The organism is Vibrio furnissii CIP 102972 (genome assembly GCF_000176175.1).
Taxonomy (GTDB): domain Bacteria; phylum Pseudomonadota; class Gammaproteobacteria; order Enterobacterales; family Vibrionaceae; genus Vibrio; species Vibrio furnissii.
In genome coordinates this window covers 57,672-250,231 of the sequence record NZ_ACZP01000020.1, presented here as the reverse complement: position 1 = coordinate 250,231, position 192,560 = coordinate 57,672, and the positions used below count along the sequence as shown (strand labels likewise).

The following is a 192,560-nucleotide window of genomic DNA, read 5'->3' as shown; positions in this document are numbered from 1 at the left end:
ACATCCAGAGAACTTAGCAGAGATGCTTTGGTGCCTTCGGGAACTCTGAGACAGGTGCTGCATGGCTGTCGTCAGCTCGTGTTGTGAAATGTTGGGTTAAGTCCCGCAACGAGCGCAACCCTTATCCTTGTTTGCCAGCGAGTAATGTCGGGAACTCCAGGGAGACTGCCGGTGATAAACCGGAGGAAGGTGGGGACGACGTCAAGTCATCATGGCCCTTACGAGTAGGGCTACACACGTGCTACAATGGCGCATACAGAGGGCAGCCAACTTGCGAAAGTGAGCGAATCCCAAAAAGTGCGTCGTAGTCCGGATTGGAGTCTGCAACTCGACTCCATGAAGTCGGAATCGCTAGTAATCGTGGATCAGAATGCCACGGTGAATACGTTCCCGGGCCTTGTACACACCGCCCGTCACACCATGGGAGTGGGCTGCAAAAGAAGCAGGTAGTTTAACCTTCGGGAGGACGCTTGCCACTTTGTGGTTCATGACTGGGGTGAAGTCGTAACAAGGTAGCGCTAGGGGAACCTGGCGCTGGATCACCTCCTTATACGAATGATTATTGCGATGAGTGTTCACACAGATTGATGGTTTATACGTTTTAGAGACGATACTGGGTCTGTAGCTCAGGTGGTTAGAGCGTTCGCCTGATAAGCGAGAGGTCGGTGGTTCGAGTCCACTCAGACCCACCAATCTTCCTCCCAGAGGATTGGCACACAGTATCAACACCTGATGGGGCTATAGCTCAGCTGGGAGAGCGCCTGCCTTGCACGCAGGAGGTCAGCAGTTCGATCCTGCTTAGCTCCACCATCTTTAAGCACATTTGCTTAAGTGTTCTTAAACATGGTTTTCATTAGAAAATCTTGCTCTTTAACAATTTGGAAAGCTGACAAAACAACAATTTATTGTTGTTTGTAAAGTTCTCAATGTATTCCTAATGGAATACACCAACAAACACATTCAAGTGTGCTTGGTATCGAAGCTTACTGATTCAGTAAGTCTTCAAAATTGAGTCCGGCAAAATCAGTCACACACTCATGTAAATTAAATGTGTGACACCTAGGTTGTTTAACAACAATCCGAAACTCCTTCGGGTTGTATGGTTAAGTGACTAAGCGTACACGGTGGATGCCTTGGCAGTCAGAGGCGATGAAGGACGTAGTAACTTGCGATAAGCTCAGATTAGGCAGTAACAGCCACTTGAGTCTGAGATTTCCGAATGGGGAAACCCAACTGCATAAGCAGTTACTGTTAACTGAATACATAGGTTAACAGGGCGAACCGGGGGAACTGAAACATCTAAGTACCCCGAGGAGAAGAAATCAACCGAGATTCCGATAGTAGCGGCGAGCGAAATTGGATTAGCCCTTAAGCTTTACATGCGTCAGGTGAAGGTTCTGGAAAGGACCGCGAAACAGGGTGATAGCCCCGTAGCCGACAGCGCATGTTCAGTGAAATCGAGTAGGGCGGGACACGTGTTATCCTGTCTGAATATGGGGGGACCATCCTCCAAGGCTAAATACTCCTGACTGACCGATAGTGAACCAGTACCGTGAGGGAAAGGCGAAAAGAACCCCTGTGAGGGGAGTGAAATAGAACCTGAAACCGTGTACGTACAAGCAGTAGGAGCCTCCTTTGTGGGGTGACTGCGTACCTTTTGTATAATGGGTCAGCGACTTATATTCAGTGGCAAGGTTAACCATATAGGGGAGCCGTAGGGAAACCGAGTCTTAACTGGGCGTTCAGTCTCTGGATATAGACCCGAAACCGGGTGATCTAGCCATGGGCAGGTTGAAGGTTGAGTAACATCAACTGGAGGACCGAACCGACTAATGTTGAAAAATTAGCGGATGACTTGTGGCTAGGGGTGAAAGGCCAATCAAACTCGGAGATAGCTGGTTCTCCCCGAAAGCTATTTAGGTAGCGCCTCGGACGAATACTACTGGGGGTAGAGCACTGTTAAGGCTAGGGGGTCATCCCGACTTACCAACCCTTTGCAAACTCCGAATACCAGTAAGTAATATCCGGGAGACACACGGCGGGTGCTAACGTCCGTCGTGGAGAGGGAAACAACCCAGACCGCCAGCTAAGGTCCCAAATTACAGCTAAGTGGGAAACGATGTGGGAAGGCTCAGACAGCTAGGATGTTGGCTTAGAAGCAGCCATCATTTAAAGAAAGCGTAATAGCTCACTAGTCGAGTCGGCCTGCGCGGAAGATGTAACGGGGCTAAGCTGTAAACCGAAGCTGCGGCAATGCGATTTATCGTATTGGGTAGGGGAGCGTTCTGTAAGCCGTTGAAGGTGTGTTGTAAAGCATGCTGGAGGTATCAGAAGTGCGAATGCTGACATGAGTAACGACAAGGGGGGTGAAAAACCTCCCCGCCGGAAGACCGAGGGTTCCTGTCCAACGTTAATCGGGGCAGGGTAAGTCGACCCCTAAGGCGAGGCTGAAAAGCGTAGTCGATGGGAAACGGGTTAATATTCCCGTACTTCTTACAATTGCGATGGGGGGACGGAGAAGGCTAGGTGGGCCTGGCGACGGTTGTCCAGGTTCAAGTGCGTAGGCTTGAGAGTTAGGTAAATCCGGCTCTCTTTAAGGCTGAGACACGACGTCGAGCACCTACGGGTGTGAAGTCATTGATGCCATGCTTCCAGGAAAAGCCTCTAAGCTTCAGATTGTAAGGAATCGTACCCCAAACCGACACAGGTGGTCGGGTAGAGAATACCAAGGCGCTTGAGAGAACTCGGGTGAAGGAACTAGGCAAAATGGTACCGTAACTTCGGGAGAAGGTACGCTCTTGATGGTGAAGTCCCTTGCGGATGGAGCTGATGAGAGTCGCAGATACCAGGTGGCTGCAACTGTTTATTAAAAACACAGCACTGTGCAAAATCGTAAGATGACGTATACGGTGTGACGCCTGCCCGGTGCCGGAAGGTTAATTGATGGGGTTAGACTTCGGTCGAAGCTCTTGATCGAAGCCCCGGTAAACGGCGGCCGTAACTATAACGGTCCTAAGGTAGCGAAATTCCTTGTCGGGTAAGTTCCGACCTGCACGAATGGCGTAATGATGGCCACGCTGTCTCCACCCGAGACTCAGTGAAATTGAAATCGCTGTGAAGATGCAGTGTACCCGCGGCTAGACGGAAAGACCCCGTGAACCTTTACTACAGCTTGGCACTGAACATTGAACCTACATGTGTAGGATAGGTGGGAGGCTTTGAAGACGTGACGCCAGTTGCGTTGGAGCCGACCTTGAAATACCACCCTTGTATGTTTGATGTTCTAACTTAGACCCGTTATCCGGGTTGAGGACAGTGCCTGGTGGGTAGTTTGACTGGGGCGGTCTCCTCCCAAAGAGTAACGGAGGAGCACGAAGGTGGGCTAATCACGGTTGGACATCGTGAGGTTAGTGCAATGGCATAAGCCCGCTTAACTGCGAGAATGACGGTTCGAGCAGGTGCGAAAGCAGGTCATAGTGATCCGGTGGTTCTGAATGGAAGGGCCATCGCTCAACGGATAAAAGGTACTCCGGGGATAACAGGCTGATACCGCCCAAGAGTTCATATCGACGGCGGTGTTTGGCACCTCGATGTCGGCTCATCACATCCTGGGGCTGAAGTCGGTCCCAAGGGTATGGCTGTTCGCCATTTAAAGTGGTACGCGAGCTGGGTTTAGAACGTCGTGAGACAGTTCGGTCCCTATCTGCCGTGGGCGTTGGAAGATTGAAGGGGGCTGCTCCTAGTACGAGAGGACCGGAGTGGACGAACCTCTGGTGTTCGGGTTGTGTCGCCAGACGCATTGCCCGGTAGCTAAGTTCGGAATCGATAACCGCTGAAAGCATCTAAGCGGGAAGCGAGCCCTGAGATGAGTCTTCCCTGATACTTTAAGTATCCTAAAGGGTTGTTCGAGACTAGAACGTTGATAGGCAGGGTGTGTAAGCGTTGTGAGGCGTTGAGCTAACCTGTACTAATTGCCCGTGAGGCTTAACCATACAACACCCAAGGGGTTTTGTAGTGGACTCAAAGCTAAGTGCATAAGAATGTGTTGTGAGAATAGAAAACAGCTTTCCGAATTTTAAGAATTTGCTTGGCGACCATAGCGTTTTGGACCCACCTGATCCCATTCCGAACTCAGAAGTGAAACGAAACAGCGTCGATGGTAGTGTGGGGTCTCCCCATGTGAGAGTAGAACATCGCCAGGCTTTAAATTTGAAGAGCCCGTTGCTAAACGGGCTTTTTTAGTCCACGGACAAAAGATTTCGTGTGCTGATATGGCTCAGTCGGTAGAGCGCATCCTTGGTAAGGATGAGGTCCCCAGTTCGATTCTGGGTATCAGCACCATTTATTCGACACGCGATACGCGGTCAAAAAATTTGTTTGGCGACCATAGCACTTTGGACCCACCTGATTCCATTCCGAACTCAGAAGTGAAACGAAGTAGCGCCGATGGTAGTGTGGGGTCTCCCCATGTGAGAGTAGGACATCGCCAGGCTCAATTCCAAAGCCCTGACTGAAAAGTCGGGGCTTTCTCGTTTCAGACGATAAGTTTTGCGAACGATCAGCATTATCCAATCGCAAACCTCAATAAAAGGCCTCGATGATTCGAGGCTTTTTATTATCAGCGTTTTTTGTCGTTCAGTTGCCAGTTGTATTCATAGCGTAACTCACCGTGATAATCTTTGAGTTCAGGGCGGTAGGTGCTCAAATGTTGAATTAAGGCGCGTTTAGAACCAAAGTCCTCAATGAACCAGTCATAAATAGAAGAAATCACCCACTGATCCTCGCTTTGTCGTGCGCCTTTATTGCTATTAATAAACGTATGCGCTGCTCGTTCCAGTAGATGTTCACTGTTGTGAGCCGTGAACGCTTCACTTTGCAAATTGGGGCAGCCTAAGCTGGCACAATTCACAGCATAGTGCGTGCGAGGGTCGCGCCAGATAGGGCGCAAAATACGATGCTCAATGTCATTCAAGGAGATGTTCTGACCTTGAATGGTGAGCAGCTCTTGATCCCAAGGCCCAAAACTCAGCCATCCGCCCAGCTTTTTGATCGAAGAGATGGGGTAATTTTCTAGGATTAATTGCACGGTGAGCGCGTTATATAGGTTGACCCAATAGGCGTATTGCTGAGATTTGGTGAGCTGGCGAGGATCAAGCGTGCTGAGGCCTTGGATGTAACGGCTCAATGATTGTTGATCGGCATGCGTGACGGCTGCATAGTCAAATAAGGTGTTTTCACCTTGCGTCATGAGGTAACGGTCAAGTAATTGCTGCCAGGCTTGGTGCGAAACCGTCAGCGATTGTGTCGTGGCGCTACGGTTCCAGAATGGCCACAGCTCTGCGTTAGGCGCCGCCCAACTGGTTGTGGAGAGTGTGGACAGTAAAATGGTGATAAAAGGTTTCATAACATGGGACCAGTTTAGTATCGTGCTGATAAGACCCGATGCTGTTGAACTTTCTTTCAGGGATAAAAAAGGGCTGCAAAGCAGCCCATATGGTTATTTCAGAAAGCTTGGAATCTTCGCTTCATAATCGGCAATTTTGCTCTCATGTTGCAGAGTTAGACCAATGTTGTCCAAACCATTGAGCAAGCAGTGGCGACGAAACTCATCAATCTCAAATGAATACGTTTGACCATTAGCAGACACGGTCATCGATTCCAGATCTACGGTGATTTCTGCGCCTTCGTTGGCGTGAACATAAGTAAATAGCTCATCCACTTCCTGTTCGGTGAGGCGCACCGGCACCATCTGGTTATTGATGGAGTTGCCGTAGAAGATATCCGCAAAGCTGGGTGCGATCATGACGCGAATACCATAATCAGCCAGTGCCCAAGGTGCATGCTCACGCGATGAACCACAACCAAAGTTTTCTCGCGCCAGTAAAATACTCGCGCCTTGGTAACGTGGTTGATTCATGACGAATTGCGGATTTGGCTGTTTGCCAGCATCGTCGAGGAAGCGCCAGTCGTGAAACAGATGCTGACCAAAACCGATACGGTTTACCTTCTGTAGAAATTGCTTTGGAATGATGGCATCCGTGTCGACGTTTGCTGCGTCCAGAGGAACCACTAAGCCTGTATGTTGTTGAAAACCTGCCATTGAATATGTCCTCTGTCCTTAGTTAATTTCACGAATATCGACGAAGTGACCTGCAATCGCGGCGGCGGCGGCCATCGCTGGGCTGACCAAATGCGTACGTCCATCACGACCTTGACGGCCTTCGAAGTTCCGGTTGGAAGTCGAAGCGCAACGTTCCCCAGGCCCCAAGCGGTCGTTGTTCATCGCTAGGCACATCGAGCACCCCGGCAAACGCCATTCAAAGCCTGCTTCGATAAAGATCTTATCTAATCCTTCCGCTTCCGCCTGCGCTTTGACTTGCTCTGACCCTGGTACGATCAACGCTTGAACGTGGCCAGCCACTTTTTTGCCTTTCGCTACAGCAGCGGCGGCGCGCATGTCTTCAATGCGTGAGTTGGTGCACGAGCCGACAAAGACTTTATCAATCTTGTAATCGGCCAGCATTTTGCCCGCTTCCAAGCCCATGTAAGCCAATGCTTTTTCAGCTGAAGCGCGCTCAACCGGATCGTGGAATGATGCAGGTGTCGGAATTGGTTGGTCGACCGCGATCACTTGGCCTGGGTTTGTCCCCCAGGTGACTTGTGGTTTGATGTCGGCGGCATTGAGTGTCACCACGGCATCAAATTGTGCGTCTTCGTCCGTTTTAAATGTTTTCCAATAGGCCACGGCTGCATCCCAATCCGCGCCAGTTGGGGCGAACTTACGGCCTTGAATGTAGTTGAACGTGGTCTCATCTGGGGCAATTAAGCCCGCTTTGGCGCCCAGTTCAATCGCCATGTTACATACGGTCATACGACCTTCCATCGACAGATCGCGAATCGCTTCGCCGCAGAACTCAACCACGTACCCTGTGCCGCCTGCTGCGGTGGTTTTACCAATGATTGCCAGTACGATGTCTTTCGCTGTAATGCCCGGCGCTACTTTTCCCTGAACATCAATTTTCATGGTTTTGGCACGCGCTTGCTTCAACGTTTGGGTTGCCAGGACGTGTTCCACTTCGGAGGTTCCGATACCAAATGCTAGGGAACCAAACGCGCCGTGAGTTGCGGTGTGAGAGTCACCACACACGATGGTCATTGCTGGTAGCGTAATGCCCAGTTCTGGCCCCATGACATGAACGATGCCTTGATACTTGTGGTTGATGTCGTACAAGGTCACACCGAACTCTTCACAGTTTTTCGACAGCGTTTCCATCTGGATACGTGCCATCTCGCCAGACGCGTTGATGTCTTTGGTGGTGGTGGATACGTTGTGGTCCATGGTGGCGAATGTTTTGCCGACCTGACGCACTTGGCGTCCTTTTTCACGCAAACCATCGAAGGCTTGCGGTGAAGTCACTTCATGCACTAAGTGACGATCGATGTACAAAATTGGGTTTTCGCCCTGCGCCGCCACGACAACGTGCGCATCGTAAATTTTTTCGTATAAGGTTTTTGCTTGTGACATTGCTTCTTCCTTGAGCTCAAAGAGCTAGATGGAGCCGGAGCATCGCCGGCTCTGCGAATTATGCGTTTTGAATATAGGCGGCGATCACATCGCCCATCTCGCTGGTCGATAGCGCTGGTTTGTTTCCTGCCAAATCGCCAGTCAACTGACCAGCAGACAGTGCTTTGCTGACTGCGGTTTCAATCGCTTGCGCGGCGTCTTCTTCTCCGAGGCTGTATCGTAGCATCAGCGCGGCTGACAGGATCTGGGCAACCGGGTTGGCGATGTTCTTACCTGCGATATCTGGCGCGCTACCGCCTGCAGGTTCATACAGGCCGAATTTGCTTTCGTTCATGCTTGCGGAAGGCAGCATACCCATGGAACCTGTGATCATCGCGCATTCATCAGAAATAATGTCACCGAAGATGTTGGAACACAGCATCACATCAAATTGGGATGGATCTTTAATCAACTGCATGGTCGCGTTATCGATGTACATGTGTGATAGCTCGACATCCGGGTAGTCTTTGGCAATTTCGCTAACCACTTCACGCCACAGAATAGAGCTTTGCAGCACGTTGGCTTTGTCAATCGAGCAGACTTTCTTGCGGCGCAGACGAGCAGATTCAAACGCTATTTTAGCGATGCGTTCGATTTCAAAGCGGTGGTACACCTCGGTGTCGAATGCTTTTTCATTGGCGCCTTCACCTTCACGGCCTTTGGGTTGGCCGAAGTAGATGCCGCCGGTTAACTCACGAACTACAACAATATCAAAGCCGCGGTCAGAGATGTCAGCACGCAGCGGCGAGAATGCTTCTAGCCCTTTGTGAATTTGCGCTGGACGTAAGTTGCAGAACAGTTGGAAGTGTTTGCGCAGTGGCAATAGTGCGCCGCGTTCCGGTTGATCGTTCGGGGGCAGATGTTCCCACTTTGGTCCGCCAACTGAACCAAAGAGCACGGCATCGGCTTCTTCACACGCATGCAGTGTACTGTCGGGCAGTGGACAACCGTGGTTATCAATCGCAATACCACCGATATCATGTTCTTCACGCACAAACGCTAACTGAAACTTCTGTTCGATAGCATCCAGCACTTTGTGTGCTTGCTGCATTACTTCAGGGCCGATGCCGTCACCGGGAAGTACGGCGATCTTGTAAGTCTTGTCTGTCATGCGATTCCTTCACTTATAAAATAGTTTGTTCGTTTCATGTTGTGTCTGTTGTCGCGGCGAGATTACGCCGATGCGACTTTCTTTTTCTGTTTGATTTCGGCGATTTGGTCGGCGCGATGAATGCTGTTGATCACATGCAGCAACGCTTGACCCGAGGCCTCAACGATGTCGGTTGAGACGCCTGTACCGTGATATTTACGGCCTTTGTAATTCGCGATGATGTCGGCTTGGCCCAAGCCATCTTCCCCTTCACCTTTTGCTGTCAGATCGAATTTATCCAAAACGATCTCGTAACCGGTGACGCGGTAAATACATTGATAGAGCGCATCGACCGGCCCGTTCCCAACAGCCGCTTCACATTTCTCTTCATCGCCGCATTGCAGTTTGATTGATGTGGTCGCCATTACACTACCAGATTGCACGCTCAGATAGTTCAATTTAAAGAAATCATCTTCTTCACGGAGGTTGGAGAAGTGCATCAACGCTTCCAAGTCGTAATCAAACACCTGGCCTTTCCGGTCGGCCAATTTTAGGAAGTCTTCATACAACGCATCCAAGTTGTATTCGTTGTCGTTGTAACCCAGTGAATCCATGTGGCTCTTCACGGCAGCACGGCCGCTGCGACTGGTGAGGTTCAGTGCTTGGTTTTTCAGGCCAATCGATTCAGGGGTCATGATTTCGTAGGTGTTCTTGTTCTTCAACATGCCATCTTGGTGAATGCCCGATGAATGGCTGAAGGCATTTGCGCCGACAATGGCTTTGTTGCTTTGAATCGGCATGTTGCACAGTTGGCTCACCAATTTACTGGTGCGGCTGATTTCATCGTGTTTGAAGTTCGTGGTCACGCCCAGCAAATCCTGGCGCGTTTTTATGATCATCGCAATCTCTTCTAGCGCACAGTTTCCGGCACGTTCACCGATACCGTTGATGGTGCCTTCAATCTGACGAGCACCGGCTTGTACTGCGGCAATGGAGTTGGCAACAGACAAGCCTAAGTCATCGTGGCAGTGCACGGAAATCACGGCTTTATCGATGTTGGGGACGCGATTAAACAGCTGTTCAATGATGACACCGAATTCGCTTGGCAGGGTGTAACCCACGGTATCAGGAATGTTGATGGTGCTGGCACCTGCATCAATGGCAGCTTCGACCATGCGGCACAGATTGTCGATGGGGGTGCGCCCTGCATCTTCACAGGAGAATTCCACATCGTCGGTGTATTGGCGAGCGTGTTTCACCGCCTTCACCGCCATCTCGACGACATCGTCGTAGGTACGGCGCAATTTGTCTTGAACGTGAATGGTAGAGGTAGCAAGGAAGGTGTGAATGCGGAATGCTTCTGCGACTTTTAACGCTTCAGCTGCGGCATCAATGTCTTTGGCAACGGCTCGCGAAAGGGCACAGATACGGCTGTTTTTAATGTGTTTGGCAATGGTTTGTACGGATTCAAAATCGCCCGGTGATGATACAGGGAAGCCTGCCTCGATCACGTCAACGCCTAAACGCTCGAGTGCGAAAGCAATTTGCAGCTTCTCTTTGACGGTTAAGCTGGCTGACAATGCTTGTTCACCATCGCGTAAGGTGGTGTCGAATATAATGACCTGATCGTTCATGTTTGCTTCCTCATTCCGAGAGTTAATCGTTTACTTCCTGGATTTAGTTATAAAAAAACCCGCATCAAGTGCGGGTTTTTGTGATTCTGTTGTGGTGTTTTTCTGCCACTACCTACCCGCGCGATGGATTCACGATAAGGAGGAGGCTAAGGAGCAGTGAAAAACGTGTTGTCATTAGTAACAATCCACAAATTTAAGTTAACAAATTAGTACCGCACTCGCTGATTCACGTCAACCCTAAAGTTGATTTTTTATTCATGCTCAAGAGCTTTTGGTTTTAACGCGGTAAAAATTAGTATTTTCTACTGATTCGGCGGTTTTTTATCCTGATGCTATTCAGTGCCCGCAGATACTTCTATAATTCATCGATTGATGAATAGAGCGGTGTCGAGCATGAGTACAAGAAAAGCGGGGCGCCCGCAACAACCCACGGATGTGCGTGAGCTACTGTTGCAACAAGCCACGGAACTATTCACCGTGATGGACTACGACAAGGTCTCAACGCGCTTGATTGCCCAGAAAGCCGGCGTCGATATTGGCATGATTCGCTACTACTTTGGAAACAAAGGTGGCTTGTTTGAAACCATGCTGCGTGAAACGTTGGCGCCGATGAAAGCGCAGATCACGCAACTGCTGGCAGACAGCAATCACAAGAACCTGACGGAACTGATGCGTACTTACTATCGCGAGATGATCAAAGTGCCACATTTCCCCCGTTTGATCATGCAAGTGATGCAGATGCCACCTTCTGAACTGCAACGCCAACTGATCGAAAAGGTTATTTTGGATGTGACGAAGCCGGTACAAGACATGATGTTTCAAAAGCTGATTCAACGGGGCGTGATTCGTCCCGATGCGGATCCTCAGTTGTGCCGTGTTTCTTATATTAGCTTGATGGTTTTTCCGTTTATTGCGCCTCGAGCGTTACTTGCGGTGCATGGCATTGAACTGAATGAAGAATTTTTGGACCGGCTCATTGAGCACAATATTCGCTTAATGGAGCAAGGTTTTTTGCTGGTGAAATAAACGGCAATTGTCATCCATTTACAAACAAAGCATCACGGAGTTGTCATCTCTCCCTCTTATCTTGTGCCTAGATAGGAGACTCAACAGGGAGAGGAGATGCGGATGCGTACCATCGAGCCTATCGCTAAGCTAGACTTAGCCTTTTCAATTTTCTGCTTACAACACAAGTTTAACCAACCCATTGCTCGGATCAGCAAAGCGGTATCGCACACGGGCGATGGCCATCTCTACGCGTTGTTTGGTGTTCTGGCTTGGTGGCTGGATGGCCAACACGGGCAATATTTTTTACTGGCGGGATTGCTCGCATTCGCGATTGAACTGCCGATTTATTGGGGCCTGAAAAACAGTTTTCAGCGCCGCCGACCTCAAGAGCTATCCCCACTGCTCACCGCTTTCATTACCCCTTCGGATCGCTACAGTTTACCGTCTGGCCATACGGCGGCTGCGTTTGTGATGGCGACTTTGATTGGTCAATGTTATCCCGATATTTATGGCGTCGCGTTGATGTGGGCGGCGCTGATTGGCAGCGCTCGAATTCTGCTTGGGGTGCACTTTTTATCGGATGTGATTATTGGCGCGCTGCTGGGAATGGGCTGTGCGACGTTGGCGATGACGTGGTTGGAGACGATGGCTTGAACATTTTGTATGGCGTGCAAGGCACTGGAAATGGACACATTACGCGTGCCCGCGTGATGTGTGAGGCGTTTCGTGAACGAGGCGTTCAGGTTGATTTTCTATTTTCTGGCCGCGACGAGAGCAAATACTTCTCGATGGAATGCTTTGGCCACTACCAAACTCGCCGTGGACTGACGTTTGCAACCCAGCAAGGCCAAGTCAATTACGTCAAAACTGCTTTTAACAACAGTCCTGCGCAATTATGGCAAGAAATTAAACAGCTTGACCTCTCTGACTACGACCTCGTGTTGAATGACTTTGAACCCGTGTCTGCTTGGGCTGCCAAGCGACAAGGTATTCCGTGCATTGGGATCAGTCATCAAAATGCCTTTCGTTATCCCGTGCCGCTCAAAGGGGCGACGTGGTTGGATAAGCTCATCATGCAGCGCTTTGCACCCGCCGATTATCACTTAGGATTGCATTGGTATCACTTCGATCAGCCGATTCTGCCACCGATTGTTCACACCGCGGACACGGCCAATGTCAACCAAGATTACATTTTGGTGTACTTGCCATTTGAGCAGATTGAACAGGTGTGTGAAATGCTTTTTCGCTTTGTAAATCAACACTTTGTTTTCTATCACCCTCACGTCATTGAAGCGGAGTTGATTGAAAACGTGGAGCTTCGCCCGTTGTGTCACGCGCAGTTTCATCAGCATCTTCAATGCTGTGCGGGCGTGATTGCCAATGGTGGATTTGAATTGCCTTCCGAAGCGTTGTCGTTGGGGAAAAAGTTGTTGCTCAAGCCACTCAATGGCCAATTTGAGCAGCAGAGTAATGTTGCTACCCTCGATATTTTGGGGTTGGCCTCTGTGATGGACTTTCTGGATGCGTCGGCTGTCAGCAAATGGTTGGATGAAAAACAAGCAGAACGCGTCGTGTATCCAAACGTTGCCAGTGCGATAACAGAATGGGTGATGAAGGGACGCTGGGATGATCATTCTGAGCTATGCAACACATTGTGGCAACAAGTTGACTTCCCCAGTTACGTTTCGACAAACTAATGATGCTGTCGATTAACTTGCTCACCTCTCATAGCGCATGTGAATATTAGGTTTCGCGCATAATCCTATGTATTAATCTCGTCAATGTTTTGTAAAAATAGCATAAAAGTGATTTTTTATGTTTTTTTATAAAACATCAAATCATTGAAAAATATTGGATTTTTTTGGTGCTTGGTAAAATAAACTGAGATTTTATCAATCTTATTGCTATTCGATAAATGAATGGTTGATAGTAGCGTACCCCTTGGAAGTATCCGGGTAATAAATACTACAAACGACGGTTATCTATTCGCCAACCGAAATCATTTATGTCGTTGGGTCTCCGGCGACAGATATCAGAATAAAAATAAGAGGCGTGCCTAATGTTAGACAAAAAAGATCCGATGAGCGCGATTGCGAGCTATCGAATGGAGAGCACACTGCGTGGTGTGGACCTCAACCTACTGACTGTGTTTGATGCAGTAATGCAAGAGCAAAATATTACCCGTGCAGCGCACAACTTGGGAATGTCACAGCCAGCAGTGAGTAACGCCGTTGCGCGTTTAAAAGTGATGTTTAACGACGAACTGTTTATGCGCCAAGGTCGCGGGATTCAACCGACTCAGCGTGCGCGTCAACTGTTTGGTCCGATTCGCCAAGCGCTGCAATTGATTCGCAATGAGCTGCCAAGTTCGGTGTTCTCACCAGAAACGTCAACACGTTTGTTCAAGTTGGCGATCTGCAGCCCATGTGACATTCGTTTTGCACCTAAAATCATGTCCAGCATTTACGAACAAGCACCGAACGTGCAATTGCACTTGGATGCAGAATTCGACCGTAAACTGGCGGAGCGTATGCGCTACCAAGAAATTGATTTTGTAATTGATTACGCTCGTTTTGATGAGCAAGGTTTCTCAAGCACTGAAATCTTCCAAGACGAATTGGTGGTAGTGGCGGCGAAATCGCACCCACGCATTCAAGGTGCCGTGAGCCCAGAAGCTCTGGCGAATGAGCAACATGCAAAATTGTCAAAAATTCATGGTCAACGCAGCTTCTCTGAGCAAGCGTATCGTGACCTTGATTGCCAACCAAGCTACGAAGGCACGAGCCTAAGCAACGTGCTGTACGTGGTTGGTCAGTCTGAGTTGGTGACCATTGCACCTCGTTGGATGGTTGAAAACGCTGCCAACAAAGATCAGCTGCAAGTGCTCGAATTCCCATTCGATAACGGCAACATCAGCGGTTACCTGAGCTGGCATGAATCGAGCGAAAAAGACAAAGGCCACATCTGGCTGCGCGATCAATTGATGATGATCTGCGGCGAAGTGGTTGCATTCAAATAGTACTAAATGCCTCTTTATTTAGCCTTAGATTGGGGTGCCCCGATCTAAGGCTTTTTTATTGCGCTCACGCCAGACTTTCATCCATAACTATGACATCTGTCAGTTGCCTTTTTTATCACTGAATGTACACTTGTGCGCTCAAAAGAGCTTACATGTGTAAGCTATAGGTAAAGAAGATGGCCAATTTAGATTTTCATATCGTTAAACGCATTCGAGAGCAGGTTGCTCTTGGCGGTAGTCGTATCGCGTTGAAACATCAAGTGGACAACGAATGGCAAGGCATCAGCTGGACTCAGTTCGGTGAAGAGATGGATGCAATGTCGATGGCGTTACTGGCATTCGGGCTGGATGTTCAGGACAAGATCGGGATTTTTTCCAACAACATGCCACAATGGACGATCGCCGATTTTGCTGCACTGCAGATTCGAGCGGTGACCGTGCCGATTTACCCAACCAATACTGCTGAACAAGCGGCTTACATTCTGCAAGATGCGGATGTCAAAGTGCTGTTTGTTGGCGAACAGCCGCAGTTTGATGCGGCGGTGACCATGTTTGAACAATGCGATCAGCTGCAGCTGATTGTGGCCATGAGCGATGCGATTGCGCTTGGCGACTGTGATTTTGCCATGAGCTGGCAGGCGTTTGTTGCTTTGGGCGAGAATACATCCCGCGAACCGCTTGATGAGCGTTTGGAACAGGCCAATGATGATGACCTGTTTACCCTGATTTATACCTCTGGCACCACGGGCAAGCCGAAAGGTGTGATGCTCGATTATCGCAACGTTGGCGCGCAGCTCGAAGGGCATGATCAACGTCTGAACTTGAGCCAAGACGATGTCTCGCTCTGCTTCCTACCGCTGTCTCATGTGTTTGAACGTGCATGGACGTTTTACGTGCTCTACAAAGGCGCGACCAACTGTTATTTGCAAGATGTTGGTCAGGTCCGTGACGCACTGAGTCAGGTTCGTCCTACCGTCATGTGCGCAGTGCCACGCTTCTACGAGAAAATCTTCTCGGCGATCCACGAAAAAGTGGCGCGTGCGCCATTGCACCGCAAAGTGATGTTTACATGGTCTGTGAACATGGGCGCTAAAATGGCGCGCTGTCATCAGGAAAAACGCACGCCCTCTTGGGCGCTGAAACAGTGCCATCAGTTGGCCGACAAATTGGTGCTCAGCAAACTGCGTGGGCTGCTGGGAGGGCGCATTAACTTTATGCCGTGCGGTGGCGCGAAGTTGGATGAGACCATTGGCCGCTTTTTCCATGCCATCGGCATCAATGTCAAATTAGGCTACGGTATGACCGAAACCACCGCGACGATTTCGTGTTGGGATGACCAGTGTTTTGACCCAGACTCGATCGGCATGACCATGCCGGGCGCTCAAGTGAAAATTGGTGAGAACAACGAAATTCTGGTGCGTGGCCCCATGGTGATGCGTGGCTACTACAAAATGCCAGAAGAAACCGCGCAGACGTTTGATGAACATGGATTCTTGAAAACGGGCGATGCGGGTCATATCGATGAGCAGGGGAATTTGTTTATTACCGATCGCATCAAAGAGCTGATGAAAACATCTGGCGGCAAATACATTGCGCCGCAGGTGATTGAAGGCGCGATTGGCAAAGATCATTTTGTGGAACAGATTGCGGTGATCGCCGACACGCGTAAGTTTGTCTCGGCACTGATTGTGCCGTGTTTTGATGCGCTTGAAGAGCACGCCAAAGAGCTGAACATCAAATACCACGATCGCTTGGAACTGCTGAAACACAGCCAGATCATCGAGATGTTTGAAAAGCGGGTGAATGAGTTGCAACATGGCTTGGCGAAGTTTGAGCAAGTGAAGCGTTTTAAGCTACTGCCAAAAGCCTTTTCGATGGATGATGGCGAACTGACACCAACGCAAAAACTGCGTAGAAAAGTCATTCATGACCGTTATCAGCACGAAATCGAAGAAATGTACCAAGACCGACCAAAAGATAAGCACTCTTAAGTGCCTTTGGCCGCCATGGTGATAAACGACATCCTCGCAGAGTGACCCTCGCGGGGATGTTTGTTTTTCTAGCGCTGAAAAATTGAATCACTCTGCGATTTTCTGTGGTTTCAATTGCCCCTCGACAAAATATTCCACTTTTTTTTATCCACTTCATTGTTCTCTCGCCTAATTCTGCTCCTACATTTGGAATTGAATACTTAATATCCGTTTTTTTGCCATATCTTATTAAAAATGCGCCATTTTCGCCGTTAGACCTGATGAAAATAAAGCGTTACAGTTGTTGCGTTACCTTAGCGCTTGTTATGACAAGTGCGGGACATAGCCGAAAGCGGAGAGTTTTCGAATTAGGCTACGAATAAGCCCTAACTATGTATAACCAGAACCGTTGACTGACCTTGTGTTCGGCTCTGGTAAGGAGAAAATATGGCAATGTTATCCGGCGCAGAGATGGTGGTTCAATCTCTGATCGAAGAAGGCGTAGAGCAAATTTTTGGATACCCCGGTGGTTCCGTTCTTGATATCTACGACGCCCTCCACGAAAAAACCGACAAAATCAAACACGTCCTCGTTCGTCACGAACAAGCGGCAACCCACATGGCCGATGGTTACGCTCGCGCAACCGGCAAGCCGGGTGTGGTGCTCGTCTGCTCTGGCCCTGGTGCCACCAATACCGTCACTGGCATTGCGACGGCCTACATGGATTCTATTCCGATGATCGTTATTTCAGGTAACGTGGCGACCAATCTGATCGGCAATGACGCGTTCCAAGAGTGTGATATCGTCGGCGTCTCACGTCCGATCGTAAAACACAGCTTTTTGGTGAAAAAAGCGGAAGATATCCCTGAAACGATCAAAAAAGCATTTTACATCGCATCAACTGGCCGTCCTGGTCCGGTCGTGATCGACTTGCCCAAAGATGTGATGAACCCGCAGATCAAACTCCCGTACCAATACCCAGAATCGGTCAAAATGCGCTCTTACAACCCGACGACATCGGGTCATAAAGGTCAGATCAAAAAAGCACTCAAAGCGTTGTTGGACGCCAAAAAACCGGTGCTGTACATCGGCGGCGGCGCCATCATTTCTGAAGCGCATCAGCAAATTTTCAAACTGGCAGAGGCCTTGAATCTGCCCGTCGTGAGTACCTTGATGGGGTTGGGCGCGTTTCCGGGCACCCACAAGAATTTCCTAGGCATGTTGGGGATGCACGGTGTGTATGAAGCCAACATGGCGATGCATAACGCTGATCTGATCTTTGGTGTGGGCGTGCGTTTTGACGATCGCACGACCAATAACCTCGAGAAATATTGCCCAAATGCAAAAGTGATGCACATTGATATCGATCCATCGTCGATCTCGAAGAACGTCAAAGTGGATCTCCCGATCGTGGGGTCGGCAGATCAAGTGCTGGAAACCATGCTCAAACTGCTGGCGGATCTCGACACGCGCAACGATGAACAAGCCATGGATCATTGGTGGAGTGAGATTCAAAGTTGGCGTGAACGTCAATGCTTGGCGTATGAAACCTCATCTGAGCGCATCAAACCTCAGCAAGTGATTGAAACCTTACACAAGCTCACCAATGGCGATGCGTATGTGGCGTCTGATGTGGGCCAGCACCAAATGTTTGCAGCGTTGTACTATCCGTTCAATCAACCGCGTCGTTGGATCAACTCTGGTGGCCTTGGCACCATGGGCTTTGGTCTGCCTGCGGGTATGGGCGTGAAGTTCGCAATGCCGGATGAAGAAGTGGTCGTCGTGACGGGTGACGGCAGTATTCAGATGAACATTCAAGAGTTGTCGACTGCGCTGCAGTACGATATTCCGGTGAAAATCATCAACCTGAACAACCGTTTCCTTGGCATGGTGAAACAGTGGCAAGATATTATTTATCAGGGGCGTCACTCCAACTCATACATGAGTTCTGTGCCTGATTTTGCAGCGATCGCAGAAGCTTACGGTCACGTGGGGATCCGCATCTCAACACCAGATGAATTGGAATCCGGGTTGAAACAGGCATTGGAGATGAAAGATCGCCTGGTCTTTGTGGATATCAACGTCGATGAAACGGAGCACGTCTACCCAATGCAGATCAAAGGCGAGGGGATGGACAAAATGTGGTTGAGCAAAACGGAGCGTACTTAAGATGAGACAACACATTATTTCAATACTGCTAGAAAACCAGCCGGGTGCGTTGTCTCGTGTGGTGGGGTTGTTCTCTCAACGCGGTTACAACATTGAAAGCCTCAACGTGTCACCGACAGACGATGAAACCTTGTCACGCTTGAACATCACCACAACGTCAAGCGACATGCAGTTGGAGCAAATTCAGAAACAGCTGCACAAACTGATTGATGTTCTGAAAGTGCAAGATGTGACGGAGTTTGACCACATTGAGCGTGAACTGATGTTGGTAAAAGTCAAAGCCAGCGGTTTTGCGCGTGCGGAAGTTAAGCGCACGGCGGATATCTTCCGCGGTCAAATCGTTGATGTGACGGCTTCGCAATACACGGTGCAAATTGCAGGCGCGAGTGAAAAACTCGATGCGTTTATCCATGCGATTGCGGAAGTGACCGATGTGATTGAAGTTGCTCGCAGTGGGGTGGTTGGTATTGCACGCGGTGAACGTGCGCTACGTGGTTAACCCATGCTCGCGACTCACATAAAAAAACCAGCCGAATGGCTGGTTTTTTTGCTTTTAGCCAAGCGGCGTCGATACGCCGCTGGCGGGGCGCTTAGTGCAGGATGCGCGCGCGAATGGTGCCGTCGATCCCTTTCAGTTTCGCGAGGGCTTCTTCTGAGCGTGCATTTTCAACGTCAATCACCACATAACCAATGTTGGCTGAGGTTTGCAGGTACTGCGCGGCAATGTTAATGCCGTCTTGCGCAAAGATGGTGTTGATTTGCGTCAGAATACCGGGACGGTTCTCGTGAATGTGCAGCAGACGAGACGCTTGACGATGTTCAGGCAGCGACACTTCAGGGAAGTTAACGCTTGAGAGCGTTGACCCGTTGTCTGAGTATTTCGCCAGCTTGCCAGCCACTTCAATCCCGATGTTTTCTTGTGCTTCCTGAGTGGAGCCGCCCACATGCGGTGTCAGGATCACGTTGTCAAATTGCATCAGCGGAGATTCAAACGCTTCTTTGTTGGATGCTGGTTCTGTTGGGAATACGTCAATGGCCGCGCCAGCTAGATGACCCGATTCCATCGCATCACACAACGCTGGAATGTCGACCACGGTGCCGCGTGCGGCGTTGATGAAAATTGAACCGGGTTTCATGCGTGCAAATTCGTCTTTGCCCATCATGTTCTTGGTTTCTGGTGTTTCTGGGACGTGCAGCGAAATCACGTCACATTTATTCAGTAGCTCGCTCATGGTGTGCACTTGAGTGGCGTTGCCCAACGACAGTTTGTTTTCGATGTCGTAGAAGTACACGTGCATCCCCAAGTTCTCTGCAATGATACCCAATTGAGTACCGATGTGGCCGTAACCGATGATGCCTAGGCGTTTACCACGGGCTTCGTAAGAGTTGTCGGCGCTTTTCTTCCAGATACCGCGGTGAGCCAGGGCGTTTTTCTCTGGAATGCCACGTAGCAGCAATAGGATTTCACCCAGAACCAGCTCAGCCACACTACGAGTATTGGAGAACGGCGCGTTGAACACTGGAATACCGCGTTTGGCGGCTGCATTCAGGTTGACTTGATTGGTACCGATACAGAAGCAGCCGATTGCGACCAGTTTCTCTGCCGCGTTGATGACTTCTTCCGTCAAGTTTGTGCGTGAACGGATACCAATGAAGTGAACATCTTTCACCGCTTCGAGCAATTCTGATTCTTCTAAGGAGCCCTTGTGGTATTCGATGTTGCTATAGCCAGCAGCTTGCAGCACTTCAACTGATGATGGGTGAAGTCCTTCAAGGAGTAGGATTTTAATTTTGTCTTTTTCCAGTGAAACTTTGGCCATTATTCTCGTCCTTAAATATGGGAAGGTGGGCAAATGAAGCGAACATCAAGCGAAACGTGTAATAACTGAGCCTTTTATAACAAAGCAAACGTTTGCATTGCGTATCTTCTACGCAATAAATTAACAAACTTTTTTTGTTTTGGGTAAGAAAATTACGGAATAAGGCATAATTTTCTTCGAGAAAAGAAATAAAAAACGGCACCCAGTGTGCCGTTTGTAATCTAATGACGGAAAGAAGACGTTTTTTCCAATCTTATTCTTCGATTTTCGCCCCTTCAGGGGTACCGGTAATGACCACATCCGCTCCGCGGTGAGCGAACAGACCGTTGGTCACCACGCCTGCAATCGCGTTGATTTTGCTTTCCAGATCTTTGGCGTCTGTGATGCGCATGTTGTGCACGTCTAGAATGATGTTGCCGTTGTCGGTCAGAACACCTTCACGATACACCGGATCACCGCCCAGTTTGACCAGTTCACGTGCCACATAAGAGCGCGCCATTGGAATCACTTCTACGGGGAGCGGGAATCCTCCCAGGACGTCAACCGCTTTGGTGCCATCGACGATACAGATGAATTTGTCGGCAATGGCCGCCACAATTTTTTCACGCGTCAGCGCCGCACCACCGCCTTTGATCATTTCGCGCTGTGGGTTAATTTCGTCCGCGCCATCGACGTACACGTCCAAGCCAGCCACATCGTTACAATCGAACACCTCAATGCCGAGGCCCTTGAGTTTCTCGGTGGACGCAATTGAGCTTGAAACTGCGCCTTTGATGCCATCTTTGATCGACCCCAAAGCATCGATGAAGTGATTCACCGTTGAACCGGTACCGACACCAACAATGCTGCCTTTTTCTACATATTTCAGTGCAGCCCAACCGGCGGCTTTTTTCATTTCATCTTGAGTCATGCCTTTCTCCTGATTTCGATTCTGTGGGGGAACGCGTTTGCGCGGCGCGATTATACCCTCAAACCAACGGGAGATGTACTCCGATAGCGGCATTATCCGTGCTCTTAATTTTGCAGTGATCACGCTTTCCAGTGCCAAATCTGGCTCGGCGTGACAATCTTCGGTAGGGGAACATCCCAAGTTTCGACTGGCAGTTGATCAACATGTTGGCAATCATGCGCCAATCCCAAAGGCATGGCGCCTTCACCGGTTTGAAACCAGTGCGCGAGGGTGCGATCGTAGTAGCCGCCTCCCATGCCGAGGCGATGGCCGTGGGAATCAAACGCCACCAATGGCGTGCAGATCAGGTCGAGTTCTTTCACCGGTTTGACTAAGGTTTGGTTGAGCTTGGGCTCGAGAATACCAAATTTGTTATAAGTCATCGGTGTGGTGCTTTGATAGTGAAGAAACAGCAGGTGACCGGCAGAAAACGGATGCAGCACGGGAAGATAGACGGCTTTGCCTTGTGACCACAACCAGTCGATCAGCGGCTGGGTGTCGAGCTCGCCATCGGTGGATAAATAGAGCGCAATGTGATGGCTGGTCTGCATTTCCGGTAGCGTTGAAAAGCGGCGAATCAGATCCTGACTGGCTTGGTATTGCGTGTCGCTGGACAGTTGATTGCGTTGCTGACGAATGTGCTTACGTAGCGTCTGACGAGAGTATTGCATAGAGGAACCCCAGAGTGCCGTTGAGGATTGTAGCCCTTGAACCAGCTGGTTCAAGGCGGATCAGCAAGGATAACCGTAGGCTTCTCGGTACGAGCCGAGCATGCTCAATAGCTACCAAGTACTAACCCTTACGTGTTGCTTATCGGCTCAGGGACATAAATCCGCTGACGAACACTCCAGGGTAAAACTTTGGATGGTAAAGGCTACAGCTCTCCTGGCTTGACTTTACTGAGTGCTTCTTCAAGTGAAGCGGTGAGCTTTTCCATTCGCTCATTGATGGCCGATTGATGACCGTCTTTCTCTTGCTGCTTGGTTTGCAGCTCGTAACAGATGTTCAACGCGGCGATTGTCAGTAGCTTTACCTCATTCGATACCTTAGTACGATCGGCCATATCTTTCAATCGTTGGTCGAGGTCCTGTGCGGCACGTAACAGGGATTCTTCTTCGCCTGCCGGACAATTAACCCGTGTCACTTTGCCTAAAATTTCAACGTCAACCGCTTGATTACTCATGATAAATGAACTCTATTGGCGTAACTAAAGATGATATCGCTTACGTGACCATCGAGGGTCAAACTATAGGTAAAGCGTTCCTAAGATTCAAGCTTTTCACACGCGTAAGCTGGATTTGGTTGGGCAAAAACACAGTTCTTGGGCAATTTGCATAAAAGCTGGTCACAATTGCTGACGTGAGCGTTTTCGCCGGATCGTTGAAGTGGTACGATTAAACATATTTTTTCAACGACGAGCCCATTATGAGCGACAACACGTTTCCAAATTATGCAAACTTAGCCTCCGAACTGCAATCGGCATCGCTGGGGGTCACTCCGGCAGAATTGCACGGCTTACTGACCGGCATGCTGGCTGGTGGTTTGAGTTTGAATGATAAAAGTTGGCAGCCGCTGATTTTTGATTATACCAATGATGGGATGGGCTGGCCGATGCAAGTGCTGGCGCTGGCAGAGCAAACGCTTACCGCGACCAACGCAGAATTGACCAGTACGGATCTGGAAGTGACCCTGATGCTGCCAACAACTGACGGTGACGAAGCGCTCTTTCAGTTTGCCGACAGCGTGGCGGAATGGGTGAACCATTTTATTTCTGGCCTCGGTTTGGTGGGGGCGAAAGTACAAAGCGCCTCCAACGTAGCCAAAGAAGCGTTAGAGGATCTGGAAGAGATCTCGAAGCTGGGCATTGATGAAGACGATGACATGGACGAGCAAGCGCAATTGCTTGAGCAAGTCATTGAGCATGTGAAAGCTTGCGTTTTGACGCTGCACGCAGAGTTTGGCGCCAAACCGCAACAAGCTTCAGAACCAACAATTCACTAAGTGAGGCGGCAGTGAGCGAGGCAAAATCTTTTGATGTGATTATTGCTGGTGGCGCCATGGCTGGCGCAACGTTGGCGTTAGCGCTAGATACGTTGAGTCAGGGGCGTCTCAACATCGCGGTGATTGAAGCATATCAGACGGATCATCACGCGCATCCGGGGTTCGATGCCCGCTCGATTGCACTCTCTTATGGGACGGTGGGTATTCTGCGCCAGTTGGCTTTATGGCCAGCGATTGCCCCTGTAGCCACGCCGATCACCCAGATTCATGTGTCGGATCGCTCGCATGCCGGTATGACCGATATCACGCGCGAATCGGCTGGCGTGGATGCGCTGGGATATGTGGTTGAATTGGCACACGTGGGCCGCATTTACGCAGAAAAAATGGCGCAAAGTGCTGCGATTCATGTGTTCTGTCCAGCCAGCGTCTCTACGGTCGAGCGTCACAATGATGCGGTGACGGTCACACTCAATAGCGGTGAATCGCTGCGAGGCCAATTGCTGGTCGCGGCCGATGGCGCCGTGTCGACGTGTTGTCAACAAATTGGATTGGCACTCACAGAACACGACTTTAACCAAGTAGCGATCATTGCCAATGTGGTGGCGAGTGAGCCACATCGAGGCCGTGCTTTTGAACGCTTTACATCGACCGGCCCAGTGGCGCTGCTGCCGATGAGTGACAACCGCTTGTCGCTGGTGTGGTGTTTACCTCCTGAAGTAGCGGCGCAAGTCATGCAATGCAGCGATAGTGAGTTTTTAGCGCGATTGCAAACGGCCTTTGGCTGGCGTCTAGGGCGCTTGATCAAAGCAGGCGAGCGCAGTGCTTACCCACTGTTGCTGCGTTACCGTGAACAGAACATTTCTCACCGCTTTGCGATTGTCGGCAATGCGGCGCAAACGCTGCATCCGATTGCGGGGCAAGGATTCAACTTAGGCATTCGCGATGTGGCAACACTGGCCGAAGAACTCACCGCCGGCGATGCGATCGGTAGTTATGCGCAGCTCAACCGGTTTAGGCAGCGCCGTGAAGCGGATCGCGAAGCCACCATTACACTGACGTCGACGCTGGTACACCTGTTTTCCAACGACTGGCTGACGTTGAGCATTGGGCGAAATCTGGGCTTGGCTGCGATGGATAATCTGCCAATGCTGAAATCTCCGTTGCTGCGCCGCACGCTGGGTGTGGTGAATCGATAAAAGGTACGAAATTATGATGCAAAGCGTGGATATTGCGATTGTTGGCGGCGGCATGGTCGGGCTTGCTCTCGCCGCGGCATTTAAAAATACCGAACTACGAATTGCGGTGATTGAAGGCAAATTACCCCAAGAAGGATTGAGCGAGTTGCCGGACGTGCGCGTGTCGGCGCTCAGCCGTTCTAGCGAGATTATGTTGCAAAACCTCAATGCTTGGCAGGGCATCACCGCCCGCCGCGCCGCGCCCTATCAGGCGATGGAAGTGTGGGAGCAAGATAGTTTCGCGCGCATCGAATTCAATGCGAACCATCTGACGCAGCCCAATCTTGGACACATTGTTGAAAACCGCGTGATTCAGTTGGCGCTGTTGGAGCAAGTGAAGCAGCAGTCGAATGTCTCTTTGTACATGCCGGCAACGTGCCAAAGTTTAGCGATTGGCGAAAGCGAAGCGTGGCTGACGCTCAATAACGGTCAGGCGCTGACTGCCAAGTTGGTGGTGGGCGCTGATGGTGCCAACTCTTGGGTGCGCAAGCAGCAAGATATTCCGCTCACCCATTGGGATTATGGCCACAGTGCTGTGGTTGCGAATGTGCGCACCACCGAACCGCATGAATCGATCGCGCGCCAGATCTTCACTCCACAAGGGCCTTTGGCCTTTTTGCCGCTGGGGAATCCGTACATGAGTTCGATCGTGTGGTCGACCGACCCAAATCGTGCCGAGCACTTGGTCGGGCTTGATGCTCAAGCGTTCAACAAAGCACTGACGGCGGAATTTGACGCCAAACTGGGCGTGTGCGAGGTGGTGGGCGAGCGTCATGCGTTCCCGCTTAAAATGCGTTATGCCCGAGACTTTGTCGTCGAGCGCGTTGCGTTGGTCGGCGATGCAGCGCACACCATTCACCCCTTGGCGGGTCAAGGCGTGAACCTTGGTTTGCTGGACGCGGCGAGTTTGGCGCAGGAAGTGATGGCGTTGTGGCACCAAGGGCAAGATATCGGCAGCAAGCGCAACCTACGTGGGTATGAGCGCTGGCGCAAAGCGGAAGCGGCGAAGATGATTGCGGCTATGCAAGGTTTTAAAGACCTGTTTGCAGGCAATAACCCAGCCAAGAAATTGATTCGTGGTATCGGGATGCGCTTGGCAGGGCAATTGCCGGGTGCGAAAGACGAAATCATGAAATATGCACTGGGACTCAAAGGCAATCTGCCGGAACTGGCGAAAACGCAGCGGACGTCGCCGACGGCGTAATCCATACAATGCAAAAGGGTTGGCGCGATGGCCAACCCTTTTTTTCATTCTATCGTGGTGAAGTCAATTATGCGTATGCGCAGCGTAGTCGCATGATCTCTTGGTTGACCTCTTTGACGGTTTGGTAGTGGCGCCGTTCTGCGCGGTCCGGCAATATCAGCTTGCCGTTATCAAATTCAAACTTACCAACCCCGTAGATATAAATTCTTCCTTTAAAAAGACGACTTACGTGTTTAGCAATCATACCTGGCGTATAGCGCTTAAACAGTCTCATACTTCGATCCTTTGTTGTTTTCACACCGCAGATTATAAGAAATTCCCCAAGAAAATAGTGTGATTGAGCTAGGGATACATGCAGTGTTTACTGACTAAATTAGATATTTGTGCTGCCTTGAGCAAATTTATGGATAAATATCCATAATTGCGTGACCTTTACCTCAAATAAATAGGGTGGATAAAACTTCTCCGTGGCTTGAGACGGCGCTTATTTAGCCACAGCAATATGACAGTTTTAAGAATAGTTGGCTTTCAGCAAAAAAGGTAAAAAAGATGTCATGTTTTTGTATAAAAAAAGCCCGCAATCAGATGCGGGCGAAATAGTCACAGATGCATTACACAAAAAGTGGATGTCCTGAAACAATCAGTGGATTCACTTTTTTGTTGGCGAAGGATATCAACAGAGTCGTACCTCTGCGTGAACTTTAACCAACGCAGGAGAGAGTAAACTAAAAAAAAAGTTGTGACTATTTATGTTTGTAAATTGTATAAAAATTCATAACAAAATGATCTTAATTTAGAACTTGATCACGATCACATGTAATGGATTGCATGGTTTGCATCACTTATTCACGTTGAATGTGTGCAAACTGAGGGCGACAAAGGTGGACGAGATCGTTTACGTCGAGTGCAATGCCTGCCAACGTCGATCCGCTGCTGATGGTGACGAGCGTGTGTTGCAAAATTGCATGATCAAAAATGATCGGCATCGGTGTTTTGAGTAACAACGGGGTGACGGTGCCGATGGCATAACCCGTGATGGGCTCGACTTGCGAAAGATCCACGCAGGTCATTCGCCGCCAATGGAGCAGCGCGCGCACTTTTTTGGGATCCACACTGCGATCGCCAGGCGCGCACGCTAAGGCCAGCTGATCGCCCATATCGCGCAGTAAAATGCATTTGACCATCTGAGCGGGCTCAATGCCGCGTTGGCGGGCCGCCGCCTCGATGGTGGTGGCGTGCGTTGCATGCGGCAGCAGGCGATAGGGCACCTGCTGCGCATCCAGATACTGCGTGATTGGCGTGCTGAATGCGTTATTCATCATCCAATGAATAAGGCAGCGGTTGAATCGTCCAACGGGTGGAGGGTTGTGCCGTCAAACGCAGTTCCGTGCCTTCTTCCAGATTGTTAGGCAACACAATCAAACCCATAGCGGTGTTATCGGCAAAGGTGTAGTGCGCCATCAGGCGACCCGCACTGCGCCAGTTTTCACCCACAGAGCGTTCCATCTCGTGTGCGTCACTGTCGGACAGTGGCGTGGTTACATTGCCCGAGACAATGTACATTGCCCGTTTGTTGATGCCGCGGTATTTCGCGCGCGCAACGGTTTCCTGACCGGTGTAACAGCCTTTGGTAAAGCTGATGCCATCGACTGCCTGAACGTTCACGGCTTGCGGAATGTGTTCGTTTTGATCGGCACGTTCAATCACGGGGATCGCGTCTTCGATGTCAAAACGAGTCCACAGTGCGGCGTCGACTCGTGTGGCATCGGTGCTGGTGGTCAGCTGTTCTGCGGTCTGTTCATTGACCAGCAACAGCCAACGTTGTTCGCTAATGCGAACGGCTGTTCCGCCGTCAATCGCGCGTACATCCCCCTGTGCATCGCTGAGGCGATCGATGTAGGCTTGCGCCTGCGTGCCAATCACGCCGAGTGCGATGTCTGGGCTTTCGGCAATCTCGACTTTGGAGAAAATGGCGTATTTTTTCAGTTCGCGCAGTTCGGCTTCAATCGCAGATTTGGGCTGGAACATGGCGTACCCATCACGATGATGGAACAAACGAAATACCGACCACACTTTCCCTTTGGCATCACAGTGTGCACCAAAGATCGATTGTTCGGCAGTTAGGGTGACGACGTTACAGGTCACTTGGCCCTGCAGGTAGTTTTTCTTGTCAGCGCCGACCATGGTGATCGCACCCCAAGAATCGAGATGAGTGAGCATCAGTTCAGGCAGCGTATCGCTGGCGTTGACACTGAGCGGAGCAAATGTAGTTTTCCAGTTCATGTCCTTCACCTAAGTGAAATAATTTCCACTATGTTAATCTGGATCAACTTTTTTGTCAGCTTGAACAGGGACTGTGACTGAGCTACTAGTTGAGCAAGCCCGGTGTTTGATAGACTTGGCGGAAAATAATCATAAGGTGAGGATAACCGATGTACACCGCGGAAGAAAAAGCGCGTATTAAATGGGCCTGTCGTCGTGGAATGTTAGAGCTTGATGTGGTCATCATGCCATTTTTCGAAGAGTGTTTTGATACGTTGAGTGAATCAGAACAGCAAGACTTTGTGTCTTTGCTTGAGTGTGATGATCCGGATCTGTTTACTTGGGTCATGGGCCATGGTCGTTCCGAGAATCTTGGTCACGCCGCGATGGTAGACAAGATTGTCGCTCATAACCTCAGCAAAGTGCGTTAAGCTCCACCTCACACCTTCTTATCACGCCTGCATTGCCGCCATCCTTGTTTGGGGAGGGGGGCTGTGGGCGTTACTTCTCTCTCCGATTCCCCTTGTTGTTACATTACTCATTATTGGCATGAGCCTGCGTGTGCCGCTGCATCATTGGTTGACGCCAGCACTGCGTGGTGAGGTCGCGTTCGATTTTTCTGGCTACTTAGTGATAGGAGAGGCGCGTCATGCGATCACACGCGTGCAATGTTTGTTTGCGGGGGCGTTTGTGATCATCGAAGGGCCAGGGCTGCGTTGGTTGTTGTGGCGTGATAGCTGTTCAGAGGTTGAATATCGTCAATTGTTGGTGAGATTAAAACGGGAGCTGTAGCGCTCCCGTTGGATGTTATGCTTGATCCGGCGTCAAAATCGTCGGGCCGCTGTCTTCTGCAAGCTCCGGATAGTCCAGCGTGTAGTGCAAGCCACGGCTCTCTTTACGCTGCATCGCACAACGCACCATCAGTTCTGCCACTTGCAGCAAGTTACGCAGTTCCAGCAGGTTGTTCGACACACGGAAGTTGCTGTAGTACTCGTGGGTTTCTTGTTGCAGCAGTTGAATGCGACGTAAGGCGCGCTCCAAGCGCTTGTCGGTGCGCACAATGCCCATGTAGTCCCACATAAATAGGCGCAGTTCGTGCCAGTTATGCTGAATCACCACTTCTTCATCTGAGCAAGTGACCTGACTTTCATCCCAACCGGGCAGGCTAGGGGGCAACTGCGCGTCTTTCAGTTTGCTGAGAATGTCTTTGGCCGCCGACCACGCGTAAACCACACACTCCAGCAAGGAGTTTGAGGCCATGCGGTTGGCACCGTGCAGGCCAGTGTAGCTGACTTCGCCAATCGCGTAGAGCTGCTCAAGGTCGGTTTGTCCGTTCTGATTGACCATCACGCCGCCGCAGGTGTAGTGCGCGGCTGGAACAATCGGAATCGGCTCTTGGGTCATGTCGATGCCCAGATCCATCAAGCGGCTGTAGATCATCGGGAAATGCTTTTCGATGAAGTCGGCCGGTTTGTGGCTGATATCGAGATACATGCAGTCTGCGCCCAGACGCTTCATTTCAAAGTCAATCGCGCGCGCCACGACATCACGCGGCGCCAGTTCGGCGCGTTCGTCAAAATCGGGCATAAAACGTGAGCCATCTGGGCGACGCAAGTAAGCGCCTTCGCCGCGCAGCGCTTCGGTCAGCAGGAAGTTTCGCGCATCTGGGTGATACAAACAGGTCGGGTGGAACTGGTTAAATTCTAAGTTGGCCACGCGACACCCGGCACGCCATGCCATCGCGATGCCGTCACCGGAAGAGACATCGGGGTTGGAAGTGTACTGATATACCTTCGATGCCCCGCCGGTTGCCAAGACAACAAACTTCGAATGAATCACTTCCACGTGTTCTTCGTTGCGGTTCCACACATAGGCGCCAACCACTTTATCGGCGCGGCCACCGATTTTATCCTCGGTGATCAAATCGAGCGCGTTGTAGCGTTCCAACAAGGTGATATTTGGATGATTGTGGACGTTGTCTTGCAAGGAGGTTTGCACGGCCATGCCGGTCGCATCGGCAGCATGCAGAATGCGGCGATGGCTGTGACCCCCTTCGCGAGTGAGGTGATAACGTGGCTCTTCTTCGTCGCTATCTTCTTCTTTATCGAACGGCACGCCGCCGTCGATCAACCACTGCACGCACTCTTTGGCGTGCTCCGCAATAAAACGAACGGTCTCTTGCTCGCAAATCCCTGCGCCAGCGATAAGGGTATCTTGGACGTGTGAATCAATGCTGTCTGATTCATCAAACACCGCGGCAATCCCGCCTTGAGCGTAATAGGTCGACCCTTCGCTGCGAGGTCCTTTACTCAGTACGATGACGTTGCAATGTTTGGCTATACGCAGGGCTAACGACAAGCCTGCTGCACCACTTCCCACGACTAATACATCGCACTGATGTTCTCGGTTAGCGTTCATAAAATGTTTATATTCCCGAACTCCAGTTAGAGTTATCCTACTCTAAGTTTAAAATACAGCACGCTGAGTTCCCATTGGCCGTGAGCGGGCAATGTGTCATCTGAGTAACCTATGGTCAGGGAACCATGCAACGTGAGTCCATTGACCTCAAAATGTTCGGTTGAGATGGGCATGACCGACATGCTCTTGAGGGTATTATCTTCGCGCTAAAAGCAATACATTGTAAATGCTATTGTCTTTTCTGACTCCTGTCCCCACTATTCAGGGAGATTTCCAGGAACCTAGATTACATCACAATGCGGTGGGTGAATGGTAAAAAAATTCACACAGAATTGAACTTTCCCTGCGCGGCTGAGTCACAATAGTGCTCATGTAGGCAGTGGTGTCAAGGCAACATTTTGCATCATTAGAGTCCATATCTGAGAAGGTACGGAATATAACAATAGGAGTAACCGCTCGAATGAACGAGCAGCTGACCGATCAAGTGTTGATTGAGCGAGTTCAGAACGGAGATAAGCAAGCGTTTAATCTTTTGGTACTGAGATATCAAAACAAGGTCTGCAATCTTATTTCCAGGTATGTGAGCAATTCAGGAGATGTGGCGGATGTTGCGCAGGAAGCCTTTATCAAAGCTTACCGTGCGATTCCGACCTTTCGCGGCGAAAGTGCGTTTTACACTTGGCTTTACCGTATTGCTGTTAATACTGCAAAAAATCACATCGTGGCACAAAGCCGTCGTCCGCCGGCAAGCGATGTTGATGCTGAAGAAGCTGAATTTTACGAAAGCGGCAACGCATTAAAAGAAATATCGAACCCAGAAAACATTACGCTGTCCAAAGAGTTAAAGCAGGCGGTGTTTAGTGCGATAGAAGCGTTGCCTGAAGATTTGAAAACCGCGATGACATTGCGAGAGCTAGAAGGCTTAAGCTATGAAGACATCGCTGAAGTCATGGATTGCCCCGTAGGTACGGTGCGTTCTCGTATCTTCCGTGCTCGTGAGGCGGTAGAAAAAAGAATTAAACCTCTTTTATAGCGCTAACGAGCAACAACAATGGTGAAAATAATGGCTGACAAAGAGAAACTTTCAGCGCTCATGGATGGAGAACTGGTCGATAAGCTGCTAATTCAAGAATTGGCCAGCGACCGCGACGGTCTCGACACGTGGAAAAATTACCATCTGATTGGTGATGTGCTGCGTGGTGAGGCGCCTGAGCGACCAGAATGGAATATCGCTGAAAGTGTCGCACTCGCGTTGGAAAATGAACCGGCGCATTCGACGTTTAGCACTGCCACGCCCCATATTACCGATATCAACCAAGCTCGCATTGAGTCTCAGCCTAAGCCTGAGCAAGCGCGTCGTCAGTTACCGGCTTGGTTATCCCAGTTTGGTCAAGTCGCGGTCGCGGCTTGCGTATCTTTAGCGGTAATTTTGGGCGTTCAGCAATATGGTGGCACCGATGGTGCGACGCCACAGCAAGATCAATTGCCAGTGCTTCAAACGATTCCGTTTTCAGGCAGTGCAGAACCTGTTAGCCTGACGCGCGAATCTGTTGAACGCCACAGCAATGAAGCGAACGTGCAAGAACAACGTCGCCGTGTGAATGCGTTGCTGCAAGACTATGAACTTCAATTAAGATTGAACAGTGAGAACTTAGGCTCTCATTCCGATCCAGTCGAACCGGTAGTTGAATGAAGAAATTTCTGATCAGTGCACTGACACTGTTCAGTTTGAGCATCAATCCAGCCTTTGCAGAGGAAGAGTCTGCAGAGGCTTTGTTGCATCAAATGAACGATGCCAGTCAGCATCTCAATTATGAACTGTCTTATATCCTGATTAAGAAAAACAGCATTGAACCGTTGTTGTATCGTCATGCGCGTGAAGCGAACGATCAACAGTTGGCTCACTTGGTGTACCTCAGCGGTCCGGTGCGCGAAGTGATTCGTCGCGGCAACGAGGTCAGTTATGTTGAGCCGGGAGTGGAGCCCTTTACTATCGAATCGGGCAACATGGTCGCCCCGACCATTCCGATGCTCAACAGCGATGTGAATGAGCTCAGCCAATATTACGATTTCGTCAAAGTGGGTCGAGCCCGTGAAGCGGGCGCGGCATGCCAAGTGCTGCGTATCGTGCCGAAAGATGGCCTGCGTTACTCCTATGTGTTGTGGGTCGACGAGCACAGTAACCTGCCGTTGCGCGCCGATCTGGTGGATCGTGATGGGGAAGTGCTGGAGCAATACCGCACCATTTCTTACTCCATCAGTGACAAATTGGCGGAGCTGATGTCTGGGCTGAACAAAGTCCAACTGCCGGAAGTCCTGTCGCTGCCGAAAGGCAATATTACCGACACGTTTTGGTCGGTGGGTTGGACGCCGGAAGGCTTTAAACCATTGGAACTGAACCGTTACCGCATGGCGATTACCGAACGCTTGGTGGAAAGCCAAATGTTCTCGGATGGGCTATTTAGCTTCTCGGTGTACGTCTCTGCCAGTGACAACTATTCACTCAAAGGTCAATTGGTTCGCCAAGGCCGCCGCACGTTGCACAGCTTTGTAAAAGGCGACAGCGAAATCTCGGTGGTGGGTGACATTCCGCCCGATACCGCCAAACGCATCGCTCAGTCTGTGGTGTTCCATACCGACGGAGCGCCCAAACCATGATGACAGCCTTAGCCACAGTGACCGCCGTTGCCAGCCAAAAACACGGCTATCATGTTGAACTCAGTTGCGAGCAACAAACCAGTTGCAGCGGTTGTGCGTCTTCAAAAAGTTGTGGCACGGGCATTGTCTCCAAAGCGGTGGGCAATAAAGCGCTGTTCTGGCAATTGGATACCGATAAAAAAGTAGAGCAAGGCCAGGTGGTTGAAATTGGTTTTCCTGAGAAAAGCCTGCTGCAATCGGCCGCGCTGGTGTATCTGGTGCCGCTGCTGATGATGATCCTCGGCGCTTGGTTAGCGGACGCGTGGTTGGCTCCGCTGCTTGGCATGGGGGAGGGCATCATCATTCTTACCTCGCTGCTGTTTATTGGATTAGGCATCGCGATGGCCAAACGGGGTTCGACACAACTGGAGAAACGCTCTGCACAAGAGGTGGTTCTGCTGCGCGTGCTTGGGCAACCCATCGCCTAAATTATGGTGCGAACCCCAACGAAATTGGGTAGAATCGGCCAACTTGAATGAAATGCCGCCAGATGCGGCCTTTCTTATGTCCTAATTAGTAAGAGTTTAGTCATCCCAAACCTATGAAGCACATTCGTAACTTTTCGATTATCGCCCACATTGACCATGGTAAATCGACCCTATCTGACCGTTTAATCCAAGTCTGTGGTGGATTAAGCGACCGTGAAATGGCCGAGCAAGTTCTGGACTCCATGGATCTTGAACGTGAGCGTGGCATCACCATCAAAGCGCAGAGTGTGACTCTCGATTACCATGCAAAAGATGGCGAAACCTACCAACTTAACTTCATCGACACTCCTGGACACGTGGACTTCTCGTATGAAGTGTCACGCTCTCTAGCGGCGTGTGAAGGCGCACTGCTGGTGGTCGACGCAGGTCAAGGCGTAGAAGCTCAGACCTTGGCAAACTGCTATACCGCGATCGAAATGGATCTGGAAGTGGTGCCAATCTTGAACAAGATTGACCTGCCTGCCGCAGAACCTGAGCGTGTGGCTGAAGAGATTGAAGACATCGTCGGCATCGATGCGATCGATGCGGTGCGTTGTTCAGCCAAAACCGGCGTGGGCGTGGATGAAGTGCTGGAAAAAATCGTGTCTGCGATTCCAGCGCCAGAAGGCGATCCTGATGCACCCCTGCAAGCCCTGATCATCGACTCGTGGTTCGATAACTACTTGGGCGTGGTGTCGTTGGTACGTATCAAGAACGGCAAGCTGAAGAAAAACGATAAGATCAAAGTGATGAGCACGGGCCAGGTTTGGGGTGTGGATCGCTTGGGTATTTTCACACCAAAACAAGTCGACACGAACGATCTCGAAACGGGTGAAGTGGGCTGGGTTGTGTGTGGTATTAAAGACATTCTCGGCGCGCCTGTGGGCGATACCCTGACGCTGGCGAAGAACGGCTGTGACAAACCACTGCCGGGCTTTAAGAAAGTGAAACCTCAGGTTTACGCGGGTCTGTTCCCGGTGTCGTCTGATGATTACGAAGCGTTCCGTGATGCACTGGGCAAATTGAGCCTGAATGATGCCTCGCTGTTCTACGAACCAGAAACGTCGGCCGCACTGGGCTTTGGTTTCCGTTGTGGTTTCCTTGGCATGCTGCACATGGAAATCATTCAGGAGCGTCTGGAACGTGAATACGATCTGGATCTGATCACCACGGCACCAACCGTTGTGTATGAAGTTCTGAAAACCGACAAAGAACTGATGCTCGTGGATAGCCCGGCCAAACTGCCGGCCATTAACGATATTGAAGAAATTCGTGAGCCGATTGCGCGCTGTAACATTCTGGTGCCAGCCGATTACTTGGGTAACGTGATTACCTTATGTATCGAAAAACGCGGCATTCAGGTCGATATGGTGTACCACGGGAACCAAGTGGCATTGACCTATGATATTCCGATGGCTGAAGTGGTCTTGGATTTCTTTGACCGTCTGAAATCAACGTCTCGCGGTTATGCGTCGCTCGATTACGGCTTCCAGCGTTTTGAGGCGTCGAACATGGTACGTGTCGACGTACTGCTCAACGGCGATAAAGTGGATGCGCTGGCGATCATCACGCACAAAGATCAGTCTCAGTCACGTGGTCGTCTGCTGGTAGAGAAGATGAAAGAGTTCATTCCTCGCCAAATGTTTGATATCGCGATTCAAGCGGCGATTGGTAACCACATCATCGCGCGTTCTACGGTGAAACAGCTACGTAAAAACGTTCTGGCGAAATGTTACGGTGGTGACGTGAGCCGTAAGAAGAAACTGTTGAAGAAACAGAAAGAAGGTAAGAAACGCATGAAGCAAATCGGTAACGTTGAGCTTCCTCAAGAGGCGTTCTTGGCCATTCTTCACGTAGGCAAAGATTAAACTCTATTGGTGACGGTCAGTTGCTTGCATTAACTCTCAAGTGAAAGGGTCTCGGCTCTTTCACTTTTCGTATTTTTAGATAAGGGAAGTCAATGGCGAATACATTTTCACTCTTTCTGGTCATCTTCACACTCGTGACAGGTGTCATTTGGGCACTGGAAAAATGGGTGTGGGCGAAGAAGCGTCAAGCAAAAATGGCGCAACTGCAAAGTGAAACCCACGGTATTGATGCCTCATTGACGGCGAAAATTCATCCACAACCTTGGTGGGTGGAAAACGCGGTGTCGATTTTCCCTGTGATTGCGTTTGTGCTGGTGCTGCGTTCATTTGTGTTTGAACCGTTTCAGATTCCATCGGGTTCGATGATGCCAACCTTGCTGGTGGGCGATTTTATTCTGGTGGAGAAATACGCCTACGGCCTGAAAGATCCAGTGTGGCGGACACAATTGGTCGAAACGGGTAAACCGCATCGTGGCGACATTGTGGTGTTCAAATACCCGAAAGAGCCTAGTGTTGACTACATTAAACGTGTCGTCGGCATGCCGGGCGATACCGTGCGTTACAGTAGCACCAAAGAAGTGTGCATTCAGCCCAAAGGCGAAGCGCAATGCAAACAAGTGAAGCTTTCCAACGTGGTGGAGAGTCCGTTCATTCAAAATAACATCCCCCTGATTCAGCTTGATGAGCAGTTGGGTGAAGTGAAGCACAACATTCTGATTAACCCGCTGCGTATTGATAACGTCAACGACTATCAACCGCGCCGTGGCGTGAACGAATGGGTGGTTCCACAAGGGCACTACTTTGTGATGGGTGATAACCGTGACAACAGTGCTGACAGCCGTTTTTGGGGCTTTGTTCCAGAAGCAAACTTAGTCGGTAAAGCGGTGGCGATTTGGATCAGCTTTGAGTTTGATCGTGCGTCAGACAGCGTGCTACCGGCTTGGATTCCAACTGGTGTGCGTTTTAACCGCATTGGTGGCATTAACTAGGTCAGCGAGCGCTGATCGCAACACATCGAGAGAGTATGAATTCTCCAATTAGTAGACTAGAAACTAAGCTTGGCTATCAGTTTAACAATGCTGAGCTTATCTCTTTGGCGCTGACACACCGCAGCGCCAATGGTAAACACAATGAACGTCTTGAGTTTCTGGGCGATTCAATTTTAAGTTTTGTCATTGCAGATGATCTTTACCATCGTTTTCCGAAAGTGAACGAAGGCGACATGAGTCGCATGCGTGCCACTCTCGTGCGTGGAAATACGCTTGCAGAACTGGGCCGTGAATTCGACCTAGGAGATTACTTAAAATTAGGTCCAGGCGAGTTGAAAAGTGGCGGTTTCCGTCGTGATTCAATTTTGGCCGATGCAGTAGAAGCGATTATCGGTGCGATCTATCTCGATAGCGATATCGAAGTGGCGCGCGCGACAGTGCTGAGCTGGTATCAGTCTCGTCTGGAAGCGATTAAGCCGGGCGTTTCGCAAAAAGACCCGAAAACGCGCTTGCAGGAATTCCTTCAAGGCAGAAGAAAACCGCTGCCTGTCTACACTGTGACTAATATTAAAGGTGAAGCACACAATCAGGAATTCACTGTCGCGTGTGACATTGCAGGCATCGGAGCGCCTGTGATCGGTAAAGGTACGAGCCGCCGCAAGGCAGAACAAGCGGCTGCGGAAACGGCACTAGAGCAATTGACAAATGTCTGATCAAGAATTCGATATTGATGCATATTTTGCATCCAGTGGTGAAAGTTCATCTTCACCCGACAATCAACACTGTGGTTTCGTGGCGATCGTGGGTCGTCCGAACGTGGGGAAATCAACGCTGCTGAATAATATTCTCGGCCAGAAGATTTCGATCACGTCGCGCAAACCACAAACCACGCGTCACCGCATTATGGGTGTGGATACCGATGGTGATTATCAGGCGATTTACGTCGATACACCGGGGCTACACATTGAAGAAAAACGCGCCATCAACCGCCTGATGAACCGTGCGGCGAGCAGCTCGCTCAGCGACGTGAATCTGGTGTTTTTTGTCGTGGAAGGTACGCACTGGACCGCCGATGATGAGATGGTGCTGAATAAGCTGAAGAATGCCAACTTCCCGGTCGTACTGTGTGTCAACAAAGTCGATAACGTCAAAGACCGCAACGACGTCATGCTGCACATGATGGAGCTGTCGAACAAGATGGACTTCGTCGATGTAGTGCCAATTTCCGCCAAGCTTGGCAAGAACGTTGAGGTGCTGCGCAAGCACGTGCGCGATCATCTGCCAAAAGCGGTACACCATTTCCCGGAAGAGTACGTCACCGACCGTTCACAGCGCTTTATGGCATCAGAAATCATTCGTGAAAAACTGATGCGTTTCACCGGTGAAGAGTTGCCCTACTCAGTGACCGTGGAAATTGAACGCTTTGACTACAACCCGGACACCGACGGTTTCCATATCAACGCCCTGATTCTGGTGGAACGCATCGGCCAGAAAAAAATGGTGATTGGTAACAAAGGTGAAAAGATCAAAACCATCGGCAGCCAAGCGCGTCTGGATATGGAAGAGCTGTTTGGCCGCAAGGTGTATCTGGAAACTTGGGTGAAGGTGAAATCGGGCTGGGCGGACGATGAACGTGCGCTGCGCTCACTGGGTTACATCGACGACCTATAATCTCTCCTGCACTGGCTCCGTTATGGGGCCAGTGTTTTATTGACGCTTTGCCCACTGCGAGAACGGATTGCCCACTATGTCAGACGGTCTACAACGCTGCTTTGTGCTCCATCGGCGTCCGTATAGCGAAACCAGCCTGATTCTGGATGTGTTTAGCGAAGAGTACGGACGGCTGACGTTGCTCGCCAAAGGCGCGCGTAGCAAGCGCTCCAACCTCAAAGGGGCGTTGCAGCCGTTTACGCCACTGTTGCTCAAATGGTCGGGCAACAGTTCGATGAAAACGCTGCGCCAAGCCGAAGCGATCAGCCTCGGGCTGCCGCTGACTGGCATTCACCTCTATTCAGCCATGTACGTCAACGAATTGGTTGGCCGCGTCTTGGCGCCGGAAGTGCCGTCGCCGGGTCTGTTTCATGATTACCTGTTTGCCCTGACTGAGCTGGCACAAAGCGATAACCCTGAACCACCGCTGCGCCGTTTTGAGTTGGCGCTGCTGTCGTCGCTTGGGTATGGCGTTGATTTTCTTCATTGCGCGGGAACGGGGGAGCCGGTAGACCCAGCGATGACCTATCGTTACCGCGAGCAAAAAGGCTTTATTGCGTCGGTGCGGCGCGATAACCTGACATTTCTTGGCAATGAACTGATTGCGATCAGCGAACGCCGCTTTACCACCAAAGAACAACTGCAGGCGGCAAAACGCTTTACACGCATTGCCTTAAAGCCGTATCTTGGCGGTAAACCTTTAAAAAGCCGGGAATTGTTCCGGCAAGCAATGCAACCCAGAGCACGGAGTGTAGGAAAATGAGCTCAATTCTTTTAGGTGTGAATATCGACCACGTCGCCACTTTGCGTAACGCACGCGGCACCAAATATCCGGATCCTGTGCACGCGGCTGAAATTGCGGAGCGCGCGGGAGCGGATGGTATCACCGTTCACCTGCGAGAAGACCGTCGCCATATCCTGGACCGTGACGTACGCATTCTGCGTGAAACGATTCAGACTCGAATGAACCTAGAAATGGCCGTGACCGATGAAATGGTTGAGATTGCGCTGCAAACGCAACCAGAGTTTGTGTGTCTGGTGCCGGAAAAGCGTGAAGAGTTGACCACTGAAGGTGGCCTTGACGTGATGGGCCAGTTGGAGAAAGTTAAAGCCGCGACGCAAACACTGACTGCAGCGGGCATCAAAGTGTCACTGTTCATTGACGCCGACCGCGAACAAATCGACGCGGCGAAAGCGTGTGGCGCGCCATTCATCGAATTGCACACGGGCCATTATGCCGATGCAACGTGCGAAGTGGATCAACAAAACGAACTGAAGAAAATTGCCGCGGCAGCAAGCTACGCGGCCGATCAAGGCATCATGGTCAACGCAGGTCACGGCCTGACGTATCACAACGTGGCGGCGATTGCAGCGATTCCTGAAATCTACGAACTCAACATCGGCCATGCGATCATTGGTCGCGCGGTGTTTGATGGATTGTCGAAAGCGGTTGCTGACATGAAAGCCGTGATGGACGACGCACGTCGTTAATTCGCATGATTGTTGGACTCGGCACAGACATCGCAGAAATTGAGCGCATTGAAAAAGCGCTCGCTCGCAGCGGCCGCGCGTTTGCTGAGCGCATTCTGACGGCGCAAGAACTCACGCAGTTTGATGGCCTCAAGCAACAAGGGCGTTATCTAGCTAAGCGTTTTGCTGCCAAAGAAGCCGCTTCCAAAGCCTTGGGGACGGGCATCGCGCAGGGCGTGAGTTTCCAAGATTTTGCCATCAGCAATGATGAGCAGGGCAAGCCACTGCTTCGCTTGAGTGGTAAAGCCGCGGAGCTGGCGCAGCGCAGTCACGTGGTGTCGGTGCATCTGACCATTTCGGACGAGCGCCATTATGCGGTGGCGACGGTGATCCTCGAAGCGTGAAGCAGAACGCTATCGCAACAATAAAAAAGAGGTGCTGAGCACCTCTTTTTTTGTTTGCGGTCGCAGCCCTCTACTCGGGCTGCTCGGTTAAGTAAGGTTGCGCGGTGGCGATGACCTTGTCCATCTCATCCTGCAGTTCAAACAATTCTGGCTCGACATCGCTGATACTGGCGCCTGAGCGCAGTGTTTGCTCTAGCGTGGCACATACTTTCTTCAAGCGAGGGACGCCACTGTACGAACAACTGCCGTGCAGTTTGTGCACGTGATGGAGCAGATCGGCAATCGAATATTCATCGTCTTCGAGCGCCATGGCCACCACCTGATTCACTTCCGGAATCGACTCGACCAGCATGCTCAGCATCTCGCGTGCTAAGTCTTCCTTATTGGCCGCCTGTTTGAGCGCTGCCTGCCAGTCAACGATGATGTTGCTGTGTTCCGGCTCTTCATGGAGGATTGCGGTGGCATCAAAGGCAATCGGCTCGGGCAGTTCCAGTTTGTCGACATCGTGTCGCAGCGAATCAGGACTCCAGTGCACCAGAACCTGTTGCAGAATATGCTCTTCGATCGGTTTGGTGAGGTAATCGTCCATGCCTGCTTTCAGCAGGCGATCACGTTCGCCAGACATCGCATGGGCGGTGACGGCAATCACGGGCGTATTCTGATTGAGTTCCAGTTGTTTAATTGCCTTACACGCCGTCACGCCATCCATGTGCGGCATCTGAATGTCCATCAAAATGATATCAAAATGACGCTGGCGCGCTTGCTCAATCGCATCTTGGCCGTTGGTGCAGGAAACCACCGCCTCGACTCGCTCTTGCAGCAGTGCTGTGATGAGTTTCAGGTTGGCCGGGTTGTCATCGACCGCCATCACGGTGAGTGGCATCTTGTCTTGTTTCACCGGCACGGCTTGCGCGGGCGCGTCGATCACCACAGGTTGATGGGCGATCAGGGTTTGCAGCAGTTTCTTACGCGACAGCGGCTTGGTAATACACTGCACCGGATACTGCTTCATCAGCAGGTCGGCCAGCGCCAGCTCGGTACTTGGTGTCCCGATAATCACGTGTGATGAAATGCCAATCGAGCGCTGCACCCACTGTTCCACCAACTCGACATCGGTCTCTTTGCTTGGCGCGAGGTTGAGCAGTACATAATCGAAGTGATCCGACTCTTCCGGCATCGCTGAACGATAGGTCACGGTGAGGCCCGCTTGTACCAGCAATTGCTGCACAATCGATGCCGCTTGCATGTTCGGTTCCACCAATAGCAACTGTTTTTGGCTCAGCGCTTTTGGATCCAGCCAGTCGCTCATCGGCATTTCGGTGATGTGCAGGCGCAGGGTAAACCAGAAAGTAGACCCTTGGTGCAGTCGGCTGGTCAGGCTGATTTCGCCGCCCATCTGACTGACCAGTTTTTGAGTAATCACCAAGCCCAGCCCGGTGCCGCCGTAGCGGCGAGAAATACTGGCGTCGGCCTGACTAAAGGCTTGGAATAGCTGCGCTTGCTGACGCTCGGAAATCCCGATGCCGGTGTCGCGCACCATAAATTGCAGTTCCACCACATCATCACGCTGCGAGCGCATTTCGACGCTGATGTCGATGTTGCCACGTTCGGTAAATTTGATCGAGTTGCCGACCAAGTTGGTCAGAACTTGTTGAATGCGCAGCGGGTCACCCACCAGACCGGCCGGGATCTTCGGATCCACTTTCAGGGTGATTTCCAAGCCTTTCTCGTGCGCGCTGGTGGCTTGCAGGTTAACCACCTCTTCCAGCGTTTCTTGGAACTCAAATGGAATGTTTTCCAGCGCCAGTTTGCCCGCTTCTAGTTTCGAAAAGTCGAGAATGTCATTGATGATGGTCAGCAGATTGTTGGCCGATTTTTCAATCGTTTGCAGGTAATCGGCCTGACTGTTGGTCAATTGGGTTTTCAGCATCTGACGGGTAAAGCCAATCACGCCGTTGAGCGGAGTGCGCAGCTCGTGCGACATGTTGGCCAAGAATTCCGATTTCACCCGCGCGGCTTCTTGTGCGCGTTTTTTGGCGATGTCCAACTCGACGTTTTGAATCTCGAGCTGCTCTAGGGTTTCACGTAAATCAGAGGTGGCTTGGTCGATGCTGTGTTGCATCTCCACGTGGTATTCCGACAGCGACACCGCCATTGCGTTGATGCCTTTTTTCAGCGAATCCAGCTCGCCGTGCATTTTGCCTTCAATCCGCACATCCAAGTGGCCTCGACGAATGCGGTCGACCATGTTCTTCATGTGTGTGATGGGGCGCGTCACATCGTGCATCAAACGGAAAGCAAACACGCCCGAGAGCAGCAGGCCCATGATCAGCACCAAGCAAGCGGAGAAAATTTCCTGATATTGCTGCAAACGCAGCGATGAGAGGTCGAGCTCAATCGCGATATAGCCCAGCACCGGGGTCGATTGCGCGTTGAGGCTGTCTTCAACCAAGCGGCCTTCAGCCAAAATGGGGGTGCGCAGAATGAGGGTGTTGTCGTCAAGTTGCGAGCTGCTGAGCACCGGAATCGGTTTGTCTTTCGGGTACATCAGTGCTTCGAAATTCGGGTGGAAGTTCGAGGTCACGAACAGCTCATGACGCGCATCGAACACGGCGATACTGCGAACAAATTTCGAATTTTTGCGGTGCGCGTAGCTGATGATGCGACGCACGGATTCACGACTTTGATTTTTCAGCGAATCTTCACTGGCAATGGCCAGCGGTTCAATGATGCTTGCCCCGGCATTGAGGACCTGCGTTTCCAGATCGTGATAGCGGTTGAACGAAAACAGAGCGCTGAGCAGCAGCCCGATAATCAAGGTCGGAGCCAGAGTGAGAGTAATTACGCGCGCACGTAAGCCATATCGGGTCATTATTGTCTAAACATCGTGGTGTGGATATGGGAAAATAGCCGGCAAAATGATTCGCCGACGTTACGAATAAGCGGTTAGCTTAATTCAAGTACAGTAACTTCGACAATCTTCCCCAAGCAGAATAGTGATGCTGGGGCGAAAACCATCATATAAATCACACTTAGGCACAGAGCATGGCACGTTTTTTCCAACCGAAAAAGAAAACCACCCTCAATCAGAAACACCAATCCGTCGCGGTGACGAAACTCGATCATCAAGGCGCAGGCATTGCGTATCACGACGGTAAACCGGTGTTCATTGAGGGCGCGTTGCCCGGTGAAGACGTGCTGATGCAACTGACCGAAAGCAAAAGTAAGTTTGCTCGCGCCAAGCTGATTAAGGTGCTGAAACCCAGCGCGCAACGGGTCACGCCGTTTTGCCCGCATTACGCCGAGTGCGGCGGCTGCGACTTACAGCATCTGGCGCACGCTGCGCAAATTGAACACAAGCAACAGGCGCTCAGCCAACTGATGGCTAAATTTGCCGGTCAGCAACTGGCGTTGTCGCCGCCGGTGAGTGCTTGCGATACCGGTTATCGCCGCCGCGCGCGCCTGAGCCTGCTTTGGGATAAAAAAACGCAGCAGCTGCAGTTTGGTTTTCGTCGCAAGCAGAGCAAGAGCATTGTCACCGTCACCGACTGTGCGGTGCTCGAACCGAGCTTGAATGCTCTGTTGCCAGCGCTGCACGCATTGCTGAGCGGCTTTGCGCATCCGGAGCAATTGGGCCACGTTGAATTGGTCAAAGCCGACAACACGCGTGTGTTGGTGTTGCGTCACTTGGCGCCACTGGCCGCCAAAGACCAAAGCGCATTGGAGGCGTTTGCCGCTCAGCACGACCTCACGCTGTATCGCATGCCCAGCAGCGAGTCACTGGAGCACGTTTGCGGTGAAGGCGCCGTCTATGGTGAAGTGGGGGTGACGATTCCGTTTTTGCCCAGCAACTTTATTCAGGTCAATCAGCCGGTTAATCAAGCCATGGTTGCCCAAGCGCTGGCGTGGTTGGCGGTTACCCCCGAAGAGCGCGTGTTAGATCTGTTCTGTGGTTTGGGTAACTTTAGTTTGCCACTGGCCAAGCTTGCCAAACAGGTCGTGGGTGTTGAAGGGATTGACGACATGGTCGAGCGAGCCAAGGCCAATGCCACGCGCAATGATCTGCATAACGTCTCGTTTTATCAGGCGAATTTGGAACAAGATATGACTGGCGAGACGTGGGCAGCGGAAAAATTTGATAAAGTACTACTCGACCCGGCCCGAGCTGGTGCGGCAGGGATTGTTGACCAGTTGGCGGCTTTGGGCGCCAAACGCGTGGTTTACGTCTCGTGTAATCCTGCTACGCTTGCTCGTGACAGCCAAAGCTTGCTGAGCCAGGGATTCCAGTTGGTGAAATTGGGAATGCTTGATATGTTCCCTCATACCAGTCATCTGGAATCGATGGCTTTGTTTGTAAAAAATCGGTAAGCGTCGAACTTCCGGGAGCGGAAGGGAGTCGAATACCACAAAATATAAGAATTAGGATAATCCCATGGTTGCGGTACGTAGCGCACACTTAAACCCAGACGAACAGTTTGAGCTAGAAAAATGGATTTCTAGTCTGCACCAGGAGCCAAAAACCTCCGCGAAGCTGACCGAGGTGTATCGCCAGTGCGAACACCTGCTGGAAGGCAACCCTCAGGGGCCACTTTTGTTGTGGCGCGGTCGCGAGATGATCGAAATTCTGATCACGCTCTCGATGGATCGCCCCACATTAGTGGCGGCGGTGCTGTTTCCAATTGCGACCAGCGGCTTACTGGATCGTGAAGAGCTGGAAGAACATTACGGCAAAGAGATCATTAAGCTGATCAACGGCGTGGAAGAGATGGCCGCCATCGGCCAGTTGAATGTCACGGTCCAAGGCAGCGAAGCCTCGGCGCAGGTCGATAACGTGCGCCGCATGTTGCTCGCGATGGTGGATGATTTCCGCTGCGTGGTCATCAAGCTGGCTGAACGCATCTGTAACCTGCGTGAAGTGAAAGATCAGCCAGATGAGGTCCGCCGCGCGGCCGCGAAAGAGTGTGCCAACATCTACGCGCCGCTGGCAAACCGCTTGGGCATTGGTCAGCTCAAATGGGAAATCGAAGATTACGCTTTCCGTTATCAGCAGCCGGATACCTACAAACAAATCGCCAAGCAACTCTCTGAGCGCCGCATTGTGCGCGAGCAGTACATTCGTGATTTCGTCAACGATCTGCGTAACGAGATGAGCGTCTCCAGCATCAACGCGGAAGTGAGTGGCCGTCCGAAACACATCTACAGCATCTGGCGCAAGATGCAGAAGAAAAACCTCGCATTTGACGAACTGTTCGACGTGCGCGCGGTTCGCATCATCGCCGACAAACTGCAAGATTGTTATGCGGCGCTGGGCGTGGTGCACACCAAATATCGTCACTTGCCAAGTGAGTTTGACGACTACGTGGCCAATCCGAAACCCAACGGCTATCAGTCGATCCATACGGTGATTTTGGGGCCGGAAGGCAAGACCATCGAGATTCAGATCCGCACCAAGCAGATGCACGAAGAGTCGGAGCTGGGGGTGGCGGCGCACTGGAAATACAAAGAAGGCGCCAGCAGCGGCCGTAGTGGCTACGACGAGAAAATTACGTGGTTGCGTAAACTGCTCGATTGGCAAGAAGAGATGTCCGATTCTGGCGAAATGCTGGATGAACTGCGCAGTCAGGTGTTTGATGATCGCGTGTATGCCTTTACGCCACGCGGTGATGTGGTCGATCTGCCGATGGGCGCGACGCCACTGGATTTCGCTTACCACATTCACTCTGAAGTGGGCCATCGTTGTATCGGGGCCAAAGTGGGCGGTCGTATCGTGCCATTCACCCACAAACTACGCATGGGCGATCAGGTGGAAATTATCACCGCCAAAGAACCCAACCCATCGCGCGACTGGTTAAACCCGTCGCTGGGCTTTGTGCATTCCGGCCGTGCGCGTGCCAAGATCAACGCGTGGTTCCGCAAACAGAGTCGCGAGAAAAACCTCGAAGCGGGTCGTGAGATTCTGGAAGCGGAACTGGTGAAAATCGGTGCCACGCTCAAAGACGCTGAAGCCTACGCGCTGAAACGATTTAACGTGAACACCGCCGACGAACTGTATGTCGGTGTGGGTAGCGGTGATCTGCGTATCAACCAAATCGTCAACCACATCAATGCGTTGGTGAACAAACCAACGGCCGAAGAAGAAGACAAGCTGGTGCTTGAAAAACTTCAGGTTGGTGAAAACAGAGCCGCTGGCGCGCCGCATCGCACACACAAAGACGCGGTGGTGGTGGAAGGGGTTGATAACCTCATGACCCACTTAGCGCGCTGCTGTCAGCCGATTCCGGGCGATGAAATCAAAGGTTACATCACACAAGGGCGTGGCATTTCCGTGCACCGCAGCGACTGTGAACAGCTGGAAGAGCTGAGCCATCATGCGCCGGAACGCATCATCGATACCGTATGGGGTCGAGGGTTTGTGGGCACTTACCACATCACGCTGCGCATCGAAGCGATGGAGCGGGTGGGGCTGCTAAAAGACATCACCACCTTGCTCAGCAACGAGAAAGTGAAAGTCACCACCATGAAGAGCCGCAGCGATTACAAGCGTCAAATCATCATCATGGACTTTGAGCTGGAAGTGAACAGCGTCGAAGTGTTTGAGCGTGTCTCGAAACGCATCGAACAGATCAAAGATGTGATGCTGGTCAAACGGCTTGGCTAAAGTTCTGGTGGTCTAAAGCGCCCATCAGCGAAGTAGCCAATCATTATCAATTGAAGGCGAGTGGGGGAATCTGCTCGCCTTTTTCATATTTAGACCGGGTTTTAGAAAAAGGACATCTGTCGTATGCCTCATCCAATCGAACACCTTGAACACATCATGGCCAGCCTGCGCGATCCACAAACCGGCTGTCCGTGGGATCAACAGCAAACCTTCGACACCATTGTGCCGCACACCATCGAAGAGACGTTTGAAGTGGTGGATGCCATTCACAATCAAGATTGGCCGAATTTGCAAGAAGAGTTGGGGGATTTGCTGTTTCAGGTGATTTTCTACAGCCAACTGGCCAAAGAGCAGGGACTGTTTGAGTTTCGTGATGTGGTGGATTCGGTCAATGAGAAGCTCACTCGCCGCCATCCGCACGTGTTTGGCGACGCAAGCTTTGCCGACGAAGCGGCGCTCAATGCCAACTGGGAAGCGGAAAAAGCCAAAGAAAAAGCCAAGGCAGGCAAAAGCGAACAAAGTATTCTAGACTCTATACCACACTCATTACCGGCGTTATCCAAGGCCAATAAAATCCAGAAAAAGTGCGCGAAATACGGCTTTGACTGGAAAACGCTTGGGCCGGTGGTGGATAAAGTTCACGAAGAGATCGATGAAGTGATGGCCGAAGTGCTACAGGTCGATGTGGATGAACAGAAAGTGGAAGAAGAGCTGGGTGATCTGCTGTTTGCGACCGTCAATTTAGTGCGCCATTTGGGCAAGGATCCGGAAGTGGCGCTGATGAAGGCCAATCACAAGTTTGTGCGTCGTTTTCAAGGGGTGGAAGCCCAGGTTCATGCGCAAGGTAAACATCTGCAACACTTTTCTTTGCCAGAGCTCGATGCGATGTGGGAGACCGTCAAACGCCAAGAAAAGGCGCAGTAGCGGCGTTTGCAGGGGGTTGCGTTGTCCTTCCGCAGGAAGTGAAATAAAAACGAATGGAAATCCCTGAACTTCACTTTGATTTGAAGCAAAAAATAAAAAACTGAGTGTGATAGATTTCACGTTGTGGCGATAAATGGGTTCTGGTATAGTTTCGTCCCGTCCAGAAGAAATCCATTTCCCTCATTCAACCAATTTCAGGTTAAACATGACGACAAATTATATTTTTGTTACTGGCGGGGTTGTATCCTCTCTAGGTAAAGGTATTGCAGCAGCATCTCTTGCAGCGATTTTAGAAGCTCGTGGTCTTAAAGTGACCATGATGAAGCTTGACCCTTACATCAACGTTGACCCAGGCACAATGAGCCCAACTCAACACGGTGAAGTGTTCGTTACGGAAGATGGCGCGGAAACTGACCTAGACCTTGGTCACTACGAGCGTTTCATTCGTACCAAAATGACCAAGCGCAACAACTTCACTGCAGGTCGTGTTTACGCTGACGTTCTACGTAAAGAACGCCGTGGCGACTACCTGGGTGCAACCATTCAGGTTATCCCTCATATTACAAACGCGATCAAAGATCGTGTCATTGCTGGCTCTGAAGGCCACGATATCGCCATCGTTGAAGTTGGCGGTACGGTTGGTGACATCGAGTCACTGCCATTCATGGAAGCAATTCGTCAGCTTGCGATCGAAGTGGGCCGCGAAAACGCGATGTTCATGCACCTGACGCTGGTTCCTTACCTCGCCGCAGCAGGCGAAGTGAAAACGAAGCCAACACAACACTCAGTGAAAGAACTACTGTCTATCGGTATTCAACCTGATATCTTGGTTTGCCGTAGCGATCGCATGATCCCTGCCAACGAACGTAAGAAAATCGCACTGTTCTGTAACGTGGCTGAAAAAGCTGTGATCTCCATGAAAGACGTGGATTCGATCTACAAGATTCCTCAACTGATCCGCTCTCAAGGTCTAGATGATCTGGTGTGTACTCGTTTTGGTATCAGCGCGCCAGAAGCGGACCTGTCTGAATGGGAACAGGTGATCTACGAAGAAGCGAATCCAACCGGTGAAGTCACGATTGGTATGGTCGGTAAGTACATCGAACTGCCAGATGCGTACAAATCGGTGAACGAAGCGTTGAAACACGCAGGCCTGAAAAACCGCCTGAGCGTGACCATTAAATACATCGATTCTCAAGATGTTGAGACCAAAGGTGCTGATATCCTTGATGGTCTTGATGCGATTTTGGTACCAGGTGGCTTTGGCGATCGTGGTATCGAAGGGAAGATTCGTGCGGCGCAATACGCACGTGAAAACAACATTCCTTACCTGGGTATCTGTTTAGGTATGCAGGTCGCACTGATCGAATACGCGCGCAACGTCGCGGGTATGGAAGGTGCACATTCAACAGAATTTAACAAAGACACCAAATACCCTGTGGTAGGCTTGATCACCGAATGGGTCGACGAGCAAGGTAACGTTGAAGAACGTACTGAAGCGTCAGATCTGGGTGGTACCATGCGTTTGGGTTCACAGCTGTGTCACCTTGCGAAAGGTTCAAAAGCTTACGAACTGTACGGCAGCGCTACGATTCACGAGCGTCACCGTCACCGTTACGAAGTGAACAACAACCTGCGTCCACAGATTGAAAAAGCAGGTCTGAAAGTGTCTGGTTTGTCTGCTGATAAGAAACTGGTAGAAGTGATTGAGAACCCGGCTCACCCTTGGTTTGTCGCGGCTCAATTCCACCCAGAATTCACATCAACGCCTCGCGATGGTCACCCATTGTTTGCAGGCTTTGTGAAAGCTGCAGGTCAGTTCCAGCGCGGCGAATTGAAGTAAAAAAAGGATATGGGTAGCGGCTTGCGTTGTGCGGCTACCCGTTTAGTTTTGACATTTAAATTCAATGAGAGGAAACATTAATGTCTAAGATCGTTAAAGTTCTAGGTCGTGAAATCATCGACTCACGTGGTAACCCAACTGTTGAAGCTGAAGTTCACCTAGAAGGCGGTTTCGTAGGTATGGCTGCTGCACCATCAGGTGCATCAACTGGTTCTCGTGAAGCTCTTGAGCTGCGTGATGGCGACAAATCTCGTTTCCTAGGTAAAGGCGTACTGAAAGCGATCGCTGCAGTAAACGGTCCTATCGCTGAAGCGCTAGTGGGCAAAGATGCGAAAGACCAAGCAACTGTTGACCAAATCATGATCGACCTAGATGGCACTGAAAACAAATCTAACTTCGGTGCAAACGCAATCCTAGCTGTATCTCTAGCAAACGCGAAAGCAGCAGCAGCTTCTAAAGGCATGCCTCTGTACGAGCACATCGCTGAACTGAACGGCACTGCAGGTCAATTCTCTATGCCTCTACCAATGATGAATATCATCAACGGTGGTGAGCACGCAGACAACAACGTTGATATCCAAGAATTCATGATTCAACCAGTTGGCGCGAAAACTCTGAAAGAAGCGGTACGTATCGGTTCTGAAGTATTCCACAACCTAGCTAAAGTTCTGAAAGCAAAAGGTTACAACACTGCAGTTGGTGACGAAGGCGGTTTCGCTCCTAACCTGAAATCTAACGCAGAAGCACTAGAAGTTATCGCAGAAGCAGTTGCAGCAGCTGGCTACGTTCTGGGTAAAGACGTGACTCTAGCGATGGACTGTGCAGCATCTGAGTTCTTCGACAAAGACGCTGGCATCTACAACATGAAAGGCGAAGGCAAAACCTTCACTTCTGAAGAGTTCAACCACTACCTAGCAGAGCTAGTTGAGAAGTTCCCAATCGTTTCTATCGAAGACGGTCTGGACGAGTCTGACTGGGATGGTTTCGCACACCAAACTCAACTGCTGGGCAACAAGATCCAACTTGTTGGTGACGATCTGTTCGTAACTAACACTAAGATCCTTGCTGAAGGTATCGAGAAAGGCATCGCTAACTCTATCCTGATCAAATTCAACCAAATCGGTTCTCTGACTGAGACTCTAGCTGCAATCAAGATGGCTAAAGATGCAGGTTACACTGCAGTAATCTCTCACCGTTCAGGCGAAACTGAAGATGCAACTATCGCTGACCTAGCGGTAGGTACTGCAGCAGGCCAAATCAAAACTGGTTCTATGAGCCGTTCTGACCGCGTTGCTAAGTACAACCAACTGATCCGTATCGAAGAAGCACTGGGCGAACGTGCACCTTTCAACGGTCTGAAAGAAGTGAAAGGCCAAGCTTAATTCAAAGCTTAGCGTTGACGCTTAAAAAAGCCCCGCATTGCGGGGCTTTTTGCGTTTAAGTCACTGGGTTTAGCCCCCATTCTGAATGGCATGGATCCGGCGCTTATCCAGCTCGTCACGAATCTGCTTGCCACCAAAGCCTGCGGCGATCACCTGCTGCACATCCACGTTGAGCGCGGCGCGATACGCGCGCAGAAAGATATCCCTTTGTGGGTAGGGGTTCTGTTCTAGCCCCAAACGTCCCCGATGGTCCGCTTCGCAGCACAGCAGTACTTCATCGAGTCGCTGCGGTTTACGCCAGACATCCAGTTGATTGAGCACTTTGAGTTTGGTTGCCGGTTTAAGTTCGGCGGCGCGATGAACATTGGAATGTTGCGCGCACACCGCCAAGGCTAAGTCACGAAACTCATTTGGCACTTTGACGCGCGCGCACAGCGCTTCGATGATCTTCAATCCGGTATGACAATGCAGTTTGTGGCTCGGCCATTCGCTGGCTGGCGTCACGCCTTTGCCGAGGTCGTGCACCTGCGCGGCAAAGCGCACCGTGAGCGATTCCGACAGCAGCGCTGCTTGTTCGGCCACCATCAGCGTGTGTACGCCGGTATCGATTTCCGGATGCCATTTTTCAGGCTGAGGCACACCAAACAAACGGTCGAGTTCTGGCAGTACGATCTGCAATGCACCGCAGTCACGCAGGACTTGCAGAAAAATATGCGGGCTTTGCGTCGACAGCGATTTGTGCCACTCCTGCCAGACGCGCTCTGGTGTCAGATGTGCCAGTTCACCCGAAGCGCTGATGCGCTGCATTAAGGCCAGAGTTTCATCGGCGACGGAAAACCCCAGATGCGCGAGTTTGGCGGCAAAACGGGCCACCCGCAGCACTCGCAATGGATCTTCGACAAACGCTTCCGAGACATGACGCAGCACGCGATCATGCAGATCGCGCTGGCCACCATAGGGGTCGATCAGCGTGCCGTCTTGATCTTGCGCCATGGCGTTGATGGTAAGATCGCGGCGCTGTAGATCGGCTTCTAACGTCACATCGGGCGCAAAATGGCAGGCGAAACCGGTATAACCCGCCCCCGTTTTACGTTCCGTGCGCGCTAGGGCGTGCTCTTCACGGGTTTTCGGATGCAGAAACACCGGAAAGTCTTTGCCGACGGCCTGAAAGCCAGCCTGTAGCATGGCGTCTGGGCTACTGCCCACCACGACCCAATCTTTGTCATATATTGGAAGCTGAAGCAATTGGTCGCGAACTGCGCCGCCCACGAGATAAATTTGCACCACGGAACCTCAATAATTACGTTTATGGCGTTGGATAATCATAGTCACAATGATACTTTGCGCCTAATGACATTCAAAGAGACGAGCGCATGTATCCAGAATTTTTCGGCCTGATAGAACATCCGTTCTCGATTGTGCCCAATTCTCGGTATTTATATTTAAGTCAACGACATAAAGAAGCGATGGCTCATCTTCAAGCCGGACTGGGCGATGGCGGTGGCTTTGCCATGTTGACCGGTGAAGTGGGTACTGGCAAAACCACGGTCGCCAAAGCCATCTTAGCGGGCTTGCCCGCCCAGACTCGCGCAGGGTTTATTCTCAATCCCACTTTTTCTGAGCGCGAGCTGCTCGAAGCGATTTGCGATGAGTTTGCGATCAAATACCCAGCGCAGGCGACGCTCAAACAACTCAGCCAAGTGCTGTATCAGTTTCTGCTCAATGAATACGCCAACGGCATTCAAGTGTTGCTGGTGATTGATGAAGCGCAGCACCTAGCGCCCGATGTGCTGGAGCAACTGCGCTTGCTCACCAATTTAGAAACTGAAAGCCGCAAGCTGTTGAAAGTACTTTTGATTGGCCAGCCTGAACTGCAATACAAATTGCAATTGCCCCAGTTGCGTCAGTTGGCGCAGCGCATCACCGGGCGTTACCATTTGCTGCCGCTCGATATCAGTGAAACCGCGCACTACATTCGTTTTCGCCTGCAACAGGCTGGTGGGGACGGCCATTTGTTCTCTGCGCGCAGCGCCAAATGGATTGCGCAGCAAACTCATGGGATTCCGCGTTTGATCAATCTGGTGTGCGATGCTGCATTGAAAAGCGCGTATCAGGCCGGAGAACGCACCCTCAGTTTGGAGCGGGTAAAGCAAGCGTGTACGCAAATCATGAGTTTCCAGTCGACGGTGTATCAGCCTCAGGGGCAGGCAAGGGCGCGACGTTTTCCGCTTGTCGGCGTGATGTCTGCGCTCCTTGGGATTGGTTTGGCGGCAGCAATCGCTTATGGGATGCCGCCATACCTTAACCGGATGATTGAACAGCAGTGGCCATTGCCAGCGCCCGTACAAGCGTCTGAGCAGACGGTTTTCCCCAAAACGGTCGAAGATGCGTTGAAAGGTGCCACCGACCGTGAGCAGGCGATGAGAGCCTTGTACGCTGTTTGGGGGTATGAGGCGTCCGTGATCGAAAGTTTCTGTCAGCGCTCGGCGTCATCGTCCTTGGAGTGCGAGCAGAACATGGGGGATTGGCAACGCTTAGCGGCATTGAATCTGCCCGTGGTGTTGACGCTCAACTGGCAGGGGCTGCGCACGTACGCCGTGCTGTACCGCATGCAGGGCGAAGACGTTGAACTGCTGATCCAAGGGCAGCGCGTGCGCATTGGCCGCGAGTGGATCGAGCCGTTATGGCAGGGCGAGTATCGCGTGGTCTGGCAACCGTCGTTCTATCAGACATTGCGCTCGGGCATGCGCGGTGAGGCCATCACGCTGCTAGACGCTAAGTTGTCTCGTTTACTGGGCGAACCTGAGCGCCATGTCACCGAGTATGACCAAGAGGTGAAACGCAAAGTAGAAATTTTTCAGCGTTGGCAGCATATGCAAGTCGATGGGATTGCCGGACGCCAGACGCTACGTCAGTTGGATTTGCTCACGCAGCAACACGGCCCACGCCTGATGGAGGTGCAGTAATGTCTCAGGTGATGAAAGCGCTGCAGCGCTCTGAGCTCAGCCATCAACAATACACCGGATATGCCATGGGCATGGCGCCGATGGAGCAAGCGATCGCACCACAGCGAGGGTTTCGTTGGTATCACGCCTTGTGGCTTACACTGCCGGGCTTGGCCACAGTTGCCGTGCTCGGTTACCAAGGAATTGAACGCCAGCAACTTGCGATTGCGCAGCAGGCCGCTACTCCGCCAGCGGTGATTGATGTGGCGGCGCCGTATCAGCAATTGGCGTATCCCGACTTTGGCCCGCTCATTCGCACCCATGTTGAGGTGCCGATATTTGATGAGGAATCCAAGTTTGATGATGTGGCGAATGTTGCGCTAAATCAGACTGAATCGAACAAGGCGCAACCTGAACGCGTCGAAGGAAAGACTACCACCGCAGCCCAAGAGCGTCAGCCGATTCAATCCACGGCGACAGTCGTGACAGCCAAGTCGGCACCGAGTTCGAACGCACAGGTCGAGCAGCAGAGCCAGATGGCGCTGAGTGAATTGGACCTCAGTCAGCTGTCGCCTGAAATGGCCGCCAGAGTGGAATCGATTCTTAAAGCCAATCATGAAGCAGACCACAGCGCACCAGAGACATCGACAGCGCAAGCGCTGCCCTTGGTGCAACACAGCGATGAGTTGACGGGGAGATTACCGGCGATGAACTTTCAAACTCACGTGTACGCCAGCAATGCGGTGAAGCGGTGGATCAAAGTCAACGGCGTCGAGTATCACGAAGGGGATAAGATGGGGGATGAGGTGCAGTTAGTGGCAATCAAGCCGCAAAGCACCATTGTGCGGTTTAGAAATCAGCAGATAGAAATTCCAGCGCTTTACGATTGGCGCGGATAAAAAAACGGTCACTGCGAAGTGACCGTTTTTTACATCAGGCTTATGCCCAACCCGCCGGGTTACGTTTACGACGAGGGATAATGTGTGGCAGAACCAAGCCAAATAGCAGGCCGCCCCCTGCAACACCACCACCGTACATGAAGTATTTCAGCAGCAGGTCTTCTTTTTGCGTGTCTAGCTTGGCGCGCAGCTCACGCACTTCGCTTTGTGAGGCGGTCAGCTGTTTGCTGATGTCGCTGTAGTTCTTTTCTAGCTCAGCAATCTGTTTGTTACGCACTTCCAGAGAGTCAACCAGACCGGCCTTTTCGCTGTCGGCATTTTGACGAGCATTCGCCAGCTTGCTCTTCACGTCAGTCAGTTCTTTTTCCAGTTGCGGCAGGCGCACCGCCATGCTCACATCGCGTGTTACGAAACGGCTCTCTACCCAACCGGTGCGGCCACGTTCGTCGACGATCTGAGTGTAATCTGTCTCTTTGTTTGTGTTGATGAGTTTCACTTTCTCACCCGCATCAATACTGCCAATAATGCGATATTGGTTACTCGGGCCTGAGTGCATGTAAGTAAACAATTTGTCCGCAATATAGCGGTCTTGTGCAAACGTTGGTGCAGCCAACATGGAGAATAGCACCATGCAGATCAGTTTTTTCACGGTAAATCCCTTGTTATGACGAGTTTGGCATGAAAAGCCATTGTGTTTGATTGCCAAATAGTAAGAACTTTCCACATGCGGTGCAACAAAGAAGGGAGGCAAAGCCTCCCTTTCTGTGCGTTTGAGTCAATAATGACAAAGCGCTTACATACGACTGACGTGGCGGTTTATGCGAAAACAGCCTGAATTGCGTAGAAGAAGACCACAGCCAGCAATGCACCTGCAGGCAGAGTCACAATCCATGACGCCACGATATTACGCACGACGCCCAGGTTCAATGCCGCGATACCACGTGCAAAACCGACACCCAGAACCGCACCAACCAGTGTTTGTGTGGTTGAGATAGGCAGGCCAGTTCCTGAAGCGAGAACAACGGTTGAAGCAGTCGCTAGCTGAGCGGCAAAGCCACGGCTTGGTGTCAGCTCGGTGATACCGGTACCGATGGTTGCCATCACTTTGTGACCCAGTGTAGCGAGACCCACCACGATGCCCAGACCACCCATTGGTAGAATCCACCATGCGATAGAACTTTTCGCAGTCACTTCACCCAGATGGCTTACAGTCGATACAACTGCAGATAGGGGACCAATCGCGTTGGCGACGTCGTTTGAACCATGCGCAAATGCCATTGCACACGCGGTGATCACCATCAGAATACTAAAGATGCTTTCGACGCCACTGTAGCTGCGGTCTTCATCGCGGTTCGCGAATTTTTTCTGAATGTACAGGTAGCCACCCACCATCACGATGGTAGAAATGATCGCAGCGCACACCCAAGCTTCAGAGCTAGAGAGGTGCAGACCCACGTGTTTAAGACCTTTCTTGATGGTTACCAGTGCAATCACCATGGTGGTGATGAACATGTAGACAGGGACGAAGCGTTTCGCGTTGAATAGCGGGTCTTCGGTATCAAAAATCAGGCGTTGTGCGCTGACGAAGATGATGTAAGCAAAGATACCAGAGATTACCGGTGTCACAATCCAACTGCCCACGATGCCTTGAACTGACCCCCAGTCCACCGCTTCTGTACCCACAGAAACACAAGCAAAACCGATGATGGCACCAATGATAGAGTGCGTGGTTGACACGGGCCAGCCCATGTAAGATGCGAGAAGAAGCCAAGTACCCGCTGCCAGCAGTGCTGACATCATGCCGTAGACTAGAACGTCGGGTTGGCTCGCAAAAAGAGATGTTTCGATAACACCGTTACGGATGGTTTCGGTAACTTCGCCGCCCGCCAGATAGGCGCCCGCAAATTCAAAGATCATCGCGATGATGATCGCTTGTTTCACGGTCAGTGCTTTAGAACCAACGGAGGTGCCCATTGCATTGGCCACGTCGTTCGCGCCAATACCAATTGCCATGAGAAAACCGAAGATCGCAGCAACAATAATCAGGATAGTACCGTAGTTCGTAAGGATATCCATCGTAATACCTAGTTGTTTATAACAAGCGGAGCGTATTCGAATCGTGCTTTTTTTGACACGAGAAAAGCCCATCAGCGAGGAAAATATTCAACGCCTAATCCGTGGTCTTTTCGAAAAATAGTGCTCTTAGTTATTTGGTTAACTTTAATGATTTAAGAACGAGACAGCATGACTTCCAGACGAGCACCAACGCGCTGTGCCTGGTCGGCAATACCACCTACCCACTCAAAAATTTTGTATAAGAACATCACATCGATTGGGTTCATGGTAGATTCAATCGCCATCAGTTGTTGGCGCAGGCGAATCTGCATGGCATCGGTGTCATCTTCAATCACATCCAGTTGATGGATCATCTCAGCCACAAGTGTTACTTCACGGCCTTTAAATCCAGTTTCCAATAACTCATCGAGCTCATTGATGACTTTCTGTGCTTGGTTTGCTGCATCGAGACAACGTTTAATATAAGCAAGGAAGTTTTCTTGAAGAGGCTCAGGAATAACGAGTTGACGACCGTAAACACGGCCAGCGATGTCTTTCGCAAGGTTGGCAAGTTTATCTTGTTGAGTCAGAAGTTCGAGCATGTCGGTACGATCAACTGGCAAAAACAAACCGCGAGGAAGTTTTAGACGAATTTCACGCTTTAACACATCAGCTTCTTTCTCAAGATGAGAAATTTGTGCGCGAATTTCTGCTGCTTTTTCCCAATCACCTTTGGCACAAACTTCAAAGAAGTTGATGAGGTGAGAGCAACATTCATTGACACACACAACGTGTCGTTGCAAAGGCTTAATAGGGGACTTTGCAAATAACCCCATGATTGTATTTACTGGCATGGTCATTCAACCTAATTGCTATAACCTAAAAAGAACATAAACCATTCTATGGTGAAATGTTGAGCGTTGGCTATAAAGGCGCGCATGTTAACCCATTCAATGGCGCATTTAAACTGTTTTAGATCATCAAACTGCCGATATTTCTTTCTTGCCCCGGTGTCTATTAGGCAATATCCTGTCGCTATCTGCTTCGAAAGGTATGGCTATGGAAACCGAGATAGAACTGAAGTTTTTTGTTTCTCCTGAATTTTCAGAAGTTTTACTGAAAAAAATTTCTGAAACCAAAGTACTTCAGCATAGTTGTCGTGAGTTAGGAAATACCTACTTTGATTCTCCCGACAACTGGTTACGCCAACATGACATCGGACTTCGTATCCGCCGTTTTGATGACGTGTTTGTTCAAACCGTGAAAACGGCGGGGCGCGTGGTCGCAGGCTTGCACCAAAGACCGGAGTACAACGCAGAACATCATTGTAATGAACCGGATTTGTCGCTGCACCCTGCAGACATTTGGCCGGCGGAGCGTGATGTGGCGACCCTGCAATCGGAATTGGTTGCACTATTCTCGACGAACTTTAACCGTGAGCAATGGTTGATTGGCATGCCGGATGGTAGCCAAATCGAAGTGGCTTTCGACCAAGGTGTGGTGGTCGCAGGTGACCGAGAAGCGCCGATTTGTGAAGTGGAATTGGAGCTGAAATCCGGTCAGACCGATGCGCTATTTACGCTCGCGCGCCAATTGTGTGAACAGGGCGGCATGCGTTTAGGCAACATGAGTAAAGCGGCGCGCGGGTATCGCTTGGCGGCGGACTATCAAGGAGATGAAGTGGCACCGTTGGCCCTGGTGAATACGCAGAGCCAAGATACGGTGGAATCGTGCTTTATTAACTCGTTGGAGCATGCGCTGTCGCATTGGCATCACCATGAGCAAATTTACACCGAGCGTGATTCGATTCCTGCCTTGCATGAAATCAGTCATGCCATCAGTTTTATTCGTCAGGTGTTGGCCGTGTACGGTGGGGTGGTGCCGCGTCGCGCCAGTGCCATTCTACGCCAAGAGCTGAAATGGCTTGAAGGCGAACTGACGTGGCTTAAGCAATACGATTACCTAAATGAATTGCTTGAAGACAAAGGGTACGCGCTGCGTAAACTGGATGCACGTAAATTCCTGATCAGCGAACTGAAGCAACTGCAAGATGCTTTGCCGCAGCGTGAGGAGATGCTAAAACTGCTCAACTCGGCTCGCTATACCGGATTGCTGCTGGATCTCAGTCGCTGGATTTTAACGCGTGGCTGGCAGCCGTTCTTGGATGACAAAGCGCGCGAGAAAATGGCGCTCAACATTCATCATTTTGCGGTGAAACAACTGAGCCGCGCGTGGGCCGAGTTGCAAGAGGTCTTCCCGCCGGATCGCCAGTTGACTTGTCAGGAATACATCGACCAGCAGTATCGTTTGATGCGCAGCCTATATACCGGCATCAGCTTTGCCAGCCTGTTCGACCCAGAAGAGCGCCAAGCGTTTCGTCTGCCATTAGCGGACTTGCTGCACGGCATTGATGACTTACTGACGCTCAAACCCGTGGAAGCCATGGTGGAGCGTTTGGAAAGCGACGAGCAAGAGCAGCTCAAACGTTGGTTGATCCGTCAGGAGAACTCCATCCTGCACGCGATGGAACAGACGCGGATTATCAGTCTGGAAACCTCGCCTTACTGGCGTGAATAATCACTCACACTCGATTGAAAGGGATGCTTAGGCATCCCTTTTGTTTACCCGCGCTTGACGGTCCCGATCGACGCGTTCTTCCAACTCTTTCAATCGCAAAATGATCTCGTGTTGCTGGGTCACCATTTGCTTGATCAAGCGTTCCTGATTTTCCGAGCGCGCCGTTTGGCTATGATCCGGTGAAGAGAGGAACGAGGCGATCAAACCAGAAATCATACCGAACATCCCCACACCGCACACGATCATCACCGACGCAACAATTTTACCGGCCAAGGTCACTGGATAATGATCGCCATAGCCCACGGTCGAGATCGTCACCAGTGCCCACCACAAGGCTTCCCCTCCATCAGTGATGTTGGCGTTGGGAGCTTGGGTTTCAAAGAACAGCATCATGCTCGATCCCAGCGTCAGCAACACCACCAATAGCAGTAGAATGGTCGCCAAAGTGGTTTCTCGGCGGTTGGCCAACAATTGGCGGAGCACCATGCGCCCGGATCGGATCACCAAGATCACGCGCAAAATGTGAAAGATGCGGGCAAAACGCAACGGCTCGATGGCCGGAATGCTGGCCAAAATATCGATCCAATGGCGTTTCAGAAATTGCACGCGATCTGTGGCGCGGATCAAATCTATGCTGAGTTGCAGGATAAAAATGCTACAGATGACAAAATCAAGGCCGATAAGAACCTGTCGCGTTTCATGTTCAACCGGGACAAACAACAAGCCTGAGATCACAAATAGCGCCATGAATGACAGGATCAGCGACAATAAGCTCATTGGCCGGGTTTCATCTTTGATATCATCGTTTTTCATACGAAGCTCGAAATAAATAAGTTTGCCGCTTGCCTGAAAGTGGCAATCAATCATGAATGTTTTCAATATAAAAGACTTAATGGAGAACTGACAATGGCGAGGATGGTTTTTAAACCGTGGGAGCGTGTGATCACGGACATTCGGCTGGTTCCAAAAATGATCCTGTTAATGGTCTTCAGTACCGCGTTGATCATTGGCAAACAGTTGTCAGATGCCAGCACATTCTATGACTCGCTCTTGGCGGCGACACAAAGCGTTGAGGTGGCACAAAAGCATTACGATGCGTATCTGATGCAGGTGGTGTGGCAAACTGGGTTGATGATTGTGGTGTTTGTGGTGCTGCTGCTGTTTGCCGCGCGCATTATGCTGCGTCAGACGCAATACCTCAGTGATGCGATCAATCAAATGGCAAGTCGCGATCTGTCTGAGCCGATCGGCATGGCATGTAAAGACGAGTACGGCGACGTGGCGCGCGAATTGGAAAAGACCCGTTTGCAACTGCAAGAGCTGATCAAAACGCAAGTCAACGCCTCGCAAGAGCTGACAGCGTTGACCGAAGTCATGACCATGAGCATGTCGGAAACCAAAGAATCGGCGCAAGAAGAGTTCCAAGAGATTGACCAACTGGCGACGGCGATGAGCGAAATGTCGTCTACCGTTCAAACGGTGGCCGAGCATGCACAAAATGCCTCCTCGCTCACAGAAAATGCGTCGCACCAAGCCAGCACAGGACAGCGTTTTGTGAAACAGACCATCGGCAAGATGAGTGAGCTGTCGAAAGACATTTCCGCATCGGCAGGTGCGGTGAATCAGGTTGAAGAGCGCGTGGTGGCGATCGGCAGCGTGGTCGGCACCATTCAAGGCATCTCTGAACAAACCAACTTATTGGCTCTGAATGCCGCGATTGAAGCAGCGCGCGCGGGCGAAGCGGGTCGCGGTTTTGCGGTGGTGGCCGATGAAGTGCGTAACCTTGCGCAGCGCACGCAACACGCGACGGTGGAAATTCAAGACATGATTTCTCACCTGCAAGCGAGCGCCAACTCCGCGGTCGATCTGATGGAAAAAAGCGTGGTGGAAGCCGCCGATGGCGTGGAACTGGTCACCAATGCCGGCCGCGAATTGGATGGTATCGTCCAACAAGTGCAGCAAATTAACGACATGAATTTCCAAATCGCGACGGCGGCCAGCCAACAAACCAGCGTCGCGGAAGAGATGAACCAGAATCTGACCAATGTGCGTGAGCTGGTGGAAGCATCGGTCACGGTGGTCAGTGAATTGCTGGAAACCTCCGAAATCATGCAAAGCAATGCGGAAGAGTTGGATCGTAAAATTACCGTGTTTAAAGTCTGATTGTTCCACACGATGAAAGAACGCCCACAATTGATTTGTGGGCGTTTTTTATTGGTTCAAGTCTGTTATAACTACACTATTCGTAGAGACAAGGATGCATCATGTCATTGCCGCCAAAACTTGAGGCTCATGCCGACCATCAGTATCAACTGCTTCTTGAGCAACAGCCGGTGATTGCCGACTGGGACAGCGACTATCAACAGCAACTCAAAACCGTGCTCGGCTTTAGCCAATTTGTCAGCGACGTCTTGCAGCGTGACGCAGGGTTGTGTCGTGAACTACCGGCGATGCTGGCGAGCACGCAGCGCAGTGAGCATTATCGTCAACATCTCAATGTCCTCCTCAGCGAGTGCCAGGATGAAACGCAAGGCCAGCGTGTGTTGCGCCAGTTTCGCAACCGCGAAATGGTGTGCATTGCGTGGCGTGATTTTCTCGCCAGCTGGACTTTAGATGAGAGCCTCGAGCACCTGTCGCAACTGGCGGAAGCGCTGATTTTTGAAACCTATCAATGGCAGTATCACATCTGTTGCCAAGAGTGGGGCACGCCGTGCAACGCCGAAGGGCAAGCACAACCCATGTTGATCATTGGGATGGGCAAGCTCGGTGGCGGGGAACTGAACTTCTCTTCCGATATCGACCTGATCTTCACCTATCCCGAAAATGGCGAAACGCAGGGTACACGCCGTTCCATCGCCAACGCGCAATTCTTTACCCGTTTGGGCCAGCGCATCATCAAGATGTTGGATCAACACACCTTTGATGGCTTCTGCTATCGCGTCGACATGCGTTTGCGTCCGTTTGGCGAAAGTGGACCATTGGTGATGAGCTACGCGGCGCTGGAGGATTACTATCAAGAACAAGGGCGTGACTGGGAACGTTACGCGATGATCAAAGGGCGCGTGATGGGGCGGGAAATGTACTCGCAGTATCAAGAGCTGCGCCAGATGCTGCGTCCGTTTGTGTTTCGCCGTTACATCGACTTTAGTGCGATTCAATCGTTGCGCCGCATGAAATCGATGATCAGCAGCGAAGTGCGTCGCCGCGGCTTGAGTAACAACATCAAGCTCGGCGCAGGTGGCATTCGTGAAATTGAATTTATCGCGCAAGTGTTCCAGTTGATTCGGGGCGGCCGTGAGCCTGCGCTGCGTCAGCGTGGTCTCTTGGAAACGCTGCAGGCGATTGGCGAGCTGGCTCTGCTCACAGAGCAAGAAGTTGCGGCGCTCACCGAGGCCTATCGCTTCCTGCGCCGATTGGAAAACCTGCTGCAAGCCTTGGCTGATAAGCAAACCCAGACGTTACCTGACAAAGCGGACGATCAACTGCGTTTGGCGGTGGCGATGAATTTTGCCTCTTGGCAGGCGCTGTTGGATGACGTACAGGCACACATGGGACGCGTTCATGCGGTGTTTGCCAATCTCATCGGCGATGAAGGGGATGAGGAAGACGATGCGATTGCGGCGCACTTTCATGAGCTGTGGGACATGGCGCACAAGCGCGACGTGATTGAACACGTGATTGAACATGATTTGGCACGTGCGCAAAGCGAGGCGATGGCGACCACCGTCATTCAGTTTAAAGATGATTTGGCCAAGCGCACCATTGGCCCGCGAGGGCGAGACGTGCTCAATCGTCTGATGCCTAAAGTGTATCAAGCCATCTTTGCCCATCCGGATGCCGAATTTGGTCTCTCGCGCGTGTTATCGCTGTTGCACAGCATTGCCACACGCACCACGTACTTGGAACTGCTGGACGAACATCCTGCGGCGCTGACGCAACTGGTACGTTTGTGTACTGCCAGCCCGATGATTTCCGAGCAACTGGCGCGCTACCCGATTTTGCTTGATGAGCTGATCGACCCACATCATCTGTACAATCCAATTGCGTTGGATGGGTACAAAACCGAGCTGCGTGATTTTCTGGCCCGTATTCCGGAAGATGACATGGAGCAGCAGATGGAAGGGCTGCGTCAGTTTAAACAGATTTGTATTTTGAAAATTGCCGCTGCCGACATTGCGGGCGTACTCCCGGTGATGAAAGTGAGCGATCACTTAACCTATCTTGCCGAAGCGATTGTGGAAGCGGTAATCCATCAGGCGTGGCTGCAAGTCAGTGCCAAATACGGTGAACCCACCCACCTTCACGACCGCGCTGGGAAAGGCTTTGCGGTGGTCGGCTATGGCAAAGTGGGCGGTTGGGAACTGGGCTATAACTCGGATCTCGACATCGTGTTTATTCACGACTGCCCGGTCGATGCCAATACCGATGGCGTGAAAGAGATCGACGGTCGTCAGTTTTACTTGCGCTTGGCGCAGCGCGTGATCCATATTTTCTCCACTCGCACCGCGTCTGGCATTTTGTATGATGTGGACACTCGCTTGCGTCCGTCCGGCGCATCCGGTTTATTGGTCAGCCCGATTGATGCGTTTGAAGCGTATCAACGTGAAGATGCATGGACTTGGGAACATCAAGCGCTGGTGCGGGCGCGCGTCATTTACGGCGATGAACCGCTGCAACAGGCGTTTCTTGCCACGCGTCACGCCATTTTGTCGTTGCCGCGTGATGAGGACCAGCTCAAGAAAGAGGTGGTCGAGATGCGTCAGAAAATGCGCGAACACCTCGGGGGCAAAAAAGCTGGCCGCTTCATGCTCAAGCAAGATGTGGGCGGCATTACCGACATTGAATTTTTGGCGCAGTACCTGGTGCTACGCTACAGTCATGACAAACCTAAGCTGACGCGTTGGTCAGATAACGTGAGAATTTTTGAATCATTGCTCACGCAAGGTGTCATGGAAGAAGAACAGGCGATGGCGCTGACGAATGCTTACACCAGCATGCGAAACCAGATCCATCACCGCAACCTACTCAATCAGGACGCGGACGTCAGTGAGACGAAATTCGTGACGGAGCGTGAGCAGGTGAAACGCGTTTGGCAACAGTGGTTGGGCTGATGCTTTAGCCACAAAAAGGGCTGTGATACACTCCGCCCAGTCATAAATATTGGAGATCCATAATGAAACCAATCCTACCTGACTACAGCAATGCTGGGGTTTTGATTATTGGCGATGTGATGCTTGACCGTTATTGGTATGGACCAACGGGTCGCATCTCGCCAGAAGCTCCGGTGCCTGTGGTAAAAGTAGAGCAGAACGAAGAGCGTCCGGGCGGTGCAGCGAACGTTGCGATGAACATTGCCTCTCTCGGCGGTCAGGCGCATATCATTGGTTTAACTGGGATGGATGAACCGGCTCAGGTTTTGTCAGACAAGCTCACGTCGTTAAATGTGACGTGCGATTTTGTCGCACTGCCTGATTACCCAACCATCACGAAGCTGCGCGTCTTAAGCCGTGGCCAGCAACTGATTCGTCTCGATTTTGAAGACAAATTTGAAAACACCGATCCACAACTCATTCTGTCGCGCATGGCACAGGCGTTGCCACAGGTGAAAGCGGTGATTCTGTCCGATTACGCCAAAGGCGCATTGGAACACGTACAACAGTTCATTCAAACCGCGCGTGCGGCGGGTGTACCGGTGTTTATCGATCCGAAAGGTGCTGATTTTGAACGCTACCGCGGTGCGACCTTGCTGACGCCAAACATGTCTGAATTTGAACAGGTCGTGGGCAAAGTTAAAACCAATGAAGAGTTGGTGGCCAAAGGCGAGGCCCTGATCGAACAGTTTGATCTGGAAGCCCTGTTGGTGACTCGCAGCGAAAACGGCATGACCTTGCTGCGTCGTGGTATGGATCCGTTCCATCTGCCAACACAAGCCAAAGAAGTGTACGACGTGACCGGCGCAGGCGATACCGTGATTTCGGTACTGGCCGCATCAGTTTCTGCGGGCAAAGCGTTGGATGAAGCGTGCGCTTTGGCCAATGCTGCTGCGGGTGTCGTGGTCGGTAAACTGGGGACTTCAACCGTGTCAACCATCGAACTGGCAGAAGCGATTCATGGCAGCAAAGATACCGATTTTGGCGTGATTGATGAAGCATCACTGATTGAAGCGGTGAAAAAAGCGCAAGCACGCGGTGAGAAAGTGGTGATGACCAACGGGTGTTTCGACATTCTGCATGCGGGCCATGTTTCTTACCTCAATCATGCAGCTGAGCTGGGCGATCGTTTGATTGTCGCAGTCAACACGGATGAGTCGGTGAAGCGTCTGAAAGGCCCCGGTCGTCCGGTGAACCCAACGGAGCGTCGCATGGCGGTATTGGCCGGTTTGGGCGCGGTGGATTGGGTGGTGCCTTTTGCTGAAGATACGCCACAACGTTTGATCGCTGAAGTTTTACCGGATTTGCTGGTGAAAGGCGGCGATTACAAACCGGAAGAGATTGCGGGTGGCAAAGAAGTGATTGCGGCGGGTGGCAAGGTGCAAGTGCTGAACTTTGAAGACGGCTGCTCAACCACAGAAATTATCGAAGCAATCAAAGGTGGCCGTGGTTAATCCCAACGCTGCATGATGCATCGACAATAAAAAGGGCTCACGAGGTGAGCCCTTTTTACGAGAACTGACCGCCACACAGTGTGTGACGAACAGGCACTTTATTTCTTCATGGCTTTCAGGCCAGCGTTGACATCCACGATGTCTTGCTCGCTGAGTGTGCCCACCGCTTGACGCAGTTGCAGCACGCTGATGATGTAGTTGTAACGTGCATCAGACAGGTTTTTCTTCACGCTGTACAGTGTACGCGTTGCGTCAAGAACGTCAACGATGGTACGAGTACCTACATCAAAACCTGCTTCAGTGGCATCCAACGCAGACTGCGCAGAAATCACCGATTGCTCATACGCACGCACTGAACCGATCGACGCGTTGATGTTGTTGTTGTACGCACGGACGTTTTTCACCACGCTGCGGTATGCCGCTTCCAGATCTTGGCTGGCTGCGACATACGCGTATTCCGCTTGTTTGGTTTGAGACGACACATTACCACCGCTGTAGAGTGGAATCGTCAGGTTCAGACCAATGTTGAAGTCGTTATTTTCGTGGTAAGTGTTGTAGCTGCTGTAGTTGTCGTTGTATTCACGACCGTAGTTGTAGCCACCATCCAGTGTTAGTGAAGGTAAGTGACCCGAGCTTGCCAGCGAGATGTTGTCTTTCGCAACATCTTGCGAGATGCGTGCAGACAACAGAGACAAGTTTTTCTCTTGTGCTTTCTCAATCAGCGCTTCCATGGAATCGGCGGTGCGGCTGGTGGAGAAACGGTTGGTGTCGAGCACACTCAGGTTGGTGTGTTCTTGACCAGTGATTTCACGCAATGACTCGTAGCTGTTGATCAGGGCGTTTTCGGCCAGCACTTCATCAGCCAGCACGGTATCGTATTGTGCTTGTGCATCATGAACGTCAGTGATGGCAGACAAGCCCACTTCAAAACGTTGTTTGGTTTGCTCGAGTTGGCGGCCAACGGCGGCTTTTTCCGCACGAACAAATTCCAAGTTATCTTGCGCGCTCAACACGTCAAAGTAGGCTTGCGCCACGCGCAACATCAGGCTTTGCTGAGTGTTGGCGTATTGGGCGTCAGCTTGACGGGCTTGTTTCTCAGACGTGTCCAGAGAAACCCAGCTTGAACGGTCATACAATTCTTGCGAGAAGTTGATGCCTGCGCTCAGTTTGTCGCTATCGCGAAGATCAACATCACTACGGTTAATGTTGTAACCCGCAGTCAAATTGATTTGTGGCAAAAGAGAGCTGCGGCTTGAGTTGATCGCTTCAAACGCTGCGTCACGTTGTGCCGCTGCACTCAGCAGTTGAGGATCGTTTTGTTTTGCTTGATCGTAAATTTGTGCAAGGTCATCTGCAGATGCTTGAGCACTTAGGCTGCCTAGTGTTGCACTAATTAGTAGTGGAAGCAGTTTTTTCATTAGTCCTATTCCTGCCTGAATATGAAAGGAGTTACGCTTTCGAGAGTGTAACTCAAATTGATGGTATTTCACTCGAAACTTTGCACTTTTTTACACTTAGCTGTCCATTTGTGCAATAAAAATCGTATATTAACTTAAATATAAATGTAACTTTTGTATAAAAAGTTGAGCAAGGTCCTTGGAAGTAACAAAAATTCATGAGTAAACTATAAGATTCACTGAGAGAGGTTTCTAATGCAGCAGTCTGAACGGTCGCCAGGAGCATTTACTCCGAATGATGTTGAAATTGTCTCGACCGAGACATTGTTTCAAGGATTTTTCCGAATGGTGAAGTATCGGTTTAAGCATCGATTATTTCAAGGCGGGTGGAGTCAGACAATTGAACGAGAAATGTTTGAGCGCGGTCATGCCGCCGCAGTCTTGCCTTATGATCCCATTCGAGATCAGGTGGTGATGATCGAACAGATTCGAGTGGGCGCATTAGAACATGAACATCCTTGGCAGTTGGAAATTGTCGCCGGCATCATCGATCGCGATGAAACGGCAGAACAAGTCGTTCGCCGTGAAGCGGAAGAAGAAGCTGGGATCTCGGTCAAACGAACCGAGAAAATAACCGCCTATTATCCTTCTTCCGGGGGATGTTCTGAAAAACTCGATGTCTACGTAGGAGAAGTGGATGCTTCCCTCGCTCATGGTGTCCATGGTTTGGACGATGAAGGGGAAGATATTCAAGTTCACGTCATGTCACGGCAGGACGCGTATCAATGCGTGAAAGATGGACGAATCGAGAATGGTGCCTCGATAATCGCACTCCAATGGTTGGAGCTAAACCACGAGAATTTACGATCACAATGGCAGCAATGACAGCATTAAAAAAAACGTATCATGTTGATTTACCTGAACTGATGCGGACTTATGAAACCAACTACGCCAAGTTGAACGCTTTGTTGCCCGCGCAACCGAGTGTCGGTGACGTGCGTTGTTATCAAGCTGCACATTTAACGTATCAGCTACAAGTGCTGGAAGTCACAAAGTACACAACTTTGGTGGAGATTTGTCAAAGTGATGATATTTCGATATTTCCATTACCAACCATGTCTGTCAGGCTATATCACGATGCGCGTGTTGCAGAAGTACTGACCACTGATCAGCTTAACCGGGTATTGGCACGTTACGATTACCCGAATGAGAAAATGGTGCAAAAGGACGAGAAGGCACAAATCAATCGTTTTCTGGGAGACTGGCTGACATTTTGCCTGAAAAGAGGCATTAGCCGCGCCCCCATTCACATCAATCAATAGCATTAGGTTTATAGATTTTGAACGTGTCGTCCAGTTTAGAGAATTCCGACAGCATCAAATTAGTGCAAATCACGGACACGCATCTGTTCGCGCCCGATGATGGGAGCCTGCTGAGCGTCAACACCGCAGACAGCTTTCTCGCAGTGGTCGAAGCGATTTCGGCGCAACGATTGGAATTTGATGCCATTTTGGCGACCGGCGATATTTCGCAGGATCACACGGCGGAGTCCTATCACCGTTTTGCCCAAGGCATTCAACCGTTAGAGAAAACGTGTTTCTGGTTGCCCGGTAACCACGATTACAAACCCAACATGGGCAGTGTGCTGCCGTCTGAGCAGATTCATGCGCCTGACCACGTCCTGTTGGGTGAGCATTGGCAAATGATTTTGCTGGATTCGCAAGTCGTGGGCGTTCCCCACGGCCGATTGAGCGATCAGCAATTGGCCCTACTGGAAGCGCAATTGTCGGCACATCCGACGCGTTATACTTTGGTGTTGTTGCATCATCATCCGTTGCTGGTGGGTAGTGCTTGGCTTGACCAACACACGCTCAAAGACAGCGAGGCATTCTGGGCCATCGTTGAACGCCATCAGAACGTCAAAGCGGTATTGTGTGGGCACGTGCATCAGGATATGGATCGCATGCACCACGGCGTGCGCGTCATGGCGACGCCTTCCACCTGCGTGCAATTCAAACCCAATTCGGATGACTTTGCGCTCGACAAATGTTCGCCCGGTTGGCGTGAGTTAGCGTTGCATGCCGATGGTCGAGTGACCACACAGGTCAAACGCTTAGCCAAAGGTCAATTTCAACCCGATTTCACCTCCAGCGGATATTAATATGTCGAATCTCCCATCGCTACTGCTCTACATTCACGGTTTCAACAGTTCACCTCTGTCGCACAAAGCGCAAGTGATGCAGCAGTACTGCGCGGCGAACCGCCCGGATATCAAGGTCGTGGTGCCCAAGTTGCCTTCGTTTCCGAAACAAGCCGCGGCATATCTGGTCGATGTGGTGAACCAGTACAAAGATGATTATCAGATTGGCTTGGTTGGCAGCTCGCTCGGTGGGTATTTGTCGACGTGGCTCAATCACCAATTTGGGTTTCGCGCCGTGCTGGTGAATCCGGCCGTGAAACCGTACGAATTATTAGCCAATTTTTTGGGTGAACAACAAAACCCTTACACGCAGGAACGTTATGTTCTGGCGGCTGAGCATATTGATGAATTAAAAGCGTTGGATACCCCGACGTTGCGTGCACCACAAGACTTCTGGTTGCTGCAACAAACCGGCGACGAAGTGCTAGATTATCGCCAAGCGGTAGACAAGTATCGTCACGCCCGTCAAACGATTGAAGAGGGCGGCGATCACAGTTTTGTCGATTTTGAACGGTATCCGGCCCAAATCATTCATTTCTTAAATCTCTGACCTTTTCATTGAGGGAAGAGTCATAATTTTGCTTGTTACTTACTGATGTCGCTTGACATCAGCGAGCCTCTTCCAGACTATGTTTCTCTTGGACTTTCCTCGTTTATGGCGCCGGAAAAAGCGGCAAAGCGCCTGCTAATTCATCAAAAATCAAGCGTTCATAAACGAGTCGTAAAGTTACGAATCATTTATCGATAAAAGCATTCCGTATTATGACTGAACAATATAATGCTGGGGCCATTGAAGTACTCAATGGTTTGGAACCAGTACGTCGCAGACCTGGGATGTATACGGATACCACGCGCCCTAACCACCTTGGGCAGGAAGTCATCGACAACAGTGTCGATGAAGCGCTGGCCGGATACGCCACTAAGGTTCAAGTGATCCTACATGCCGATCAATCACTGGAAGTGATTGATGACGGTCGTGGTATGCCTGTAGACATTCACCCGGAAGAGAAAGTCTCCGGGGTCGAACTGATCTTATGCAAACTGCACGCGGGCGGTAAGTTCTCCAACAAGAACTACCAGTTCTCCGGTGGTTTGCACGGGGTAGGGATCTCAGTCGTGAACGCGCTCTCCAAGCGCGTCGAAGTTACAGTGCGTCGAGATGGCCAGGTATATGACATCGCCTTTGAACATGGCGACAAAGTGTCTGATCTTACCGTGACCGGCACCTGTGGCCGTCGCAACCGCGGCACCAGTGTCCACTTCTGGCCAGAGACCAAGTATTTTGATTCCCCGAATTTTTCCGTGACCCGCCTGATCAACAACCTACGTGCGAAAGCCGTGTTGTGTCCGGGCTTGGAAATTACTTTCTCTGACAAAGTGAACAACAACGAATACCGTTGGTTCTACGAAGATGGCTTGAAAGACTATCTGGCCGAAGGCGTCAAAGGCTACACCTTGTTGCCGGAAGAGCCGTTCACTGGTGAATTTTCTGCAGAAACCGAAGCGGCAACGTGGGCGGTGATTTGGCTGCCGGAAGGCGGTGAGATGATCACCGAAAGTTACGTCAACTTGATCCCGACCGCACAAGGCGGTACGCACGTGAACGGTTTGCGTCAGGGTCTGTTGGATGCGATGCGTGAGTTTTGTGAATTCCGCAATCTGCTGCCACGGGGCGTGAAGTTGACCGGTGAAGATGTGTTTGACCGCTGTGCTTACGTGCTGTCGGTGAAAATGCAGGATCCGCAGTTTGCGGGTCAAACCAAAGAGCGCCTCTCGTCACGTCAAACCGCTGCGTTTGTGTCTGGTGTGGTCAAAGATGCCTTCAGCTTGTGGTTGAACGAAAAACCGCAACTGGCTGAGCAACTGGCGGAAGTGTGTATCGCGAATGCGCACCGTCGCATGCGTGCGGCGAAGAAAGTCGTGCGTAAGAAAGTGGCCTCTGGCCCCGCGCTGCCAGGTAAATTGACCGACTGTTCACAGCAAGACCTCAGCCGCACCGAACTGTTTTTGGTGGAAGGTGACTCGGCGGGCGGCAGTGCCAAGCAGGCGCGCGATCGTGAGTTCCAAGCCATCATGCCGCTGCGCGGTAAGATTCTGAACACGTGGGAAGTTTCGGGCGATCAAGTGCTCGGCTCGCAAGAAGTGCACGACATTTCAGTCGCGCTGGGGATTGACCCAGACAGCGACAACCTTGAAACACTGCGCTACGGCAAAGTGTGTATCCTCGCCGATGCGGACTCCGATGGGTTGCACATTGCGACCTTGTTGTGTGCGCTGTTTACGCGCCACTTCTCGGCGTTGGTACGCGAAGGGCACATCTACGTGGCGATGCCGCCACTGTATCGTATCGACTGCGGTAAAGAAGTGTTCTACGCACTGGATGACAATGAAAAAGACGCCATTCTCGAACGTTTAGCGAAGAAGAAAGCCAAAGTGAACGTACAGCGATTCAAAGGTCTGGGTGAAATGAACCCGATCCAGCTGCGCGAAACCACCATGGATCCGAATACGCGTCGTTTGGTTCAATTGACCATTGATGACGCGAAAGCGACCGAAGAGATGATGGATATGCTGCTGGGTAAAAAGCGTGCGGATGACCGCCGCAACTGGCTGCAAAGCAATGGCGATCTGGCTGAGGTGTAACGAATGTCGACTGAAATCACCTACGATGGCGTTGAACAGCTGCCGCTGCGCAAGTTTACTGAAGACGCTTATCTGAATTATTCCATGTACGTCATCATGGACCGGGCGTTGCCATACATTGGCGACGGCTTGAAACCGGTACAACGACGTATCATTTATGCAATGTCTGAGTTGGGACTTTCTGCCTCAGCCAAATACAAAAAATCGGCGCGTACCGTCGGTGACGTACTGGGTAAATACCACCCGCACGGCGACTCGGCGTGTTATGAAGCGATGGTGCTGATGGCGCAGCCATTCTCTTACCGTTACCCATTGGTGGACGGTCAGGGGAACTGGGGTGCGCCGGATGATCCGAAATCATTCGCGGCGATGCGTTATACCGAAGCGAAACTGTCGAAGTTTGCTGAAGTACTGCTAAGCGAATTGGGTCAGGGTACGGTTGATTGGCAACCGAACTTCGACGGCACGATGAAAGAGCCGAAGATGCTGCCAGCGCGCCTGCCACACATTCTGCTCAATGGTGTGACCGGTATTGCCGTGGGTATGGCGACCGACATTCCACCGCACAACGTGCGTGAAGTGGCGGATGCGACCATTCATTTGATCGACAACCCGCAAGCTGGGCTGTCGGATCTGATGCAATACGTGAAAGGCCCGGATTACCCAACCGAAGCGGAGATTATTTCGCCGCAGGTTGAGCTGGAAAAAGTGTATCGTACCGGCCGCGGCAGTGTGAAAATGCGCGCGGTGTGGCACAAAGAAGGCGCCGACGTGGTGATCACCGCGCTGCCGCATCAGGTGTCTGGCGCTAAACTGCTGGAGCAGATTGCCAACCAGATGCGTGCGAAGAAACTGCCGATGGTGGAAGATTTGCGCGACGAATCGGATCATGAAAACCCGACTCGCATCGTGATTGTGCCGCGTTCAAACCGTGTCGATTGCGATCTGCTGATGAATCACCTGTTTGCCTCGACCGATTTGGAACGCAGCTACCGCGTGAACCTCAACATGATTGGCCTCGACAATCGCCCGCAGGTGAAAGGTCTGGTCAGCATTTTGAGTGAATGGATTCAGTTCCGTCGTGAGACCGTGCGTTCTCGTCTGCAATACCGTCTGGATAAAGTGCTGGCGCGTCTGCACATCTTAGAAGGTTTGCTGATTGCGTACCTCAATATCGATGAAGTGATTGAAATCATTCGCACAGAAGACGATCCAAAAGCGGTGCTGATGGCCCGTTTTGGCATCAGCGATATTCAAGCGGACGCGATTCTGGATACCAAACTGCGTCACTTGGCCAAATTGGAAGAGATGAAGATCCGCGGCGAGCAAGACGAGCTGGAAAAAGAGCGCAAGAAACTGGAAGAGTTGCTGGGCTCTGAGCGTCGTCTGAATACGTTGCTGAAAAAAGAACTGAAAGCTGACGCGGAAAAATACGGTGACGATCGCCGTTCACCGTTGGTAGAACGTGAAGAAGCCAAGGCGCTGACAGAGCGCGATTTGATGCCAAGTGAAGCGATCACCGTCGTTCTGTCGGAAAAAGGTTGGATTCGTCACGCGAAAGGTCATGAAGTCGATTGTGAAGGCTTGAACTACAAAGCCGGCGACAACTACTTAGCGCACGCGTGTGGTAAGAGTAACCAACAAGCGGTCTTCCTAGGCAGTGATGGACGCAGTTACTCACTCGAATCACACACACTGCCGTCTGCACGCGGTCAGGGTGAGCCGATCACGGGGCGTCTCAACGTGGCTGAAGGCACGTCAATTCGTCAGGTGGTGATGGGCGAAGAAGATCAACTGTGGCTGGTGGGCTCGGATGCCGGTTACGGTTTCGTGTGTAAAGGCACCGACTTGTTGTCGAAAAACCGCAGCGGGAAAGCGCTGGTGAATTTGCCTGAAAATGCAGAGATCATGGCGCCTCAAGCGGTGAACGATCTGGAAAGTGATGAGATCTTAGCCATCACCAATCAAGGCCGTATGCTGCTGTTCCCGATCAAAGATCTGCCACAATTGGGCAAAGGGAAAGGCAACAAGATCATCAACATTCCGGCAGCGAAAGCCAAAGCCCGTGAAGAAGTGGTATCGCATCTGATGGCGCTGCCGAAAGGCGTCACCATCACGCTGTATGCGGGTAAACGCAAGCTGGGGCTCAAACCGGCCGATCTGGACAATTACCGTGGTGAGCGTGGTCGTCGTGGGGGCTTGCTACCTCGTGGCTTACAACGTGTGACTCGGATTGATCTGGACGTGGATGGTCAAGTGAGTTCGGAAGAAGAATAACGCGAACTGAACGAAGCAAAAGCCCCGCACTGCGGGGCTTTTTTGTGTCGCTTATTTGTGTCACTTATTTGTGTCACTTAGCTTGGGCGTAGCAAGCAATGCGGGTTAGTAGTTGTCTTCCGACCAACCGTCGCTGTCGGACATGTCCGGCGCGCCGGGAATCGATTTCTCTTCATCGGCCCATTCACCGAAATCAATCATCTGACATTTTTTACTGCAAAACGGACGATGAGGGCTTTGTTCACCCCATTCAACACCTTGGCCGCATGTGGGGCATTTCACCACCGTAATTTTTTTTGACATGGTTTTATCCTGTACGTCGAGAATGGCTCGCCGTGAATGAACTGAAGTATGGCGACGTTAGCTGCACACGGCAAGATCGAAAGCAATGTCTTGCGTGCTGGCTTGGCCAGAGCTGAAATCGATGAACTTGATGGCAAATCGATTTTTGTGTCCAGAAATCATCGGGTACACACCGTAATCTAACGGAATCGACAGGCGCAGAATGTTGGCTTCTTCCGCATCGCTTTGGTAGAACCCAGACTTCGCTTCACGGGCACGGAAGTTGCCGGTTTCTCGTGTCAGCTTGAGCCATAACTTCAGGGCATCAGCGAGCGGTTGCAGGGTTTGCATCCATTGATGAGCATCGCGAGTTTTTTGCGCTAAGGCTAAGTGCAGCCAATAATGCAGCGCCGGAAGGTCAAAGCAACATGACCCACCCGGCAGATTAAAGCGTTGGCGAATGGCACTGAGAAAACGGTCTTCTTTGAGGGATTGGCCGAAGCGCTCGCCGCCCATGAGGTGGCGGTGGACGTCGTCGATTTCACGCAACAAGCCGAGCAGCATCGCTTGGTCAACGCCTTCCACGTTCAGCCAGTTGCGATAAGCCAGGCGCTGCTTTTCGATGTCTTTAGCCAGTTCACTTTTGAGTTGGATCTGCTCAAAAATTTCTAGCAGATCGAACAGTGAGCGGAAGAATAGCTGATGCTGAATTTCGTCGCTAAACTGCGACGCTTGCTCCATCTGATTGAGCAGCGCTTCGACACGAAGGTAAATACGCGTTTTTTCGTTGAGCGGATGTTCAAACTTATGTGTGGTCATCAAACTAGCCTTGGGTTATTTGGGACTTATTCTCACAGATTTGTACGGCTTATGGCTAGATACTTTTGGTGCAATTCTGTGATTTGAGGCAAAAGTTTCTGGTTTTCTGCGTTATTTTTAATCACATCGTCGGCGATGGCTAAACGTTGTTCACGGCTCGCTTGCGAAGACAGAATCGCCTTCACCTGCTGCTCGGACACATGATCGCGCGACATGGTGCGCGCGATCTGGGTTGCTTCATCGACATCGACCACCAAAATGCGGTCTGCCATAGACTGCAGTTGGTTCTCCACGAGCAATGGAACCACTAGTAACGCATAAGGAGAGCGGACTTGTCGTAAATCCTGTGTCATTTTTTCGCGAATCAATGGATGCAACAAATGATTGAGCCAGTTTTTCTCATCGTTATCGGTAAAAATACGCTCGCGCAGGGCGGTGCGATTTAGGGTGCCATCAGCGTGGAGGATGGCGTCACCAAAATGCGCGGTGATGGCATGCAGTCCCGGTGTTCCTTGCGCGACCACTTCGCGGGCCACCACATCGGCATCGACAATATCGATGGCGAAATGCTGATGGAACAGATTTGCCACGGTGGTCTTTCCGCTGGCGATACCGCCGGTTAAACCAATGATGAGTGCCATCGTCAAAATCCTAATACGGAATGAAAATACCAACCAACGATCGCCTGACCGTATAGCGCTGACAGCCAGCCCGCAATCGCCAGATAAGGGCCAAACGGGAAGGCTTTATCTATGCCGCGTTTTTGCAGGCGCAGTTGAATCAGACCAAACACGAGGCCGACCACCGAAGACATCAAAATGATGATCGGCAGCTGCTGCCATCCGAGCCAAGCGCCCAGCGCGGCCAACAACTTAAAGTCGCCATAGCCCATGCCTTCCTTGCCCGTGAGCAGTTTAAACAGCCAGTAGACGGACCACAGCGCTAGATACCCCGCCATCGCACCGATCACGGCATCGTGCAACGTGATTGGGCTGATGCCCGCTAGCGCGAGTGCGATACCGCCCCACATCAACGGTAGCGTCAGTTGGTCAGGCAGCAGCATGGTGTCGAAGTCGATGAAGGTTGCCGCAATCAGCACATAACTGAAAAACAGCAAAGCCACCGCAAACCAGCTAAAACCAAACTGCAAAGCAATCGCCAAGCTGCATAACGCCGTAAACGATTCAATCAGTGGGTAGCGAGCGCTAATAGGTGCGTGGCACTGCGAGCACTTGCCGCGCAGTAGCAGCCAGCTTAGCACCGGAATATTGTCGATGATACGAATCGGTGTATCGCAATGTGGGCAGGTGGAACGGGGCGTGCTGAGTGTTAACACACCTTGGGGCGGTTCAATGTGGTATTCCGGAAAGGACTCGGCACAGTCTTGACGCCACTCGCGCTCCATGATTTTCGGCAAGCGATAGATCACCACATTGAGAAAACTGCCGATGATCAGACCCAGCAAGGTGGCCAGCGTGGGAAACAGCCAGGGATAGAAAGTAAAAATGTCCATGCAATATGCTCGCGGCGCGTTGCCTTAGTGCGTCAATCAGAGGTGTCCATACTAACCCAATACACTCATTAAGTTAAAGATGGGGAGGTACATCGCAACCACCAGCCCGCCAACGACCACTCCCAGAAAGACGATGATCAGCGGCTCGAGAATTTTCCCCAGATTGTCCACGGTATTGTCGACTTCAAACTCATAAATGGTCGCGACTTTGTTCAGCATGTCGTCAAGCTTGCCCGACTCTTCGCCAATCATTACCATTTGCAGCACCATCTCCGGAAATGCGTCGGTATTGCGCATGGCGATATACATCGGCATGCCTGCCGCGGTATGGCGATGCACCTCCTGAATCGCGGTTTCAAAATGGACGTTGCCGGCGGTTTTGGCGGTGGTTTTTAAACTGGCCAGAATCGGTATACCGGCGCTAAAACTGGTGGCCAATGTGCGGCTGAATTTGGCAATGGCTGCCTTGGCTAAGACCGCGCCGACAACAGGAAAACGCAAGCCAAGGCGGCTGGTTTTCAATCGAAAGACCAATGATTTGTTGCGCGCGGTTTTGAGAGCCAAAAGGCCAGCGCTGGTCGCTAGTACGCCCCATAGGCTGTAGGCTTGCACGCCGTGGGAGAGTTTAAGAATTTGCTGGGTAAACCAAGGAAGCTCTGCGCCAAAGCCTTTGAACATGCTTTCAAACTCGGGAATGACCATGGTCAGCATCAGATAAGAGACGCCCAACGCGACCAACATCACCATCGCCGGATAGATCAGCGCCTTGATCACTTTGGCGCGTAGTTGTTCGCTTTTTTCTCGATAGGTGGCAAGGCGCTCAAACACTTCGGCCAAATTCCCGGATTGCTCGCCGGTGGCTATGAGGTCAACGTACAGCGCATCAAAATGTGGGCTGGCGGTGCGCATCGCTTTGGACATTGGGGTGCCAGCTTCTACCCCTTTGGTGACTTGAGCCAGAATTGATTTCATTTCTGCTTTGCGGTGATTGTCGCCAACCAGTTTCAACGCTTGAACGATGGGTACACCTGTAGTCAGCATGGTGGAAAGCTGGCGTGTAAGCAGGGTGATGTCGCGAGTCTTGACACGGTGGGTGAGGCGAGTCAGCAGTGAAATGCTGCCTTTTTTGATCTTCTTCACCTGAATGTGCTGCTCTTTGAGCTTGTCGCGCACTTCGATTTCACTGATGGCCAAGGTGTGTCCGGCAACTTTTCGCCCGGAGCTGTTGATGCCTTTCCAGCGGAAGTTTTTCAATTCGGCAGCTTTATTTGGTTTCATGGTCGTGGCTCATTCAACTTGAAGTGGCAAGGGAACAATTCGGTGACTAAACAATTCAGTGACTCAACAATCGGGTCACTAAAAGTAGAGTACTCGCTGTAATTCACTAAAACTGGTGATGCCCGCGCGCAGTTTTTCAATCCCCGATTGCAGCAGGGGTTGCATGCCGTGCTGTTGGGCAATGGTTTCGATTTGATGAATGCTGGCGCGCTGCATCACCGCGTCCGCCAAGGCGGGATGAAACGCCATCACTTCATAAATGCCCACGCGGCCGCTATACCCATTGGTGCATTCCGTGCAACCCGATGGATGTGCTTCGTACACGGCATCTTCGGCGAGCAAGCCAAATTGCTGCTGCAGCGCAGCTGGGGGCGTGATGGCGACCTTGCAATGCGGGCACAAACGGCGGGCCAGCCGCTGCGCAATGATCAGGCTCAATGATGAGGCAAGGTTAAAGGGTTCAATGCCCATGTTGGCTAAACGAATCACGGTTTCCGCGGCCGAGTTGGTGTGCAAGGTTGAGAGCACCAAGTGCCCGGTTTGCGCGGCCTTAATGGCGATTTCTGCCGTTTCTAGATCGCGGATTTCGCCCACCATCACCACATCGGGATCTTGACGCAGAAACGAGCGCAGCGCTTGTGCAAAGCCAAAGCCGATTTTGGGTTGAACTTGCACCTGATTGATGCCGGGCAGGTTGATTTCCACCGGATCTTCGGCGGTGGAGATGTTCACTTGTTCGGTATTGAGAATGCGTAATCCGGTGTAGAGCGACACAGTTTTGCCGCTGCCGGTTGGGCCGGTCATTAAGATCATGCCTTGCGGTTTGGTGAGGGCCGCGAGGTAGAGCTGCTTTTGCTGCTCGTTGTAGCCGAGTTTGTCGATGTTGAGGTTGGCCGCACTGCTGTCGAGTAGGCGCAGAACAATCTTTTCACCCCACAATGTTGGCAAGGTCGATACACGCATATCAATCGCGGTGTCGGCATCCAAGCGCAGTTTGATGCGTCCATCTTGCGGGAGGCGGCGCTCGGCAATATCTAATTTCGACAAAATTTTGATTCGGGCTGCCAAGCGTCGGCTGAGGTGACTGGCTGGTTGTTGGGTTTCGACCAGAATGCCGTCACAGCGTAGACGAATACGGTAGTGGGACTCATACGGCTCAAAGTGAATGTCGGACGCACCTTTGCGCACGGCATCGAGTAGGATCTGGTTGATAAAACGACTGACCGGTGAATCATCTTGGCTGAGATCTTCGATGGTGGTTTTTTCGTCGTCAGAGATCTGTACCAGATCCGCCAATTCATCCTGACTGATCTCTTTGCCTTGCGTCCCCGGCGTCGCAAGGCTGCGCCCATACAAGCGGCGAATGGCGGCATGCAGCGCCTTGTGATCGGCGAGCACCAGTTCCACCTGTAATCCGGTGGCAAAGCGAAACTCGTCTTCGACTTGCAGGTGAGTTGGGTCAGCAACCGCCAACGTCAGGATTTGGCCATTGCTGTGCAGCGGCAGGGCTTGGTAGCGGGTGATGAGTTCTCGAAGTCCCAACTGCTGGCACAATGGCGCGTAATCAAACCGAGTGAGATCGGTTTCGGGTAGGCCAAAGATCTGACTCAGTTGCTCGGTTAAATCGTGATGATGAAATATCGCCAAATCGATCAACGCCTCCGGCACCGTGGCACCGGAAGCGTGAATATGATCGATCACGGCCTGTTCCTGCGTTGGGCTGATCAACTTAGCCTGACGCAGAATGGCGATAAGGTTGGTCAGCATTGGGATTATTGACAGCCTTTAGGGGCATCAGTAGTCGCTAAGCCAGTTGTTTTAGGATCGAACGTACATTTCCAACCATTATCTTCACGTGTATAAGTGAACGTCGCTGGTGCTGCTCCTCCGTTTTTAAATTCAAACGCCATCTGACCTTTATGCGTGGTGTTTCCTTCTACAGCCGTCAATTCGCCAATAGGATTTGCACCTGATGTAATGCCTATTGCATCTAAGATCGTTGCTCCACTGACAGCTTTCAATGTGCCTTCTGATTGGACAATTAATTCTGCTGGTGTGATGGTTGATTTGATCGTGGCAAAACCAGAAGCAATCTCGCTCTTGGTGACATAATTTTTATAGGCGGGGACGGCAATGGCCGACAGGACGCCGATGATGGCAACCACGATCATCAGTTCGATCAGGGTAAAGCCTTGTTGCTTTTTGCGTTGATTCGCGTTCATGAAACTCTCCGTTATGCGTGTGTTTGTGACGATGGGCAAGAGCATAAGAAGTTGCTGATTTAAGGGACATTGTTGGAATCAGAGGGCGCGAGTCATTCGGGATTTTTATTGTTCGGGTTGCATGAATTGGGCAAATTCTTTCGACTCAGTTAAAAGCCTTAGTTAAAAGCATGGCCGCGATTTGAGGGTTGGCGGACACAAAAAAAGGAGGCAAAGCCTCCTTTTAACTATTTGAAAAATCGATTTTTATTTGAAGCGCATCGACAAATCCATGGCACGCACATGTTTGGTCAGTGCACCCACCGAGATGTAATCAACGCCCGTTTCGGCGTATTCACGCAGCGTTTCCATCGTGACGTTGCCGGAGTTTTCCAGTGCCGCGCGACCAGCGTTGATCGCCACTGCGTCACGCATCATCTCCAGCGTAAAGTTGTCGAGCATGATGATGTCAGCGCCAGCTTCAATCGCCAGACGCAGCTCATCGAGGTTCTCAGTTTCGACTTCCACGGGTTTGCCCGGGTTGAGTTTCTTCGCGGTGCTGATCGCTTGTGTTATGCCACCACAAGCGATGATGTGGTTTTCTTTAATTAAGTACGCGTCAAACACACCAATACGGTGGTTAAAACCGCCGCCACAGGCCACGGCGTATTTCAGCGCGCTGCGCAGGCCCGGAATGGTTTTGCGCGTGTCGAGCAGGCGACATCCTGTCCCTTCCAGCGCTTTGACATACGTCGCGGTGGTGGTGGCGCAACCGGATAAGGTTTGAATAAAGTTCATTGCGTTGCGCTCGCCGGTCAGCAGAATGCGCGCCGGGCCACTCAGGGTACACAGCGTTTGGTTGGGCACTACGGGATCACCATCTTGAACTTGCCACTCGATCGTGACTTCGCCACCGAGTTGTTTGAACACTTCATCCGCCCACGCTTGGCCGCAGAACACGCCATGTTCGCGAGTGACGATGGTTGCGTTGCCCTGCACATCGGCGGGGATCAGACTTGCGGTGATGTCGGCTGCGGGATCGAGCGTGCCGCCTAAATCTTCTTTCAGCGTGTCGGTGACCGAGCGGGTGATTTCCAGTGGCAGTTGTTGCTTGAGGTATTCGAGGCGTTCTTGACTGTTGTGGGACTCTTTCATCGCAAATCGTTAATATCAGTTGAATTGGGGAGGGGATAATACGCGGAGTGGGCGTTAAATTCAGCTCTTGATCTCGCATTTCGTGGTCAGAACGTTAAAATCGCTCCATTCCCGAGGTGGTTTCACCGCAAGTCAATGGAGCGTGTTTATGATCGACAATCAGGGCTGGTATCAGGCTGCCCGCCGCGTGCCTTCGCCGTTTTACGACCAACGCACGGACGCGCAAGATATTTCGTTGCTGGTGGTGCACAACATCAGTTTGCCGCCAGGGCAGTTTGGTGGGCCGTACATCGAGCAGTTTTTTACCGGCCAGCTTGACCCGAATCAGCATCCGTTTTTTCGCGTGATTCACACCATGGGCGTGTCGGCGCATTGTCTGATTCGCCGAGATGGGGAAGTGGTGCAGTTTGTGCCATTTTCAGCCCGCGCTTGGCATGCTGGGCAATCATCATTTGCCGGGCGCCCGCGCTGCAACGATTATTCGATTGGCATTGAGTTGGAAGGAACCGATTTTGTCGCCTATACCGAAGCGCAATATCACGCCTTAGCCACACTCAGCGACGCATTGATGACGCGCTATCCGGCAATCACCTTGCCACGCATTACCGGGCATCAATACATTGCCCCGATGCGGAAAACCGACCCGGGGCTGGTGTTTGATTGGCGAAAATATCGCGCGCTTCTGACCCATCACGCTGGATGACCCATCGTGCTTGATGGGCCAACAACGATGACATTTTAGAGCGCGTCGTGGTACTCGACCAGCACCTGTTCAATCCAGGTGGCGATGCGTTCATCGCTGAGTTCGTATTGCGAATCTTCATCCAGTGCGAGGCCAACGAACTGGGTGCCCTCTGCGGTGAGCGCTTTTGAGGCTTCAAACTGGTAGCTATCATCGTTCGGCCAGTAGCCGATCAGTGTCGCTCCCGTCTTCTTGATCTCGTCGTGGAGCATCCCCATCGCATCGAGGAACCATTCGCCATAGCCTTCTTGATCGCCTAAGCCGTATAACGCGACGAACTTGCCTTTTAGCGACACGCCACCGATGTGATCCCATATTGCGCTCCAGTCTTCTTGGATTTCGCCGAAATCCCATGTGGAGATTCCCAGTATTAACAGATCATAGTCGCTCATCAAACTGAGCGGCGTTTCTTTCACATTGTGAATGTCGAGCAGATCATCACCGAGGATGGCGCGCATTTTCTCCGCTGCCATTTCGGTGTAACAGGTTGTTGAGCCGTAAAAAAGACCGATCTTCATAGTTTCATGTTCGTTTTTTTATCTGGAATGGTGAATTCTAACCATAAAATAACCCGGAGTGCAGTGAATATCCTGCTGTCAGAATACTTTTATGGTATTAAGCTTAGGGAATCACGAACGACAAAGAGATGAGAAGTACAGGTGTCAGAGCATTTTTCTCCTGATCAAGGGCTGGTGGAACAGTTTCTTGATGCGATGTGGATGGAACGAGGGTTATCGGAAAACACCCTGATGTCGTACCGCAATGATCTGATGAAGCTGCTAGATTGGATGCAGCGCCACAACTACCGATTGGATTTCATCAGCCTGTCAGGCCTGCAAGAATATCAAACTTGGCTGGTGGATCAGGATTACAAACAGACCTCGCGCGCGCGCATGTTGTCGGCGATTCGTCGCCTGTTTCAGTACCTGCACCGCGAGAAAATGCGTGCCGACGATCCGAGTGCCTTATTGATTAGCCCCAAATTACCGAAGCGCTTGCCCAAAGATCTCAGCGAAGCCCAAGTGGATGCGCTGCTCAGTGCCCCCAATCCGGATGACCCGATTGAGCTGCGAGACAAAGCAATGCTAGAGCTGTTGTATGCCACGGGCCTGCGTGTGACCGAATTGGTGTCGCTGACGATGGAAAACATCAGCCTACGTCAAGGCGTGGTACGCGTGATTGGTAAAGGTGGCAAAGAACGCTTGGTGCCGATGGGCGAGAATGCCATTGAGTGGATTGAAACTTTTCTGGCGCAAGGTCGGTCTCACCTGTTAGGTGAGCAAACATCGGATGTGGTGTTTCCAAGCAAGCGAGCGCAACAAATGACGCGCCAAACATTTTGGCATCGCATCAAACATTACGCGGTGATTGCCGGCATTGATGTCGACAAACTATCGCCGCACGTTTTACGCCACGCGTTTGCCACCCACCTGTTAAACTACGGCGCGGATTTACGCGTGGTACAAATGCTGCTCGGTCATAGTGACTTATCGACGACGCAAATTTATACTCATGTCGCGACTGAGAGATTGAAACAACTACACAGCGAGCACCACCCAAGGGCTTGATGGAAAGGACTTTTTTATGAAGATTTTACGCCGATTATCACTTCTGCTGCTGCCGTTCGTTGCGGTGGCATGTAACGCAGAAACGGTGTCTGCCGAGAAAACCGCTACCCAAGTGCAGCTCGACAAAAGCGTATTTCAGCAACGCTTTGCCAAGCTGGGGTTGGATGTGATGGATGTGGTGCCGTCGGCGATTGACGGCTTGGTGGAAGTGCAAACGGCCGGTGGCGTGTTGTTTGCGTCCCCCGATGGCAAGCACTTCATCGCCGGTACACTGTACGAAATGGATGCCAATGGCGGCTACACCGACGTTTTGGCCAAGCGCCAAGCGCCGATCAACGCCAAGAAAATCGCGCAGTTCCAAGACAGCATGATCGAATACAAAGCGGCGAATGAAAAATACATCGTCACCGTGTTTACCGACATTACCTGTGGCTACTGCGTGCGCCTGCACAGCCAGTTGAAAGAGTACAACGATGCGGGCATTACCGTGCGTTATCTGGCGTACCCACGCCAAGGGCCGACCGGTCAAGTGGCAGAACAGATGGCTGCCATCTGGTGCGCTGATGATCCGAAAGCGGCCATCCACAACGCCAAAATGAATCGTCAAACGTTGGAAACCCAAGGGGAGTTGGCGCAGTGCAAACAAACCATCGCACAGCATTACCAATTGGGGCGTGAGCTGGGCATCAGCGGCACTCCGGCAATCTTCCTGCCGAACGGCGAAATGGTCGGTGGTTACTTGCCAGCACCACAACTGTTGCAACGCCTACAAAACATGTAATCAAAGCAGAAAGGATACGGGCCTGAGCACGCCTCAGGCCTGAGAACAGATGATTGAAATTCAACGACGACCGGAGCCAGATCTGGCTCAACTCCCAGACACCATTCCTCCGCTGTTAAGACGCATCTACCTCAACCGTGGGGTGAGCAGTGTCGAACAACTGGAAAAAGCGGCCAAGGCGCTGCACTCCTATCAGCAATTGCATGGCATCGATGCCGCTGTTGAACTGCTGTTTGAGGCCATCAAGCAGCAGAAACGCATCATCGTTGTCGGCGATTTTGATGCCGACGGTGCCACCAGTTCCGCCTTGTCGGTACTGGCGCTGCGCATGCTGGGCAGCCACAACGTGGATTATCTGGTGCCCAACCGTTTTGAAGACGGTTATGGCCTGAGCCCCGAAGTGGTAGAACAAGCACTGGCGATGAACGCCGAGATGATCATGACCGTTGATAACGGTGTGTCCTCGATTGAAGGCGTGCGGTTTGCCAAACAACACGGACTGAGCGTGTTGGTGACCGACCACCACTTACCGGGCGCTGAGCTGCCGGCGGCGGATGCCATGGTCAACCCCAACTTGCAGCAATGTGCGTTTCCTTCCAAAGCACTGGCTGGGGTGGGGGTGGCGTTTTACCTCATGATGGCGCTGTGCGTTCACATGCGTCGTTGCGGCTGGTTTGCTGAGCAAGGCATGGCCGAACCTAAACTGATGGAACTGATTGATTTGGTGGCATTAGGGACGGTCGCTGACGTGGTGCCGTTGGATGAAAATAACCGTATTTTGGTGCACCAAGGCTTACAGCGCATTCGTGCCGGGAAAGCGCGTCCGGGGATTCAAGCGCTGATTGAAGTGGCTAAGCGCGATGCGCGTAAACTGGTGGCGTCGGATTTCGGGTTTGCATTGGGGCCGCGGATTAACGCCGCAGGGCGTCTCGATGACATGTCCTTTGGGGTGGAGTTGCTGCTGAGCAACAACATTCACGCGGCGCGGCGCATGGCCAGTGAACTGGATGGCCTCAATCAGACGCGCAAAGAGATTGAAGAGGGCATGAAACAAGAAGCGATGGCGTTTTGTGAACGGCTGCAATTTGGCAAAGACACCGAGTTGCCACACGGCTTGGTGATGTTCCAGCGCGATTGGCATCAGGGCGTGATTGGCATTTTGGCCTCGCGTATCAAAGAGCAGTTTCATCGTCCGGTGATTGCGTTTGCTGACGGCGGTGACGGCTTGATTAAAGGCTCTTGTCGCTCCATTCCAGGCCTGCACATGCGTGACGCACTCGACAAAATCGACACACAGAATCCGGGCATCATTCTGAAGTTTGGTGGCCACGCCATGGCGGCGGGATTAACGATTGAAGAGCACAATTTTGAGCGTTTTAGTCGCCTGTTTGACGAGGTGGTGCGTCAGGATCTCGATGACGCGCTGCTCAAAGGCGTGATTCTGACTGATGGCGAATTGGCGCCGGAAGAGTTTTCGATGCACGTGGCTGAAATGCTGCGCGCAGGCGGCCCGTGGGGACAAGCGTTTCCAGAGCCGGTGTTTGATGGTGAGTTTAAAGTCCTGCATCAAAAGCTGGTGGGGGAGAAGCATCTCAAGTTGATGTTGGAGCCGCTGCATAAAGGTCACCCGACCAACATCATGATCGACGGTATCGCGTTTAACGTGGATTTGCGCCGTTGGCCTGATGCTTCAGTGAAAACCGTCCGCCTCGCATACAAACTCGATATCAACGAGTTTCGCGGCAACCAATCCTTGCAGTTGATGGTCGATCATCTCGAGGCACGATAAGTGAAAGAGGTTATCAGTCTGTAATTCAATTGTACGCTTGGGTTAAAAAATCTTATCTCAGAGCACCGACTTGTCAGGTGCTCTTTTTTTGTCCTATTTTTGTGATTGGCTTCTAAATTTTGCCCATAACATCGACACTATGAATATTTTTCATCGTCCGTTAATTTCTCGTCTGTATGTTTTTTGTAATTGGTCTGACCAATCTTATTGCCGTTTTAGTGCGCTATTGTTAGTAAAGTGTTTTCATCAGGCCGGTTCTATGATGTGGGTCAATTTTTGACTGGACATTGGCGTTTTAATTATGTTAATTTCTGCACCAACTTGAAATTGGTATTACCAATTGCCTGCAAGAATATAAAGAGAAGAACAATAAATTATGGCTTATCAAAGGATTCGTCAGCCGAAACTCTCCGATGTGATCGAACAGGAGTTAGAACGGTTGATTGTGGAAGGAACATTAGCCCCTGGGCATCAACTGCCACCGGAGCGAGAGCTGGCCAAACAGTTCGATGTATCCCGTCCATCTGTCCGTGAAGCCATTCAACGCCTCGAAGCCAAACGTCTGCTGACTCGTCGTCAAGGCGGTGGCACTTTCGTAAGCGAGCACATGTGGAAGAGTTTCTCCGATCCTCTGCTAAATTTATTGTCTAGCCACTCGGAAACCCAGTTGGATCTCCTTGAAGCGCGTCATGCGTTGGAAGGAATTTCGGCGTATTTTGCAGCACTGCGTGGTACCGAAGAAGATTTTGCCCGTATTCAAGCCTGCGTGGCGCGAATTGGTGAGCTTCAGGATGCGAAGGACGTCGAAAAAGAATCCGCAACCGTCATGGAGTTTCTGATAGCTATTACGGAAGCTGCTCATAACGTGGTTCTGCTCCACATCGTTCGAAGTCTTGCTCCCCTGCTTGAGCAAAATATTCTGCAGAATTTTAAATTATTACGCCGCCGCCCCGAAGCGGTGGAGAAAGTAAGTAAGCACCGAGCTAATATCGTGGATGCGATCGTATCTGGTCAGCCTGAAAAGGCGCGCGAGATGTCTCATTCACACTTAGCTTATATCGAAGAAACATTGTTGGATCTGACCCGGGAAGAGTCTCGTCGTGAGCGTTCTCTGCGCCGTATCCAACAGGGTAATGAGCCGCAATAAGCGGTCCATTGCGATTCAAATAAGTCCAACCAACAGAAGGATAGATCGCCATGTCTGACATGAAGCATGACGTAGATGCACTGGAAACTCAGGAGTGGTTAGCCGCACTTGAGTCAGTTGTACGTGAAGAAGGCGTAGAGCGTGCCCAGTATCTACTAGAAGAAGTACTGGAAAAAGCACGTCTAGACGGCGTTGATATGCCAACTGGTATTACAACTAACTACATCAACACGATTCCTGCGGCGCAAGAACCGGCATACCCAGGCGACACGACTATTGAACGTCGTATTCGTTCGATCATTCGTTGGAACGCGATCATGATCGTTCTGCGTGCATCGAAGAAAGACCTGGATCTGGGCGGCCACATGGCATCATTCCAGTCTTCAGCTGCGTTCTATGAAACATGTTTCAACCACTTCTTCCGTGCACCAAACGAGAAGGACGGTGGTGACCTGGTTTATTACCAAGGTCATATTTCTCCAGGGATTTACGCGCGTGCATTCGTTGAAGGCCGCCTGACAGAAGAACAACTGGATAACTTCCGTCAAGAAGTGGATGGCAAAGGCATTCCTTCCTACCCACACCCGAAACTGATGCCTGAATTCTGGCAATTCCCAACCGTATCAATGGGTCTGGGTCCTATCGCATCGATCTACCAAGCTCGCTTCCTGAAATACCTGGAAGGCCGTGGCATGAAAGACACTGCTGAGCAGCGCGTTTACGCGTTCTTGGGCGACGGTGAGATGGATGAGCCAGAATCACGTGGTGCCATTTCTTTCGCGGCGCGTGAGAAACTGGACAACCTGTGCTTCCTGATCAACTGTAACCTGCAACGTCTGGATGGCCCAGTAATGGGTAACGGTAAGATCATCCAAGAGCTAGAAGGCCTGTTCAAAGGCGCTGGCTGGAACGTAGTGAAAGTGATCTGGGGTAACAACTGGGATTCTCTGCTGGCAAAAGACACCTCAGGTAAATTGCTGCAACTGATGAACGAAACCATCGACGGCGACTACCAAACGTTCAAAGCGAAAGATGGCGCGTACGTTCGTGAGCATTTCTTCGGTAAATACCCAGAGACAGCAGCGCTGGTTGCTGACATGACTGACGACGAAGTGTTCGCCCTGAAACGTGGTGGTCACGAGTCTTCTAAACTGTACGCAGCGTTCAAGAACGCACAAGACACCAAAGGCCGTCCAACCGTTATCCTCGCGAAGACTGTAAAAGGTTACGGCATGGGTGATGCGGCTCAAGGTAAGAACATTGCACACCAAGTGAAGAAGATGGACATGACGCACGTGATCGCGATGCGTAACCGTCTGGGTCTGCAAGACATCATTTCTGATGAAGAAGTGAACAATCTGCCTTACCTGAAACTGGAAGAAGGTTCAAAAGAATTCGAATACCTGCACGCTCGTCGTAAAGCGCTGCACGGTTACACGCCACAGCGTCTGCCTAAGTTCACACAAGAGCTTGTGATTCCTGAACTGGAAGAGTTCAAACCGCTTCTGGAAGAACAGAAACGTGAAATCTCTTCAACCATGGCTTACGTGCGTGCACTGAACATTCTGTTGAAAGACAAAAACATTGGTAAGAACATCGTTCCTATCATTGCTGACGAAGCACGTACTTTCGGTATGGAAGGTCTGTTCCGTCAAATCGGTATCTACAACCCACACGGCCAGACGTACACGCCTGAAGACCGTGGCGTGGTGTCTTACTACAAAGAAGACACTGCAGGTCAGGTACTGCAAGAAGGGATCAACGAACTGGGTGCAATGTCATCTTGGGTTGCGGCTGCGACATCTTACAGCACCAACAACCTGCCAATGATTCCGTTCTACATCTACTACTCAATGTTCGGTTTCCAACGCGTTGGCGACATGGCATGGATGGCAGGTGACCAACAAGCGCGTGGTTTCCTACTGGGCGCAACGGCTGGCCGTACAACCCTGAACGGTGAAGGCCTGCAGCACGAAGATGGTCACTCACACATTCAAGCCGCGACAATTCCGAACTGTATCTCTTACGACCCAACATTCGCTTACGAAGTTGCGGTGATCATGCAAGACGGTATCCGTCGTATGTATGGCGATCAAGAGAACGTGTTCTACTACATGACGCTGATGAACGAGAACTACGCTCACCCAGCGATGCCAGAAGGCGCAGAAGAAGGTATCCGTAAAGGTATCTACAAACTGGAAACGCTGTCTGGTTCTAAAGGTAAGGTTCAACTGATGAGCTCAGGTACTATCATGAATGAAGTACGCAAAGCGGCAGTGATCCTGAGCGAAGAATACGGCATCGCGTCTGATGTTTACTCTGTAACCTCATTCAACGAACTGGCTCGTGATGGTCAGAACGTCGAGCGTTACAACATGCTTCACCCAGAAGCCGAAGCGCAAGTACCTTACATCGCTTCAGTGATGGGAACTGAACCAGCAATCGCTGCAACCGACTACATGAAGAACTACGCTGACCAAGTTCGCGCGTTCATTCCTGCAGAGTCTTACAAAGTGCTGGGTACTGACGGCTTCGGTCGTTCAGACAGCCGTGAGAACCTACGTCGTCACTTCGAAGTGAACGCAGGCTACGTCGTTGTTGCTGCGCTAAACGAACTAGCGAAACGTGGTGAAGTTGAGAAATCTGTGGTGGCGGAAGCTATCAAGAAATTCGACATCGACACTGAAAAAACTAACCCGCTATACGCTTAATTGAAGGTAGGAAAAGCATGGCTATCGAAATTTACGTACCAGATATCGGTGCAGATGAGGTTGAAGTGACTGAGATTCTTGTCAGCGTAGGCGACAAGGTTGAAGAAGAACAATCTCTGATTACTGTTGAAGGCGACAAAGCTTCTATGGAAGTTCCTGCGTCTCAGGCCGGTATTGTCAAAGAAATCAAAGTTGTGACTGGTGATAAAGTCACAACTGGCTCACTGATCATGGTGTTTGAAGCGGAAGGTGCAGCAGCGGCTGCACCAGCACCTGCGGCGGAAGCAGCACCAGTTGCGGCAGCGCCAGCAGCGGTTGAACTGAAAGAAGTTAACGTACCGGACATCGGCGGTGACGAAGTTGAAGTGACTGAAATCATGGTTGCGGTGGGTGACACCGTGTCTGAAGAGCAGTCGCTGATCACCGTTGAAGGCGACAAAGCGTCAATGGAAGTGCCTGCGCCATTCGCGGGTACCGTGAAAGAGATCAAGATCGCGTCGGGTGACAAAGTGACCACAGGCTCACTGATCATGGTCTTCGAAGTGGCCGGTTCTGGTGCGCCAGCAGCGGCAGCGCCAGCTCAGGCAGCGGCTCCAGCAGCAGCGCCAGCGGTAGCAGCAGACAAAGAAGTCAACGTGCCAGATATCGGCGGCGATGAAGTTGAAGTGACTGAAATCATGGTTGCAGTTGGCGACATGGTGAGCGAAGAGCAATCTCTGATCACTGTGGAAGGCGACAAAGCGTCGATGGAAGTTCCTGCACCATTCGCGGGTAAAGTGAAAGCGATCAAAGTCGCGGCTGGCGACAAAGTGTCGACTGGCTCACTGATCATGGTGTTTGAAGTGGCAGGCGCAGCGCCGGCAGCTGTTTCAGCACCAGCTCAAGCCGCAGCACCTGCAGCAGCGGCACCGAAAGCTGAAGCGCCAGCGGCAGCAGCACCTGCAGCGGCAACCGGCGACTTCCAAGAGAACAATGAGTACGCACACGCGTCACCAGTGGTTCGTCGCTTAGCGCGTGAATTCGGTGTGAACCTGTCTAAAGTGAAAGGTTCAGGTCGTAAGAGCCGCATTCTGAAAGAAGACGTTCAGAACTACGTGAAAGAAGCGCTGAAACGCCTAGAATCAGGCGCAGCATCAGCCGCATCTGGCAAAGGCGACGGCGCAGCACTTGGCCTGCTACCTTGGCCAAAAGTGGACTTCAGCAAGTTCGGTGACACTGAAATTCAGCCACTGTCTCGCATTAAGAAGATCTCTGGCGCGAACCTGCACCGTAACTGGGTGATGATCCCGCACGTGACTCAGTGGGATAACGCAGACATCACAGAACTAGAAGCTTTCCGTAAAGAACAGAACGCGATCGAAGCGAAGAAAGACACTGGCATGAAGATCACGCCACTGGTGTTCATCATGAAAGCGGCTGCGAAAGCGCTGGAAGCATTCCCTGCGTTCAACTCGTCTCTGTCTGAAGATGGTGAAAGCCTGATTCTGAAGAAATACGTGAACATCGGTATCGCTGTTGATACACCAAACGGTCTGGTTGTTCCTGTGTTCAAAGACGTGAACAAGAAAGGCATTTACGAGCTGTCTGAAGAGTTGGCAGTCGTATCGAAGAAAGCACGTGCAGGTAAACTGACGGCGTCTGACATGCAAGGCGGCTGTTTCACCATCTCAAGTCTGGGTGGTATCGGCGGTACAGCATTCACACCAATCGTGAATGCACCAGAAGTAGGTATTCTGGGTGTGTCTAAGTCTGAAATGAAGCCAGTGTGGAACGGCAAAGAATTTGCGCCACGTCTGCAACTGCCACTGTCTCTGTCATACGACCACCGTGTGATCGATGGCGCGGAAGGTGCACGCTTCATCACTTACTTGAACGGTTGCCTGAGCGACATTCGTCGTCTGGTTCTGTAATCGGTTCAAAACACAATAAGGCGGCTCTTTAGCCGCCTTGATTCAAGCATTGTCTTGCAATTTGATGATGGAAAAATTTTTCCCCATTGAATTGTCGTCTAGCTCACAGGCTACATGGATTTACTTTTCACACCATTAACATCTCTGTAAACTGTTACGGTCTGAAAAATAAGCGTTTAAGTCTTTCGTTTTAAGCATTACGTTTTAAACACAAAACAAATAGATAGAACACCCACTCAGCCTGTTAGGGATATTGACTACAAGAGGTCGAAATGAGCAAAGAAATTAAAGCCCAAGTTGTAGTGCTTGGTGCCGGTCCTGCTGGTTACTCCGCTGCATTCCGTTGTGCAGACTTAGGTCTGGACACAGTACTTATCGAACGTTACAACACCCTTGGTGGTGTGTGTCTGAACGTGGGTTGTATCCCATCGAAAGCACTGCTGCACGTTGCGAAAGTGATCGAAGAAGCCAAAGCGTTGGCTGAACACGGTATCGTGTTTGGTGAACCACAAACAGACATCGACAAGATCCGTTTGTGGAAAGAAAAAGTAATTACTCAGTTGACTGGCGGTCTTGGCGGTATGGCGAAGATGCGTAAAGTGAACGTTGTGAACGGTTTTGGTAAGTTCACTGGCCCGAACACCATTGAAGTGGACGGCGAAGACGGCAAAACTGTGGTGAACTTCGACAACGCGATCGTTGCTGCAGGTTCTCGCCCAATCAAACTGCCATTCATTCCTCATGAAGATCCACGCATTTGGGATTCAACAGACGCACTGGAACTGAAAGAAGTCCCAGGGAAACTGCTGATCATGGGCGGTGGTATCATCGGTCTGGAAATGGGTACGGTTTACCACGCACTGGGTTCTCAAATCGACGTGGTTGAAATGTTCGACCAAGTGATCCCAGCAGCCGATAAAGACATCGTGAAAGTCTTCACCAAGCGTATTGCGAAGAAGTTCAACCTGATGCTAGAAACCAAAGTGACTGCGGTTGAAGCAAAAGAAGATGGCATCTACGTTTCGATGGAAGGCAAAAAAGCGCCAGCAGAAGCAGAGCGTTACGATGCAGTTCTTGTGGCAATTGGCCGTGTACCAAACGGTAAACTGCTGGACGCAGAGAAAGCGGGTCTGGAAGTGGATGAGCGTGGCTTCATCAACGTAGACAAGCAAATGCGTACCAACGTGCCTCACATCTTCGCAATCGGCGACATCGTTGGTCAACCGATGTTGGCGCACAAAGGTGTGCATGAAGGTCACGTCGCTGCGGAAGTGATTTCTGGTAAGAAACACTACTTCGATCCGAAAGTCATTCCTTCAATTGCTTACACTGAGCCAGAAGTGGCTTGGGTGGGTAAAACTGAAAAAGAAGCGAAAGCAGAAGGCATCAACTACGAAGTGGCAACTTTCCCATGGGCAGCATCAGGTCGTGCGATTGCGTCTGACTGTGCCGATGGTATGACGAAGCTGATCTTCGATAAAGAGACTCACCGTGTGATCGGTGGTGCGATTGTGGGCACGAACGGCGGCGAACTGCTGGGCGAAATCGGTCTGGCAATCGAGATGGGTTGTGATGCAGAAGACATCGCGCTGACCATCCACGCACACCCAACGCTGCACGAGTCTGTTGGCCTTGCTGCCGAAGTGTTTGAAGGTACGATCACTGACCTGCCAAACGCAAAAGCGAAAAAGAAAAAATAATTTTCTAAGCGCTAAATGATAAAAACCGCTGATCACTCAGCGGTTTTTTTATGTCTGTCGCTCGGCCTTTGTGGCAAAAAAATAGCGCCTTGCGGCGCTATGATTCATCAATCTTTGCTTAGTGATCGCGTTTATAGATGCACAGCATGTCGAGGTAGCTCTTCACCAGCTTCTGCATGTAGCCTTCATCGCGTACACGGTTTGCTTGCACAAACAGGGAATAGCACACGCCATGGAACAGCGTCGCCAGATCATCTGCATCGTGTTGCTCGCATACTTCACCCCGTTCAATCGCTTTTGAGAACATGTTTTTCAGCAGCAGTTGGTTGGTGCGGTTGCTCGACACAAACAGGGGCCACACTTCATCACGGGTGGATGCGCTCCACTCAAACCACACTTTCAGCCAGTGGCAATCGTCATTGGCCAGACGAACCATTTCGCGGGTGATGTTCGCAATGTTGTCTTTTGCGTGCATGTCCAGATCGATGTTGTCGGTCAGGAAGTTGGAGAACTGACGAACCACGTAAGTGAGCACGTCGTCGACCAAATCTTCGCGCGTTGGGAAATAGTTGAATACGGTCGCGACAGAAACTTGAGCAATTTCTGCGTGACCGCCACGACCAATCCCACGATTTGCAAACACTTCCAGCGCGATTTCCATCAACTGAAGTTTACGTTTTTGGGGAGATAGCCGCGTTCTAGGGCGTTTCTCTATCGATGCGTCCATAGTTTTAATCCTTGCCATTTGAGTTGTAGTCTGCGTTTTTTAGTAAACGCTAATGATTATTTTGTTAATTGCTTTGAAAGCCTTATGAGTGTAATTGCGTACATGATTTAGGTCAATGTTTCGCGACTAAAAAATGTGCACATTTACGAAATGCATTTATTTTCAATGCGTTTTATTGAATCAATTTCTCATTAAAACGTAACGTCAGTGAAAGGTTAACACCCACCGTCAGCAATGGTACTATACGCGCCGAAAGCTTTAGCGGCGCTGTCGGTGTGATTTGCAGTGCCAAGTGTCGCTCCAACAAAAACGAGATTGGTATGAAACATACAATTGAAGTAATGATTTCTGAGCAAGAGGTTCAGGAACGTGTCCGCGCACTAGGCCAGCAAATTTCAGATCACTACGCAGGTAGTGAAGATTTGGTTCTGGTCGGTCTGCTGCGTGGTTCTTTTGTGTTTATGGCGGATTTGGCGCGAGCCATCAGCCTGACACATCAGGTCGACTTCATGACCGCGTCGAGCTACGGCAACAGCATGGAAAGCTCTCGCGACGTGCGCATCCTGAAAGATCTGGATGACGACATCAAAGGTAAAGATGTGCTGCTGGTGGAAGACATCATTGATACTGGCAACACGCTCAGCAAAGTGAAAGAGATTCTGTCACTGCGTGAACCCAAATCAATTCAGATCTGTACGCTGCTCGACAAACCGTCTCGTCGCGAAGTGCCTGTCGACGTGAAGTGGATTGGGTTTGAAATCCCAGACGAATTCGTGGTGGGCGTGGGCATCGACTACGCACAAAAATACCGTCATCTGCCATACATCGGTAAAGTAATTCCACTTTAAGCCGATTCCGGATGAAAAAAATGCCCACATGATGTGGGCATTTTTTGTTATCGACACAGCAACTTGTGCTGCGGATTTAAAATCTTTTCCATGGCTTTCTTGTAGCTGTCATCCACCATGCCGCGTGAGTTGCAACGCACACCCAGGTATTCCAGACGACCATCACCGATGCCGTACACCACGCCGTGAATCTCAACGTCCTGACCACGCTCCCAAGCGTTTTGCAGGATGGTGGAGTTACCCAGATTGTAAACTTGTTCAGCGACGTTGATTTCGGCCAATTTATCCGAGCGGTCGGCTTCTGGCATATGGTCCAGATACTCGCGGTGTTTGAAGTACAAATCGCGAATATGCAGAATCCAGTTGTTGATCAACCCCAGTTGCGGGTTGTCGATGGATGCGGTCACACCGCCACAACCATAGTGGCCACAGATGATGATGTGCTTCACTTTCAGTACGTCAACCGCGTACTGCACCACAGACAGGCAGTTCAGGTCGGTGTGAATGACCTGGTTGGCCACGTTGCGGTGTACAAACAACTCACCGGAATAGAGGCCGGTTAAGCGCTCTGCGGGTACGCGACTGTCTGAACAACCAATCCATAGAAAGTCCGGATTTTGTCCTTCGGCTAACTTGCTAAAGTATTCAGGACGCTCGGCTTTGATCGACTCTGACCACTTCGAGTTGTTTTCGAATAGTTGTTTAATCTCTGGCATTTTACTTCCCTTAGTTTATAGCCAAGTACCCTCAAGGTGCCTGCTTCAATCCCGAGATGGAACGCGGCGTCTTGAGTCCACTTGGGTATGCTTGCCAACTATACACAATGTCATACGTTCATTCTCTGACAAATTGCTTAACAGACTACTCATCTGAGCAGTTAATGGAAGTAAAATTTTTGCAAGTTTTTGTTTGCAAAAGTGATAACTGAAACAAGGTGAAGAGATCACCTTGTTCACATTAAGGGAATTTAATCCCATCTATTTGCGTTGGAGGGTTGAAAATTGACCTTTTAAGCAGCACATCTAGTCTGTTCGAACAGAAAGAGTTTTTACATTGTTATGTATGCATTAGACATTGAGCAGCTGCGCAAAACCTATGCCGGTGGTTTTGAAGCGCTGAAGGGCGTTAGCCTGACGGTCAATCAGGGCGACTTCTACGCGCTGCTTGGCCCCAATGGTGCCGGTAAGTCGACCACGATTGGCATCATCTCCTCCTTAGTGAATAAAACCTCCGGTACGGTCAAAGTGTTTGGCCACAATATCGATACCCACTTGGAACAAGCCAAACAGCATTTAGGTCTGGTGCCGCAGGAATTTAACTTCAACCCCTTTGAAACGGTTGAACAGATCGTCATGCAGCAAGCGGGCTATTACGGCGTATCGCGCGCACTGGCTAAGGAGCGCGCCAAGAAGTATCTGACTCAGCTTGACCTGTGGGAAAAGCGTGCAGAGCGAGCGCGCAACCTGTCAGGGGGCATGAAGCGTCGCCTGATGATTGCTCGCGCGTTGATGCACGAGCCGCAACTGCTGATTTTGGATGAACCGACCGCCGGGGTCGACATTGAGCTGCGCCGTTCAATGTGGGAATTCCTCAAACAGATCAACGCGCAAGGCATCACCATTATTCTGACCACGCATTACCTAGAAGAAGCAGAGATGCTGTGTCGTCATATCGGCATCATCAACCGAGGTGAGCTGATTGAGAACACCACCATGAAAGGGTTGCTGGGCAAACTGCGGGTGGAAACCTTTATTCTCGATATCGACAGCGAAGAGAAGCTACAGCCGCTTACGGATGTGGTCTCGCAGCGCGTGGTCGATGGCTCGCTGGAAATTGAACTGGAGAAAACGCAAGGCATGAACCATGTGTTTGAGCAGTTGTCGGCGCAGGGCGTCAATGTGATGTCGATGCGTAATAAAGCGAACCGTCTTGAAGAGCTGTTCGTCAGCATTGTTCGCCAGCAGAGCCAGAGGTAATTCGCATGTATCAGATTTATTGGACTGCTTTTCGTAGCTTGCTGCGCAAAGAGATCAACCGTTTTACGCGCATTTGGGTGCAAACGCTGGTGCCGCCTGCGATTACCATGAGCTTGTATTTCATCATTTTCGGTAATTTGATCGGGTCTCGCATCGGTCAGATGAACGGCTTTAGTTACATGGAATACATTGTGCCAGGGTTGATCATGATGTCGGTGATCACCAACTCGTACTCCAACGTGGCGTCGTCCTTTTTCAGTGCCAAGTTTCAAAAGAACATTGAAGAGCTGCTGGTGGCGCCAGTACCGAATTACGTCATTATTGCCGGTTATGTGATGGGCGGAGTGGCGCGTGGCCTGTTGGTGGGCGCGATGGTGACGTTTGTGTCGCTGTTCTTTGTCGACCTCAGTGTTGACCACTGGGGCATCATTATTGCGACCGTCTTTTTGACGTCCGTGGTGTTCTCGTTGGGCGGCCTGATCAACGCGGTGTTTGCACGCACGTTTGATGACATCTCGATCATTCCTACTTTCGTCCTGACACCGCTGACGTACCTCGGCGGGGTCTTTTACTCGATCAGCTTGTTGCCGGAGTTTTGGCAAGGCGTGTCGAAAATCAACCCGATCGTCTACATGGTTAACGCATTTCGTTATGGCTTCTTAGGCGTGTCGGATGTGAATATTGTCACGTCATTTAGCGTGCTGGGTGTGTTCGTTGTGGCGTTGTACGCCGTGGCGCATTACTTGGTGAGCAAAGGCCGAGGCTTGCGTAGCTAAGCTGCCGCCTTACAAGCCGCTGGCAATAAAAAAGGTCAACCGAGGTTGACCTTTTTTTGTGACGGTCGAAACGATTATTCTTCTTCCGAGTCGTCTTTGCTGTCGCTGGCGAGATCCAAAACCTGATTATCAATCAGGCGGACTTTGCCCAGAAAGGCCGACATCAGAATCACCGCTTGTTTGCTGTCTGCGGAAATTGGCAGCAGCGTGCGTGCGTCGCGAATAAAGATTTCATCGGGTTCCAGATCGGCTGCGCGCAGCTGATCCACCGCATCTTCAATGATTGAGTTGTAATCGTCACGGCCGCCACGAATCGCACTGTTGATCCAGCGCATCGTGCGTGCCAAAACAGGCGCACGTTGACGCTCATCGAGTGTCAGCAGGCCATTGCGCGAACTCATCGCTAAACCGTCCATTTCACGCACGGTTGGCACGCCAATCACCTCGATATCCAGACACAAGTCATCCACCATTTGACGAATCACCGCCAGCTGTTGGTAATCTTTTTCACCAAAGCAAGCGACGTTCGGCTGCACAATGTTGAACAACTTACTGACGATGGTGGCCACACCGCGGAAATGGCCCGGGCGAGAAGCACCTTCCAGCATGTGAGACAGCCCTGGGACTTCAACAAACGTCTGTTTATCCAAGCCGTACGGGTACATGATCTCTGGCGTGGGGGTGAAGACGAAATCCACGCCTTCACTGTTGAGTTTGCTTAGATCATCATCCAGCGTACGTGGGTAGTTATTGAGATCATCTGCGCGGTCAAACTGCATTGGGTTGACGAAGATACTCACCACGACCACATCGGCCTGTTCACGGGCTTTACGCACCAGGGTGAGGTGACCTTCGTGCAAATTGCCCATTGTCGGTACGAATGCGACACGGCGACCATCACGCTTGACCTGTTTGAGCTGCTCACGAAGAGCTGCAACATCAGCAAAAGTCTGCATGAAATACTCCTTTAGGCAATAGTATGCGCTTCATCAGGGAATGTACCGTTTGCCACATCTTCCATGTATTTTGCTACGGCTTTACGCATGTCACCTGTTTCAGCGAGAAAGTTTTTCGAGAATTTTGGCATGTAGTTGGCCGAAATTCCGAACATATCGTGCATCACCAGAATCTGACCATCGGTCGCATTGCCTGCGCCAATGCCGATCACGGGCACGTCTAACAGCTGAGTAATCCGTTCAGCCAAAGTGGCTGGAACACATTCCAGCAAAATGATTTGCGCACCGGCTTCTTGTAGCGCCAGAGCGTCTTTCACCATGCGATCCGCTTTTTCTTGCTCGCGGCCTTGCACCTTGTAACCACCAAAAATATTGACGGATTGCGGCGTCAAGCCCAAATGCGCGCACACTGGGATCGCACGTTCGGCAAGGACCTTGACGGTCTCGACCAGCCAATCGCCACCTTCAATTTTGACCATGTTCGCACCGGCGCGCATGATTTTGGCGGCGTTTTCACACGCTTGCTCTGGTGTGGCGTAGCTCATAAATGGCATGTCGGCCATCAGCAGCGAATTCGGGCTGCCTGCACGCACACAGCGCGTGTGGTATGCAATGTCGTCAACGGTCACTGGCAAGGTGTCGCTATGGCCTTGCAGCACCATGCCCAGTGAATCGCCCACCAATAATACCGGCATCTCCTGGCTTTCAAAAAGCTGCGCAAAGCTGGCATCGTAAGCGGTCACAGTCGGAACTTTACGACCTTCCTGTTTCCATTTCATCAGGTCGTTAATGGTGATTTTTTTCATTCGTTGTCCTTACTAGGCGTTGGCGTCTGCCAAATACTGAGCCCATTGAGAGGAACGCTCTCTAGCAGCGTCGGCAACGCAGTCCCATCTGGGAGTTGTAAATTTGGTGCGATCTCGGCGAGCGGGTAGAGCACGAACTCACGTACTTTCATTCCGTAATGGGGAATGATCAGCCGCTCCGATTCCATCACCTCATTGCCATAAAGCACGATATCTAAGTCGAGTGTTCTTGGGCCCCAACGTTCGGCTTTACGGACACGCCCATGTTCCTGTTCAATCGCTTGGGTGCAATCGAGCAGTTCCAGTGGCGTTAATTCAGTCTCAATGGCCACCACCGCATTAATGTAATCCGGCTGATTCTGTGGGCCCATTGGTGTGCTGCTATACAGCGACGAAGCCGCGATAAATCGCGACTTCGGGACAGATTTTAGTGCTTCGATGGCTTGCCTTGCCTGAGTCACGGGGTCGCTGAGGTTACTGCCTACGGCGATATATGCGGTGATCATGACGAGGTCTTGCTCTTCTTCTTGCGTGGCGATGGCTTGCGACGACGCGGGGTCGATGAGGTTTTTGCGCCCCCATCTAAATCCAGCACCATGGCCTGACGCATGTTGCGACCTGCGCTTTGGAAGGTTTCCCACCAGCCAGCCAGCAGTTTGGTTTCACCATCTTCCACTTCCCCGCGCATTTCCAGAAAATCGAATCCGGCGCGGAACTTGTTCAGCTCCATCAGGCGGAAGGCGCGTTTTCCGGTGCGGCGTGGCAGACGCAGTTGCAATTGCCAAATCTCACGAATGGTCGCGGTGTGGCGACGCGGAATCGCAATGCTTTTCACCACTTCATCGAGAATGCGGTTGCTCGCTTCCATCACGGCATCGTATTCGCTGAAATGGTCGAATTCCATCAGCTCATCGGCAATCTTCAGCATGGGGTACCACAACATGGCAGCAAACATAAACGCCGGATTGACGCGTTTGCCTTCTTCCATGCGCTGATCGGTGGAATCCAGCGCCAAATCTAGCATCTGTTCGGTTTGCGACGAGTAATCGTCGGTAAAGTGACGCGCAATGGTCGGAAACAGTTGCTGGAATAGGTTGTACTCACGCATCAGGTGATACGTTTCCAAGCCGTAACCCGATTGCAGCATCTTGAGCGATTCTTCGTACAGACGCGCGGCCGGAATGTCGCGTAGCAGCGGCGCTAAGTGTTCGATCGGCGCCGCTGTCTCTTCTTCGATGTCGAAGTCGAGTTTGACGGCAAAGCGAATCGCACGCAGCATGCGCACCGGATCTTCGCGGTAGCGGGTTTCCGGATCGCCAATCAGACGGATCAGCTTGTCGTCCATGTCTTCCATGCCGCCCGCATAATCGTGAATGCTGTAGTCGGCAATGTTGTAGTACATGGCGTTGATGGTGAAATCACGACGTTCGGCATCTTCATCGATGGTGCCGTAGACGTTATCACGCAGCAGCATGCCGGCTTCAGATTGCGAGGCAATCTGTTTGTTGTTTTCTTGGTGGTGACCGCGGAAGGTCGCCACTTCAATAATATCGCGGCCGAACATAATGTGTGCCAGACGGAAACGGCGCCCGATCAGGCGACAGTTACGAAACAGCTGGCGAATTTGTTCGGGAGTGGCATTGGTGGCCACATCAAAATCTTTGGGCTTTCCACCCAACAGTAAATCACGCACACCGCCGCCGACCAGATACGCCTCGAAGCCCGCACCATGAAGGCGGTACAACACTTTTAACGCATTCTCGCTGATATGCTGACGAGACACGTTGTGCTCTTGGCGCGTGATGATATTCAAATCTAAATCTGGATATACGCGATGTTTGCTTGGTTCTAAGTCGTTGTTATTCATGTGCATCTGACATTGATTGGTGTTGCCTATTCAAGCGTGTTTCTGCACGTAATGTGGCTTAAATGGGCCGAATTTGCGGCTAATAATAGCTTACACAACGCCATTTGAGAATCGTGGTGTGATCTCGGTCTCGACTGGCAGCTGTGCAATCCGCCAGTTTTGGCATCCCCACGCGATGATTTCCTCAACGCGTCCATCCATAAATTTTTCATTAATATCAAAGCCTAAGAACTTCATGGCGTGAATTAACGTTGGCTTTGGATCGGCGGGATTAATCGCCGTGGCGTGATTCTGTTTTGAGAGTTTATTCCCGTTGCCATCCATCGCCAAAGGCAAATGTAGGTAGCTTACTGGGTTTTGTTTTAAAGTGTGATACAAACTGATTTGTCGCCCGGTGGGCTCAATCAAATCGGCTCCTCGCACCACTTCGGTCACGCCTTGGTCGATGTCATCTAACACGACGGCCAAATTATAGGCAAACAAGCCATCCCGACGTTTGATGATGAAATCTTCTTCAGCCAACGCTGAAGGTATCGTGATTTCCCCATGTTTCAAATCGATGAACGAATACACCGGATTGTCCATACGCAGGCGAATGGCGCAGTCTTGGCTCAGCGGCAACTGCTTATCGCGGCATGTGCCGGGGTAGAAGCCACCTGCGGCTTTGATTTGTTTACGGGTGCATTGGCAATAATACGCTTGACCTGAATCTACCCAGTGCTCAATTTGGCCCTGATACAACGCATGGCGTTGGCTTTGATACACCACTTCACCATCCCAGTGCAGGTGATACGCGTCCAGCGCCTGTAAGATCCAGTCGGCAGCGCCGGGCATTTCTCGCGGTGGATCCAAATCTTCGATGCGAACCAGCCATTGCCCGTGTTGGGATTTAGCCTGAAAGTAGCTGCCGAGTGCAGCAATCAGTGAACCGAAATGCAGGGGACCCGACGGTGAGGGGGCGAAACGACCAATGTAACTCATAGGATTGCAATTTGTGACCAGTGACTCTCAAGTGTAACCTGCGAAGAAAATAAAAAGGGAGCTTTTTGCTCCCTTTTTCTCATCTGACGGGTAATTAACCCAGCATCTGTTTCTCTTTGATTTCTGCAAGCGTTTTACAGTCGATACAAAGGTCGGCCGTAGGACGAGCTTCAAGACGACGGACTCCGATCTCAACCCCACAAGATTCACAGAAGCCAAAATCATCTTCTTTGATTTTGTCTAACGTCTTTTCAATCTTCTTGATCAAACGGCGCTCACGGTCACGGTTACGCAGTTCTAGGCTGAACTCTTCTTCCTGAGAAGCGCGGTCAACTGGATCGGGGAAGTTTGCTGCTTCGTCCTGCATGTGGTGCACGGTACGGTCAACTTCTTCTCTGAGCTGGTTGCGCCAAGCTTCTAAAATTTTTGTAAAATGAGCGATCTGCTCAGGTGACATGTACTCTTCACCTGGTTTTTCTTGATACGGCTCAACACCTGCAATGGCTAGGATGCCTAGCGTTTTCTTTTTGGATTCTGGCATACAGCATCTCCTACTAACACCTAGTCAACTGCGAGAGCAGTCAATTTAAGGCGGGTATCTATAGCAAAAAGAAGTTGGCGAGGCAAATACTCAATTATAAAGTTATCGTCAATGTGAAGGCGCCATCAATTTTTTGGCGATTGATGCGCAAATTCGATTGAGGACACTAATCGGATGCCACACTCGGAAAGCTCTGCTTTGTAACACAAAACTTCCACTCCGGCTTCTTGAGCCATTATTAACAATTGTGAATAGTTCGCGTCTATATGGTGCGCTGGGGCGACTTTTTCAATCCCTGAATGCAAAACAGCAAACAAAAGTACTGCTCTGCTTCCATTTTTTGCCACTTCTGCCAGTTCTCGTAAATGTTTCTGGCCTCGAGTTGTGACCGCATCGGGAAAGTAACCTTGACCTTTGCATTGATTTTCCTCACCCGATATCCCGGATCGCTCATCCAAAAGGGTGACGCTTTTCACTTCTATATAACAGTTTGGACCGGATTCTGAGTTGAGCAAGATATCAATGCGGCTATTTTCGTTGCCATATCTCACTTCGGTTCGCAGTTGATCATAGCCCTGCAACTCCGTAATGGTGCCATCTTGAATGGCTTCGACGACCAATGTGTTGGCGCGTGCGGTGTTGACGCAGATGCGATGGCCGCGCGCGGTCTGGGTGATTTCCCAACTGTGGGCGTACTTGCGCTTTGGGTTGTCGGAGGTGGAATACCACACGGTGCTGCCCGGTTCGGCACAGCCCGTCATCGCACCCGTGTTGGCGCAATGCATGGTCAGCGGGTCGCCGCTTGGCAGGGTGACATCGGCCAGAAAACGTTTGTAGCGCTGAATCAGCGTTGCGGATTGAAGCGGTGGGGAAAACTGCATAAGAGACTCGGTTTCGCTTTGATTACTGTTTTTATGTACAATACCGGCGCCATTTAAACACAAGGATATTGTCTTGTCACAATTGCCCATCGAAGCTGTGATTCCCGAGCTGCTTGCCGGGATTCAGCGCTCCCCTCAGGTGATCCTCAAAGCCGCCCCCGGTGCCGGTAAGTCGACCCATTTCCCGTTAGCGCTCCTCAAAGCCAATCTCGTGGAGGGTAAGATCGTGATGCTGGAACCGCGGCGTTTGGCGGCACGCAACATTGCGCGTTATCTGGCGCAGCAACTCGGCGAAAGCGTGGGGGACACGGTGGGGTATCGCGTGCGCGGTGAAACACGCGTGAGCGCCAACACGCGGCTGGAGATTGTGACCGAAGGGATCATGACTCGCATGATTCAACACGATCCGGAACTCAATGGCATCGATGCGTTGATTTTCGATGAATTTCACGAGCGCAGCATTCACGCCGACACCGCTTTGGCGTTTAGCTTAGAAGTGCAGGCGGCGCTGCGCGACGATCTCAAAATCATCGTCATGTCGGCGACTTTAGAGCAAGACGCATTGCAAACGTTGTTGCCGATGGCGACTTACGTTGAATCTCACGGTCGCAGTTATCCGGTGGCGGTGCGCTATCAGGCGCTGAAACAAGGTGAGCCGCTGGTGGCGAGCATGGAAAAGCAGATTCGTCAGCTACTCGCGCAGGAAAATGGTTCACTGCTGGCTTTCTTACCGGGCGCGGCCAGTATCACTCAGTTGACTCAGGCTTTAGGCGATTTAGCGGACGATATCGATGTGTGTCCGCTGTTTGGGCAGTTGAATTTTGCTGAGCAGCAAAAAGCCATTGCGCCGACACCAAACGGGCGGCGCAAAGTGGTGTTGGCGACCAACATCGCTGAAACGTCCTTGACCATTGAAGGCATTCGCATCGTGCTCGACAGCGGGTTAGAGCGCCGCGCGCGATTTGATTTGAAAACCGGGATTACGCGTTTGGAACAGGTACGAATTGCGCAATCGTCAGCCGAGCAACGTACTGGCCGAGCCGGACGCCTTGAGCCGGGCGTGTGTGTGCGTTTGTACAGTGAAGCGCAGCTCAAACAGCAACCGGTGGTGCCGGTGGCGGAGATTGTGCAAAGCGATTTAGCCCCATTGGCGTTGGAGCTAGCGCAATGGGGCGCACAAGAAGCAACGGATTTGCAGTGGCTGGATGTGCCGCCCGCCGTCGCGATGGCTCAGGCTCGCCGTTTGCTGCATACGCTGGGGCTGATGGATGAGCGAATGCAACTGACGGCTCAAGGCAAAGCTGCGCACCATTTGGGTGTGGAGCCTCGGATTGCGGCGATGCTACTGACCGCGCAGCAACTTGGCCCGGTGCACCTGCAAAGTGCATTGGCGCTGGCTGCGCTGCTGGAAGAGCCCGAACGTCAGGTACTGGATGTGCAGCACAGCCTGCACCGCTGGCAACAGGGCAAACATTTGAAGGCGCGCCCGATGACCCAACGCGCCACGGCTTTGGCGCATAAGCTCGATGACGGGTTTGATCTGCGCCGCGTCGACAGCACGCTGCTGGCTGTGGTGGCGTGTTTAGCGTTTCCCGATCGTATCGCGCAGCAACGCGGTCAACACGGTCAATTCTTGCTGGCCAATGGTCACGGCGCGTTTGTGGCCGATGATCAGCCGCTGGCGGGCAGCGATGCGCTGATTGCACTGGATTTAATGCGCGGTCATCAGCAATCGAGCCAAATCTTTTCGGCCTTAGCGTTGGATATGGTTCAACTGGAACAGCAGTGCCCTCACTTGTTTAGCGAGCAAGAGCGAGTGGATTGGGATGAGAAAGCGGGCCGTTTGGTAGCCGAAATGCAGTGGCGATGCGGACAACTGGTGATTCGTCGTCAGGCCTTGCCGGCGCCAAATCAACAAAAAATGACGCAAGCTTTGCTCAACTATGTCGAGCGTAAAGGCCTTTCGGTATTAAATTGGACTCAGGCCAGTCTCGACTGGCTGACACGGGTACGTTGTGCGGCCGAATGGTTGCCTGAGGAAAACTGGCCTGACATGGATGACGAAGCGTTGCGCCACCAGCTGTCTGATTGGCTAGAACCGTATTTAGCCGGTATCAGTTCGGTGAAAGAATTAAATAAAGTGCCGCTGATGGACGCCCTGATCACCCGTTTAGGCTGGCCATTAAGCCAACAGCTTGACGAGTGGCTGCCCACGCATCACGCTTTGCCGACCGGCACCTCCAAGCGTATTCGCTATCAGCTCGGTATGGAACCGGTGCTGTCGGTGCGCATGCAGGAAGTGTTCGGTGAGAAAAGCACGCCCTTGATTGCCAAAGGTACCAAGGCGATTGTGATGGAGTTGCTCTCTCCCGCTCAGCGTCCGCTGCAAGTGACCCGCGATTTAGCGGGCTTCTGGCGCGGTGCGTACAAAGACGTGCAAAAAGAAATGAAAGGGCGTTACCCAAAACACGTGTGGCCGGATGATCCTGCCAATCACAGTGCGACGACCAAAACCAAGCGACAACTGAATTCATGACCAAGAAAAGCGAATCCCCAAAGAAACGTACACCGGCCAAAAAACGTGCGCCGCGTAAATCCTCGTCAGCCAAACCCACCCGTTCACGCACGTGGTTAAAGCGTTTGTGGAGCTTGGGCTGGAAGGTTGGCCTAGCGCTGGCCGCGGTGCTGGTGTTTACCGGTATCTATCTCGACAGCATGATCAAGCAGCGCTTTGAAGGGCAACTGTTTGATCTGCCGACCGTGGTGTACGCTCGAATTCTGACCCTCGAACCGGGCAGTGACATCAGCATCAAACAGATGCGTAATGAGCTGGATGTGCTCAATTATCGCAAAGTGAGTCAGCCGCGCTATGCCGGTGAATACTCGGCTTCGTCGACTCGTATCGAACTGATTCGTCGTCCGTTTGAGTTCGCCGATGGGCCGGAGCCGGATCGCCATGTGATGCTCATGTTTGATGACAGTGGGTTGACCCGCATTCAGTCGCTGGAAAAACGGGGTGATCTTGGCTACTTGCGCATTGAGCCGAAAATGCTGGGCATGCTGGAAAAAGACATGCAGGAGCAGCGCTTGTTCCTGCGTCGTGAACAGTTCCCGGAAGTGATGATCGATGCGCTGCTCACCACCGAAGATCGCAACTTTTATCAACATGATGGTGTGTCACCGATGGCAATCGCACGTGCGATGGTGGCCAACGTCAAAGCGGGCCGCACCGTCCAGGGCGGCAGTACGTTGACTCAGCAGTTGGCAAAAAACATTTTCTTATCCAGCGATCGCACCTTGTGGCGTAAATTGCGCGAAGCCTACATGGCGCTGATCATCGATTATCGCTACAGCAAAGATCGCATTTTGGAAGCTTATCTCAACGAAGTCTATCTGGGCCAAAACGGCAAAGAAGCCGTGCACGGTTTTGGTTTGGCGTCGCGCCTCTACTTTGGCCAGCCGCTGCAAGAATTGCGTATTGACCAGCTCGCGTTATTGGTTGGTATGGTGAAAGGCCCGTCCTACTACAACCCGATGCGTTTCCCTGAACGTGCCAAAGAGCGTCGTGATTTGGTGCTCAAGCTGATGATGGACCAAGATATTCTGACCGCCAAACAGTATGAGCAAGCGGTGACGCGTCCGTTGGATGTCCAAAAGCATGCGCGCATTGCCAGCCGTCAGCCAGCGTACTTCCAGCAGTTGTCGATTGAACTCAAGCAAAAACTCGGTGATGTGTTTAAATCCGATACCGGGCTGCGTGTGTTTACGTCGCTCGATCCGGTATCGCAAGCCAAGCTCGAAGCCGCGGTTGAAAATCAGGTGCCGATTTTGGCGCGCACCGCTGGCAAAGAGTTGGAAGCAGCAGCGATTGCGGTGGATCGCAACAGCGGTGAAATTCGTGCCATGGTGGGCGGTAAACGCACCGGATACGACGGTTTTAACCGCGCGCTCAATGCCAGTCGTCCGATTGGTTCATTGGTGAAACCCGCGGTGTATTTGACCGCACTGGCGCAGCCGGAAAAATACAATTTGGCGACCACCTTGATGGACAAGCCGATTTCCCTGCAAGGCAGCGAAGGCACCGTGTGGAGCCCGCGCAACTTTGATCGCCAGTTCCGAGGTGAAGTGCCGTTATACATCGCGCTGGCCAAATCGCTCAACGTGCCGACCGTGCAATTGGGCATGCAACTGGGCATTGAAAATGTGTCGAAGACGCTGGAGAAACTGGGCGTGAATCGGAATGAAATTCGTCCGGTGCCGTCGATGTTCCTCGGGGCGTTCTCTTTGACGCCATATCAAGTGGCGCAAATGTTCCAAACCGTGACGAACTCTGGCAAGAAAGCGCCGTTGTCGGCACTGCGCAGTGTGCTCGATTTGCAAGGCAATGTGCTGTATCAATCGATCCCGAAAGTGTCCCAAGCGGTCGATCAGCAAGCGGCATGGCTAACGACGTACGCGATGAAGCGCGGCGTGATGGAAGGCACGGGGCGTTACCTCAACAACCAATTTGCGTGGGCAGCACTGGCGGGGAAAACCGGCACCAGTAATGATAGTCGCGACAGCTGGTTTGTTGGTGTGGATGGCCGCGAAGTGACCACGATTTGGCTGGGACGAGACGATAACCAACCAACCAAATTAACCGGCGCCAGCGGCGCGCTGCGCGTCTATGCTGATTACCTGCGCTATCGCATTCCGGAAAAGCTGGTGTTGCCGTGGCCGCAAGGCATCACCACTGTGGGTTTCTCTCCTTCACGTGACGGCGGCTTGGAGCTTGATTGCAACAACGATTTCAAACTGCCAGTGTGGGATGTGTCCGGCAGTTGGAAAAAACAGTGTGAGAACCGCCCCACAGAGTGGTTGAAAAAACTCTTTGAGTGGTGATTGAGCCCGTTTATAGTGTTTTGATGATAAAAGTAGCGCGATTGTAAAGTAATGAAGGACATACTGTGACCCGTTGGCTGTTCAGCATATTGTGTATTCCAGCTCTGATCTGGCCTGCGATGGTATCGGCACAAGCGCCTTCTGAGGCTTTGGTGTTGGGACATCCTCGACCGAAAATCGCGTTAGTGTTGGCCGGCGGTGGCGCAAAGGGCGCTGCGCACATGGGGGTGCTCAAAGCTCTGGAAGAGATGCATGTGCCGGTGGATATCGTGATCGGTACCAGCATGGGCGCGTATGTCGCAGGGCTTTATGCCACTGGGATGAGTGCCGATGAAATCGAAAGCTTCATTTACAGTGTGGATTGGAATACCGGCTACCGCGACCGCGTGAACCGCAGTCAGCGCCGCGTGCGCGACAAAGAATATGAAGACCGCTACCAGCTGACCACCGATCTCGGTGTGCGTTTGGATGGGGTTTACGCGCCGCGCGGTGTGGTGCAGGGGCAGAACATGCTGCGTATTCTGCGTGAAACCTCGGGTAACCTCATGCCGTTTCAATCGTTTGATGATTTGGTGGTGCCGTTTCGCGCGGTCGCCACCGACATCATCAAACTGGAACCGGTGGTGCTCGACAAAGGCTACTTGGTCGATGCGATGATGGCGAGTATGTCGGTGCCGGGCGCATTACCGCCGTATGAAATCGATGGCCGCTGGCTGGTTGATGGCGGTGTGACCAACAACATGCCGGTCGATGTGGCGCGTCAAATGGGTGCGGATGTGGTGATTGCGGTCGATATCAGTACCGATTACAAAAGTCAGGAAGCGTTCACGAACTTTCTCACCGTTGCCGACCAACTGTCGAACTATCTGGTGCGCCGCAGTACCGAACTGCAAGCGGAAACGCTGACTGAAGATGATGTGCTGTTGCGTCCACAAGTGGGCCTGATGGAAACCACTGAGTTCGATAAGATGCCGGATGCGTTTGTGAAAGGCTATCAATCGGCGATGGAGCAATCGGATCACCTCAAGAGGCTGTCGTTAACCAGTGCCGATTATCAGCATTATATCGATCGCAAAGAAACCTTGCGTCGCCAACTGAAATACGGCGATACCATCACCGTCGATCATGTCGTCATCAATAACCAATCCCACTACAGTGATGTGTTGTTGCAAAACCGCCTGCATCTGGAGGCGGGGGAAAAGCTCTCGACCGAACAAATTGAATCGAGCGTTCAGGATTTGTATGCGCTGGATCGCTTCAAGTTGGTGAGTTACCAATACGAAGAAAAAGATGGCGAAAACAATCTGGTCATTGATGTTCATGAGAAATCATGGGGCCCCAATTACCTCAATTTCCGCTTCTTCCTCGAAGATGATTTCAATACCGACAGCCAATACTCGATTGGCGGCTCACTCAATTTTACCGACATCAACTCACACGGTGCCGAGCTTGCGGTCAACCTGAACATTGGCACCGATAAGTTGCTGGAAGCGGAGCTCTATTCACCCGTGCGCTCAGGACAAAAGGCGTTTTATACTGCCACCTTGCGCTATACCGATGAAAACCGCAGCGTGCCGGTCACGGGCTTTGAAGACACCACGCTGTCGGCGAGCCGCAACTATTTCCCTGTGACCTATCAGACCTTCATGGCGGAAGCGGCGCTGGGCTACCAAGCCAAGTTGTGGCAAGAGTTTAAAGTCGGCGGACGCTATTCCGATGGCTCGGCGAAGTACTCCACGCTACCTGATTTTGCTGATATGGAATTCACGCGCCAGGGGGTGTTCCTGAACTACCGGATCGACTCGTTGGATGATTTCAGCTTGCCGAACAACGGGGTGTACATCGATTTGGAGTACCTCATCTCGCACGATGATGTCTCCATGAAAGAAAGTGGCGTGGCCGACGATGCGTCGGATACGGTTTATGAGCTCTCCGCGAAGGTGATCACGGCTTACAGCTTCCTAAATCGTCATACTTTGGTCGGCAACATTGATTACGGCATCGTGAAGAGCAAAAATTCGATTCAGCCGATCGATCCGAAAACCATCGGTGGTTTTCTCAACTTGTCGGGAATTTCCCGCAACAGCTTGATTGGTCAGAACAAAGCGTACGCGAACCTGATCTATCGCTACCGTTGGTTTGACAATGATTTTGGCCTGTTTACGTCACCAGTCTATCTCGGTGCTTCGATCGAGTACGGTGGCGTTTGGTCTGATCCTGATTTAAGAATTGATACCGCGCCGTTGTACGCTGCGGGATCAGTATTTACCGGCGTGGACTCTCCAATCGGTCCAATCATGTTCGGTTACGGACGCACAGAGCAGAAATACGATTCGATTTATCTGATCATCGGCACCACGTTCAAATAGCTGAAGAACGGAAATTGTGAACATGATTTCCTATAACTTTCGTCTTAAGTTGCTATGTTGGTCAAAATGATGAGATTTTAATTTATCGTTAATTTTGCTATCCTGACGCCCACAGTTTGGCCTCTAGGGCGCTGTTTCTCAGTCAAATTTGAATGAAAACATGGGCAACGGAGAGCCAAGTTTCCAAGGATGTTCACTCACATTTTTATAATAATTGGGTGAACCGCAATGAGAGGAAAAAGTCGTGCTTGAAGCCTACCGTAAACACGTCGAAGAGCGTGCTGCTGAAGGAGTTGTACCTAAACCCCTAGACGCTGAGCAAGTCGCTGGACTTGTTGAGTTACTCAAAAATCCCCCGCAAGGTGAAGAAGATGTTCTTCTTGATCTGCTTGAGAACCGTATTCCTCCAGGCGTTGACGAAGCTGCGTATGTAAAAGCAGGCTTTCTCACCGCAATCACGAAAGGCGATGTGTCATCTCCGCTGGTTAGTCGCGAAAAAGCGGCGACTTTGCTCGGCACTATGCAAGGTGGTTACAACATCGAACCGCTGGTATCGCTGCTGGATGACGCCCAATTGGCACCCATCGCAGCCACCGCGTTGTCGCACACACTGTTGATGTTTGATGCGTTCTACGACGTCGAAGAAAAAGCCAAAGCGGGCAACGCGTTCGCCAAACAGGTGCTGGAATCTTGGGCAGAAGCAGAATGGTTCCTGTCGAAGCCTGCACTGGCTGAAAAAATCACATTGACCGTCTTTAAAGTGACGGGTGAAACCAACACGGATGATTTGTCACCAGCACCCGATGCATGGTCACGTCCGGATATTCCTGTGCACGCGCTCGCGATGCTGAAAAACGAACGCGACGGCATCGTGCCGGATGCGCCGGGACAAATTGGTCCAATTAACCAAATTGAAGCACTGAAAGAAAAAGGCCACCAACTGGTTTACGTCGGTGATGTTGTCGGTACGGGTTCTTCGCGTAAGTCGGCGACCAACTCAGTACTGTGGTTCATGGGCGATGACATTCCAAACGTCCCGAACAAACGCGCTGGCGGCTATGTGCTGGGCGGTAAGATTGCACCGATCTTCTTCAACACCATGGAAGATGCGGGCGCTCTGCCAATCGAAGTGGACGTGTCAAAACTGAACATGGGTGATGTGATTGATGTTTACCCATACGAAGGCAAAGTGTGCAACCACGACACCGGTGAAGTCCTTGCGACATTCAAGCTGAAAACCGACGTGCTGATCGACGAAGTCCGTGCGGGTGGCCGTATTCCTCTGATTGTGGGCCGCGGTTTGACAGACAAAGCGCGTCAAGCACTGAATCTGGAAGCATCCACCGTGTTCCGTCGCCCAGTTCCTGTCGCAGACAGCGGCAAAGGCTTCACGCTGGCACAGAAAATGGTCGGCAAAGCGTGTGGCGTCGAAGGGATTCGTCCTGGCACATACTGTGAGCCGAAGATGACCACTGTGGGTTCTCAGGACACCACCGGTCCAATGACGCGTGACGAGCTGAAAGATTTGGCCTGTCTTGGCTTCTCTGCGGATCTGGTGATGCAGTCGTTCTGTCACACTTCGGCTTATCCAAAACCCGTTGACGTGCAAACGCACCACACACTCCCAGACTTCATCATGAACCGCGGCGGCGTGTCACTGCGCCCAGGCGACGGTGTGATTCACTCATGGCTGAACCGCATGCTGCTGCCGGATACGGTGGGTACGGGGGGTGACTCGCATACGCGTTTCCCACTGGGGATTTCATTCCCAGCCGGTTCTGGCTTGGTGGCATTTGCTGCTGCAACGGGTGTTATGCCGCTCGATATGCCGGAGTCCATTCTGGTGCGTTTCAAAGGGGACATGCAACCGGGGATCACGCTGCGTGACTTGGTGCATGCGATTCCTTACTACGGCATCAAACAAGGCCTGCTGACGGTTGAAAAAGCCGGTAAGATCAACGAATTCTCTGGCCGCGTGCTGGAAATCGAAGGGGTTGAACACCTGACGGTTGAACAGGCATTCGAACTGTCGGATGCATCAGCAGAGCGTTCAGCGGCCGGTTGTACGGTTAAATTGTCGCAAGCATCTATCGCCGAATACCTGAACTCGAACATCACCATGCTGAAATGGATGATCGCAGAAGGTTACGGTGATCGCCGCACGATCGAACGTCGCATTAAAGCGATGGAAGCATGGTTGGCGACGCCAGATCTGATGGAAGCGGACAAAGACGCAGAATATGCACACGTGATCGAAATCGACTTGGCCGACATCAAAGAACCGATTCTTTGTGCGCCAAACGATCCAGATGACGCGCGTCCGCTGTCTGAAGTTCAAGGCACACCGATTGATGAAGTGTTCATCGGTTCGTGCATGACCAACATCGGTCACTTCCGCGCTGCAGGTAAACTGCTGGATAAATTCAACGGTCAGCTAGAAACGCGTCTTTGGGTGGCACCGCCAACCAAGATGGACCGCGATCAACTGACGGAAGAAGGCTACTACGGCATCTTTGGCCGTTCGGGTGTGCGCATTGAAACGCCGGGATGTTCACTGTGTATGGGTAACCAAGCACGTGTGGCAGATAAAGCGACGGTGATGTCGACGTCAACACGTAACTTCCCGAACCGTTTGGGCACCGGGGCGAACGTGTACTTGGCATCGGCAGAGCTGTCGGCTGTGGGCGCGATTCTCGGCCGCATTCCAACGTTGCAAGAGTATCTGGAATACGCGAAACAGATCGACGCGACGGCAGCTGATACCTACCGTTACCTGAACTTCCACCGCATGAGTGATTACACCAAGAAAGCGGATACCGTGATTTTCCAAGAACCCGCTTAATTACGGATGAAATGACGATTGAAGGTCGCTGCTTGCAGCGGCCTTTTTTTGTGCCGGATTGAGGCTCGTCATTCGGTTTCGCTGGCGCTATACTCGCGCCATCGTCATTAATCGGTCATCATCGATGGAATTTGAATTCACCAAAAATACGCTGCTGGGCGAGTATTACGTCACCTGCAGTATGGAGCATCAGATTGTGGCTCGCTGGCTGCAAGAAGAAATCGCGCAAGATCGCACAAAAATCGAGCATGTGTTGGCGCTGTTGGAAAAAGCGCACCAATGTCCTGCACAAGAGTGGTCATACCCGGGGCGTGAAATCTCACTGATGATTTGTGGGGACGAAGTGACGGTGCAGGATAACGCGCTGAACTATGGCCATGATATTGAGTTAGAAAGTGAATTTGAACTTTATGACAGTGAGAGTGTAGCGCAGTGCGGCCTGGAAGATTTTGAGTCGCTGTTGATGCAATGGCAGGATTTCCTCGCCGGTTACTGAGTTGGCCTCTCGTCAAGCTGCACCCATGTGGTGAAGAAAGCAAAAGTCGCCTTATTTTTGGGAAAGGGTTGCACGATAAATGTGCAACCCTTTTTGTTTTTTGAAGCGAAATCTCACTAAGTTATTATTTATCAATCAGTTAAAAAGTTGGCACGCACCTTGGATTAATAGAACTGTAAATGGACTACAGCTTCAGAGAGGACGCGATGAAACTCATTAACGCAATCATCAAACCATTCAAACTTGACGATGTTCGTGAAGCCCTGGCCGATGTCGGCATCGAAGGGATGACCGTATCAGAAGTCAAAGGCTTTGGCCGTCAGAAAGGTCATACCGAACTTTACCGTGGTGCAGAGTACCAAGTGGACTTTCTACCGAAGGTGAAAATCGAAATCGCCACACAAGCGGACAATGTCGATCGTGTGCTAGAAGCGATCATCAAAGCCGCACACACGGGCAAGATTGGCGATGGCAAAATTTTTGTTTACGACTTGAGCCACGCAGTTCGTATTCGCACAGGCGAAATGGACGCGGAAGCACTTTAAGATTCAAAGGACTGGAGACGACTATTATGGAACTGTCAGTTACGGTAGCGGAGTTGCGCTACGCACTGGATACATTCTTTTTCCTCATTTCGGGCGCATTGGTCATGTGGATGGCGGCAGGGTTTGCCATGCTGGAAGCTGGCCTCGTGCGTTCAAAAAACACCACGGAAATTCTGACTAAAAACTTTGTACTGTACGCGATTGCTTGTACCACTTACCTCGTGGTCGGCTACAACATCATGTATGTTGATAATGCCGAAGCGGGTTGGTTACCATCTTTTGGTGCCTTGATTGGTAGCCAAGCAGATGGCGCGGACCACTCTCTCGAGTCGGATTTCTTCTTCCAAGTGGTGTTTGTAGCCACGTCCATGTCTGTGGTCTCGGGCGCCGTTGCAGAGCGCATGAAATTGTGGGCTTTCCTGATTTTCGCGGTCGTGTTTACAACCTTCATCTACACCATTGAAGGGTATTGGACTTGGGGCGGCGGCTTCCTGTCTGCGGCTGGTTTCAGCGACTTCGCGGGTTCAGGTATCGTTCACATGGCGGGTGCAGCTGCGGCGCTGGCAGGGGTTCTATTGCTGGGCGCGCGTAAAGGGAAATATGGCAAAAACGGTGAAGTTTACCCGATTCCAGGTTCCAACATGCCACTGGCGACGTTGGGTACATTCATCCTGTGGTTAGGTTGGTTCGGCTTCAACGGCGGCTCTCAATTGATGGTGTCTGACTTTGAAAACGCGACCGCTGTCGGTAAAGTGTTCCTCAACACCAACGCGGCGCCTGCTGCCGGTGCGATTGCTGCGCTGCTGGTATGTAAAACCACGTGGGGCAAAGCTGACCTAACGATGGTGCTGAACGGTGCGTTGGCAGGCCTTGTTGCGATTACAGCGGATCCGCTGTCACCATCACCACTATACTCGGTGGCAATCGGTGCGGTTGCAGGTGTGATTGTGGTGTTCGCGATTGTGGCGCTGGATAAATTGAAAATCGATGATCCAGTGGGCGCTATCTCGGTTCACGGTGTGTGTGGTTTCTTTGGCCTGATGGTTGTGCCTCTGAGCAATGCAGATACGACGTTCGGTGCTCAGTTGCTCGGTTCGGTGGTGATCTTTGCTTGGGTCTTCATTGCAAGCTTGATTGTGTGGGGCATCCTGAAAGCGACGATGGGTATCCGTGTCTCTGAAGAAGAAGAGATGACCGGTATGGACATGCACGACTGCGGTGTAGAGTCTTACCCTGAGTTTGTGACAGTGAAGTAATAATTCGTTACAAAACCTTTGCTAAAAACCTGCCCTATGTGGCAGGTTTTTTATTTTTGCTGATTGTTTTATTAGGCTTGGTCAATATAATTTACGCAATTGATAAGTGTTATCATTAGCAATATTAAAGGACTTGAACCATGAAAAAACTGCTGGCTCTATCGGCACTCGCAGGCTGCGTGATGGCCCCTTCAGCGATAGCGGCTGACGAAGTCAATGTGTACTCTTACCGTCAACCTTTCCTGATTGAACCGATGTTTAAAGAGTTCACTCAAGAGACCGGAATTCAGGTCAACGTGAAGTTTGCTAAAGAAGGCATTGCAGAAAAATTGGCTCAAGAAGGGGAATACAGCCCCGCCGATGTCATTTTGACTTCAGAATTCAGCCGTCTGTTTGAACTGTCGGACAAAGGCTTAACCCAGCCGGTCAAGAGTGCGGTGATCGATGAAAACATTCCGGCGCAATACCGTGACAGCAGTGAAGAGTGGTTCGCTTTGACCATTCGTACGCGCAGCGTTTACTCATCACGTGACCGCGTAGGCAAACTGGGTGACGATTTCGATTATCTTGATCTGGCGAATCCACAATACAAAGGCAAGATCTGTACGCGTAGCGGAAAACACCCTTACAACATTGCGCTGGTGGCGGCGATGATCGCAAACCACGGTGAAGCGGAAACCAAAACGTGGTTGCAAGGGGTAAAAGCGAACTTGGCGCGTAAACCGCAAGGCAACGATCGCGACCAAGTTCGCGCCATCAAAGAAGGCCTGTGTGATTTGTCGCTGGGCAACAGCTACTACCTTGGCAAAATGCTAGAAGACAAAGAGCAGAAAACGTGGGCTGAATCGGTGTTCATCAACTTCCCGGGTCAACAAGTGCAAGGCACACACGTCAATGTGAGCGGTATGGCCATGGCCAAATACGCACCGAACCGTGACAACGCGGTGAAGTTGATGGAGTTTTTGACCGGTGAGACCGCGCAGCACATGTATGCCGACGTGAACTTTGAGTATCCAGTGAAACCTGGTGTTGAGCGCTCAAAACTGGTGGCATCTTGGGGCGAGTTTAAGTCTGACGCTTTGCCGCTCGAGAAAATTGCCGACAATCACGCCGCAGCGATCAAGCTGTTGGACGAAGTCAAATTTGACCTGTAAATGAGTCTAGGGGTATAACTATACCCCTGATTTATTAAAGGGATATGAGATGTATTTGCAGATGCATTTATGCCTTATACCGCCTGACAGTTTCTAGGCAATGAAAGAAAAACACCTTTTATGGAAAACCAGTAGTGTGGCTTTGGCAACCCTGCTGGTTTTGCCGATCTTAGCGATCTTCTTTACCGCCATCGGTCAAACGGATGATGTCTTTGCGCATCTGATGTCGACCGTGATGCCCACCTATGCGCTGAACACCGTCCTTCTCACGTTGAGCGTGATGGCGCTTTCGTTGGTGTTTGGTATTCCCAGTGCTTGGTTGATGGCGATGTGTCGTCTGCCGGGCGAAAAAATGCTGCAATGGGCGCTGGTGCTGCCGCTCGCCATTCCCGGTTATATCGTCGGTTATATCTTTACCGGGTGGTTTGATTACGCGGGGCCGATTCAGGTTTGGCTACGTGAACAAACGGGCTGGATGGCGGGCGAGTATTACTTTCCGGATATTCGCTCTTTGGGCGGTGCCAGTATGGTGCTGGCGTTGGTCTTGTATCCCTACGTGTATCTGATGTGTCGCGCTTCGTTCATGGAGCAGAATGTGTCGCTGTTGCAGTCGGCGCGTTTGCTGAAATGCTCACCATGGGAAAGCTTTCGTCGTATCTCGCTGCCATTAGTTCGCCCATCGATGGCAGTTGCTTTATCGCTGGTGGCGATGGAAACCGTGGGCGATTTTGGCACGGTGAGCTACTTCGCCGTGAACACGCTAACCACGGCGGTATATGACACCTGGATGAATTATTCCAATTTAACCGCCGCGGCCAAAATTTCTGCGGTGATGTTGGTGATTGTACTGCTGCTCCTCAGCGCTGAGCGCTACAGTCGCCGCCGGCAAAAGCTTTATCAAAGCCAATTCAATAGTCATGAAGATTTTCGTTACACCTTGCAAGGGTGGAAAAAATGGGCGGCATTGTTGTGGTGCTGGGGGCTGGTGTGCGTGGCCTTTATCTTTCCGCTACTGCAACTGCTCAGCTACGCCTATACCTACTTTGAGCAGAGTTGGACGGCAGAGTTTCGTGAATACGCGTGGAACAGCCTGCAAGTTTCGCTGAGTGCTGCGGTGATTGCTGTGAGTGTGGCGTTGGTGGTGAATTTCTACGCGCGGCTGAAACAAAATCGCCCCAGCATTGCATTGATGCGCCTCTCGTCCATGGGCTATGCGGTGCCGGGAACCGTACTTGCCATTGGCGTGATGGTGCCAGTGTTAACGCTCGATCATGCGGTCAACGATGTGGCCAAAGCGATGCATTGGGGCCGGCCGGGATTAATTTTCTCCGGGACCATGTTTGCCATTATTTTTGCGCTGATTGTGCGTTTTTCGGCGGTGGCTATTGGCAGCATTGAAAGCAGTTTAAACCGCATTTCGCCGTCGCTGGACATGGCGGCGCGGACGATGGGCTGCCAAGCCAATGGCATGTTGTGGCGAGTGCATTTACCGTTGGTGCGGCGCGGCGCGCTGATTGCGGGTCTGTTGGTGTTCATTGAGTCGATGAAAGAGCTCAATGCTGCGCTGTTACTGCGTCCGTTCAACTTCGAAACCTTGGCCACCTACGTGTACAATTATGCCTCCGATGAGCATTTGGAATTGGCGGCGTTGCCTGCTGTGTTACTGGTGCTGGTCGGTCTGATCCCTCTTGTTGTTGTTAACCGTTCTCTGGAGCAAACCCACTGATGAGCTGTGCATTATCGATTCAACATCTGACTTGTCAGTACGAGACGCAAACGGTCCTGGAATCACTGTCGCTGAATGTCGAACAGGGTGAGATAGTGTGTTTGTTGGGGGCCAGTGGTTGCGGAAAAACGACCTTACTGAAAGCGATCGCGGGGTTGTTGCCCTTGTCGTCGGGCATCATGAGTCTCAATGGCGTTACGATTGACGATGGCGAGCATTGGCTGCCACCCGAGCAACGCAACATCGGGATGATCTTCCAAGACTATGCGCTGTTCCCCCATTTGACCGTGGCGGACAATATCGCTTTTGGTTTGCGCCACATGTCGACGACGGCGCGTCAGTTGCAAGTTCAACAGATGTTGGAGCTAGTGCATTTAAGTGGTTATGGCGACCGGTATCCGCACCAACTTTCAGGTGGACAGCAGCAACGTGTGGCAATCGCACGTTCACTGGCCTATAAGCCCGATCTACTGCTGCTGGATGAACCATTTTCCAATATTGACACTCAGGTGCGCCATGACCTGATTGCCGAGATTCGTAAGATCTTCAAAAAGCAGGGGGTGACGGCGATTTTTGTCACTCACTCGCGAGAAGAGGCGTTTGCCTTTGCCGACAAAATGGCGGTGATGAATCACGGGGTCATCGAGCAATACGGCACCGCGTCAGCGTTGTATTATCGTCCGTCGAGCAAGTTTGTTGCTGATTTTCTGGGTGGCGGCAGTTACCTGCCTGCGACACGTATCGATGAACAGCGTTATCAAACGCCGCTCGGTGTGGTGGACGCGCAGGCGCAGCAAAGTATTGCGCCGGGCAGTGAATGTGAGCTGCTACTGCGTCCTCAACAAGTCATGATTCGCGCCGATGCCGAGAGCAGCGTTGTGGTACTCGAGCAGCAATTTATGGGCGATCATTGTCGCTATGTGATTGATGCACATGGTTCCACGTTATTGGCGACTTCATCGCAAGGTTTGTCTGTGGGACAAACCGTGACTGTGAACATTGATACACAAGGCGTATTGGCCTTTGCATAAGACAAAAAAAGCCCGGTGGACAGACCGGGCTTTGGTTTTTTACAGCGCTGGATTACAAGGACAGAAATTGTTTCATTTGCTGTAAAACTCGTTCTGCGGTGTCTTTGTCGTGCATTTCAGCAAAGATACGCAGCAGAGGTTCGGTGCCGGAGAAGCGCGCAATCACCCAGCCGCCGTTACGGAAATAGACTTTCGCCCCATCTTCGTAGCTGACTTTTTCAACCTCAAATTCAAATTCAGGCAACTGTTTTTCCACGTAGAGTTTCGAGTAGAGTTCTGCTTTCTGCGCGGGCTTAAATTTACAATCCCCTTCGGCAGTGTATGCATAGCCATAGCGGTTGTAGATTTCGCTCAGCAACTCAGACAGCTTTTTCCCCGTCACACTGATCATTTCCACCAATAGGCTCGATGCGAATACACCATCTTTGCCTTTGATGTGGCCACGAATGGTCAGACCGCCGGAACTTTCGCCGCCAATCAGCGAATCATCGGCCTCCATTTGGGAGCTGATGTGCTTAAAGCCTACCGGAACCTCAAAGCTCTTTTCGCCATGGTCGGCGGCGACTTTATCTAGCAGATGCGTGGTCGCGATATTACGCACCACTGAGCCTTTCCAGCCTTTGTATTCAAGTAGGTAGTAGTAGAGCAGCAACAGCACTTCATTGGGATGAATGAAGTGACCTTTTTCGTCAATGATTCCCAAACGGTCGGCATCGCCATCGGTGCCAATACCAATGTCGTAGCCTTCATCTTTGACCAAGTGTTGCAGGCGATACAGTGTTGCAGCGCTGGGTGAAGGCATCAAGCCACCAAAATCTGGGTTTTTGCCATCGTTGATCACGTCGACGTCACAGCGGCCACTGATCAAGACGGTTTGCAGCGCGTTTTTCGCCACGCCAAACATCGGATCGATCAACACACGCAGGTTGGCGCGTTTGATCGCTTCAATGTCGATAAAGTCGATGATCGAATCGACAAACTCATTCATTGGGTTGATCACCTGAATGCGACCGTTGGCGACCGCTTGATCAAAGTCTTCGCTGCGGACATCGGAAGCAGTCAGTGTGCCAACTTGCTGCTCGATCTTGTGGGTGATCACTTCATCGGCGTCGCGTCCACCTTGAATGAAGACTTTGATCCCGTTGTAGTCCGCCGGGTTATGTGAGGCGGTGATGCACGCAGAATAGGCGCAGTTCATCGCTTTGGCCTTATACATCACCACCGGCGTGGGCACAAACTTATCAATGAAGCTGACGGTGATGTGGTTGCCTGCCAAGACCTCGGCAAACCAACGGCCTGCTTTGTCTGACAGAAAACGGCGGTCATAACCGATCACGAATCCGCTGTCGGCCACTTGCTCGTGGTTGATGATGTTGGCCACGGCTTGTGCGACCAGACGAACGTTGTCTTTGGTAAACTCTTCGCCGATAAAGGCGCGCCAACCACCCGTACCAAATTGAATCATGCTATGTCTCCTTACGAGGGTGCCGCTGGGCGGCACCCGAAATCGGATTAACCTAAAATCACCGTGACTTGATTTTCGCTGCCTGCCGGTTGGGCATTAATGGCATCGACCGCTTCACCGTTGACCAGAATCGATTGCACGCCTTTGCTGACGCCATTCGGGTTTTGGACTGAGATGTGATACGTCGCACCGCGCCACTCGCGCGTGACCTCAAAGCCCGGCCAAGCGGCAGGAATACATGGATCCACGGTCAAGGTGTCAAATCCGGTACGCACTCCCAAAATGAAGTTGGTGGTCGCGTAGTAGGCCCAGCCCGATGTACCGGTGAGCCAAGGGTGGTTTGCACGGCCGTGATCTTGGTGGTCGCGACCCATGATGAATTGCACGTAGGAATATGGCTCTGCCACGCGCGTTTCAATGATATCGTTCTGGTTGTATGGGTTGAGCGAATCGTAGAATTCCATCGCGCGATCACCGCGTCCCAGTTTGGCTTCGGCGACCCATGCCCACGGGTTCGGATGCGAGAAAATCGCCCCGTTTTCTTTCACGCCTTGGTAGACGCGGGTGACAAAACCGATGTCATCGTTGGGCGTTGCAAACGAGGGGGCGTTGAGGTGTAAACCGTATGGGGAGAACAGATACTCATACACGGCATCCATGGCTTTTTCGCCGCGCTGCTGCGAGACGGCGCCAGACAAGACAGCCAGCGTATTGGACTCAAGGTGAACCTTGCCTTCCTGTTGCTCAAACGTACCGATTTTGTCGCCATCTTTGGTCAGGCCGCGAATGTACCAGCCGCCATTGTCATCCCACAAATGGGTTTCACATGCTTCGCGCACGCCGTTGGCCATCGCTTGGTATTTGTCGATGGCTGCCGCATCTTGACGATGACGTGCCAGTTCCAAGAACGCTTCCAACGCCCAGAAATGCAGGAAGGACACCATGGCAGACTCGCCGCCGCCAAGGTTGAGGCAGTCGTTCCAGTCGGCGCGTAAGCCTTTACAAATACCGGTTTGACCCACGTATTCCGCAGAGAAATCCAAGGCTGCCATCATGTGTTGGTACACGGTCGCATCGCCGCCGTCAGCATAAGGGATCACTTCATCAATAAAGCTCAGATCCCCCGTCTCTTTGACGAAGTTGAGAATGGTCGGCACGATCCACAGGTGGTCATCCGAGCAGGTGTCTTTGATGCCGTGGATCTTGTCTTCATCCGATGGGGTTGGGACCACCGTCGGTGATTTCGACGGTTTGACATCGGCTTTTTCTGGATCGAACCAATCCGGATCAAACAAGTGCAGCCCGTAGCCCGCTTTCACCTGCCCGCGCAACAGATCCACCAGACGCTTGCGGGTCATGGCGGGGTTGGTGTGCGGGACGGAGATCGCGTCTTGCGCGGTGTCGCGATACCCCAAGCCTGTGCGACCACCGACTTCAATGAACGAGGCAAAGCGTGACCACACCACGCAGGTTTCGGCTTGATACAGAGTCCAAGCGTTGATCATGGTGTCCAAACCTTGGTTGGGGGAACGCACTTGGAATTTCGCGCAGCGTTCGTCCCAATGCTGTTTGATGCCCGCAAAAGCGGCATCGACTTGGCTGAGGTCTTGATACTTCGCTCGTAGTTTCTCCCCGTTGCCTTTACCGACTCCCAGAATCACGGCAAAGCGGACTTTTTCACCCGGTTGCAGCACAAACTGTTTGTGCAGGGCGCCACAGTGGTTGTAGCAGGTTTGCGCGCTGTTCGAACAGCGACCGTTGGCAACGGCAATCGGATTGGCTTCATCGCGGTACATACCGAGAAACGCATCACGCTGACCGTCGTAACTATCCGCATCAAACGTGGCGGTCAGGTAGTAGAATCCGAGGAAATCATCAGTGTTGTAGTACAGGTCGTATTCCAGAACGCCATTGTTGTATTCAGTGCCCGCAGAGTAGAGTGACATCTGGTGGTTCTGGTTGTCTGAGGCGATGTGGCTGAACGAGAACTCAACATAGCCGAATGCGCTGATCGTGCGTGGTTGATCGGAGGTGTTTTCAATTTCAACATCCCACACCTGCGCATCTTCGCCTTTCGGTACGAACAGCGTTTTCGTGGCCACAATGCCGTTGTAATCACAACGGAATTTGGAGTAGGACAAACCATGGCGCACTTCGTAATGGGCATCGTCAAGGTTTTTGGCAACGGGCTGCCAAGAGACCGACCAGAAATCACCGGTTTCATCATCGCGCAAATAGATGTAATGCCCGGGACGATCTTGCGTGAAGTTCGGACGGAACTTGGTCACACGGTTGTACTCGGGTGAGTGATAGAACGAGTAGCCCCCCGCATTATGGGAGATGACGGTGCAGAATTTTTCCGTGCCGAGGTAGTTGGTCCAAGGTGCAGGAACATCGGGACGAGTAATGACGTATTCGCGATTGTCGTTATCGAAATAGCCGTATTTCATGGTAATTTCCTTTTTAAACAGTGGCGCATTGGCGCCACTCAATGTCGATGCTAGAGAAAACGTGTTGCGTTATGCTTTCCAAGGCGCCCGGTAGCGGATGCCTTGTTGATCAAGTTGGGGTAAATGGCCTTTGAGGCGCGCCAGGTAATCCAGCCAATCACGCTGGGATTTTTGTGTCCAAGCCGCTTCCGCCAGTGCGGTCAAACGCGGATAGATCATGTAGTCCATGCGGTCTTGATTGTTGACCAGTTCACACCACAGCGCGCACTGAATCCCCAAAATGCGTTTGCGTAGCGGGTCGTGTTCTGGCACCTCGACCAGCGGCTCGTAGCGATAGGCGCGCTCCAGTGGCGTCACGCCAGCCCAGTCGACGCCCGGCTCTTCTGGCGCGTAGTCTTGCGCAATGTCGAGGTACGTAAACTGTCCCGGTTGTAAAATGACATCAAACCCTTGACGGGCGCAGTTCAGTGCGGCTTGTTCGGATAACCAAGAATAAATCACGGTATCTTTGCTGACTTTGTCACCATGCTGCGCTTCTTCCCAACCGACCATGCGTTTGCCGAGTGATTTGAGCTTCTTCTCCGCATAGCGCAGCAGGTGCCCTTGTAACTCTTTGGCGTCGGTGTAGCCCTCTTCTGCCATCAATGCCTGACATTTCGGGCTGTTGACCCACACGCCATCTGGCACTTCATCGGCGCCAATGTGAATGAAATGGCTCGGAAACAGCGCGGCCACTTCCTCCAATACGCAATCGAGAAAACGGTAGGTGCCGGGCAGGGCTGGCGATAGCACGTTGTCGTTGTAGTACTGAATGCTGCGGTATTGTGATTGGTCATCTTCGTCAAATAGCCATTCCGGTATGGCTTTGATCGCCGCTCGGCTGTGACCGGGAATGTCAATTTCTGGAATCACCGTGATGCCGCGCTCTGCGGCGTAGGCGATCACCTCGCGGATCTCCTCTTGGGTGTAAAAACCACCGTGTTTTTCGGTCAGCAGGCTGTATTGCGGTTCCAGGACTTCATCCACACCGCGCCACGCGCCAATGTCGGTCAATTGAGGTAGAGACTTAATTTCAATGCGCCAACCTTCATCATCGGTCAGATGCCAATGAAAGGTGTTGAATTTGTAATGCGCCAGTTGGTTGATGAGGCGTTTAACGCGCTCCAGCGGATGAAAATGACGCGCGCAATCCAGCATCATGCCGCGGTATTTAAAGCGCGGTGCATCTTTGATAACGATGTGTGGCACCAGCAGGTTGTCGCCATCTGGGCGAACCAATTGCAGCAATGTCGCACTGGCATGGACAAAGCCGATGTGACTGCTGGCTTCCAAACGAATACCTTTGCGGTCGACCGACAGCAGATAGGCGCCTTCATCCAGCGTTGGGTTGGTGCGTAGCACAATGTCGGCGCTGCCAATATCGTGTGGCTGCCACTGATAGAGATGCGTCAGTTCTTGCTTGAGCCATGTGGCGGCAGTTTCTGCACAAGAGGATTGCAATGAAATCTGGCTGCCGGCGGTAAGGGCAAATTCACCATCCAAGCGTTCGATATGATTGGGTTTGGGTAACAGGCTCAACGTCGCGGCATCCGTGGCCGGGATTTCGCTGCGTTCCCGATAGGGGGAGGCGAGTGCGATGGGGGTGACGATCACGTCGTGACGAACCCGCGGCTCTACATCATTAATTTGGACAAACGCGGCTTTGATGCCGTCGGTGTAATAGTGAAACGGCGCGGTTTTGATGCTGAATTCGCAGTAGAAATGGCTATTGGCCTTTATCACGTCCTGCTCCGGCGTGAGCGAACAGAAACTGCCGACTTGATGAATCTGGCTGTGACTGATGCTATCGGGCTGAATGTAGCGATCGATGGTGAAATGCAGGCTCCAGGCCTTTAAGTCCTGATCGCTGAGGTTATGCAGCGTCAGGCCAAAACGGCAGAACTGTGGATGTTCTGACAATACCGCGAAGTCTATTCGATAGTTCATGAGCAACCCTTAATACAAATTATGCTCGGCTTTGCCGGCAAACATTAATGCGCCCTCCATCGCATCCGCTTGCGGTGCGACGATCCATTGCTGAACGGGAGGGGATAACCATGCGTGAATGCGTTCCGCGATGCTGCCCATCAAGCAGATTCGCTGTGCCCCTTTGCGATGCAGGGCGTTCAAAAACATTTCGATATCCGCTGCTGTCTGTTTCAGCAGGGATATTGCTAGCGTGTCACCTTGATTCGCCAATGCGAAAATCTGCGGCGAAAATTGACCATAGTCGCGAGGTAAAGCGGTTTTCGACCACGCGACAATGGCGTCAACATCGTGTTCAAAATGCTGCATGACACACTGACTGAGTGGCGTGGCCGGATAAATGCCATCTTCAATCAGCAGCACTTGTTGAATCAGGCGCAGTCCCATCACCGCGCCACTGCCCTGATCGGAGATCGGGAACTCACGCCCCCCGACCACATGCTGGTGGCCGTCTTGCAAGAACAAGCCGCATGAGCCGGTGCCAGCAATCATGATGGCGCCGTTGTCACCATGGTGCGCGCCGAGACATGCACCATAGGCATCGGTATTGAGCGTGAGCGACGCAAACGGGTGTGGCAACTGCATAAAGGCATGCCAAGTCGCTTGGTGCTCAGCGCCAGCCAGCGCCAAGCCCACGTGCAGTTGACCAAAGTTATCGTTATTCAGCCCGCCTTGTTCGGCAGCTAAGGTGATGGCGTGAATGACGGCGTCCATCGCGCGTTCCACGCCAAGCAACAGGTTGGCGCTGCCGGTCTTGGCTTCGCCAATCAAAGCACCGGACGCATCGCGAATACGCGCGCGGCAGGAGGTGCCACCGCCATCGATGCCAGCGTAATAGACCCTCATGCCTCACCTCGCTGCGTTGAGAAAAACTCAAATTGGTGAATGATGGCCAGTAGGTACCAAGCGCCATGTGGAATCCATTGCTCGCCCCAACGCCAGTTTTGCAACAGATCTTGATCGTGCGGTGTGGGGTTGAAGGCAATGTCTTGTTCATCATCGAAACCGGCGGTGATGCCGTTGCACACGCCGCCCTTGGCATTAAAGAATCCCAGCTGAGGCAGGTAGTCTGGGTTGTTGCGACCATGCCCGTCGAGCATGCACATGTCGTAGGGGTTGAGGCCGACAATCCAGTCGAGTGCGTTGTGTGCCATTTGTAACAGAGCGTGTTTCAGCGTCTCGTCAGTGAGGTAGGTTTGCGCAGCAAAGGCCATGGTGGCCAGTGACGCCAAACGCGCATTCTCGCCCTGCCACCAGTACCCACTTTCGTTGTCGTGGGTAACAAAAAAGGCACTGCGTTTACCGCCGTGAACATCGCTGACGTATTGGCGTGGGTAGCCAAACGGGTTGTGCTCTTCACGCGTGATGCTGAGCTCGAACTGACATGCGCGATGAAGAATTTGTATGGCGTTGTGGCGTGCGTTGCTTTCGGTTTCAATCGCCAGATATTGACACAAAGCCAGCGCAGGTAAGCCTGCTTCGACCGCGTGGTAATAGGGGCGTGAGCCATCGCGGTTGGCCGACCAGAAATATTGCTGCTGGTCGTCGCTATGCTGACGCGCCATCAAGCGAGTGGCCCATTCGCGCGCTTGGTGCAAGTAATCCGGTTGTTGCGTGGTCGTGTATAGTTCGCACGCGGCCATCAGCGCGCAATACTCATCGATGATGTTCTCTTCGCCATCATCTAAGTAACGTGCATTGTCGGCTTTCAAATGCCAATAGCCGTGTTCAGCCGCAGCCAGATAATGCTGTGGCGTAAACTCTCCGCCGATGCGTTCGCGAGCCGCCGCAGCCAAGGCAGCGATCGCCATCCCGCCACCCTGACGAAAGCCTGCTTGATAGGCATCTGACTTCACGCCTTGTTGAGTGGCATAGGCGCAAATCTCCCGTTGCGCCGTGTCTTTGCTCCATTGATCAAAGACCGTCATATAAAAAAATCCCTCGGGATTTTGCATGCGAAGCAGAAAATCAGCACCAAACAACGCTTCTTCCTTGAGGCGAGTGCGAGAAAACGGTGCAAAACCCGAGTGATTGTCTAAAAGCGCCAGCCCTTTGAACATGTTCCAGACCACCATGGGTGTTTGTTGTGGGTTCAAATAGTTGGCGTAAGAAAGGTGACTTAAATATTTACTGACGTCACCTGAAGCGTCGTACCAGCCTCCGTGCACATCGGCAGTGGTTGATGTGCCCAGAAGCGGTACGTGCTTATCCTGTTGGTCAAACGTGCCGCCGCAGCGTTGGGATTTGAAATAGTGCAGTACATCGGAAAATGTACGTTGCATCAGCACCCCTTCACCTATGGTAAATGGCTGCGATTGCGCGGTTTCGACACATAAATAGAACTCGCCTTCACGGCGAATATGAGAAAAATCAATACGATGAAAATACCCTTGATGCCAGTGAGCAACCTGGCCACCACATTGAAAAGCGATGCGCTCAACCGTTCGGTGAGTGCGGGCGCAAACCAATAAGGCTTCTTCAACTTGCAAATAGGCCACATGCGTTAGCAAAACTGCTTGCTTGGGACCGAAAGTTTCATAGCCAATGTGGTTGATGAGTAACTGCATTCAACGTCTCCGAGTGAATTGGCGCCTGCGACGCAGGCGCTTGAACTTAGTTTTCGTACAAGTAACAACGGACAAAATGGTTGTCTGACAACTGGGTGACGCCGGGCAGTTGCTCGCGACATTTGTCGGAGGCGTGCAGGCAGCGTCCCGCAAACGGACAACCGACTGAATCGGGGGTCCAGAGTGGAATGTCCCCTTTGTTCCCTTTGAGCTTTTCGTGGATCGATTTTTTCGGATCCGGTACCGCAGACACCAGCAGTTGTGTGTAAGGGTGTTGAGGATCGTGAATGATGGCTTCGGTGTCGCCCCATTCAACCATGTGGCCGACGTACATCACCGCGAGATCTTCGGCGATGTAACGTGCAGTCGCGATGTCGTGCGTGATGTACAGCAGCGACATTTGCTTCTCGAACTTCATCTCTTCCATCAGGTTCAAAACCCCTGCACGAATCGAGACGTCGAGCATGGACGTGGGCTCATCGGCCAACACCACTTCTGCACCGACTGCAATGTTTCGTGCGAGGTTGACCCGTTGACGTTGACCGCCGGAAAGTTGGTGCGGGTACTTTTCCGCAGTTTCTTTCGGTGGGATCAGGCCCACTTGTTCTAAGAGGTCATAAACGCGTTCTTGTAATTCTTTTTTATTGCCGGGTTTGATCTTCTTGTGGATCAACAATGGGCGCGCAATGTGATGAAAAATGGTGTGCGTTGGGTTGAGTGAGCCGAACGGATCTTGCCATACCATTTGCACGCCTTCGCGGTAATGCATTAGATCAGAGCGTGATTTGATCGTTTGAATGTCGCGCCCTTTGTACTCGATCTCGCCTGAGGTCGGGGCATACATTTTGGCGATCATTTTCGCGGTGGTGGATTTCCCCGAACCGGATTCACCCACCACGGACAAACCACGGCTTTTGTACATTTTGAATGACACGTCATTGATGGCGCGCATCATGGGTTGTTTGAGTGCGTTACTGTTGATCGGAAAATCCTTGACCAGATTTTTGCCTTCCACCAGTAGTTCGCCGAATTGTTTACTCATATTGGACTCCAGAAATTCTGTCTCTACCGGACTTACAGTTTCACTTGGGCAATGGGCTCACCATACAGGTGGCAGTTGGATAAACGTCCCGGCTCGATTTGACGCAGGCTGGTTGGGATCTTGGTACAGGTTTCGTGTACGCGATCGCAGCGTGCCTGAAAACGACAACCCTGTGGAATTTCCAGCAGGTTGAGCGGGTTCCCCGGAATGCCCGTTAGGCGAGTTTTTGGCCCGGTTAATGGTGGAAACGAACTGCCAAGGCCTTTGGTGTAGGGGTGATACGGGCTCTGCAGAATTTCTTTAGACGGCGCGACTTCAATCAGTTCTCCGGAATACATGATGCCGATGCGATCTGAGAATTCGACCATCAGCGACAAGTCGTGCGTGATGAACAAAATTGAAAAACCAAATTCTTCTTTCAGGGCGTAGATCTTTTGCAGGATCTCACGCTGCACCACCACATCCAGTGCGGTGGTCGGCTCATCCATGATGATCATCTTTGGATTGAGCGCCAAAGCGATGGCAATCACCAGACGTTGACGCATGCCGCCGGAAAATTGGTGCGGATAGTCGTTCAAACGGCTAGGGTGAATGTCGACAATTTCCAGTAATCCTTCTGCACGACGTTTTGCTTGTTGGCGGTTCATGGTGGTGTGGCGCATGATCACATCGCAGAACTGCTCTTCCATGGTCAGAACCGGGTTGAGGGCGTTCATCGCACTCTGGAACACCATCGACATTTGGCTCCAGCGGAATGCCTGCATTTGGTCATCGCTGTATTTCAGAATGTCTTCACCGTTGAAAATCACTTCGCCACCAGTGATGAATGCGGGCGGCTTATGCAGGCGCATCAACGAGAATGCGACGGTCGATTTACCACAACCTGACTCGCCGGCCAGGCCAAACACTTCACCGGGAGCGATATCAAAGCTGACGTTATTGCAGGCGCGTACATCGCCTGCGTCGGTAATGTAATCCACACATAAGTTGCGGATCGAGATAAGTGGTGCTGTCATGATTATTTGTCTCCGCTCCAGATTGGGGTTTGTGGCGCAGGCTCAGGCTTACGCTCTTGCTTGTCTTGTGCGGCCAGTTTTTTCCAACGTTTCATGCCTTTGTGAGAACGCAATTGCGGGTTCGCAATTTCATCCACGGCGAAGTTCAGCAGTGCCAAACCAGTCACCAACAAGGTCAAGGAGATACACGGTGCTAGGAGTTCCCACCAAGCGCCGATCAGCATGGAAGAAGACGTTTGCACGTTGTAGAGCATGATGCCCCAGCTGATGGTGTTTGGATCGCCTAGACCCAAGAACGAGATGGTGGCTTCCATCATGATGGCGTACATCACGGAACCGATGAAACTTGCGCCGACAATCGAGATGAGGTTCGGCAAAATTTCCACAAAGATGATGCGCCAGGAGGATTCGCCTAGGACTTCAGCTGCTTTCACAAACTCTTTTTCACGCAGAGCGAGTGTTTGAGCGCGTACAACCCGAGCCCCCCAAGCCCACGAGGTACAGCCAATGATGAGAGAAATGGTTAGTGGTCCAGCTTCCCCGATAAAGGCAGCCACCACAAACAGCAATGGGTATTGTGGAATCACCAGCATGATGTTCATGGCTGCGGTGAGGAAATCATCCACGCGTCCCCCGAAATAACCGGCTGACACCCCAATGACGGTGGCCAGAAAACACACGGTAATCCCGGCGCCAAATCCCACGGCCAGTGACACGCGAGCACCGTAAGCTACTTGTGACCACACGTCGCGACCCATCCGTGTCGTGCCTAAGGTGTGATCGGCTTTTTTCGACATCGCCAAAGTACGGCGGTCGGTTGCCAGATTTTCAGCGACCCAACCCTCAGGGTTGGCTTTGGCCGCTTTCACGACAAATGCAGGGTATTCATGTGGGTTCCCTGTACGCTTATCGGGAGCATGCTTTGTGATCAGCGGGGCTGCGACAGCGATAAACAGGAAGATACTTAAAATGGTGACACCCACCATGGCGACTCGGTTGCCGCGCAGTAGTTTCCAAAGGGCTTTCATGATTATTTACCTCCCTTGCGCAGACGCGGGTCGAGTACGACGTACAACATGTCCGCCAGCAGGTTAAAAAACAGCATAAACAGTGTCATGATCAGCAATTGACCCTGCAGTACTTGATAGTCACGGGCTGTAATGGCGTTGAACAACACCGTACCGAGACCCGGATAGTTGAAGATGATTTCAATGATGAGCTGACCCCCAATCGCCATGCCCAACGACATGGAGAGGGCGGTGACACTCGGCAACAGCGCATTTCGCGCGGCGTAGTTAAAGACTACGCGGTTCTCGCTCAATCCTTTACCTTTGGCCATCGTGATGTAGTCTTCGGCCAACAGGTTAATCATGTTGTTTCGCATGTTGACCAAAAAGCCACCAATTTGGACCACTGACGCACAGACCAGCGGGAGAATGGCGTGGTAGCCGACATCTTTGATGAAGGTCCAACTGGTCCAGTCTGGAATTGTTCCGGCGGTGTAGGCATAGCCTGTTGGAAACCAGCCTAAACCGATGGCAAACGTGAACATGGCCAGCATGGCGATCACCACTTGCGGTACCGCTTGGACTACCAACATGCCCGGTGTGATGAAGGTGTCATAGTGACTACCACGTTTCCAAGCCGCAAAAATGCCTAAGATGGAACCAATCGAAAAGGAAATGACCACCGCGGTGCCGGCAAGGAACAGCGACCAACCAAAGGCGCTACCGAGCAGTTCATTGACGCTTAGTGGATAAAATTTGATGGAGGTCCCCAGCTCCCAGCTGAAGATACTTTTCATATACGTGGCATATTGCACGTACCAAGGGCCATCGACAAAACCGAGCAGCTTTTGCATCGCTTCGATTCGTTCTGGCGTTACTTGAGTTGTCGCGTTAGCAAACATCATGGTAACCGGGTCACCAGGCATTGCTCGCGGAATAACAAAGTTGAGTGTCGCAGCAACGATCAATGCGACAAAATAGAACGACAAACGTCTTAAAAAATAACCCATAACTCACACACCTTACTCACCCAGTTTGTTCCTGAATTGGCTTCAGGCCGCTCCTAGCGAAATTGAGAGCGAGAAATCCCCTAACGACGAGCGCCATATGGACAATGAAATCAGGGGATTTTTAATCAGCGGCGCACAATGGGTGCGCCGCAAAGATAGAACGCTTACTTAACTGGTTTTAGGTCCAGTACGTGCAGTAGACGCTCAGGGATACCAGCCCAAATGCTTGGACGGCCTTTTGGATTTTCTTCATTCCACCAACCCGTGAAACGCGTGGTGTTGTACTGATACATCCATGCACCAGACATCACAGGCACAGTCACTTGGTTTTCAGCGATGATCTTCTGAATGCCATGTGCGATTTCAACCTGCTCGTTCTTGTCTGCTGTTTTGTAGAAGCTGTCTAGCAGACCGTCCAGTTTGTTGTCAGTGAAGAAGTGCATCGCAAAGCGAGGCATGCCATCACCTTTCTGCAGTGCTGAGTTGTATGCACTGTTCCAGTAAGTGTATGGGTCTGCACCGTGGAAGTAGTTGGTGTACGCCACATCGTACGTTCCTTCCAGCATGGCTTGGTTGTAAACCGCAAATTCTGGTGTACGCGCTTTCGCTTTGATACCCACATCTTGCAATTGTTCAACCGCAAGCTGAACGGTGTTGTTGAAGTCAGTCCAACCATTTGGTGATTGAATCAGCAGTTCAAATGATTTACCCGATGGCGTTTCAACAAAGCCGTCGCCGTTGATGTCTTTGAAGCCCGCTTTTGCTAGCAGTGCTTTCGCACCGTCTACATCGTACGTGTTGAAGCCTTTGTACTTGTTATGAACTGATTCGTCAGACCAAGATTGGAAGGCGTAACCCAGACCGGATGCGAAGTCATTCACGGTACCGCCGCCGTAGAACGCGATATCAATGATGGTTTGACGATCGAGTGCCATTGAGAATGCACGACGGAAATCAACATTGTTCAGCGCTTCTTTTTTCGCTGGGTCAGCGTTTTTGAAGTTCACGACGAACGATTGTGTCCCTGCCGCTGGATACCAGTAATGGTGATTCTGGTTCGCTGCTGCGTAGGTACGGTCGATGTCTGGGACGAATGATGATGTCCAGTCGAGTTCTGAGTTAACAATTTTACCCAAGAGTTGGTCGTTGTTTGCGATTTGTGGCACGCGCAGACAATCCACGGCTAGGTTGGCAGAATCCCAGTAATTCGGGTTACGGCACTGAATGTAAAGCTGTGGTGTAAAGGTATCGATAACCGTAAATGGACCTGTACCTACCGGATTCTCGTTCGTAAATGTGGTTGGATCTTTGACGTCTTTCCAAACGTGCTCTGCCACAATCGGCACCTGAGCAATTTCGTAAGGAACGTTAGAGTTCGCTTCCGTCAAACGGAAACGGACTTTGTAATCATCCAATTTTTCTACGCTGGTGACCCAGTTGTTGATACCGCGCTGATCAAGCTCAGGCTTGTTTTTCAGCAGGTTAAACGAGTAAACCACATCGTTTGCTGTGAATTTTTGGCCATCTGACCATTTCACACCTTTACGGATGTCGAACGTCACACTCATCAGATCGTCAGACATCTTGTAGTTTTCAGCCAGGCGCATCACCGGAGTGTTGCCATGCATTTCGTTAAATACAACCAACGGCTCGTAGATGAAGTCGGTGGTGGTACGTAGGTTTGTGGCTAGGTACGGGTTGAAGTTACGCACCATGGTAGGGTAGAAATCAGGCACGATGGTTAGCTCGCTACGGGCAAATGCCGGAGCTGAAACGCTGGTTGCTGCAGCAATAACTGCGGCTGCAAGTGCGGTTTTCTTAATATTGGCAAGCATAGCTGTTCCTTACTATTTGCTTTTATTTCACAAATGGAGTCGAGTGCTATCGTATTGATCAACACTCACAAGGACCTACCTCATTGAAGTGTTATGCGGTCGGAGGTGCCGGATAACATGAGTGGCCTGTAGGCCTTTGACAGGGGTAAGGAAACACCTTGTCAGGAAATTTATCAATTTCAATTCCCGTCAAAAACGTCAAAACCCAAGGGTACGTTGTTATAAACGTCAAAATTGACTAAAAAAGTCTCATGGTGAGTAAAAAATAAGCGCAGATCGATATCACATAAAATCCACTTTAACACGGGTTGAGTTAGTATTTGCTAACGCTTTATGTATTGTTGTTTGTGGGTTTGTTCCTGTTTTTTTATTAGTGAGATCTCGCTCACTGCTCGTTTGAGATAGAAATTTTTTGTTGGAAATTAAATCTGGCGAATTGTTGTGATTCGTTTCGCAAAGTTGTTCATACACTCCGTTTGAAGCGGCATTGAACACGGTATTCGCGCGGACCTTGACGTTTTTAGAGGGGGAAGCGCGGCGCGACAAATGGGTTTATTTTACGGGTAAAAGGAAGCACGCATGATGAACTTTTGCCCGGTTATTCGAGCCAATCTGGTGCGGCCAGAATGCGACTAGGATGCGGTGTGTCGGCCATAAAAAAGCCCGTCAAGTGACGGGCTTTGTCGGCAGCAGTGCGGTTATTCTGACGTCAGTAGCTTTTGTAACTTATCCCGTTGCACTTCAATGTAAGTGCGTTCTGGTCCTTGTTCCTGGCAGTGATCCAGAATGTAATCTAACGAGTTAAGCACGGTGCGCCAACGCGGCGTTTTAGGCAGTGTTTCGATACGCAGGTATTTGTCGAGTGTTCGAGTTTGCAGCGTACTGCGATCGAGGTAGACGCGCCACAGCCCACTTTGTTCAGCAAAGGTGAACTTGCTTTGACCGGAGACTCTTTCCCAGTAGTTGAGGGCGGAGGTCATGGCATCGACCAGCACGGAACGCATCAACTCTTGTTTGGATTGGCCGTCACCGGAGGCTTTGTCGGCTAAGCGTGTGAATTCACCGCCCAGCTCTTTGAGCTGTTGCAATTTATCTTTGTCACCGTCAAACGCGTAACTTGATAGGGCTTCAACCGCCGTTTCAAGGTTGTGGATGCGCGCCGCGTTAATGTTACCGCCGACATTAAAGATATACATCGCTTGTAATCCAGCACCTTTGGGCAGGCGCAAGACATCGGCGTTCACGTGTTGGCGCGTGTCGTCGATGAAGATGTCGACATTGCCACAATAGTGATCCTGTTCGACCAATAAGTATTTTTGCCCAATCAATTCGTCAGCGTTGGAGCGTTTGAGCTGTTCCTGACTGCGTTTAAACAGGCGCGCTGCGGCGTCATTGGCAAAGCGAACTTTGTTGTCTTCCCGAATGCACACAATCGCTTCTGGCGCGGATTCCAGCTGTTCCAGCAGTCGGCCTTGTGTTTCCAGCAAGCTTGCTTCCACCATGGCGCGATGTTTGAGTTCTTTTTGCAGTTCCGCGTTCTCAAGGCGACGTTGTTCCGCTTTACTTGCGGTCAGGTGCGCGACGATACGGGCGGCTAATTCCTGCTTATTGAACGGTTTGGATAGATAATCGTTGGCGCCGGCTTCAAAGCCGCGCACTCGGTCATCGGATTGATTGAGCGCGGTGAGCATGATGACTGGCAACGCTGCATGATCGTACGTTTTACGCAGCTCTTCACACACCTGATAGCCGCTCATGCCGGGCATCATGATGTCCAGTAGCAACAATTCAGGTTTCTCTTCTGCGACGGCCTGCAGGACTTCGTTCCCATCCTGAGCGGTGCGCACGCGATAGCCTTCAAGACGCAGGAAGCTATCGAGCACGCGTAAGTTCACCGGCTCATCATCAGCCACCAAGAGCAACGGCCCGGTTGGATTCTCCGGAATGCTGTGATGGTCTGGCAGATCCAGTTCAGTCAATTCAGGCGCTTGGAAGTGCGGTTGTTGCGTCAACTGCGCTTGGGCGATTTCGTCGTCAGAGGCCATCGGCAGTGTGAAGCTAAACGTCGTTCCGACCATGGGTTGACTGCTGACATACAGCGACCCTTGCATCAGCTCGATCAACTGACGGCTGATCGAGAGGCCCAGTCCGGCCCCTTGGCGGTAGCGACTGGTGTCGTGCCCGGCTTGAATCAGGGGTTCGAAAATATGTTCCAATTGCTCTGCCGGAATCCCTTGTCCGGTATCCACCACTTGTACGCGAATGTGTTGGTCAACGCGAGTGGCAGAAATGACAATCTTGCCTTCGGAGGTGTATTTGATCGCGTTGCCAATCAAGTTGTACAACACTTGCTCAAGACGCTGCGCATCAGCAGAGACCCATACCGGCGCTTCTTCTGCGACCTGATTGATGATGCGAATCTGTTTTTTACCCAACAGGTGATTTGACAGCTCCAAAACCAAACGTGTGGCATTAGAGAGATTGACAGCCGTGCGATGAATATCCAGATTGCCATAACGCATTTTGTGGTAATCGAGTAGGTCATCGACCAGCGTGGCCAAACGTTGTCCGCTGCTGATGATGATGTCGAGTTGATACTTATGCGCAGCGTTGATTGGGCCATTGGCGCCGGAAGTCAGTGCTTCGGCAATCCCGATCATGCCATGCAGCGGGGTTCGCAGCTCATGGGATGTTGTGGCCAGAAACTCATCTTTGAGTTTGTTGGCCAGTTGCAACTCATCATTCTGTTTACGGATGACCTGAATGTTGCTTTCGAGCTCTTTATTCTGCGCCTTAATTAGCTGCATTTTTTCGCGAATCGAGCGCTGCATGCGTTCAAAACTAACCGCCAGTCGCCCAATTTCATCACGCCGATCGGTGTTGATCATGGTTTCATCTAAATCACCAGCCGACACGCGTTCAGCGGCCCATGTCAGTTTTAGCAGGGGTGAGGTGATGAAATTCGATAGGTAATGTGAGGCAATCACCACCAAAATAATGGCAGTCAGCATCGCGAAGATGAACAGTTTTTCCAGTTGACGAATGCGTGCGAAAGCTTCTTTTTCAGGCAGTTCGACCACCAACGCCCAATGCAGATCCTTGAGATTGATCGGCGCGTAAGCGGCGATGGTTTTCTCGTCATCAAGGTTGGTGTACGTGCCGACGGATCGGCTGCCATTGAGCGCCCAATCAATCACTTGCGTACTTTTATCGATTTCCGGTTGATCATAAGCCAGCGTGCGTGAACGATGATCCTGACCGACCAATAACGTGCGCATCGATGACGTGGTGTTGGTGTCTGCGATCAGCTTGGTGATGCCGTTGTTGGGTAAACGGAACATGGCGTAGCTGTGCAGATAGCCTTGTTGAATAATGGGGGCGCCCATCCAAGCAAATTGACGGCCTTGTTCATCGACAAAGTCCGACAACACCACTGGTGTGTAATCTTCGTTGGTTTTTCGATGCTCACTGACTTGCTGTTCCAACTGGCGGAAGGTTTGCCCCAAGTTACTGTCTTTGAATCGCCCCGTGAGCAAGTTGGTGCCGTAGTTCTCACGTTTGTAGATGGAATACACCACGTTGCCGGTGATATCGACCAACAGGATGTCATCAAAGTCGGACCGTTTGAGTAGCTCGAGATAGGCCCAATGGTAGCGTTTGTGCAGGAGGCGATAGCGCTCACTGCCGACATAACTGCTCGATTCTGGTAGCACGGAGGTTTTGACTTCATCACCAGAACCGGTGACGTAACGCTGCTGTGCATGCTCTCGTGCTTGGTCGATATCAACGCCTAAGCGTTGAAATGCGTTCACTAAACCATAGAAACGCCCGCCACTGGCGTAAGCCAGTTCTGAGCGAACAAAGCCCATGACTTCAGACTCTTTCGCGCTGAGGTAGTCGATGACTTGCTGTTGTTTCGTATCACGGACCGAAAGAAGGTGCGATGTGCTTTGTTCCTGAAGATCTTTACTGTGAGATTGAAGGAAAAAAATCGCCGTCACCGTCAATGGGGTGATGCTAAGAACCAAGAACGCGAGCATGAGGGTATTTTGCAGGCGCTTAAACTTTTGCTTCCGATTGAACCTAAACATAGAAAAGGCGTTACTTTGATGGCACCGGCTCTTTGCGGTGAGTCAGTGGCGTGGTTGATTAGAATGAACTGAAATAACGAAATTAACGAGTTTTTTTACTTTGACAAGTAAGTTGGGTTCAAAGCGTGGGCATGGACGCACTTTTCGGCAAAATGGGTGAGAAATCACCGTTAAAAACGGCAATTTCTCTCTATCCACTTATTTGTGAGCGTGATAGATGGTGAATTTATTGGTCTTATTTAACGTCTCACAATTACCAAAGGCTTGTTCGATGATCGGCGGATATTTGAGGAAACTGTTGGCAACCACAACCAGTTGGCCTTGACGTTGAAGGTGCGCAGGTGCTTTTGCCAGTAATGTCTCGGTGGCGTTGTAGCTGGTATCCAATCCGGCATGGAACGGTGGGTTGGTGACAATGAACTGGTAGTCAGACGCCGTGTCGGAGTATACATCCGACGCAAATACTCGGCCTGAGAGGCCGTTGGCAGCGAGGGTTTCTTGGCTCGAACGAATCGCCAACGCGCTGATGTCGCACATTTCCAATGCAATGTTGGGATAGAGCATGGCCATCACACCGCCGAGAACGCCGGCACCACAGCCAAAATCGAGCACTTTGCCTTGCAGGGGCGGGAGCGTATCGAGTAGCAGACGGCTGCCCATGTCAAACTCACCATGGCTAAAAACGCCCGGCAGGCTGCGCACGGTGAGGGTATGGTGGTGATACTGCACCGCGTAAGATTTGAACCATTCGCCGAGAATAAATGGTTTCACCGCCTGCGTACATTGACCCCAATAAAAGGAGCAGCGGCGCGCTGAGTCATATTTGTTGATCGGACCATACGCGGCAAACATCTTTTCAATGCTTTTGACGCCAGAGCGATTTTCACCCACCACGACGATTTCGGTGTTTTCCCCCAGCTTGGCCATCAGCATGGCGAGCAGGTATTCCGCTTCCAGCTTGGCTTTGGGCCAGTACAGCAGCACCATGTCGGCATGGACGTCATCCACCAATTCGGCACCAAAGTAACAGTGAAGCGCGGACTTGCCGTGTAATTGGCGGTAATAACCATAGTTGGTGGTAAAGACCGACACGGAGGCGCAGTGTTTGGCCAGTTCCAGTGGGAACAAATCTTCGGCTTCACCCGCAACCAAGACGTGTTTACCTTCAAAGTAGGCCAACTGACGTTGTGCAATTTGGCTCGGCGCGATGTAATTCGACATAACAGACTCGACACAAAATAGGGGGGCTGATTTTCGCATAATCAGCCCGGCGCTTGAAGTGCTTTTATCCTTCGGGTAATGCTTAGAATGGCGGTTTAGCTGTTGTCTTGACGGTTTAAGAACCCTTTAAATTCTTCTTCATAGATATTGAACAGCACCATGGTGATGGCAAAGATCAGTGGGCCGTAGATCAAGCCAATCAAACCGAACAACTGAATACCGCCCAGTAGTGAGAAGAAGATCATCAGCGTGTTCATGCCTGCGCTGCCCTGCATCAGGAGCGGGCGTAGCAGGTTGTCGATGGAACCCACCACCGCCACACTCCATACACCAAGGAAGATGGCCCACGTGGTGTCACCAATGAGAAACAGATAAATCGTCGCAGGAATCCAGATCAGCGCCGTCCCGACCAACGGAATGAAAGACGCAAAGCCCATCATGGTGCCCCAGAAGAGGCCCGGGAATCCGGCCATCCACATGCCGAAACCGCCGGCCGCACCTTGTGCGATGGCGGTCAGAAACGATCCCATCACTGCCGACTTCGACACTTGTTCGATTTCCGACAGCAGTTTGTCTTCTTGGCTGCGAGACAGCGGCAGAATATGACGAATGGCGGTGATGATTTTGTCGTGATCGCGCAGCAGGAAAAACAGCACAAACAGCATCAACAAAAAGTTCATGATGAAGTTGGTGGCGTCGCCGAGTATTTTAGCGCTGATGCCGACCAGATTGCTCCCAAACGAGGTGGCCAATTGGCCGACTTTTTGCGCAATCTGCTGCGGTTGGATTTCATCAAATGGCAGGTAATGGTTCGCAAGCGAGAGACCTTTCACCACCCAAGGATGGTTGAAAACCGTTTGAATGCCGCCGTGCGTGACCCATTGATAGACATTTTGCGAGAATTTAGAGCCCTGTTGGACGATTGCCCCAAACACAAACAGCAGTGGAATCACGATGATGAAGGTCAGAATAATGCACGATAGTAGCGAGGCCAGATTCTTGTGTGATGGCAGTTTGGCTTCGAGTTTCTCATGGATTGGGAACATCAGAAGTGAGATGATAAATGCCATCACAATCGAGTTCACGTAAGGCTTGACCAGTAAATAGCAGGTAAACGCCGCAGCCAATAAGGCAACGATCAAAACCCAGTGACTGGAGGAGATTTTCAGTTTGTCAGGCACGGTAGTGGTCCCATGTGATCATCAATTGGGTTTATAATGGCCGCATTTCAGGCGGTTAGCAATGAGGAGCAGAAAATGGGATGTTGTGATAACGATAAAGGCTGCGAACAGACGTCATCCAAGCGCCGTCGTATCCCTTGGCTGGGCGTTGTGATCGCCATTTTGGTGATCTTGGTGGCGGTGAACTGGCAAGCATAACGTCAGTCATGTGCTCACACGAGGCTTTGACGCGGAAAAGCGTTCAAGCACAAAAAAAGGCTGCGTCGGCAGCCTTTTTCGTGTCTCGCAGCTTGCTTATGCTTCTGCAGCCATGATCGCAAAACTGCGTTCGGCAGCTTCCAACGTGGCTTCAATCTCTTTAGAACCGTGTGCCAGAGACGTAAAGCTCGCTTCAAAGGCTGATGGTGCCAAGTAAACACCGTGTTTCAGCATCAGGTGGAAGAAGCGTTTAAAGCGTTCAACGTCACATTGGGTCACGTCTTCGAAGCACGTGACGCTGGTTTGGTCCGTGAAGAAGAAACCGAACATTCCGCCAACTTGGTGAACCAACAGCGGAATCCCGTGGCGGTCGGCCATCTCTTTAAAGCCATCAGCCAGTTGTTTGGTTTTCGCCGCAAGGCGTTTTTCGTTGCCTTCTTCTTTCAGCAGAGACAGACATGCGTAACCTGCTGCCATTGCAATAGGGTTGCCAGACAGTGTCCCTGCTTGATAAACCGGACCGGTTGGCGCGATGTATTGCATCACGTCACGACGACCACCAAATGCGCCGACTGGCATGCCGCCGCCGATCACTTTGCCCAGTGTGGTTAAGTCAGGTTTGATGTTGTAATGCGCTTGAGCACCGCCCAACGCGACGCGGAACCCGGTCATCACTTCATCGAAAATCAGCAGTGCGCCTTCTTGGTCACAGATTTCACGCAAGCCTTCGTGGAAGCCTTCAACGGGTGGAATACAGTTCATGTTGCCTGCCACGGGTTCAACGATGATGCACGCAATTTCACCTGGATTGGCGGCAAACAGCGCGCGAACTGAGTCGAGATCGTTAAAACGGGCGGTAAGCGTGTATTTTGCGAAATCCGCTGGAACGCCGGGTGAGCTCGGTTGGCCCAGCGTGAGGGCACCCGAGCCAGCTTTCACAAGCAGGCTGTCTGCGTGACCGTGGTAACAGCCTTCAAATTTGATGATTTTGTCGCGGCCAGTAAAGCCGCGCGCCAGGCGAATGGCACTCATGGTCGCTTCTGTACCCGAGTTCACCATACGCAGCTGTTCCATGGATGGCACCAGTTCTGACACCAGTTCAGCCATCGCGATTTCCATTTCAGTGGGGGCACCAAAGCTCAACCCACGATTGGCAGCATCAATCACCGCTTCACGAATCACCGCGTGGTTGTGACCGAGGATCATCGGACCCCATGAACCGACATAATCAATGTACGCTTTACCATCAGCATCAAAAATCAGCGCGCCGTCTGCACGGTCAACAAAGATTGGAGAACCGCCAACGCCATTAAATGCGCGTACAGGAGAGTTTACGCCTCCCGGGATTCTTGTTTGTGCCTTTTGATAAAGATCTTCTGATTTGGTCATGGATAGTTCCTCTTTATGATTGCTCGGACCAATGTGGCCAGCATTGTACGCTGATGCGGCGCGAGACGAAATCTTTTCCCCGATTTTCTGAGCCCATTCACAGAGTCATTCATTCGATTCGAGGTAAAAAAAGACCATTGAATGATTCGCAGCGATGATGGTTCGGGCTGAGAGATAGCGAAATTCAGGCTAATACTTGAACGGACAAGTCAGGTATTAGATAATCGTCACAAATCACAATTAGACAGACCCGACGCAGAGCCTGAGATGACTTGAGCGGCTGGGCACAGACACGAGTGAGAGAGGTCGTCGTGAGCGATATAAATGTACCATTATCTTTTTCCGATGCAGCGGCAACACGCGTGAGAGCGTTGATCGCTGAAGAAGAAAATCCAGCACTGAAACTGCGCGTGTATATCACCGGCGGCGGTTGCAGCGGTTTCCAATACGGTTTTACGTTTGACGAAAACGTCAATGATGGTGACACCACGATCGAAAACAGCGGCGTAACCTTAGTGGTTGACCCGATGAGCCTGCAATATCTCATCGGTGGGGTGGTTGATTACACGGAAGGACTGGAAGGGTCTCGTTTCTTTGTCAGCAACCCGAACGCAACCACAACTTGCGGCTGCGGTGCATCGTTTAGTGTCTGACATCAGACCCTAGATGCCAAAGTCAGTCGCCTTCAGCGGCTGACTGTCCTACGTATAAGGCGGTTGCGTAGGGATATAAGTATAAAGGATTATTTATGTCTCACCCTACGTCGGGCCGCTTGTCCGTGGGTCACTTTCTGACCCAACGTCCTTGGCTTTTTTCTGCCTGCCTTATTGGTCTTCTCGCTGCTTGGCTCAGTCTTGGGGCGTTAAACGCCGAAGAGCGCCGAGAGCCCAACGCCGACACCATTCCCCTTGCGCGCGTGTTATATCAAACCTTCGTCGCGCAGCCCACCGACAAAAAAATCGAACTCTACGGCCGAACCGCGCCGAATCGTCAGGTGCGTCTGGCGGCGGAGTTTGGTGGCCGAATTCAAGCGTTACTGGTCGAGAAAGGTCAAGCCGTGACACAAGGCCAAGTCATTGCGCGTATTGAAACGGGTGATTTGGCGGCGCAACTGGCACGCGCTCGCGCGCAACTTCGTGTACGTGAGCAAGAGTATCAGGCGGCGAAGTCGCTCAAAAATCGAGGCCTACAAGGCGAGGTTGCCTACACCAATGCGCTGGCGGCGCGAGCGGATGCCAACGCTGAACTCAGTCGCGTTGAACTCGCCTTGCGCCATACCCAAGTGCGCGCGCCATTTGATGCAGTGGTTGAGTTGTTACCTGTTGAACACGGTGATTATGTTGGTATTGGCGATCCGATCGCGACGCTGATTGAACTCAATCCGTTGGTCATCGAAGCCGATGTCAGTGAGCGTCACATTCAACATTTAGCGGTGGGGCAAAGCGCGCGAGTGCGATTGATGGATGGCATGCTGCTCGATGGTACCATTCGCTATCTGGCTCGAGTGTCCGATCCAGCCACCCATACCTTTGCGCTGGAAGTCACCGTTCCCAATCCGCGTGATGCGATGCCTGCGGGGGTGAGTGCGGAAGTAGAATTAGCGCTTGCCACGCAACCGGCGGTCAAAGTCACGCCGGCGATGCTCGCGTTGGATGCAGAAGGCAATCTTGGCGTGAAAACCTTGGTTGCAGACACGGTCCACTTCGTGCCCATTCAGTTGGTGAAGGCGGAACAAGATGGCGTGTGGCTGACGGGGCTTGGCGATCAGGTCAAGATTATTACGCGTGGGCAAGGCTTTGTGCGCGACGGCGATCGTGTCATTGCGGTTCAGCAACCGGTGACCCCGTAGGAGCGCGCGATGTTTACATTGATTGATGCCGCGCTGTCTCGCGCGCGAACCATGTTGACGTTGCTGGTGTTTATTCTGGCAGCGGGTGTACTGACCTACCTGACCATTCCCAAAGAGTCCAGCCCGGACATCACCATTCCCATCATTTATGTTTCGGTCACTCACCAAGGCATCTCCCCTGATGATGCGGAGCGACTGATCGCCCGTCCATTGGAGCAAGAATTACGCGCCATCGAGGGGGTGAAAGAGATGACGGCCAATGCCGCGGAAGGGTATGCCTCAATTGTGTTGGAGTTCAATGTTGGCGTTGATCTCACGAAAGCGATGGCGGACGTGCGTGAAGCCGTTGACCTCGCCAAACCGAAGTTGCCGGCAGACAGCGATGAACCGATTGTCAATGAAGTGACGTTGGCGTCCGAGCAGCCTGTGCTGTCGGTGGTGTTATACGGCACGGTGCCTGAACGGGGGATCGTGCAGATCGCCCGAGCGCTGCGCGATAAGCTGGAAAGCTATCGCCAAGTGTTGGAAGTGGATATTGCCGGCGATCGCGAAGACATTGTGGAGATCGTGGCCGATCCGCTACTGATGGAGAGCTACGGCTTAGATCAGGGGGACATCTACAATCTCATCGCACTCAATAATCGCGTTGTGGCCGCGGGCTTTGTCGATACCGGCTATGGGCGCTTTTCGGTCAAAGTCCCCTCGGTGTTTAACTCGCTAAAAGATGTGTTGGAGCTACCCGTCAAGGTGGAGGGCAAGCGGGTGATCACGTTTGGCGATATCGCCACCGTGCGCCGTGCGTTTCGCGATCCGGAAAGCTTTGCCCGTCTTGATGGCAAATCGGCGGTGGTTCTGGATGTAAAAAAACGAGCCGGTGAGAACATCATCGACACCGTGGCGCTGGTGAAAACCGTGATGCGTGAAGCGCAAAAGCGTGAGGATTGGCCGAATAACTTGCTGGTGAAATACACTTGGGATGAGTCGAAAGATGTGCAGTTGATGCTAAACGATCTGCAAAATAACATCCTGTCAGCAATCCTGTTGGTGGTCATTGTCATCATTGCCATTTTAGGCGTGCGCACCGCGTTTTTGGTAGGAGTGTCGATTCCCGGTTCGTTTTTAACCGGGCTGTTGGTGCTGTCAGTGTTTGGTTTGACCGTCAATATTGTGGTGCTGTTTTCACTCATTATGGCGGTTGGCATGCTGGTGGACGGTGCGATTGTGGTGACGGAGTTTGCCGACCGGCGCATGCAAGAGGGCATGCCCCGTAGTGAAGCGTACCGCGATGCCGCCAAGCGTATGGCATGGCCCATTACCGCCTCGACCGCCACCACGTTGGCCGCGTTTGCGCCGCTGCTGTTTTGGCCGGACATCACGGGCGAATTCATGAAGTTTCTGCCGCTGACGCTGATTGCCACGTTGGCCGCCTCACTGGTGATGGCCTTGCTGTTTGTGCCAGTACTAGGCAGCCTGATGGGAAGGCCGCAGCACGTCTCACCACAAGAGCAGGCACGCATGATTGCGTTGCAAAATGGCGAGTTTGATCAAGCCACAGGCCTGACCAAACTCTATTACCTAACATTGTCAGTGGCCATTCGTCACCCACTCAAAATACTGCTGGCTGCCGTGGTGATGGCGGCGGCGGTCGGTGTGACCTATGCGAAAGCGGGATTGGGCGCGGAGTTTTTCCCCGAAGTCGACCCGCCATTCTTTACCGTCAAAGTGCGCTCTTATGGCGATTTGTCGATTCAGGAAAAAGACACCATCATGCGAGACATTGAGCAGCTGATGCTTGGTCACGATGAGTTTGAAAGTGTCTACACGCGCACGGGGGTGGAGGACGGGATTGGTCAGATTCAGATCACACCGGTTGACTGGCAGCATCGGCGCAAAGTAAAGACCATCATTGAGGAACTCAAACAGGTCACGGATCAATTCGCTGGCGTCGAGATTGAATATAAGTTTCCTGATGCCGGTCCTCCAAGTGAACACGATTTGGTGATCGAACTGTCGGCGCGCAACGCCGATGAGCTGAATGCGGCAGCCACACAGGTTCGGACTTGGGCTGATGCCAATCCGGCGTTCACTAACATCAGTGATAGTGGCAATAAACCGGGCATTGATTGGCGAATCGACATTCGCCGCGATGATGCGTCGCGTTTTGACGCAGATGCAACGTTGGTCGGTAATACGGTGCAGTTTGTCACCAATGGATTAAAAATTGGCGACTATCTGCCTGATGATGCCAATGAAGAAGTCGATATTCTGGTGCGTTATCCCACAGCGCAGCGGGACATTGGTCGGTTTGAGCAGCTGCGAGTAAAAACGCCAGTGGGACTGGTTCCGATCACCAACTTTGCGGCCATCAAGCCGGATCATAAACAAGATACCATCAAGCGTGTCGATGGTCGTCGTGTCATCCATGTCATGGCCGATTTAAAGGAAGGGTATAACCTCGCGTTGATGTTGCCCAACATCGAACATGCTTTGGCTGAACTCGCCTTACCGGACAGCGTTGAGTTCCGTTTGCGCGGACAAAATGAAGAGCAGGAGCACTCGGCGGCGTTTTTGCAGTCGGCGTTTGTGGTGGCCTTGGTGGCGATGGCGCTGATCTTGATCACTCAGTTCAATAGCTTTTATCAGGCCTTTTTGATCCTCAGTGCTGTGTTGTTTTCAACGGTGGGCGTCTTTGCTGGTTTGTTGATCTTCCACAAACCGTTTGGTGTGATCATGTCGGGGATTGGTGTGATTGCGCTGGCTGGGATTGTGGTCAACAACAACATTGTACTGATCGACACCTATAATCAGCTGCGCAAACGAGGATTGAATCCACAAGAGGCGATTTTGCGCACAGGTGTGCAGCGTCTGCGTCCGGTGATGTTGACGACGATCACCACCATTTTAGGCCTGTTACCGATGGTGTTGGAAATGAACATTGACCTCATCCATCAGAAGATTGAATTTGGCGCACCGAGCACGCAATGGTGGTCACAGCTGGCGACGGCGGTGGCGGGAGGATTGGCGTTTGCCACGCTGTTAACCTTGGTGTTGACGCCGTGTCTGTTGATGCTGGGACGCGAGAAAAAATAAACCGAAAAAAAACCGAAGCAAGCTCCGGTTTCTCTGGTGTTAGTTTTTGGCGTACAGCAATTCACTGTAGCGTGAAAGCTTTTGCAACCGAATGTGCGCGTTGGCAATGAAGGTGTCTTTGGCCTTGCCGTTCAACGATTTGGATTGTGGCAGTGCAACCGTGCGCGGGTTTTTGTGTACGCCGTTGACCAAGAATTCATAGTGCAAGTGTGGGCCGGTGACGCGTCCGGTACCCCCCAGTGTGCCGATCACTTGCCCCTGTTTGACGCGTTGACCGGTCTTCACCGTGCGGCGTGTCAAGTGTAGGTACTTGGTGATGTAAGTGTTGCTGTGACGAATGAACACGTAGTTCCCGTTGAACTGGTTGTAACTCGATTTTTCGACAATGCCATCGCCCGCGGCCCAAATCGGCGTGCCGACTGGCGCCACATAATCCGTGCCTCGGTGCGCTTTAACTTGGCCGGTCACGGGGTGCAGACGGTTTGGGTTGAAGTTGGACGACACGCGGCGAAAATCGAGGGGTGAGCGCAGGAAGGCTTTTTTCATCGCCCGACCGTTTTCATCATAATAATTGCCCGTATTGTCATCCAAAATTGCAGTAAACGTGGTGCCTTGGTTGGTGAACATTGCAGCGATGATGTTACCGCGGCCAATCACTTCTCCTTCTACCACTTTTTCTTGATACAACAGTTTGAAGTTGTCTCCCGCGCGAATGTCGAGTGCAAAGTCGATATCCCAACCGAATATCCCCGCCAATTCCATGATTTGGTTTGCGGTCAGCCTCGCGCCCATCGCGGCATTCCAGAAGTTTGAACTGATGTCGGCTTCGGCGTAGTTGTATTGATAGAAAATCTCTTTCTTATCAAATGCTGAGGTGTAGCCGGATTCAGCTTTTGTGATGGAAAATGTTTCGTAGGCGCTGAGTTTTCGTTTGAGTTGAATCAGGTCATTGTTTTCATCAAAGCCAAATTGCAGTTCATCCCCCGGCCTTAAACGCGACAACTGATGGTTGATCTCGCTATTGCTGGACGTCAGTGCATACAACTGGCGAGCGGAGAGACCGATACGTTGAAATAACACCGCCGCACTTTCACCCGCGTGAACCGTGTGTTTTTCCCAACGCAAAATGGCAGAAGGTAAAATGGTGGAACCGGGAGAGAGCGCTTCACTATTGATAGCAAGCGGATAATGGCGGCCAACTTCCAGTCGGTTGGAATCGTTTCTCAGATCCTCCGGATTCGGCAGAAAAAACAGGGCGACGACAATCAACGCGCTGAATAGGGCGATTAAGGCCCGATGAATCCACGGAAGACGAGCAAAAATAGAATGCATACTCGGGTTCGTTCAATGATTAATTAACAAAAACGCTAGTTCGTTAGTCTAACTGGTTTCAAAATTCATCGCTATTCAAGTAAGATGTCGAACTATTAAATTTTTGCCAAATCTGTGGGAGTGAACAAGAATGGCGAGTATTGAAGCTGCTTTAGCTGAGATTAAGCGTGGTGTCGAGGAGCTGATTCCGGAAGAAGAACTGATTGCCAAGCTCAAAGAAGGCCGTCCTCTGCGTATCAAATTGGGTGCGGATCCAACGGCTCCGGATATTCACCTTGGCCACACTGTCATCCTGAACAAGCTGCGTACTTTCCAGGATTTGGGCCATGATGTGACGTTCCTGATCGGTGACTTTACCGGGATGGTGGGTGACCCAACCGGTAAAAACACCACTCGTCCACCGCTCACGCGCGAAGATGTGCTGCGTAACGCAGAAACCTACAAGCAGCAAGTGTTCAAAATTCTGGACCCTGCGAAAACCAAGATTCAGTTTAACTCGGAATGGCTGTCTCAGTTGGGCGCAGAAGGCATGATTCGCCTGGCGGCAAACCAAACGGTGGCACGCATGCTTGAGCGTGATGATTTCAAAAAACGTTACGCCAATGGCCAGCCGATTGCGATCCATGAATTCATGTATCCGCTGCTGCAAGGCTACGACTCCGTGGCGATGGAAACCGACGTGGAGCTGGGGGGGACCGACCAGAAATTCAACCTGTTGATGGGCCGTGAATTGCAAAAATCCAACGGTCAGAAGCCACAAGTGGTGCTGATGATGCCACTGCTGGTGGGCTTGGACGGTGAGAAGAAAATGTCGAAGTCTGCTCACAACTACATTGGTGTGAGTGAAGCTCCGAGCGAGATGTTTGGTAAGATCATGTCGATTTCCGATGATCTGATGTGGAGTTACTACGAACTACTGTCATTCCGTCCGTTGGAAGAGCTGCAACAGTTCAAAGACGATGTGGCAAACGGCACCAACCCACGTGATATCAAAATCCTGCTGGCAAAAGAAATCATTGCCCGTTTCCATACGGAAGCGGATGCCGATGCTGCAGAACAAGAATTCATTAACCGTTTCCAAAAAGGCGCGATGCCAGAAGAGATGCCGGAATTTGAATTCGAAGCGGGTATCGCGATTGCTAACTTGCTGAAAGAAGCTGGTCTTGTGGGGTCAACATCCGATGCGATGCGCATGATCAAACAGGGCGCTGTGAAGCAAGATGGTGAAAAACTCGATGACGCCAAACTGGTTCCTGCCGCTGGCACTGCAGTTTACCAAGTGGGTAAACGCAAGTTTGCTCGCGTAACAGTGAAGTAATTGCCTCATCATTGTGACACAAAAGCGCCTCAGGGCGCTTTTTTTGTGGCGTCCGCTGGGGCGACATAGGTTTTCAATCGCAGAATGAACCCCGTTTCAAACACCAATAATGCAGCAATCGCGTATTGCCAATGGGTGTTTTGAGCCATGAAATACCATACGCTGCCCATCGATAGCCAGATCACGGCAAGCGATTGCCATTTCTCAGCGCGGGTAAAGCCTTGCTTGTGATGCAATCGTCTCGCCAGTGGCCCCAGCGTTCGATGCTGCAAGAGCCATTGTTGAAAGGCTGGGGAGGAAACGCCGAAGCAATACAGGGCAAGCAGCAGAAACGGTACGGTTGGCAGCAAAGGGACGGTCGCGCCGATCAGACCTAATATCACGCAAGTGATGCCCACGCATTGATAGCCTTTCCGCTTTATCCTATTCATCGAGATGGAAAACCCTGCCGCTGATGGTCATCTATCAAGTATTGGCGTTGGTTGAGGGGATGTCGAGGCGTTGAGAAAATTTACGCGCTTTTGACTGCTTTTTCGCGTCGCGTTTGTTACAATCAGCGCGTTACTCTAGAAGTAACGCCATTTTCGGAGACTAACATGAACAATACCGACCATCCCCCTAGTATGAAGGGAGAAAAATAACCGCTGTTGGTATCGGCTTGTTAGCCCTGCCCACGCGGCAGGAATCCTGTTCTTCAATTCCCATCTTTTTTCTCCATTTTATCTAGTTGATAAGTTTTGGCATGTCACATCACAGTGATGTGTGCGAATTTGTTGTGCCTGCTTATTGATGGTCGTTACCCAATGCCAATCGGGAGATTCGCCATGACGGTAATGAACAATTATTACATTGAAAACAACGCCCATTTTTCTCAAGAGGAAATCGGCGCTGCGCGTAATGCTTTTTTGCAGTACGACGAAGCAACGCAAGTGCATTTATTAACGGTTATGCCGATTGATGAGGCGGTGGCTATTTTGCATCACTGTTCTGTCGGCTATGTGCAGCATTTGTTGAACTTGTTGGATAAAGACGATCACGATAAACGGGCACGTCACTACGCGCACCGCCTGGGATTTATTCACTCAGAAGTCGAAACGTCACACAGCTATCTCACCACCAGTGTGATGGATCACGTGAAACATCGTATCGGCTGGATCATTTCTCTGGCGTTGCTGGGGATCGTTTCCGGACTGATCATTTCACACTACGAAGATACCTTGAGTCAGCTGGTATTGCTGGCTATTTACATGCCAGTGATCGCGGCAGCAGGGGGAAACACCGGAAGCCAGGCTGCGACTTTGGTGATCAGTGCATTGGCGACGGGTGAATTGAAAAAACGCCAGTGGATGAGTGTGCTGTGGAAAGAGAGCCGTGTTGCGCTGTGTATCGCATTTGCCATCGCACTGGTCATGATTGGCCGCATTCTGTTGTTTAGCGATCCGAATGCGGCTGGTGGATTCAGCCTCAATAGCATTGCATTGGCCATTGCGATTGCGCTGTTTATTCAGGTGACGATTTCCACCACGCTGGGCGGTATTCTGCCAATCATTGCGCGTGCGTGTAAACTGGACCCAGCTGTCCTTGTGAGTCCAGTATTGGCGTCAATCGTTGATATCTCCGGCATGTGGATTTACTTCAATGTGGTGAATTATGTGCTTGGCTTAGGCTAAGCACATGCTGATAAAAGCCCAATTCAAACTGAGTGATGGGTGATTCCACCGGCACGTCCTGCACGGGTTTGGGCGGAAAGTAGTCGGTGACGTACTGAATAAACAGCGTCTCCGGCTTACCTTGCTCATCAAGGGCGAAACCGACCATGTTGTATGTGCCATACAGCGACCCGCTCTTCCCTTGGATTCTTCCTTTCACCTCATCGCTGCGCATGCTACGACGGTACTTCAACGTGCCGCTTTCTCCGGCAACAGGCAGTAATCCCATCAAACCTAGCTCAGCGTCGTGCTGCCACAGGTACATTAACACCTGACGCATGCTGTCGAGGCGAAGACGGTTGTTGCGTGACAAGCCAGAACCATCAGCCAGTTGCGCATCTTGTAGTGAAATCCCCGTGCGCGCGAAAATGATCTGCTTGATCGCCTCTGTGCCATTGCTAAAACTGCCGGGTTGGAGAAAAAACTGGTGGCCCAGCGTTTTGGTCAGAGAATCTGCGATGAGGTTGTCGGACTCTTTCAGCATGGTTTCAAGTAATTGCGTCAAGTTGGCCGAACGATGCACAGCCACGGTATGGGGCGTGTGCCCGTGATGATTCGGCATTGCTCCAATACGGATGTCGCCTTTGAGCGTGATACCCAGTTGATTGAGCAGCTTGTACACCACACGTTGAGCGTACAGCTCAGTGTTTTGAACCGCAAACTTGAGTGGCAACGGTTTGCTGCGATGCGTTAGGCAGCCAGCGAGTCGATAATGGTTTTCTTGTGATGCGGTGAGTTCTAAATCGCAGAGCTGACTTTGCTGCTCAGTGTCACTGACCGTTTGTGCATCGGTTGTCACGTGAACCGGGTAGTGTTCAGGGACGAAGACGCGCGTCGCGCCATCATCTTGTGTGTATATCGAGGCCTGAATGCAGTTGCCATCAATGTTGATCGCACTCACGGGGGCGCTGTAGCACACCCCCATCACATCCCAAGGCCAGCCCACGGCGCGTTCATAACCCGTGAAGCGGCGATTGTCGAGCCAAAGATTGCCTTTGATGACCGTACCATGCTGCTGTTTCAGCGCCAGCAGAAGCGTCTTAAGGTCTTGTGTGGTGAGAGTGGGGTCTCCATCAAAGTTCAGCGCAACATCATCGGCGTTGACGTTCAGGGTGGTTTCAAAGCGAAACTCAGGGCCGAGTTCCAACTGGCTCGCTAACGCGGTAATGACTTTGAGGGTGCTCGCGGGCGGAAAATAGTCTCCGGTTTGCTGTACGGTCGCGGTGGCATGGGGTTGCAGTGGTTGAATCAGCAGCCCGGCACGGCTACCTGCGGGCAGTGGTTCGGTCGATATTTGGGCATGAGCGACGATGGAATACAAGGCAAGACACCAGAAACCGCTGAGCGCGCGGAGTCGTCGCAAGGAAAAAAAATACATAACGCCTGATCGCTGGGAGAATGATGAGGGGAAGTATAGCGAGATACAAAAACGCCTGCTAGTCAGCAGGCGTTTTGAGATTGACAGAACCGTCAAATTAGAAGTCGTAACGTAGGCCCAGTGCTACTTCGTCTTCTGCGTCAACTTTAGTTGCAGCAACTTTACCAGCAGCTGAACCGATAGTATCGCCTTTATCAATCAGGTTGAAGTTGTACGATACGTATGCACGGAAGTTAGGCTTGAAGTAGTAAGTTGCATCAACTGCTAGGTTGTTTGCAGACGTTTCACTTTCAGTTTCAGCGTTGTTGTATGTAGTGGTGAACACGGTTTGATTCATAGTGTAAGCTGCTGCTAGCTCGTAACCAGTGTAATCGTATTTGTTACGTGCTGAATCTTGTTTTTCACCGTCAGTGAACAGACCTGCAAAGTAGAAGTCAGAAACTGTGTAAGATGCTGCTAGCATGTACTCGTTAGCTTTATCTTGGTCTGCGTAACCAGCACCTACTTTAAAGCCAGTGTCGCCGAATGCGTAGATAGCAGATAGAGAGTAACCGCTTTGTTTGTTATCTACGAAATCACCGTTGTCAGTGTCACGGTCAGCAAAACGGTAAGACGCTTTAACGCTCAGGTCATCAAATTGACCTTTGTACGCGATCATGTTGTCAGTACGGTCAGCTACTGCCAGTTTGTCTGCAGCTGAGTTACCGTGGTAAGCCATGATATCGGTAAAGTCAGTGATCACACCCAGACCACCTTCAGTTTTACCGTAAGCTACTTCACCGAAGTTACCGCCGATACCAGCATAAGCCAGACGAGTGGTGAAGCTATCACTACCGTCATCAACAGAGCCTTCAGTGTTGGTTTTCATTTCTGCTTCGTAGAAACCTAGACCGTATACGCCGTCGTTGATTTCAGTTTTACCCAGAACATTGATACGTACGCGAGATGCGTCATCAGCTTTGCCATCTTTCAGAGAAAGACGAGCTTCAGCACGGCCGCCTAGCGCTAGAGAAGTGCCATCTTGGTTGTATAGTTCACCAGCGTTTACGCCAGTTGCCACTGCTGCAGCTGAGACTGCAAGAGCAATCAGAGTCTTGTTCATCTTATTAAGTCCTAATTTACTGTCCATAAATAGTAATCCAGCCACGTTGTTAGTTAACGTGCGGCGAATATTCAAATGAGTCTTGTTGAATACGCATCTAATATTAGTATTCGTATCGCTCATTGAAACGATTCGTGGGTCAATTTGTACCCGCAAAGTTCCTCTATTAGTTAGTAAAATGATATAAATCCGGCTTATGAACACTGTTTTATTGAGTGTAAAAAAATATCAACCTATTGTTTTTAAAGTATTAATGTGTAATTTTGCTGGATGTAAAAATGGTAAAAAAACTTGAAAACTTTATTTTTTTTTACGTGTTTTAGTCGAAAATCTAAACAGTTGAATTGTGCAGAAGATCACGGTGAATAAAGGAGTTGGCGGTGAATCTCAATTTCTAGTCGCAAAACTTGAATTTGGATGATTTCATCGGCATGTTTGTTTACACTATTCGAAACGAAATGATTACGCATGACCTAAGCCTTTTATAGGATTGGGTAGGTTTGTATTGTCCAAAGATAACTTTGGCATTGAGGTATAAAATGGAAAAAGTTCCAATGACTGTTCGCGGCGAAAAGTTGCTGCGTGATGAACTGGATAGACTACTTAAGCTTCGTCCGAAGATTTCAGAAGCGATTGCGGAAGCTCGCGAATTGGGCGATCTCAAAGAGAACGCGGAGTATCACGCGGCTCGTGAAGAGCAGGGGATTTGTGAAGCGCAAATTCGTGATATCGAATTCAAATTGTCGGTCGCTCAGGTAATTGACGTCACCAAGATGGATAATTCTGGCAAGATCATCTTTGGCTCCACTGTGACGTTGATTGACGTTGACACGGATGAAGAAAAAACCTACCAAATCGTGGGTGACGATGAAGCCGATATCAAAGCGGGCCGCATTTCAGTCAGCTCACCGATTGCCCGTGGCCTGATTGGTAAGATGGAAGGTGATGAAGTCACCATCAGCACGCCGGGTGGTGAAAAGGTGTTTGAGATTGACCACGTCGATTACGTGTAAATCAGTCCCGTCAGCACTAAAATCAAAAAGGTCGCATCATGCGACCTTTTTGTAATCTTAAGTAACCGAAATTACTTGCGTGGTAGTTCGATTTTACGCTGTTCAGAAGGACGGAAAAGCACCAAGACTTTACCGATGACCTGAACTTTCTCTGCGCCAGTCTCACGAACAATCGCATCGACAATCAGATGTTTCGTCTCGCGATCTTCTGATACCACTTTCACTTTAATCAGCTCGTGGTGGTCAAGCGCAATTTCGATTTCTGCTAAAACAGCTTCAGTAAGTCCATTGCCACCCATCAGCACAACAGGCTTTAAATTGTGTGCTAGGGCTTTTAGATGCTGCTTTTGTTTGTTGCTTAGGTTCATTACGCGCCCAATTTTCTTTACTATTAGGGTTGAAAAAACACATTTTAACGCCATCTACCTTGGAAGACTATATTTTCTACCATACTTTCTCGGATAGAGGCTGCTAAGTTAGGAATCGAATGAGTAAACAGAAACATTCGGCGAGCTCCGGCCGCTGGTTGAAAGAACATTTTGATGACAAGTACGTAAACGAGGCCAAAAAGAAAGGTTATCGTTCTCGTGCTATCTTCAAGATAGAAGAGATTCAAAATAAAGATAAATTATTGCAACCAAGCATGACGGTGGTCGACTTAGGGGCGGCTCCGGGTGGATGGTCGCAGTACGCTGCGGGGATTGTGGGTGAAAGTGGGCAAGTGATTGCTTGTGACATTTTGCCGATGGACTCCATTGCGGGCGTTTCATTCTTGCAGGGCGACTTTCGTGAAGAAGCCGTATTGGATGCACTGCTAGAACGAATCCAACCGAATATGGTTGACGTCGTGATGTCTGACATGGCCCCCAATATGGCGGGTAATTTGTCAGTGGACCAACCACGGGCTATGTATCTGGTGGAATTAGCTTTAGATATGTGTCGACAAGTTCTTGCACCTAATGGTAGTTTTGTGGTCAAAGTGTTCCAGGGCGAAGGGTTTGACCAATATGTCAAGGATGTCCGAGACATGTTTAAAGCGGTTAAAATTCGTAAACCTGATTCTTCAAGGGCGCGTTCCCGCGAAGTCTACATCGTCGCCACCGGTTACAAAGGTTAACTATTTTACCCCTTGAGGGAAAAGTTAACACTATGGCTACAGCCCACAAACTGTAGTACCCTACCTTTAATTACAACTAGTTATCGCGAGGCTTACACCTTGAGTGACATGGCAAAAAATTTAATACTGTGGCTTGTGATCGCTGTCGTATTGATGTCGGTATTCCAGAGCTTTGGCCCTGGTGACAGCAACGGCAGAACCATTGATTACACCACATTTGTACAGGAAGTTGGCCAAGGCCAGATTCAGGAAGCTCAATTCAATAACAGTGAAATTTCTTTCACCCGTCGTGGTGGAAGCACTCGCTACGTCACTTACATGCCAGTGTATGACCAGAAGCTGCTGGACGACCTGATTAATCAGAACGTCAAAGTTCAAGGGACTCCACCAGAAGAACAAAGCTTACTCGGCACGATCTTTATCTCTTGGTTCCCGATGATTCTGCTGATCGGTGTCTGGATCTTCTTCATGCGCCAGATGCAAGGCGGTGGCGGCAAAGGCGCAATGTCCTTTGGTAAGAGTAAAGCTCGCATGATGGGCGAAGAACAGATTAAAACCACGTTTGGCGACGTCGCTGGTTGTGACGAAGCGAAAGAAGACGTGAAAGAACTGGTGGATTACCTGCGCGATCCAAGCCGCTTCCAGAAACTGGGCGGTAAGATCCCAACGGGTGTCTTGATGGTCGGTCCTCCAGGTACGGGTAAAACGCTGCTTGCAAAAGCGATTGCGGGTGAAGCGAAAGTCCCATTCTTTACGATTTCCGGTTCAGACTTCGTTGAAATGTTCGTGGGTGTCGGTGCCTCTCGTGTGCGCGACATGTTTGAACAAGCGAAGAAAGCCGCACCTTGTATCATCTTTATCGATGAAATTGATGCGGTGGGCCGTCAACGGGGTGCTGGTGTTGGCGGTGGTCACGATGAACGTGAACAAACGCTTAACCAAATGCTGGTTGAAATGGATGGTTTTGAAGGGAACGAAGGCATCATCGTTATCGCCGCAACCAACCGTCCAGACGTACTTGACCCTGCGCTATTGCGTCCAGGCCGTTTCGACCGTCAGGTTGTGGTTGGATTGCCAGACGTGCGTGGCCGTGAACAAATTCTGAAAGTGCATATGCGTAAAGTGCCGCTGGCTGGTGATGTTGAACCATCACTGATTGCGCGTGGTACTCCGGGTTTCTCTGGTGCAGACTTGGCGAACTTGGTCAACGAAGCGGCTCTGTTTGCTGCACGTGGTAACAAGCGCAATGTCTCGATGGTTGAATTTGAATTGGCGAAAGACAAAATCATGATGGGTGCAGAGCGCCGTTCTATGGTGATGTCGGAAGAGACGAAAGAATCGACCGCTTACCACGAAGCGGGGCACGCCATTGTCGGTCGCTTGGTTCCTGAGCACGATCCCGTCTACAAAGTCTCGATCATTCCTCGTGGTCGTGCGTTGGGGGTCACCATGTACCTGCCAGAGCAAGATCGCGTCAGCATGTCGAAACAACATCTGGAATCGATGATTTCCAGTCTGTACGGCGGTCGTTTGGCGGAAGAGTTGATTTACGGCGTTGAGCGAGTGTCGACAGGTGCCTCGAACGACATCGAACGTGCAACAGATATTGCACGCAAGATGGTTACGCAATGGGGCTTCTCAGAAAAACTAGGTCCAATGCTGTATGCGGAAGAGGAAGGCGAAGTCTTCCTGGGTCGTAGCGTGACGCAGACCAAACACATGTCAGATGACACTGCGAAACTGATTGACGACGAAATCCGTAAGATTATTGATCGCAACTACGAACGTACGCGCAAGATTTTGATCGACAATATGGATATCATGCACGCCATGAAGGATGCATTGATGAAGTATGAAACGATTGATGCGGGTCAGATCGATGATCTGATGGCTCGCAAAGCAGACATTCGTGAACCCGCAGGTTGGGGAGACCGCGCGAATGCGGCACCTCAAGACAACGCTGAGCCAGAAGCAAAAGCTGAAGCGCCAGTGGAGGCTGCACCAGCAGATGAACCTACGGCTGAACAAGATGCAGCGCAGTCTGCTGACAAGAAAGACACCGAATAATCCTTCTTTTTAATCAAAACCCCGACTTGTTCGGGGTTTTCTGTTTCAGGCCAACCTATTTTCAGGGACTTATGAAAATACAAACCGCAACCAAAACCCTCGAACTTGATCGCCCCCATGTGATGGGGATTCTCAATACCACGCCGGATTCTTTTTCTGATGGTGGTCGCTATACCACACTCGATAAAGCGTTAGAACGGGCTGAAAAGATGATTGCTGCTGGCGTTAGTATCATTGACATCGGGGGAGAATCGACAAGGCCAGGTGCGCCTGACGTCACGCTTGAAGAAGAACTGCAGCGCGTCATTCCGGTCGTGAAGGCCATCCGTGAGCGCAATCCAGCAGTGTGGATTTCAGTGGACACCAGCAAAGCGGAGGTGATGCGTCAGTCGGTGGCTGCGGGGGCCGATTTGATCAATGATATTCGTTCATTGACCGAGCCGGGTGCTCTGGAAGTCGCCGCTGAAGCAAATGTGCCGGTGTGCATCATGCACATGCAAGGCCAACCCAAAACCATGCAGAATGCACCGCAATACGACGATGTGTTGGCTGACGTGGAAGCATTTTTGGCGGAACGCATGGCGGTGTGTGAAGCGGCGGGTATCGCGCGTGAGAATATCATCCTTGACCCGGGATTTGGCTTTGGTAAATCCATCGAACACAATTATCATCTGTTAGCGAATTTGGAACAATTCCATCGTTTCGGCTTGCCTGTGCTTGCTGGCATGTCTCGAAAGTCCATGATCTTTAAATTGCTGGACAAACAACCTGCAGATTGCATGGTGGCCAGCGTGACGTGTGCATCGATTGCCGCAATGAAAGGCGCGCAGATTATCCGTGTGCATGACGTCGAAGAAACACTGGAAGCGATGACGATTATCCAAACGATGAACAAAAACCGCGCATTATAAAAACTAAGGAATCATCATGTCTGATCAAAGACGTTATTTTGGTACTGACGGTGTCCGTGGCAAAGTTGGCCAATACCCAATCACACCGGATTTCGTATTGAAGCTTGGCTGGGCTGCTGGACGCGTGCTGGCAAAACAGGGCACAAGAAAAGTCATCATTGGTAAAGACACTCGTATTTCGGGGTACATGCTGGAGTCGGCGCTTGAGGCCGGTCTGGCTGCTGCGGGCTTGAAAGCAATTTTTACCGGTCCGATGCCAACGCCAGCGGTTGCTTACCTGACTCAAACGTTTCGCGCTGAAGCGGGGATTGTTATTTCTGCGTCGCACAACCCGTATTACGACAATGGCATTAAGTTCTTCTCATCCGAAGGCACCAAACTGCCCGATGATATCGAACTGGCAATTGAAGCGGAGCTGGATAAAACGCTTGAATGCGTTGAGTCTGCGGAACTGGGGAAAGCATCCCGCCTTATGGATGCGGCAGGGCGTTACATCGAGTTTTGTAAAAGCACCTTCCCGCATCAATTGAGTCTGTCTGGGCTGAAAATTGTTGTCGATTGTGCGCATGGCGCCACATATCACATTGCGCCAAATGTATTTAAAGAGCTGGGCGCTGAAGTGATCGCGATGGGGGTTGAGCCAAACGGCGTGAACATCAACGATCATGTGGGCGCGACCGATGTGCGCGCGCTACAACAACGTGTGGTGGAAGAAAAAGCGCATTTGGGGTTAGCGTTTGATGGCGATGGTGACCGATTGATCATGGTCGACGAATTCGGCAACAAAGTCGATGGTGACCAAATCGCTTACATCATCGCACGCGATGCGCTGCGTCGTGGCGAGCTGAAAGGTGGCGTTGTCGGGACCTTAATGACCAACCTTGGCATGGAAAATGGCCTGAAGCAATTGGGGATTCCGTTCATTCGCGCCGCGGTTGGCGATCGCTATGTGATGGAAAAACTGCAAGAGAAAGGTTGGTTAATCGGTGCGGAGAACTCTGGCCACGTGATTTTATTGGATAAAGTCACCACCGGTGATGCCATCGTTGCTGCACTGCAAGTACTGGCTTCTGTGGTCGGTAGTGGCATGACGCTGAATGAACTGGCGCAGGGAATGACGCTTTATCCGCAAGTACTCGAAAACGTGCGCTTTAGCGGCGACAGCAACCCACTTGAAGCCGAAGCTGTGTTGGCTTCAGTTCAAGCCGTGGAAGCTGAACTGGGTGACAAAGGCCGCGTTCTGCTGCGTAAATCAGGCACTGAGCCGTTGATTCGTGTCATGGTTGAAGGTGAAGATGCGGCGTTGGTGAAAGCATCAGCGCTGAAAATTGCGGAAGCAGTGAAAGTAAACTGCTAAACGCAGCCTTCTTTGCCCGATTCGTCAGGTCATTAAAATGTGGCTGACAAATCGGGCAAGTTTTTGATTACACGTTCTTTGAATCATCTTTGAATCTTTTTTGACCGTTTGATTCGTAAAGTCGATTTTTTTTGAAAATTCCGCTTGTCAGTCAAACGCGCATTCGTTAGTATTGCGTCCGCCTTCGAAGAGGAGGTCGCTAGCCTTGTTCAAGTCACATGATTGAACGGCGCTGGCTCAACAATTTGGAACATAGGTGGAAGTAATGTTTACAGTTCTACTTGTGATTTACCTGTTGGCAGCGGTTGGTATCATTGGCCTGGTGTTGATTCAACAAGGTAAAGGCGCAGATATGGGAGCCTCTTTCGGTGCTGGTGCTTCAAACACAGTGTTTGGCGCGAGCGGCTCAGGTAACTTCCTAACCCGAATGACTGCAATTTTTGCAACCGTATTTTTTATCATCAGCTTGGTGCTAGGCAATATGTCTACGCATAAAACTGAATCACAATGGGTTGACCCATCGCAAGGTCAAGTGATTCAACAAAAAGCTGCTGAGACAGTGAGTGATGCTCCCGCTAAATCAGGCGACGAGATTCCTCAATAACTTATCGAAAGCGATAAGTCAGGTTATGCCGAGATGGTGAAATTGGTAGACACACTAGCATGAGGTGCTAGCGCCCTAGGTGTGAGGGTTCGAGTCCCTCTCTCGGCACCATATTTACAAACTTGTAAATCACCTTGTAGAGCGTATAATTGCTCACAAGTCGGACGCGGGGTGGAGCAGCTTGGTAGCTCGTCGGGCTCATAACCCGAAGGTCGTCGGTTCAAATCCGGCCCCCGCAACCAATTAACCTCTGAAGGTTACGGATTCAAGTTTGGCAGTGCGAACCTCACTGCAGTTGAGAAGAAATTCTCAATTTATCAGGGTCCAGCAACAAAAACCCCGACTTTCGGGGTTTTTTGTTATCTGAATTTTTCGTTTGAAATTCAGGTGCTTGCTTGGAATTTAAATTGGGCTCTATGCCCTTTTTTTGTTTCTGGAGTGGTTTAAATGACTGGTTTAGAAAGACAACTTACTGAAATGCTTGACGCGCCAGTTGTTGCATCAGGTTATGAGTTAGTTGGATTAGAATTTGTCCGTGCAGGACAGCACTCAACGCTACGTATCTATATCGATCACGAAAACGGTATTACCGTCGATGACTGTGCAGAAGTTAGTCATCAAGTGAGTGCAGTGTTGGATGTTGAAGATCCAATTACAGTGGCTTACAACCTTGAAGTTTCTTCACCAGGTTTGGAAAGACCACTTTTCAAAGCTGCACACTACGAGCAATTTAAAGGTCACGAGGTCAGCATCGTGTTGAAAATGGCAGTGGGCAACCGTCGCAAGTGGAAAGGTGAAATCCTGGGCGCCGACGGTGAAACCATCAATGTCATGGTTGACGGGCAAGAAGAACACTTCGCTCTCAGCAACATTTCTAAAGCTAACCTGATCCCTAAATTTTAAGTCTTAGAGGCTATAACAATGAGTAAAGAAATTTTAGCGGTTGTTGAGGCGGTTTCTAACGAGAAAGCGGTACCTCGTGAGCGTATTTTTGAAGCGCTTGAAATTGCGCTGGCGACGTCTACAAAGAAGAAATATGAAATCGAAATCGATGTGCGTGTTGCGATTGACCGTAAAACCGGTGAATTCAACACGTTCCGTCGTTGGTTAGTGGTTGACGAAGTTGAAAACCCAACCAAAGAGATCTCTTTGGAAGCAGCAGTTTACGATGATGAATCGGTGAAACTGGGTGACTTCATTGAAGATGAAATCGAATCCGTGACGTTTGACCGTATTACGACTCAAACGGCGAAACAAGTGATCGTACAGAAAGTGCGTGAAGCAGAACGTGCTCAAATCGTTGAACAGTTCATCGATAACGAAGGCGACTTGATCACCGGCGTGGTGAAGAAAGTGAACCGCGATACTGTGATTCTGGATCTGGGCAGCAACGCTGAAGCTGTGATTCTACGTGAAGACCAATTGCCACGCGAAAACTTCCGCCCAGGCGACCGTGTTCGTGGCCTGCTGTACAAAGTAGCGCCAGAAGCGCGCGGCTTCCAACTGTTCATCACACGTTCTAAGCCAGAAATGTTGGCCGAACTGTTCCGCGTTGAAGTACCTGAAATTGGCGAAGAGCTGATTGAACTGAAAGGTGCTGCGCGTGACCCAGGTTCTCGTGCGAAAATCGCGGTGAAAACCAACGACAAACGCATTGACCCTGTGGGCGCATGCGTGGGTATGCGTGGTGCACGTGTTCAGGCGGTTTCAGGCGAACTGTGTGGCGAGCGTATTGATATCGTGCTTTGGGATGATAACCCAGCACAATTCGTGATTAATGCGATGGCGCCAGCCGATGTTGCGTCGATCATCGTTGATGAAGATGCACACGCGATGGACATCGCGGTTGAAGCAGACAACCTAGCACAGGCGATTGGCCGTAATGGTCAAAACGTTCGTCTGGCATCTCAACTAACAGGTTGGGAACTGAACGTCATGACTGTGGCGGATCTGCAGAAGAAACACCAAGAAGAGTCAATGGCTTCTATCGAGAACTTCATGAAGTACCTGGATATCGAACAGGATTTCGCGGAGCTATTGGTTGAAGAAGGCTTCTCGACTCTAGAAGAAATCGCCTACGTCCCAGTTCATGAACTGCTGGAAGTAGACGGACTGGATGAAGATCTGGTTGAAGAACTACGTACCCGTGCGAAAGACGCGCTGACTACCATCGCGTTGGCACAAGAAGAATCGTATGAAGGTCTTGAGCCTGCAGAAGATCTGCTGGCACTGGAAGGCCTAGAACGCGAAATGGCGTTCAAACTGGCTGCGAAAGGTGTTGCAACACTGGAAGATCTCGCAGATCAGGGGATTGACGATCTAGAAGGAATCGAAGGCCTAACCGAAGAGCGTGCAGGCGAATTAATTATGGCGGCTCGCAACATTTGTTGGTTTGGCGAAGACGCATAATTTTCAGCAAGGGGAGGAAGCGGCATGACACAACTTACAGTTAAATCACTGAGTGAAGAAATTGGTACTCCAATTGACCGCTTATTAGAGCAACTTGCTGATGCTGGGATGACAAAATCAGGCTCTGACAGCGTAACCGAGGACGAGAAGCAGAAGCTTCTTTCCCACCTACGTAAAGAGCATGGCGAAGCAACGGCTGCAGAGCCAACTCGTTTGACACTCCAGCGTAAGACCCGTAGTACACTGAGCGTGAACGCCGGTGGCGGTAAAAGTAAGAATGTTCAGGTTGAAGTGCGCAAAAAACGTACGTATGTTAAGCGCAGTACAATCGAAGATGAAGCGACACGTGAAGCTGAAGAAGCTGCAAAACGTGAAGCGGAAGAACAAGCGAAACGTGATGCTGAAGAAGCGCTGAAACGTGAAGCTGCAGAAGCAGCGAAACGTGAAGCGGAAGAAAAAGCAAAACGTGACGCGGAAGAAAAAGCAAAACGCGACACTGAAGATAAAGTGAAGCGCGAAGCTCAAGAAGCAAAACGTGAGCGTTCTGCTGAAGATAAATCTAAGCAAGAAGCAGCGCGAAAAGAAGCCGAAGCACTGAAACATCGCCAGGAAGAAGAAGCGAAACGTAAGGCTGAAGAGGAAAGTAGCCGTCAGCTTGAAAAAGCGCGTGAATTGGCCGAATTAAATAAAGAGCGTTGGTCTGCTGAAGAAGAGAAAAAGGGTGATATGCAAGAAGATACAGATTACCACGTAACGACTTCACGCTACGCTCGTGAAGCCGAAGATGAAGCAGACCGTCGTGAAGAAGGTTCCAGCCGTCGTTCTACCAAAGCGAACAAGAAAAAAATGTCTTCTCGCGATGATAAACAAGAGCGTGACAATTCTCGTGCTCGCGGTGGCAAAGCCGGTCGTAAAGGTCGCATCAGCAAGCCTTCATCAATGCAACATGGCTTCGATAAGAGCGCTGTGGTTGCAAAATCAGATGTAGTCATCGGCGAAACTATCGTCGTGTCTGAGCTGGCTCAAAAGATGTCTGTGAAAGCGACAGAAGTCATCAAAGTGATGATGAAACTGGGCGCAATGGCAACCATCAACCAAGTGATTGACCAAGAAACTGCGCAGCTGGTTGCAGAAGAAATGGGTCACAAAGTGATCATCCGTAAAGAGAACGAACTGGAAGAAGCCGTTCTGTCTGACCGTGATGACGAATTTGAGTCTGTGCCACGTGCACCAGTTGTGACCATCATGGGTCACGTTGACCACGGTAAAACGTCAACACTGGACTACATTCGTCGTACACACGTTGCGTCTGGCGAAGCGGGTGGTATTACTCAGCACATCGGTGCTTACCACGTTGAAACGCCAAACGGCATGATCACCTTCCTTGATACTCCGGGACACGCGGCGTTTACGTCAATGCGTGCTCGTGGTGCTCAAGCGACGGATATCGTTGTTCTTGTGGTTGCAGCGGACGATGGCGTGATGCCACAAACAGTTGAAGCGATCCAGCACGCGAAAGCGGCCGGCGTACCTTTGATTGTTGCGGTCAACAAGATCGATAAAGAAGCAGCGAACCCAGATAACGTGAAGAACGAACTGGCGGCATACGACGTGATTCCTGAGGAATGGGGCGGCGAGAACATCTTCGTTCACATCTCTGCAAAACAGGGCACTAACATCGATTCACTGCTAGAAGCGATTCTGCTGCAAGCGGAAGTGCTAGAACTGCACGCCGTGAAAGACGGCATGGCCTCTGGTGTGGTGATTGAATCACGCCTAGATAAAGGTCGTGGTCCAGTTGCAACCGTTCTGGTTCAGTCGGGTACGCTTCACAAAGGCGACATCGTACTGTGTGGTCAAGAATATGGCCGCGTTCGTGCAATGCGTGATGAGCTGGGTGAAGAAGTGGACGAAGCTGGTCCTTCTATCCCTGTGGAAATCCTGGGTCTGTCAGGCGTTCCTGCAGCTGGTGATGAAGCAACAGTTGTTCGTGATGAGCGTAAAGCACGTGAAGTAGCGAACTACCGTCAAGGGAAGTTCCGCGAAGTGAAATTGGCTCGTCAGCAGAAATCGAAACTGGAAAACATGTTCTCGAACATGGCTGCCGGTGACGTTGCTGAACTGAACATCGTTCTGAAAGCAGACGTACAAGGTTCGGTTGAAGCAATCGCTGACTCACTACTGAAACTGTCGACTGACGAAGTGAAAGTGAACATCGTGGGTTCAGGCGTCGGTGGTATTACTGAGACAGATGCCGTCTTGGCCGCTGCATCAAATGCTATCGTTGTCGGCTTTAACGTTCGTGCGGATGCATCAGCGCGTCGTACAATCGAAGCAGAAAATATCGACCTTCGCTACTACTCGATCATTTACCAATTGATCGACGAAGTGAAACAAGCGATGAGCGGTATGCTGGCTCCAGAATTCAAGCAAGAGATCATTGGTCTTGCTGAAGTTCGTGACGTGTTCAAGTCACCGAAACTGGGTGCAATTGCTGGTTGTATGGTGACCGAAGGTACCATCAAGCGTCATAACCCAATTCGCGTACTGCGTGATAACGTGGTTATCTACGAAGGCGAACTGGAATCTCTGCGTCGCTTTAAAGATGACGTCGCAGAAGTGAAGAATGGTTACGAGTGTGGTATCGGCGTGAAGAACTACAACGACGTTCGCGTAGGCGACCAGATCGAAGTGTTCGAAGTTGTTGAGATTCAACGCACCATCGACTAACCAACTAAAATTGCATTATCGGCAAGTTTAGGTTGTTGAATACACCATGGGGGGCTGGGTAAACCATCCCCCCATTCTTTCTATCAGTGAGAAAAGAATATGCCAAAAGAATTTAGCCGTACTCAACGTGTGGCACAGCAATTACAAAAAGAATTAGCGATGATTCTACAACGCGAAGTGCGCGATTCCCGCCTGGGGATGGTGACCATTTCTGACGTTGAAGTGTCTCGCGATCTGGCTTACGCCAAAGTTTTCGTGACCTTCCTGTGCGTGGGTGAGCAAACGCCAGAATCATGCCTGAATGCGCTGCGTGAGCACGAAGTGCACATCCGTATGATGCTGGGCAAACGCATTCGTCTGCGTCTGACGCCAGAGATTCGTTTCCACTACGACAACACCTTGGTGGAAGGTATGCGTATGTCTAACTTGGTGACCGAAGTGGTCAGTCAAGACAAGCAAAAGCAAAAAGAATCGGGTCGTGAGGACGAAGAGTAATGGCGCGTCGTCGTAAAGGCCGTGCGATCAACGGTGTGCTGTTGCTAGATAAGTCAACAGGCATTTCATCAAACGACATTTTACAGAAAGTGAAGCGCCTGTTTTTCGCCGAAAAAGCTGGACATACCGGTGCGCTGGATCCGCTTGCAACCGGTATGCTGCCGATTTGCCTTGGCGAAGCGACCAAGTTCTCCCAGTTCCTGCTTGATTCCGACAAACGCTATCGCGTGATTGCCAAACTAGGTGAGCGCACCGACACCTCAGACTCTGACGGTGACGTGGTGGAAACCCGCCCGGTGCAGGTCGATCGCGAGACTTTGCTGGCCAAGATTGAATCATTCCGTGGCGAAACCGATCAGGTGCCATCGATGTTTTCTGCGCTGAAATATCAAGGACGTCCGTTGTACGAATACGCACGCCAAGGTATTGAAGTGCCACGCGAAGCGCGCAAAATTACCGTGTACGACATCGTCCTGCATCGCTTTGAAGGCGATGAAGTGGAAATGGAAGTGCACTGCTCAAAAGGCACGTACATTCGAACCATCGTTGATGATTTAGGCGAAATGCTGGGCTGCGGTGCGCATGTCACAATGCTGCGTCGCACTGGTGTGGCGAAGTACCCGTATGAAAACATGGTCACATTAGACCAACTCAACGCGATGGTGGAAGACGCCAAGCGTGAAGAGCGCTCGCCTTACGACGTGTTGGATGCGTTGCTGCTGCCAATGGATACCGCAGTGCAGGATTTGCCAGAAGTGAATCTGGTGCCTGAACTGGTTCACATGGTGCAACACGGCCAAGCGGTGCAAGTCTTCGGCGCGCCAAGTGATTGCTTCGTTCGTTTGACCGGCGGAGAGGAGAAACTCTTCTTGGGCGTGGGTGAAATGAATGACGATGGCAAAATTGCGCCAAAACGTTTGGTGGTTTACCCGACAGACGCTGAGTAACGGTCTTTTTTGATCTTGTGCGAAGGGGAATAATTCCCTATAATTCGCGCTCCTCGTGTCGGCTGAATCAGAGATTGGCTGACACAAATATAAACTTAACTCTTTAGGAGAGAATTATGTCTCTGAATGCAGAAACTAAAGCAGCAATCGTTGCTGAATACGCACGTGCCGAAGGCGATACTGGTTCACCAGAAGTTCAAGTAGCTCTACTGACTGCTTCTATCAACCACCTGCAAGGTCACTTCAAAGCGCACAAAGGCGATCACCACAGCCGTCGTGGTCTGCTACGCATGGTTTCTAGCCGTCGTAAACTTCTTGATTACCTGAAAGGCAAAGACCTGTCTCGTTACCAAGATCTAATCAAACGTCTAGGCCTACGTCGCTAATCAGTGACTGCATAGTACAGTTTGTTTAAAAAGGGGCTATATGCCCCTTTTTTGTTATCTAAATTTGGCACATCTTTCGCAATGTAGTTTATACTACCCGCCGTCTGACTCGATGGAGTCAGCATTATCTAAACTCAAGGCATTACAGTCACCGTAAGTCGGCCAACAGGTCGCGGCTATTAAAAACCGATTGGGCAATCAGTCCGTTTTTACTAGTCGCGATTGGTGATGTTTTGAGACCTCAATCGATTCATCCAGGTACGCCCTGGAAAAGGAAAAACTCAATGTTTGAAAAACCAGTAGTAAAAACATTCCAGTACGGTAACCACACCGTGACACTGGAAACTGGCGTGATGGCTCGTCAAGCAACGGCAGCTGTCATGGTAACGATGGACGATACAGCAGTATTCGTAAGCGTGGTTGGTAAGAAAGAAGCCGTTGAAGGCCAAGATTTCTTCCCGCTGACCGTAAACTACCAAGAGCGTACTTACGCTGCAGGGAAAATCCCAGGTGGTTTCTTTAAACGCGAAGGCCGTCCTTCTGAAGGCGAAACGCTGACTGCTCGTCTGATCGACCGTCCAATCCGTCCGCTGTTCCCTGATGCATTTAAAAACGAAGTTCAAGTGATTGCGACTGTTGTGTCTGTTAACCCAGACGTACAACCTGACATCGTGACCATGATTGGTACTTCTGCTGCGCTAGCGATCTCTGGTATTCCGTTCAACGGTCCTATCGGTGCTGCACGTGTGGGTCACATCGATGGTCAATTGGTTCTGAACCCAAGCAACACTGAGCTGGCAACATCAAAGCTTGACCTTGTGGTTGCCGGTACTGAATCTGCTGTGCTGATGGTTGAATCTGAAGCAGAAGTTCTGTCTGAAGAAGAGATGCTGTCTGCGGTTGTATTTGGTCACGACCAACAACAAACTGTGATCAAAGCGATCAACGAATTTGCAGCAGAAGTTGCGACACCAGCATGGGATTGGGTTGCGCCAGAAGAGAACACGGCTCTGACGGCTAAAATCGCTGAACTTGCAGAAGCGAAACTGGTTGAAGCATACCAAATCACTGAAAAAATGGCGCGTTATGACCGCATCCACGAAATCAGTGCTGAAGTCAGCGCAACGCTGCTGGCTGAAAACGAAGAGCTGAATCCAAAAGAAATTCACACTATTTTCCATGACCTAGAAAAAACTGTGGTACGTCGTAGCATCATCGCTGGCAACCCACGTATCGATGGCCGTGAAAAAGACATGGTTCGTGCACTAGACGTACGTACTGGCGTTCTGCCACGTACCCACGGTAGTGCGCTGTTTACTCGCGGTGAAACTCAGGCGCTGGTGACGGCGACTCTGGGTACTCAACGTGATGCGCAAATCATCGACGAACTGACTGGCGAGCGAAAAGATCACTTCCTGCTGCACTACAACTTCCCTCCATACTGTGTGGGCGAGACTGGTTTTGTCGGTTCTCCTAAGCGTCGTGAAATTGGTCACGGTCGTCTGGCAAAACGCGGTATTGCTGCAGTGATGCCTTCTATCGATGAATTCCCATATACCGTACGTGTGGTTTCTGAAATCACTGAATCAAACGGTTCGTCTTCTATGGCGTCTGTATGTGGTTCTTCACTGGCTCTGATGGACGCGGGTGTGCCAATCAAAGCATCGGTTGCGGGTATCGCAATGGGTCTGGTGAAAGAAGAAGATGACTTCGTGGTTCTGTCTGACATTCTGGGTGACGAAGACCACCTGGGCGACATGGACTTTAAAGTAGCGGGTACTTCAAACGGTGTGACTGCACTGCAGATGGACATCAAGATTGAAGGTATCACCAAAGAGATCATGCAGATCGCTCTGAACCAAGCAAAAGGTGCACGTCTGCACATTCTGTCGGTTATGGATCAAGCAATCTCTGGTGCTCGTGACGATATCTCTCAATTCGCGCCACGTATCCACACCATGAAGATCAGCGCAGACAAGATCAAAGACGTGATCGGTAAAGGCGGTGCAGTGATTCGTCAGCTGACTGAAGAAACTGGCACGACCATTGAAATCGAAGATGACGGCACCATCAAAATCGCGGCAACTTCAGGTGAGCAAGCACAAGATGCGATCCGTCGTATCGAGCAGATCACCGCAGAAGTTGAAGTGGGTAAGATCTACACCGGTAAAGTGGCACGTCTGGCTGACTTCGGCGCATTCGTTACCGTACTGCCAGGTAAAGATGGTCTGGTTCACATCTCTCAAATCGCTGACAAGCGTATCGAGAAAGTGTCTGACGTTCTGTCTGAAGGCCAAGAAGTACAAGTTAAAGTTCTGGAAATCGACCGTCAAGGCCGTGTCCGTCTGAGCATGAAAGAAGCGGTTGAGAAACCAGCTGAAGAAGCGCCAGCGGCACAAGATGCACCAGCAGCTGAATAAGCCTCACTGGGTTAAAGCGCGATCTGTTTTCGCTTTTTAACGCCAAAGCATGTTATAAAGGGAGCGTCATTCGCTCCCTTTTTTTATGCGGGATACACAGGAGTATCGATTTGTGAAATGGTTTCGAACCGCAACAGCCAGCGTCGCGCTGATGATTTTGGCAGGTTGCGCCTCTCAATCTTCGACCCAAGGTACGCAATGGGTGTACCCACCGATGGCGATTCCGCTACAGGCGAGTGTGCAGCAAGAAGTGCAAATTGCGCGTTTAACGCAACTGCTGCAACGTCCGGATTTGAGCGATGAAGTTCGCGCTAAGATGCTGTTTGAACGCGGCAATTACTACGACAGTGTGGGGTTAAGAGATTTAGCGCGCCTCGATTTTACGCAGTCTCTTTCACTCAATCCGGCACAACCGGATATCTTTAATCTGCTCGGCGTGTATTACACCGAAGCCGGTGAATTTGATGCGGCATACGAATCATTTGATTCAACCTTAGAGCTCGACCCCGAGAATTTTTACGCAGCGCGTAATCGTGCGATTGCACTTTATTACGGCGAGCGTCCCGAGTTGGCGTTGGATGAAATCAACAACCATTACCTGCAAGATCCCAGCGATCCGTTTCGCGCGCTCTGGCTGTATATCATTCAAAGCGAGTTACACCCAGCGCAGGCACGTCAGGATTTGATGACGCGTTATCAGCAACATGATGAACAGTGGGGCTGGGTTTTGGTGGCATTGATGCTCAACCAAGTGTCTGAAGAGCAAGCCTTTAAAGCGGTATTGGCAGCCACACGCGATAACAGCGCGTTGGCACAGCACCTGACAGAAGCTTACTTCTACCTCGGAAAACGCTATCAAATGCAAGGGGATTACGCGCATGCCATCTCTTTGTATAAGCTGGCGATCTCCTTTAACGTGTACGAATACGTGGAACACCGTTACTCATTCATTGAACTGGGGCGTATCTACCAGCATCTGCGTGACGTACAAATTGCCAAAGCAAAGGCTGAAACGCCCGCACTCGATTAACGGTATGAACTCAGTTGTCTTTTCATCAAAGCTGCCCAGCGGGCAGCTTTTTTATTGCCTATGGATTTAAATTTCGGCAAAATAGTTAGCCTTTCTAACTAAATGGTCGTCGGGATGAGTTTAGATATCCAACTAGAGAAACTGGAGCGATTCACCTCTAAAGTGTGGCGAAAGTACAGCAAAGAAGATCCCATCGCGCAGCTCAGTTTCAATGAATATGACTACTTAAAGGTCATTCAGGGCGCGCAGGAGGCGATTCGACTCACGGATTTGGCCGCGGAGCTCGAAGTGAGTAAACCGTCGGCATCAAATATGGCTAAACGCCTAGAAAGAAAAGGATTGGTGCAAAGAACACGATGCAGTGAGGATGCTCGGTCACATCGGTTGTCATTGACCGAACTGGCGGAAATCCATTTGGCATCGGAAGCCAAAGTGTATCAATTGCTGGCTGAACAGGTGTCGCAGCACCTCAGTGACGAAGAGTCATCATGCCTTGATATGTTGTTGAGTAAAGCATTACGTTAATGGCTAACATTAGTTAGCAAAGCTAATAATATAAATGAGTAGTTGAACATGAACACCTCTATCAATCGTCAGTTTCTTCGCTACGCGATTCCAACCGTAGCTGCCATGCTGGTGAATGGTCTTTATCAAGTCGTGGATGGTATTTTTATCGGTCACTATGTTGGTGCGACCGGATTGGCCGGCATCAACGTTGCGTGGCCGGTGATTGGGACCATTTTAGGCGTGGGGATGTTGGTGGGGGTCGGCACCGGTGCATTGGTGTCGATCAAACAAGGGGAAAAAGATCTGCACAGTGCTAAGCGTATTCTGGCGACAGGCTTGTTGACTCTTGTGATGTTGGCGCCAGTCGTGGCGACGTTGCTTTGGTTTTTTGCCGATGACTTTTTGCGTTGGCAAGGCGCACAAGGGCGCACATTTGAATTGGGCATGCAGTATCTGCAAGTGCTGATCGTTGGCTGCGTGTTTACCCTTGGCTCCATTGCGATGCCGTTTTTGCTGCGCAATGATGACAGCCCCAATTTGGCGACCATGTTGATGGTGGTGGGCGCGCTGTGTAACATCGTGCTTGATTACGTGCTGATCGCATGGTGGCAATGGGAATTAACCGGTGCAGCGATTGCGACGGCCATTTCGCAACTGATCGTCACCGGGCTTGGTTTGAGCTACTTTTTCTCCAAGCGCGCCAAACTGCGTTTAACACGCGCTTGTCTCACCATGGAGTGGCGCTATCTGCCGAAGATTTTTGCCATTGGTGTCTCCAGCTTTTTTATGTACGCCTACGGTTCAACCATGGTGGCGTTACACAACAGCTTGATCATTCAGTACGGCGACGCCGTCATGGTCGGTGCGTATGCCATTTTGGGCTATATCGTCACCGTGTACTATCTCACGGTGGAGGGCATTGCCAACGGCATGCAACCGCTGGCGAGCTTTAACCATGGTGCGCGTCAGTACGACAATATTCGCCGCTTGCTCAAATTGGCGATGAGCATCGCTGTGTTGGGCGGGGTCGTGTTTGTGGTCCTGATCAACCTGTTTCCTGAACAGGTGATTGGTATCTTTAACTCCGATGATCCTCGTTTGATGGAAGGCGCGGTGTTTGCGCTCAAACTGCACATGTTTGCGCTGTTTCTGGATGGTTTTTTGGTGGTGAGTGCGGCTTACTATCAAGCGACCAATCATGGGGGCAAAGCGATGTTTGTCACCGTGGGCAACATGTTGGTGCAGTTGCCGTTTTTGTACATGCTGCCGAAACTGTATGGCATTACTGGGGTGTGGATTGCGTTTCCGCTGTCGAACATTGCGCTAACTGCTGTGGTCGCTGTCATGCTGTGGCGTGATGTGTCGCGCTTGGGCAAACCGGGCGCCCCGGCGTACGCCTGACGGCGATCTGTGAGTGAAAAGGCTGAAGAGATCCTTCAGCCTTTTTTCTATCCCTAAACCACCGTCTATGACGGCGGTGATCGTTGTGTGGTGGGTTAGATGTTTTTGACTTCTAGGCCCGCCAGTTGATGCCAGTAGCCGTTGCATTGATGGTTCGCTAGAGGCTGAGGGTGCTGGCCATGCTCGTTCGCTTTGAAGCGGTCGAGATGGCTGAAGGTTTCAACGCCAAGTGGGCTCAGGCGCACCACGTCGACCAATCCCTGCATGGCTGGCAGATCATTGACCAAGTTGTAGCAGTAACCTGATTGCGTCTGAATGCCGTTCAGATTAAACACCGATTGACCTTCTTGGCTGTGAACTTGAATGCCGGTGGGGTATTTGATGCAACAGGTCTCGCATTCATCTTTGGCGCGATTTTCAGCCCGCGCGGTAAAGCAGCGCGCGGAGTAGGCGAGCGGCAGATAACCGTGGCTGAACACTTCGGTTTCAAACTGACCCCGAATACCCAGCTGTTCGCACTGTGCCAACACGTTCTGGAGCCAATCACGCGACAGTTCTACTGGCATGCACCAACGGGTCATCCCTTGTTTGAGAAACAGCTTCAGGGCGTAAGCGTTGTACGCATTGATGGCCGGACCAACCACAAACGGAATGCCTTTTTCGCTCGCCATTTGAATCGCTGCCATGTCATTGGCTTCGACCGCGAAGTCACCGTTATCAATGTATTTTTTCATCACATTGATTTCACTGGGGGCTTCGAGCAGCGCCATGGTGGATAACACGACTTGCTTGCCGGCAGCACTCAGGGCTTGCGCGATCTCCAGCCAGTGTTGCGATTTCATTTCGCGTCGTTTGGAACAGACGGTTTCACCGAGATAAATGATGTCGGCGTTGCTGGCGCACGCTTGCTGATAAAATTGTTCTACATCTTGCTTGGGCCAGAAGTAGAGCAGGGGACCGAGGGCGTATTTCATGGTGTTCTCCACGTCGTTTATTGCCATTGACGGTGATAAGCACCGAGTGTGGTCTGTGTGCCTTCCGAAACATTAGCCAGCGCTGCATTCCACGCCGCTTCCACTTGATAGCCTTCTGGATTGGCCAGGTAACGGTCGATGGCGGCGCGCCAAGTACGCGTCACTTGTTCAACATACGCCGGGCTGCGCTGACGGCCTTCAATTTTGACTGAGGCCACGTTCGCAGCAAACAGTTCTGGCAGCAACGACAAGGTATTAAGGCTCGTGGGTTCTTCCAGCGCATGGTAGCGCTTATGTTCACCGTCGATGTCGGCAATAAAGCGACCTTTACACAGCGTGGGGTAGCCCGCGTTCTCTCCGGCCGAATATTTATCGATCAGGATTTCATTCAAGCGCGATTCCAAACCGGACGCGGTTTCTTGCCAGCGTACGTATTTGGCTGGTGAGCACGCCCCCACGGTATTGGGCGATTCGCCTGTCATGTACGATGACAAGTAGCAGCGCCCTTCCGACATGATGCACAGGCTGCCAAAAGCAAACACTTCCAATTCGACATCGTGTGGAATATTACGCGAGAGCTGTTTGACCTGATGAATGGAGAGTACGCGCGGCAGAACGACGCGTTTCACGTTGAAGTTCTGCTTGTAGAACTCGACCGCTTTGACGTTGGTGGCCGAGGCTTGCACGGACAGGTGCAATTCCAAGTCTGGGTAGCGAGTGGCGGCGTAATCGAGAATGGCCACATCGGCCACGATCAACGCATCAATGCCCAAATCGGCGGCTTGATCCACCGCACTGCTCCATCGCTCAAATCCATTGGGATGCGCGAAGGTGTTGAGGGCGACGTGAATCTTTTTTCCTTGGTCATGGACGTACTGAACGGCTTTATCCAGCTTTTTGCCACTGAAATTCAGGCCCGCGAAGTGACGTGCATTCGTGTCATCTTTAAAGCCGATGTAAACCGCGTCAGCGCCACAGTCGATGGCTGTTTTGAGAGCAGGCAGGTTGCCTGCAGGACAGAGTAGTTCCATTGCTCGGGTACTGTTTTCTGAGGACAAGTTCCCGTATTTTATGAAGAATTATGAATATCGGATTTGATGTAAGGCAGGTTTCACTCAATAAAGGAAAAATTACTCACTTAGAGTGATTTACGATGACGGCGATGCTGAGAAAACAGCTCTTCGACTTCATGTTTCGGTTGCGGGCGATAGAAGTGGAAGCCTTGAATCGAATGGCAGTTGAGGTTGGAGAGCAACGTGGCTTGTTGCTGAGTTTCGACCCCTTCGGCCACCACCGTTAAGTTGAGCGATTTACCCAAATTAATGATGTTTTCAATCACCGTCACCTGTTTCGGGAGCGTGTCGATGTCGGTGATAAACGCGCGGTCAATTTTCAGCTCGTCGATCGGAAAGCGTGCCAAATAGGCCAGCGACGAGTAGCCGGTGCCGAAGTCGTCAATCGACAACGAAAACCCCAGTTTCTTAATCGCATTGAGCATTTGTAGCGTGTGTTCGCTGTCGCTCATCACCGCACTTTCTGTCAGCTCAAAGGTGATGCAGTTGGGATCCAGCGCCGTCGTGCGTAGTAACTTCTCAAGGTAATCAATCAGTTGTGGGTTACCAAACTGTTCGGGTGAAATGTTAATTGCCACACGGCCTGGCAAAATGCCTTGCTGTTTCCAGCGTTTGACGGTGGCAAACACATCGCGCATCACCACGCGGCCAAGGTGTTCGATCAAGCCGGCTTTTTCCGCCACGGGAATGAAGGCACCCGGGCTGATGTAGCCTTCAACCGGGTGCTTCCAGCGCACCAATGCTTCCGCGCCATTGATGCTGAAATCACGCGCATTCACTTTCGGTTGGTACCACACTTCCAAGCCATTTTGTTGCAGGGCTTTTTGTAGTTCGATCTCCAGCCACAGGCGCATACGTGCTTCTTTGTTCATTTGATCATTGAACTTGATTAAGCGGTTGCGGCCGCGATCTTTGGCTTCGTACATCGCCGTGTCCGCGTTTTGCAGCAGCACGCGCGCGTCGCTGCCATCACCCGGGTAGCACACGCTGCCGATTGAACAGGCCAGTCGTTTGCTGAAATGATGCAGATCGAACGGTTGGTTGATGAGCGAAATGATGCGCTCTGCCAGCATTTCGGCGGAGCGATTGTGCTCCGGCTCGGGCAAGATCAAACCAAATTCGTCGCCACCAAGATGACCCAATACCGCGTGAGGCGGCAACAGACGTTTGAGGCGCGATGACACTTCTTTGATCACTTTGTCGCCAATGTGATGCCCCAACGAGTCATTGATGTTTTTGAAGTTATCAATGTCGAGGTAGAGCATGACCAACGGCGTGTCGTTTTGAATCAGGTGTTCTAGGCGTTTGGTAAAGCCCAAACGGTTATACAAACCGGTTAAGGTGTCGATATGTACATCCGTTTGGGTCGTCGCCGAGAGCTGTTTGGTCGCTTGCGACGCATCCTGAATCAGGATCAGTTGTGAGTTGCTGCTGAGCACGCGAGTGGTGCCCGCATTGAGCTGGACTTTCCGCTCAAAGCCGCAGCGAGGGCCGGTCAGGCACACCAAGGGGGCTTCTGAGAGCAACAACCCGATGGGGGTGCTAAATGCCGCTTTGGTTTTTTCGTCAATAAACAGGCTAGAAAGATCTTCACCGAGTAAATCGGAGGTGTCATCCAAGCCAAGCAAACGTGCCGATGATGGGTTCGCGGAAATGATGCAATCGTCTTCCACCAACAGTAAGCCGTCGGGCAGCAGTGTGGTGAGGGTGGAAAACTTGTGTTCGGACTCTTCCAGTGAACGAATGAGAATCTGTTTTTCAGACGTGTCGATGGCGTGAAAAACGACGTATTCGACCTGTTTGTCATTGAGAATGGGCGAGAGCGAAAAGTGCAGACTGGTTTCGAGGTCGAGCTCGTGTAGTGTGACTTCGGCTTCAAGAGTTTCGCCGCGAAACGCACGGTCGTAGTAGGGCTTGAGATGCTGATAAAAGTGTTCGCCCAACACGCTTTTATCGTTCATGCCAACGAGTTCATCTGCTGACAAGCCAGCGATGTCGCAATAGCGCTCATTGACCAGAACATACTGATGTTGGTCATTAAGCAATGCAAAAAAGAACGGACTATGCGACGTAATTTTTGCAAACCAGTGCTGTATATTTTGCGAGGGCATGTGCGAAAGCATCAAGATACTACCAACCGTCCAGAATGCGTACTATTCATTGAAATTGTTACTCAGGCAACAACCATTAACTATAACTTTGATTCCTGCTACTGAAAAGCGACATCAGGGAACTGGTTTTTTGATGCATAACAGGAATTGGCGTAAATACATCCATTATGATGAGACACACTTAATTTAAAAGGTAACGGATAACGCGCGTGATTAACAAGATTCGTACTCAACTAGTTCAAAATGCCGCATCAATTTTGAGATCTCCAATCCACTTATTACCTAAATCTGTGCAAAAAAAAGCCTTGCTGGATGGGCTCAAACTCGCCTTCCACGAAGCCTTGGATGACGGCGACTTCGAATTCCTTGAAGACAAATGGCTCAAGGTCGAAATCCGAGACCTGAATTTACGTTGGTTTATCAGTTATGAGAACGAAAATCTCATCGTTGCAGACAATGTACGCCATGAAGATGTCAGTTTTAGCGGCGATTTAAATGACCTTGTTCTGATCGCGGGCCGCAAAGAAGATCCCGATACCTTATTTTTCCAACGTCGCCTGTCGATTGAAGGGGATACGGAGTTGGGACTGGAAGTCAAAAACTTGATGGACAGTGTGGATTTGGAACAATTACCGAAAGCATTGCAAATTTTACTTCACCAACTGGCCGATTTTGTGCATAAAGGCATGCAAACGCCAAACACACACAATGAGGTACTCAATGCTTATTCGAACTGAAGCTCCAGCGGACATTCTGGCGGTCGACCGTCTGCTTAAAACGGTGTTTGACACCGACGCTGAAGCAAATCTGGTCATGGCATTACGAGAAAACAGTCACCGCACGTTGTCGCTGGTGGCGTGTGATGATGAGGGGGAAGTGGTGGGGCATGCCATGTTCAGTCCGGTACTGCTCAATGGCGAAGACCTCAACTGGCAAGGCTTGGCGCCTTTGGCCGTCAAAGCGGAATTTCGTCATCAAGGGTTGGGCGGCGAGCTGGTGAATGAGGGCTTGGCGTCGCTGGGTGAGTTGGGCTATCCCGCTTGCGTCGTGCTTGGCAACCCGGATTATTACGCGCGCTTTGGTTTTACATCGGCCGAAAAACACGGATTTCATTGTCAATGGGACGTGCCGGCTGACGCATTTCAAATTGTCGCCCTGTGGGACGATGAATTGACCGGCCGCAGCGGTGAGATTCAATACTGTCCGGAATTTGCTGACCTCGCGTAACATGCTTGAGCGCGCTGATCATGCGATGGCCTCAACTTATGCGATGGCCACAACGTGAATGCCAAGGAGCCTGACGGCTCCTTTGTTTTTTTGTGCCTTTTCGCACACGGCGTCTTGAGTGAATTCAACGAAGTTTGATAGCATGGCGCGCAATGAATCGACGAGCGAAGCGACATGTCTGACCGCCAACAACACTACTTACACGCCATGGGTATCCAGAGCTGGGATCTGGTGCATCCTGAGCGTCTGCAAGGCTATCAGCCCACCTTAGCGCCATTGGACGACGAATGCCGTTTGGTGCTGGTGAGTGACACCTACCCAACGGCTGCGGAAGCGCTGCTGTTTGAACGAGTGTTGAAAAGTTTTCATGTGCCACTTGCAGCGGCGCGTCATGTCTTTCCCCATCAATTGGCGCAGTTGGACCTGAGCGGCTTAGCGTGGATTTGGTTGGCGGGTGTTGAGGTGGATGTGGACACGTCGGCCAACCGGCTGACCTCACCTGCGTTGGCCGACATTGATGGTCATACGCAACATCGCCGTGACTTATGGCAACAAATTTGCTCGTACGGAGCGCAATCTAAATGAGTGTTGAATTTGTACCGATGGCCGCCGAGCATACCGACGCGGTCTATCACATTGAACTGCATGCACACACGCACCCATGGTCAAAAACCATGGTGGGCGATCTCTCCAGCCGCGGTGCTTGTCACTGCGTGATGTTGGTCAGCGGCAAGGTGGTCGGGTATTTCTTTGCTCAAAACATTGTTGGTGAAGTGACGCTGCTCAACATCGCCATTGAACCAGCGCAGCAAGGCAAAGGCTATGGCCGTCAACTGGTGACACATTTTCTCGACATGTGCCATGAGCAAGGCGCAGAGAGCGCTTGGTTGGAAGTGCGAGAAAGCAACGCGCGAGCCTACGCCCTTTACACGGATCTGGGGTTTCACGAAATTGACCGCCGCGTGAATTACTACCCCACTGGGCATGGTCGCGAAGATGCGATCATCATGAGCTACATCTGCTAAATAGCTTATTGCAGGCCAATTTGACGCGTCTCGGCGGGCTCCAATAATTGATGATAGTGATGATGACTAAACCGCTGCGCCATCTCTTGGGCCGTCAGCGGTTTATCAAATAAGTAACCTTGAAACTGCTCACAGCCCAACTCCTTGAGCGCGTTGAGTTCAAACGTATCTTCCACGCCTTCAGCAATCACTTCCAGCCCCAAACGGCGCGCAATCATGATGATGGTATCGACGATCGCCTGGTCGCTGTCGTCTAGATGCAACTGGGTGACAAACGAACGGTCGATCTTGAGCACATCCACCGCCAGATGTTTCAGGTAACGCAGCGACGAGTAGCCCGTCCCAAAGTCATCAATCGAAATGTTGAGCTGAAACTCTTTCAAACGCGCCATTTTTTCAATCGCGCTTTCGACATTTTCTAGCAGCAGACTTTCGGTGATCTCCAGTTCAATGTGTTCGCCCGTGATCCCCGCTTGTTGCAAGGCGTCGCGAATGTGATCGACAAATGCGTCCTGCGCAAATTGCAGCGGGCTGATGTTGATCGCCAAACGTTGGAACTCCGGCGGTAGCACGCCCTCTTTCTTCCATTGAGCGTATTGATAGCAGGCTTGCTCGATGATCCAATTGCCGATCTGCAAAATTTGTCCGGTTTCTTCGGCGATCGACATGAATGCCCCCGGTGGCAACACACCTTTGTGCGGATGATTCCAGCGAATCAACGCTTCAACGCCGATGATCTGGTGGTCGAGATTGACCTGCGGTTGGTAGTAAAGCTCAAATTGATTATGACTCAGTGCCTCGTGCAAACCTTTTTCGATTTCCAAAAATGATTCGACCTGCGCCTGCATTTCAGGCTCGTAAAACACATATTTGTTGCGGCCGCTGACTTTGGCGCGATAGAGCGCGGTGTCGGCTTGGCGCAGCACATCGATGTTGGTGATACCAGCCGATGGAAACATCGAAATCCCAATGCTGACCGAGCAATACAGTTGGTGATCGTCAATCGAATACGGATTGGAGATCAACGCGAGTAACTGCTTGGCGACGTTCTCGACGCGCTCGCTGTCCAACGCGGGGATCAGCACCACAAACTCATCGCCCCCAATACGCGCGGCAATATAATCCTGTTTTGCCCAAGCTTGCAGGCGCGTGGCGATGGCTTTGATCAATTTGTCGCCGATGGTGTGGCCCAAGGAGTCATTGATGGTTTTGAAGCGATCCAGATCGAGATAGAACAGCACGCCGCTGTGTTGATCGTGTTGGGCAAGATCGATGGATTTACTCAGCATTTGCAGCAACAGGCTGCGGTTTGCAAGCCCGGTTAACGTGTCGTAGTAGGCGAGCTGATTGAGTTTGGCTTCGGCCAGTTCGCGCTCATGCCACAAGGTGTGAAATGACGACGCCAGTTCACTCAGCTCGCTTTCTTGATGAATCAACGGCGGCGACAGGTTGTGCGGCCGGTCGGGCAGCGACCGTACCCAGTTGATCAGCGTGGTGATCGGCAACGACAGCTTGCGATAGAAAAAGATCAGCAAAATGGTGGTGAGCAGCACGTTGCGCAGCAGGTCGAACATCAGCACGCGGGTTGTTTTCGCCAAAAAGGCTTCGGCAATGGAGGTACCGTTGATGGAAAAACTTAAGGTCCCGATCACCACATTGGAGTTGGGTTGGTGCAAATCGGCCTGAAAGGTTGGGACATCGGGCGTTAAGTAGCGCGACAGCAGTTGAATAAACGCACCTTGCGCTGCCACATTACGTTCCATACGCGCCAAATCATCCCCAAAGTCATCGACAATCGAGACGCGGTAAATCGCCGGATCGGCCATCAAGCTGGTGGCGACCTGTTCTGCCAGCAGATGATTCAAATGATACGCCGCTTGGCTGGCGTTGTTGTAGCTTTGAATCAGCTTGAAATGATAGTGCTCTTCAATGCGTCCTTGTTCCTGATGTAGGTCGACCAGCGTATGATAGAGGCTGAAACAAAAGCCCAATAGCACAGAGACCAGAAAGACGGTCTTGGCTTGGCGAAACGCTAATGAGTGAATCTGTTTGAGTTTGGTCATAGAGGTTGAGCATTCCCTGTTCTTCCTTATCAGTTATAGTCCATAATTCGAGAGAAATTAAAGGCCAAGTCAAAACTCAGCTTTTCTGTGTTGCGTGTCTTAAAGTTGCTCCCGAGGCCAAGATCAGAGAGAATACCGCGCAAATTTGAACCGAAAGGCTAAGGTCTGGCTGCATGCCGCCTTTTAGCATCAAGAGAAGATCCGTTTCATGTCTACTACTCCTTTTTTAGGCGAAGTTTCTAAGCGTCGAACTTTCGCCATTATCTCGCACCCGGATGCGGGTAAAACCACCATCACTGAAAAAGTGTTGTTGTTCGGACGCGCAATTCAAACGGCCGGTTCGGTCAAAGGCCGTGGTTCTGCTCAGCACGCGAAATCAGACTGGATGGAGATGGAAAAAGAACGGGGTATCTCGGTCACCACCTCTGTGATGCAGTTCCCTTACCGCGATGCGCTGGTGAACCTACTGGATACCCCGGGACACGAAGACTTCTCTGAAGATACGTACCGTACGTTGACGGCAGTGGACTCGTGCCTGATGGTGATTGATGCGGCAAAAGGTGTCGAAGATCGAACCCGTAAGCTGATGGAAGTTACCCGCCTGCGTGATACGCCAATCGTAACGTTCATGAACAAATTGGACCGTGACATTCGCGACCCAATGGAATTGCTGGATGAAGTGGAAAACGAACTCAGCATCGCGTGCGCGCCCGTGACATGGCCAATCGGCTGTGGGAAAGAGTTCAAAGGCGTGTACCACATTCATCGTGATGAAACGGTGCTGTACGCAACCGGCCAAGGCCACACCATTCAGGAAGAGCGCATTGTTAAAGGCTTGGATAACCCAGAGCTGGATACGCACATCGGTGAGGATCTGGCGAGCCAACTGCGTGAAGAGCTGGAGCTGGTGCTCGGCGCATCACACGAGTTTGACCGCGAGCTGTTCCTGAAAGGTGAACTGACGCCAGTCTTCTTTGGTACGGCACTGGGGAACTTCGGTGTTGACCACATGCTAGACGGCCTGACCGAGTGGGCGCCTGCGCCACTGCCGCGTGCGGCGAACGAGCGTCAAGTCGAAGCGACCGAAGAAAAATTCAGTGGTTTCGTGTTTAAGATTCAGGCCAACATGGATCCGAAACACCGCGACCGTATCGCGTTCATGCGTATCGTATCCGGCACCTACAAGCAGGGCATGAAGATGAACCATGTTCGCTTGGGTAAACAGGTGAGCATTTCTGATGCGGTGACCTTCATGGCTGGCGACCGCTCACGCGCTGAAGAAGCGTTTGCGGGTGACATCATTGGTCTGCACAACCACGGTACGATTCAAATTGGTGATACGTTCACGCAAGGTGAATCACTGAAATTCTCCGGCATTCCTAACTTTGCGCCAGAGCTATTCCGTCGTATTCGCCTCAAAGATCCATTGAAGCAGAAACAGCTGCTCAAAGGTCTGGTTCAGTTGTCAGAAGAAGGTGCGGTGCAGGTGTTCCGTCCACTACAAAACAACGATCTGATCGTGGGCGCAGTCGGTGTGCTGCAGTTTGATGTGGTGGTGGCGCGTCTCAAATCAGAATACAACGTGGAAGCGATCTACGAAGGCGTGAACGTAGCGACGGCGCGCTGGGTAGAATGCAGCGATGTGAAGAAATTCGAAGAGTTCAAACGTAAGAACCAGAGCAACCTAGCGCTGGATGGTGGGGATAACCTGGCGTACATCGCGCCAACCATGGTGAACCTCAACCTCGCGCAAGAACGTTCGCCGGAAGTGACCTTCCGCGCCACACGCGAACACTAAGCGAGTGGATGCCTGACAGCGCGGCAATGCTGGCGCAGTCTTCATGGCGATGACGCAATAAAAAAGCCGATGCAATGCATCGGCTTTTTCTATCTTTGCGGGCAGAATTATTTTTTCTTCTTGCCGCTGCTTTTCTTACCGGCGGTTTTTTTCACGGCCGTTTTTTTCTTGCTGTCGTCTTTTTTCTTTTTCTTAAACACGGGTTTTTTGTGTTTAGGACGCATGCCATCGACATAGCGCTCTTTGATGTCTTCTTTCAGGTAGCGAGCCACGCGATCCATCATCGGTTGGTCGTGGGCTTCTACCAGCGAAATCGCGATGCCTTTTTTACCGGCGCGCGCCGTGCGACCGATGCGGTGCAGGTACACATCTGCGCTGCGAGGCAGGTCAAAGTTGATCACGTGGCTGACATCCGGTACGTCGATACCGCGCGCGGCAACGTCGGTCGCCAGCAGAATGTTCACGCTGCCGTCACGGAAGCGGCTAATTGCGTTATTACGGCGATCTTGCGGCATTTCACCTTGAATCCACGAACAAGCAATTTGTGCGCTTTCGAGCACTGCACGAACTTCCGCCAGGCGCTCACGTGTTTTGAAGAACACGATCGCACGCTCGGATTGCTGCGTCAGAATTGCTTTCAGCAGCTCCAGTTTGTGGTTCATGTCGTCGGCACGGTGATACCACTGAGAAATCTTTTTGCGTTCGCGACGTGGCGGCTCAGCGTTGACTTCGGCTGGCTCTTTGAGCAGGTCAGCGGTAAAGCCTTCTACGCCACGACCTTCCAACGTTGCTGAGAACAGCATGGTTTGTTTACGCCAGCGACATTCCGCCGATAGGCGATCGACCACCGGGCCAAAGCCCATGTCTAGCATGCGGTCCGCTTCATCCAAGATCAGCCATTCAATTGCGCGGCAGTCAAAGCGTTCTGCTTCGATGTACTCCAGCAAGCGACCTGGCGTTGCCACCACGATGTCTTGCGTGGTCGCCAGAATGTCGGCGTGTTCTTGATACTGCACGCCGCCGGTGATGGTGAAAATATTCAGCTTGGTGTATTTCGCCAGTTCACGTGCTTGTTCGGTAATCTGCATCGCCAATTCACGGGTTGGCGTCAGAATCAGAATACGAGCTGGGCCAGCTTTCTTCCGTGGAAAGTCTTGCAGGAACTGCAGTGCTGGAATAACGAACGCGGCAGTTTTACCGGTGCCGGTCGGAGCGGATGCCAATACATCTCTGCCGTCCAGGGCGTGGGGAATCGCTTCGGCTTGAACTTGAGTTGGGCGTTCGAAGCCCATTTCCTCGATCGCTTCAAGAAGATTTGGGTCCAGTTCTAGGTCAGCAAAGGTTTTGATCACTATTATTTACTCCGCGAGCGCTGGGCTGATCAGTCTAAATTAAAGGGCGCACATTATAGATGGATCATCGGCCAGATCACATCTTTAATTTCTACATCTTGAGATAAAAAGCACGCGTTAAGGCGATAAAGTCTGCACTGTAGGTGGCGCCTTCTTGAATTATGAGTGTACTCAATTGGCTGGAGCACGGCTCTCTTTGTAGCTCAAACAATAGGCGGTGTACAGGTTTACGCGCCGAAGGTTGCACGTTGCAACGTCGCGCCAGAAACCAACCTTGCTGCTCGGCTTGAGCAATGAATTGTTCCCCCTCAACGGCAGGCAAGATCAGACTGGCGGTGCCGAGAGGCGTCAGCAAGCGCGCCATTGCTTGCAGTAAGTCTCCATGATTTAAGCGGTCGGTGTGTCGCGCGGTGGCGCGCTGCGCATGCTGCGACTGTTGGCCGTCATTGAAATAGGGCGGGTTACAGATGATCGCATCGACGGGCGTGTTGAGCTGGGTTTGAAGAATGTTTTGCTGCGCCACCTGGATGCGATTGGCCCATGGGGAGTGCGCCACGTTGTGGCTGGCGGCATGAAACGCGTGTTCATCGATATCGACTGCTGTGATGCTCGCTTGCGGAAATCGCTGCGCGCACATTAAGGCCAGCAAACCGGTGCCCGTGCCGATATCGAGAATGTGCTGCGGCGAGGTGGCAAATGCCCACGCGCCCAACAAAACGCCATCGGTGCTGACGGGCATGCCGCTTTGGCCCCCTTCAATGGTAAATTGCTTAAATTTGAAGCCTTTAGTCTTTAACGTGCTACTTTTCATGAAAATATCGATTTCTGTTTAACTTGAAGTAATTCTGTCTGTTGTTATTTTATTGTTTGGATTTTTGTTCTGGTTGTTGTCAATTTGTGGGTTGGGTTGATCGAAATATCGTTCTATCTATTTTTTAACAAATAGTGATTTTCACTGCTTTTTTCTTATAGTTGCAAATTAATGTGGTGTTTTTTGCTTTGCTATTGCGAAATATCGATGGTTTCGTCATTATTCGCCCCCTAATTTAAGGTTGGGGACGTCGGATCTCCACCGGATGCACACACAACATTCATGACATTTTAATAAGGGTTATCTGTGAAGCAGACGTTAAAACTAACAGATATTGCCGCTTTAGGCTTTATGCTTTTCGCGTTCTTCTTGGGCGCTGGGAACATCATTTTTCCACCATTGGCCGGCCAGATGGCGGGCGAAAACTTGATGCCGGCCATGGGCGGCTTCCTGCTCACGGCTGTGGGTCTTCCTTTGGTGGCTATCATTGCTGTGGCGATTGCGGGCGGTAGCTGGCAACACCTCACCAAAGACTTACCCGTCAAAGTGGCCACGCTGATCGCGGTGCTGATTTTTATCATTATCGGTCCAGCTTTTGCGGCGCCGCGTACTGGCCTCGTGGCGTATGAAATGGCGGTGAGCCCGCTGTTTGCTGAAACTTCGCAAATGCACCTGACTGCGTTCTCAGTGCTGTTCTTTGTGGTGGCGATGTTCTTCTCTTGGTCACAAGGCCGTTTGATTGACCTGATTGGTAAACTGCTAACCCCTGCGCTGTTTATCGGCTTGATCATTTTGGCTGTTGGCGTATTCATGGACCCGCAAGGCGCGTGGATGCCTGCATCTGGCCCGTATGCCACCCAGCCATTCACCAAAGGTTTCTTGGAAGGTTACAACACCATGGATACTTTGGCGGCACTGATGTTTGGCATGCTGATTGTCGATGCGATGCGCAGCAAAGGCATCACTGAATCCCGTGCAACCACCAAATACCTGATTAGCTCAGCCTTCATTGCGGCCGCTGGTTTGGCATCGGTGTACATCTCGCTGTTCTACTTGGGCGCAACCAGCTCGGTGATTGCCGGCGGTGCGGACAACGGCGGCTTTATTCTGAGCCAATATGTCCAAGCGCTGTTTGGTCCTTATGGCCAAGTGGTTCTGTCGACCATCGTTTTGTTGGCGTGTCTGACCACGGCGATTGGCCTGATTTCTGCGTGTTCAGAGTACTTCAGCTCGGTGACCAAGATTCCTTACCACACGTGGGTCATCATCAACGGTGTAGCGTGCGCGGTCATTGCGAACGTGGGTCTGGCACAACTGATTTCGCTGTCGATTCCAGTGCTGGTGGCGCTGTACCCTGTGGCGATTGTGCTGGTTCTGCTGGCATTTGTGCGTCACAAATTACCGAATCCACAAGCTGCGTTTCGCGTGGTGACGTTGGTTGCATTCCTGTTTGCGTTGATCGACGCCGCCAAAGTGGTTGGTGCCGACATGTCATTCTTTGACGTGCTGCCTCTGTTTGATGTGGGCATGGGGTGGGTACTACCGACCTTTGCTGCACTGATTTGCATGTTCTTCGTGGCGACCTCTGTACAGGATGAGCTGCAGCACGAAACGGTGTAATCGCTCGATTCAAAGTGAAGGCGGATGAGGTATCATCCGCCTTTTTTATTTGGGCAGAATTTCTGCCTGAAGCGCGAAAAACCCTGCGCAGTGAGGCGAATTTTTCCTGTATCTTCATCACATTTTTCAGTAGAATTCTGCGGTTAAATTCTATTCATAAAGTCAAAATCAAACATGTTTGAAATCAATCCAATTAAAAACCGTATTCAGGATGTGTCAGAGCGCACGAACGTCCTGAGGGGGTATCTTTGACTATGACGCCAAAAAAGAGCGTCTAGAAGAAGTCAACGCAGAACTTGAACAACCGGATGTGTGGAACGAACCTGAGCGCGCGCAAGCGCTGGGTAAAGAACGTTCTTCTCTAGAAGCGGTTGTGGAAACCATTGACCAACTCGACCAAGGTGTGGATGACGTTGAAGGTCTCTTGGAGCTGGCGGTGGAAGCCGAAGACCAAGAAACATTTGACGAAATTGGCCCTGAACTGGAAGAACTGGAAAGCAAGCTGGCGAAGCTGGAATTCCGCCGTATGTTCTCCGGTGACCACGATTCGTCAGATTGCTACCTTGACCTGCAAGCCGGTTCTGGTGGTACAGAAGCGCAAGACTGGACATCCATGATGTTGCGTATGTACCTGCGCTGGGCCGATGCGAAAGGCTTCAAAACGGAAGTGATTGAAGTATCGGAAGGCGATGTAGCGGGCCTGAAATCGGCGACCGTTCGCATCGTGGGCGACTACGCTTACGGTTGGTTGCGTACCGAAACCGGTGTTCACCGTTTAGTTCGTAAGTCACCTTTTGACTCCGGTGGTCGTCGCCATACGTCATTTGCGTCTGCGTTTGTTTACCCAGAGATTGATGACAACATTGCCATCGACATTAACCCAGCGGATCTGCGCATCGACGTTTACCGCGCTTCGGGTGCCGGTGGTCAGCACGTGAACACCACGGAATCTGCGGTACGTATTACCCACCTTCCAACCAACACCGTTGTGCAGTGTCAAAACGACCGCTCTCAGCACAAAAACAAAGATCAAGCGATGAAACAGCTGCGTGCGAAACTGTTTGAACTTGAGCTGCAAAAGCAGAATGCTGAGAAACAAGCGAATGAAGACGCGAAATCGGACATCGGCTGGGGTAGCCAAATCCGTTCATACGTGTTAGATGATTCACGAATCAAAGATTTACGTACCGGCGTTGAAAACCGCAATACACAAGCGGTTCTTGACGGTGACTTAGACAAATTTATCGAAGCTAGCCTGAAATCAGGTCTTTAAGCTTTTTACCGACAAAACAGGGTACATGCAAAATGACTGATGCTGTTCAAAACGAAACGAATCAAGAGCAAATCGCGCAAGAAGAAAACAAACTGATTGCAGAGCGTCGCAGCAAGTTAGAGCACATTCGTAAGGGTTGTAAGGCGAACGGTCACCCAAATGACTTCCGTCGTGACAGCCTCGCGGGTGATCTGCAAGCTGAGTTCGGTGAAAAGACCAAAGAAGAACTGGAAGCGCTGAACCACATCGTGGCGATCGCGGGTCGTGTGATGGCGAAACGTGGTCCATTCCTGGTGATTCAGGAAACCTCGGGTCGCATTCAGGCTTACGCTGCAAAAGATGTTCAAAAAGAACTGAAAGAGAAATACCAAGGTCTGGACATCGGTGACATCATCGGTGTGAAAGGCGCACTTCACAAATCAGGCAAAGGCGACCTGTATGTGAACATGGAAGAGTACGAACTGCTGACCAAAGCACTGCGTCCTCTGCCAGAAAAATTCCACGGCCTGACTGACCAAGAAATGCGTTACCGTCAACGTTACGTTGACCTGATCGTCAACGAAGACTCACGCAAAGCATTCATCATCCGTTCTAAGCTGGTCGCGGCTATTCGTAACTTCATGAGCTCAAAAGGCTACTTGGAAGTTGAAACGCCAATGATGCACGTGATCCCGGGTGGTGCATCTGCACGTCCATTCATCACACACCACAACGCACTGGACATCGACATGTACCTGCGTATCGCACCAGAGCTGTACTTGAAACGTCTGGTTGTGGGCGGGTTTGACCGTGTGTTTGAAATCAACCGTAACTTCCGTAACGAAGGTCTGTCACCTCGTCACAACCCAGAATTCACCATGATGGAATTCTACCAAGCGTACGCGGACTACAAAGATCTGATGGATCTGACTGAAGAGATGCTGAGCACGGTTGCGATGAACGTTCTGGGTTCAACGTCAATGCCTTACGGCGATGAAATGGTTGAGTTTGGCGGTCAATACGCGCGCATGAGCATGCTCGACGCGATCAAACACTACAACCCAGACCACGCAGAGATCCAAGCGCTGGATTACGACAAAGTTCAAGACCGTGAGCACATGGTGGCGATCGCGAAATCAGTGCATGTGGAAGTGGAACCGTTCTGGACATGTGGTCAGTTGCTGGAAGAGATCTTCGGTGAAACCGCAGAGCCTAAACTGATTCAGCCAACGTTCATCACTGGCTACCCAGCGGATATCTCGCCTCTGGCCCGTCGTAACGATGATTTCCCATTCATCACTGACCGTTTCGAGTTCTTCATCGGCGGCCGTGAAGTGGCGAACGGCTTCTCTGAGCTGAACGATGCGGAAGACCAAGACGCACGCTTTAAAGCGCAGGTTGAAGCGAAAGATGCAGGTGATGACGAAGCGATGTTCTACGATGCAGACTACATCACTGCACTGGAACACGGCCTACCACCAACGGCTGGTCAAGGCATCGGTATCGACCGTCTGGCGATGCTGTTTACCAACTCGCACACCATCCGTGACGTGATCCTGTTCCCAGCAATGCGTCCTCAGGCTTAATTGCTAAATTTGTTATTAAAAGCCGCCATTTATGGCGGCTTTTTTTATTTATTCAGTAATAGGTTCCAAAAATGAGGGGGTATCCCTGCTATTTATTTGCTTTTTGCTGTGGCTTAATTCTAAACCTTGGTAGAAAGTTTTCTATTTACTTTCTAGTCTTACACTTGAGACAGATTCTAATCACAAGTCTCGTTAATGTAACGTCAGTGGTGAAAGTGCCAATAAGTAGCACTGCATAAAAAATTTTTATAACAAAAAGGATTCAGTTGATGGGCACTCAATTCCGTATGGACTCCGTGCCGGGCTCGTTAATCGTGGTAGGCGGTACGTACGAGCCGTGGCTGTCGGTATTAGAACAAGTGGGGTGGCGCTGTACTCAGTGCGCGGATTTGCGCAAAGCGGATCTGTTGTTTAGTGAAACAGGGCCATGCATTGGGATCGTGGATCTAAGCCACGATGAATTCAGCCTCAATGGCATCGCCAATTTGGTGAGTAGTCACAAACAGGTGCGCTGGTTAGCGTTTATTCGCGAGTCTCAGTTGAGCTCCGACACCATTTGCCAGTTCATTGTGAACTTCTGTATCGATTTCTTTACCGCACCCATTCCCGATACACAACTGCTGAGCACCATTGGTCACCAGCTCGGCATGCTGAAACTTGAGAAAAAAGTGTGGCCGCATTACGGCTCCAACAGTGATTTGGGATTGATTGGCGACTCCATCCCCATGAAGCGCCTGCGCGACCAAATCAAACGCATCGGTCCAACCGATGTCAGTATTCTCATCTACGGTGAGAGCGGCTCAGGCAAAGAGTCTGTCGCCAAAGCCATTCACAAAACCTCGTCTCGTTCTCAAAAACCGTTTGTTTCCGTCAACTGCCGTGCGATGTCAGAAAAACGCATCGAATGCGAGCTGTTTGGCATCGGCTGTGATGAAGAGTCCGTGTCACCATTGTTGCTGCAAGCCGATGGTGGCACCTTGCTGCTCAATGACATTCTGACCTTACCCAAAAGCCAGCAGTTGAACTTGCTGCGTTTCTTGCAAGAAGGCACCGTCGATACGCCACAAGGCAGCAAAACCGTTGATGTGCGCGTTTTGGCGGCCAATTCGTCCGACATTGAAAAAGCGCTGATTGACGGCGATTTCAATGAAGAGCTCTATCACTACATCAATGTTTTGCGCATCAACGTGCCGAGCCTGAAAGAGCGCGCGGCAGACGTGGCCGTGTTGGCGAAGCACTTTTTGCGCGAATACTCCAAAGAGTACAACGCGCAGGCGCGCAGCTTTACCGAAGATGCGATGCGTGCTTTGACTCGTTATCACTGGCCCGGCAACGTGCGTGAGTTGATGAACCAGATCAAGCGGGTGGTGCTGATGTCCGACACCATCATGT

Annotated in this window: 155 protein-coding genes, 5 tRNA genes, 4 rRNA genes and 1 other RNA gene (1 of these 165 only partly in view); 101 read left to right on the top strand and 64 right to left on the bottom strand. The window is 51.2% G+C overall.

From position 1 onward, the window contains the following. The 7 genes from VFA_RS21585 to rrf (VFA_RS21555) form a co-directional block, all read left to right on the top strand. Positions 1-550 (top strand): 16S ribosomal RNA (locus VFA_RS21585); the annotation flags it as partial. Positions 551-615: 65 nt separating this feature from the next. Beyond that, positions 616-692 (top strand) — tRNA-Ile (locus VFA_RS21580). Positions 693-734: 42 nt separating this feature from the next. After that, a tRNA-Ala gene (locus tag VFA_RS21575) sits at positions 735-810 on the top strand. 291 nt (positions 811-1,101) lie between these two features. Continuing rightward, positions 1,102-3,992, top strand: a 23S ribosomal RNA gene (locus tag VFA_RS21570). A gap of 94 nt (positions 3,993-4,086) precedes the next feature. Next, a 5S ribosomal RNA gene (gene rrf / locus VFA_RS21565) occupies positions 4,087-4,202 on the top strand. Between the two features lie 63 nt (positions 4,203-4,265). Next, a tRNA-Thr gene (locus VFA_RS21560) sits at positions 4,266-4,341 on the top strand. A gap of 35 nt (positions 4,342-4,376) precedes the next feature. Beyond that, a 5S ribosomal RNA gene (gene rrf / locus VFA_RS21555) occupies positions 4,377-4,492 on the top strand. Between the two features lie 126 nt (positions 4,493-4,618). On the opposite strand, the gene VFA_RS21550 is transcribed toward rrf (VFA_RS21555), so the two are convergent. The 5 genes from VFA_RS21550 to leuA all read right to left on the bottom strand — a co-directional run bounded on the left by VFA_RS21550 (position 4,619) and on the right by leuA (position 10,288). Next, positions 4,619-5,404, bottom strand: coding sequence for a DUF547 domain-containing protein (locus VFA_RS21550; RefSeq protein ID WP_004729206.1), 786 nt, complete (start codon positions 5,402-5,404; stop codon positions 4,619-4,621). A 93-nt stretch (positions 5,405-5,497) separates the two neighbouring features. After that, positions 5,498-6,100 (bottom strand): 3-isopropylmalate dehydratase small subunit, encoded by a 603-nt coding sequence (gene leuD / locus VFA_RS21545; RefSeq protein ID WP_004729205.1) that lies wholly within the window; start codon positions 6,098-6,100, stop codon positions 5,498-5,500. An 18-nt stretch (positions 6,101-6,118) separates the two neighbouring features. Then, the gene (gene leuC / locus VFA_RS21540; protein ID WP_004729201.1) at positions 6,119-7,525 is read right to left on the bottom strand and encodes a 3-isopropylmalate dehydratase large subunit; all 1,407 of its coding nucleotides are present in this window, start codon (positions 7,523-7,525) and stop codon (positions 6,119-6,121) included. Between the two features lie 58 nt (positions 7,526-7,583). Further along, positions 7,584-8,675, bottom strand: coding sequence for a 3-isopropylmalate dehydrogenase (gene leuB / locus VFA_RS21535; protein ID WP_004729200.1), 1,092 nt, complete (start codon positions 8,673-8,675; stop codon positions 7,584-7,586). 62 nt (positions 8,676-8,737) lie between these two features. Further along, complete coding sequence (gene leuA / locus VFA_RS21530; RefSeq protein WP_004729198.1) at positions 8,738-10,288, bottom strand: 2-isopropylmalate synthase; 1,551 nt, start codon at positions 10,286-10,288, stop codon at positions 8,738-8,740. A 393-nt stretch (positions 10,289-10,681) separates the two neighbouring features. Here leuA and VFA_RS21525 point away from each other — a divergent pair, with 393 nt between their 5' ends. From VFA_RS21525 to ilvN, 7 genes are all read left to right on the top strand, one after another. Continuing rightward, positions 10,682-11,314 carry a TetR/AcrR family transcriptional regulator gene (locus tag VFA_RS21525; RefSeq protein WP_004729197.1) on the top strand — a complete coding sequence of 211 codons (633 nt, stop codon included), beginning with the start codon at positions 10,682-10,684 and terminating at the stop codon, positions 11,312-11,314. Positions 11,315-11,416: 102 nt separating this feature from the next. After that, entirely contained in the window at positions 11,417-11,950 is a 534-nt protein-coding gene (locus tag VFA_RS21520) for a phosphatase PAP2 family protein (RefSeq protein ID WP_004729194.1), read from the top strand. After that, on the top strand, positions 11,947-12,993 hold the full coding sequence (locus tag VFA_RS21515) for an MJ1255/VC2487 family glycosyltransferase (protein ID WP_004729192.1): 1,047 nt from the start codon (positions 11,947-11,949) through the stop codon (positions 12,991-12,993). The genes VFA_RS21520 and VFA_RS21515 overlap by 4 nt, the downstream gene beginning before the upstream one ends. Positions 12,994-13,355: 362 nt before the next feature. After that, positions 13,356-14,315 (top strand): transcriptional regulator LeuO, encoded by a 960-nt coding sequence (gene leuO / locus VFA_RS21510; RefSeq protein WP_004729191.1) that lies wholly within the window; start codon positions 13,356-13,358, stop codon positions 14,313-14,315. Between the two features lie 176 nt (positions 14,316-14,491). Then, on the top strand, positions 14,492-16,306 hold the full coding sequence (locus tag VFA_RS21505) for an AMP-dependent synthetase/ligase (RefSeq protein ID WP_004729190.1): 1,815 nt from the start codon (positions 14,492-14,494) through the stop codon (positions 16,304-16,306). A 426-nt stretch (positions 16,307-16,732) separates the two neighbouring features. Continuing rightward, complete coding sequence (locus VFA_RS21500; RefSeq protein WP_004729188.1) at positions 16,733-18,454, top strand: acetolactate synthase 3 large subunit; 1,722 nt, start codon at positions 16,733-16,735, stop codon at positions 18,452-18,454. A 1-nt stretch (position 18,455) separates the two neighbouring features. Beyond that, positions 18,456-18,953: an acetolactate synthase small subunit gene (ilvN, locus tag VFA_RS21495; RefSeq protein WP_004729186.1), complete on the top strand. Its 498-nt coding sequence runs from the start codon at positions 18,456-18,458 to the stop codon at positions 18,951-18,953. A gap of 91 nt (positions 18,954-19,044) precedes the next feature. Here ilvN and serA read toward each other — a convergent pair whose 3' ends face one another. The 5 genes from serA to zapA all read right to left on the bottom strand — a co-directional run bounded on the left by serA (position 19,045) and on the right by zapA (position 22,406). Further along, positions 19,045-20,274 carry a phosphoglycerate dehydrogenase gene (serA, locus tag VFA_RS21490; protein ID WP_004729184.1) on the bottom strand — a complete coding sequence of 410 codons (1,230 nt, stop codon included), beginning with the start codon at positions 20,272-20,274 and terminating at the stop codon, positions 19,045-19,047. Between the two features lie 253 nt (positions 20,275-20,527). Continuing rightward, on the bottom strand, positions 20,528-21,184 hold the full coding sequence (rpiA, locus tag VFA_RS21485) for a ribose-5-phosphate isomerase RpiA (RefSeq protein WP_004729183.1): 657 nt from the start codon (positions 21,182-21,184) through the stop codon (positions 20,528-20,530). Between the two features lie 119 nt (positions 21,185-21,303). Beyond that, on the bottom strand, positions 21,304-21,894 hold the full coding sequence (locus tag VFA_RS21480; protein ID WP_004729180.1) for a 5-formyltetrahydrofolate cyclo-ligase: 591 nt from the start codon (positions 21,892-21,894) through the stop codon (positions 21,304-21,306). Between the two features lie 2 nt (positions 21,895-21,896). Continuing rightward, a non-coding RNA gene (gene ssrS, locus VFA_RS23560) (6S RNA) lies at positions 21,897-22,080 on the bottom strand. Positions 22,081-22,097: 17 nt separating this feature from the next. After that, positions 22,098-22,406, bottom strand: a complete 309-nt coding sequence (gene zapA, locus VFA_RS21475; protein WP_004729178.1) for a cell division protein ZapA — start codon at positions 22,404-22,406, stop codon at positions 22,098-22,100. Between the two features lie 242 nt (positions 22,407-22,648). Between zapA and VFA_RS21470 the strand changes: the two genes are divergently transcribed. From VFA_RS21470 to VFA_RS21460, 3 genes are read left to right on the top strand one after another with little or no spacing between them, the layout of a single operon-like run. After that, positions 22,649-23,224, top strand: coding sequence for a YecA/YgfB family protein (locus VFA_RS21470; protein ID WP_004729176.1), 576 nt, complete (start codon positions 22,649-22,651; stop codon positions 23,222-23,224). Positions 23,225-23,235: 11 nt separating this feature from the next. Continuing rightward, a complete protein-coding gene (gene ubiH / locus VFA_RS21465; protein WP_004729174.1) occupies positions 23,236-24,420 on the top strand; it encodes a 2-octaprenyl-6-methoxyphenyl hydroxylase in 1,185 nt (394 codons plus the stop codon). A 13-nt stretch (positions 24,421-24,433) separates the two neighbouring features. Then, complete coding sequence (locus VFA_RS21460; protein ID WP_004729173.1) at positions 24,434-25,663, top strand: FAD-dependent 2-octaprenylphenol hydroxylase; 1,230 nt, start codon at positions 24,434-24,436, stop codon at positions 25,661-25,663. A 67-nt stretch (positions 25,664-25,730) separates the two neighbouring features. On the opposite strand, the gene VFA_RS21455 is transcribed toward VFA_RS21460, so the two are convergent. From VFA_RS21455 to ygfZ, 3 genes are all read right to left on the bottom strand, one after another. Beyond that, complete coding sequence (locus tag VFA_RS21455; RefSeq protein WP_014204432.1) at positions 25,731-25,937, bottom strand: DUF1107 domain-containing protein; 207 nt, start codon at positions 25,935-25,937, stop codon at positions 25,731-25,733. 568 nt (positions 25,938-26,505) lie between these two features. Then, positions 26,506-26,982 carry an aminoacyl-tRNA deacylase gene (locus tag VFA_RS21450; protein WP_004729169.1) on the bottom strand — a complete coding sequence of 159 codons (477 nt, stop codon included), beginning with the start codon at positions 26,980-26,982 and terminating at the stop codon, positions 26,506-26,508. Further along, positions 26,975-27,946 (bottom strand): tRNA-modifying protein YgfZ, encoded by a 972-nt coding sequence (ygfZ, locus tag VFA_RS21445; RefSeq protein ID WP_004729166.1) that lies wholly within the window; start codon positions 27,944-27,946, stop codon positions 26,975-26,977. The genes VFA_RS21450 and ygfZ overlap by 8 nt, the downstream gene beginning before the upstream one ends. A 149-nt stretch (positions 27,947-28,095) precedes the next feature. On the opposite strand from ygfZ, the gene VFA_RS21440 reads away from it, so the two are divergent. Together VFA_RS21440 and VFA_RS21435 are read left to right on the top strand one after the other, a co-directional pair. Then, a complete protein-coding gene (locus VFA_RS21440; protein ID WP_004729165.1) occupies positions 28,096-28,356 on the top strand; it encodes an FAD assembly factor SdhE in 261 nt (86 codons plus the stop codon). Between the two features lie 130 nt (positions 28,357-28,486). Beyond that, positions 28,487-28,717, top strand: a complete 231-nt coding sequence (locus VFA_RS21435) for a hypothetical protein (RefSeq protein ID WP_231623435.1) — start codon at positions 28,487-28,489, stop codon at positions 28,715-28,717. Between the two features lie 15 nt (positions 28,718-28,732). Here VFA_RS21435 and nadB read toward each other — a convergent pair whose 3' ends face one another. Further along, complete coding sequence (gene nadB, locus VFA_RS21430; protein ID WP_004729161.1) at positions 28,733-30,343, bottom strand: L-aspartate oxidase; 1,611 nt, start codon at positions 30,341-30,343, stop codon at positions 28,733-28,735. A gap of 460 nt (positions 30,344-30,803) precedes the next feature. On the opposite strand from nadB, the gene rpoE reads away from it, so the two are divergent. The 11 genes from rpoE (at position 30,804) to acpS (ending at position 39,948) form a co-directional block, all read left to right on the top strand. After that, complete coding sequence (rpoE, locus tag VFA_RS21425; protein ID WP_004729159.1) at positions 30,804-31,376, top strand: RNA polymerase sigma factor RpoE; 573 nt, start codon at positions 30,804-30,806, stop codon at positions 31,374-31,376. Positions 31,377-31,406: 30 nt separating this feature from the next. Further along, positions 31,407-32,036, top strand: coding sequence for a sigma-E factor negative regulatory protein (locus tag VFA_RS21420; RefSeq protein WP_038152699.1), 630 nt, complete (start codon positions 31,407-31,409; stop codon positions 32,034-32,036). Beyond that, on the top strand, positions 32,033-33,001 hold the full coding sequence (gene rseB, locus VFA_RS21415) for a sigma-E factor regulatory protein RseB (RefSeq protein ID WP_004729155.1): 969 nt from the start codon (positions 32,033-32,035) through the stop codon (positions 32,999-33,001). Before VFA_RS21420 ends, rseB begins: the two co-directional genes overlap by 4 nt. Beyond that, a complete protein-coding gene (locus VFA_RS21410; protein ID WP_004729153.1) occupies positions 32,998-33,468 on the top strand; it encodes a SoxR reducing system RseC family protein in 471 nt (156 codons plus the stop codon). Before rseB ends, VFA_RS21410 begins: the two co-directional genes overlap by 4 nt. A 113-nt stretch (positions 33,469-33,581) precedes the next feature. Then, positions 33,582-35,375: a translation elongation factor 4 gene (gene lepA, locus VFA_RS21405; RefSeq protein ID WP_004729151.1), complete on the top strand. Its 1,794-nt coding sequence runs from the start codon at positions 33,582-33,584 to the stop codon at positions 35,373-35,375. 92 nt (positions 35,376-35,467) lie between these two features. Then, on the top strand, positions 35,468-36,364 hold the full coding sequence (lepB, locus tag VFA_RS21400; protein WP_004729149.1) for a signal peptidase I: 897 nt from the start codon (positions 35,468-35,470) through the stop codon (positions 36,362-36,364). A gap of 35 nt (positions 36,365-36,399) precedes the next feature. Next, on the top strand, positions 36,400-37,077 hold the full coding sequence (gene rnc, locus VFA_RS21395) for a ribonuclease III (RefSeq protein ID WP_004729147.1): 678 nt from the start codon (positions 36,400-36,402) through the stop codon (positions 37,075-37,077). Next, positions 37,070-38,035, top strand: coding sequence for a GTPase Era (gene era / locus VFA_RS21390; protein ID WP_004729145.1), 966 nt, complete (start codon positions 37,070-37,072; stop codon positions 38,033-38,035). The genes rnc and era overlap by 8 nt, the downstream gene beginning before the upstream one ends. 76 nt (positions 38,036-38,111) lie before the next feature. Then, positions 38,112-38,837 (top strand): DNA repair protein RecO, encoded by a 726-nt coding sequence (recO, locus tag VFA_RS21385; protein ID WP_004729143.1) that lies wholly within the window; start codon positions 38,112-38,114, stop codon positions 38,835-38,837. After that, complete coding sequence (pdxJ, locus tag VFA_RS21380) at positions 38,834-39,565, top strand: pyridoxine 5'-phosphate synthase (protein ID WP_004729141.1); 732 nt, start codon at positions 38,834-38,836, stop codon at positions 39,563-39,565. The genes recO and pdxJ overlap by 4 nt, the downstream gene beginning before the upstream one ends. Before the next feature lie 5 nt (positions 39,566-39,570). Next, a complete protein-coding gene (acpS, locus tag VFA_RS21375; RefSeq protein ID WP_004729139.1) occupies positions 39,571-39,948 on the top strand; it encodes a holo-ACP synthase in 378 nt (125 codons plus the stop codon). 70 nt (positions 39,949-40,018) lie between these two features. On the opposite strand, the gene barA is transcribed toward acpS, so the two are convergent. Further along, on the bottom strand, positions 40,019-42,820 hold the full coding sequence (gene barA, locus VFA_RS21370) for a two-component sensor histidine kinase BarA (protein WP_004729137.1): 2,802 nt from the start codon (positions 42,818-42,820) through the stop codon (positions 40,019-40,021). A gap of 173 nt (positions 42,821-42,993) precedes the next feature. Between barA and rlmD the strand changes: the two genes are divergently transcribed. The 5 genes from rlmD (at position 42,994) to eno (ending at position 50,755) form a co-directional block, all read left to right on the top strand. Next, positions 42,994-44,316 (top strand): 23S rRNA (uracil(1939)-C(5))-methyltransferase RlmD, encoded by a 1,323-nt coding sequence (gene rlmD / locus VFA_RS21365; protein WP_004729135.1) that lies wholly within the window; start codon positions 42,994-42,996, stop codon positions 44,314-44,316. Positions 44,317-44,380: 64 nt separating this feature from the next. Continuing rightward, positions 44,381-46,606, top strand: coding sequence for a GTP diphosphokinase (gene relA, locus VFA_RS21360; protein ID WP_004729132.1), 2,226 nt, complete (start codon positions 44,381-44,383; stop codon positions 46,604-46,606). A 123-nt stretch (positions 46,607-46,729) separates the two neighbouring features. Further along, the gene (gene mazG, locus VFA_RS21355; protein ID WP_004729131.1) at positions 46,730-47,530 is read left to right on the top strand and encodes a nucleoside triphosphate pyrophosphohydrolase; all 801 of its coding nucleotides are present in this window, start codon (positions 46,730-46,732) and stop codon (positions 47,528-47,530) included. Between the two features lie 205 nt (positions 47,531-47,735). Next, a complete protein-coding gene (locus VFA_RS21350) occupies positions 47,736-49,373 on the top strand; it encodes a CTP synthase (RefSeq protein WP_004729128.1) in 1,638 nt (545 codons plus the stop codon). 80 nt (positions 49,374-49,453) lie between these two features. Then, positions 49,454-50,755, top strand: coding sequence for a phosphopyruvate hydratase (eno, locus tag VFA_RS21345; protein WP_004729126.1), 1,302 nt, complete (start codon positions 49,454-49,456; stop codon positions 50,753-50,755). A gap of 69 nt (positions 50,756-50,824) precedes the next feature. Here eno and VFA_RS21340 read toward each other — a convergent pair whose 3' ends face one another. Continuing rightward, the gene (locus VFA_RS21340; protein ID WP_038152711.1) at positions 50,825-52,039 is read right to left on the bottom strand and encodes a multifunctional CCA addition/repair protein; all 1,215 of its coding nucleotides are present in this window, start codon (positions 52,037-52,039) and stop codon (positions 50,825-50,827) included. A gap of 89 nt (positions 52,040-52,128) precedes the next feature. Here VFA_RS21340 and VFA_RS21335 point away from each other — a divergent pair, with 89 nt between their 5' ends. Both VFA_RS21335 and VFA_RS21330 read left to right on the top strand, forming a co-directional pair. Beyond that, a complete protein-coding gene (locus tag VFA_RS21335; protein ID WP_004729123.1) occupies positions 52,129-53,721 on the top strand; it encodes an ExeA family protein in 1,593 nt (530 codons plus the stop codon). Further along, a complete protein-coding gene (locus VFA_RS21330) occupies positions 53,721-54,599 on the top strand; it encodes a general secretion pathway protein GspB (protein ID WP_004729121.1) in 879 nt (292 codons plus the stop codon). The genes VFA_RS21335 and VFA_RS21330 overlap by 1 nt, the downstream gene beginning before the upstream one ends. A gap of 40 nt (positions 54,600-54,639) precedes the next feature. Here the strand turns inward: VFA_RS21330 and VFA_RS21325 are convergent, their stop codons facing one another. The 3 genes from VFA_RS21325 to VFA_RS21315 form a co-directional block, all read right to left on the bottom strand. Next, positions 54,640-55,248, bottom strand: coding sequence for a TIGR04211 family SH3 domain-containing protein (locus tag VFA_RS21325; RefSeq protein ID WP_038152710.1), 609 nt, complete (start codon positions 55,246-55,248; stop codon positions 54,640-54,642). Between the two features lie 167 nt (positions 55,249-55,415). Then, positions 55,416-56,675, bottom strand: a complete 1,260-nt coding sequence (locus VFA_RS21320; protein ID WP_004729118.1) for an inorganic phosphate transporter — start codon at positions 56,673-56,675, stop codon at positions 55,416-55,418. 152 nt (positions 56,676-56,827) lie between these two features. After that, positions 56,828-57,508 (bottom strand): TIGR00153 family protein, encoded by a 681-nt coding sequence (locus tag VFA_RS21315; RefSeq protein ID WP_038152709.1) that lies wholly within the window; start codon positions 57,506-57,508, stop codon positions 56,828-56,830. A gap of 205 nt (positions 57,509-57,713) precedes the next feature. On the opposite strand from VFA_RS21315, the gene VFA_RS21310 reads away from it, so the two are divergent. Next, entirely contained in the window at positions 57,714-59,231 is a 1,518-nt protein-coding gene (locus VFA_RS21310; protein ID WP_004729115.1) for a CYTH and CHAD domain-containing protein, read from the top strand. 27 nt (positions 59,232-59,258) lie between these two features. On the opposite strand, the gene VFA_RS21305 is transcribed toward VFA_RS21310, so the two are convergent. Beyond that, positions 59,259-60,044, bottom strand: a complete 786-nt coding sequence (locus VFA_RS21305) for a potassium channel family protein (protein ID WP_038152707.1) — start codon at positions 60,042-60,044, stop codon at positions 59,259-59,261. A 93-nt stretch (positions 60,045-60,137) separates the two neighbouring features. Between VFA_RS21305 and VFA_RS21300 the strand changes: the two genes are divergently transcribed. The 3 genes from VFA_RS21300 to hldE all read left to right on the top strand — a co-directional run bounded on the left by VFA_RS21300 (position 60,138) and on the right by hldE (position 65,835). Continuing rightward, positions 60,138-61,394 (top strand): methyl-accepting chemotaxis protein, encoded by a 1,257-nt coding sequence (locus VFA_RS21300; RefSeq protein ID WP_014204449.1) that lies wholly within the window; start codon positions 60,138-60,140, stop codon positions 61,392-61,394. A 101-nt stretch (positions 61,395-61,495) separates the two neighbouring features. After that, positions 61,496-64,342 carry a bifunctional [glutamate--ammonia ligase]-adenylyl-L-tyrosine phosphorylase/[glutamate--ammonia-ligase] adenylyltransferase gene (gene glnE, locus VFA_RS21295; protein ID WP_004729109.1) on the top strand — a complete coding sequence of 949 codons (2,847 nt, stop codon included), beginning with the start codon at positions 61,496-61,498 and terminating at the stop codon, positions 64,340-64,342. A 62-nt stretch (positions 64,343-64,404) separates the two neighbouring features. Then, entirely contained in the window at positions 64,405-65,835 is a 1,431-nt protein-coding gene (gene hldE / locus VFA_RS21290) for a bifunctional D-glycero-beta-D-manno-heptose-7-phosphate kinase/D-glycero-beta-D-manno-heptose 1-phosphate adenylyltransferase HldE (protein WP_004729107.1), read from the top strand. 98 nt (positions 65,836-65,933) lie between these two features. On the opposite strand, the gene tolC is transcribed toward hldE, so the two are convergent. Then, entirely contained in the window at positions 65,934-67,253 is a 1,320-nt protein-coding gene (gene tolC, locus VFA_RS21285) for an outer membrane channel protein TolC (RefSeq protein WP_004729105.1), read from the bottom strand. A 234-nt stretch (positions 67,254-67,487) separates the two neighbouring features. Here tolC and nudF point away from each other — a divergent pair, with 234 nt between their 5' ends. The 6 genes from nudF (at position 67,488) to parC (ending at position 74,352) form a co-directional block, all read left to right on the top strand. After that, positions 67,488-68,117 carry an ADP-ribose diphosphatase gene (gene nudF / locus VFA_RS21280; protein ID WP_038152695.1) on the top strand — a complete coding sequence of 210 codons (630 nt, stop codon included), beginning with the start codon at positions 67,488-67,490 and terminating at the stop codon, positions 68,115-68,117. Continuing rightward, entirely contained in the window at positions 68,105-68,554 is a 450-nt protein-coding gene (locus tag VFA_RS21275; protein ID WP_038152693.1) for a DUF1249 family protein, read from the top strand. The genes nudF and VFA_RS21275 overlap by 13 nt, the downstream gene beginning before the upstream one ends. A gap of 17 nt (positions 68,555-68,571) precedes the next feature. Beyond that, positions 68,572-69,393, top strand: coding sequence for a 3',5'-cyclic-AMP phosphodiesterase (gene cpdA, locus VFA_RS21270; protein WP_004729099.1), 822 nt, complete (start codon positions 68,572-68,574; stop codon positions 69,391-69,393). A gap of 1 nt (position 69,394) precedes the next feature. Continuing rightward, positions 69,395-69,982, top strand: a complete 588-nt coding sequence (gene yqiA, locus VFA_RS21265; RefSeq protein ID WP_004729098.1) for an esterase YqiA — start codon at positions 69,395-69,397, stop codon at positions 69,980-69,982. A 212-nt stretch (positions 69,983-70,194) separates the two neighbouring features. Continuing rightward, positions 70,195-72,075 (top strand): DNA topoisomerase IV subunit B, encoded by a 1,881-nt coding sequence (gene parE / locus VFA_RS21260; RefSeq protein WP_014204455.1) that lies wholly within the window; start codon positions 70,195-70,197, stop codon positions 72,073-72,075. 3 nt (positions 72,076-72,078) lie between these two features. Continuing rightward, positions 72,079-74,352 (top strand): DNA topoisomerase IV subunit A, encoded by a 2,274-nt coding sequence (gene parC, locus VFA_RS21255; protein WP_004729093.1) that lies wholly within the window; start codon positions 72,079-72,081, stop codon positions 74,350-74,352. A 105-nt stretch (positions 74,353-74,457) separates the two neighbouring features. Here parC and yacG read toward each other — a convergent pair whose 3' ends face one another. From yacG to nadC, 8 genes are all read right to left on the bottom strand, one after another. Then, on the bottom strand, positions 74,458-74,655 hold the full coding sequence (gene yacG / locus VFA_RS21250) for a DNA gyrase inhibitor YacG (RefSeq protein ID WP_004729092.1): 198 nt from the start codon (positions 74,653-74,655) through the stop codon (positions 74,458-74,460). Between the two features lie 57 nt (positions 74,656-74,712). Further along, positions 74,713-75,453, bottom strand: a complete 741-nt coding sequence (gene zapD / locus VFA_RS21245; protein ID WP_004729090.1) for a cell division protein ZapD — start codon at positions 75,451-75,453, stop codon at positions 74,713-74,715. 32 nt (positions 75,454-75,485) lie between these two features. Then, positions 75,486-76,094, bottom strand: coding sequence for a dephospho-CoA kinase (gene coaE, locus VFA_RS21240; protein WP_004729089.1), 609 nt, complete (start codon positions 76,092-76,094; stop codon positions 75,486-75,488). A gap of 2 nt (positions 76,095-76,096) precedes the next feature. Next, entirely contained in the window at positions 76,097-76,966 is an 870-nt protein-coding gene (locus VFA_RS21235; protein WP_004729087.1) for a prepilin peptidase, read from the bottom strand. A 51-nt stretch (positions 76,967-77,017) separates the two neighbouring features. Next, positions 77,018-78,244, bottom strand: coding sequence for a type II secretion system F family protein (locus tag VFA_RS21230; protein WP_004729085.1), 1,227 nt, complete (start codon positions 78,242-78,244; stop codon positions 77,018-77,020). A gap of 78 nt (positions 78,245-78,322) precedes the next feature. Next, entirely contained in the window at positions 78,323-80,011 is a 1,689-nt protein-coding gene (gene pilB, locus VFA_RS21225; RefSeq protein ID WP_004729083.1) for a type IV-A pilus assembly ATPase PilB, read from the bottom strand. A 5-nt stretch (positions 80,012-80,016) separates the two neighbouring features. Beyond that, positions 80,017-80,466, bottom strand: coding sequence for a pilin (locus VFA_RS21220; protein ID WP_004729081.1), 450 nt, complete (start codon positions 80,464-80,466; stop codon positions 80,017-80,019). Positions 80,467-80,712: 246 nt separating this feature from the next. Beyond that, positions 80,713-81,600 carry a carboxylating nicotinate-nucleotide diphosphorylase gene (nadC, locus tag VFA_RS21215; protein WP_004729079.1) on the bottom strand — a complete coding sequence of 296 codons (888 nt, stop codon included), beginning with the start codon at positions 81,598-81,600 and terminating at the stop codon, positions 80,713-80,715. A 148-nt stretch (positions 81,601-81,748) separates the two neighbouring features. On the opposite strand from nadC, the gene ampD reads away from it, so the two are divergent. After that, positions 81,749-82,303, top strand: a complete 555-nt coding sequence (gene ampD / locus VFA_RS21210) for a 1,6-anhydro-N-acetylmuramyl-L-alanine amidase AmpD (RefSeq protein ID WP_004729077.1) — start codon at positions 81,749-81,751, stop codon at positions 82,301-82,303. Between the two features lie 35 nt (positions 82,304-82,338). Here the strand turns inward: ampD and fldB are convergent, their stop codons facing one another. Further along, positions 82,339-82,860 carry a flavodoxin FldB gene (gene fldB, locus VFA_RS21205; RefSeq protein WP_004729075.1) on the bottom strand — a complete coding sequence of 174 codons (522 nt, stop codon included), beginning with the start codon at positions 82,858-82,860 and terminating at the stop codon, positions 82,339-82,341. 141 nt (positions 82,861-83,001) lie between these two features. Here fldB and xerD point away from each other — a divergent pair, with 141 nt between their 5' ends. From xerD to lpdA, 7 genes are all read left to right on the top strand, one after another. Then, the gene (gene xerD, locus VFA_RS21200; RefSeq protein ID WP_004729073.1) at positions 83,002-83,910 is read left to right on the top strand and encodes a site-specific tyrosine recombinase XerD; all 909 of its coding nucleotides are present in this window, start codon (positions 83,002-83,004) and stop codon (positions 83,908-83,910) included. 16 nt (positions 83,911-83,926) lie between these two features. Beyond that, positions 83,927-84,691 carry a bifunctional protein-disulfide isomerase/oxidoreductase DsbC gene (dsbC, locus tag VFA_RS21195; RefSeq protein ID WP_004729072.1) on the top strand — a complete coding sequence of 255 codons (765 nt, stop codon included), beginning with the start codon at positions 83,927-83,929 and terminating at the stop codon, positions 84,689-84,691. Between the two features lie 49 nt (positions 84,692-84,740). Beyond that, complete coding sequence (gene recJ, locus VFA_RS21190) at positions 84,741-86,480, top strand: single-stranded-DNA-specific exonuclease RecJ (protein ID WP_004729070.1); 1,740 nt, start codon at positions 84,741-84,743, stop codon at positions 86,478-86,480. 376 nt (positions 86,481-86,856) lie between these two features. Further along, positions 86,857-87,627 (top strand): pyruvate dehydrogenase complex transcriptional repressor PdhR, encoded by a 771-nt coding sequence (gene pdhR, locus VFA_RS21185; protein WP_004729068.1) that lies wholly within the window; start codon positions 86,857-86,859, stop codon positions 87,625-87,627. A gap of 50 nt (positions 87,628-87,677) precedes the next feature. Continuing rightward, entirely contained in the window at positions 87,678-90,338 is a 2,661-nt protein-coding gene (gene aceE, locus VFA_RS21180; protein ID WP_004729066.1) for a pyruvate dehydrogenase (acetyl-transferring), homodimeric type, read from the top strand. Positions 90,339-90,355: 17 nt separating this feature from the next. Further along, positions 90,356-92,248, top strand: a complete 1,893-nt coding sequence (aceF, locus tag VFA_RS21175) for a pyruvate dehydrogenase complex dihydrolipoyllysine-residue acetyltransferase (protein WP_004729064.1) — start codon at positions 90,356-90,358, stop codon at positions 92,246-92,248. 272 nt (positions 92,249-92,520) lie between these two features. After that, entirely contained in the window at positions 92,521-93,948 is a 1,428-nt protein-coding gene (lpdA, locus tag VFA_RS21170; protein ID WP_004729062.1) for a dihydrolipoyl dehydrogenase, read from the top strand. Positions 93,949-94,066: 118 nt separating this feature from the next. Here the strand turns inward: lpdA and VFA_RS21165 are convergent, their stop codons facing one another. Then, positions 94,067-94,675 (bottom strand): LuxR/HapR/OpaR family quorum-sensing transcriptional regulator, encoded by a 609-nt coding sequence (locus tag VFA_RS21165; RefSeq protein ID WP_004729060.1) that lies wholly within the window; start codon positions 94,673-94,675, stop codon positions 94,067-94,069. Positions 94,676-94,995: 320 nt separating this feature from the next. Here VFA_RS21165 and hpt point away from each other — a divergent pair, with 320 nt between their 5' ends. Next, entirely contained in the window at positions 94,996-95,523 is a 528-nt protein-coding gene (gene hpt / locus VFA_RS21160) for a hypoxanthine phosphoribosyltransferase (RefSeq protein ID WP_004729056.1), read from the top strand. A gap of 47 nt (positions 95,524-95,570) precedes the next feature. On the opposite strand, the gene can is transcribed toward hpt, so the two are convergent. Continuing rightward, entirely contained in the window at positions 95,571-96,239 is a 669-nt protein-coding gene (gene can, locus VFA_RS21155; protein ID WP_004729053.1) for a carbonate dehydratase, read from the bottom strand. A 342-nt stretch (positions 96,240-96,581) separates the two neighbouring features. Between can and VFA_RS21150 the strand changes: the two genes are divergently transcribed. Further along, a complete protein-coding gene (locus VFA_RS21150) occupies positions 96,582-97,499 on the top strand; it encodes an ABC transporter ATP-binding protein (protein ID WP_004729051.1) in 918 nt (305 codons plus the stop codon). A gap of 5 nt (positions 97,500-97,504) precedes the next feature. Further along, positions 97,505-98,275 carry an ABC transporter permease gene (locus tag VFA_RS21145; RefSeq protein ID WP_004729049.1) on the top strand — a complete coding sequence of 257 codons (771 nt, stop codon included), beginning with the start codon at positions 97,505-97,507 and terminating at the stop codon, positions 98,273-98,275. Between the two features lie 74 nt (positions 98,276-98,349). On the opposite strand, the gene panC is transcribed toward VFA_RS21145, so the two are convergent. From panC to sfsA, 7 genes are all read right to left on the bottom strand, one after another. Beyond that, complete coding sequence (gene panC / locus VFA_RS21140) at positions 98,350-99,231, bottom strand: pantoate--beta-alanine ligase (protein WP_004729048.1); 882 nt, start codon at positions 99,229-99,231, stop codon at positions 98,350-98,352. An 11-nt stretch (positions 99,232-99,242) separates the two neighbouring features. Continuing rightward, on the bottom strand, positions 99,243-100,037 hold the full coding sequence (panB, locus tag VFA_RS21135) for a 3-methyl-2-oxobutanoate hydroxymethyltransferase (protein ID WP_004729046.1): 795 nt from the start codon (positions 100,035-100,037) through the stop codon (positions 99,243-99,245). Then, positions 100,034-100,543, bottom strand: a complete 510-nt coding sequence (gene folK, locus VFA_RS21130; RefSeq protein WP_014204468.1) for a 2-amino-4-hydroxy-6-hydroxymethyldihydropteridine diphosphokinase — start codon at positions 100,541-100,543, stop codon at positions 100,034-100,036. Before folK ends, panB begins: the two co-directional genes overlap by 4 nt. Further along, a complete protein-coding gene (gene pcnB, locus VFA_RS21125) occupies positions 100,540-101,904 on the bottom strand; it encodes a polynucleotide adenylyltransferase PcnB (RefSeq protein ID WP_086027327.1) in 1,365 nt (454 codons plus the stop codon). Before pcnB ends, folK begins: the two co-directional genes overlap by 4 nt. Positions 101,905-101,994: 90 nt before the next feature. Next, complete coding sequence (gluQRS, locus tag VFA_RS21120) at positions 101,995-102,885, bottom strand: tRNA glutamyl-Q(34) synthetase GluQRS (protein WP_004729040.1); 891 nt, start codon at positions 102,883-102,885, stop codon at positions 101,995-101,997. 94 nt (positions 102,886-102,979) lie between these two features. Then, positions 102,980-103,426 carry an RNA polymerase-binding protein DksA gene (gene dksA, locus VFA_RS21115; RefSeq protein ID WP_004729038.1) on the bottom strand — a complete coding sequence of 149 codons (447 nt, stop codon included), beginning with the start codon at positions 103,424-103,426 and terminating at the stop codon, positions 102,980-102,982. Between the two features lie 125 nt (positions 103,427-103,551). Beyond that, the gene (gene sfsA / locus VFA_RS21110; RefSeq protein WP_004729036.1) at positions 103,552-104,307 is read right to left on the bottom strand and encodes a DNA/RNA nuclease SfsA; all 756 of its coding nucleotides are present in this window, start codon (positions 104,305-104,307) and stop codon (positions 103,552-103,554) included. A 73-nt stretch (positions 104,308-104,380) separates the two neighbouring features. Here sfsA and hrpB point away from each other — a divergent pair, with 73 nt between their 5' ends. From hrpB to VFA_RS21060, 10 genes are all read left to right on the top strand, one after another. Further along, complete coding sequence (gene hrpB / locus VFA_RS21105) at positions 104,381-106,843, top strand: ATP-dependent helicase HrpB (RefSeq protein WP_004729034.1); 2,463 nt, start codon at positions 104,381-104,383, stop codon at positions 106,841-106,843. Further along, positions 106,840-109,188: a penicillin-binding protein 1B gene (mrcB, locus tag VFA_RS21100; protein ID WP_004729032.1), complete on the top strand. Its 2,349-nt coding sequence runs from the start codon at positions 106,840-106,842 to the stop codon at positions 109,186-109,188. Before hrpB ends, mrcB begins: the two co-directional genes overlap by 4 nt. A 119-nt stretch (positions 109,189-109,307) precedes the next feature. Further along, the gene (locus VFA_RS21095) at positions 109,308-111,557 is read left to right on the top strand and encodes a patatin-like phospholipase family protein (protein WP_050780290.1); all 2,250 of its coding nucleotides are present in this window, start codon (positions 109,308-109,310) and stop codon (positions 111,555-111,557) included. A gap of 244 nt (positions 111,558-111,801) precedes the next feature. After that, on the top strand, positions 111,802-114,399 hold the full coding sequence (gene acnB, locus VFA_RS21090) for a bifunctional aconitate hydratase 2/2-methylisocitrate dehydratase (protein WP_004729028.1): 2,598 nt from the start codon (positions 111,802-111,804) through the stop codon (positions 114,397-114,399). Between the two features lie 124 nt (positions 114,400-114,523). Beyond that, positions 114,524-114,895 carry a YacL family protein gene (locus VFA_RS21085; RefSeq protein ID WP_004729027.1) on the top strand — a complete coding sequence of 124 codons (372 nt, stop codon included), beginning with the start codon at positions 114,524-114,526 and terminating at the stop codon, positions 114,893-114,895. A gap of 206 nt (positions 114,896-115,101) precedes the next feature. Beyond that, positions 115,102-115,440, top strand: a complete 339-nt coding sequence (locus VFA_RS21080; RefSeq protein WP_004729026.1) for a P-II family nitrogen regulator — start codon at positions 115,102-115,104, stop codon at positions 115,438-115,440. 26 nt (positions 115,441-115,466) lie between these two features. Then, positions 115,467-116,696, top strand: a complete 1,230-nt coding sequence (locus VFA_RS21075; protein ID WP_004729025.1) for an ammonium transporter — start codon at positions 115,467-115,469, stop codon at positions 116,694-116,696. Positions 116,697-116,836: 140 nt separating this feature from the next. Further along, entirely contained in the window at positions 116,837-117,850 is a 1,014-nt protein-coding gene (locus VFA_RS21070) for a Fe(3+) ABC transporter substrate-binding protein (RefSeq protein WP_004729024.1), read from the top strand. Between the two features lie 100 nt (positions 117,851-117,950). Next, positions 117,951-119,576 (top strand): ABC transporter permease, encoded by a 1,626-nt coding sequence (locus VFA_RS21065; protein ID WP_038152687.1) that lies wholly within the window; start codon positions 117,951-117,953, stop codon positions 119,574-119,576. Beyond that, positions 119,576-120,607: an ABC transporter ATP-binding protein gene (locus VFA_RS21060; RefSeq protein WP_004729022.1), complete on the top strand. Its 1,032-nt coding sequence runs from the start codon at positions 119,576-119,578 to the stop codon at positions 120,605-120,607. Before VFA_RS21065 ends, VFA_RS21060 begins: the two co-directional genes overlap by 1 nt. A gap of 52 nt (positions 120,608-120,659) precedes the next feature. On the opposite strand, the gene VFA_RS21055 is transcribed toward VFA_RS21060, so the two are convergent. The 13 genes from VFA_RS21055 to VFA_RS20995 all read right to left on the bottom strand — a co-directional run bounded on the left by VFA_RS21055 (position 120,660) and on the right by VFA_RS20995 (position 141,517). Continuing rightward, the gene (locus VFA_RS21055) at positions 120,660-122,072 is read right to left on the bottom strand and encodes a phosphoglucomutase/phosphomannomutase family protein (protein WP_004729021.1); all 1,413 of its coding nucleotides are present in this window, start codon (positions 122,070-122,072) and stop codon (positions 120,660-120,662) included. Between the two features lie 47 nt (positions 122,073-122,119). Beyond that, positions 122,120-124,522, bottom strand: coding sequence for a GH36-type glycosyl hydrolase domain-containing protein (locus VFA_RS21050; RefSeq protein WP_004729012.1), 2,403 nt, complete (start codon positions 124,520-124,522; stop codon positions 122,120-122,122). Positions 124,523-124,591: 69 nt separating this feature from the next. Further along, positions 124,592-126,508: a beta-N-acetylhexosaminidase gene (locus VFA_RS21045; RefSeq protein WP_038152686.1), complete on the bottom strand. Its 1,917-nt coding sequence runs from the start codon at positions 126,506-126,508 to the stop codon at positions 124,592-124,594. A 9-nt stretch (positions 126,509-126,517) separates the two neighbouring features. Continuing rightward, on the bottom strand, positions 126,518-127,393 hold the full coding sequence (locus VFA_RS21040) for a glucosamine kinase nucleotide-binding domain-containing protein (RefSeq protein ID WP_004729008.1): 876 nt from the start codon (positions 127,391-127,393) through the stop codon (positions 126,518-126,520). Continuing rightward, on the bottom strand, positions 127,390-129,114 hold the full coding sequence (locus VFA_RS21035; protein ID WP_004729006.1) for a glycoside hydrolase family 9 protein: 1,725 nt from the start codon (positions 129,112-129,114) through the stop codon (positions 127,390-127,392). The genes VFA_RS21040 and VFA_RS21035 overlap by 4 nt, the downstream gene beginning before the upstream one ends. A 46-nt stretch (positions 129,115-129,160) precedes the next feature. Further along, a complete protein-coding gene (locus tag VFA_RS21030; RefSeq protein ID WP_004729005.1) occupies positions 129,161-130,156 on the bottom strand; it encodes an ABC transporter ATP-binding protein in 996 nt (331 codons plus the stop codon). 32 nt (positions 130,157-130,188) lie between these two features. After that, the gene (locus tag VFA_RS21025) at positions 130,189-131,172 is read right to left on the bottom strand and encodes an ABC transporter ATP-binding protein (protein ID WP_004729003.1); all 984 of its coding nucleotides are present in this window, start codon (positions 131,170-131,172) and stop codon (positions 130,189-130,191) included. A 2-nt stretch (positions 131,173-131,174) separates the two neighbouring features. After that, on the bottom strand, positions 131,175-132,200 hold the full coding sequence (locus tag VFA_RS21020) for an ABC transporter permease (RefSeq protein WP_004729001.1): 1,026 nt from the start codon (positions 132,198-132,200) through the stop codon (positions 131,175-131,177). Between the two features lie 2 nt (positions 132,201-132,202). Next, entirely contained in the window at positions 132,203-133,189 is a 987-nt protein-coding gene (locus VFA_RS21015; RefSeq protein WP_004729000.1) for an ABC transporter permease, read from the bottom strand. Positions 133,190-133,353: 164 nt separating this feature from the next. Then, positions 133,354-135,024 carry an ABC transporter substrate-binding protein gene (locus VFA_RS21010; RefSeq protein WP_004728998.1) on the bottom strand — a complete coding sequence of 557 codons (1,671 nt, stop codon included), beginning with the start codon at positions 135,022-135,024 and terminating at the stop codon, positions 133,354-133,356. Positions 135,025-135,722: 698 nt separating this feature from the next. Further along, entirely contained in the window at positions 135,723-139,115 is a 3,393-nt protein-coding gene (locus VFA_RS21005; protein WP_038152685.1) for a response regulator, read from the bottom strand. Between the two features lie 198 nt (positions 139,116-139,313). Continuing rightward, positions 139,314-140,336 (bottom strand): 16S rRNA (guanine(1207)-N(2))-methyltransferase RsmC, encoded by a 1,023-nt coding sequence (rsmC, locus tag VFA_RS21000; protein WP_004728994.1) that lies wholly within the window; start codon positions 140,334-140,336, stop codon positions 139,314-139,316. A gap of 95 nt (positions 140,337-140,431) precedes the next feature. Continuing rightward, positions 140,432-141,517: an AI-2E family transporter gene (locus VFA_RS20995; protein ID WP_004728992.1), complete on the bottom strand. Its 1,086-nt coding sequence runs from the start codon at positions 141,515-141,517 to the stop codon at positions 140,432-140,434. Positions 141,518-141,592: 75 nt separating this feature from the next. Between VFA_RS20995 and VFA_RS24185 the strand changes: the two genes are divergently transcribed. Then, on the top strand, positions 141,593-141,715 hold the full coding sequence (locus tag VFA_RS24185) for a hypothetical protein (RefSeq protein ID WP_004728990.1): 123 nt from the start codon (positions 141,593-141,595) through the stop codon (positions 141,713-141,715). A gap of 96 nt (positions 141,716-141,811) precedes the next feature. Here the strand turns inward: VFA_RS24185 and hemL are convergent, their stop codons facing one another. Further along, the gene (hemL, locus tag VFA_RS20990) at positions 141,812-143,104 is read right to left on the bottom strand and encodes a glutamate-1-semialdehyde 2,1-aminomutase (protein WP_004728988.1); all 1,293 of its coding nucleotides are present in this window, start codon (positions 143,102-143,104) and stop codon (positions 141,812-141,814) included. 311 nt (positions 143,105-143,415) lie between these two features. Between hemL and erpA the strand changes: the two genes are divergently transcribed. The 3 genes from erpA to VFA_RS20975 all read left to right on the top strand — a co-directional run bounded on the left by erpA (position 143,416) and on the right by VFA_RS20975 (position 148,043). Next, a complete protein-coding gene (erpA, locus tag VFA_RS20985; protein ID WP_004728986.1) occupies positions 143,416-143,757 on the top strand; it encodes an iron-sulfur cluster insertion protein ErpA in 342 nt (113 codons plus the stop codon). A 95-nt stretch (positions 143,758-143,852) separates the two neighbouring features. Continuing rightward, positions 143,853-144,953 (top strand): efflux RND transporter periplasmic adaptor subunit, encoded by a 1,101-nt coding sequence (locus VFA_RS20980; RefSeq protein WP_004728984.1) that lies wholly within the window; start codon positions 143,853-143,855, stop codon positions 144,951-144,953. Positions 144,954-144,962: 9 nt separating this feature from the next. Then, the gene (locus VFA_RS20975; protein WP_004728982.1) at positions 144,963-148,043 is read left to right on the top strand and encodes an efflux RND transporter permease subunit; all 3,081 of its coding nucleotides are present in this window, start codon (positions 144,963-144,965) and stop codon (positions 148,041-148,043) included. Between the two features lie 39 nt (positions 148,044-148,082). On the opposite strand, the gene VFA_RS20970 is transcribed toward VFA_RS20975, so the two are convergent. Continuing rightward, positions 148,083-149,375 carry a peptidoglycan DD-metalloendopeptidase family protein gene (locus tag VFA_RS20970; RefSeq protein WP_004728980.1) on the bottom strand — a complete coding sequence of 431 codons (1,293 nt, stop codon included), beginning with the start codon at positions 149,373-149,375 and terminating at the stop codon, positions 148,083-148,085. A gap of 130 nt (positions 149,376-149,505) precedes the next feature. On the opposite strand from VFA_RS20970, the gene tyrS reads away from it, so the two are divergent. Then, complete coding sequence (gene tyrS / locus VFA_RS20965) at positions 149,506-150,693, top strand: tyrosine--tRNA ligase (protein ID WP_004728978.1); 1,188 nt, start codon at positions 149,506-149,508, stop codon at positions 150,691-150,693. 29 nt (positions 150,694-150,722) lie between these two features. Here the strand turns inward: tyrS and VFA_RS20960 are convergent, their stop codons facing one another. Further along, on the bottom strand, positions 150,723-151,124 hold the full coding sequence (locus VFA_RS20960) for a YbaN family protein (protein ID WP_038152684.1): 402 nt from the start codon (positions 151,122-151,124) through the stop codon (positions 150,723-150,725). A 393-nt stretch (positions 151,125-151,517) separates the two neighbouring features. On the opposite strand from VFA_RS20960, the gene VFA_RS20955 reads away from it, so the two are divergent. Beyond that, positions 151,518-152,363 carry a magnesium transporter gene (locus tag VFA_RS20955; protein ID WP_004728974.1) on the top strand — a complete coding sequence of 282 codons (846 nt, stop codon included), beginning with the start codon at positions 151,518-151,520 and terminating at the stop codon, positions 152,361-152,363. Here the strand turns inward: VFA_RS20955 and dacB are convergent. After that, positions 152,329-153,780 carry a serine-type D-Ala-D-Ala carboxypeptidase gene (gene dacB, locus VFA_RS20950; RefSeq protein WP_050780288.1) on the bottom strand — a complete coding sequence of 484 codons (1,452 nt, stop codon included), beginning with the start codon at positions 153,778-153,780 and terminating at the stop codon, positions 152,329-152,331. The genes VFA_RS20955 and dacB overlap by 35 nt on opposite strands. Positions 153,781-153,877: 97 nt before the next feature. Then, on the bottom strand, positions 153,878-154,882 hold the full coding sequence (locus VFA_RS20945; protein WP_004728971.1) for a porin: 1,005 nt from the start codon (positions 154,880-154,882) through the stop codon (positions 153,878-153,880). A gap of 539 nt (positions 154,883-155,421) precedes the next feature. On the opposite strand from VFA_RS20945, the gene greA reads away from it, so the two are divergent. Continuing rightward, on the top strand, positions 155,422-155,895 hold the full coding sequence (gene greA, locus VFA_RS20940) for a transcription elongation factor GreA (RefSeq protein WP_004728969.1): 474 nt from the start codon (positions 155,422-155,424) through the stop codon (positions 155,893-155,895). Positions 155,896-155,966: 71 nt separating this feature from the next. Here greA and yhbY read toward each other — a convergent pair whose 3' ends face one another. Continuing rightward, positions 155,967-156,263 (bottom strand): ribosome assembly RNA-binding protein YhbY, encoded by a 297-nt coding sequence (gene yhbY, locus VFA_RS20935; protein WP_004728967.1) that lies wholly within the window; start codon positions 156,261-156,263, stop codon positions 155,967-155,969. 119 nt (positions 156,264-156,382) lie between these two features. Between yhbY and rlmE the strand changes: the two genes are divergently transcribed. From rlmE to VFA_RS20845, 17 genes are all read left to right on the top strand, one after another. Beyond that, positions 156,383-157,012, top strand: a complete 630-nt coding sequence (gene rlmE, locus VFA_RS20930) for a 23S rRNA (uridine(2552)-2'-O)-methyltransferase RlmE (RefSeq protein ID WP_004728965.1) — start codon at positions 156,383-156,385, stop codon at positions 157,010-157,012. A gap of 108 nt (positions 157,013-157,120) precedes the next feature. After that, entirely contained in the window at positions 157,121-159,079 is a 1,959-nt protein-coding gene (gene ftsH, locus VFA_RS20925; protein WP_004728964.1) for an ATP-dependent zinc metalloprotease FtsH, read from the top strand. A gap of 71 nt (positions 159,080-159,150) precedes the next feature. Continuing rightward, entirely contained in the window at positions 159,151-159,990 is an 840-nt protein-coding gene (gene folP, locus VFA_RS20920) for a dihydropteroate synthase (protein WP_004728962.1), read from the top strand. Between the two features lie 16 nt (positions 159,991-160,006). After that, positions 160,007-161,347 (top strand): phosphoglucosamine mutase, encoded by a 1,341-nt coding sequence (glmM, locus tag VFA_RS20915; RefSeq protein WP_004728960.1) that lies wholly within the window; start codon positions 160,007-160,009, stop codon positions 161,345-161,347. A 265-nt stretch (positions 161,348-161,612) separates the two neighbouring features. Beyond that, positions 161,613-161,951, top strand: coding sequence for a preprotein translocase subunit SecG (secG, locus tag VFA_RS20910; protein ID WP_004728959.1), 339 nt, complete (start codon positions 161,613-161,615; stop codon positions 161,949-161,951). A gap of 27 nt (positions 161,952-161,978) precedes the next feature. Continuing rightward, a tRNA-Leu gene (locus VFA_RS20905) sits at positions 161,979-162,062 on the top strand. A 54-nt stretch (positions 162,063-162,116) separates the two neighbouring features. Next, a tRNA-Met gene (locus VFA_RS20900) sits at positions 162,117-162,193 on the top strand. A gap of 205 nt (positions 162,194-162,398) precedes the next feature. Beyond that, on the top strand, positions 162,399-162,854 hold the full coding sequence (gene rimP / locus VFA_RS20890) for a ribosome maturation factor RimP (RefSeq protein WP_004728957.1): 456 nt from the start codon (positions 162,399-162,401) through the stop codon (positions 162,852-162,854). 18 nt (positions 162,855-162,872) lie between these two features. Beyond that, the gene (nusA, locus tag VFA_RS20885) at positions 162,873-164,360 is read left to right on the top strand and encodes a transcription termination factor NusA (protein WP_004728956.1); all 1,488 of its coding nucleotides are present in this window, start codon (positions 162,873-162,875) and stop codon (positions 164,358-164,360) included. A 24-nt stretch (positions 164,361-164,384) separates the two neighbouring features. Then, positions 164,385-167,090, top strand: a complete 2,706-nt coding sequence (infB, locus tag VFA_RS20880) for a translation initiation factor IF-2 (RefSeq protein WP_004728954.1) — start codon at positions 164,385-164,387, stop codon at positions 167,088-167,090. A 99-nt stretch (positions 167,091-167,189) separates the two neighbouring features. Further along, on the top strand, positions 167,190-167,585 hold the full coding sequence (gene rbfA, locus VFA_RS20875) for a 30S ribosome-binding factor RbfA (protein WP_004728952.1): 396 nt from the start codon (positions 167,190-167,192) through the stop codon (positions 167,583-167,585). Next, positions 167,585-168,532: a tRNA pseudouridine(55) synthase TruB gene (truB, locus tag VFA_RS20870; RefSeq protein WP_004728950.1), complete on the top strand. Its 948-nt coding sequence runs from the start codon at positions 167,585-167,587 to the stop codon at positions 168,530-168,532. Before rbfA ends, truB begins: the two co-directional genes overlap by 1 nt. 116 nt (positions 168,533-168,648) lie before the next feature. Further along, positions 168,649-168,918, top strand: a complete 270-nt coding sequence (gene rpsO, locus VFA_RS20865) for a 30S ribosomal protein S15 (RefSeq protein WP_004728948.1) — start codon at positions 168,649-168,651, stop codon at positions 168,916-168,918. Positions 168,919-169,202: 284 nt separating this feature from the next. Continuing rightward, complete coding sequence (pnp, locus tag VFA_RS20860) at positions 169,203-171,338, top strand: polyribonucleotide nucleotidyltransferase (RefSeq protein WP_004728946.1); 2,136 nt, start codon at positions 169,203-169,205, stop codon at positions 171,336-171,338. 112 nt (positions 171,339-171,450) lie between these two features. Continuing rightward, positions 171,451-172,368 (top strand): lipoprotein NlpI, encoded by a 918-nt coding sequence (nlpI, locus tag VFA_RS20855; RefSeq protein ID WP_004728944.1) that lies wholly within the window; start codon positions 171,451-171,453, stop codon positions 172,366-172,368. 114 nt (positions 172,369-172,482) lie between these two features. Continuing rightward, complete coding sequence (locus tag VFA_RS20850; protein ID WP_004728942.1) at positions 172,483-172,893, top strand: MarR family winged helix-turn-helix transcriptional regulator; 411 nt, start codon at positions 172,483-172,485, stop codon at positions 172,891-172,893. Between the two features lie 48 nt (positions 172,894-172,941). Continuing rightward, the gene (locus VFA_RS20845; protein WP_004728941.1) at positions 172,942-174,276 is read left to right on the top strand and encodes an MATE family efflux transporter; all 1,335 of its coding nucleotides are present in this window, start codon (positions 172,942-172,944) and stop codon (positions 174,274-174,276) included. Between the two features lie 95 nt (positions 174,277-174,371). Here VFA_RS20845 and VFA_RS20840 read toward each other — a convergent pair whose 3' ends face one another. From VFA_RS20840 to VFA_RS20830, 3 genes are all read right to left on the bottom strand, one after another. Continuing rightward, the gene (locus tag VFA_RS20840) at positions 174,372-175,250 is read right to left on the bottom strand and encodes a U32 family peptidase (RefSeq protein ID WP_004728938.1); all 879 of its coding nucleotides are present in this window, start codon (positions 175,248-175,250) and stop codon (positions 174,372-174,374) included. A 17-nt stretch (positions 175,251-175,267) separates the two neighbouring features. Next, positions 175,268-176,281 carry a ubiquinone anaerobic biosynthesis protein UbiU gene (gene ubiU / locus VFA_RS20835; protein WP_004728936.1) on the bottom strand — a complete coding sequence of 338 codons (1,014 nt, stop codon included), beginning with the start codon at positions 176,279-176,281 and terminating at the stop codon, positions 175,268-175,270. 107 nt (positions 176,282-176,388) lie between these two features. Next, entirely contained in the window at positions 176,389-178,434 is a 2,046-nt protein-coding gene (locus tag VFA_RS20830; protein WP_038152705.1) for a sensor domain-containing protein, read from the bottom strand. Positions 178,435-178,643: 209 nt separating this feature from the next. On the opposite strand from VFA_RS20830, the gene ubiT reads away from it, so the two are divergent. From ubiT to rimI, 4 genes are all read left to right on the top strand, one after another. Next, positions 178,644-179,171 (top strand): ubiquinone anaerobic biosynthesis accessory factor UbiT, encoded by a 528-nt coding sequence (gene ubiT / locus VFA_RS20825; RefSeq protein WP_038152678.1) that lies wholly within the window; start codon positions 178,644-178,646, stop codon positions 179,169-179,171. Next, entirely contained in the window at positions 179,155-179,661 is a 507-nt protein-coding gene (locus VFA_RS20820; RefSeq protein ID WP_004728932.1) for a GNAT family N-acetyltransferase, read from the top strand. Before ubiT ends, VFA_RS20820 begins: the two co-directional genes overlap by 17 nt. Before the next feature lie 174 nt (positions 179,662-179,835). Continuing rightward, positions 179,836-180,246 carry a DNA polymerase III subunit psi gene (locus VFA_RS20815; RefSeq protein ID WP_004728929.1) on the top strand — a complete coding sequence of 137 codons (411 nt, stop codon included), beginning with the start codon at positions 179,836-179,838 and terminating at the stop codon, positions 180,244-180,246. Next, entirely contained in the window at positions 180,243-180,686 is a 444-nt protein-coding gene (rimI, locus tag VFA_RS20810; RefSeq protein ID WP_004728927.1) for a ribosomal protein S18-alanine N-acetyltransferase, read from the top strand. The genes VFA_RS20815 and rimI overlap by 4 nt, the downstream gene beginning before the upstream one ends. A gap of 5 nt (positions 180,687-180,691) precedes the next feature. Here rimI and VFA_RS20805 read toward each other — a convergent pair whose 3' ends face one another. Next, positions 180,692-182,749: a putative bifunctional diguanylate cyclase/phosphodiesterase gene (locus VFA_RS20805; RefSeq protein WP_004728925.1), complete on the bottom strand. Its 2,058-nt coding sequence runs from the start codon at positions 182,747-182,749 to the stop codon at positions 180,692-180,694. A 208-nt stretch (positions 182,750-182,957) separates the two neighbouring features. Between VFA_RS20805 and prfC the strand changes: the two genes are divergently transcribed. Next, positions 182,958-184,547, top strand: coding sequence for a peptide chain release factor 3 (prfC, locus tag VFA_RS20800; RefSeq protein ID WP_004728923.1), 1,590 nt, complete (start codon positions 182,958-182,960; stop codon positions 184,545-184,547). A 107-nt stretch (positions 184,548-184,654) separates the two neighbouring features. On the opposite strand, the gene srmB is transcribed toward prfC, so the two are convergent. Continuing rightward, a complete protein-coding gene (srmB, locus tag VFA_RS20795; RefSeq protein WP_004728921.1) occupies positions 184,655-185,899 on the bottom strand; it encodes an ATP-dependent RNA helicase SrmB in 1,245 nt (414 codons plus the stop codon). Positions 185,900-185,990: 91 nt separating this feature from the next. Next, the gene (locus tag VFA_RS20790; protein ID WP_004728920.1) at positions 185,991-186,710 is read right to left on the bottom strand and encodes a tRNA1(Val) (adenine(37)-N6)-methyltransferase; all 720 of its coding nucleotides are present in this window, start codon (positions 186,708-186,710) and stop codon (positions 185,991-185,993) included. 306 nt (positions 186,711-187,016) lie between these two features. Between VFA_RS20790 and brnQ the strand changes: the two genes are divergently transcribed. From brnQ to vpsR, 4 genes are all read left to right on the top strand, one after another. Continuing rightward, positions 187,017-188,330, top strand: coding sequence for a branched-chain amino acid transport system II carrier protein (gene brnQ, locus VFA_RS20785; RefSeq protein WP_004728918.1), 1,314 nt, complete (start codon positions 187,017-187,019; stop codon positions 188,328-188,330). 174 nt (positions 188,331-188,504) lie between these two features. Continuing rightward, a protein-coding gene (gene prfB / locus VFA_RS20780) for a peptide chain release factor 2 (RefSeq protein ID WP_115333250.1) occupies positions 188,505-189,603 on the top strand; the annotation gives its coding sequence in 2 pieces (ribosomal slippage) (positions 188,505-188,579 and positions 188,581-189,603; 1,098 coding nt in all). 32 nt (positions 189,604-189,635) lie between these two features. Next, positions 189,636-191,168 (top strand): lysine--tRNA ligase, encoded by a 1,533-nt coding sequence (lysS, locus tag VFA_RS20775; RefSeq protein ID WP_004728914.1) that lies wholly within the window; start codon positions 189,636-189,638, stop codon positions 191,166-191,168. A gap of 269 nt (positions 191,169-191,437) precedes the next feature. Next, on the top strand, positions 191,438-192,560 hold the 5' portion of the coding sequence (vpsR, locus tag VFA_RS20770; RefSeq protein ID WP_004728911.1) for a cyclic-di-GMP-binding transcriptional regulator VpsR. The gene runs 212 nt beyond the window's last position; 1,123 of the gene's 1,335 nt are visible here — the first part of the coding sequence; its start codon is at positions 191,438-191,440; the stop codon falls past the right edge of the window.

Coding starts and splice junctions, on each gene's coding strand:
- VFA_RS21075 (WP_004729025.1), top strand. CDS start 115,467: ATGGAACTGTCAGTTACGGTAGCGGAGTTGCGCTACGCACTGGATACA.
- VFA_RS21030 (WP_004729005.1), bottom strand. CDS start 130,156: ATGAGTAAACAATTCGGCGAACTACTGGTGGAAGGCAAAAATCTGGTC.
- VFA_RS20840 (WP_004728938.1), bottom strand. CDS start 175,250: ATGAAATACGCCCTCGGTCCCCTGCTCTACTTCTGGCCCAAGCAAGAT.
- VFA_RS20945 (WP_004728971.1), bottom strand. CDS start 154,882: ATGAACAAGACTCTGATTGCTCTTGCAGTCTCAGCTGCAGCAGTGGCA.
- VFA_RS21500 (WP_004729188.1), top strand. CDS start 16,733: ATGGCAATGTTATCCGGCGCAGAGATGGTGGTTCAATCTCTGATCGAA.
- tyrS (WP_004728978.1), top strand. CDS start 149,506: ATGGCGAGTATTGAAGCTGCTTTAGCTGAGATTAAGCGTGGTGTCGAG.
- VFA_RS21065 (WP_038152687.1), top strand. CDS start 117,951: ATGAAAGAAAAACACCTTTTATGGAAAACCAGTAGTGTGGCTTTGGCA.
- parE (WP_014204455.1), top strand. CDS start 70,195: ATGACTGAACAATATAATGCTGGGGCCATTGAAGTACTCAATGGTTTG.
- lpdA (WP_004729062.1), top strand. CDS start 92,521: ATGAGCAAAGAAATTAAAGCCCAAGTTGTAGTGCTTGGTGCCGGTCCT.
- VFA_RS21230 (WP_004729085.1), bottom strand. CDS start 78,244: ATGAAACCAAATAAAGCTGCCGAATTGAAAAACTTCCGCTGGAAAGGC.
- mazG (WP_004729131.1), top strand. CDS start 46,730: ATGCCTCATCCAATCGAACACCTTGAACACATCATGGCCAGCCTGCGC.
- hldE (WP_004729107.1), top strand. CDS start 64,405: ATGAAACCAATCCTACCTGACTACAGCAATGCTGGGGTTTTGATTATT.
- leuB (WP_004729200.1), bottom strand. CDS start 8,675: ATGACAGACAAGACTTACAAGATCGCCGTACTTCCCGGTGACGGCATC.
- rlmD (WP_004729135.1), top strand. CDS start 42,994: ATGGCACGTTTTTTCCAACCGAAAAAGAAAACCACCCTCAATCAGAAA.
- VFA_RS21520 (WP_004729194.1), top strand. CDS start 11,417: ATGCGTACCATCGAGCCTATCGCTAAGCTAGACTTAGCCTTTTCAATT.
- VFA_RS20980 (WP_004728984.1), top strand. CDS start 143,853: ATGTCTCACCCTACGTCGGGCCGCTTGTCCGTGGGTCACTTTCTGACC.
- ilvN (WP_004729186.1), top strand. CDS start 18,456: ATGAGACAACACATTATTTCAATACTGCTAGAAAACCAGCCGGGTGCG.
- rimI (WP_004728927.1), top strand. CDS start 180,243: ATGAGTGTTGAATTTGTACCGATGGCCGCCGAGCATACCGACGCGGTC.
- VFA_RS21015 (WP_004729000.1), bottom strand. CDS start 133,189: ATGGGTTATTTTTTAAGACGTTTGTCGTTCTATTTTGTCGCATTGATC.
- parC (WP_004729093.1), top strand. CDS start 72,079: ATGTCGACTGAAATCACCTACGATGGCGTTGAACAGCTGCCGCTGCGC.
- panC (WP_004729048.1), bottom strand. CDS start 99,231: ATGCAGACTTTTGCTGATGTTGCAGCTCTTCGTGAGCAGCTCAAACAG.
- VFA_RS20975 (WP_004728982.1), top strand. CDS start 144,963: ATGTTTACATTGATTGATGCCGCGCTGTCTCGCGCGCGAACCATGTTG.
- VFA_RS21315 (WP_038152709.1), bottom strand. CDS start 57,508: ATGCCAGTAAATACAATCATGGGGTTATTTGCAAAGTCCCCTATTAAG.
- VFA_RS21165 (WP_004729060.1), bottom strand. CDS start 94,675: ATGGACGCATCGATAGAGAAACGCCCTAGAACGCGGCTATCTCCCCAA.
- yacG (WP_004729092.1), bottom strand. CDS start 74,655: ATGTCAAAAAAAATTACGGTGGTGAAATGCCCCACATGCGGCCAAGGT.
- VFA_RS21055 (WP_004729021.1), bottom strand. CDS start 122,072: ATGATTCAATTTGGTACGGGTGGTTGGCGCGCCTTTATCGGCGAAGAG.
- VFA_RS21025 (WP_004729003.1), bottom strand. CDS start 131,172: ATGACAGCACCACTTATCTCGATCCGCAACTTATGTGTGGATTACATT.
- leuA (WP_004729198.1), bottom strand. CDS start 10,288: ATGAACGATCAGGTCATTATATTCGACACCACCTTACGCGATGGTGAA.
- VFA_RS21410 (WP_004729153.1), top strand. CDS start 32,998: ATGATGACAGCCTTAGCCACAGTGACCGCCGTTGCCAGCCAAAAACAC.
- VFA_RS20845 (WP_004728941.1), top strand. CDS start 172,942: ATGAACACCTCTATCAATCGTCAGTTTCTTCGCTACGCGATTCCAACC.
- recJ (WP_004729070.1), top strand. CDS start 84,741: ATGATTGAAATTCAACGACGACCGGAGCCAGATCTGGCTCAACTCCCA.
- ampD (WP_004729077.1), top strand. CDS start 81,749: ATGATCGACAATCAGGGCTGGTATCAGGCTGCCCGCCGCGTGCCTTCG.
- VFA_RS21020 (WP_004729001.1), bottom strand. CDS start 132,200: ATGAAAGCCCTTTGGAAACTACTGCGCGGCAACCGAGTCGCCATGGTG.
- tolC (WP_004729105.1), bottom strand. CDS start 67,253: ATGAAAAAACTGCTTCCACTACTAATTAGTGCAACACTAGGCAGCCTA.
- rpoE (WP_004729159.1), top strand. CDS start 30,804: ATGAACGAGCAGCTGACCGATCAAGTGTTGATTGAGCGAGTTCAGAAC.
- era (WP_004729145.1), top strand. CDS start 37,070: ATGTCTGATCAAGAATTCGATATTGATGCATATTTTGCATCCAGTGGT.
- nusA (WP_004728956.1), top strand. CDS start 162,873: ATGAGTAAAGAAATTTTAGCGGTTGTTGAGGCGGTTTCTAACGAGAAA.
- VFA_RS20830 (WP_038152705.1), bottom strand. CDS start 178,434: ATGCCCTCGCAAAATATACAGCACTGGTTTGCAAAAATTACGTCGCAT.
- pdhR (WP_004729068.1), top strand. CDS start 86,857: ATGGCTTATCAAAGGATTCGTCAGCCGAAACTCTCCGATGTGATCGAA.
- rpsO (WP_004728948.1), top strand. CDS start 168,649: ATGTCTCTGAATGCAGAAACTAAAGCAGCAATCGTTGCTGAATACGCA.
- nudF (WP_038152695.1), top strand. CDS start 67,488: ATGCAGCAGTCTGAACGGTCGCCAGGAGCATTTACTCCGAATGATGTT.
- gluQRS (WP_004729040.1), bottom strand. CDS start 102,885: ATGAGTTACATTGGTCGTTTCGCCCCCTCACCGTCGGGTCCCCTGCAT.
- VFA_RS21035 (WP_004729006.1), bottom strand. CDS start 129,114: ATGCAGTTACTCATCAACCACATTGGCTATGAAACTTTCGGTCCCAAG.
- lepA (WP_004729151.1), top strand. CDS start 33,582: ATGAAGCACATTCGTAACTTTTCGATTATCGCCCACATTGACCATGGT.
- leuO (WP_004729191.1), top strand. CDS start 13,356: ATGTTAGACAAAAAAGATCCGATGAGCGCGATTGCGAGCTATCGAATG.
- hpt (WP_004729056.1), top strand. CDS start 94,996: ATGAAACATACAATTGAAGTAATGATTTCTGAGCAAGAGGTTCAGGAA.
- relA (WP_004729132.1), top strand. CDS start 44,381: ATGGTTGCGGTACGTAGCGCACACTTAAACCCAGACGAACAGTTTGAG.
- VFA_RS21145 (WP_004729049.1), top strand. CDS start 97,505: ATGTATCAGATTTATTGGACTGCTTTTCGTAGCTTGCTGCGCAAAGAG.
- VFA_RS21045 (WP_038152686.1), bottom strand. CDS start 126,508: ATGAACTATCGAATAGACTTCGCGGTATTGTCAGAACATCCACAGTTC.
- VFA_RS20790 (WP_004728920.1), bottom strand. CDS start 186,710: ATGAAAAGTAGCACGTTAAAGACTAAAGGCTTCAAATTTAAGCAATTT.
- truB (WP_004728950.1), top strand. CDS start 167,585: ATGGCGCGTCGTCGTAAAGGCCGTGCGATCAACGGTGTGCTGTTGCTA.
- VFA_RS21005 (WP_038152685.1), bottom strand. CDS start 139,115: ATGTTTAGGTTCAATCGGAAGCAAAAGTTTAAGCGCCTGCAAAATACC.
- VFA_RS21095 (WP_050780290.1), top strand. CDS start 109,308: ATGGTATCGGCACAAGCGCCTTCTGAGGCTTTGGTGTTGGGACATCCT.
- VFA_RS24185 (WP_004728990.1), top strand. CDS start 141,593: ATGGGATGTTGTGATAACGATAAAGGCTGCGAACAGACGTCATCCAAG.
- coaE (WP_004729089.1), bottom strand. CDS start 76,094: ATGGCACTCATCATTGGTTTAACCGGCGGTATCGCCAGCGGAAAGACC.
- rlmE (WP_004728965.1), top strand. CDS start 156,383: ATGAGTAAACAGAAACATTCGGCGAGCTCCGGCCGCTGGTTGAAAGAA.
- VFA_RS20970 (WP_004728980.1), bottom strand. CDS start 149,375: ATGCATTCTATTTTTGCTCGTCTTCCGTGGATTCATCGGGCCTTAATC.
- lepB (WP_004729149.1), top strand. CDS start 35,468: ATGGCGAATACATTTTCACTCTTTCTGGTCATCTTCACACTCGTGACA.
- ftsH (WP_004728964.1), top strand. CDS start 157,121: ATGGCAAAAAATTTAATACTGTGGCTTGTGATCGCTGTCGTATTGATG.
- VFA_RS21440 (WP_004729165.1), top strand. CDS start 28,096: ATGTACACCGCGGAAGAAAAAGCGCGTATTAAATGGGCCTGTCGTCGT.
- rseB (WP_004729155.1), top strand. CDS start 32,033: ATGAAGAAATTTCTGATCAGTGCACTGACACTGTTCAGTTTGAGCATC.
- aceE (WP_004729066.1), top strand. CDS start 87,678: ATGTCTGACATGAAGCATGACGTAGATGCACTGGAAACTCAGGAGTGG.
- VFA_RS21480 (WP_004729180.1), bottom strand. CDS start 21,894: ATGCAATACTCTCGTCAGACGCTACGTAAGCACATTCGTCAGCAACGC.
- prfC (WP_004728923.1), top strand. CDS start 182,958: ATGTCTACTACTCCTTTTTTAGGCGAAGTTTCTAAGCGTCGAACTTTC.
- zapA (WP_004729178.1), bottom strand. CDS start 22,406: ATGAGTAATCAAGCGGTTGACGTTGAAATTTTAGGCAAAGTGACACGG.
- yhbY (WP_004728967.1), bottom strand. CDS start 156,263: ATGAACCTAAGCAACAAACAAAAGCAGCATCTAAAAGCCCTAGCACAC.
- yqiA (WP_004729098.1), top strand. CDS start 69,395: ATGTCGAATCTCCCATCGCTACTGCTCTACATTCACGGTTTCAACAGT.
- can (WP_004729053.1), bottom strand. CDS start 96,239: ATGCCAGAGATTAAACAACTATTCGAAAACAACTCGAAGTGGTCAGAG.
- VFA_RS21080 (WP_004729026.1), top strand. CDS start 115,102: ATGAAACTCATTAACGCAATCATCAAACCATTCAAACTTGACGATGTT.
- VFA_RS21460 (WP_004729173.1), top strand. CDS start 24,434: ATGATGCAAAGCGTGGATATTGCGATTGTTGGCGGCGGCATGGTCGGG.
- leuD (WP_004729205.1), bottom strand. CDS start 6,100: ATGGCAGGTTTTCAACAACATACAGGCTTAGTGGTTCCTCTGGACGCA.
- glmM (WP_004728960.1), top strand. CDS start 160,007: ATGTCTGATCAAAGACGTTATTTTGGTACTGACGGTGTCCGTGGCAAA.
- VFA_RS21300 (WP_014204449.1), top strand. CDS start 60,138: ATGGCGAGGATGGTTTTTAAACCGTGGGAGCGTGTGATCACGGACATT.
- dksA (WP_004729038.1), bottom strand. CDS start 103,426: ATGCCAGAATCCAAAAAGAAAACGCTAGGCATCCTAGCCATTGCAGGT.
- lysS (WP_004728914.1), top strand. CDS start 189,636: ATGACTGATGCTGTTCAAAACGAAACGAATCAAGAGCAAATCGCGCAA.
- VFA_RS21275 (WP_038152693.1), top strand. CDS start 68,105: ATGGCAGCAATGACAGCATTAAAAAAAACGTATCATGTTGATTTACCT.
- aceF (WP_004729064.1), top strand. CDS start 90,356: ATGGCTATCGAAATTTACGTACCAGATATCGGTGCAGATGAGGTTGAA.
- VFA_RS21150 (WP_004729051.1), top strand. CDS start 96,582: ATGTATGCATTAGACATTGAGCAGCTGCGCAAAACCTATGCCGGTGGT.
- glnE (WP_004729109.1), top strand. CDS start 61,496: ATGTCATTGCCGCCAAAACTTGAGGCTCATGCCGACCATCAGTATCAA.
- dsbC (WP_004729072.1), top strand. CDS start 83,927: ATGAAGATTTTACGCCGATTATCACTTCTGCTGCTGCCGTTCGTTGCG.
- infB (WP_004728954.1), top strand. CDS start 164,385: ATGACACAACTTACAGTTAAATCACTGAGTGAAGAAATTGGTACTCCA.
- serA (WP_004729184.1), bottom strand. CDS start 20,274: ATGGCCAAAGTTTCACTGGAAAAAGACAAAATTAAAATCCTACTCCTT.
- VFA_RS21525 (WP_004729197.1), top strand. CDS start 10,682: ATGAGTACAAGAAAAGCGGGGCGCCCGCAACAACCCACGGATGTGCGT.
- zapD (WP_004729090.1), bottom strand. CDS start 75,453: ATGACCACACATAAGTTTGAACATCCGCTCAACGAAAAAACGCGTATT.
- pnp (WP_004728946.1), top strand. CDS start 169,203: ATGTTTGAAAAACCAGTAGTAAAAACATTCCAGTACGGTAACCACACC.
- nadC (WP_004729079.1), bottom strand. CDS start 81,600: ATGAAAGAGTCCCACAACAGTCAAGAACGCCTCGAATACCTCAAGCAA.
- VFA_RS20850 (WP_004728942.1), top strand. CDS start 172,483: ATGAGTTTAGATATCCAACTAGAGAAACTGGAGCGATTCACCTCTAAA.
- VFA_RS20955 (WP_004728974.1), top strand. CDS start 151,518: ATGACGGTAATGAACAATTATTACATTGAAAACAACGCCCATTTTTCT.
- pilB (WP_004729083.1), bottom strand. CDS start 80,011: ATGCTGACCAACCTTATCGCCATTCTGCGTCAGGCTAAGTTGATCAGC.
- panB (WP_004729046.1), bottom strand. CDS start 100,037: ATGAAAAAAATCACCATTAACGACCTGATGAAATGGAAACAGGAAGGT.
- eno (WP_004729126.1), top strand. CDS start 49,454: ATGTCTAAGATCGTTAAAGTTCTAGGTCGTGAAATCATCGACTCACGT.
- secG (WP_004728959.1), top strand. CDS start 161,613: ATGTTTACAGTTCTACTTGTGATTTACCTGTTGGCAGCGGTTGGTATC.
- fldB (WP_004729075.1), bottom strand. CDS start 82,860: ATGAAGATCGGTCTTTTTTACGGCTCAACAACCTGTTACACCGAAATG.
- hemL (WP_004728988.1), bottom strand. CDS start 143,104: ATGACCAAATCAGAAGATCTTTATCAAAAGGCACAAACAAGAATCCCG.
- VFA_RS21335 (WP_004729123.1), top strand. CDS start 52,129: ATGTATCCAGAATTTTTCGGCCTGATAGAACATCCGTTCTCGATTGTG.
- rimP (WP_004728957.1), top strand. CDS start 162,399: ATGACTGGTTTAGAAAGACAACTTACTGAAATGCTTGACGCGCCAGTT.
- VFA_RS21550 (WP_004729206.1), bottom strand. CDS start 5,404: ATGAAACCTTTTATCACCATTTTACTGTCCACACTCTCCACAACCAGT.
- VFA_RS21010 (WP_004728998.1), bottom strand. CDS start 135,024: ATGCTTGCCAATATTAAGAAAACCGCACTTGCAGCCGCAGTTATTGCT.
- ygfZ (WP_004729166.1), bottom strand. CDS start 27,946: ATGAACTGGAAAACTACATTTGCTCCGCTCAGTGTCAACGCCAGCGAT.
- VFA_RS21070 (WP_004729024.1), top strand. CDS start 116,837: ATGAAAAAACTGCTGGCTCTATCGGCACTCGCAGGCTGCGTGATGGCC.
- folP (WP_004728962.1), top strand. CDS start 159,151: ATGAAAATACAAACCGCAACCAAAACCCTCGAACTTGATCGCCCCCAT.
- nadB (WP_004729161.1), bottom strand. CDS start 30,343: ATGAACGCTAACCGAGAACATCAGTGCGATGTATTAGTCGTGGGAAGT.
- folK (WP_014204468.1), bottom strand. CDS start 100,543: ATGATCACCGCATATATCGCCGTAGGCAGTAACCTCAGCGACCCCGTG.
- rnc (WP_004729147.1), top strand. CDS start 36,400: ATGAATTCTCCAATTAGTAGACTAGAAACTAAGCTTGGCTATCAGTTT.
- VFA_RS20815 (WP_004728929.1), top strand. CDS start 179,836: ATGTCTGACCGCCAACAACACTACTTACACGCCATGGGTATCCAGAGC.
- VFA_RS21060 (WP_004729022.1), top strand. CDS start 119,576: ATGAGCTGTGCATTATCGATTCAACATCTGACTTGTCAGTACGAGACG.
- VFA_RS21310 (WP_004729115.1), top strand. CDS start 57,714: ATGGAAACCGAGATAGAACTGAAGTTTTTTGTTTCTCCTGAATTTTCA.
- VFA_RS20820 (WP_004728932.1), top strand. CDS start 179,155: ATGCTTATTCGAACTGAAGCTCCAGCGGACATTCTGGCGGTCGACCGT.
- acpS (WP_004729139.1), top strand. CDS start 39,571: ATGATTGTTGGACTCGGCACAGACATCGCAGAAATTGAGCGCATTGAA.
- VFA_RS21050 (WP_004729012.1), bottom strand. CDS start 124,522: ATGAAATACGGCTATTTCGATAACGACAATCGCGAATACGTCATTACT.
- rpiA (WP_004729183.1), bottom strand. CDS start 21,184: ATGACTCAAGATGAAATGAAAAAAGCCGCCGGTTGGGCTGCACTGAAA.
- VFA_RS21305 (WP_038152707.1), bottom strand. CDS start 60,044: ATGAAAAACGATGATATCAAAGATGAAACCCGGCCAATGAGCTTATTG.
- dacB (WP_050780288.1), bottom strand. CDS start 153,780: ATGTATTTTTTTTCCTTGCGACGACTCCGCGCGCTCAGCGGTTTCTGG.
- VFA_RS21085 (WP_004729027.1), top strand. CDS start 114,524: ATGGAATTTGAATTCACCAAAAATACGCTGCTGGGCGAGTATTACGTC.
- sfsA (WP_004729036.1), bottom strand. CDS start 104,307: ATGCAGTTTTCCCCACCGCTTCAATCCGCAACGCTGATTCAGCGCTAC.
- VFA_RS21235 (WP_004729087.1), bottom strand. CDS start 76,966: ATGGACATTTTTACTTTCTATCCCTGGCTGTTTCCCACGCTGGCCACC.
- rbfA (WP_004728952.1), top strand. CDS start 167,190: ATGCCAAAAGAATTTAGCCGTACTCAACGTGTGGCACAGCAATTACAA.
- VFA_RS20805 (WP_004728925.1), bottom strand. CDS start 182,749: ATGACCAAACTCAAACAGATTCACTCATTAGCGTTTCGCCAAGCCAAG.
- VFA_RS21470 (WP_004729176.1), top strand. CDS start 22,649: ATGAGCGACAACACGTTTCCAAATTATGCAAACTTAGCCTCCGAACTG.
- VFA_RS21455 (WP_014204432.1), bottom strand. CDS start 25,937: ATGAGACTGTTTAAGCGCTATACGCCAGGTATGATTGCTAAACACGTA.
- barA (WP_004729137.1), bottom strand. CDS start 42,820: ATGACCCGATATGGCTTACGTGCGCGCGTAATTACTCTCACTCTGGCT.
- recO (WP_004729143.1), top strand. CDS start 38,112: ATGTCAGACGGTCTACAACGCTGCTTTGTGCTCCATCGGCGTCCGTAT.
- mrcB (WP_004729032.1), top strand. CDS start 106,840: ATGACCAAGAAAAGCGAATCCCCAAAGAAACGTACACCGGCCAAAAAA.
- VFA_RS21350 (WP_004729128.1), top strand. CDS start 47,736: ATGACGACAAATTATATTTTTGTTACTGGCGGGGTTGTATCCTCTCTA.
- rsmC (WP_004728994.1), bottom strand. CDS start 140,336: ATGTCGAATTACATCGCGCCGAGCCAAATTGCACAACGTCAGTTGGCC.
- leuC (WP_004729201.1), bottom strand. CDS start 7,525: ATGTCACAAGCAAAAACCTTATACGAAAAAATTTACGATGCGCACGTT.
- VFA_RS21330 (WP_004729121.1), top strand. CDS start 53,721: ATGTCTCAGGTGATGAAAGCGCTGCAGCGCTCTGAGCTCAGCCATCAA.
- ubiU (WP_004728936.1), bottom strand. CDS start 176,281: ATGGAACTACTCTGTCCTGCAGGCAACCTGCCTGCTCTCAAAACAGCC.
- VFA_RS21040 (WP_004729008.1), bottom strand. CDS start 127,393: ATGAGGGTCTATTACGCTGGCATCGATGGCGGTGGCACCTCCTGCCGC.
- VFA_RS20960 (WP_038152684.1), bottom strand. CDS start 151,124: ATGAATAGGATAAAGCGGAAAGGCTATCAATGCGTGGGCATCACTTGC.
- VFA_RS21220 (WP_004729081.1), bottom strand. CDS start 80,466: ATGAACGCGAATCAACGCAAAAAGCAACAAGGCTTTACCCTGATCGAA.
- pcnB (WP_086027327.1), bottom strand. CDS start 101,904: ATGAATAACAACGACTTAGAACCAAGCAAACATCGCGTATATCCAGAT.
- VFA_RS21420 (WP_038152699.1), top strand. CDS start 31,407: ATGGCTGACAAAGAGAAACTTTCAGCGCTCATGGATGGAGAACTGGTC.
- VFA_RS21450 (WP_004729169.1), bottom strand. CDS start 26,982: ATGAATAACGCATTCAGCACGCCAATCACGCAGTATCTGGATGCGCAG.
- VFA_RS21505 (WP_004729190.1), top strand. CDS start 14,492: ATGGCCAATTTAGATTTTCATATCGTTAAACGCATTCGAGAGCAGGTT.
- pdxJ (WP_004729141.1), top strand. CDS start 38,834: ATGAGCTCAATTCTTTTAGGTGTGAATATCGACCACGTCGCCACTTTG.
- greA (WP_004728969.1), top strand. CDS start 155,422: ATGGAAAAAGTTCCAATGACTGTTCGCGGCGAAAAGTTGCTGCGTGAT.
- VFA_RS21320 (WP_004729118.1), bottom strand. CDS start 56,675: ATGGATATCCTTACGAACTACGGTACTATCCTGATTATTGTTGCTGCG.